This window comes from Desulfocicer vacuolatum DSM 3385, from assembly GCF_900176365.1.
Lineage (GTDB): Bacteria > Desulfobacterota > Desulfobacteria > Desulfobacterales > Desulfobacteraceae > Desulfocicer > Desulfocicer vacuolatum.
The window spans coordinates 57,672-256,796 of the sequence record NZ_FWXY01000005.1; the positions used below are offsets into that span (position 1 = coordinate 57,672).

The 199,125-nt window shown below is 46.7% G+C and carries 150 protein-coding genes, 2 pseudogenes and 2 riboswitches (1 of these 154 cut by a window edge); of the genes and pseudogenes, 70 read left to right on the plus strand and 82 right to left on the minus strand.

Annotated features, from left to right (window positions below):
- The 3 genes from B9A32_RS06025 to yaaA all read right to left on the minus strand — a co-directional run.
- Positions 1-1,240: the 5' portion of an ABC-F family ATP-binding cassette domain-containing protein gene (locus B9A32_RS06025; protein WP_084067498.1), read on the minus strand. It extends 386 nt beyond the left edge of the window; only the first 1,240 of its 1,626 coding nucleotides appear in the window; it begins with the start codon at positions 1,238-1,240; its stop codon lies off the left edge, out of view.
- A gap of 188 nt (positions 1,241-1,428) precedes the next feature.
- Positions 1,429-3,018 (minus strand): 5'-nucleotidase C-terminal domain-containing protein, encoded by a 1,590-nt coding sequence (locus tag B9A32_RS06030; protein ID WP_139795730.1) that lies wholly within the window; start codon positions 3,016-3,018, stop codon positions 1,429-1,431.
- A gap of 138 nt (positions 3,019-3,156) precedes the next feature.
- On the minus strand, positions 3,157-3,924 hold the full coding sequence (gene yaaA, locus B9A32_RS06035; protein ID WP_084067500.1) for a peroxide stress protein YaaA: 768 nt from the start codon (positions 3,922-3,924) through the stop codon (positions 3,157-3,159).
- A gap of 313 nt (positions 3,925-4,237) precedes the next feature.
- Here yaaA and hrpB point away from each other — a divergent pair, with 313 nt between their 5' ends.
- From hrpB to B9A32_RS06050, 3 genes are all read left to right on the plus strand, one after another.
- Entirely contained in the window at positions 4,238-7,066 is a 2,829-nt protein-coding gene (gene hrpB, locus B9A32_RS06040) for an ATP-dependent helicase HrpB (protein WP_084067501.1), read from the plus strand.
- A complete protein-coding gene (locus tag B9A32_RS06045) occupies positions 7,063-8,208 on the plus strand; it encodes a response regulator (protein ID WP_084067502.1) in 1,146 nt (381 codons plus the stop codon). The genes hrpB and B9A32_RS06045 overlap by 4 nt, the downstream gene beginning before the upstream one ends.
- Positions 8,209-8,310: 102 nt before the next feature.
- Positions 8,311-10,035, plus strand: coding sequence for a sigma 54-interacting transcriptional regulator (locus B9A32_RS06050; protein WP_170923723.1), 1,725 nt, complete (start codon positions 8,311-8,313; stop codon positions 10,033-10,035).
- A gap of 209 nt (positions 10,036-10,244) precedes the next feature.
- Here B9A32_RS06050 and B9A32_RS06055 read toward each other — a convergent pair whose 3' ends face one another.
- On the minus strand, positions 10,245-11,354 hold the full coding sequence (locus B9A32_RS06055; RefSeq protein WP_084067504.1) for a TOBE domain-containing protein: 1,110 nt from the start codon (positions 11,352-11,354) through the stop codon (positions 10,245-10,247).
- Positions 11,355-11,762: 408 nt separating this feature from the next.
- On the opposite strand from B9A32_RS06055, the gene B9A32_RS06060 reads away from it, so the two are divergent.
- The 6 genes from B9A32_RS06060 to B9A32_RS06090 all read left to right on the plus strand — a co-directional run bounded on the left by B9A32_RS06060 (position 11,763) and on the right by B9A32_RS06090 (position 21,257).
- Positions 11,763-12,725, plus strand: coding sequence for a sulfite exporter TauE/SafE family protein (locus B9A32_RS06060; RefSeq protein WP_084067505.1), 963 nt, complete (start codon positions 11,763-11,765; stop codon positions 12,723-12,725).
- Between the two features lie 382 nt (positions 12,726-13,107).
- Positions 13,108-16,782 (plus strand): exodeoxyribonuclease V subunit beta, encoded by a 3,675-nt coding sequence (recB, locus tag B9A32_RS06065; protein ID WP_084067506.1) that lies wholly within the window; start codon positions 13,108-13,110, stop codon positions 16,780-16,782.
- 81 nt (positions 16,783-16,863) lie between these two features.
- Positions 16,864-17,706, plus strand: a complete 843-nt coding sequence (gene nfo / locus B9A32_RS06070; RefSeq protein ID WP_084067507.1) for a deoxyribonuclease IV — start codon at positions 16,864-16,866, stop codon at positions 17,704-17,706.
- A gap of 2 nt (positions 17,707-17,708) precedes the next feature.
- Entirely contained in the window at positions 17,709-19,988 is a 2,280-nt protein-coding gene (recD, locus tag B9A32_RS06075; RefSeq protein ID WP_232367073.1) for an exodeoxyribonuclease V subunit alpha, read from the plus strand.
- Between the two features lie 100 nt (positions 19,989-20,088).
- A complete protein-coding gene (locus tag B9A32_RS06080) occupies positions 20,089-20,571 on the plus strand; it encodes a universal stress protein (RefSeq protein ID WP_084067508.1) in 483 nt (160 codons plus the stop codon).
- A gap of 428 nt (positions 20,572-20,999) precedes the next feature.
- Complete coding sequence (locus B9A32_RS06090) at positions 21,000-21,257, plus strand: hypothetical protein (RefSeq protein ID WP_212637818.1); 258 nt, start codon at positions 21,000-21,002, stop codon at positions 21,255-21,257.
- 152 nt (positions 21,258-21,409) lie between these two features.
- On the opposite strand, the gene ribB is transcribed toward B9A32_RS06090, so the two are convergent.
- Positions 21,410-22,063 (minus strand): 3,4-dihydroxy-2-butanone-4-phosphate synthase, encoded by a 654-nt coding sequence (gene ribB / locus B9A32_RS06095; protein WP_084067510.1) that lies wholly within the window; start codon positions 22,061-22,063, stop codon positions 21,410-21,412.
- Positions 22,064-22,265: 202 nt separating this feature from the next.
- Positions 22,266-22,414: riboswitch (FMN riboswitch) on the minus strand.
- 112 nt (positions 22,415-22,526) lie between these two features.
- Positions 22,527-23,345 (minus strand): rhodanese-like domain-containing protein, encoded by an 819-nt coding sequence (locus B9A32_RS06100; RefSeq protein WP_084067511.1) that lies wholly within the window; start codon positions 23,343-23,345, stop codon positions 22,527-22,529.
- Between the two features lie 544 nt (positions 23,346-23,889).
- On the opposite strand from B9A32_RS06100, the gene B9A32_RS06105 reads away from it, so the two are divergent.
- Positions 23,890-24,930, plus strand: a complete 1,041-nt coding sequence (locus B9A32_RS06105; protein ID WP_084067512.1) for a DUF3089 domain-containing protein — start codon at positions 23,890-23,892, stop codon at positions 24,928-24,930.
- Positions 24,931-25,057: 127 nt separating this feature from the next.
- Complete coding sequence (locus B9A32_RS06110) at positions 25,058-27,643, plus strand: helix-turn-helix domain-containing protein (protein ID WP_084067514.1); 2,586 nt, start codon at positions 25,058-25,060, stop codon at positions 27,641-27,643.
- A 52-nt stretch (positions 27,644-27,695) separates the two neighbouring features.
- Here B9A32_RS06110 and B9A32_RS06115 read toward each other — a convergent pair whose 3' ends face one another.
- Genes B9A32_RS06115 through B9A32_RS06125 form a run of 3 tightly spaced genes read right to left on the minus strand, consistent with a single transcriptional unit; the run spans position 27,696 to position 33,527 of the window.
- Entirely contained in the window at positions 27,696-29,054 is a 1,359-nt protein-coding gene (locus B9A32_RS06115; RefSeq protein WP_084067516.1) for a TolC family protein, read from the minus strand.
- Between the two features lie 52 nt (positions 29,055-29,106).
- Positions 29,107-32,358 (minus strand): efflux RND transporter permease subunit, encoded by a 3,252-nt coding sequence (locus tag B9A32_RS06120; protein ID WP_084067519.1) that lies wholly within the window; start codon positions 32,356-32,358, stop codon positions 29,107-29,109.
- On the minus strand, positions 32,355-33,527 hold the full coding sequence (locus tag B9A32_RS06125) for an efflux RND transporter periplasmic adaptor subunit (RefSeq protein WP_084067521.1): 1,173 nt from the start codon (positions 33,525-33,527) through the stop codon (positions 32,355-32,357). Before B9A32_RS06125 ends, B9A32_RS06120 begins: the two co-directional genes overlap by 4 nt.
- A 357-nt stretch (positions 33,528-33,884) precedes the next feature.
- Here B9A32_RS06125 and B9A32_RS06130 point away from each other — a divergent pair, with 357 nt between their 5' ends.
- The gene (locus B9A32_RS06130) at positions 33,885-34,805 is read left to right on the plus strand and encodes a DMT family transporter (RefSeq protein WP_084067524.1); all 921 of its coding nucleotides are present in this window, start codon (positions 33,885-33,887) and stop codon (positions 34,803-34,805) included.
- A gap of 63 nt (positions 34,806-34,868) precedes the next feature.
- Positions 34,869-35,663 (plus strand): TIGR03084 family metal-binding protein, encoded by a 795-nt coding sequence (locus B9A32_RS06135; protein WP_084067526.1) that lies wholly within the window; start codon positions 34,869-34,871, stop codon positions 35,661-35,663.
- A gap of 226 nt (positions 35,664-35,889) precedes the next feature.
- Here B9A32_RS06135 and B9A32_RS06140 read toward each other — a convergent pair whose 3' ends face one another.
- A complete protein-coding gene (locus B9A32_RS06140) occupies positions 35,890-36,999 on the minus strand; it encodes a pyridoxal-phosphate-dependent aminotransferase family protein (protein ID WP_084067529.1) in 1,110 nt (369 codons plus the stop codon).
- Between the two features lie 255 nt (positions 37,000-37,254).
- Here B9A32_RS06140 and B9A32_RS06145 point away from each other — a divergent pair, with 255 nt between their 5' ends.
- A complete protein-coding gene (locus B9A32_RS06145; protein ID WP_084067531.1) occupies positions 37,255-38,643 on the plus strand; it encodes a DEAD/DEAH box helicase in 1,389 nt (462 codons plus the stop codon).
- Positions 38,644-38,699: 56 nt separating this feature from the next.
- On the opposite strand, the gene B9A32_RS06150 is transcribed toward B9A32_RS06145, so the two are convergent.
- The 10 genes from B9A32_RS06150 to B9A32_RS06200 all read right to left on the minus strand — a co-directional run bounded on the left by B9A32_RS06150 (position 38,700) and on the right by B9A32_RS06200 (position 47,237).
- Positions 38,700-39,560, minus strand: a complete 861-nt coding sequence (locus B9A32_RS06150; RefSeq protein ID WP_212637820.1) for a protoheme IX farnesyltransferase — start codon at positions 39,558-39,560, stop codon at positions 38,700-38,702.
- 45 nt (positions 39,561-39,605) lie between these two features.
- Positions 39,606-40,214 carry a cytochrome c oxidase subunit II gene (gene coxB, locus B9A32_RS06155; protein WP_084067536.1) on the minus strand — a complete coding sequence of 203 codons (609 nt, stop codon included), beginning with the start codon at positions 40,212-40,214 and terminating at the stop codon, positions 39,606-39,608.
- 305 nt (positions 40,215-40,519) lie between these two features.
- Positions 40,520-40,807 carry a cytochrome C oxidase subunit IV family protein gene (locus tag B9A32_RS06160; protein WP_084067538.1) on the minus strand — a complete coding sequence of 96 codons (288 nt, stop codon included), beginning with the start codon at positions 40,805-40,807 and terminating at the stop codon, positions 40,520-40,522.
- Between the two features lie 21 nt (positions 40,808-40,828).
- Positions 40,829-41,425 (minus strand): cytochrome c oxidase subunit 3, encoded by a 597-nt coding sequence (locus tag B9A32_RS06165; protein WP_084067541.1) that lies wholly within the window; start codon positions 41,423-41,425, stop codon positions 40,829-40,831.
- Positions 41,422-43,116, minus strand: coding sequence for a cytochrome c oxidase subunit I (locus B9A32_RS06170; RefSeq protein ID WP_084067543.1), 1,695 nt, complete (start codon positions 43,114-43,116; stop codon positions 41,422-41,424). Before B9A32_RS06170 ends, B9A32_RS06165 begins: the two co-directional genes overlap by 4 nt.
- Positions 43,117-43,437: 321 nt before the next feature.
- Positions 43,438-44,472, minus strand: coding sequence for an SCO family protein (locus tag B9A32_RS06180; RefSeq protein ID WP_212637822.1), 1,035 nt, complete (start codon positions 44,470-44,472; stop codon positions 43,438-43,440).
- Positions 44,473-44,533: 61 nt separating this feature from the next.
- A complete protein-coding gene (locus B9A32_RS06185; protein ID WP_170923724.1) occupies positions 44,534-45,079 on the minus strand; it encodes a DOMON domain-containing protein in 546 nt (181 codons plus the stop codon).
- A gap of 75 nt (positions 45,080-45,154) precedes the next feature.
- Positions 45,155-45,580, minus strand: a complete 426-nt coding sequence (locus B9A32_RS06190; RefSeq protein WP_084067552.1) for a DUF2231 domain-containing protein — start codon at positions 45,578-45,580, stop codon at positions 45,155-45,157.
- A 642-nt stretch (positions 45,581-46,222) separates the two neighbouring features.
- On the minus strand, positions 46,223-46,726 hold the full coding sequence (locus B9A32_RS06195) for a MauE/DoxX family redox-associated membrane protein (protein ID WP_232367065.1): 504 nt from the start codon (positions 46,724-46,726) through the stop codon (positions 46,223-46,225).
- Positions 46,719-47,237 (minus strand): rhodanese-like domain-containing protein, encoded by a 519-nt coding sequence (locus tag B9A32_RS06200; RefSeq protein ID WP_084067554.1) that lies wholly within the window; start codon positions 47,235-47,237, stop codon positions 46,719-46,721. Before B9A32_RS06200 ends, B9A32_RS06195 begins: the two co-directional genes overlap by 8 nt.
- Positions 47,238-47,411: 174 nt before the next feature.
- On the opposite strand from B9A32_RS06200, the gene B9A32_RS06205 reads away from it, so the two are divergent.
- From B9A32_RS06205 to B9A32_RS06230, 6 genes are all read left to right on the plus strand, one after another.
- Positions 47,412-48,107, plus strand: a complete 696-nt coding sequence (locus tag B9A32_RS06205; RefSeq protein ID WP_232367066.1) for a cobalamin biosynthesis protein CbiA — start codon at positions 47,412-47,414, stop codon at positions 48,105-48,107.
- 11 nt (positions 48,108-48,118) lie between these two features.
- Complete coding sequence (locus tag B9A32_RS06210) at positions 48,119-48,364, plus strand: 4Fe-4S dicluster domain-containing protein (RefSeq protein WP_084067559.1); 246 nt, start codon at positions 48,119-48,121, stop codon at positions 48,362-48,364.
- Positions 48,364-49,437 carry a 3-methyl-2-oxobutanoate dehydrogenase subunit VorB gene (gene vorB, locus B9A32_RS06215; protein WP_084067561.1) on the plus strand — a complete coding sequence of 358 codons (1,074 nt, stop codon included), beginning with the start codon at positions 48,364-48,366 and terminating at the stop codon, positions 49,435-49,437. The genes B9A32_RS06210 and vorB overlap by 1 nt, the downstream gene beginning before the upstream one ends.
- Positions 49,438-49,454: 17 nt before the next feature.
- A complete protein-coding gene (locus B9A32_RS06220; protein WP_084067564.1) occupies positions 49,455-50,192 on the plus strand; it encodes a thiamine pyrophosphate-dependent enzyme in 738 nt (245 codons plus the stop codon).
- A gap of 141 nt (positions 50,193-50,333) precedes the next feature.
- Complete coding sequence (locus B9A32_RS06225; RefSeq protein WP_084067567.1) at positions 50,334-50,873, plus strand: 2-oxoacid:acceptor oxidoreductase family protein; 540 nt, start codon at positions 50,334-50,336, stop codon at positions 50,871-50,873.
- Between the two features lie 64 nt (positions 50,874-50,937).
- Positions 50,938-51,426, plus strand: coding sequence for an ACT domain-containing protein (locus B9A32_RS06230; RefSeq protein WP_084067570.1), 489 nt, complete (start codon positions 50,938-50,940; stop codon positions 51,424-51,426).
- Between the two features lie 351 nt (positions 51,427-51,777).
- Here the strand turns inward: B9A32_RS06230 and B9A32_RS06235 are convergent, their stop codons facing one another.
- From B9A32_RS06235 to B9A32_RS06245, 3 genes are all read right to left on the minus strand, one after another.
- Entirely contained in the window at positions 51,778-52,932 is a 1,155-nt protein-coding gene (locus B9A32_RS06235; RefSeq protein ID WP_084067572.1) for an acyl-CoA dehydrogenase, read from the minus strand.
- A gap of 94 nt (positions 52,933-53,026) precedes the next feature.
- Positions 53,027-53,575, minus strand: a complete 549-nt coding sequence (locus B9A32_RS06240; protein ID WP_084067574.1) for a helix-turn-helix domain-containing protein — start codon at positions 53,573-53,575, stop codon at positions 53,027-53,029.
- 167 nt (positions 53,576-53,742) lie between these two features.
- A complete protein-coding gene (locus B9A32_RS06245; RefSeq protein ID WP_084067577.1) occupies positions 53,743-54,804 on the minus strand; it encodes a branched-chain amino acid aminotransferase in 1,062 nt (353 codons plus the stop codon).
- Positions 54,805-55,011: 207 nt separating this feature from the next.
- Between B9A32_RS06245 and B9A32_RS06250 the strand changes: the two genes are divergently transcribed.
- The 3 genes from B9A32_RS06250 to B9A32_RS06260 are packed head-to-tail and all read left to right on the plus strand — an operon-like array spanning position 55,012 to position 57,779.
- The gene (locus B9A32_RS06250) at positions 55,012-55,902 is read left to right on the plus strand and encodes a homocysteine S-methyltransferase family protein (protein ID WP_232367067.1); all 891 of its coding nucleotides are present in this window, start codon (positions 55,012-55,014) and stop codon (positions 55,900-55,902) included.
- A gap of 33 nt (positions 55,903-55,935) precedes the next feature.
- On the plus strand, positions 55,936-56,649 hold the full coding sequence (locus B9A32_RS06255) for an MjaI family restriction endonuclease (RefSeq protein WP_212637830.1): 714 nt from the start codon (positions 55,936-55,938) through the stop codon (positions 56,647-56,649).
- Positions 56,649-57,779, plus strand: a complete 1,131-nt coding sequence (locus B9A32_RS06260; RefSeq protein WP_084067580.1) for a DNA-methyltransferase — start codon at positions 56,649-56,651, stop codon at positions 57,777-57,779. The genes B9A32_RS06255 and B9A32_RS06260 overlap by 1 nt, the downstream gene beginning before the upstream one ends.
- Before the next feature lie 246 nt (positions 57,780-58,025).
- Here the strand turns inward: B9A32_RS06260 and B9A32_RS06265 are convergent, their stop codons facing one another.
- Together B9A32_RS06265 and B9A32_RS06270 are read right to left on the minus strand one after the other, a co-directional pair.
- Positions 58,026-60,212 (minus strand): acetate--CoA ligase family protein, encoded by a 2,187-nt coding sequence (locus tag B9A32_RS06265; RefSeq protein WP_084067583.1) that lies wholly within the window; start codon positions 60,210-60,212, stop codon positions 58,026-58,028.
- Positions 60,209-60,793, minus strand: a complete 585-nt coding sequence (locus B9A32_RS06270; protein WP_084067585.1) for a TetR/AcrR family transcriptional regulator — start codon at positions 60,791-60,793, stop codon at positions 60,209-60,211. Before B9A32_RS06270 ends, B9A32_RS06265 begins: the two co-directional genes overlap by 4 nt.
- Before the next feature lie 434 nt (positions 60,794-61,227).
- Between B9A32_RS06270 and B9A32_RS21590 the strand changes: the two genes are divergently transcribed.
- From B9A32_RS21590 to B9A32_RS06295, 6 genes are all read left to right on the plus strand, one after another.
- Positions 61,228-61,380, plus strand: coding sequence for a hypothetical protein (locus B9A32_RS21590; RefSeq protein WP_212637831.1), 153 nt, complete (start codon positions 61,228-61,230; stop codon positions 61,378-61,380).
- Positions 61,381-61,804: 424 nt separating this feature from the next.
- Positions 61,805-62,365, plus strand: a complete 561-nt coding sequence (locus B9A32_RS06275; protein WP_084067588.1) for a 2-oxoacid:acceptor oxidoreductase family protein — start codon at positions 61,805-61,807, stop codon at positions 62,363-62,365.
- Between the two features lie 26 nt (positions 62,366-62,391).
- Entirely contained in the window at positions 62,392-64,167 is a 1,776-nt protein-coding gene (locus tag B9A32_RS06280) for an FAD-dependent oxidoreductase (protein ID WP_084067589.1), read from the plus strand.
- Positions 64,164-65,330: a transketolase C-terminal domain-containing protein gene (locus tag B9A32_RS06285; protein WP_084067591.1), complete on the plus strand. Its 1,167-nt coding sequence runs from the start codon at positions 64,164-64,166 to the stop codon at positions 65,328-65,330. Before B9A32_RS06280 ends, B9A32_RS06285 begins: the two co-directional genes overlap by 4 nt.
- A 131-nt stretch (positions 65,331-65,461) precedes the next feature.
- Complete coding sequence (locus B9A32_RS06290) at positions 65,462-66,343, plus strand: thiamine pyrophosphate-dependent enzyme (RefSeq protein ID WP_084067593.1); 882 nt, start codon at positions 65,462-65,464, stop codon at positions 66,341-66,343.
- A gap of 197 nt (positions 66,344-66,540) precedes the next feature.
- On the plus strand, positions 66,541-69,327 hold the full coding sequence (locus B9A32_RS06295) for a cache domain-containing protein (protein ID WP_084067595.1): 2,787 nt from the start codon (positions 66,541-66,543) through the stop codon (positions 69,325-69,327).
- Positions 69,328-69,371: 44 nt separating this feature from the next.
- Here B9A32_RS06295 and B9A32_RS06300 read toward each other — a convergent pair whose 3' ends face one another.
- From B9A32_RS06300 to B9A32_RS06315, 4 genes are all read right to left on the minus strand, one after another.
- Complete coding sequence (locus B9A32_RS06300; protein ID WP_084067597.1) at positions 69,372-69,860, minus strand: universal stress protein; 489 nt, start codon at positions 69,858-69,860, stop codon at positions 69,372-69,374.
- 117 nt (positions 69,861-69,977) lie between these two features.
- Complete coding sequence (locus B9A32_RS06305; RefSeq protein WP_084067600.1) at positions 69,978-71,318, minus strand: TRAP transporter large permease; 1,341 nt, start codon at positions 71,316-71,318, stop codon at positions 69,978-69,980.
- An 18-nt stretch (positions 71,319-71,336) separates the two neighbouring features.
- Complete coding sequence (locus tag B9A32_RS06310; protein ID WP_084067602.1) at positions 71,337-71,894, minus strand: TRAP transporter small permease; 558 nt, start codon at positions 71,892-71,894, stop codon at positions 71,337-71,339.
- A gap of 171 nt (positions 71,895-72,065) precedes the next feature.
- Positions 72,066-73,079 (minus strand): TRAP transporter substrate-binding protein, encoded by a 1,014-nt coding sequence (locus B9A32_RS06315; protein WP_084067604.1) that lies wholly within the window; start codon positions 73,077-73,079, stop codon positions 72,066-72,068.
- A 539-nt stretch (positions 73,080-73,618) separates the two neighbouring features.
- Between B9A32_RS06315 and B9A32_RS06325 the strand changes: the two genes are divergently transcribed.
- Complete coding sequence (locus B9A32_RS06325; RefSeq protein WP_084067608.1) at positions 73,619-75,010, plus strand: DEAD/DEAH box helicase; 1,392 nt, start codon at positions 73,619-73,621, stop codon at positions 75,008-75,010.
- Here B9A32_RS06325 and B9A32_RS06330 read toward each other — a convergent pair.
- Positions 74,980-75,831: an aminotransferase class IV gene (locus B9A32_RS06330; protein ID WP_232367068.1), complete on the minus strand. Its 852-nt coding sequence runs from the start codon at positions 75,829-75,831 to the stop codon at positions 74,980-74,982. The genes B9A32_RS06325 and B9A32_RS06330 overlap by 31 nt on opposite strands.
- 7 nt (positions 75,832-75,838) lie before the next feature.
- Positions 75,839-78,454, minus strand: coding sequence for an aminopeptidase N (gene pepN / locus B9A32_RS06335; RefSeq protein WP_084067613.1), 2,616 nt, complete (start codon positions 78,452-78,454; stop codon positions 75,839-75,841).
- A gap of 141 nt (positions 78,455-78,595) precedes the next feature.
- Between pepN and B9A32_RS06340 the strand changes: the two genes are divergently transcribed.
- The 6 genes from B9A32_RS06340 to cysS all read left to right on the plus strand — a co-directional run bounded on the left by B9A32_RS06340 (position 78,596) and on the right by cysS (position 84,275).
- Positions 78,596-79,147 carry a hypothetical protein gene (locus B9A32_RS06340; protein ID WP_084067793.1) on the plus strand — a complete coding sequence of 184 codons (552 nt, stop codon included), beginning with the start codon at positions 78,596-78,598 and terminating at the stop codon, positions 79,145-79,147.
- Between the two features lie 154 nt (positions 79,148-79,301).
- On the plus strand, positions 79,302-80,357 hold the full coding sequence (gene rfbB, locus B9A32_RS06345) for a dTDP-glucose 4,6-dehydratase (protein WP_084067616.1): 1,056 nt from the start codon (positions 79,302-79,304) through the stop codon (positions 80,355-80,357).
- Between the two features lie 156 nt (positions 80,358-80,513).
- Entirely contained in the window at positions 80,514-81,404 is an 891-nt protein-coding gene (gene rfbA, locus B9A32_RS06350) for a glucose-1-phosphate thymidylyltransferase RfbA (protein WP_084067618.1), read from the plus strand.
- Positions 81,404-81,958, plus strand: coding sequence for a dTDP-4-dehydrorhamnose 3,5-epimerase (rfbC, locus tag B9A32_RS06355; protein ID WP_084067620.1), 555 nt, complete (start codon positions 81,404-81,406; stop codon positions 81,956-81,958). Before rfbA ends, rfbC begins: the two co-directional genes overlap by 1 nt.
- Before the next feature lie 41 nt (positions 81,959-81,999).
- Positions 82,000-82,491, plus strand: a complete 492-nt coding sequence (ispF, locus tag B9A32_RS06360; protein ID WP_084067622.1) for a 2-C-methyl-D-erythritol 2,4-cyclodiphosphate synthase — start codon at positions 82,000-82,002, stop codon at positions 82,489-82,491.
- Between the two features lie 347 nt (positions 82,492-82,838).
- The gene (gene cysS / locus B9A32_RS06365) at positions 82,839-84,275 is read left to right on the plus strand and encodes a cysteine--tRNA ligase (RefSeq protein ID WP_084067624.1); all 1,437 of its coding nucleotides are present in this window, start codon (positions 82,839-82,841) and stop codon (positions 84,273-84,275) included.
- Between the two features lie 271 nt (positions 84,276-84,546).
- Here the strand turns inward: cysS and B9A32_RS06370 are convergent, their stop codons facing one another.
- The gene (locus tag B9A32_RS06370; protein WP_084067796.1) at positions 84,547-86,262 is read right to left on the minus strand and encodes a glutamine--tRNA ligase/YqeY domain fusion protein; all 1,716 of its coding nucleotides are present in this window, start codon (positions 86,260-86,262) and stop codon (positions 84,547-84,549) included.
- Between the two features lie 135 nt (positions 86,263-86,397).
- Between B9A32_RS06370 and uvrB the strand changes: the two genes are divergently transcribed.
- On the plus strand, positions 86,398-88,389 hold the full coding sequence (gene uvrB / locus B9A32_RS06375) for an excinuclease ABC subunit UvrB (protein ID WP_084067627.1): 1,992 nt from the start codon (positions 86,398-86,400) through the stop codon (positions 88,387-88,389).
- Between the two features lie 7 nt (positions 88,390-88,396).
- The gene (gene uvrC / locus B9A32_RS06380) at positions 88,397-90,217 is read left to right on the plus strand and encodes an excinuclease ABC subunit UvrC (protein ID WP_084067629.1); all 1,821 of its coding nucleotides are present in this window, start codon (positions 88,397-88,399) and stop codon (positions 90,215-90,217) included.
- Between the two features lie 175 nt (positions 90,218-90,392).
- On the opposite strand, the gene mltF is transcribed toward uvrC, so the two are convergent.
- The 5 genes from mltF to B9A32_RS21595 form a co-directional block, all read right to left on the minus strand.
- Positions 90,393-91,823: a membrane-bound lytic murein transglycosylase MltF gene (gene mltF, locus B9A32_RS06385; RefSeq protein ID WP_084067798.1), complete on the minus strand. Its 1,431-nt coding sequence runs from the start codon at positions 91,821-91,823 to the stop codon at positions 90,393-90,395.
- Between the two features lie 48 nt (positions 91,824-91,871).
- The gene (gene parC / locus B9A32_RS06390; protein ID WP_084067632.1) at positions 91,872-94,163 is read right to left on the minus strand and encodes a DNA topoisomerase IV subunit A; all 2,292 of its coding nucleotides are present in this window, start codon (positions 94,161-94,163) and stop codon (positions 91,872-91,874) included.
- A complete protein-coding gene (gene parE / locus B9A32_RS06395; protein WP_269749003.1) occupies positions 94,163-96,301 on the minus strand; it encodes a DNA topoisomerase IV subunit B in 2,139 nt (712 codons plus the stop codon). The genes parC and parE overlap by 1 nt, the downstream gene beginning before the upstream one ends.
- A 17-nt stretch (positions 96,302-96,318) precedes the next feature.
- Positions 96,319-97,026: a Bax inhibitor-1/YccA family protein gene (locus tag B9A32_RS06400; RefSeq protein ID WP_084067634.1), complete on the minus strand. Its 708-nt coding sequence runs from the start codon at positions 97,024-97,026 to the stop codon at positions 96,319-96,321.
- A 450-nt stretch (positions 97,027-97,476) separates the two neighbouring features.
- Complete coding sequence (locus B9A32_RS21595) at positions 97,477-97,692, minus strand: hypothetical protein (protein ID WP_084067636.1); 216 nt, start codon at positions 97,690-97,692, stop codon at positions 97,477-97,479.
- A 336-nt stretch (positions 97,693-98,028) separates the two neighbouring features.
- Between B9A32_RS21595 and xseA the strand changes: the two genes are divergently transcribed.
- Genes xseA through B9A32_RS06420 form a run of 3 tightly spaced genes read left to right on the plus strand, consistent with a single transcriptional unit; the run spans position 98,029 to position 100,505 of the window.
- Positions 98,029-99,387 (plus strand): exodeoxyribonuclease VII large subunit, encoded by a 1,359-nt coding sequence (xseA, locus tag B9A32_RS06410; RefSeq protein ID WP_084067637.1) that lies wholly within the window; start codon positions 98,029-98,031, stop codon positions 99,385-99,387.
- Entirely contained in the window at positions 99,365-99,595 is a 231-nt protein-coding gene (gene xseB / locus B9A32_RS06415; protein WP_084067638.1) for an exodeoxyribonuclease VII small subunit, read from the plus strand. Before xseA ends, xseB begins: the two co-directional genes overlap by 23 nt.
- A complete protein-coding gene (locus tag B9A32_RS06420) occupies positions 99,567-100,505 on the plus strand; it encodes a polyprenyl synthetase family protein (RefSeq protein WP_332308495.1) in 939 nt (312 codons plus the stop codon). The genes xseB and B9A32_RS06420 overlap by 29 nt, the downstream gene beginning before the upstream one ends.
- On the opposite strand, the gene B9A32_RS21600 is transcribed toward B9A32_RS06420, so the two are convergent.
- Positions 100,464-100,646 (minus strand): hypothetical protein, encoded by a 183-nt coding sequence (locus B9A32_RS21600; RefSeq protein ID WP_212637832.1) that lies wholly within the window; start codon positions 100,644-100,646, stop codon positions 100,464-100,466. The two genes, B9A32_RS06420 and B9A32_RS21600, sit on opposite strands and share 42 nt — an antisense overlap.
- A gap of 72 nt (positions 100,647-100,718) precedes the next feature.
- Between B9A32_RS21600 and dxs the strand changes: the two genes are divergently transcribed.
- The 3 genes from dxs to fusA all read left to right on the plus strand — a co-directional run bounded on the left by dxs (position 100,719) and on the right by fusA (position 105,754).
- Positions 100,719-102,614: a 1-deoxy-D-xylulose-5-phosphate synthase gene (gene dxs / locus B9A32_RS06425; protein ID WP_084067643.1), complete on the plus strand. Its 1,896-nt coding sequence runs from the start codon at positions 100,719-100,721 to the stop codon at positions 102,612-102,614.
- A complete protein-coding gene (locus B9A32_RS06430) occupies positions 102,607-103,353 on the plus strand; it encodes a TlyA family RNA methyltransferase (RefSeq protein ID WP_084067646.1) in 747 nt (248 codons plus the stop codon). Before dxs ends, B9A32_RS06430 begins: the two co-directional genes overlap by 8 nt.
- Before the next feature lie 331 nt (positions 103,354-103,684).
- Complete coding sequence (gene fusA / locus B9A32_RS06435; protein WP_084067649.1) at positions 103,685-105,754, plus strand: elongation factor G; 2,070 nt, start codon at positions 103,685-103,687, stop codon at positions 105,752-105,754.
- 439 nt (positions 105,755-106,193) lie between these two features.
- Here fusA and B9A32_RS06440 read toward each other — a convergent pair whose 3' ends face one another.
- Both B9A32_RS06440 and B9A32_RS06445 read right to left on the minus strand, forming a co-directional pair.
- Complete coding sequence (locus B9A32_RS06440; protein ID WP_084067652.1) at positions 106,194-107,075, minus strand: phosphoribosylaminoimidazolesuccinocarboxamide synthase; 882 nt, start codon at positions 107,073-107,075, stop codon at positions 106,194-106,196.
- A gap of 247 nt (positions 107,076-107,322) precedes the next feature.
- Positions 107,323-108,498 (minus strand): SPOR domain-containing protein, encoded by a 1,176-nt coding sequence (locus B9A32_RS06445; RefSeq protein WP_084067655.1) that lies wholly within the window; start codon positions 108,496-108,498, stop codon positions 107,323-107,325.
- Between the two features lie 332 nt (positions 108,499-108,830).
- Here B9A32_RS06445 and tmcD point away from each other — a divergent pair, with 332 nt between their 5' ends.
- From tmcD to B9A32_RS06480, 7 genes are all read left to right on the plus strand, one after another.
- Positions 108,831-110,108, plus strand: a complete 1,278-nt coding sequence (gene tmcD, locus B9A32_RS06450) for an electron transfer complex subunit TmcD (protein WP_084067657.1) — start codon at positions 108,831-108,833, stop codon at positions 110,106-110,108.
- 1 nt (position 110,109) lies between these two features.
- Complete coding sequence (tmcC, locus tag B9A32_RS06455) at positions 110,110-110,769, plus strand: TmcC family electron transfer complex membrane anchor subunit (protein WP_084067659.1); 660 nt, start codon at positions 110,110-110,112, stop codon at positions 110,767-110,769.
- Positions 110,770-110,948: 179 nt separating this feature from the next.
- Positions 110,949-112,283, plus strand: coding sequence for an electron transfer complex ferredoxin TmcB (gene tmcB / locus B9A32_RS06460; protein ID WP_084067660.1), 1,335 nt, complete (start codon positions 110,949-110,951; stop codon positions 112,281-112,283).
- A gap of 17 nt (positions 112,284-112,300) precedes the next feature.
- Positions 112,301-112,684 (plus strand): acidic tetraheme cytochrome c3 TmcA, encoded by a 384-nt coding sequence (tmcA, locus tag B9A32_RS06465; RefSeq protein ID WP_084067661.1) that lies wholly within the window; start codon positions 112,301-112,303, stop codon positions 112,682-112,684.
- 34 nt (positions 112,685-112,718) lie between these two features.
- On the plus strand, positions 112,719-113,075 hold the full coding sequence (gene divK / locus B9A32_RS06470; protein WP_084067662.1) for a DVU0259 family response regulator domain-containing protein: 357 nt from the start codon (positions 112,719-112,721) through the stop codon (positions 113,073-113,075).
- 212 nt (positions 113,076-113,287) lie between these two features.
- Entirely contained in the window at positions 113,288-115,579 is a 2,292-nt protein-coding gene (locus tag B9A32_RS06475) for an ATP-binding protein (RefSeq protein ID WP_084067803.1), read from the plus strand.
- Between the two features lie 203 nt (positions 115,580-115,782).
- Positions 115,783-117,405, plus strand: coding sequence for an ATP-binding response regulator (locus B9A32_RS06480; RefSeq protein WP_170923727.1), 1,623 nt, complete (start codon positions 115,783-115,785; stop codon positions 117,403-117,405).
- A 235-nt stretch (positions 117,406-117,640) separates the two neighbouring features.
- Here B9A32_RS06480 and B9A32_RS06485 read toward each other — a convergent pair whose 3' ends face one another.
- The 13 genes and pseudogenes from B9A32_RS06485 to B9A32_RS06550 form a co-directional block, all read right to left on the minus strand.
- A complete protein-coding gene (locus B9A32_RS06485; protein WP_084067664.1) occupies positions 117,641-118,879 on the minus strand; it encodes a type II toxin-antitoxin system HipA family toxin in 1,239 nt (412 codons plus the stop codon).
- The gene (locus B9A32_RS06490) at positions 118,876-119,175 is read right to left on the minus strand and encodes a helix-turn-helix domain-containing protein (RefSeq protein ID WP_084067665.1); all 300 of its coding nucleotides are present in this window, start codon (positions 119,173-119,175) and stop codon (positions 118,876-118,878) included. The genes B9A32_RS06485 and B9A32_RS06490 overlap by 4 nt, the downstream gene beginning before the upstream one ends.
- A 191-nt stretch (positions 119,176-119,366) precedes the next feature.
- Positions 119,367-120,230, minus strand: coding sequence for a CoB--CoM heterodisulfide reductase iron-sulfur subunit B family protein (locus B9A32_RS06495; protein WP_084067666.1), 864 nt, complete (start codon positions 120,228-120,230; stop codon positions 119,367-119,369).
- 68 nt (positions 120,231-120,298) lie between these two features.
- On the minus strand, positions 120,299-120,826 hold the full coding sequence (locus tag B9A32_RS06500) for a 4Fe-4S dicluster domain-containing protein (protein ID WP_084067667.1): 528 nt from the start codon (positions 120,824-120,826) through the stop codon (positions 120,299-120,301).
- A 251-nt stretch (positions 120,827-121,077) separates the two neighbouring features.
- Positions 121,078-124,476, minus strand: a complete 3,399-nt coding sequence (locus tag B9A32_RS06505) for a response regulator (protein WP_084067668.1) — start codon at positions 124,474-124,476, stop codon at positions 121,078-121,080.
- A 12-nt stretch (positions 124,477-124,488) separates the two neighbouring features.
- Complete coding sequence (locus B9A32_RS06510) at positions 124,489-125,619, minus strand: Coenzyme F420 hydrogenase/dehydrogenase, beta subunit C-terminal domain (RefSeq protein ID WP_084067671.1); 1,131 nt, start codon at positions 125,617-125,619, stop codon at positions 124,489-124,491.
- A 13-nt stretch (positions 125,620-125,632) separates the two neighbouring features.
- On the minus strand, positions 125,633-126,055 hold the full coding sequence (locus tag B9A32_RS06515; RefSeq protein WP_084067673.1) for a hydrogenase iron-sulfur subunit: 423 nt from the start codon (positions 126,053-126,055) through the stop codon (positions 125,633-125,635).
- Positions 126,056-126,068: 13 nt separating this feature from the next.
- Positions 126,069-129,548: an FAD-dependent oxidoreductase gene (locus B9A32_RS06520; RefSeq protein WP_084067676.1), complete on the minus strand. Its 3,480-nt coding sequence runs from the start codon at positions 129,546-129,548 to the stop codon at positions 126,069-126,071.
- 276 nt (positions 129,549-129,824) lie between these two features.
- Entirely contained in the window at positions 129,825-130,229 is a 405-nt protein-coding gene (locus B9A32_RS06525; RefSeq protein WP_084067679.1) for a response regulator transcription factor, read from the minus strand.
- Between the two features lie 457 nt (positions 130,230-130,686).
- A complete protein-coding gene (xsc, locus tag B9A32_RS06530) occupies positions 130,687-132,465 on the minus strand; it encodes a sulfoacetaldehyde acetyltransferase (RefSeq protein WP_084067682.1) in 1,779 nt (592 codons plus the stop codon).
- Between the two features lie 640 nt (positions 132,466-133,105).
- A complete protein-coding gene (locus tag B9A32_RS06535) occupies positions 133,106-134,683 on the minus strand; it encodes a BCCT family transporter (protein ID WP_170923728.1) in 1,578 nt (525 codons plus the stop codon).
- A gap of 148 nt (positions 134,684-134,831) precedes the next feature.
- A pseudogene (mttB, locus tag B9A32_RS22060) lies at positions 134,832-136,328 on the minus strand ([trimethylamine--corrinoid protein] Co-methyltransferase).
- A 175-nt stretch (positions 136,329-136,503) separates the two neighbouring features.
- Positions 136,504-137,934: a trimethylamine methyltransferase family protein gene (locus B9A32_RS06550; protein WP_084067689.1), complete on the minus strand. Its 1,431-nt coding sequence runs from the start codon at positions 137,932-137,934 to the stop codon at positions 136,504-136,506.
- Between B9A32_RS06550 and B9A32_RS06555 the strand changes: the two genes are divergently transcribed.
- Positions 137,933-138,169 (plus strand): hypothetical protein, encoded by a 237-nt coding sequence (locus tag B9A32_RS06555; protein ID WP_084067691.1) that lies wholly within the window; start codon positions 137,933-137,935, stop codon positions 138,167-138,169. The genes B9A32_RS06550 and B9A32_RS06555 overlap by 2 nt on opposite strands.
- A 364-nt stretch (positions 138,170-138,533) precedes the next feature.
- Here B9A32_RS06555 and B9A32_RS06560 read toward each other — a convergent pair whose 3' ends face one another.
- From B9A32_RS06560 to B9A32_RS06570, 3 genes are read right to left on the minus strand one after another with little or no spacing between them, the layout of a single operon-like run.
- Positions 138,534-140,282 carry a sigma-54 dependent transcriptional regulator gene (locus B9A32_RS06560; RefSeq protein WP_084067694.1) on the minus strand — a complete coding sequence of 583 codons (1,749 nt, stop codon included), beginning with the start codon at positions 140,280-140,282 and terminating at the stop codon, positions 138,534-138,536.
- A gap of 58 nt (positions 140,283-140,340) precedes the next feature.
- A complete protein-coding gene (locus B9A32_RS06565) occupies positions 140,341-142,539 on the minus strand; it encodes a PAS domain-containing sensor histidine kinase (RefSeq protein ID WP_170923729.1) in 2,199 nt (732 codons plus the stop codon).
- A gap of 8 nt (positions 142,540-142,547) precedes the next feature.
- A complete protein-coding gene (locus tag B9A32_RS06570; RefSeq protein WP_212637834.1) occupies positions 142,548-143,555 on the minus strand; it encodes a glycine betaine ABC transporter substrate-binding protein in 1,008 nt (335 codons plus the stop codon).
- 755 nt (positions 143,556-144,310) lie between these two features.
- Here B9A32_RS06570 and B9A32_RS06575 point away from each other — a divergent pair.
- The 5 genes from B9A32_RS06575 to B9A32_RS06595 all read left to right on the plus strand — a co-directional run bounded on the left by B9A32_RS06575 (position 144,311) and on the right by B9A32_RS06595 (position 151,540).
- Positions 144,311-145,027, plus strand: a complete 717-nt coding sequence (locus B9A32_RS06575; RefSeq protein WP_084067702.1) for a TSUP family transporter — start codon at positions 144,311-144,313, stop codon at positions 145,025-145,027.
- 118 nt (positions 145,028-145,145) lie between these two features.
- The gene (locus B9A32_RS06580) at positions 145,146-146,567 is read left to right on the plus strand and encodes a sigma-54 interaction domain-containing protein (protein WP_084067704.1); all 1,422 of its coding nucleotides are present in this window, start codon (positions 145,146-145,148) and stop codon (positions 146,565-146,567) included.
- Between the two features lie 570 nt (positions 146,568-147,137).
- Entirely contained in the window at positions 147,138-149,588 is a 2,451-nt protein-coding gene (locus B9A32_RS06585) for a GcvT family protein (RefSeq protein WP_084067706.1), read from the plus strand.
- Positions 149,589-149,706: 118 nt separating this feature from the next.
- A complete protein-coding gene (locus B9A32_RS06590; protein WP_084067709.1) occupies positions 149,707-150,510 on the plus strand; it encodes an electron transfer flavoprotein subunit beta/FixA family protein in 804 nt (267 codons plus the stop codon).
- A 64-nt stretch (positions 150,511-150,574) separates the two neighbouring features.
- Complete coding sequence (locus B9A32_RS06595; RefSeq protein WP_084067711.1) at positions 150,575-151,540, plus strand: electron transfer flavoprotein subunit alpha/FixB family protein; 966 nt, start codon at positions 150,575-150,577, stop codon at positions 151,538-151,540.
- 155 nt (positions 151,541-151,695) lie between these two features.
- Here the strand turns inward: B9A32_RS06595 and B9A32_RS06600 are convergent, their stop codons facing one another.
- Positions 151,696-152,454, minus strand: a complete 759-nt coding sequence (locus B9A32_RS06600) for an N-acyl homoserine lactonase family protein (protein ID WP_084067714.1) — start codon at positions 152,452-152,454, stop codon at positions 151,696-151,698.
- Positions 152,451-152,843 carry a CGGC domain-containing protein gene (locus B9A32_RS06605; protein ID WP_084067716.1) on the minus strand — a complete coding sequence of 131 codons (393 nt, stop codon included), beginning with the start codon at positions 152,841-152,843 and terminating at the stop codon, positions 152,451-152,453. Before B9A32_RS06605 ends, B9A32_RS06600 begins: the two co-directional genes overlap by 4 nt.
- A gap of 462 nt (positions 152,844-153,305) precedes the next feature.
- Here B9A32_RS06605 and B9A32_RS06610 point away from each other — a divergent pair, with 462 nt between their 5' ends.
- The 7 genes from B9A32_RS06610 to B9A32_RS06640 all read left to right on the plus strand — a co-directional run bounded on the left by B9A32_RS06610 (position 153,306) and on the right by B9A32_RS06640 (position 161,214).
- The gene (locus B9A32_RS06610) at positions 153,306-155,135 is read left to right on the plus strand and encodes a thiamine pyrophosphate-dependent enzyme (protein ID WP_232367069.1); all 1,830 of its coding nucleotides are present in this window, start codon (positions 153,306-153,308) and stop codon (positions 155,133-155,135) included.
- Complete coding sequence (locus B9A32_RS06615; protein WP_084067719.1) at positions 155,136-155,663, plus strand: 2-oxoacid:acceptor oxidoreductase family protein; 528 nt, start codon at positions 155,136-155,138, stop codon at positions 155,661-155,663.
- A gap of 41 nt (positions 155,664-155,704) precedes the next feature.
- On the plus strand, positions 155,705-157,000 hold the full coding sequence (locus B9A32_RS06620) for a phenylacetate--CoA ligase family protein (RefSeq protein WP_084067721.1): 1,296 nt from the start codon (positions 155,705-155,707) through the stop codon (positions 156,998-157,000).
- A 374-nt stretch (positions 157,001-157,374) separates the two neighbouring features.
- A complete protein-coding gene (locus tag B9A32_RS06625) occupies positions 157,375-158,379 on the plus strand; it encodes a TRAP transporter substrate-binding protein (protein ID WP_084067724.1) in 1,005 nt (334 codons plus the stop codon).
- Positions 158,380-158,459: 80 nt separating this feature from the next.
- A complete protein-coding gene (locus tag B9A32_RS06630) occupies positions 158,460-158,930 on the plus strand; it encodes a TRAP transporter small permease (RefSeq protein ID WP_084067726.1) in 471 nt (156 codons plus the stop codon).
- Entirely contained in the window at positions 158,927-160,231 is a 1,305-nt protein-coding gene (locus B9A32_RS06635) for a TRAP transporter large permease (RefSeq protein WP_084067728.1), read from the plus strand. The genes B9A32_RS06630 and B9A32_RS06635 overlap by 4 nt, the downstream gene beginning before the upstream one ends.
- A gap of 329 nt (positions 160,232-160,560) precedes the next feature.
- Positions 160,561-161,214, plus strand: coding sequence for a YkgJ family cysteine cluster protein (locus B9A32_RS06640; protein ID WP_170923730.1), 654 nt, complete (start codon positions 160,561-160,563; stop codon positions 161,212-161,214).
- A 124-nt stretch (positions 161,215-161,338) separates the two neighbouring features.
- Here the strand turns inward: B9A32_RS06640 and B9A32_RS06645 are convergent, their stop codons facing one another.
- The 21 genes from B9A32_RS06645 to B9A32_RS06745 all read right to left on the minus strand — a co-directional run bounded on the left by B9A32_RS06645 (position 161,339) and on the right by B9A32_RS06745 (position 190,244).
- Positions 161,339-161,818, minus strand: a complete 480-nt coding sequence (locus tag B9A32_RS06645; RefSeq protein ID WP_084067733.1) for a hypothetical protein — start codon at positions 161,816-161,818, stop codon at positions 161,339-161,341.
- A 34-nt stretch (positions 161,819-161,852) separates the two neighbouring features.
- Complete coding sequence (locus B9A32_RS06650) at positions 161,853-162,824, minus strand: diguanylate cyclase (protein WP_084067735.1); 972 nt, start codon at positions 162,822-162,824, stop codon at positions 161,853-161,855.
- A 39-nt stretch (positions 162,825-162,863) separates the two neighbouring features.
- Complete coding sequence (locus B9A32_RS06655) at positions 162,864-165,164, minus strand: hybrid sensor histidine kinase/response regulator (protein ID WP_084067737.1); 2,301 nt, start codon at positions 165,162-165,164, stop codon at positions 162,864-162,866.
- Between the two features lie 14 nt (positions 165,165-165,178).
- Positions 165,179-166,762 (minus strand): CheR family methyltransferase, encoded by a 1,584-nt coding sequence (locus tag B9A32_RS06660; protein WP_084067739.1) that lies wholly within the window; start codon positions 166,760-166,762, stop codon positions 165,179-165,181.
- Positions 166,762-167,796 (minus strand): chemotaxis-specific protein-glutamate methyltransferase CheB, encoded by a 1,035-nt coding sequence (gene cheB, locus B9A32_RS06665; RefSeq protein ID WP_084067741.1) that lies wholly within the window; start codon positions 167,794-167,796, stop codon positions 166,762-166,764. Before cheB ends, B9A32_RS06660 begins: the two co-directional genes overlap by 1 nt.
- 170 nt (positions 167,797-167,966) lie before the next feature.
- Positions 167,967-169,943: a methyl-accepting chemotaxis protein gene (locus tag B9A32_RS06670; protein ID WP_212637835.1), complete on the minus strand. Its 1,977-nt coding sequence runs from the start codon at positions 169,941-169,943 to the stop codon at positions 167,967-167,969.
- Positions 169,944-170,128: 185 nt separating this feature from the next.
- Entirely contained in the window at positions 170,129-170,512 is a 384-nt protein-coding gene (locus B9A32_RS06675; protein WP_084067746.1) for a hypothetical protein, read from the minus strand.
- Positions 170,513-170,595: 83 nt separating this feature from the next.
- Positions 170,596-171,111 (minus strand): chemotaxis protein CheW, encoded by a 516-nt coding sequence (locus B9A32_RS06680; protein ID WP_084067748.1) that lies wholly within the window; start codon positions 171,109-171,111, stop codon positions 170,596-170,598.
- 55 nt (positions 171,112-171,166) lie between these two features.
- Positions 171,167-172,285: an Lrp/AsnC ligand binding domain-containing protein gene (locus tag B9A32_RS06685; protein WP_084067750.1), complete on the minus strand. Its 1,119-nt coding sequence runs from the start codon at positions 172,283-172,285 to the stop codon at positions 171,167-171,169.
- Complete coding sequence (locus tag B9A32_RS06690; protein WP_084067752.1) at positions 172,254-172,850, minus strand: metallophosphoesterase family protein; 597 nt, start codon at positions 172,848-172,850, stop codon at positions 172,254-172,256. The genes B9A32_RS06685 and B9A32_RS06690 overlap by 32 nt, the downstream gene beginning before the upstream one ends.
- Positions 172,851-172,979: 129 nt before the next feature.
- The gene (locus tag B9A32_RS06695; RefSeq protein ID WP_084067754.1) at positions 172,980-174,911 is read right to left on the minus strand and encodes an oxidoreductase; all 1,932 of its coding nucleotides are present in this window, start codon (positions 174,909-174,911) and stop codon (positions 172,980-172,982) included.
- 642 nt (positions 174,912-175,553) lie between these two features.
- A complete protein-coding gene (locus B9A32_RS06700; RefSeq protein WP_084067757.1) occupies positions 175,554-177,647 on the minus strand; it encodes a hypothetical protein in 2,094 nt (697 codons plus the stop codon).
- Between the two features lie 160 nt (positions 177,648-177,807).
- Positions 177,808-178,704, minus strand: coding sequence for a PHP domain-containing protein (locus B9A32_RS06705; protein ID WP_084067758.1), 897 nt, complete (start codon positions 178,702-178,704; stop codon positions 177,808-177,810).
- Positions 178,705-178,865: 161 nt separating this feature from the next.
- Complete coding sequence (locus tag B9A32_RS06710; RefSeq protein WP_084067759.1) at positions 178,866-179,630, minus strand: response regulator; 765 nt, start codon at positions 179,628-179,630, stop codon at positions 178,866-178,868.
- On the minus strand, positions 179,631-180,878 hold the full coding sequence (locus B9A32_RS06715; RefSeq protein ID WP_084067760.1) for a sensor histidine kinase: 1,248 nt from the start codon (positions 180,876-180,878) through the stop codon (positions 179,631-179,633).
- Between the two features lie 248 nt (positions 180,879-181,126).
- On the minus strand, positions 181,127-182,179 hold the full coding sequence (locus B9A32_RS06720) for a uroporphyrinogen decarboxylase family protein (RefSeq protein WP_084067761.1): 1,053 nt from the start codon (positions 182,177-182,179) through the stop codon (positions 181,127-181,129).
- Positions 182,169-182,807, minus strand: coding sequence for a cobalamin B12-binding domain-containing protein (locus tag B9A32_RS06725; RefSeq protein ID WP_084067762.1), 639 nt, complete (start codon positions 182,805-182,807; stop codon positions 182,169-182,171). The genes B9A32_RS06720 and B9A32_RS06725 overlap by 11 nt, the downstream gene beginning before the upstream one ends.
- Positions 182,808-183,005: 198 nt before the next feature.
- On the minus strand, positions 183,006-185,189 hold the full coding sequence (locus B9A32_RS06730; RefSeq protein WP_170923732.1) for a RelA/SpoT family protein: 2,184 nt from the start codon (positions 185,187-185,189) through the stop codon (positions 183,006-183,008).
- A gap of 101 nt (positions 185,190-185,290) precedes the next feature.
- A complete protein-coding gene (locus B9A32_RS06735; protein WP_170923733.1) occupies positions 185,291-185,818 on the minus strand; it encodes a glycine cleavage system transcriptional repressor in 528 nt (175 codons plus the stop codon).
- Positions 185,819-185,944: 126 nt separating this feature from the next.
- Positions 185,945-188,905, minus strand: a complete 2,961-nt coding sequence (locus B9A32_RS06740; RefSeq protein ID WP_084067765.1) for a PEP/pyruvate-binding domain-containing protein — start codon at positions 188,903-188,905, stop codon at positions 185,945-185,947.
- A 424-nt stretch (positions 188,906-189,329) separates the two neighbouring features.
- Entirely contained in the window at positions 189,330-190,244 is a 915-nt protein-coding gene (locus B9A32_RS06745) for an MBL fold metallo-hydrolase (RefSeq protein ID WP_084067766.1), read from the minus strand.
- 264 nt (positions 190,245-190,508) lie between these two features.
- On the opposite strand from B9A32_RS06745, the gene B9A32_RS06755 reads away from it, so the two are divergent.
- Both B9A32_RS06755 and B9A32_RS06760 read left to right on the plus strand, forming a co-directional pair.
- Positions 190,509-190,904: a carboxymuconolactone decarboxylase family protein gene (locus B9A32_RS06755; RefSeq protein WP_084067769.1), complete on the plus strand. Its 396-nt coding sequence runs from the start codon at positions 190,509-190,511 to the stop codon at positions 190,902-190,904.
- 75 nt (positions 190,905-190,979) lie between these two features.
- Positions 190,980-192,104, plus strand: coding sequence for a hypothetical protein (locus tag B9A32_RS06760; protein WP_170923734.1), 1,125 nt, complete (start codon positions 190,980-190,982; stop codon positions 192,102-192,104).
- 10 nt (positions 192,105-192,114) lie between these two features.
- On the opposite strand, the gene B9A32_RS06765 is transcribed toward B9A32_RS06760, so the two are convergent.
- The gene (locus tag B9A32_RS06765; RefSeq protein ID WP_084067774.1) at positions 192,115-193,797 is read right to left on the minus strand and encodes a B12-binding domain-containing radical SAM protein; all 1,683 of its coding nucleotides are present in this window, start codon (positions 193,795-193,797) and stop codon (positions 192,115-192,117) included.
- Between the two features lie 819 nt (positions 193,798-194,616).
- Here B9A32_RS06765 and B9A32_RS06770 point away from each other — a divergent pair.
- From B9A32_RS06770 to B9A32_RS06780, 4 genes are all read left to right on the plus strand, one after another.
- Positions 194,617-194,826 carry a dodecin family protein gene (locus B9A32_RS06770; protein ID WP_084067776.1) on the plus strand — a complete coding sequence of 70 codons (210 nt, stop codon included), beginning with the start codon at positions 194,617-194,619 and terminating at the stop codon, positions 194,824-194,826.
- Between the two features lie 339 nt (positions 194,827-195,165).
- Complete coding sequence (locus B9A32_RS22065; protein ID WP_232367070.1) at positions 195,166-195,366, plus strand: hypothetical protein; 201 nt, start codon at positions 195,166-195,168, stop codon at positions 195,364-195,366.
- Complete coding sequence (locus tag B9A32_RS06775) at positions 195,363-196,265, plus strand: uroporphyrinogen decarboxylase/cobalamine-independent methonine synthase family protein (protein ID WP_232367071.1); 903 nt, start codon at positions 195,363-195,365, stop codon at positions 196,263-196,265. The genes B9A32_RS22065 and B9A32_RS06775 overlap by 4 nt, the downstream gene beginning before the upstream one ends.
- A gap of 42 nt (positions 196,266-196,307) precedes the next feature.
- Positions 196,308-196,492, plus strand: a riboswitch (cobalamin riboswitch).
- A gap of 333 nt (positions 196,493-196,825) precedes the next feature.
- Positions 196,826-197,695, plus strand: a complete 870-nt coding sequence (locus B9A32_RS06780; RefSeq protein ID WP_139795732.1) for a sirohydrochlorin cobaltochelatase — start codon at positions 196,826-196,828, stop codon at positions 197,693-197,695.
- Positions 197,696-198,085: 390 nt separating this feature from the next.
- Here the strand turns inward: B9A32_RS06780 and B9A32_RS06785 are convergent, their stop codons facing one another.
- Positions 198,086-198,838, minus strand: coding sequence for a fumarate reductase iron-sulfur subunit (locus tag B9A32_RS06785; protein WP_084067778.1), 753 nt, complete (start codon positions 198,836-198,838; stop codon positions 198,086-198,088).
- Positions 198,838-199,125 (minus strand): annotated as a pseudogene (locus tag B9A32_RS06790) (fumarate reductase flavoprotein subunit); the annotation flags it as partial. The gene B9A32_RS06785 and the pseudogene B9A32_RS06790, both read right to left, overlap by 1 nt.

Here is a 199,125-nt window from a genome sequence, read left to right on the forward strand (position 1 = left end):
CCTCCTGGGGCGGGGCAAATTGCAGCAGCCATTGAATGAGGTTACAGTCTCCTTTGAAATAGGCGCTGTGTTCCTTGGGAAAGTGGGAGTGGGATATGGTAACCCCCCAGCGAAAACTGCCGCTGTCCGGTTCCATTTCTCCTGCCAGAATCTGGAATAAAGTGGTTTTGGCCACACTGTTGCCACCCATGAATGCGATTTTATCCCCGCCGTTCACAGTGAAACTTACATTATTGAGCACCTTTTCGCCCTCAATGGTCTTGGACAGGCCTTCCACTTCCAGAATCACATTGCCGCAAGGGCGTTCCGGTGCAAAAGAGATAAAAGGGTATTTCCGGGAGGAGACAGGCATATCTTCAATGGTGAGTTTTTCCAGCAGTTTTTTCCGGGAGGTGGCCTGCTTGGATTTGGAGGCATTGGAACTAAAACGCTGGATAAAGGATTTCAGTTCATTGGCCCTGTGGGTCACCTTTTTATTTTCCGCCTGTTTTTGCTTCAGGTTCAGCTGGCTTGCCTGGTACCAGAAATCATAATTACCCACATATATGGAAATTTTTCCAAAATCAATGTCTGCAATGTGGGTGCACACCTGGTTCATGAAATGGCGATCATGGGACACCACAATCACCGTGTTTTGAAACCGATAAAGAAAATCCTCCAGCCAGGCAATGGATTTAATGTCCAGGTTGTTGGTGGGCTCATCCAACAACAGCACATCAGGGTTACCAAACAGGGCCTGGGCAAGAAGCACCCGCACCTTTTCGCCACCTTCAAGCTCTTTCATTTTTTTCTGGTGCAGGCCCTCGGGGATGTCCAGATTATTTAACAATACGGCTGCTTCAGGTTCGGCATCGTAGCCGTCCATTTCAGCAAATTCCACCTCAAGCTCCCCGGATCGGATGCCGTCTTCTTCGGAAAAATCCGGTTTGGCATACAAAGCATCCCTTTCAGCCATGATGGTGTACAGCTTTTTGTGGCCCATGATCACGGTGTTTAAAACGGTTTCTTCATCAAAGGCAAAGTGATCCTGGCGTAATACGGCAATGCGTTCCCTGGAGCCCACAGATACCGTTCCGGAATCAGATTCAATGTCCCCTGCAAGAATTTTTAAAAAGGTGGATTTCCCCGCCCCATTGGCTCCGATGAGCCCATAGCAGTTTCCCGGGGCAAATTTTATATTAACGTCTTTGAACAGAACCCGTTTGCCGTAGGCCAGGGAGACGTCGGTTGTGCAGATCATGTGTGTTTATCCTTATTTTTTATACCAGACATTGGTTTTTATGTTTTGTTGTGGACATACCAAAGTCAAAATAATTAGTCTGGGTTGTTATGACGGGTACCAAAATAGGAAACCACGGAATTTTTATCCCGTGGTTTTTTACGAAATCAGCCATATAGCATATTTATGGACAAAAACCGAATTGTTTTTTAAAATCGTTTAATGGCGTTTTGTATCTGAAACTCACCCATGGTGACGGTTTCTCGATGTTTAAACAATTCAATAATTGCCTGATCCATTGTATATCCAGTGTCCAGGTAGGATAAATGACCGGAGATATCTGGATAACCGTCACCACCTGTGGCAATGAAATTATTCAGGGCCACGCTGTACTGACTGTCATCTGCCACTGTTTTTCCATTCACTGAAATTTTTATCAGTTTTCCTTTCTTAAGGGTTGCGCAAAGGCCCCAGGTCTGGGCAAAACTGCCATGCCCTGCCGGAAGGGAGAGCACCTTTTCAAGATATGTTTTTAATTCACGCCCTGTGAGGGTCACCTGGCTGATGGTATTGCCAAAGGGATTTATTTTAATGAGGTCCCGGAAGGTAACAGGTCCTTTGGGCAGGCTGTCCCTGATGCCGCCGCTGTTCTGAATACCCATGCTGCAACCGGTAATGGATGCCATGGCACAGGCCACCAGATTGCCAAGGTTGGTTTCCTGGGTTCGGATTACATCCCGATTGCCTTCAAAATATCCGTCCACAGTACCGATTTGCTGTTGTAACTGTTTTTCCACCTTTGCCGCATAGGGAGCAAGAAGCGCTGTCATTTCCGGATGGGGGGAAATTTTTAAAGGGGATGATTGCCCGGCCCGGGTCTGGTCCATGGCGGTGGATTGTAATTCTTTTATTTCAAGATTTATGGGAATGAGTTGGTAATTTTTTAATAAAATGCCTGTTTCCCGGGAGTACTCCAGATCTGTGCGGGAGATGTATTTCCCCCACTCCCCGGCCTGGACAATGAGTGTGTTGTTTATTTTATAAGGAGATGTCAATAGCTCGTGGGTGTGCCCCCCTGCAATGAAATCTATGCCCTCAATTCGGCGGGCAAGGGTGACATCTCCCGGGGCATCAATGCCGTGGTTTCCATCTTTGTAATACCCCATGTGGGTGACGGCGATGATCATGTCACTTTCCTGCTTCAAGGTTGGCATGAGTGTTTGAATCACTTTTTCCGGTTCCTTAAATACCAGGCCTGTCACATTTTCACCACTGGTGCGCATGGGTGTATCTGTGGTGGTTAATCCCACAATGGCCACGCGCAGGGCACCTGCCTTTTTAATGATATAGGGCACAAATGCAGGCTGTTGTGTTTTTTCCCAAAAAATATTGGCAGATAAAAAGGGAAAATCAGCCCATTGAATTTGTTGTTTCAGCACCTCAAGCCCTTTGTCAAATTCGTGATTGCCCACGGCCATGGCCGTATATCCCATGAGATTCATGGCTTTTATGTCGGGCTCTGCCTTTAAAAAATCTGATTCCGGTGTGCCTGTGTTGACGTCTCCGCCTGAAAGCAATAAGAGATGGCCGCCACTTTCCCGGACCTCCTGTCGTATTTTTTCCACCAAGGTCATCCTTGCAGCCATACCATATTCACCCTTACGGTTGGCCATAAAATGTCCATGGTGATCATTGGTGGTTAATATGGTGAGTTTCTCAGCACCAAATACTGCTGCATGTGCTGATATCACAAGGACAAAAACAATGGTGATCATTGATATGAATTTACGAATTGACAAAATAACCTCCTTTAAACAGGCTTTTATTCATCTCCGCCGGAAATCCGGTGCCGGGATTATTCAAAATAATATTTTACTGTGCATTCCACTGTTGCACCTGCCAATGAGCAAACCTAAAAAATGGGAATGTCCCATACCTCATCCCCGTGTAAAAACCCATTCATGGGTGCTGGAAAGATCCGGATTGAAACAATATCCATTGTCGGTGAATTTTTTTAAATTTTCTGTTTGTTCAATGCGGTTTTTTATGATGAAATTCACCATTAATCCCCGGGCACGTTTGGCGTGGATGCCGATGACTTTAAAGTTGTCACCTTTTTTTTCTTTAAACAACACCGTTAAAATCGGTATCTTAAACGCTTTGGGTTGAATGGCCTTGAAATACTCCTGGGATGCCAGATTTACCAGCACCTGTTCTCCACGGGATTGATCCATTTCCCGGGTGAGCTGTTCAGTGATACGGTTTTTCCAGAATGCATATAAATTTTTTCCCCACTCTCCGGACAAACGGGTTCCCATTTCCAGGCGGTAGGGCTGAATAAGATCCAGGGGACGTAACAGCCCATAAAATCCCGATAAAATGCGCAGATGTTCCTGGGCAAAATCAAGATCGTCATCACAGTATTGTTCCAGCTCAATGCCCCGGTAAACATCACCTTTAAATGCCAACAGGGCCTGGCGGGCATTTTCCGGGTTAAAGGGCATGTGAAATGTTTGATAACGCTGATGGTTAAGGGCTGATAATTTGGGACTGATTTTCATCAGACTTTCCAGATTCTTCTGGGAAAGGGTCTTCATATGGTCTGCCAATACCTGGGTGTGGGGCAATAGAGCAGGCATGGTGTAACGCGGGTGGGGGATGCATTGGAAATCCAGGGTTTTGGATGGGGAAATAACACTTATCATGGCAACTCTCTTTTTTTGATCTGTTTTTAAAGGTTTTTGGCATCTTTCATTTTTACTTTATATTTTCGCAGGGGGAATACCCATTTCCCGGTGATCGTTTTTAAAGATTTGGTCATAAGCTGGGCCACTATACGGGGAATAAAATTTTATTCATTTCAAGATACTGTAATGATTGGGCTTGATTGTTAGCACTAAACTTTTACAATAAAATGGCCGACTTTATGACCAAACCCATTTTTAAAAAATGTAATATAGTATAAAAAGCAAAAAATAGAAACTGGCAGAGCCAATCAGAATATGGTACCAGATACATATGACAAATTCACTTCCCATTGATGAAATACTATCTCAAATCAGCACCACCCTGATCCATCACAATACATTGGTGATCCAGGCCCCCCCGGGGGCCGGCAAAACCACCCAGGTTCCCCTGGCCCTTTTGGATGCTCCCTGGCTGGGGCACCGGAATATAATCATGCTGGAACCCCGCAGGGTGGCAGTAAGGTCAGCGGCCCGTTACATGGCCTCCCGTCTGGGACAGGCTGTGGGAGAGCGCGTTGGATATCAAATTCGCATGGAGCGTAAAATATCCAAGGCAACCCGCATTGAAGTGGTCACCGAAGGAATTTTAACGGCACGGCTTCAGTCCGACCCTTCCCTGGAGACAGTGGGGGCTGTGATATTTGATGAATTCCATGAACGAAATTTAAACAGTGACCTTGGCCTTGCCCTGTGTCTGGAAATTCAGGAGGCCCTGCGGGAGGATTTAAAAATAGTGGTGATGTCCGCCACCCTGGATTCACAATCGGTGTCAACCATGATGGACAATGCCTCCATCCTTATCTCCCGGGGAAAATCCTGGCCGGTGAAAACCCATTATGTGGACCCGACCCAGTTTTTATCCAAAGCCCGGGGCAATTTCACCGGAGGGGTTAAATACCGGCAGCACCAGGAAACAACAGCCCTGGAAAAAGCGTGTGCAGCGGCCCTCAGGCAGGCCCTGACCCGGGAACAAGGGGACATTCTGGTGTTTTTACCGGGAATGCGTGAAATTCGAAACATGGAAAAACGCATTAAAACAGATCTTTCAGATATCCTCACCCCTGCCATGGAAGTGCTTCCCCTCCATGGCAGCCTTCCTCCCCAGGCCCAGGACCGTGCCATTTTAAAACATCCCATGGGACACCGAAAAATAGTCCTGGCCACGGCCATTGCCGAAACCTCCATCACCATGGAAGGGGTCACCATTGTCATTGATATGGGATTGATGCGTATATCCCGGTTTTATCCGGGCAGGGGCATGGACCGTTTGGAAACCGTGGTGGCCCCCATCTCCTCTGTGGATCAGCGACGGGGAAGGGCAGGGCGCACGGCTCCGGGGGTCTGTTTTCGGTTGTGGTCCCGGGCAAACCATGCTTTGCGTCCCCCTTTTCCCGCCCCGGAGATTACCCAGACAGACCTTGCAGACACGGTGCTGCAGCTGGGCCTGTGGGGGGTGAAAAAACCGTCACAATTAAAATGGCTGGACCTTCCCCCGGAAAGCACCTTTTCCCAGGCAAGGGATCTGTTGATTGAACTTGGGGCACTGGATGAAAACCATGGTATTACCCAACATGGTAAAAACTTGGCCCGGCTTGGCATTCATCCCCGTCTGGGGCATATGATCTGCCGGGCAAAGGCCATGGGAGACGCCCTGACGGCCTGTTACATGGCAGCATTGCTCCAGGAGCGCGATATTATCAGTTTTAAACATGGTCCCAGGGATGTGGATATCACCCTTCGCCTGGAACTTGTTTATGCCCGTGCCAAGCATGGCAATGTCCAGTGTGGTGGCAGAAACAATATGTCCAATCATTCCGGTGGGGATCGCCACCACTCCCATGGCATTGGCAAAGACAATAAAAATCCCCCTGCATGGGAAAAAAATAATGGTATTATCATCAACGGCAAAGCCGTGGATCAGGTCATTCGAACGGCCCGCCATCTGGCCCGGAAAATAAAATTTTCAGACAATCAGGACACAAAAAAACCTTTTTTAAACTTTAAACGGGCCGGTTCATTGCTTTCCTTTGCCTTTCCGGAACGCATTGCCATGGCAAGACCCGGGCAGCGCGGTTTTTTTCTAATGGCCTCCGGTGCCGGGGTAAGAGTGCACAGGGAAGCCCCCCTGGCAGGGGCACCCTTTATTGTTGCAGCCCAGCTGGACGGCCAGGGAAACAATGCCCTTGTTTTTCTGGGAGCTCCCCATGATGCCGCCTGTGTGAAAAGGGATTTTAAGGACAAAATCATTGAACAGGAGATCGTCACCTGGGATGATACAACTAAATCCGTCCGGGCCCGGAAAGAGAAAAAATACGGGGCATTGCAGCTTTCCTCATCTGTTCTTAAAAAGGTGGATGAACACAAAACAGCCATGGCCATGCTGGAAGGTATTCGATGCCAAGGGCTTTCCATCCTTCCCTGGACAAAACAGCTGAAAACCTGGCAAGCCAGGGTATGTTTTCTTGTGTCCACAGGCGGATATCCCGATTTCCCTGCACTGGATGATGCTTTTCTTCTACAAAACTTAGAATCATGGCTGTTACCCTTTCTTTCCGGCATCTCCTCGGCCGGGGCTTTAAAACGGCTTAATCTGGCCGCGGCCCTGAAATCGCCATTTACCTGGGCACAACAGCAGCAAATCCACAAGGATGCCCCCACACACATTGTTGTGCCCAGCGGCTCCCGCATTCCCCTGGTGTATGCTGATCCCTGTATCTCCCCGGCAAACATAGACATGCCGTTGCGGTTACCGGAAAAAGATCAACACTCACAATCACCACATCATAAAAAACAAGAAACATTGAGAAAAAAAGAGAAGCTCCCCGGTCCGGTTTTGCCGGTGAGACTCCAGGAGATGTTTGGAAGCCTTGATACCCCCACCGTTGCCCGGGGATCAGTGCCGGTGACCCTTCATCTGCTTTCTCCGGCCGGTCGACCGGTGCAGATTACCCGGGACTTGAAAAGTTTCTGGGAAAACACCTACATTGATGTAAAAAAAGATCTAAAGGGGCGCTATCCCCGCCATTACTGGCCGGATAATCCCCTGGAAGCACAAGCCACCGGACGGGCAAAATCCAAAAATCCCAAGGAGGCAAGATGACATCGGAAATACCCTGGAAAATAGTGGTGATGGATGATGAACCGGATATCCTGGATGTGGTTTCCATTGTGCTTGAAGATCAGGGCTATGATGTTAAAACAGCGGCCAATGGTCGTGAGGGCCTTGATCTATGCACCGGGATACATCCCCAGATCGTTCTCACCGATGTGAGAATGCCGGAAATGGATGGACTTGAAGTGCTTGCACATTTAAAGGAAAAATTTGAGGACATTGAAGTCATTGTCATGACCGCCTTTGGGGAACTTGAATATGCCGTTAAAGCCCTGCACCTGGATGCCTCGGATTTCATCACAAAACCCGTTGACGGTGTGGCACTTGAGCTTGCCCTAAATCGGGCCAGGGAACGATATATCTCCAGAAAAAAATTAAAAGAGTACACCGCCTTTCTGGAGCAGGCCAATATCACCCAGGCAAAACTGCTCCATCGGGATAAAATGATTTCCCTTGGCAGACTGTCCGCCGGGGTGGTCCATGAGATCAATAACCCCCTGGCCGGTATTTTAAACTATGCCCGGTTGATGAACCGCATTCTTGGAAAGGGAGCACTGACCAAGGAGCGCCAGGAAAAATTTTCCCGATATCTCGCCCTCATGGAATCAGAATCCCAGCGCATTTCCCAGATCGTTTCCAGTCTTTTGACCTTTTCAAGAAAAACTGAACCCACCAGGGAAGCCGTTTTTGTCACCCGCCTCATTGATAAATGCATTTTGCTCAGCCAACATCGCATGCGTCTTGCCAATATTGCGCTACACCGGGATATTTCCGGGGACATTCCCCCAATAAAGGCAGATCCCCACCAGATCCAGCAATGCCTCATTAATCTTATTTTCAATGCAATGGATGCCATGGATAACGGTGGAGCAATGGAGATCAGTGCCGGGTATGATGCCGTGAATAAAAGCGTATTCATTAAAGTTAAAGACTCAGGGCACGGCATCACACCGGAAAACAGACAGCGAATATTTGAACCTTTTTTCACCACTAAAAATGAGGGTTATGGGGTGGGATTGGGATTGGCTATTTTGTTTGGCATCATGGAGGCCCACAACGGAAGCGTGGGGGTGGAGTCAACCCCGGGAAAAGGCACCACATTTACCCTTCATTTACCGGCTATGCCCTGAAAACAAGCATAATTAGGGTTTCACTTTTCGGTATGGGCCGGTCAAATCCCAATATGATCTGCCCGTGGCAGTTTTATGAAAGATGCCCAAAGGAGACATTTAATGGATATGAAACTCTATCATCAATGGCTTTTAATTCTGGATCATCTTAATATTGGCGTATTCCTCATTGATGCCCATCGTCGGATCAGGCAATTTAACACCAGTGCTAAAGTACTGGTGGGTCTGGAGGATCATGAAATCCAGGACGGTGACTGCCAGGAAATTTTTTGCGGCATTCCCTGTTTTTCCATTTGCCCGTTCCATGAAAAAAAAAGTGCTGATGTACGGGACATGGACATTGAACTCCTTGATGAAGACAATGGAAAACACCGCATCACCCGGGTGGGTGCTCCCCTTCTTGACGGAAACGGCAATGTGCAGGGATGTGTGTCCATACTCCAGGATCATGCCCCATATTCAGAGCTGGTGAACCGCATAAATTATGAAGAGCAGAGCCTTAAAATCATTCTGGACAGCCTGAATATGGGCATTTTCACCGTAAACCGTAATGGTTTGATCACTTTTTTTAACCGCACTGCAGAAAAAATATCCGGCTATAATCGCATGAATCTTCTGGGTAAGGAAAGCTGCACCCTGTTTGGCCACCGGGATAAAAAAGGACGGGGTTTGATTCGTCAGGCCATTAAAAAGGGCGTGCCGGTGAGTGGCATTAAAGGTACCTTGTTAAATTCAGAAGATGAAAAAATTCCTGTTGCAGTGGACTATATCCCTCTGATTAACAACCAGAACAAAGTGATTGGCGGATTGACAGCCCTCCAGGATATGACATTGGTACACCAGCTGGATCAGGTTAAACACCATAAGTATGATTTCCATCACATGATCGGCAAGGCCCCTGTCATGGAAAAACTGTTTAACCTTGCCAGGGTGGTGGCAGGAACGGAATCCACCATACTCATTGAAGGCCCCACAGGGACAGGTAAAGACCTCATGGCCAAAATCATCCATTCCCGGAGTCGCAGGGCAGGCAAACCCTTTATAAAGGTCAATTGTGCCGCCATTCCGGAAAACCTTCTGGAATCGGAAATTTTCGGTTATGCCAAAGGGGCCTTTACCGGGGCGGACCGGGACAAACCCGGGCGATTCAGCCAGGCCCACACCGGGACGATTTTTCTGGATGAAATCGGGGATTTGCCCCTTTCTCTCCAGGCCAAATTGCTCAGGGTTCTGGAGGACAGGGAGTTCTATCCTTTGGGCAGCAGAAAAACCCAAAAAGTGGATATTCGTATTATTTCCGCCACCAATCGTCGTCTGGAGCACCTGGTGGCGGAAAAAAAATTCAGGGAAGATCTTTTTTACAGGCTCAATGTGCTGCGGCTGGATTTACCGCCCCTTTCCCGTCGTCAGGGGGATTTACCCCTGCTGATTCGTCATATTCTACGAAAACAATCGGCTGCCATGGAAAAACCGGTGCCCGATATTTGTGAAAGTGCCATGCAGTTTCTTTTGAATTATGGGTATCCCGGCAATGTCCGGGAGCTGGAAAATATTCTGGAGCATTCCCTTATTATCTGCCAGGATGGTATGGTCCGGCCGGAGCATCTGCCGGCCTACCTTGTGGATCACACCCATCCTTTTGTTCCGGTTCAGCAAACAAACTCCCGGAAATCAATACCCCGGGAAAATTTATCAGAACGGGATGCTTTGATAAAAACGCTTAACATCCATAACTGGCATCGGGGGAATGCAGCCCAGGCACTGAAGATTGATCGCACCACTTTGTGGCGAAAAATGAAAAAATTTCAGATTACGCCCCCCATATAATATTGAATCCCCAGAAGCTGTCTGGGCAGGCCCCCCTGCTGTTTCCATAGCTTCCTTTTTGAAAGGCTATCATGGGGTTGTCCAGACCGACAGTTATTCCGGATATGGTTTTCTTGATACCACCGATGGGATCGAATCCATGGTATCATCCCTGGGCCATTCTCCATGGTTGATGACTTCAATTTCCCCTGGTGAAATATTCATAAATGTCAATCCACATTCAAAATCACGGCAAAACAGCTGAATAGTGCCCAAACCGGGTCGCCGGGGTTAAGTCCAAGGGTCTGGGCACCTTTTGTTGAAACCACGGCGCATAATAAGGTTCCGTCTGTGATGCGCACTGTATATTCTGTGTTTATTTTTCCTTTATTAATGTCCTCAATCACACCATTAAACTTATTCTCAGCGCTGCATCTGGGTGCTTCTTTACTGTTGTGCAAGATGATCCAGGGTGCCTTAACTTCTGCGGTGACCAGTCGTCCTTCGTCCAGGGCAAGCTGCTCTAAGCTGTCGTTGGTGATAACTGTGATAAGGCAATAACCGCTGATGGTTGTCAAGGTTACCCGGGTTTGAATATCTCCCCTCTGGAGCGCTTGAATTTTCCCGAAAAATGAATTCCTGGCACTGCTTTTGTGCGATGCCTCTCTTTCAATGAAAATCCGGGTCAGTCGTTGAATCTCCTCCGCAGAAAAGGATACATAGGAACCGGTGAGGTTTGGCGTTGAGTGACCCAGTACTTTCTGGACAGCGGGTAGGGGCATGTTCCGCTGCAACAACTCAATTGCACGGGCTTTTCTTACCATCTCCGGTCCACCAAGGCCCTTGGAAAACCCGCAGGCCTGGGCACGTTCATAGAATTTGCGTCGGACAAAACCTGGGTCCACATCAAACCGATTTTCCAGGGCGCTTTTGAACAAGCGGTCCCCAAGGGCTTCCTGGATTTCCGATGAAAGCAGTGTGGATATTTGAACCTTTCTTGGAAGGTTTCTGGTGTCTGGATTTTCGTTGTTGAAATGCACGGAGTGCTCTTTGAAATCAATGTCCTTAAAAGGGTTAAGGGCCAGGACTTCATTGAGCTTTGCGCCGGTGTAGCGGATCAATAGGAAGATGACCAGAATTCGACGGCGAGCCAATCGTACATCTGCACGTGGAGATTTTTGCGTCCATTGGCGAAAGGATTGTTCCAACTGATTGAGCTGTATGGAATCCAGACATTGCCCATCTTTGGAAATTGAGACAATCCCTCCCTGTTTTATACCCTTTTCCAAAGAAATCTGTTGATTCAGCAAAGGGGCGCCCGGTATCAATTTTGAATTCATTTGTTTTGTCTATCCGCTTCTTTGTATTTGAGAATACTCCATTGGGGAGTCAGTCGGCCTGGGTTATTGTCGAGTGGTTGGAACTTTGGGGCTTGGTCACAACATGGGCCACCCGTCACAGTTGGCGGGCCAATGGGGTCAGACTTGTGTTGTTGGTGTTATTGACCACATCCTGTTCAAACGCTAAAACCAACGATAATGCCAATAGTGCAAGGTTGCCCCCTCTCCATAACAATCCAGAGCTGCCCCCTTGATTCATCGAGAAATTATAGCACATTTGGGCTGGGAATCCATGGGCTAAAATGAAGAAAAATATGCTTGACAGTGAAATACCGAATGGATAGACTGACACGAATATTTACTTAATCGTGTCAATTATTTAATTCATGATTGATGTTGGAGGTGAAAATGGTCTTTCATACTGCAGGCATTGAAGTCGCTCCATGGATTCCTCCCCTGGTGGCCTTTGGGATTTCGTTTTTTACATCCATGGCTGGGGTTTCCGGGGCGTTTCTTTTGCTGCCATTTCAAATGTCATTTCTTGGCTACACCAATCCTTCGGTGAGTGCCACCAATCAGCTGTTTAACATCGTCGCCATTCCAAGTGGTGTGTATCGCTACTGTAAAGAGGGCCGAATGGTATGGCCACTTACCTGGGTGGTTGTGGGCGGGACCCTGCCGGGGGTTTTTATCGGGGCCTTCGTCCGTGTGAATTATCTGCCGGATCCTGCTCTCTTTAAACTGTTCGCCGCCACGGTTCTGTTTTATATCGGGTTTAAAATGGTGCTGGATCTTCTGAAAAGAAAGAAGGACACTTCCAGTAAAATCAGCAGTGAACAGCAGTTTCAAGACATGGTATATCGTCACCGTGATACTGCAGTGCTTTCCGGAGTAATTGCTTCAAGCACTTTAAAGACTGTGAAAGTGACCCTCTTCAACCTCCGGCGAATCGGTTACACCTTCTATGATCAGGCATTTGATGTGCCGTTCTGGGGTATTTTTTCCCTGAGTTTTATCGTTGGTATCGTGGGTGGCATTTACGGCATCGGCGGCGGTGCCATCATCGCCCCGTTTTTTGTGACTTTTTTCGGGCTGCCGGTGTTTACCGTGGCAGGGGCTGCCTTGATGGGGACTTTCATAACTTCCGTGGCGGGTGTCGCTTTTTACCAGATTATTGCCCCTTTTTATCCGGAAATGTCGGTGGCACCCGATTGGCTGTTGGGTATCTTGTTTGGACTTGGTGGAACGGTGGGAATGTACCTTGGAGCCCGTTGTCAGAAATTTGTCCCGGCCCGGGTGATCAAGGGAATGTTGGCTGCCATTCTTGTTTTTACCGCAGCAAAATATGTTGCCGAATTTTTGGGTTATTAAGGCTGGCAGCCGCCTGCCTTGATTGCTTTAGGGGGTCAGCAGTTTTCAATTTACCATTTATTTGCTATATGATGCTCTAAACCAAAATATGGAGCAAATAGCGTGAAAAAATCTACTGTCGAAAAAAATGGAATATCGCCCGAGGTAATAAAGAACGTTGCAAGTATTGTGAAAAAAGTTCCCTGGGCCAAAAGACGTCAGTCAAATTATTGAAATCGACTTATCAAAAAGGGATCTCACTTTGTGCCAAAGAGAAGAGAGAGCTTGAAAAGCGGCTTATTCGTTCTGAAAAATTGCCTTGGTAGGATATCATAATCAAGCCTTTAACGGTAAATTAAATTCTTCTGACTCCCTTATATAAATTTTAAGGAACTCCCTGACCATGGTACACCCCTTAAATCCTCTGACATTTCCCCTCCACGGCACCCGCTTGATAGAGGCCAGTGCCGGTACCGGTAAAACCTATACCATTGCAGCCCTTTATGTCCGTCTGGTGCTGGGGCACGGTGACAAAAATGCCTTTGTCCGTCCCCTGACCCCGCCGGAAATTCTGGTGGTCACCTTTACCAATGCCGCCACCCAGGAGCTCCGGGACCGCATTCGAAGTCGATTGACCCAGGCCGCAGCTTTTTTCAGACACCAGGACCCCGGAGATGATTTTTTGGTCAGCCTGGGTGAAAATTGTGATGAGGATACATGGCCGGGTAATGCCCGGCTGCTGGACCAGGCAGCCCAATGGATGGACGAGGCCGCCATCTTCACCATCCATTCCTGGAGTCAACGCATGTTAAAGCGCTACGCCTTTGGCAGTGGCAGTCTGTTTGATCTGGAACTGGCCCCCGGGGAAGATCAACTCATGGAGCAGGCCGCCTGTGACTATTGGCGTGCCACTTTTTATCCCTTACCCGCCTCCCAGCTTGCCATGGTATTAAATACCCTGGGTGTCACCACCCCCCAGGCATTATTGGCAAAGGTCAGACCCTTTATGGGGGCGCATCACCCTGCTCCCCCCAGGGAACCCCGGGAAATTCTGGAGCAAAGGGAAGCGGTCATTGAAAGAGCCCGGCAATGCTGGGCTTCTGATTTTGAAAAAGCGGCCGATCTGGTGCGCCGGGCAAGAACTCAGAAAGACCTCAACGGCAATAAATACCGGGAAGCCTCCCTTGAAAAATGGCTCAAAGAAATGAAATCCTGGATTGCCGGAAAGTGTGAACTGCCCGGGGAAAAGGCCTTGGTCCAATTGTCCGCTTTCGGCCTTGCGGCAGGCAAAAGCAAAAAAGGGGTGCCCCCGGAACATCCGGCCTTTGATGCTCTGGATGCCCTGAACACGGCCCTGGAAGAGCTGGATCTGGAGCCCACGCTTTATGTCCACGGGGCCGGTCAAATTAAAGCCCGAGTGGATCGGGAAAAAAACCGCCAGGCTCTGGTGGGATTTGATGATCTTCTCACACAGTTGGAACAAGCCATTCACCGCCCGGGAAATGAGCAGCTGCCCCAGATGATCAGACAGCAGTTCCCCGTGGCCCTGGTGGATGAGTTCCAGGATACAGATCCTGTGCAATACAGCACCCTTGGCACCATTTATCTCAATCAGCCGGACACAGGATTTTTTATGATCGGTGATCCCAAACAGGCCATTTACGCCTTTCGCGGGGCCGATATCCACACCTATCTTCTGGCCCGCAAGGATGCCGCAGATCGTCTTTATACCCTGGACACCAATTATCGCTCGGCCGGGGATATGGTGGCAGCGGTGAATTATTTTTTTGATCTGGCCACGGTCCATGAACAAGGGCCGTTTTTATTTTACGATGAAATTCCCTTTACACCGGTGAAGGCCCGGGGAAGGGAGGATCGTTTTTTTGTTGAAGATCAATTTCCCCGGCCCCTGACCCTGTGGAAGGAGGACCAGGAAGAACCCATCACTAAAACCGGAGACAAAGGCTACATCCATCACATGGCAGACGTCTGCGCCGGTGAAATGGTGCGCCTGTTGAACCTGGCAGGTCAATCCCCTGCCCAATGCGGGTTTAAAGACCGGCTGGGCAGCATTATCCCATTGACCCCCGGAGATATGGCCATTTTGGTGAGAAATAAAACAGAGGCCGCTGCCGTGCGCCAGGCCCTGGATCACCGGGGAGTGCGCACCGTGTATTTGTCCGATAAACGATCGGTGTTTGAGTCTCCTGAAGCCCTGGATCTTTTGTATCTTTTACGGGCCTGTGCCTCCCCGGGCAATGCCGGATACATCAAGACAGCCCTGGGAACGGATTTGTTGGATCTTTCCTTTGCTTTTCTGGATAATCTCACCATGGATGAACTGGCCTGGGAGGCAGAAGGGGAGCGGTTTCGGCAGTATCATCTTATCTGGCACCATAACGGGGTGCTCCCCATGGTCCGGGCACTGCTGCGTGATTTTAAAGTGCCGGCCCGGTTATTGGCCACTTCCATGGGGGAGAGGCGTTTGACCAATGTGTTGCATTTGGCGGAATTGATCCAGGCCAAAGCCATGTCCCTGGATGGGGAACATGCTGTGATACGATGGTTCACCCGGCAGCTTGGAACACCGGATACCGTGTCTGATGAGGGCATTCTTCGCCTGGAAAGTGATGAAAATTTGGTAAAGGTGGTGACCATCCATAAATCCAAGGGTCTTGAATATCCTTTGGTGTTTCTGCCCTTTATTTGCAGCCATAGAAAGGTTGCAGCGGGTAAATCTCCGGTGTTCTGGCACGATGAACAGGGCCGTCGCCAAGTGGGGATCAACCCCGGGGACACGGAGCTTGAAAAGGCTGCCCAGGAGGCCCTGGCCGAGGATTTAAGGCTTCTTTATGTGGCCATGACCCGGGCCTGTCATGCCTGTTTTCTGGGTATGGGGGTTGTGGGAAAGATGTTGAAAAAAGGAGAAACCAATGAGTTCCACTGCTCGGGCATTGGCCATGTGATCACCGGGGGAAAAGAACATACCACCCGGGAGATTTTTCAATTGCTGGATAACATGGGGCAAAACTGCGATGACATCTGCGTTACCGTGGCTCCGGAATGTCCGGATATGCTTGAAACACCGGGGGACAGCACGGAGCTTTTTGCCCCGGCCCGGCATTTTTCCCATCCTGGATGGCAACGCTGGTTCATCACAAGCTACAGCGGCATTTCCGACGGGGCCACCATGCCCGATACCCATGTGCCCGGAAAGGCCCCTGACGCTGACATGGCAGACTCTGATTCTCCAGACTCAGCCCGGGCCGATCAGCTCATGGAAGCAGAATTTGAACCCGGCACCGATTCTGCCATCATCACACCTGCCCGTTCCATCCATACCTTTGCCCGGGGGCCTGAACCCGGCACTTTTTTGCATGATCTATTTGAATGGGCGGCAAAACAGGGGTTTGATATTGTTGCCAAAAATCCGGGGATGATCCAGGAACATCTTTCCCTGGTATGTCCCCGCCACGGCTGGGAAGAGTGGGTGGAGCCCCTTGCCAACTGGTTTCATCAATTACTTTTAACCCCTTTGCATCTTACCATGGGGTCAGATCCCTTTATGTCTTTGTCACATCTTGACCGCCATGCCTGTTATGCGGAAATGGAATTCATGTTTTCTGCCACCCATGTGGATACCCGCAGTCTGGATCAGGCGGTGAATGGAACGTTACTGGCAGGGGTGCGACGTCCTTTATTGAAAAGAAACCGGCTCAACGGCATGGTCAAGGGGTTCATGGATCTGGTGTTTGTTTTTCAAGAAAAATATTATGTGATGGATTATAAATCCAATTACCTGGGGGAGGACAACGCCCATTATACCAGGCAAGCCATGGGAGATGCCATGCTGGCCCACCGGTATGATCTGCAATTGGTGCTTTATAATTTGGCTCTTCACCGCCTTTTAAAATCCCGTTTGCCGGATTATGACTATGATATCCATGTGGGCGGGGCTGTATATCTTTTTTTGCGGGGGGTGGACGGCACGGGAAACGGGGTGTATGGAGAACGGCCCCCCCGGGCGCTCGTGGAAAAACTGGATGGGATGTTTACCGGAAAAGTGTCCACATTATAAACGGTCACGAGCTGACCATAAGTTGAGTTAAATAAGATCCACCCATGGCGGTTATTTTGATGATAAAAAAATGGAGTGTGTATGAAATATATCGGTGCCCATGTCAGTGCTGCAGGGGGCGTTGAAAATGCCCCTGTTAATGCCAACAAGATTTTTGCCCAAGGATTTGCCGTATTTACCAAAAATCAGCGGCAATGGAAAGCCAAACCGCTGACGGAAAAAAATATTGCAGCATTCAAGGAGAGGTGCAGTCGGTTTGGATTTGATCCCCAAAAGGTTCTGGCCCATGATTCATATCTCATTAATTTGGGACATCCGGATGAAGACGCATGGGAAAAATCAAAGCATGCGTTTATTGACGAGTTGACCCGTTGCAGGCAACTTGGCATTGGCATGCTGAATTTTCATCCGGGCTCCACCCTGAAAAAAATCAGTGAAGAGCGTTGTGTTGAGAGGATAGCCAATAGCCTGAATCTGGCCCATGAAGCAGTGCCCGGGGTGATCACGGTGGTGGAAAACACAGCCGGTCAGGGGAGCAATATGGGATATACCTTTGAACATATACGGGCCATTATTGATGGGGTAAACGATCCATCACGCATGGGAGTCTGCATTGACACCTGCCATGCCTTTGCTGCCGGTTATGATCTTGCATCCGCCCGGGGCTATGATAAAACATGGTCACACTTTGATGATGTCATCGGCTTTTCTTTTCTTAAAGGCATGCATCTCAATGATTCCAAAAAAGGCCTGGGCTCCAGGGTGGACCGCCATGCAAGTATTGGAAAAGGCGAAATCGGCCTTGATGCCTTTCAACGAATTATGGAAGACACACGGATGGACAATATTCCCATGATCCTTGAAACACCTGACAATGCCATCTGGGCAGAGGAAATTGCCCTTTTAAAGGGCTTTTGTTATTGAATATGTCAGCAGTGGGGGACTCTGCTGTGGGAATTCAGGTGTTGCAATGTCATATTATTACCACGGGCAGATTTTATTTTGATTCGATTTTATGGAACATGGAAGGCTATGGCTTTTGCGAAAAAAGAAAAGGGGAAATGAATTTGACACCGGAACAATTGTTTGAGCTTCTGGATGCCTGGACCCACAGGGGGTGGATGCGCTCCCTGGACAGGGCCTTTGTGCGGTTTTTAAACCAGGAATCACCCCAGAAGTCTGGGGAAGTATTACTGGCAGCTGCCCTGGTGAGTCATCAGTTGGGCCGGGGCCATGTGTGCCTGGATCTTGAAATTGCCCTGGCTGATCCCGATGCCACTTTGTCTTTACCGCCCGAGGGAGAAACCGGGGAAGATTTGCCGGACAAACCCTCCCAGGTGCTCCAGGGGGTGACCCTGAAAGCCTGGGAAACACTTCTAACGGATTCTGTTCTGGTCTCTTTGGATAACACCCGAAAAAGGCCTTTGATATTAAACAACCACCGGCTCTATCTTTATCGATCCTGGCACCACACCTGTTTTGTGGCAGAAACCATAAAGGATCTCATGGCCCGGCGCTTTTCTGTTCCCGGGGATCTAAGCTGGCGACTGGGTTGGGCCTTTTCTTCTTTAAGATCGCCCAAAGAGGCATCAGGAAAGGAAATCCACTGGCAGAGTATTGCCGCCGGTGTGGCTGCCAGAAACGCCTTTACTGTTATTTCCGGGGGGCCCGGCACTGGTAAAACCACCACAGTGGTGCAGATTCTGGCTCTTTTGCAATCCCTGGCCCTGGAAGAAAATTCACCCTTAAAGATCCGTCTGGCAGCGCCCACGGGCAAGGCTGCGGCCCGGCTCACAGAATCCATGGGAAGTGCCCTTGATCAATTATCCGATGATATTAAACCGCATATGCCCCGGGAGGTAACCACCATTCATCGGCTTCTGGGAAGCCGCCCGGACTCCCGGCATTTTTTACACCATGGTCAAAATCGCCTCCACGCAGATCTTCTGGTGGTGGATGAGGCCTCCATGGTGGATCTGGAGATGATGGCGGCCATGCTGGATGCGTTACCCGCCCATGCCCGCTTGATATTGTTGGGAGACAAAGACCAGCTGGCATCGGTGGAGGCCGGGGCCGTGCTGGGGGATCTTTGCCGGGATGCAGATCCCCCCCGGTATGACAAGGCTTTTGTGGACTGGGCCAAAGAGTACACTGGATATTCCCTTAAAAAATTCCGGGGAAAAGCAAATTCCATGCAGGAACACATTGTGGTGCTTCAGAAAAGTCATCGATTTGGGGAGAACAGCGGCATTGGGGCCCTGGCCCGGGCTGTGAATGCCGGGGATGACCGAAAAAGCATAAAACTTTTCCAGGGAGAATTTGCTGACATTCAACGCATGACCCTGGAATCCCTGGATGTCAAGGAGTTTCTGCACCTGGTCCTTGATGGCCTTGATGAATCTGCCACAGGGAAAAATGGAAAGATTGCTCCTTGTGTCAGTTGTGATAAATCATCCAATACCCATGAACCCACACCTCCACAGTTTAATGCTATGAAGGGCAGGGGAGATGATAAAGCCCATGCTGTGGATCAATCAAAGGTACAGCAAAAAAAAGGCGGATATCGGGTGTATTTGGAAGCGGTGGCAGCATCTCCCCTTAAAAAGGGTGGGGTGACGAAAGAATCAGAAATCCTGTGGTTACGCCAGGTACTGGAGCTGTTTGGGCAGTTTCAATTGCTGGCAGTGGTGAGAAAAGGGCCCTTTGGGGTGGAGGGATTGAACCGGTCCGTGGCCCGGGTTCTGGCTGCCAGGGGATTGATTCCCGCCACTGACGGCTGGTATCCCGGTCGTCCGGTGATGGTCACCCGCAATGATTATTCCCTTGGATTAATGAATGGCGATGTGGGTATTTATCTGCCGGTGTGGGATTTTGTCGCGGAAAAAGAGATATACCGGGTGGTGTTTCCCATGGTGGACGGTACACTTAAAAAGGTGCTGCCTTCCCGCCTGGATACCGTTGAAACGGTGTATGTGATGACCGTGCATAAATCCCAGGGATCAGAATTTGATCACACGGTACTGGTGCTTCCTGACACAAAAAGCCCTGTGTTGACAAGGGAATTGCTTTACACCGGTATCACCCGGGCCCGGGCCCGGTTTACCTTGGTGGAACCCCGGGGAAGTTCCTTTGGGTGGGCTGTTAAACGCAAAACCCGCCGGGCTTCGGGTTTGGGCGATCTGTTGGCACGGGAATCCCAAAAATAAAAGTGACCGCTGATTATCATTTTTGAAAATGGCATGTTATTTGCTTTTGAAAAGGGTGGTGTTTGTAAAAACAGCAACATAAATTCAGGAGAAAAGTAATATGAAAAAAATCAAAAAAATACTGGTTTGCATTGATCTGTCCGATTATTCTCTAACCACCCTGCAAAGTGCCATTACCATTGCAGAAAACAGCGGTGCTGAAATCCACATTATCAATGTCATTAACCAACGGGATATCTCTGTTGCCACCATGGTCCCCCCCTACTATTCAGGGAGTATTGATGTGGATGGATATATAAAGAAAACCACAGAAGACCGAAAAGCAGGCGTAACCCAACTCATTGACAATCATTTCTCTGATTTCAAATCTGCCGTAACCATTCATATTAAAACCGGTACTCCCTTTGAAGAAATTATTCAAACAGCCGTTTCACAGGATGTGGATTTCATAGTCATGGGCAATAAAGGGCGTAGCAATCTTTCAAAAACGCTGTTTGGTTCCCAGGCGGAAAAAGTGTTCAGGCATTCTCCTGTTCCTGTTTTCAGTGTCAGAAGCGGCCAGCATAAAAGACAGGTGGACTGATCAGGTGAGTGTAAAGAGATCCAAAAGGTCATCAGCATGCGAAGTGTGTTTGTTGCAATTTGGGGTTGGAAAGCGAACGCAGCGAGTCTTCCAACAAAGGATTACAGGTGTGTTATTTTCCAATGTGTAAAAAAAAATGACAGGCCTGCACCGATAAGAACCCTTAGCTCATTTAATCGGATGTCAGTTGTTTGAATTTTTGCCAGAGATTGTTTTAAAAAATATGTTATGTGAGTGCATAATGGGCCACACCTTGTCACCGGTGGTCCATTATGCAGAAAGTTTTTTCTTATTTTTCATCTATGCAGAAAGTTTTTTCTTATTTTTCATCTTTCATTTTAATGTACCAGTCTTCATTACCATATCAGGCAGAAGATCTGCCATTTGGCCCATGTTATGATCAAGCCCCAAATGCCAAAGGAGTCATCATGGAAAAAAACGATAAGCGTTACAAGGCCTGTCTCAATATCCTGAAAGAAGAACTGGTACCGGCCATGGGCTGCACAGAACCCATTGCCATTGCCTGTGCAGCAGCAAAGGCCAGAGAAACTCTTGGCACCATGCCTCAACGGGTGGTGGTGGAAGTGTCTGACAATATCATAAAAAATGTTAAAAGCGTTGTGGTTCCCAATACCGGAAATCTCAGGGGCATAGCAGCCTCAGCCGTTGCCGGGATTTCCACTTAATCTGTGCACGGTGCCGGTCAGCACCGTGATTATTTTTAGTAGTTTGGAATATCAAATTTAAATCAATTCATGGAGCATTGAGGTAAAAAAACAACTTGACCGGTATCAGCCTCTTTGCCGTGTCCATCAACTTGAAGGTAAAAGACGAACGATCAAGCGCTCATGCTCTGGGCCCGGGACCTGTAGTCAACAATGTCTTCAATGCTCAATACAGGAAAATCATGGGCATCGGCAAAGTCAATAATCTGTGGCAGCCTTGCCATGGTACCGTCGGGGTTGGTCAGCTCACAAAGGACGCCTGCAGGACATAGTCCTGCAAGGCGCATGAGGTCCACGGTTCCTTCGGTGTGCCCCCTTCGGTCAAACACGCCGTTGGCCGCAGCCCTAAGGGGAAATACATGACCCGGGCTGTGAATATCAGTAGGGGTGGCATCTGAGGCTGCCGCACACCGAATGGTGGTGGCACGATCTGCCGCAGATACCCCTGTTGTTACACCGCTGGCCGCTTCGATGGATATGGTGAATGCGGTTTGATAAACAGAGGTGTTGGAGTTTACCATCTGGGGTAAGCCCAGCTGTTCCACCTTTTCCGGGGTCAGGCAAAGACAGACAATACCGCTGCACTCCCGGATAAGAATAGCCATCTGGGACTCTGTGATGGCTTCGGCAGGAAAAATCAGGTCCCCTTCATTTTCCCGATCTTCATCATCCACCAGCAGAACGCCTTTACCGTTGTTAAGAGCCTCAAGGGCTCGGTTCACCCTTTCAACCGGATTGCCAAATTTTGTAATAGATACTTCATTCATGAGAAACTCCCTTTTCTTTGATGAGTCAGTTTCGGCAGATTCTGCCTGAAAACCGGACATCAAAGACTATTATAAGAAAAAAACATAATATCAGGGAAAGATGGTGGGAAATGGAACATCAATGACAATATCAAAGATACCTTATTGCAGCCGCAAAACGCCGCAACACCTCTGCGGTTTCATACAGAACTTTACAGCAGCTTTTTATTCTCTCCCATCCGGACTTTAACCGTCGGCTCTGGAATTTCACCAGATCTGCTGACCCTGCGTTAACCGCAGGCGCTCGCGGGCTTATTTGATTTCATCAAAATAACCGCCGGTGGGGAATTTCACCCCGCCCTGAGAATTCAAAGGCACTATAGCTCAATAAAAAATCATGTCAATGAAAAATGGGAAATGGTGCCGAAAATTCATAACAATGTTAGCCCGTAGCAGAGATACAAATAATAATCGAGATATCCGGTTATGACTGTTGAGTGTACTCTTCAATGGCATCAATCAAAATATGCATATGATTTTTTTCTGCTTGGGAAAGGGAAATAAATGCCGATTGCAGGGACGTCTCACTGGTTTTATGCGCCATAAACCGATAAAGATCAAAAGCATGGTATTCCATATTTATGGCATTTTCAAGAATATCCATGGTCGTGGTCTTACCCTCTGCTGCAAGGGTGTTCATCAGATCATTCAGAAGGATTCCCCCCTCCAGAATTTCTCCTGATAATTGGGCATAAAGCCTTTCATAGGGTGACACATCTTTTTTTATAACGGATTTTAAATGGGAGTAGATCAATGTGGCATGGGCTGTTTCGCCGTCCCGGATTTTTTCCATCACCGGGTTAAGCCCCAGATGAGCGTAATGATCAATGATGTGGCTGTAAAAACGAAAAGCCCCTTTTTCAAGATTCATGGCAAAGAGCAGACTCTCTTTTATCCCTTTTGCCGGATCAAAATATTTCAACCGGGGAACGCCTTTGATTCTTTTCCCTTTCCATGCCAGCATGCCTCCGTCAATATTATAGGTTTTTCGGTTTCCCTTGTCGAAAAAATCCGCTGTCAATGCTGCCGCTTTTGATCTGGCACCGTTTCTGCAATAAAAAATCAGATCTTTATCAGGAAGTTCCTCCACTTGTTCTTCAAACTCTTTCAAGGGGATTAATATCGCACCGGGAATGTGGGTATCCATGTATTCCACCGGTTGTCTTACATCAATGAGAAGATAGTCCTTCTCATTTTTTTGGCTTCTGTATTTTTGAAAGGCTTGAACAGACATGGATTTCATGTGTTTTTCCTTTTAAATATGGATGGAATGTTTTTATTAGAAAATAAAACTTTCGGGTAACCTCAGCAGAGCCCCCCCGGGGGGGCAATAGGAATCGGCCAATTGAACTGTCTACAGTTCCGGCCGGGCCCATTGGCCCCTCGGGAGGGCGGCATAATCCCATTCAGGGGCGCATTTCAAGCTTTGTTGTGGGCAGATTGAGGTCAGAATGCGGTCCACTCGTGACGGTTATAAAACTAATATGTATTTTTTTATCACAGATGGGTAGTATTGTTTAGGCTCAATTCCTTTATGAATAGGATTTAGCAATTGACTTTTTAGCGATGTTTCAAGTATATGCTTAACATTGTTTGATTCTTAATTCAATATTAAGGAAGTTCGTGTCGTTTTGTAATGTATTTTACTTGCAGGTTACAGGCGTATTTTTTCGTAAAATGTGGAATTTCTAAGCGTCAAGGTCACCCCATATCTAAATAATGAAAGCTTGTTATGACGCTTAAAAGAAAATATTTTAACATAGTTATGATAACTACATGAAAGGATTATGATGAAATTAAACAAAACAAAATTGAGTTTATGTAAATCAAAATACATTTTGCGAGTTTTTGAAATTTTATTTTTCATTGTGTTTTTTGCAACATTATGTGGTTGCTACGATGGACATAGTGATAATAATGATAATGACTTGCAAACACAAATTGCGTATGACGACCCCTACAACTGGGCTTCATTACCATCCTCAATAGTAAAAGACGTTGATGTCTTTTATGCCTACCCAACTGTTTATTTTGATGCAGACCCCCCGAACATGGATATTACAGACGAAAAGAATCGACAGGATGTTATCGATAAAATGAATGCACAAATGGGATTGTATTCTCCATACACCAATATCTTTGCTCCATACTATCGGCAAATGTATCGAGATGGGTTTGATGACCTCCCAGCAGAAGAAGCGTCAGAATTATTAAATGTTGCCTATGAAGACATTGTCTGTGCATTTAAGTATTACATGCAAAACCTGAATGACGGTCGTCCTTTTATCCTTGTGGGGCATAGCCAGGGAGCAGGAATATTGGTCGATCTGTTGAGAAATGAATTTCACAATGAATCATATATGGAAAAAATGATTGCTGCTTATACAACCGGTGTTTCAATTATGAATAGTGACACTGTGAACTATCCATGGATAAAAATAGCTCAGTCAGCAACCGATCTGGGGGTGGTAATTATTTATAATACCTTGGATTCTCAACACTATGAATCTTCTTCTTTTCAAACAGGCAGCTTGTGTGTAAATCCACTTTTATGGACCACAGACACCACTTATGCTCCGCAAACAGAAAACCTTGGAGCCGTTTGGACAGATAGTGATGGTAATATCACCCAGGAAATAGAAAACTTTACTGATGCTCAGATTCGTGATGATGGTGCCCTGGCTGTTACCACACCTGATCCAGACGATTATTATGATCCTGACAGACAACCCTATGGCGGTTATCATGATTATGATCAAATATTTTTCTACAGAAATTTGCAGCAAAACGTTGCTGACAGAATTGACGCATATTATGCCAAAGAATAAATTAAGCTGGCAAGACCATGGTGTTTTGTGGCGCGCATAACTAAATTGGCAAATAAATTGTTTTTTCCGGGGTGGACAGTTTCATAATTTTCTTGATTTTTTGTAGCTTTTTAAAGATATTCAGATCATGAATGAAACAACGCAAAGGGGGGTAGAACCCCAAAAAAATCCAGAACTGGACCTGGCCCGGGAATTTGTGCTGCACACTGGGTGTCATCTGTTTTTAACGGGCAAAGCAGGCACCGGAAAAACCACTTTCTTAAAAACGCTGGAAAAAGCCACAGCCAAACAGATGATCATCACGGCCCCCACCGGCGTGGCCGCCATTAATGCCGGTGGGGTGACCCTGCATTCTTTTTTTCAGCTGCCTTTTGGACCCTTTGTGCCGGGAAGTGAAACCCAGGAACACAACCGCCGGCGCATGTTTCGGTTCAGCCGGGAAAAATTGAAAATCATTCGTTCCCTGGATCTTCTGGTTATTGATGAGATCAGCATGGTGCGTTCAGATCTTCTGGATGCCGTGGATGCAGTGCTTCGCCGCCTGCGTCGCAATGAGCGCCCCTTTGGCGGGGTGCAATTACTCATGATCGGGGACCTGCACCAGCTGCCGCCGGTGGTGAAGCAGGACGAGTGGGACCTTTTACAGCAATATTACGAATCACCCTATTTTTTCAGCAGCCTCAGCCTGCTTCAGTCAGAATTGATATCCATTGAATTGCAGCATATTTACCGCCAGACCGATGCCCGGTTTATCCGGCTGCTTAACCAGGTCCGGGACAATTGCCTGGACAACCGGGGAATGGAAGCATTGAACCGGCGGTATGTGCAGGGCTTCACCCCGGACCCGGATCAGGGATATATCACCCTTACCACCCACAATCTCACTGCAGAATCCATCAACAACAATCGGTTAAAAGAACTTCACGGCACACCTTCAGGGTTTGAAGCCGAGGTGTCCGGGGAGTTTCCCGGCCACAGTTTTCCCACCCCGGCCAATCTGTTGCTTAAAAAAGGGGCTCAGGTGATGTTTTTACGCAATGATACATCCCCTGATAAGCGCTATTTTAATGGCAAAATCGGTAAAATCACCACCATGTCACCGGAGGAAATCTGGATTTCCTGCCCCGGGGAAAGCGATGCCATAAAAGTGGAACCTGTGCAGTGGGAAAATATCAAATACACCGTGGATGAACAGACCAAGGAGATCCAGACCGAGATTATTGGTAAATTTAAACAATTTCCGCTGAAACTTGCCTGGGCCATCACCATCCATAAAAGCCAGGGACTGACCTTTGATAAAGCGGTGATTGAGGCTGGGGCCGCCTTTGCCCATGGTCAGGTGTACGTGGCCTTGAGCCGGTGCAGAACCCTTGGGGGCATGGTACTCAATTCCCCCATTCCCTCCCGGGGCATTGATGCCGACGGCACCATTCTTTCCTTTTTGGCCACGGCCCGGGAAAATCATCCCACAGTGGAAAAACTGGAGGCTGCCAGGGTTGAATTTCAGCAAAAACTGCTCTTAGAGTGTTTTGATTTTAAACGTTTGCAAAGCCGTTTTAATTATCTCACCGGGCTGTTAACAGGCAATGCCCGGGTGGTGCAGGTTTCCGGGGTCAGTGATGTTCCCGGGCTGCGTCACATGGCCTGGAAGGACATCTTTTCAGTCAGTGAAAAATTTAAACATCAGTTGATGGGGATTTTTGCCGGGGGCCATCTGCCCCAATCCCATGATCATACTCTGGAACGCATTGCCAAGGCATCGGGCTGGTTCCAGAAAAAATTTTCCCACTGTTTTGATGATATTGTGGAAAAACTGCATGTGCAGACGGACAATAAAGAGCTTAGAAAAAAAATCGGCAATGCCCTGAATAATCTCAAACAGGAGATTAAAATTAAAAGATCTGGAATTCAATGCTGCGAAAAAGGGTTCTCCCCGGCCCAATACCAGCGGGCCGTGGCCGTGGCTGAGATTGATTTTGTGCCGGAAAAGGTGAAATCTTCCACCCGCCCAAGCTATGGGGAGTCGGATATTGAGCACCCCGAGTTGTTCCGCTCCATGATGGCCTGGCGAAACCAAAAGGCCCAGGAGCTGGAGGTTGCTCATTTTCAAATTTTACACCAGCGGGTGTTGATCCAGATTGTGGTGCATCTGCCTGACAATAAAACAGATTTGAGAAAAATCAGTGGCGTGGGACCCAAAACCATTGAAAATTATGGCGATGAGATCATAGCCATGGTTGCTGCCTACCGCAAGGCCCATGGCATTGAAACGGTTATCTTAAATCCACCCCGGGTGGTGCCCGAAGAGGTTTCCGGGGATGCCGGAGCGGATAAATCCAAATCCCGGAGACGAGCAGGGGGGGCAGGCACCCGCCAGATCACCCTTGACCTGTTTTTAACCAAGGAATTAAGCATTCCCGCCATTGCCGAAGAAAGAGGTCTTGTGCCGGGCACCATTCAAAGCCATCTTGCTTTTTTTGTGGAAAAAGGCGAGCTTGCCATTGACAAGGTGGTTACCAAAGAAAAACAACAACTCATTGAAAAGGCCGTTGCCAAACGTCAGGAAGAATCCCGGGAATCATCCGAGGTTCACGGTGGTTTTTTAAAACCCATTAAGGAATCGCTGGGGGATGCCTGCTCTTATGGTGAGATCAGGTTGGTTCTGGCCCATTTAAAACATCTGGCCGGTCCGCCCGGGCAAGGCAGTAGTTAACTATTTTGAATTTAGCGAAGGTGTTAGCTTTAGCCTGGGCTCAAGGCACAAATCATTGCACATCCATGATGCCCGAAGCCAGCTCAAGATGGGTCATGGCGGCCCGGTAGTCGTGAATGGCCTTGAGATGATTGGTCAGACTTTGTTGAACTGTAACCTCAGCATCCAGAAGATCTGTGATGGTGAAAAGACCGCTGTTATACCTGTTTTTTACAATGCGAAGAGATTCTCTGGACTGACCAATGGCAGCTTTGGCCACCTGGATGCGTTCCCAGGCACTCCGGGCATTGAAAAAAGCATGGCGGGTCTCTCCGCAGATGCGCTGTTCCATACCCTTGAGCATGGCGTTGATCTGTTTCAGATTAAATTCAGCCTCACGTATATTTGACGAAATCCGTCCCCCGGTGAAAAGAGGCAGGGAAGCCACGGCCCCCACGGTGTAGTTGTTGCCATTGTCGTTGAAGTCTTCGCTGTTCACCTCAAAATTTCCAGAGAGACTCACAGACGGAAGGCGGCCGGCCCTGGATTTTTCTTTTTCTTTTTCTGCAATGCGTTTTTGAAACATCAATTGTTTTAAATCCGGTCGATGGGCCAGGGCCTTTTCAATCCACTCATCCAGATGCCCGGTGATGGGGCTTTTTGCCGCAAGGGGGGTGGTCAAGGTGTCATCAAGGTTACCGGCTCCGCCCATGGCGATTTTAAGCATGCATTTGGCAATGTCGGTCTGGCTTTTGCTTTCTGATAGTTGCTGTTTAAGATCGGCAATGTGTACCTTTGCCCGGAGGAGATCACTTTTTGCCACAAATCCACCGTCATACCGGGATTGCACCAGTTTTAAGTGTATCTTTGCCGTTTCCAGGATCTGTTGAATCACTCCCTGATTTTCCCGGGCCAGCAATGCCCGGATATAGGCGGTGATAGTTCCGGCAATGACCTGTTGACGGGTCCGTTCCCGGGAAAAATCGCCGGCCTCCTGGTTGAGCCGGGCCTGTTGCACCCCATACCAGGTCTGACCACTGTCGTACACCGGCCAGGTCACAGACAGTCTGGATGCATAATTGGTGATGGCATCAGGATCATTGAGAAGGTCCGGGTTAAAATCCTTTGTGGCAATGGATTCCTGGTTGAGTTTGGTGCCAAAGGCCCACATGGGGTTGGTGGTGCGGTTGACCTGTTCCTGGAAATAAACCTGGGGCAGGGCACCGGATCGGGCCTGGGTGATTTTTTCCCGGGCCGAAAGGGTCTGGAAATGCGCTGCCTCAAGTCCTGGGTTATGGGCAATGGCCTTGTCCACTGCCTGGGACATACTTAAATCCGCTGCCAGGCCCTGGATGGGAAATCCCATGAAGCATGTAAGCATCAACCACAATGGCCAGACCATGTTTTTATTTTTTTTTAATAACCGTATCACCTATTCCTCCTTATAGCGTTATAGCGTTCAAACGATATAAAATTGCCTTCAATTAGACCATGGTGCTGTCAGCCGGTTTAATGTGTTCCGCCTCCCATCGCTTATCCATGAAATAGAGCACCGGCACTGTCATGCGGGAAAACAAAAGGGACGCCACTTCACCTGCCATGAGAGAGATGGCAAGGCCCTGGAAAATGGGGTCAAACAAAATCACCGACGCCCCCACCACCACAGCGGCGGCTGTGAGCATCATGGGGCGAAATCGCACAGCTCCGGCATCTATCACCGCCTGATCCAGGGGCATGCCCTGGGCAATTCTGAGCTCAATGAAATCCACCAGAATAATGGAGTTTCTCACCACAATACCGGCCCCGGCAATGAATCCGATCATGGAAGTTGCCGAGAAAAAGGCCCCCATGGCCCAGTGGGCCGGTAAAATTCCGATAAGGGAAAAGGGAATGGCCACCATGATCACAAAGGGGGTGGAAAAAGACTGGAACCATCCCACCACCAGTACAAAGATCAGAATCAGCACCACACCAAAGGCAAATCCAAGATCCCGGAACACCTCATAGGTGATGTGCCACTCCCCGTCCCATTTCATGGACAGATGACGGTCACTTTCCGGAAGGGCTGCAGTGTGTTGGACAATATTATAGCCCTCCGGGGTGGTGATGGTGTTAATTTTTTTCCACATCTCCAGGATGGCGTACACCGGGCTCTCCTTGGCACCTGCCACATCTGCTGTGACATAGACCACCGGCATGAGATTCTTATGATAAATGCTGCGGTCGGGCTGGGTTTCGTGTATGCGCACAAGGGAGGACAGGGATAACAGGGTGCCGTCGGCGGCGGGGATTTTCACCGATCCCAGACGATCCACCCCGGCCCGGGTGGCAAGGGAGGGCTGGAGGATAATGGGTACATCTTCTTTTTCCAGAGGCCGGTGAAGAAGACCTGCGTTTTGTCCCTCCAGAACCACCTGCAGGGTTTTTGCAATTTTGTTGACGCTGATGCCGTGGAGGGCGGCCTTTTCCTGGTCAATGTCCAGTTGATACCGCACCTGGTTTTCTTCCATGTACCAGTCCACATCCACCACCCCAGCAGTACTTTCAAAAATATTTCTTACCTGGAGGGCAAGTTCCCTTTGGCGGTCATAGTCCGGACCGTATATTTCTGCCACCAGTGTGGACAGCACCGGGGGCCCCGGCGGCACTTCGGCAATTTTCACCCTTGCGCCATATTTGTCAGCTATGGCTTTTAAGGGCGGTCTCACCCGTTTGGCAATGGCGTGGCTTTGCTGTTTGCGATGGGCTTTCCCGGCCAGATTCACCTGGATATCAGCCATGCCGGGGCCTTTTCTCAGATCATAATGGCGCACCAGACCGTTAAAATTAAATGGACCGGCAGTACCGCTGTATATCTGGTAATCCACCACTTCGTTAACGGTTTTAAGATATTCGCCCATTTCCATGGCAGCAGAGGTGGTCTCTTCCAGTGTGGCGGTTTCCGGCATATCCAGAATTACCTGGAATTCACTCTTATTATCAAAGGGTAGCATTTTTACCCGGACCATCCCCACCCCCACCATGGCGCAGGCCAGAATCAAAAGTGCTGCCACAGAGAGCAAAAAGCCCCATTGCCACAATGGTTTGTGGAGTAAGGGGTCCATGACTTTACGATAAAGTCGTGTGGACCAGTCTTCACTGCCATGGTCCGGGTGGCTGCCATGTTCCTGACCGTCTTTGATTTTGATCATTCGCACCGAGGCCCAGGGCGTGACAATAAAAGCCACCAGCAGGGAAAAAAACATGGCCGCCGATGCCCCCATGGGAATGGGGCGCATGTATGGCCCCATGAGACCGCCCACAAAAGCCATGGGTAAAATAGCGGCAATAACGGCAAGGGTGGCAAGTATGGTGGGATTACCCACCTCGTCCACGGCTTCAAGGGCCATCTTAAATTTGGATCGGCCTTTGTTTTCAGGGAGTCGATAATGGCGCACCACGTTTTCCACCACCACAATGGCATCATCCACCAGAATACCGATGGAAAAAATCAAGGCAAACAACGTGATGCGATTTAAGGTATAGCCATAGAGATAAAAGGTGGTCAAGGTCAGGGCCAGGGTGACAGGGATGGCAAAGGCCACCACCCCGGATTCTCTGTGGCCCAGGGTGAACCAGATGAGGATGGTCACGGAGACCACGGCAATGAGCATGTGAAGCAGCAGCTCATCAGATTTTTCCTTGGCGGTTTCTCCGTAATGGCGGGTAAGGGTCATGTGGACATTGTCCGGGATGATTCTTCCCCTGGCATCATTGACACGCTCAAGCACTTTTTCTGCCACACCAACGGCATTGGTGCCCTTTCTTTTTGCCACGGTGAGGGTGACAGCGGGCCATACCCCCCGGGTGGCATCCACCGTTGGAATCTGTTTTTCCATGGCTGCAGGTCCGGTGCCGAAAAAAACATATTGTCCGGGATCGGCAGGACCGTCTTCAATATCTGCCACATCCCTTAGATATACGGGGCGGCCATGGGAAACATTGATCACCACCCGGCCCACCTCTTTGGCGTTTTTCAAAAGCCCCCCGGTGTGGATGATAACCTGACCCCGGCGTGAGGGAAAACTGCCCGAATCCGAGGCCTGGTTGGCAGCAGAGACCAGGTTTGTCACCTGTTCCACATCAAGACCATAAGCGGCCAGCCGGATGGGGTCCAGGTGAACGCTTACCTGGCGCTGCTCTCCGCCGATGATGCCGGTGATGGAGACATTGGGTTCACGTTTAACAATGTCTTCCACTTCGGCGGTGAGTCGTCTGAGCTGGTAAGTGTCCACCTCTTCGCTCCAGAAAGTCAGGGCCAGTATAGGCACATCATCAATGTATCTGGGCCTGATCAGGGGAGGGCTCACCCCCGTGGGAATGCGATCGTAATTTGACATAAGCTTGGATTGAAGCTTTACAATGGAGGCTTCTTCATCCTGCCCCACCAGAAAACGCACCACAGCCATGGACATGCCGGGCATGGAGGTGGAGTAAATGTATTCCACCCCTGGGATTTCCCAGAGCAGTTTTTCCATGGGTTTGGTCACCCGTTGTTCCACCTCTTTAACACTGGCCCCGGGCATTTTTACAAACACATCAATCATGGGAACAATGATTTGTGGTTCTTCTTCCCGGGGAAGGGCGATGACCGCTGCAATGCCAAGAAGAATGGAGGCAATGATAACCAGTGGCGTGAGTTTGGAATCAATGAAAAAAGCGGCAATTTTACCTGCAGGGCCTTGTTTTACGGTCATGATTTATCCTCCACTTTCATACCATCCTTTAATTCACGTGGAGGGGACACAACGTATCGCGTACCGGGTTTAACCCCTGAAATGATTTCCATTTGATCTTTAAAATGTCTGCCGGTTCTCATGAGCCGGAATCTTGCAATGTTCTGCTCATCCACCATAAAATAACCGGTGAGCTGCCCCTGGGTTATCCGGGCGGATTCAGGAAGTAAAAGCATTCCATCTTCGCCCACGGGGATGTTCACCCGGCTGAACATGCCGGACCGGAGCATGGCATTTTCCGGAAGAACCATTTTTACGGTAAAGGATCTGCTTTTTTCGTCTGCTGTGGGGGCAATGGTCTCTATGGTACCGATGATGGGGGGAGTATTTACCAGGGCCGGAACAATAACCGCCATTTTTTGATTCAATTGTACGGCCTGGAGATGATGTTCCGGTAACAGAAATTCCACCTGGAACCCCCCTGTTTTTTCCAGGGTTAAAAGCGGTGCTCCCGGGGATGCAAGATCCCCGACATTGATCATTTTAGCAGTGACAGTGCCGTTATAGGGGGCAATAATTGTGGCATCTTTTTTAGAAACCCCGGCACCGGATACTGCGGCCTTTGCCTGTTGCACCCGGGACCGGGCCGCTGACACCATGGCATGGGCCTGGGCAAGGGCTGCCCGGGCCTGGAGATGACGGGCTTCTGCCTCTTCAAATTCCTGGCGGGTGGCAGACTCCTCCTGGAATAATTTTTTAAATCGTTTGTATGTGGCCCTGGCAAGATCTGCTCCTGCCTGGGCAGCATTCCGGGCCGAGATGGCCGCATTTTCTGCCCTTCTGGCCTCGGTGAGACCGGCTTCACTGCGGCGAAGACCTGCGGCCACCTGGCGTTCATCTAATATTACCAGTACATCCCCTTTGACCACTGCATCGCCTTCTTTGACATTGACAGCCTTCACCGTGCCCATGATTTTGCCGGACAGGGTACTGGCGTTCTGGGCAGTTATGGTACCAAGGGCTTCATAAATAAAGGGTTGATTGCTGATGTCTGCCACAGCCACAGCCGTGTTTATGGTTACCGGGGCATTTTTTTCTGTGGTGCCGGGCTCAATTTTTTCATTGCAGCCCATTAAAAGACAGATGATCCCCAATGGGATGCACATTGTTAATAACGATTTTTTACCCATGGTTGGCTCCTTTTATATCATGCAATAAAAATTTTAATTATGATCTATATCTTATTAAAATTTGTCAATGCCTTTTGTTTATTCTCCTTGTTTTAAACTTAAAAAACTCTGTTATCACTGCTTTTATGGTAGGTGTTCGTATTTTTAAGATCACATGATCTGTTCAAAGAAAAGTTTAAATAGAACATGCAGATGATGCCATATAAGGGCTTATTATAAGTAAATATTTACTATAATAACAAGTCTTTAATGGAAAAGACTGGTATGATGATAAGAATTCATCTATAAAGATGTAATGACCGCGTACAACTCAAAAAAAATAGTAATAAATTACACAGGAAAAAGGCAACAACAAATATGACGTCAGCTAAAAAGTCAGGATATCTATATATACTTGGGGCCGCCGCTTTATGGGGATCTCTTGGTCTAATCTGTAAAATATTATTTGAATATGGGCTCAATTCTCCAGACATCTCCTTTTATCGACTGTTCATGGGAAGTTTGTTCATATTGATGTACCTGTCGTTCAAGGATATCTCTTTGTTGAAAATTGATCGCAGGGGATTCTTGTTCACAGCCGTCATCGGGTTGATCGGTCAGACCATGCCCAATGGACTTTATTTTTACGCCATCAATCAGACAACCTTGACAACGGCCGTGATCCTGCTTTATACAGCCCCTGTTTTTACCAATATTATTTCCAGATTTCTCTATGGAGAATGTTTTACCCCATTAAAACTGTTTTCCATTGCCCTTTGTGTAACAGGGGTTGTCCTCACCGCCACCGGCGGAGACATCAGCACTCTGAAGTTTAATTCAATCGGTTTTATCACCGGCATTCTTGCAGGATTCACCTTTGGATTGATGCCCATTTTAAATAAATGCCTTGTGGGGAAATATGATTCCTGGACCATTTTATTTTACAGTTTTCTCTGGGGCAGTTTTTTCTTGCTCCCCATGGCACAGCCCTTTAAAATATTAGCCATAAAACTGGACCTTCGTTTCTGGTGCACATTTCTTTTTCTGGGACTTTTTCCAGCCATGATTGCCTATGGATTGTATTTAAAGGGGCTCTCCATGGGGGTACCGCCTTCAAAGGCCACCATTATCAGTACGGTGGAAATTGTGGTTGCAGTATTCATTGCCTGCACAATCTTCAATGAGTCACTTAATTTGTATAACATATTTGGCATTGTCATGGTTACCTTTGCCTCCATTTTAATCCAGAAAAAAGGTCCCGTAAAAGAAACAGTGCAGTTAAAAACCAATGTGATTTGAATATAAAAAAAACCAAGAATGATAGATGCCGAAAAATGCGGAAAACAACCAATGGGATCCCAAATGAAAAACATATGTTCAGATCTTGGCGCAGAGTACCAGGCATTACACGACCTGGTTTCCGGGTTAAATGAAAACAAATGGTATTTTAAAACCCCCTTTTTTCAGTGGACGATTTTTGATGAAGTTGCCCACATTGCTTTTTTTGACCACGAGGCGCTGTTGGCCGTTGAAGACCCGGTTCGATTTAAGGCCCGTAGCAGAAAAATTATGGAAATAGTCGTTTCATCAGACCCCTGGCCGGAACAATTCAATCGGATGCTGGAACCTGAAACGCCGGATACCTTATTATCCTACTGGTACCGGACACGCACCCGCCTGCTTGAGCATTTTGGTGCCATGAAACCCGGGGACAGGTTGCCATGGTATGGACCGGATATGAGTGTCCGGTCTTTTGCCACTGCCCGTTTAATGGAGACCTGGGCTCACTCCCAGGATATTTTTGATACCCTCAAAAAAAAGAGAAGAGACACCAACAGATTGCGTCATGTGGCTCACATCGGTGTGAACACCTTTCAATGGAGCTTTAAGCTCAGAAATTTGACTGTTCCGTCGATTGGGCCCCGTGTTGAGTTGTCCAGCCCGGATGGGGGACAATGGGAATGGGGACAACCCGATGCAACAAATCGGGTCTGGGGTAGTGCCCGGGACTTTTGTCTGGTGGTGACCCAGCGACGCAATGTGGCTGATACCCGCTTGAAATGGCAGGGCAAACATGCCGGTCAATGGCTTGCAATCGCCCAGGCATTTGCCGGTATCCCCCAGGATGGTCCCATACCTGCTGAACGTGTTTTTTGATTGATCTCTCCAAGTTTACTTCAGCAGAGCCCCCCCGAAGGGTAATAGGAACCGGACAATTGAGCTGTCTACAGTTCCGGTCCGGGCCAATTGCCCGTCGGGGGCGGCGATATAATACCATTTGGCTCCGCGTCTACGACCCTATATTTGTTGTGTCCGACAGGACATGCCCGCTATAAAAAACGGTAATGAAATTGTTAAGTCTTTAACCCAGGAGCTGTTGACATTAGATTAAACTTTTTAAAGCAGTCAACAGCTTGTCCACATTTTCAGATCGTGCCGTGTGACCCATGAGCCCGATGCGCCAGATTTTTCCGGCAAGGGGGCCAAGTCCTGCACCGATTTCAATTTTGTGGTCTTTGAGCAGGGCAGATCTGACACCGGCATCATCAGCTCCCTGGGGGATGTAAACGGAATTGAGCATGGGCAGGCGGTATTGTGAATCCACCAGCATTTTAATGCCGATTTTATCAAGCCCGTTCACCAGTCGCAGGTGATTGTTCATATGCCGTTTGTGAACATTTTCTTCACCTTCTTCAAGGATCAGATAAAGGGCCTGGTACAAAGCGTAGAGCATATTGATGGGGGCTGTATGGTGGTAGGCACGGGTGGCACCTTCCCAATAGTTGATGATCATGGTCAGATCCAGATACCAGTTGGGTACCTTGGTTTTTCTCTTCTTGATTGCTTCCACCGCCTTTTCGGAAAAAGAAATAGGTGCAAGACCCGGAGGACAGGAGAGACACTTTTGGGTGCCGCTGTAGAACACGTCAATATTCCAGTCATCCAGACGGATGGGGATACCCCCCAGCGAGGTAACCGCATCCACCAGATAAAGGGCATCTGTATCCTTGACAAGTGCACCGATTTCCGGCACTGGATTTTTCACGCCTGTGGAGGTTTCAGCATGGACAACTGCCACAATTTTATATTTTTTTTCAGATAGTTTGGCTTTTACCTCATCCACAACAACAGGAGTGCCCCATTCAAACTCAATGGTGTCCACATCTGCACCCAGGCGGGTGGCAACATCCTGCATCCTCATGCCGAACACACCATTGATGAGAATCAGAACCGGATCATCCTTTTCAATCAAATTTACAAAACAGGTTTCCATACCGGCGGAACCGGTGCCTGATACAGGTATGGTAAGCTTGTTGTTTGTGTGCAGCAATGTTTTCATCTGCTCTTTAATGGCATCCATGATGTTGATGAATTTGGGGTCCAGGTGTCCCAGGGTACTTTTTGCCATGGCATCCAGTACAGCCTTGTTCACACAGGAAGGGCCGGGACCCATCAGGGTTATCTCCTCAATGCCGTTTAATAAATTTTCCATCAATTTTTCCTTTCGTGTTTTAACTATTATTTGATTCAGATATTTTCAACTTGTTGCCAAGGAGTCCCTTTTTGATCCTTTGATTCAGGGGAGTAATAGAATCCGTACACCTTGCTTTTGCAATATTCCCACATGGGCAATTATCCGTCAACGAAATCAAATGTATTTTTAAAGCCTTGAAAATTGTGGGACATTTTTACCGAATTGTGGTATGAAGCCCAATTAATCAAAAAATAAAAATTATTTGGAATAAATATGTCATTTGAAGATCTTGGCCTTCGGGTCGAACTGCTTAAAGCCGTTAAAACCAACGGCTACACTGCCCCCACTCCCATCCAGAGCCGGGTCATTCCATCAATCATCAAGGGACGGGACGTCCTTGCCCGGGCCCAGACAGGAACGGGTAAAACCGATGCTTTTGCCCTGCCTCTGGTTCATATGTTAAGCCGGCAAAAGAGCAATGCACGACATCCCCGGGCATTGATATTGGCGCCCACCCGGGAACTGGCCCTTCAGGTGGGTGACTGCTTTAAAGATTACGCCAGAAGGGTGTCCCTGCGGTGCTCTGTGGTGTACGGAGGAGTTAACATCAATCCTCAAATCCATCGTTTAAGACGCGGCATTGATATTCTTGTGGCCACCCCGGGCCGACTTCTTGATCTGGCATCCCATAGGGATCTGCATCTTTCCCAGATAGAATTTCTGGTGTTTGACGAGGCAGACAGAATGCTGGACCTGGGCTTCAGCGGGGAAATATCTGCAATTCTTGAACTTATGCCCACGAATCGTCAAACCATGCTGTTTTCTGCCACCTACACGCCCCAGGTCCGGCAACTTGCCCATGAAATGCTCAATGACCCCAAAAAGATAGAGGTCAGCCCCAATATTAAAGCGGCTGCTTCCATTTCACAAAGGGTGCATCTGGTGGAGCAGGTGAACAAATGCGCCCTGCTTGTTCATTTAATGGGCAAGGGAAACTGGTCCCAGGTCCTTGTTTTTACCCGGACAAAACACGGGGCAAACAAATTAACGGAAAAACTCATGGCAAAGGGGGTAAGTGCTGCTGCCCTCCATGGCAACATGAGCCAGTCCCAGCGTACCCGGACACTCAAGGAGTTTAAAAAAGGGGAGATAAGAACCCTGGTGGCAACGGATGTGGCCGCAAGGGGTCTTGATATCAGTAATTTACCCCATGTGGTGAACTATGATATGCCCCGGGCCCCGGAGGATTATATCCATCGCATTGGCCGCACGGGCCGTGCCGGGGTAAGTGGTTTGGCTGTATCGCTGGTGAATCATGATGAAAATGCCAGTCTCAAGGCCATTGAGAAACTGCTGAAGCAGAAAATTCCCAAAAAATCCGTTGAAGGCTATACCGTGGATGGTGCAGTGCCGGAATTTGTATTATTGCGGCCTAAAAATCCCTTCAGTGAAAAAAAGGCAAGCAAGGGGATTAAAGAGGTGGTCAGTAAAAGGAATGCTTCAAAGACATCTGCCGCTAAACCCGCAGGTGCCGGCAAAGGAGGCAAACCTGATTCAAAATCATCATCCGGCAAAAAAGCGAAAAAATTTGAGAAAAAACTTTCCCGATCCCAGGCCCGTTCCCGCCCGATTGCGAGAAAAGGAAAAAATAGAAAAAAATAAGAGTTTTATACCCCTGAAAAAAGGTCACCTCCGGCTGTTTTGCCCATTGCCGCGGGTCACCCCCCTAACAGCCTGTCCATGATGATCACTGTCATAAATACCCCCATGCCCATATTCAACACAATAAATGAGATGGGGGTATATTTTTCATTTTTTAAGAAGAACTGCCCTGAAAACCACATCACCATTCCCATTGCGTTAATTCCCAGAACGATGCATGACAGAGGGCTAAGACGGGGAATAAACAATGGGGTCATTAAAATCATGCTGCTGAAGAGCATCACCCATACAAAAAGAATCTGTTCCAGCTGCTTCACAGAAAAAAAGGTGAGCATGCTGGGAACGGCATTGTTTTGATAATCGTTTTCATGGGTCAGAAGAATCAACCAGAAGTGGGGAAGCTGCCATATTCCAAAAATGACCATCACCAATAAAAGAGATGTGTCCATGGAAATATTTCCCCCGGCTGCGGCCCAGCCCATGGCCGGTGGCACCATGCCGCACAGGGCCCCGGGGATGATGGCAAGGATGGTTTTAGATTTTAACGGGGTGTATACGCCATTGTAAAGGAGCACTCCGGCCAGACCCAATCCCATTGAGACAAGGGGTTCCCGGGTGAATCCCAGGCTTGAAAATCCCAGCAAAATAAGAAAAATGGACTGTAACAGCACAGAATACAAATCAAGGGTCCCGCAGGCAAGGGCACGGTTCCGGGTTCGTTGAAATGCCGCATCTCTGTTACGATCCTGGCAGTTATTTAAAGCACCGCCACCGGTGCAGAGCAGAAAAGTGGAAATGCCGGTGAGATAAAAAAGAGTATCTGCCCGGGGGTGGTACACCAGGTAACCCAACATGGCGGAAAGGGAGATGGCAAGACTGATGCCGGGTTTAAATACCTGAAATTTTTGGATACGCACGGCTTGTGAATCTTGCTTTTGCCATGACATGAATGCAGCTCTCAGTTAGTATTCCTCCTGTTCCAGCCATTTTTGGAACTCTTCCGGCGGCACCACCCGGAGAATTGCTGTCATATCCGCATGTCCCACCCCGCAAAATTCCGTACATTGCACAAAAAAACGACCGGGTTTTTCCGGATAGAACCAGGCATAGGTATTTACACCGGGAACAGCATCCACCTTGATCCTGAAAGCGGGAATGAAAAGTCCATGAATCACGTCGTCCGAGGTGATGTTCAGGCGGATGGGACGGCCCGTGGGTACAACAATTTCATCTTCCGTCTCCTTGCCGTCGGGATAAACAAAAATCCAGGAGTACATCTGGGCAATGGTTTCTATTTCCAGGGCGTTCTTAGGGACGTTGCGAAGCCCGGCATAGGAGGACCATCCCACCCAGAACATGGAAAGGGCGATGATGGTGGGGATGACGGTCCAGACAATCTCCAGCTTCCAGTTATCCCTGATGTCAGCCGGTACAGGATGTTTACTGCGACGGTATTTAATGACAAACCAGATCATGGTGATGGTGATCAAGGTTAACAGCACAAGGGATATACCGATGATATATAAAAAAGCTGCATCAATCTGTTCAACAGGATTTATTATTTTATCCATAAAGTGCTCCATTTATACCCAGTCCCGGGGCCGGTATCGGTAATGAATTTATGGTTATTTTGCAGGTGTAAAATTCGGGGTTCAAATTTTTTCACACGGGTTTTTCCATAACTCAACTTTTGGTGTTCGCATTTCGTGGTGGGGTCAGGCTTTCGTTATTGACATTATCGAGGCTTTTTTCGTTGGCAAAGGCCTTGGTCGATAACATCAATAACAAAAGCCTGACCCCGTCGGCACACTGAGCCCATCGGTTAAAAATGCCAGTTTTGAAATGAAGCCCGAAAGTTGAGTCCATAAGATATTTTTCATCTAAAGGCGATATCCCAGAACATGAAACCAATGAGAATGGCCAAAAAACCAATGGTGGCCAGAAATGAGCTTTTAATTAAAAAACTTTCATATTTCAGGTGCATGAAATAAAGCAGAACAAAGCTGGCTTTAATGGATGCAACCAGGATGGCAACCCAGATATTGGCACTGCCCAGATCCACCCGGGAAATAAAAACAGTGAATCCTGTCAGGGCCAGTAATATCAATAGTATGGAGAAAAGTTTTCCATATGATTGCATGTGGGATTCTGATTCTTTTATCATTATTCTCTCCAGTTCTTTTCATTACAGGATAAGGTAAAACAGCGGAAAAATAAAAATCCATATCAGATCAACCAAATGCCAGTAAAGTCCGGCATTTTCCAGGAAAACAAAATGATCTGCCCTGATTTTATCCATGAAAATAAAGAGCATTGTCACGGATAACAAAATCATGCCGATGACGATGTGGATTCCATGAAGTCCTGTGATGGTGTAGTAAAGGCTGAAAAAAAGAATACGTCCATGGGGGCTGTCTTCCATGGCAGGAGAGTCGGGATAAATCCCAAGATCAAATTTGTGGCCCCATTCAAAATACTTATTGATCAAAAATAAAAATCCCAGTGCCAGGGTAATGGAAAGAAGGGTGCAGGCCAGTTTTTTACGTTCCTGTTGAACAGCTGTGATGGAAGCTGCAACACAAAAGCTGCTGATTAACAAAATAACCGTGTTTGCTGCCCCCATGACCATATCAAGCTCTTTGCCCGAAGCAATGAAATCCATAGTGTGCATGCGGTAGTAGGCGGCATATATAACAAAAAGTCCACCAAACAGCATGATTTCCGTGTAGAGAAACAGCCACATGCCTGTTCTGGACCCGGTGGTGTCCATGGATTGATTCATGAAGGGCCTCCTCCAGTTCCTTTTGGCTCATTGGCTTTTTGGATAACCGCTTTAAAGTCATAGGGGTATCCCGGGGCCGTTGGGGGTGCCACAAAATTGTGAAGTGGAGGAGGGCAGGGACTTTGCCATTCCAATGTACTCCCCCCCCAGGGATCTTGGGATATTTTTTCCCCGTTTTTGAAACTCAGGGCAAGGTTAATGAACATCAAAAAAATACCTGCCGCCATGATGTATGCGCCGATACCGGCAAAGAAATTACCGGTTTCAAACTGGGACAGATAATCATAGTAGCGCCGGGGCATCCCCTGCATTCCCAGAACAAACATGGGGATATAATGCAGCATGAACCCCATGGTGGTTAATGTGGCTGCCACATATGCGGTTTTAAAGTGATAAAGCCGTCCAAAGAATTTTGGCCACCAGAAGTGAAGGGCCGCAAAAAAAGCAAACCCTGTGCCTCCGAACATCACAAAATGAAAGTGGGCCACCACAAAATGGGTGTCATGGACCTGGATATTGGTGCCGGCAGCCCCCAGTACAAGGCCTGTTAGCCCTCCAATGGAAAACAGATAGATAAAGCAAAGGGAAAGAAATAAAGGCGGTGTCATGAGAATGGACCCCCGATACATGGTGGATACCCAGGAAAATACCTTTATGGCACTGGGAATGGCCACCACAAAGGTGAGAAAGGAAAAGACAAACACGGCCACATCGCTCATGCCGCTGGTGAACATGTGGTGGGCCCATACCAGGGAACCGGCAACGGCAATGGCCATGCTGGATAAAACAATGGCTTTGTATCCAAAAATGGATTTTCTGGAAAAAACCGGAATGATTTCTGAAATTACCCCCATGCCCGGGAGAATCATGATGTAAACCGCCGGGTGGGAATACATCCAGAACAGGTGTTGGTAAAGCACTGGATCACCGCCCTTGTTGGGATCAAACATGCCACTGCCGAAGAGGCGCTCAAAAATAATCAATAAAAGCGTAATGGAAAGCACCGGGGTTGCCAGAAGTTGAACCCAGGCTGTGGCATACAACGACCAGGAAAAAAGAGGAATCTGCATCCATCCCATGCCCTTCATGCGCATGCGGTGGAGGGTGGTGATAAAATTAAGCCCCGTTAACATGGAGGACATACCCAGAATAAAGGCAGCTGTTACGGTTAATCCCACATTGGTGTGGGTGGAAACACTGAAGGGAACATAAAAGGTCCATCCAGTGTCTGGAGGTCCGTCGGCAAAAAGAGAAAAAATGGCCAACACCCCACCCAGCATGTAAAGATACCAGGAGAGCAGGTTTAATTTTGGAAAAAAAACATCATCTGTACCAATCTGCATGGGCAGGAGAAAATTGCCAAAAATAGCAGGAATGGCAGGAATGACAAAGAAAAAAATCATGATTACCCCGTGGAGGGTAAAGAGGGCATTGTAAGTTTCCGCCTCCATGAGGGTGGTGCCCACGGACATGAGTTCTGTTCGGATGAGTATCCCCAGAATAATAGCAACCACAAACCAGAATATGATCGCTGCCATGTACATCAAACCAATGCGCTTGTGATCTGTGGTGAGAAGCCATGCCCCAATACCGGTGAATCGTGCAGGGGATGGGGTTTTGTAAAATGATATGGTATTTTCCAGTTTATTGTCCCCCGAATTGGTTGGTAAGTTCTCAATAAGTCCGGGCATTCAGAGAATTCTTTTGAATGGCACCCGGCGTTTAAAGGCTCAACAGGCTTTATAACCCCGGGTTATTGAGAGCTTACATTGCTTGTTTGTAAGATGTTTTTTTTATTAGAAAATAAAACTTCTGGGCATCCTCAGCAGAGCCCCCCCGAGGGGTAATAGGAACCGGCCAATCGAGCTGTCTACAGTTCCGGGCCGGGACCATTACCCCTCGGGGGGGCGGCATGACACCATTTTCAATATTCGTTGTGTCCGACAGGACATGCCCGTTATAGGAAACTCCTTCAGCCATTGATAACTTGGGCGTTGCCCCCCCTTAGCTATTTACGAGTTATTGCCTTTTCGCAAAACAAAGAAGAAAAATGCCCCCAGGATTAAAACCAGTAAAACCCCGGTGACTTGAAAGGTTTTAAACACATATCTTTTACCCTTGGGATCGTAATCAAAACAATAGGTTAATATTTTTTTAATGGAGATGGCCGGTGTGCCCCGGGTGGCTTCGGTGATGGCCATGCTCACATCAAACGGCAGGTATTCCACGCCATAGAGATACCGGATGAGTTTTCCATCGTCGCCCAGCACGATAAGCACATTGGGATGGATAAAATTATGCTGCTCAATGCGTTTAAACCGAAATCCTGCGGCAAGGGTTAACGCATTTATGGACTCCAGGGACCCGGTGAGAAATCTCCAGTCCTTCACCGGAAAATCCCGGGGAAGCAGGTTCATATAGTTTGTTTTGGTATCTGTGGCAATTTGGGCTGTGTCTTCATGGTCAAAACTGATGGTGACCACCCTGAAATCAGTGCCCGGTTTAAAGGTGACCGACGGCAGGGTGTTGGCAAGGTTTGCCATCATCATGTTGCAGGTTTGGGGACAGTGATAAAATACCAGCTGGAGCAGGGTGGGGCGATCCACCAGTTCTGAAAGTGTTATGGGAAAACCGTTCTCATCTGTAAATGAAATATCCAGGGGAAGGGTTTGTCCCAGTTTTTCATCCACACCCACACTTTTAAATAAATTTTTTTCTTCATTTGTGGATTTTGCCAGCATGGCAGAGTGATCATGGGTTTTGGAATGACCATTTCCCTCCGTGGCGGAAATAGCATCTCCCGGATCATTTTTGTCTGTAGAATCCATGCCCATGGTATTGTTTTCTGTTGCCATGCCATGGGCGGCATGATCACTCATGTCGTGGGACTCAAAAGGTTCACCGCTTACAACATCTGCATGCACTTCAATGACATGGGCTTCCATGTTATTTTCATCCATGTGACGGTTGTCTGGGTGTGACTCCTGTGCCGTTGTTATCCGGGCTGGACCCAACAGAGAAAAGAGTAGAGCCAGGGAGATAAACATACAAAGAATAAAGGAAATATTATACGCTGTCTGTTTGATGGTTGACCTCCCGCAGGTATTTTTATTTGATTGTTTCAAATGTGCCGGTAGTTAACTCCACCTCCAGGACTGTTCTGAACTTATGGCGGGAACGAAAGCTGTCCCTGCCGGAACCATAGGCCAGCAGCACCGTGGTTTTTCCTTGCCCTGAGATAATCCGATCAGTTTCATCCTCGGAGTTCAGGGGAATGGTAAAACTTATTGTCGTGATTCCTCCTTTTTCCTGACCCGAGATGTTGCTGATATTGCTTTTTCCTCCCAATTTTTTATCGGGCTTGTGCTGGTGGGATGTGATACCGAAATGATCGGTAATGGAAACTTTATTGTTTTTGACGTAGCCAAGGATAAAATTGGCGTCTTTCATTTTTTTGGTGGGGTTGAAGCCAATACCCACCCAGCCCTTTGTTTTTGCAGAGAGCTGAATCCTTATGTTGTCTGCGTCAATGCTCCAATTAAAAACAATGGTGTCGGTTTTTAATTGATGGTCAAAGGGACGTTCTTCGGCCATGCAGGGTGTTGAGATGAAAATTATCATCAAGATTGCAACTATGCATAATCTGTCTTTCATTTTGGCCTCCTTTTCCGGGATTGAATCTTTTGTTTTAAGTTTCCAGGGCATTAAAGAACCGGGTTTTTTGCTTGATTATCCGTACTGCAATTCTCCACCCATAAATCCCAGGCCCGTTGCAAATGCAAGACAAAGGGCATAGATAAATAAAATTTTTTTGTGATTTTCTTGACAGCTCAGAGAAAACTTTATGGCCATGAAAAAAGAGGCTGTTAAAAGGACGGCGAATATCATTTTCATAACAATGAGAAAGTTCCATTCACCGCCAAACCGGTACTGCCAGTCGGTGAAACCAAACACAACCGTGGGTAAAATGCCGGCCAGTCCAAAGGAGATGCAATAATACGCAGTGCGCAAAAATTCTTCTTTTTCCAGAAGAAAAAAAATCAGTGCAAAGACAAAACCACCCATGGCCATTCCCATGGGGATGTGTGTCATTGCCGGGTGAAGGGGATGTACAAAACCAACGCTTTCCAGTAGATGATACATAGCTTCGATCATGGGCTCACCTCATTTGTTGTTAAGTTGCGTTTGTAAAACGATTTTTGTCTAATGTTGTGCCTTTGGTTTGCCGTTTCATGGGTTTTTTCCTGATATCTGATGATATGGAATGTGGACATATATCCCATAAAATTATTACCCTGTTTTTCAGCAGGAATCCCATCGCCTGGGAAATTTCGGCGATATTAAAGCACAATTTTTTGATTTGGCACTGGGCGACGTTAGAACCAAGCCCGTGCAACGTCAAATCTTAATTTTAGGATTGTCAATTCTCAAAGATCTCGTGGTGTAATTCTCTTTGAACTTTATCATCCCAAATCTTAAGCCTTGGCCATGCAATAGGTTGATAAATTTTTTAAATCAGTGGGTCGAACTTTGTAACTCAACTTTCGGTGTTCGCATTTCGTGGTGGGGTCAGGTTTTCGTTATTGACATTATCGAGGCTTTTTTCGTTAGCAAAGGTCTTGGTCGATAACATCAATAACAAAAGCCTGACCCCGTCGGCACACTGACCCCATCGGTACATTTAAAAATGCCAGCTTTGAAATGAAGCCCAAAAGTTGAGTTTGTAAGAAAGTATCAAAATATATATACTACAATAGAACGTGTCAGTGAAGTTTTCAAGCAAAAACTGATCAAAGATTAAAATGCGGTCCGCCTGCGGCGGTTAGATCCGATAAAGCTAAACCAGCATAGATAAAAGGATAACAGCAAAAAAACAGTATCCCTTGTAATGGTGAAAATATTGGCAGGCATCGTGTCCTCAGAGGTTGAGAAGCAGCCGCAATTGATGTCAAGGCCTCTATGGATATTATAATAAATTATCATGGTAAAAATAAAAAGAAGCCCTGTGCTGACAATGGCGGTGCCCGGCATTAACCATCCGGTTAACAAACAAATACCCATGAACAGTTCCAGCCAGGGCAACACAAGGGCTGTAAAATTAACAAGTTCCCCGGGCAATAGTTGATAATTGTTTACCACTGTGGCAAAATCAAAGGGATGGATAATTTTATCGTAACTGGCGTAGATAAATATTACGCCCAATATCCACCGGGCACCATGGTAAAAAATCAATGGAATTGAAATTTTGCTTGTTGGGGATTGGGTATTGCCTGCCATGCGATTCTCTTTAAAATTATACATTTTCATTATCTCCGTTAATGGATTCCACGGGCATTTCTGCATTTAACCATGCGTCCCATCCCCCTGTCATCACCTTGACATTAAATCCCATTTCTTTAAGGAAAAAAGCAAGATCATGGCTCAGGGTGCAGGTGTTTCCATCGCAGTAGGTAATCACAAGGTCACTTGGATCAATCTGGGGGGCAACGGCCATGAATTGCTCCTGAACATCATGCCACGGCAAATTTAATGCCCCTTTAATATGACCCTGATTAAATTTTGAGATATCCCTTGCATCGATGAAAAGAGCAGACTTTTTATTAAAAACCGCAATGGCCTGATCCAACCCAAGGGCCATGGTGTGACCGTCTTCTGTGGTCAGTTGGGCGTCAACAGACCAATCCTGAACCAGGGCAAGGGGAGCGGATCGAAGAAAATTACCGCCAAGACCGGCCATGAGTGCCAGGGAAAAAAGAATTAAAATCTGTAGACATATGATTTTTGGAGATGGAATTTTATTTAAATTTTTCATTTTAAAAATATAGAACTGACCTGCTTTTGTGTCAATATCAAGGATAAAATTTAAGAAAAAGATTTACAAATCATGCCAGTTTCTGATTAAATAATGGGATGCGCAATTTTTGATGCATAACAAAATCGAGCTGGGGGTCCAGTTTGAAAATGATCTGATTGTGAGGGGAGCTAATTGAGTAGAAACATGGAAGTTAAAGGCATTGTCATCATTGCCGGTAATTACGGCAGTGGAAAAACTGAAACCTCTGTAAATCTGGCGCTTCATGGAAAAAAGGCAGGCCTTGCCGTGAGTATTGTTGATCTTGATCTGGTAAATCCTTATTTCAGAACCCGGGAGGCCAGGGATGTGCTTACCCGCCAGGGTATCAATGTTGTTTTGCCCGATGAAAAGTACATGCATGCAGACCTTCCCATTTTATCACCCAAGGTAGCCGGTATCATCAAAAACTCTTCGGATCTCACCATATTGGATGCCGGGGGCGATGATGTGGGTGTCACTGTTCTTGCGGCTTTGGCCGACAGCATGGCAGAACACACCGTTCAGATGTTACAGGTAGTAAACCCTTACAGGCCCTTCACAGAAACCGTTGAAGGGTGCCTGAAAATAAAGGAGGAGATTGAAATTTCCTCAAAATTGAAGGTCACCGGATGGGTGAGCAATGCCAACCTCATTGATGACACCACCCCCCAAGATATTTATAGAGGATATGATCTGGTGCAGGCCCTGGCCCTTAAGACCGGTATTCCGGTGGAGTTTATCACGGCATCCACGGAATTGATGGATGGTCTGGATCTGAGCCGTTTTGATTGTCCTGTATTACCCATTGAGAGGAAACTTGCTCCACCCTGGCGGCGGAGCAGGCAATAGGAGAAAGGCGTATGGCGTTTAAACATGTTGTTGATACGGAGAGATGTAAGGGCTGCGGCCTGTGCAAAGACGTCTGTCCTAAAAATGTTCTGGAAATTTCTGATACGGTAAGTGCCAAGGGATATTTTCCCATATTCCAGGCAAGACCCGAGGATTGCATCCACTGCACATTGTGCTGTGTGATGTGTCCTGATGTGGCCATCACCATTATTGAATCCAGTGACGAAACCCCTGAAAAAGCAATGGAGGAAAACTGATGGCCAAGGTGTTGATGAAAGGAAATGAAGCAATTGGAGAGGCTGCCATCCGGGCAGGCTGCCTGAACTATTTTGCCTATCCCATTACGCCCCAGTCCGAGGTGGCGGAATATTTGGCAAAGAGATTGCCGGAAGCCGGTGGTACCTTTGTTCAAGGTGAAAGCGAAGTGGCCGTGGGATATATGATTTTTGGTGCGGCAGCCTGCGGTGAGCGGGTGATGACAACTTCCTCCAGCCCCGGGGTGAGCCTCATGAGTGAGGCCATCAGCTACATTGCCGGGGCCAGATGTCCTGCCGTATTTGTTAATATCATGCGCGGTGGTCCGGGACTTGGCGGTATTTTGCCTTCCCAGGGAGATTATTTCCAGGCCACCAAGGGTGGCGGGCATGGAGATTATCACATGCTGGTCATGGCTCCGGACGGTGTCCAGGAGGCTGTGGAAATGACCATGCAGGCTTTTCCCCTGGCAGAAAAATATCGGGGGCCTGTGATGATCATGGGAGACGGAATGATCGGGCAGATGATGGAACCTGTGGAATTCCCCGAAGATCTCTACGTGCCACCCACCAATAAAGATGAGTGGGCCACCAATGGCATGGACACCCGTAAGAGTGACACAAAAAATATTGTTAAATCCCTCTATCTTGATCCCACTGTGCTCAATGATCATAATCTGCTGCTCAAATCCCAGTATGATCGCATGAAAGAAGAAGAGGTCAGATTTGAAAATTATAACACCGACGGCGATTATCAGGCCTTGATTGTCAGCTATGGCACCATGAGCCGAGTGTGCAAGACCGCCATTGATGAAATGAAGGCCCAGGGACTTGAAATCGGTATGGTAAGACCCAAGACTTTGTTTCCCTTTCCCGAAAAAGCCATCCATGATGCGGCATCAAAACCGGGTTGCAAAGTGGTGGTGAGCATAGAGATGAGCATGGGTCAGATGGTGGAAGATGTGGAGCGGGTGGTAAAGGGAAAAACACCGGTGCAGTGGTATGGCCAGTGCGGTGGTGAAGTGCCCACCCCACAAAAAGTCATGGAACATATTCAATCATTGCTCAACAGTTAAACCGGGGGATATCAGATATGGGAAAAACATTTTCAAAACCGGAAGCGCTTTCCGATGCACATACCCACTACTGCCCCGGGTGTACCCATGGGATTGCCCACAGACTTGTGGCAGAAGTGATTGATGAACTGGGTATCAGAGGCAGAACCGTGGGCATTGCCCCGGTGGGATGTGCTGTCATGGCCTACAACTATTTCAGCTGTGATTTCCAGGAAGCAGCCCACGGAAGGGCCCCTGCCATGGCCACGGGCATGAAGCGGGTGAGGCCTGATCTCATGGTTTTTACCTACCAGGGGGATGGTGACCTTGCCAGCATCGGCATGGGAGAAATTATTCATGCCGCCAACCGTGGGGAAAAATTCACCACCATCTTTATCAATAATGCCATATATGGTATGACCGGTGGACAGATGGCACCCACCACCATGCCGGGTCAACGGGCCACCACGGCCCCCATGGGCCGGGATGTGGAGAAAACCGGCATGCCCATCCGCATGTGTGAACTGCTTTCAAGCCTTGCCACACCCGGATATGTTGAGCGACAGACTTTGCTTAAACCCAAATATATCAATAAAGCCAAAAAAGCCATTAAAAAAGCTTTTGAATACCAGGAAGCAAATAAATGCTTCAGTTTTGTTGAGTTGGTCAGCACCTGTCCCACCAACTGGGGGATGACCCCCCAGGACGCCCTTAAATGGGCTGAAGAAACCCTGCTCCCTTATTATCCCCTGGGAGAGTTTAAATCTCCCGAATAAACAGGGGGAGTCAAGAATTTTCATTAATACGGCCATTTATTGAAAAAGTATCTGAATGCGTTGATGCTCTTTAAACAAAAAAAGGTCTGTCCATGGAAAATTCCTGAATGATTGAAATTGAATCTTTCTTAGGAGGCATATATGCAAAAAGAAGTGATGTTTGCAGGGTTTGGCGGGCAGGGTATCCTGCTCAGTGCAAAACTGCTGGCCCATGCAGCCATGAACCAGGGAGCGGAGGTGATGTGGATTCCCTCCTATGGTCCGGAAATGAGGGGAGGCACGGCATACTGTACAGTGATCGTCAGTGATCGTCTCATCGGGTCCCCCATTGTTAAGAATCCCACCCATCTGGTGGCAATGAATCGCCCCTCTTTGGAAAAATTTGCCCCTGTGGTAAAATCCGATGGGGTGGTAATGATCAACAGCTCGTTGATTCCTGTTAGAAGCGGCAGGGACGATGTGGATGAGCTCATTGTACCTGCCAATGACGCTGCCATTGAAGTGGGAAGTGTTCGGTGTGCCAATATCATTGCCGTGGCAGCCTTTGCAGCCCGAAGCAAAATGGTGGATCTGGAAATTTTAAGGGAATGTGTTAAATCTCAATTTGCTTCCAAAGCAAAATTGATCCCTTTAAATATGGCAGCCTTTGATAAAGGCTTGGAACTCGCCGAAGGTAAGTAATTATGAGATGGGTCATGGCAAGATGCATGACCCGGGACATCAATTAATCTTAAAAGGGGGTTGTATGATTCGACGTGAAATTTCGCTTTTCTTGAGCAATGTACCTGGTGAACTTGGTAAAATGACAGTCCTGTTGAGCGATGCAGGTATCAATGTGGATGCCATCACCATCCAGGATGCATCAAGCTATATCCAGAATATTTTCCAGGCCCGGGGAAAATCCATCAAGAGATTGGCTTCTGCAGACAGTTACAAGTATGTAAAGCGGGATTCTGCCAAGGTTTCTCTTATCCGTATGTTAGTGGATAAGCCGGATGAAGCCGTGGCATTACTCAATGAAAAAGAGTATATTTTTGACACCAAGGATCTTATTGCCATTGAGCTGGAAAATACCCCCGGCACCCTTTCCAAGATTACCCGGGAATTTGGGGAAAAAGAGATAAATATAAACTATGTATACGGTTCGGTTTCCGATTCCGATGGAAGATGTCTTTTTGTGTTTTGTCCTGAAGATCTCCAGGCGGCTTTAAAAATATTTGAATCCTTCGGCTGAATCATTTGTTGGAAGGACGTGCTGCCATCGCCTTCCAACCAAAAGCTGCAACAGACATGCATTGCATGCTGATGAACTTTTGGAACTGAAAAGTAACTGAAAAGTACCTATACACCAAAGAGCCCCCGGACAAAATATTTGTTCCGAGGGCTCTTTTTTTAACAATGATTTCAGAACCGGCCTGAATCACACCGGGTATGTTCGCATTTTTTAAGTATTCGATTTAGTTATGCAAATCTTTGGGTAACGTCCCATATCCGCCTGTTTGAAGCTGCGCAACATAAAAATGTTAGGGGGATGAGCAGACCAAAACCGGTAAAGATGGGTGCACACCGAATATTTACTGCGCTTTTATGGTTTTCTCTTGTCTTTGAGGATATTATTAGAAATCACAACACGCTGGATTTCAGAGGTTCCTTCATAGATGGTGAAAACCCTGGCATCCCTGTAAAATCGCTCCACATCGTAATCCTTTGTAAAGCCGTATCCGCCGTGGAGCTGAATGGCTCTGGCTGTGACCTGGTTGACCATTTCCGATGCAAACAGTTTGGCCATGGCTGCCTGGGTGGTGTATTTTTCCTTACGATCTTTCATGGCAGCAGCAGAAAGAACCAGCTGACGGGCCGCTTCAATCTGGGTGGCCATATCGGCAATCTGCCAACGGATGCCCTGGTGTTTTGTGATGGCGCTGCCAAATTGTTTTCTGCCTTTTCCGTATTTAACGGCTGCATCCATGGCTGCCTGGGCCACCCCTAAGGATTGGGCTGCAATGCCGATGCGTCCGCCGTCAAGCCCTGACATGGCAATTTTAAATCCGTCGCCTTCTTTTCCCAGAAGGGCTGAGGCAGGAACCCGGCAATTTTCAAAAATTAAATCTGTGGTATCTGATGCCCGAAGGCCCATCTTGTCTTCCACATGCCCCACCACAAGGCCCGGCGTTTTTTTGGAAACCAGAAAGGCACTGATACCTTTGTGTTTTGCACTTTCATCGGTTTTTGCCGTAACAATGACAGCCCCGCAGTTTTTTCCTGATGTTATGAATCTTTTGGTACCGTCAATGATATAATCGTCTCCGTCACGCACGGCAGTGGTGGACTGGCTCACTGGATCAGAACCGGCATCGGGCTCGGTCAATGCAAAAGCGCCGATCATTTTTCCCGAGGCCAGGGGAATGAGAAATTCCTCTTTTTGTGCTTCAGTGCCGAATTTTAAAATGCTTTCACACACAATGGAGTTTTGAACAGACATGACAACGGAAGTGGATGCGCATGAATAGGCAATTTCGGACAGGGCCAGGACATAGGAGATGGTATCCGCCCCTTCACCCCCATATTCCGGGGGAATCATCATGCCCATTAATCCCAGCTCTCCCATCTGTTTAAAGTTTTTTTTCGGAAATTCCTTGGTTTTATCCCGTTCGGCTGCCGTGGGGGCAATCACCTTTCTGGAAAATTCCCTGACCATGCTTTGAATCATTAATTGTTCTTCAGTGAGGTTGAATAACATCTGTCTCTCCTTTTCATGCGGATGGGTGCAGTGGGACGATTTTAGGTGTTTTTTCGTCCATGGGCTTGGCTTCTAAGCTCATAAAATTAGTGATTTAGGGGCTGTAGACCACCACAATGAGTTCCGCATCTGTGTCACCCACGTTTTTCAGATCATGTTTAATGGCAGAGTTGAAATGGAGGGATTCTCCCGGGCCAAGCCTGTTGACATTGTCTCCCACTGAAATTTCCACCTCTCCTTTAAGGACATAGGAAAATTCTTCACCTTCGTGTTGAAACCCCACACCTTCATGGGCTGCCCCTGCATCAATGGTAATACGAAATGCCTTGAGATGTTTGTTTTCTGCACCCGGGGTCAGGGGAGAGTAGGCATAATTATCCGTTCGTTTGGTGTAAGCTTCTTTTCTCTCAGCTTCGGTGCCTTCCTGTTCTTTGAGTAAAAATCCGGAGTCCACCCCCAATGCCCGGGAAATTTGCAGTAGAGTGCCCACAGGAGGACGTTTGCTCCCTGACTCCACTGTTTTGATGAATTCCTTGGACAGACCGGTTTCGTTGGCCAGGAAATCCAGGGTCAATTTTTTTTCCAGACGAATTTGCCTGATTCTTTTTCCAATGGGAATCAGCTCATTTTTTTCCTTTGCCATGTATGAACTCCTTTTATCAAAAGTAATATGAACGAGCGCTCGGTCATTTAATAATATTAAAAAAAAAGGATGTCAACCCCCAAGGGGCAGGTAAACATACCTGCCCCTGAAAAGGGCTGTTCCTTCAACGGAAAAGCGTCACATATCTTTTGTTTGTGACGTGATTACTACAGTTTTTCAATCCAGTTCTCAGTATCTTCGGCCATGCCATATTGGATATTGGTGATGGCTTCATTGAATTTCACGGCCAGTTTTCCGGGGGTGCCGTCCCCGATGTGCATGATGTTATCACCGTATTTAATTTCCCCCACCGGAGAAATAACCGCAGCAGTACCGGAACCAAAGGCCTCGGTGAGGCTGCCGTCTTTGTGGGCCTGGGCCAGTTCATCAATGCTGATTTTTCGTTCTGACACTTTCATTCCCCATTTACGGCCCAGCTGAAGAACAGAATTACGGGTGATGCCGGGTAGAATACTGCCGTTGAGCATGGGGGTGACCAGTTCATCGTTGATCACGAAAAAAATGTTCATGGCACCCACTTCTTCAATGTATTTTTGCTCCACACCATCCAGCCACAATACCTGGGCATAGCCTTCTTCTTTGGCCTTTTCCGATGCCAGGAGGCTTGCCGCATAGTTACCGGCGGTTTTATATTCTCCAACCCCGCCCCTGACAGCACGGACATGGTCTTTGGAGATCAAAATTTTAACCGGGTTAAAGCCTTCGGCATAATAGGCTCCCACCGGGGAAAGAAGGACAAAGTATCGATAGGTGTGTGAGGCCCGAACGCCCAGGAACGGGTCTGTTGCAAACACCGTGGGACGGATATAAAGGGAGGTACCCGGGGTTTCGGGAATCCACTCTTTTTCAACCTTTAAAAGTTCTTTTAACGCTTCAAGGGCAAAGGCTTCATCTATCTCTGGGATACAAAGACCCCGGGCAGAGCTGTTAAGGCGTTTAAAATTTTCCTGGGGCCTGAACAGCTGAATCTCTCCCTTGGCTGTTTTGTATGCTTTTAATCCTTCAAAAATGGTCTGGCCATAGTGAAGTGTCATGGTGGCAGGGGAAATTGAAAAATTATGCAGGGGTTCAATGCGGGCATTGTGCCACCCTTTTTCCGGATTGTAATCCATATTAAACATGTGATCGGTGAATATGGTACCAAAGCCCAGAGCTGAATCCTCCGGTCTTTTTCCCTGTTTTTCTACTCGGGTAATGGATATGTCCATTTGCAAACCTCCCTTAAAATATGTATGTATATATGCTTTTTATCAATCATATATGGTAAGTTGAATATATGATCTTGAAGCAAGGTCTTTGTCAAGGAAATTTGTTCAAATGGTCTATTTTTCAAATTGCCCCCGGTTTGACAAAAGCCGATTTGTCTAATAAATATGGTGGGCCATTCTGCCCGCAATGAAGATCATAATAAAAAAATGAAAGGAACAGATAAGATGAATATTCTGGATAAGGTAAAAGAAAGCGGATTGATATTTGACGGAGCCATGGGGTCCATGCTCATTGCAGCAGGCCTCAAGGGCGGTAAAATATCAGAGCTGTGGAATCTTGAAAACCCCCAAATAATAGAAGATGTCCATAAAGCTTATTTTGATGCCGGTTCCCATGTGGCAGTGACCAACAGCTTTGGAGCATCCCCCTTTAAATTAAAAAAAATGGGAATTGATGCAGATCCTGAAAAGATCAATATGGCGGCTGTGGAGATCGCCAAAAGAGCTGCCGGGCCGGATCAGTATGTGGCAGGGGATATGGGGCCGTTGGGAGAGATGCTCCAGCCTGCGGGCCTGCTCACAGAGGAAGAAGCTGAAAAACATTATGTAGAGCAGGCCGGTTTTCTGGCCGAGGGCATTGATTTTTTTATCCTTGAAACTTTTTTTGATCTTAACGAGATTTTGGCTGCCATAAGGGCCATTCGCAGCATATCGGATCTGCCCATCTTTGCCACCATGACTTTTCAACAAAAACCCACCGGTTTTTTTACCCTCATGGGAAACAAACCCGGTGACAGCATGAATAAGCTGGTGGAAGCCGGTGCCTCGGTGGTGGGGGCCAATTGTTCCCTTGCCAGTGACACCATGGTGGAACTTGCAAAGATAATCCGTGACAGCGTTGATGTGCCTGTGATGATTCAACCCAATGCCGGTGCCCCCAAAAAAATGGGAGACACGGTGATTTACCCTGAAACAGTGGATTATTTTTGTAATAATATGATGGCGCTGAAGGAGATGGGAGTTGATGTGGTGGGGGGATGCTGCGGCACCACTCCTGATTTCATCCGGGCCATTGCGGATAAAATTGCAGCCGGATAATGTCTTTTAAACTGAACTTAGGATGGTAATTCTTTGGCAAACAAAAAAACGTGGATAAAAGAATCAGAAGGTCAAAACCTTAAATTCCGGCGTGAAACACTTTTGAATTATGCAATGAACAGATGGGGACTTAATAAGGCATACAGTGTCGGAGCCACATCTGAGCTTATCAGAAGCTGTGCGCCCGGGACCTTTGACGAGTGGGAAGCTTTTTATTTTGAGTTTGCCAGGCAAAAGAAAAAAGACGGCATTGGAATTACCAGGGAATACATTTCAGATTTGGGGAGAAAACTTTATGTCAAGCTTTCTGAAGTGGTTCAAAATGAACTTGAATCCATTTCAGAGCAAGAGTGCATTGATTATGTTTATAATCTGGTTTTAAACAGAACCTATGAAGGTTATAGGACTGAGATTGAAACAATTTACGGGCAACTTGAAGGATGTCTTGATTACAAAATTCAACCTGCCCCCGATGAATGGGACAGACATTTTGGTGTTGATTTTTTTATTCAGGTTAAAGATGCTTATCTTGGGCTCCAGATAAAACCAATTTCTGCTGAAAATTCCATTAATAACTATCAATGGGTTGAAATCCATAGAAAGAAGCATTTAAAATTCCAAAAGAAATTTTTGGGAAAAGTTTTTTTTGTATATTCCATTAAAGCCCGGGGAAAGAAAAAAACAATTTACAATGTAGAAGTGATTGATGAAATAAAATCTGAAATTAGACGTCTGGAGGCCCTGTGATGAAAAGCGAACACAGGGTAATATTTTCCGATGCCCGGAATTTAAATTCCTTGTCCAATGATTCCATTGATCTTGTTGTCACATCTCCTCCCTATCCCATGATCAGTATGTGGGACAATCTGTTCATCAATATGAATCCAGATATTCAAAGGGTATTGGATCAAGGTTGTGGTAATATCGCCTTTGAACTTATGCATTTGGAATTGGACAAGGTGTGGCAGGAGCTTGACAGGGTTGTCAAGCCCTCGGGATTTGTGTGTATAAATATTGGAGATGCCACCCGCACCGTCGGTAAGCAGTTTCAGTTATATTCAAACCATTCACGCATAACATCTGCACTGACCCGGCTTTCATTTCAATCATTACCGGTGATTCTCTGGAAAAAAGCAACCAACTCTCCCAATAAATTCATGGGTTCAGGCATGCTCCCGGCAGGGGCCTATGTTACCCTGGAACATGAATATATTATGATTTTTAGAAAAGGGGGAAAACGTGAATTTAAGACACCGGAGCAGAAACAAACCAGAAATGAAAGTGCTATTTTCTGGGAAGAAAGAAATCGCTGGTTTTCAGACACATGGGACATTAAAGGGGTCAGGCAGAAGATGGGGCCGGGAAAATCAAGGGACCGGAATGCTGCATATCCCTTTGAATTGCCCCATCGATTAATTAACATGTATTCAGTAAAAGATGATACCGTTCTTGATCCATTTCTGGGCACCGGCACCACTACTTTTGCGGCCATGGCATCGGAACGAAATTCCTTGGGAGTTGAGTGTGATAACCATTTTTCAGATGTCATTCGCGAAGGGTTAAAGAATACAAAACAGTTATCCAACAAAACCCTTGTTCAGCGAATTGAAAAGCATCTGGATTTTGTTAAAGAGTATCAGCAGAATAAAAAAATATTGAAGCATGAAAATCACACTTATGGGTTTCCAGTGATGACAAAGCAGGAAAGCAGATTAAAATTTAACCTTGTGAAAGATATTTGTTCATCCAATTTGAATAAAATGGTTGTTGAGTACGAAGATTTTTCAATTTCCCATAAAACCAAACGGGACAATGTAAAATTTTATCGTGAATCCAATTTGTTTTCCGGAAAGCAGATGAATCTCTTTGATTTGTAACTCAACTTTCGGGCTTCATTTCAAAGCCAGCATTTTTAAATGTACCGATGGGCTCAGTGTGCCAAGAACCGGACAATTGAGCTGTCTACAGTTCCGGTCCGGGCCCATTGCCCATCGGGGGGTGGCGGCGGTATAATACCATTTTTCAAGTTTTGTTGTGGGCGGGCCGAGGCCGGAATACGGTCTGCCCGTGGCAGTTATTTAGAACTGAGCACTCTAAATCCCATAGCTTTGGCCATACATTTCTTAACGGCGCCGGGTTGAATATTCACACATGCAGGCCAGGGCCCTGACGGCCCGTTCCGGTGAGGGGAACAGAACTGTTTTATAGCGATCTTCTACAGTGCCCTGGAGCATTTTTGACGTGGCATCGGACATGAGGCTCACACCGAGTATGGGTTTTTGATATTGATTGACCAGTTCCTTGACGCGATGGTTAAAATCCCGGTCAAACTCCTGTAGAGCCTTTTTCATGGAGTCCATTTCTTTTTTGTCAAAATCAGGGTCAGATTGAGCCACCGACGCCAACATTTTATCTGCAAAAATACGTTTTCCATCAATACCCAGATGGATAACAGCATCACACCCCTCCCATTCAAGAAGCGCCTCCATGGCCACCAGAGGAATATTTGTATCAAATTCTCCCACCACATCAATGGGGTTGCTTTTGCTCCAATAGTCGGGCAAAAGTGCATTGAGCTTTTCCAGGATATTATCAGGCAAATCAGCAAGTTCAAGTCCATTTTCGTTGCAAAGATCTGAAGTGACCACCCCCCAGCCTCCCCCCAATGTAACAATGCCCACCCGGTTACCCGCAGGCAGGGGCAGGGAAGAAAATACAACGGCGGCATCCACCATTTCCATGGGTTTCTTCACCTGAATAATGCCGGCCTGGCGGCAGGCGGCATCAAACACCACTCCGTCGGATGCCATGGCGCCGGAATGACTGGCAGCAGCCCTGGAACCTGCTTCGGTGCGCCCTCCTTTTAACATTATCACCGGCTTCTTTCTGGAAACCCGGGCCGCAGCACTGAAAAAACGGTGACCGTCTTTGATGCTTTCAAGGTAAAGCACCACGGTTTGTGTTTTTTCATCTATTTCAAAAAGCTCCATATAATCTTCCACCGTTACCATGCCTTCATTGCCGGAGCCGCTGTAGGCACGCATTCCAAGTCCATGTTGGTCTGCAAAATTAAGCAATTGCACCCCAAGATTACCAGATTGGGATACCAGGGCTGTGCCCCCCGGCATTGGATGGGTATGGGAGCTTGTGCAAAAGAATTTTTTATGGGGGGAACAGATTCCCATGGTATTGGGACCAAGAATAATAATACCTGCCCGGGCTGCTGCTTGAACAATTTTCTCTTCCAGAAGTCTACCTTCTTTTCCAGTTTCACTGAAACCCGAGGTGATAAGTAGCATTCCCTTGATTCCCTTTTCCTTAAGCTGTGGAATCAGATCCACCACCCGGGCTGCCGGAATCGTTACCACTGCCAGATCCACTGACTCCTTGATATCGGATAGTTGGCGATATACCGATTTTCCCAGAATACGCCCACCGCCGGGATTAACCATATAAATGTGACCTTCATATCCGCCGCTGATGGTGTTGCTGGGTAAAAGGTTCCCCCATTTGCCAATGGTGCCGGAAGCGCCGATATACGCAACGGAATTTGGGAAAAAAAGTTTACTTAACTGTTTTTTATCAATGGGGGGGCGGGAGTTGATTTTTTGCACTGGTGTTCCGATTTTCACCAGGGCATCCACCCCCACAAGATCCCCCGTGGGTGTGGCAATGAGAGGATTGATGTCAACTTCCTGAATTTCCGGACAGTGGGTGGCAAGGCGGGAAAGCCCCATAAGGGTGGATTCAATTTTTTTGAAATCCACGGCAACTTCCCCCCTGAATGGGCCCAGCATCTTTTTCCCTGAAATTTCAGACACCATGGTAATAATGTCATTGTGGGACAGGGGGGCCAGACGAAACACCACATCGTGCAGGGCTTCGGTGAAAATTCCCCCAAGGCCGAACACGATCACAGCCCCGAAATGGGGATCTTTGAACATGCCTGCCACAAACTCCCGTTTTCCCTGAATCATGGGTTGAATCAATACGCCTTCCAGTTGTACAGGTGCTTTTTCAAATATATCCAAAGCCGCCTGTTGAACAGCTTTGGATGAAAAAAGTCCCGGTTTTACCAGTCCCAGTTCAGATTTATGGGCAATTTCCTTGCCGCATCCCTTGAGTACCAAAGGAAATTCCATGGTTTCGGCAATGGCAATTGCTTCTTGGGCGTTGCCAGCCATATTATTTGAAACCATGGGAATATCATATGCATTTAAAATGTCGCCGGCGTCCTTTTCTGAAAGAATGGTGACCTTCTGCGCCATGGCAGTGTTTATTTTTTGTTCTACCCAGTTCGGTTGATTCATGGCTCAATTCCTTTAAAGATAATATCATTGATCAGATCTGTAACAGCTGAGGTGTTTATATCTTGATTAAAGATAATGGCATCAAGACAGGCATGTTCAATGGCACCCACCATAACTTTGAGCAATACATGGGAATCAATGTTTTTTTTGAGTTCTCCCCGGGCCATGCCGTTTATGATGATTTCATGTATAAAAGATTCAATGGACATCATTTTGGCATGGGCATTGGATTGAAAATATTCAGGGCTGTTTCTTACTTCAAGAAGCAAAATTCTGCTAAACACCCTGTTTTTCAAATATGCTCTGATGGTGGTCAGAATGAAAATTTTTAATTTTTCAACGGTTGTCTCTTTTTTCATTATTTTTGCTGTGAGCAACCGGTGAAATATGGTGAGGTTTTCTCCAAGCAGTTCAAACAGGAGATCTTTTTTATCCCTGAAGTATTTATAGATCAAACCCTCTGTGACCCCGGCTTCCCGGGCAATATTGGCAGTGGTCACGGCATTAAAATTTTTTTGTTCCAAAAGCCTGGAGAGGGCATCTAATATTTTAATTTTTCCAGGTGGTTGATATTGAGACATTGTTTTATCTACCCTAAATTGATTTGATCAATGGGCATCCTTCACTTCCTTTTTACACTTTTCAGAGCAATTGTCCCTTTTGGGGAATAAGTTTTCAAAAAAATGTGAGCTACTTTTGGGGTCAGATGATGGATGCCGATCAATGCATTAGAACTATATGACTCGGTGCAATGTTTTTTATTAGAAAATAAAACTTCCGGGCAAGCTCAGGCAGAGCCGCCCCTCCGATGGGCAATAGGAACCGGGCAATTGAGCTGTCTACGGCCATTGCCTGTCGGGGGGGGGCGGCGGTATAATACCATTTGGCTCCGCGTCTACGACCCTATATTTGTTGTGTCCGATAGGTCATGTGGGTTTACATGAATTAAATGCAACATTTAATCGGGTAAGTGAAACTTACTCACGTTTTTTGTTAAAGTCAATATTTTTTTTATATGAAATACTCCGCCAATCAGAGGCGTATTTCAAGCTTCGTTATGGGCGGAACCGAATCAAAATACGGTCCGCCCATGGCGGTTTATATGAAATACTCCGCAAATCAGGGGTGTATTTCAAACTTTGTTGTGGGCGGAGCGAGGACAGAATAAGGTCCGCCCGTGGCGGTTATATGAAAAGGTCGTGCTCAAGTACCCTCAGCAGAGCCCCCCCGACGGGTAATAGGAACCGGACAATTGAGCTGTCTACAGTTCCGTCCGGGCCGGGGCGGCATAATATCATTTGGCTCCGCGTCTACGACCCTATATTCGTTGTATCCGCCAGGACATGCCCGTTATATACAAAGTAATGTTCAATTGTTCTCAGCAAACCCCTTGAGAGGGCAATGGGAAGCGGTCAATCCAAAATTGTCATTCATGATTACAATGATGAGATTGAATTTCTTCTTGACATCACCTTTTTTTATCAATAGTTAATTTGGTGAGAATAAACATGTTTGCTTTAATCAAAAAACAAACTCAATTCTTGTAAAATCAGCTTAAAAAGCTTGATCATCAAGTAAAAGGAGACATCCATATGATTGAAATAAGGTTCCACGGGCGGGGGGGGCAGGGAACGGTGCTGGCCTCCATTTCCCTGGCCAAAGCTTTTTTTGATTCCGGATACCAGGTGCAGACGTTTCCATTGTTCGGGGTTGAACGACGGGGAGCGCCGGTGGAGGCTTTTTTAAGAATTTCCAAATCCGATATCCTTGTGCGGAGCAATGTTTACACCCCGGATCATCTGGTGGTCATGGACAGTAAACTGCTCACGGCCATTGATGTTACCCGGGGACTTAAAAAAAATGCCATGATCCTGATCAATGGTTCAGAGCCCCCGGATGACATGACACCGTTTAAAGATTTTAAAGTGGCCATGGTGGATGCCGCAGCCGTTGCCTTGGAAAACGGCCTTGGCAGCCGGACCCGGCCCATCATTAATACGGCCATGCTGGGGGCCTTTTCCCGGGTCATGGCAATGCCGGACATGAAATACATTGAAAAGGCCATTTTAAAAGAGGTGCCGGTGAAGCAAGATCAGAATGTGGCAGCAGCAAAGCAGGCATATGGTGCTGTGAAAATTATGGATAATAAATAAATGGCTAAAAAGCGCAGGGAGGTTCAATGGAATCCCAGGCAATGATAAAAGACAAACCCACGTTCCAAGGGTTAACGAACAACGTATCACTGTACATCTCAAAATCCCATGCAAGCTCAAGGATAAATAAAACCGGATCATGGCGATTTGCCCGCCCGGTGTATGAAAATAAGACCGCTCCCTGTAGTGCATCCTGTCCGGCAGGCAATTATATTCCCAAAGTGGTGATGCACCTTTCCAAGGAAAATATCCATGGGGCCTTCAGGGCCTTGATCCAGGAAAATCCCTTTCCGGCCACCTGCGGCAGGGTTTGTTTCCATACCTGTGAATCTGCCTGTAACCGTGGGAGCCAGGATCAGGCTGTGGCCTTTCGATGCCTGGAAAGGTACATTGGAGACATGGCCATCACCGAAAATTTTCCCCTGGATGCCAAATCCCTTGCTGCCGGGAATGCCGGGAATATAAAGGTGGCAATATTGGGGGCCGGTCCGGCAGGTTTGTCTGCGGCCTTTTTTCTCACCCGTCTGGGGTTTTCCTGTGAAATTTTTGAATCCACGGACAAGGCCGGTGGGGTCATGCAATGGGGAATTCCTTCCCATCGTCTGCCAAAATCAGTGCTGGACCATGAAATCCAGAGAATTGTCAACATGGGGATAAAAATTCATTACAACCATTCCCTTGATGCTGAATTCATGACCACGGCCCATCATTCTTTTGGTGCAATGTTTATCAGCCCCGGACTTTCGGTTCCCCTGACCATGGGAATTGAGGGAGAATCCCATATTCACCAGGGATTACAGCTGTTAATGGATATCCAGACAAAGGATATGCCTTTAAAACAGGGCAGGGTGGCAGTGATCGGTGGCGGTAATACTGCCATTGATGTGGCAAGGTCTCTGAAACGCCTGGGAGCTGACCCGGTAATTGTGTATCGCCGACGCAAACAAGATATGCCCGCCTTTGCCCAGGAAATTGTGGATACAGAAAAAGAAGGCATTGAAATCATTGAATTAAAATCTCCGGTGGCAGTTCAAAAAATTGACAAAGGATTTATTTTGAATCTTGTCAGCATGGCACCGGTTACAGAAAAAGGCAATGATGGACGAACCCGGGTGATGCCCGTGGATAACACCCCAGAGACCATGATTTTCAGTGAAATTTATTCAGGAATCGGGGCAACACTCCATGATAGCTGGAAAGCCGATGCCGATGCCCCGGAGTCCGCCATTAAGCTTGATCATGTGGATTTTCATCTTAAAGACATTCCTTTTCTCTACGGTGGAGATTGCGTAAATGATGTTCAAAGCGTGACCCACGCCATTGCATCGGGCAAGGAAGCTGCCATTGCTTTATCGGCATATGTTGATTCCGGCATCGATTCTGTCAAAAAAACCGTGGACATCTGCCGGCTGGGTGCAGGAAAAGCCTTGTCCATGGAGATATATTTACAGGGTGAAAGACGTCTCAACTCAGATCATGTGGTGACAGATACGGAAATCAACCTGGATTATTTTACATCAACCCCCAGAATTGAGCCTGGGCATATTCCACTTAAAACTTCGGTGACCTCCTTTAAAGAGGTGGAAAAAACTTTCACCCGGGAAGCGGCCATGGCAGAGGCCCTGCGCTGTTATCAATGCGGATTTTGTAATGAGTGTGAAAACTGTCGAATTTTTTGTCCGGAAATTTCCATCACACGGCAAAATGGCAAAAAGATGATTGATCTGGATTATTGCAAGGGGTGCGGGGTCTGTTCGGTGGAGTGTCCCCGGAACGCCATCACCATGGAGGAGGAAAAATGAAGCATGTGATTGAAGGCAGTCATGCCATTTCTGAAGCGGTGAAACTTGCCCGGGTGGATGTGGTTTCCGGGTATCCCATCACCCCCCAGACCCATATCATTGAGGCCATTTCCGAGTATTGTGCCAATGGCGAAATGAAAGCAAAATTTATTCCCGTGGAAAGTGAACATTCGGCCATGGCAGCCGTTGTGGGGGCCGCAAGCACCGGAGTACGCACCTTCACCGCCACCTCATCCCACGGCCTTGCCCTGATGCACGAAATGCTTCACTGGGCCGCCGGTGCCAGGCTTCCCATTGTGCTTGGGGAAGTCAACCGGGCCCTGGGGCCGGGGTGGAACATCTGGATGGACCAGAGTGATTCCCTTGCCCAGAGAGATACCGGGTGGATACAGCTCTATTGTGAGAACGGGCAGGAGGCCATGGATACCACCCTTTTTGCCTTTCGCCTGGCAGAGCTTGTAAACCTGCCGGTGATGGTGGTCATTGATGCTTTTTTTGTTTCTCACACCTTTGAACCGGTGGCCATACCCGAGCAGGAGCATGTGGATGATTTTTTACCCCCCTATGAACCCCGCATTGCCCTTGATCCTGACAATCCCTTTGCTTTGTTTCAAATGGCTCCCCCCAATGTATATATGGAGATGCGCCAGAGTATTCACAGGGCCATGGAACACACCCTTGATATTTATCATGAGGTGGAGAACGAGTTTGACGCTGTATTTCATCGTCGATACGGCATGATTGAAGAAATTAACTGTGAAAATGCCGATATTATACTGGTGACCACAGGATCTGCCACCAGCACTGCCAGGCAGGTGCAGATGGACATGGAAAAACAGGGGGAACGCTTTGGTATTTTAAAAATCAAAACATTTCGTCCCTTTCCCGGAAAGGCTATTTGTAATGCGCTGCAAAAAGCAAAAAAAGTGGCTGTGCTTGATAGAAACTTCTCCTTTGGGTCCGGTGGCATTTTTGCCCAGGAGGTCAAAGGGGCGTTACAGGTTCTTTCCCAGGGACCTGTTGTATTTAATTATATTGCCGGGCTTGGGGGGCGGGATATCACCCCGGATATCATTTCGGAAGTTTATTTAAAAACCAGGGACAGGGATCTGCCCCCTTGTGGCAGTGAGTGGCTGGGAACCTCCCCCCGTGATGAGAATTAAAAAATTTCATTGTTTTTGGCATTTGAATTTTTCTGATTTGATTCCCATGGGACAATGGATCATCCATTGCTGATTCCAGGCATCAATCATGATGTTAAATTTTGAATTTCTTTTTACAGGAATCTATATATATGCAAACATTAAATATTTCTGATGTTGATTTTGCAGAACCCGGAAACATGAGCTGTCCCGGATGTGGTGCAAGCATTGCCATGAATCTGGCGTTAAAGGCTCTGGGGCAGGACACCATTTTGGTGATTCCCGCCTGTTGCTGGGCCATCATTGCAGGCCCCTATCCCATGTCATCTTTAAAAGTACCCATCCTTCACACAGCCTTTCCTTCGGCGGCGGTGACTGCAAGCGGGGTCCGGGCGGGCCTTGACATGAAAGGGGACACCAAGACCACTGTGGTGGCCTGGGCCGGAGACGGGGGCTCCTTTGACATTGGCATTCAGTCTCTATCCGGGGCTGCCGAGCGGAACGATGATATTATTTTTGTATGCTATGACAATGAAGCATATATGAACACCGGGGTCCAAAGAAGCTCTTCCACCCCCTACGGCAGTCGCACCACCACCACACCGGGACAGGGATGGAAAAAAACCCGGAAAAAAAATATGATTGAAATCATGGCAGCCCATGGCGTTTCCTATGCAGCCACTGCCAACATTGCCTACCCCGAGGATCTTATTCGAAAATTTAAAAAAGCCCGGGAACTTAAGGGTGGTACACGCTTTATCCATGTTTATGCCACCTGTACAACAGGATGGGGAGCCCCATCGGAGTATGCGGTTAAAATCGCCCGTCTTGCCACCCGGTGTAATCTGTTTCCCCTGTACGAGGTGGAAGACGGCATCACTTACACCCTCAACGAAAAAGGTGATACGCCGGTGGATGCATACCTGAACCTGCAGGGACGCTTTAAGCATCTTTCACTGGAAGATAAAGCAGGCATCCAAAACCAGGTTGACAAGGATTTTGCAGTGCTGAAAAATAAACTTTCGGTTTGTTAAACGATCCTGTCCCGATGCTGCCTATATTCTCTGTTTCAATCTTCAGCCGGTGGATACTTTGTTTGCTGCGTTTTCAAAAAAGTGTCCACTGCTTTGTATCATGAACAGGCAGAAAGGGGGATTGCCAATATTTATTGCCTTTTTCATCGTGAATAGATATCCTTTTATAAAATCTTCAGGAAGTATAAGGGGGTATCATGCTTACCATTGAAAAACTTTTTCTGCGAAATATGATCATCGCCATTTTCACGGCCATGGGATTTTTATATTTATTTTGGATTTACACGGAGTACACCGCTTTTGTGACGGAATCCCGTCAGATGAAAATTGAATATATCAAATCCCAGAAGAAAACCTTGAAACATCAGGTGACAATGGTACTCGATTATATTCAATACATGGAAGCGCAGACTGAAACTCAATTGAAAAAGACCATTCAAAACCGGGTAAAAGAAGCCCATGCCCTTGCCTCCAATCTTTATGAAGAAAATAAAGAAGTAAAACCAAAGGCAGAAATAGTCAAAATGATTAAAGATGCCCTTCGACCCATTCGCTTTAACAACGGCAATGGGTATTTTTTTGCATTTTCCATGGATGGAACTGAAATTTTATTTGCCGACCACCCGGAAATGGAAGGCAGAAACATGCTGTCCGTCCAGGGACCCGGTGGAGACTTTGTTGTAAAAGATATGATTGAAATCCTAAAAGAAAAGAGCCGTGGATTTTATCAATATACCTGGACAAAACCCGGTGACACCGGCCGTTCGTTCCAGAAAATTGCCTATGTAAAATATTTTAAACCCTATGGCTGGGGTATTGGGACAGGGATATATATACAGGACATGAAAGAGCAGATCCAAACGGATGTTCTGGAACGGGTCAGTAACATGCGGTTTGGACAGAACGGATATTTTTTTGGCAGTGAGTATGGGGGATTTCCATTGTTCACCAACGGAAAAATTACCCGGGGCGGAGATAATCTCTGGAATCTTACTGACAGCGATGGGGTCAAAATTATCCAGGAAATGGACCGGGTTTCAAAAAAGCCTGAAGGCGGGTTTATCCAATATTCCTGGCATAAACTTGATTCCCAAATTCCCATCCCCAAGCTTGTGTATGTGCAAAATATTCCCGACTGGAAATGGATTATCGGTGCAGGTATTTACATTGATGCCATTGACAGCACCATCCTGTCGTGGAAAAATACGCTTTACAAAAATTTTAGAAATAAAGCCGTTACAAGTTTTATTCTCTTTTTCGCAATGTCTCTGGTCATCTATTTCTGGGCCAGACATCTGGCGGGTAAGGTTCAGCAAAGCATTAAAACCTTTGGGAATTTTTTTGAAGAGGCCTCTTTAACATCCACCTACATTGATCCGGAATCCCTGCCTTTTTTTGAGTTCAGAAACATAGCCCTTGCCGCCAATCAAATGGTTGAAATACGAGAACAAACCCTTGAAGCCCTTGAACTCAGCGAAAAAAGGTATGAAAAATCCCAGCTCATGGGCAAGGTGGGAAACTGGGAATATCATATTTCCACCCAGAATTTCTGGGGATCAAAGGGGACAAAACGAATTTACGGATTTGATCTGGACAAAGAGTTCCTGACAGTGGCGGATGTGGAGCGCTGCATACCCCAGAAAACAGACATACACCAAATTATGATGTCACAAGTTAATAAATCATCCACAATACCGTTGGAATTTAATATCACCACCCAAAACACCGGTGAACAGAAAACCGTCATCACCATGATGGAACTGGAAGAAGATGATAAAGGTACCCCCCATAAGATCAACGGCGTGCTCCAGGATGTCACCCAGTTGAAAAATCTGGAAAAAGAACTTCGACAGGCCCATAAGATGGAGGCGGTGGGGACACTTTCCGGCGGTATTGCCCATGAGTTCAATAACATATTGGGCGTGATACTGGGCAATGCAGAACTTGCCATTGAAGATTTTCCCCAGGATGATCCCCGGGGTTATTTTCTGGAAGAGATTAAAAGCGCCAGTTTGCGGGGAAAAGAGATTGTTTCACAGCTGCTCAGTTTCAGTCGAAGGGATGAACAACACCCAAAGCAGCTGATCAAGGTAAATGAAATAATTAATAATGCCATTTCTTTTCTCAGGGCTTCCCTTCCCAGTACCATACAGTTTAGTAAAAGCATTCAAACCGATTGTCATCCCATTGTCGGAAATCCCACCCAGATACATCAGGTTATGATAAACCTTTGCAATAATGCGGCCCAGGCCATGGAAACATCCGGGGGAAGACTTTCCATTACATTGGAAAATGTTTTTTTGACCAAACCGCTTCGATCCCAGGATTTACACATAGATCCGGGAAAATATGTTCGATTGAGCGTGTCAGATACCGGACAGGGGATTTCCAGAGAGATTATGGATAACATATTTAATCCTTTTTTTACCACCAAACCCGTTGACAAGGGCTCAGGCATGGGCCTTAGCGTGGTTCACGGGATCATGAAGGCCCATGGCGGACTCATTAAAATATACAGTAGGCCCGACGAAGGAACCACCTGTGAATGTTATTTTCCCCCGGGAAACGGAAGGCCCGGAACAGAGATTCACCCTGTGGGGAAAATAATAAAAGGAAAAGAAAACATTTTATTTGTGGATGACAATGTACATGTGGTTAAAGTGGGGGAGCAGATTCTGGAAAAACTGGGATACCGAGCCGTCACAGAAGAAAATCCTGAAAAAGCGCTGGCATTGTTTAAAAAAAATCCAGATGCGTTTGATCTGGTTATCACTGACATGACCATGCCCGGGATGACAGGTGATCAGCTCATTGAAAAACTTATTGAATTAAAACCCCATGTCAGGGTCATTATCTGTTCCGGGTACAGTTCCCGTATGAACAAAAAAGAAGCGGCCCGGGTGGGGGCCGCCGCATATCTAATGAAACCTTTTGAAATATCTGTACTGGCAGAGACCGTTCGAAGGGTGCTGGATACAAAATAGGGCTCTGCACAATAAGTTTATGGATTTTAAAACCGCTTATCGAACTATTTTTTTGCAAGGGGAACCACGGTCACCGGTATTCTGGAGCGTCGTAGCACCCGCTTGGCAACGGTTCCCAGAAAAGTTTGTGAAAATCCTTTTTCATGGGCGCCCATGACAATGAGATCTGCGTCCATCTCCTTTGATATTTTCAATATCTGTTCTTCCGGATACCCCTTGGTCACCTTGATGGTGAGACGCTGGGGGTCAATGGGTTCTCCCCCCTCCAGGGGTGCTTCACACAGGCGCCTGACCCTGGCTTTCATTTCATCCATGGCACCTTGTTCCCTTTTTAAAAGAAGTTCTTTACGCACATCTTTACCAAAGTAAGAGGAAAAGGCCAGTTTTGCTTCCGGTGAAAGCTCTTCCATTACATGTAAACTGGTGAGGTGTGCGTTGAATTGATTGGCAAGGAAAAGCGCATATTGAAAAAAATGCGGTGCTGCCTGTGAAAGGTCTGTTGCGTATAAGATTTTTTTAATCTGATTTGTCATTGTTTGTCCTTGGATTTGAATTAAGGCTGTTTGAGTCAAAAAAATAAAAATTGAACCCCCACGATCCTGGGATCGTGGGGGTTGATATGGGCAAAAGTTAGTTAATCGCTGTTTTTCTTAATATCCTAATAATTTGGGGAACCACAGCGAAATCTGCGGAATGTATGCAATGAGAAAAACAGCTGCAGTGGCTACAATGGAGAAGGGAATGGCTTTAAGTGAAATCTCTTCGATTGTGACATCCGCAATACCTGATGCGATGAATAGGTTTTCGCCCAGGGGCGGGGTTTGAAATCCAATTTCGCAGCAACATACAAGCACAATACCAAAATGAATGGGATCAATGCCAAGATTATACATGACAGGTAAAAGAACCGGGGTCAGAATCATAATGGTGGCAAGGGTTTCCATGAACATGCCCACAAACAGCAAAAAGAAAATAATCATGGCCCAGATCAGATAGGGGTTGCTGGTGAGGGATAACATGGCTTCAGCCACAATGGCAGGAATCTGATTTTCCACCAGAAGGCGCCCAAACACCGTGGCGGTGAACAAAATGAGCAATACCCGGCCGGTGAGCCAGGTGGTGGTTTCCAGGGCTGCCATGATATCTTTAAGTTTCAGTTCTCTGTGGATGGCAAATCCCACAAACAAGGTATAGAAAATTGCCACAATGGCTGATTCTGTGGGGGTAAACATACCGCTGTAAATTCCCCCGAGAATAACAACCGGGGCCAATATGGCCCAGAAACCGTTTTTAAAGGCCTTGCCGATGGTGGCAAGTGACCATTTGTCTGTTAAGCCTTTATAACCATGTTTTTTGCAGAGAAAATAATTCATCAACATAAGGCTTCCGGATATCACAAGACCGGGCAGAAATCCTGCCACAAAAAGCTTGGGGATGGATACCGTTTGAAAGGCACCAAACTTGGCCACAGCCTCGGCCGGTGCCTGGATGCCCATGCCGGAAATGCCGAAAATAACCATGGGAATGGAAGGGGGAATAACAACACCAAGACCGCCGGAGGAGGCAGTGATGGCCGAGGCATACCCCTTGTCATAACCTCGATTCATCATGGCCGGAATCATGAGCATGCCCACAGCGGCGGTGGTGGCCGGACCGGAACCGGATATGGCACCAAAGAACATGCAGGCCAGAACCGTGGCACAGGAAATACCTCCGGTGACGGGACCGGCAAAGGATTCTGCCAGAATAACCAGGCGTTTTGACACCCCGGCGGCTTCCATTAAGGAACCTGCAAGTATAAAGGCAGGCAACGCCATAAGGGGAAATGAGCCGACAGATGTAAATGCAATCTGTACAAGTTTAATGGGGTTGTCGTCCAGGAAGATAAATGCTGCCATGGCCGAAACACCCAGGGATATTGAAATCGGAGCACCCAATAAGAGCAGGCCGATGAATGCGCCGAACAGGATATAAACTACTGTGGTTTCCAAATCAATTCTTCTCCTGAATTAGATGTCTTTGATCTCGTTTGCGCCTGATTCCAATGTTTTTTCCACCTCAATGGCATCGGGATCACGGATATCAATACCTTTAACCAATTTCAGGTAGTTGATCTGAAGCACCCGAACGGTCATGAAAACAAAGGAGATGGGGAGAACCATATAGACATACTTCATGGGAATTCCCATGGTTTGGGATTTCCAGAACAGATTCATTTTCACAAAGACAAATTGATAACTAAGATAGATAAAATAACAGTTGAAACCCACCCATATTAAATCTGAGAAAGCTTCAATCCACATGGCCACTTTTTTGGGGAATATTTTAAATTGGAAGGTCACCCGGTTATGGGCCCCCAGCCTGCAGGCGTAACAGGCTCCAAAAAAAACAAACCACACAAACATATAGGTGGCCAGCTCCTCACCCCATGACAGGGAGTATTCAAAAAATTCACGGAGAAGAATCTGGATAAAAAGGAGAACTACAAAAAATGCCAGCAGGAACTGACAAATATAATTTTCTAAGTTATCAAGGAATTTAAATATGATGCGGTGCTTCTTTTCCATGGTGGTTCCTTTTTTAGAAACAGGTTGTGCCGCCTGCCATGTGTGTATCGCATGGCAGGTGGCACAATTTTTTACTGGATAATCCGGTGTTGGAAGGAATCGCTGCGCTCACCTTCCAACCAAAAGTTGCAACAGACACACTTCGCACGCTGATGAACTTTTGGTTATAGCTTAGATGCTTCGGCCCAGTGTGTTGAGAATTTTTTCCAGCTTATCTTTTCCACCAATGCTGTCATAATATTTGGGCCATACGGCCTTTGTGGCTTTTTCAATCCACTCTTTTTCACCATCGGCAGCTTCATCAATAACCATGCCTTTGTCAACAAGGTCTTTTTTGATGGCATCTTCTGAAGCTCTCAGGTGGGCTGCACTGTGGAGTGTGGCCTCTTTTCCGGCTTCAATCAGGATGGCCTGCATTTCCTTGGATTGATCCTGGAAAAGACCCTCTGAAACAATGAGGGGCTCAAGGGAGAAGATATAGCGGATGGTGGTGATATATTTCTGAATTTCATAAAATTTCATGGAATGAACGGTGAGAAAGGGATTGTCCTGGCCATCCACAACCTTTTGCTGGAGAGCGGTAAAGGTTTCAGACCACGCCATGGGGGTGGGGTTGATGCCCCAGGCTTTATAAGAATCAATCATGATGGCATTTTTGGGAACCCGGATCACCAGCCCTTTAAGATCTTCCAATGTTTTAACCGGACGTTTGGAGTTGGTCAATACCCGGAATCCTGTGTAGGTCCAGCCAAGGATACGAACACCGGCATCCCGAATGGTGTTGGCGGCAAGCTCTTTACCCACTTCACCCTGGGTCAGCTGCTCTGCTTCTTCAAGGCTCTGGATGACATAGGGAAGAGAAAGGCTTCCCACAGTGGGGGAAAAGGGGGTGATATTATTGATGGCAAGGAGGGAAAAGTCAAGGGTTCCCATGGAACAGTCATTTACGGTGTCCTGCTCACTTCCCAGTTGACCGTTGAGAAAAAGATTTACTTTATATTTACCGTCGGTTTTTGACTCCAGTGCTTCAGCAAACTTTTTTCCCATTTCGTGCTGGGCGCTGTTTGCAGCATCGCCCACAGCCACTTTCCAGGTTTTTGCAGAAACAGGCATTGCAAGGGTGACAATCAAAGTTAAAATCGCCAATCCGGTCAAAGGGGTTTTCCAGTTAGATAATTTCTTCATTGGTTCTCCTTGGATTAAGGTGTTTTAAATTTGTGCGACATCATTTCCAAAATCAGTGCATTTAAAAAAAACAAAATGAATGAATTTCAGCGTCGTCCATGGTTATTTTTAAAAAGAGCCTTACAAATCGCCTGATCTAAAAATAGCATCATATCACAATGTCACACCTTTATTTATGATGTCTAAAATATCAGATTTTACACATCTGTCAAGATATATTTGTTTTTGATAAAACAATCGGTTCCGCCACTTTATTGTAAGGCTTTTACAGGCTTGACGTAAACAATACACGTTATGACGGTATGCGGTCAATAATTTTATAAAATATTTTCGAATAATTTTCATAAAATATAGATTTTCAATATTCCTTCTTGACAGCAACGGCGATGGATATAAAATCAATCCCGGTTCCATCAATCTCCATTTAACCATGGAAATATAAAATAAAAGGACCGGTTATCACTTGATGTTTTGAACCGTTTCGGATTATCTCTTCCCGGGTGGCGCTGTTTTTATCAACTTCATAATGAGGATTTTCATTGAAATTTATTTTAAATAACCAGGTAAACCTGCTGGGATTGAAGTCCCAAACCGCCGATATTATCAAACAACATTTGACTTTATTGAATCCAAAATATGAAGAAGCTCGAAAAATGGGGAGATATTCAGGCAATATACCAGAAAAATTAACATTCTTCAACAATATTGAAAATGGCCTTCAATGCCCCCGGGGATTTTCTGATCAAGCCTATCGGATTTGCAGGCAAAATGAAGACAGGATAAAAGTGGAAGATAACCGAAGGGTGCTGCCCCCTGTTGATTTTAACTTCACCGGGACCCTCCGGGATTATCAAGACACCGCCGTGTCTGCAATGATTCCCCACACCCATGGTACTCTTTTTGCGCCCACCGGAAGTGGAAAAACAGTCATGGCTTTGGCCATCATTGCCCGTCACAGTCAACCCACCCTTATTGTTGTCCACACCCGGGAGCTTTTAAATCAGTGGCTGGGGGCCATTGAACACTTTTTGGGTATTACGGATGTGGGTATCCTGGGCGCAGGAAAATTCAAGCCGGGAAACATCATTTCTGTGGGATTGGTACAGACCCTGAAAAATAAGTATGCTGCAATCACAAAAAAGGTGGGGCATGTGATTGTGGATGAATGTCATAAATGCCCGGCCAGGACATTCACGGATGTTATAACACAATTTGACGCAAAATTTTTTACAGGCTTATCTGCAACCCCCTGGCGCCGGGATAAACTGACCCTTTCCATCTATTTTCATCTGGGAGAACAGCGTCATCAAGTCCCCCGGGAGCAGTTATTCCAACAGGGGAACTTGATCAAACCCCGGGTGATTCCCCGGGAAACTGTCTTTGAAACCCCCACCGATCCGGGGCGCTATTACAGCATTATGATGAAGGAACTTTGCCGTGACCCGGAGCGAAATCGTCTTATTTGCAGGGATATTTCGCTGGACGATAATAAAGGAATAAAACTCATATTGTCCGATCGCCGGGAACATTGCCATGAACTGGCAAGAATTTTAGATGCGGATTATGGGCTGGCATCCATGGTGCTCACCGGCAGTACTCCCGCCGGAAAACGAGAAGAAATCGTTTCTTCCCTGAAAGAGTGCTCCTCTGCCATATTGATTTCCACCATTGCACTTTTATCCGAAGGTTTTGATCTTCCCCGCTTGTCAACCCTTTTTTTAACGACCCCCATCCGATTCAGCGGACGGCTGATGCAATGCCTTGGCAGGATACTTCGGCCTGCGCCGGGGAAGAATAAAGCAACGGTTTATGATTATGTGGATACCCGGGTGGGAGTATTGTGCAATGCCGCCGCCGCCCGGGAACAGATTTATATGGATCTTTTTGGCACAGGATTTACTTATCCTCCACAGCTAAGCTCCGGGGAATGATTTTCCATGGCGTTAATGATTTTTCGGGTGTTTTTACCCGGTTTACCGTTTCCCACAACCGTATCATTGATCTGAACCACCGGCACAACACCTTTGTTGGTTCCGGAGATAAACACCTCCCGGGCGTTGAGCAGTTCATCTATATGAAGTGTTCTGAATTCAATGGGAAAAAGAGGCTCTGCCAGGGAAAGAATCACCTTTCGGGTAATGCCTTCCAGCACCCCGGTATCGGCAGTGACAAGGATATTGTCAATAAATGCAAAAAGATTGCTGGTGGTTCCTTCGGGAATATTTCCATCCCGATCCATGAGAAGGGCCTCCATGGCATTTTGTTCCCGTGCTTTTTTTAAAGCAAGGCTTGCTGAAATGTAGGAAATACTTTTGGCACCGGGAATGGAACGCTGGGAAAGGGTGGTGATCACCTTAACCCCATGGGTATACCAATGGGCAGGAATGGAGGGCATCGGTGTCACCAGTATAATAAGCCTGGGTTCACCCCGGGGGGTCATAAAATCACTGCTGGAGCCACCGGTGATGATGATCCGGATATTGGCATTATCCATATCTGAATTTCGTTCCAGGGTTTCCAGGACTATTTTTTCAATGGTCTCCCCGGACCATGGAAGGGTAAGTCCGATTTTTTCAGCAGAGGTTTCCAGGCGGGCAATGTGTTCTTCAAGAAAACAGGGCATTCCGTTAAATGTTCTCATGAGGTCACACACTCCAAGTCCCCTTAAAACGGCAAGATCATCCACAGGAATAACGGCCTTATCCGCTTCAACAAATTTTCCATTCACATAATATATATTTTTTTTATCCACTGTTTTTTTATTCTCCCAATGCCCGGGAAACAATTTCATAGACATCCCGGGAAAGTCCCCGGACGTCATGGATTCGTTTTAATTGATTTTTCATTAATTCCCGCCTGCGGGCGTCATATCGCTTGTATCGATTAAAGACAGACACCATACGGGCTGTAATTTGAGGATTTATTTTATCCAGGTCAATGACTTTATCTGCAAAAAACTGATAGCCTGCACCATCGGCTTGGTGGAACACAAAGGGATTGGTCATACCAAACACACCGATCAGGGATCTGATGCGGTTGGGGTTTTTCCAGGTAAAATCAGGATGACGGCATAATGACTTAATTTTATCAAGGGTGCCCGGCACGGTGGCCCCTGCCTGTACACTGAACCATTTGTCCATGACAAGGGGATCTGTGTGCCATTTTTCATAAAACTGCTCCAGGGCGGGCCCTGTAAATGGCGATGTCATGTCGCATAAAAGGGTCAGACTGAAAATTTCCCGGGTCATATTGCCGGAGGATATAAAATGTTGATAAATGATCTCCTGGCTTTGTGGGCTTTCCAGGGCTGCCACATAGGATAAGGCTGCATTTACAAGACTCCTGTGGGCCATGGCATTGTGGGATAGATCCTTGGGATCCACGGCTGAACCACTGTCAATGATTTCCATGAACAACCCTTCAAGCTCTTTTGCAATGCTTTGTCTTAAGAACTGTCTGGCAGAATGGATGGCATCCACATCTATAATTTCATATTTTTCACCAATCTCATTTTCGTCGGGCAGGGTGATGGTTTTTGCCATTAAAGCCCGGTCCATGTGGGGATCTTTTAATGCTTTTTCAAGGGCATTGATCACATGGGAAGACACCGTGGGGGTGGCATGGGACTGCAAACCGGAAATAAGGGTGTCAATTTCCCGGAAATAAAGCTGTTGGGCTGCATCCCAGCGATTAAAGGCATCATTGTCATGGGCCATGAGAAATGAAAGTTCTTCACAGGTAAGGTCGGTGTCCATGATCACAGGGGCGGAAAATCCCCGGAACAGGGAAGGGACTGTTTCTGATGGGATGTCATCAAAGACCCATTCTTTTTCCAAAGATTTCAGTTCCAGAAGGTGGTGTTCCGGTGGGGTAATGTCTTTGCCGTTTTTGTCCAAAAGGCCGAATTTAATGGGAATATGAAGGGCCTTTTTCTGTTGTTGATTATGATCCGGAGGGGTTGTCTGAGCGATTTTTATTGTGAGCTGCCGACGTTTTTCATTGTAAGTGCGGCGCACAGTTACCCGGGGGGTACCCGATTGGGAATACCACAATCGAAACCGGGAAAGATCCACCCCTGCCGCATCTTCCATGGTTTGGATAAAATCCTCGGTGGTGACTGCCCGGCCATCAAAACGGTGGAAATAGAGATCCATTCCCTTGCGAAAGATTTCCCTGCCAAGGATTTCATGAATCATACGAATCACCTCGGCGCCTTTTTCGTAAACAGTCATTGTGTAGAAATTATTCATTTCTATGTAGGATTCCGGACGTACCGGATGGGACATGGGACCGGCATCTTCAGGGAATTGCAGTGTTCTTAAATTTTTTACATCAGAAATGCGTTTTACGGCCCGGGAGTTTAAATCTGCGGTGAACTCCTGGTCCCTGAATACGGTCAAGCCCTCCTTCAGGCTCAATTGAAACCAGTTTTGCAAGGTCACACGGTTACCGGTCCAGTTGTGGAAATACTCATGGCCGATGACCCCCTGGATGTTCATGAAATCCTGATCAGTTGCCGTTTCCGGGCGGGCAAGGACATATTTTGAGTTAAAGACGTTCAAGCCTTTGTTTTCCATGGCTCCCATGTTGAAATCATTTACCGCAACAATCTGGTAGAGATCCAGGTCATACTCCCGGCCAAACCGTTGTTCATCCCATGCCATGGATTGCTTCAGGGATGCCATGGCATGGCCGCATTTATCCTTGTTTTCTGCTTCCACATAAATGTGAAGATCGATTTCTCGTCCGGAACAGGTGGTAAAAGTGTCCTTTATGCACACAAGATCCCCGGCCACCAGGGCAAACAGGTAGCTTGGTTTTTTAAAGGGATCTTCCCATTTTACATAGTGGCGATTGTTTTCAAGCTTTCCCTTTTTCACAAGGTTGCCATTGGAGAGCAAAACAGGATATTTGTTTTCATCTGCAGTGATAATGCAGGAAAATCGGCTCATGACATCGGGACGATCGGAGAAACAGGTGATTTTTCTAAAGCCTTCGGCCTCACACTGGGTGCAGAATGTGCCGCTGGATTTATAGAGTCCCTCCAGGGAGGTGTTGTTCTGGGGGGTTAATCTGTTTTTTATTTCCAGGGTGAATTGTTCGGGTACCCTGTTCAGTTTAAAATAATCCTCTCCCCGTTCATATTCACCGGGCAGCAGCACCATGTCCCCTGCAACCACATGGAGGATATCTGCATCTTGGCAATTCAGCACCAGGGGCGTATGTTCCCCTGCCTGTTCATTGTTTCGTTGAATTTTCATGAATGAGGTGACAATGACCTCTTTTTCATAAAGATCAAACTGGAGATCAATGGTATCAATCCAGTATGCCGGGGGCCTGTAGTCTTTTAGATATTTCGGTTCATGTTTTTTCATAATAGGGACAAATTATTATTGAATACAGGTTTTGTCAAAGAGAAAGAAATCAAATCCATTGAGTTTTTTTCCAATTTATGTCAGATAGAAGACTTTAAGAAATGGAAAATTAATTTGTCAATTAATCAGGAGAATCATGATATGAGCAATTATTCAGATGTTACACTGTTCAGTGGGGGACACCGGGGAGCCGAGGCAGAATTTGGAAAACTCGCAGAGAAATTTGGACTCAATGAAGTCAACTTTTCCTTTGAAGGCCATAACATTGAACGCACCCGGGGCATGAAAGTCCTTTCCCCTGAAGAGTTGAAAAAAGGTGATATCAGCATGGATATTGTATCTGCCCGCATGGGAAGAAAATTTTCCCGGGTGGATAAAATCAGAAAAGTGTTTCAATCTATCTTTCACATGGTAAACAACGGTTATCAGGTATTTGTGGTGGGCTGGATACTCCCGGACAACACCGTAAAGGGAGGTACCGGATGGGGCGTGGAGCTGGCTCGCTTGTTTAACCGACCGGTGTTTGTCTATGAGCAGGATCGACGGGCATGGTTTTCCTGGATTGACAGCAGCTGGCAGGAAGTGAACCCCACCATCAGCCATAAAACCTTTGCAGGTACCGGCACCCGGAATCTCACAGAGGATGCCCGGAAAGCCTTGAAAAAATTATTCAAAAAATCGTTTGATGCTTAAATCCATAGACCCCGACACATGCCATGGGAACCTTTGATTTACAGATGCCCCCTGCCGGGATGTTGTTTGGGGTTTTGCGTGCTGTGTAAAAAAGCAAACCCTATACAATGAAATTTGCCGGGGACTTGGCGAGTCAAAAGAACAGGTGTAAATAATGAAAAATATGTTAGTAACCGGTGGAAGTGGGTTTATAGGATCTAATTTCATACGATACCTGTTGGCGGAGTCAGAATTCACCGGCAGGGTCATCAATGTGGATAAGTTGACCTATGCCGGAAACCCTGAAAGTCTTGAGGATGTCCAGACAGCGTTTCCGGACCGTTACCTGTTTGAAAAAGCAGATATCTGTGATGCCGGGGAAATGGAGCGCATTTTCACCGCCCATGACATTGATACGGTGTGTCATTTTGCTGCTGAATCCCATGTGGATCGATCCATTTCATCCCCTGAAGTGTTCATAGATACCAATGTAAAAGGTACCTTTACCTTGTTGGAATGTGCCAGAAGGAAAGGTTCAGATCTTAAATTATTTCACCATGTGAGCACAGATGAGGTCTATGGAACCCTTGGGGAAACAGGGTATTTCACAGAGGAAACGGCCTATAAACCCAATAGCCCCTATTCGGCATCCAAGGCCGCATCGGATCACCTGGTGCGTGCCTATCATGAAACCTATGGATTGCCGGTGACCATTTCCAACTGCTCCAACAATTATGGTCCGTTTCAGTTTCCTGAAAAACTCATTCCGTTGATGATTTTAAATGCCCTGGAGGGAAAAACCCTCCCCATTTACGGGGACGGCTCCAATGTCCGGGACTGGCTCTATGTGGAAGACCACTGCCGTGCCATCTGGTGTATCATGGAAAAGGGTGTCCGGGGGGAGACCTATAATATCGGTGGTGAATGTGAAATGAAAAACCATGAAATTGTGGAACGCATCTGCGGACTCATTGATGACACCGGTCGTACATCACCGGGGGTGAAGCGCAGCCTGGATTTGATCACCTATGTAAAGGACCGTCCCGGCCATGATTTCAGATATGCCATTGACTGCACTAAAATAAAAACCCAACTGGGATGGTGTCCCAGGGAATCCTTTGATACAGGTATAACAAAGAGTGTGAACTGGTATCTTGATAATCTCACATGGGTGGATCGAATTAAATCTGGTGCATACCTTGACTGGATTAAAAGCCATTATGCAGATTAGGCTAATGCCGGATAAAAATATACCGCAATGGGCAAGCGATAATCAGATCGGTATATTTTTTGACACAAATCGCCTGAATGCCAATGGGATAAACAGACCACCGGCAAGTATATCCATTATGTCCATAAGGAGCGTTAACATAAAACGGAGATATATATGAAGGGAATCATTCTGGCAGGAGGCTCGGGAACACGACTGTACCCCATTACAAAGGCAGTGAGTAAACAACTGGTGCCGGTGTATGATAAACCCATGATCTATTACCCGCTTTCTGTACTCATGCTGGCGGGTATCAGAGAAATCATGATCATTTCAACCCCCATGGATCTGCCCCGCTTTAAAGATCTTTTGGGGGACGGTTCTTCCCTGGGTCTTGAAATTTCATATAAAGAGCAACCTCGACCCGAAGGCATTGCCCAGGCCTTTGTCCTTGCCGGGGAATTCATTGCAGATCAGAGTGTCACCTTGATTCTCGGAGACAATATTTTTTATGGTTCCAGGCTCCAGGATGTCTTAAAAGAAGCGGTGACCATGAAAAAAGGCGGGCTTATCTTTGGATATCCGGTGAAAGATCCAGAGCGATACGGTGTGGTGGAGTTTGATGCATCGGGCAAGGTCATGGGGATTGAAGAAAAACCGGACAACCCTAAATCCACCTATGCCGTGCCCGGCCTTTATATCTATGACAACCAAGTGGTTGACATTGCCCGGAATTTAAAACCGTCCCCCCGGGGGGAGTTGGAGATCACCGATGTAAACAATGTGTATCTGGCACAAAAAGAGCTCCGGGTGGAGCTTCTGGGACGGGGTTTTGCCTGGCTGGACACCGGCACCCACGAAGCCCTTCAGCAGGCGGCAGCCTATGTTCAGGCGGTGCAGAATCGTCAGGGCATGAAAATAGCCTGCATTGAAGAGATTGCTTATCGCTTAGGGTACATCAGCGACAGCACCCTTAAAGCCGTGGCTGCTGATATGTTGAAAAATGATTATGGACAATATCTAATGGGGCTTTTAAAGGATAAAATGCCCCTGGGAGAAGGGCTCTGATGGCCGTACGTTTTACTGAAACCCCGCTTAAAGGGGTTGTTATTATTGAACCGGATGTTTTTGGAGATGCCCGGGGATTTTTCATGGAAACCTGGCAAAAGATTCGATATAAGGACGGCGGTATCCATGCCGATTTTGTCCAGGATAACCATTCCCGATCGGAAAAAGGGGTGATCCGCGGCCTTCACTATCAACTGAAGCACGCCCAGGATAAGCTTGTATATGCAGTGCGGGGGACCATATTTGATGTGGCTGTGGATCTTCGAAAAGGATCTGCCACCTTTGGTCAATGGACCGGATGTCTTTTATCCGATGAAAATCGAAAACAACTGTTTGTCCCCAAAGGATTTGCCCATGGATTTTCCGTATTAAGTGATGTGGCCGATGTCACTTATAAATGTTCGGATTATTATGCCCCGGGAGATGAGTATGGCATATTGTACAATGACCCGGAGCTTGGCATTGACTGGCAGGTGAAAGCCCCCCTGGTATCGGATAAGGATCTTGTTCATCCCTGTTTAAAGGACGTTTCTCCGGGACAGCTTTTTATTTAGCGCCATCCATGGCAGTTATTCAAACAGGAATTAAATGTCAAATGAATTTCAGGATTGGCTCAGGATATGATGTTCATCAGCTGGTTTCCGACCGCAAACTGATTCTGGGGGGTGTCACCATTTCCCATGAAAAGGGGTTAAAAGGCCACTCTGATGCAGATGTTATTGTTCATGCAGTGTGTGATGCCATGCTGGGCGGTGCAGGTCTTGGGGATATCGGGGAACATTTTCCTGATTCAGACCCCAGCTTTAAAGGCATTTCCAGCCTTGTTCTCATGGCGCACTGCCGACATCTGCTCCAGGAAAAAGGGTATGAGGTGGGCAACATTGACGGTACCGTTTTTGCGCAGGCCCCCAGAATATCACCTTATAAAAAAGCCATGGAAGAAAATCTGGCACGGGCAGCCGGAGTTTCCGTGGACAGGGTAAACATCAAAGCCACCACCACAGAAGGGTTGGGCTTTGAAGGAAGAGGGGAGGGCATTGGTGCCCATGCCGTGGTTTTACTGCAAAAGCTTGTTCAGGAATCATAACTGCAGAAATAACACTTGCACACCTTGACCGATCCTTTTTCAATGGTAAATATTCGGTTAACACCCCATCACCTGTTTTGGCCAATAGTATGCTACTGCATAGTCAAGGCTAAGATTCAGGATGATACATTTTCCAGACCGGTGTAGCTCCGGCCTGTTCAGAAGCAGTTATCCTGAAATTAAGATTTGACGTTGCATTACGCAGTCCCAAACAGGTAAATATGGGACACTCTGCCCAAACATTTACATTACCAATCTGAATATTTACTATTAATGAATAGTTTTTTTATTATTTTCAAAGTATCCCCCGTGGAGTTGATCAAAATACCAAATCAAGGACATATACCATGAGCTTAAGAATTTATAATACACTAAAGGGAAAAAAAGAAGAATTCGTTCCTCTGGAACCGGGGAAGGTGGGAATGTATGTGTGCGGCCCCACAGTTTATGACACCAGCCACATCGGCCATGCCCGGTCTGTTGTGATTTTTGATGTGATCTTTCGGTGGCTCACGGCATCGGGATATGATGTAAATTATGTCCGGAATTTCACAGATGTGGATGATAAAATCATTAACCGGGCCAATGAAAGGGGCATGAGCCCCACTGATATCTCTGAAAAGTACATTAAAGAATTTCACAATGAGATGGACGGGCTTAATGTGCTTCGCCCCACCATTGAGCCCAAGGCCACAGAGCACATTGATGATATCATTAAATTCATTGAACAGCTCATTGAACAGGGCAAAGCCTATTATGTGGAGGGAAGTGATGTGTTTTTCTCCATTGAATCCTTTGGAGAATATGGAAAACTCTCCGGCCGGAATCCTGATGACATGATTGCCGGTGCCCGCATTGCCGTGGATTCCAACAAGCGAAGTCCCATGGATTTTACCCTTTGGAAACCGGCAAAACCCGGTGAACCGTCTTGGGACAGCCCCTGGGGACCGGGACGACCCGGCTGGCACATTGAATGTTCTGCCATGAGTAACCGCTACCTTGGCCAGAGCTTTGACATCCATGGCGGTGGTAAGGATCTTATTTTTCCCCACCATGAAAATGAAATTGCCCAGTCCGAAGCCCTTTTTGGCAAGCAGTTTGTGAAATACTGGGTTCACAACGGATTTGTGGATATCAACAATGAAAAAATGTCCAAATCCCTTGGTAATTTCACCATGATCAAGGATGTTTTGGAAACCTATCACCCCGAGGTTATTCGGCTGTTTCTACTTTCCAAGCACTACAGAAGCCCCATTGATTTCAATGAAAATTCCATGGACGAGGTCATCACCAGCCTGGATAAAATCTATACATTTCTGGACCGGGCGGAAAAAGCCGGAGTGGATCTGTCCATTTCTCCGGATGCCGGAGAAGAGTGGCAGCTGTTTGCCCAGGCCATGGACGACGATTTTAATTCAGCCCGGGGCATGGCCACCATTTTTGACACAGTGAAAAAAGGAAACCGTTTGCTGGACAAGGCAGGGGAGACGGTGTCAGCAGAAACCCTTTCCAAGCTTTCAGAAATTTGTTCTGATTTAAAGAAGATGGGAGAGATACTGGGAATTATTTCCCAGACCCCCACAGCCTATTTTAAAGGAAAAAAAGAGGCAGGCCTTGCCGGTGGGGATATTGATTCTGCCATGATTGATCAACTGGTCATGGAAAGAACCCAGGCCCGCAAGGATAAAAATTTTGCCAGGGCCGATGAAATCAGAGCCCGGCTGGATGAGTTGAACATCATTCTGGAAGACGGGGCCGGTGGCACCACCTGGAAATTTTCGTAAACCGCCAATGCTCTTTTTTTATAGGCAATACTCAGCAAATCAGGTGTCTATGTAAGCTTTGTTGTGGGCAGATCCAGATCAGAATAGGTCTGCCCGTGACAGTTTTTATATACAATGCAGCCTCTAAAGCAAGCTAAGGCAAAGCCGCCCCCCGATGGGCAATAAGAACCGGACAATTGAGCTGTCTACAGTTCCGGTCCGGAACCATTGCCCATCGGGGGGGGCGGTATAATACCATTTTCTATATTCGTTGTGTTCCCCTGAAAATAGTTTATTTTTTTGCGTTTTTTGTTTTTTTAGGCCGGGGTTTTCCTTTGGGTTTCATTTTGGCCCAGGTATCCCGCAGGGTGACAGCACGATTAAAAACCAGTTTGTCCGGTGATGACTCCTTGGAATCCGTACAAAAATATCCGGTTCTTTCAAACTGGTACGCCTTTTCTGGAACCGCATTTACCAAACTTTTTTCCACCCGGCTGTTTTTTAGCACCACCAAAGATTCCGGATTGAGATTTTTTGTGAAGTCATCGGTGTCTGCCTCGGGATCTTCATTGAGAAACAACCGGTCGTAAAGATTAATTTCGGCAGGCACAGATCCCTCCCGGGAAACCCAGTGCAGGGTACCCTTAACCTTTCTGCCGTCGGGTGAATCTCCACCCCGGGTGGCAGGATCATAGGTGCAGATCAGTTCCGTAATCTGTCCGGTGTCATCCTTGATCACCTCTTTACAGGTGATAAAATAGGCATAACGCAGCCGCACTTCCCGGCCCGGGGCCAGACGGAAGAATTTTTTGGGTGCATCCTCCATAAAATCATCCTGCTCAATGAAGATTTCCCTTGAGAAAATCACTTCCCGTTTTCCCATGTCCGGGTTCTGGGGATGGTTTGCTGCATCCAGAGCCTCGGTTTTCCCCTCCGGCCAATTTTCAATGGTGACCTTCAACGGTTTTAGCACCCCCATGACCCGGGGGGCATGCTCATTGAGATCAGATCTCAGGCAGTCTTCCAAAAGCCCCACATCAATGCGGCTCTCCTTTTTACTCACCCCGATGATATTGCAAAAATTTCTAATGGATGCCGGAGTGTATCCCCGCCGTCGGATACCGGCAAGGGTGGGCAGACGGGGATCATCCCAACCCTCCACATGATGATTTTCCACAAGTTTCTGGAGTTTTCGTTTACTTAAAACCGTGAAATTGAGGTTCATGCGGGCAAACTCAATCTGCTGGGGGTGGCAGGGCGCTGACACCTCGTCCAATATCCAGTCATAAAGGGGACGATGGTCCTGGAATTCCAGGGTGCAAAGGGAGTGGGTTATCCCTTCAATGGCATCGGACAGTCCATGGGTGAAGTCATACATGGGGTAGATACACCATTCACTGCCGGTTCTTGGATGATCCATTTTTTTTATGCGATAGATGATGGGATCTCTGAGATTGATGTTGGGGGAGGCCATGTCTATTTTTGCCCGGAGCACATACGCGCCTTCTTCAAACTCTCCCTTTCTCATGCTTTCAAACAACTTTAAATTTTCTTCCACAGAACGATTGCGATCTGGACTATCCTTGCCGGGCTCGGTGAGGGTTCCCCGGTATTTTCGCATTTCTTCGGCAGAAAGTGCGCACACATAGGCTTTATTCTTTTTGATCAGCTCAATGGCAAAATCATAGAGCTGATGAAAATAGTCAGAAGCATAATGAATGGTTTCTCCCCAGTCAAACCCCAGCCAATGAACATCTTCAATGATGGCGTCTATGTATTTCTGCTCTTCTTTTTCCGGATTGGTGTCATCAAATCTAAGGTTGCATTTTCCGTTGAACTCCTTTCCAATGCCAAAGTTAAGACAAATGGATTTGGAATGCCCCATGTGCAGAAATCCGTTGGGTTCCGGTGGAAAACGGGTGACTACCTGTCCGTTGTTTTTTCCCTTTTCAAGATCTTCATTGATGATGGTTTTAATAAAATTATGCTTGATATTTTCGTCTTCCATGGTAGTCCTTTTTTTTAAATTAAATTTGAATTTTAGAAAATAATCCTTACCATAATATGATGGAATTGACCACTCCATAATAGATGACATTTCCTTGATTTATAAATAAATTTTCATGCTAACTTCAGGAGCTTAATGGGTCTGTTTAAGATAAAATCACAATTTCTACCCACCGGTGATCAACCCCGGGCCATTAAATACCTTTCCCAGGGCATTCAACAGGGGGCTGCCCATCAGGTGCTTTTAGGGGTCACCGGGTCCGGCAAAACATTTACCATGGCTAATATCATTGCATCGAATGAAAAGCCAAGTCTCATCATTGCCCCCAATAAAACCCTGGCTGCCCAGCTTTACAATGAGTTCAAATTATTGTTCCCGGAAAATGCTGTGGAGTATTTTGTCAGTTATTATGATTATTATCAGCCGGAAGCCTATATCCCCTCCAGTGACACCTATATTCAAAAGGACTCTTCCATCAATGAACTCATTGATAAGATGCGTCATTCCGCCACCCGGTCCGTACTTGCCAGAAAAGACGTCATTGTGGTGGCCAGTGTTTCTTGCATATATGGACTGGGTGCCCCGGAGGATTACCTGGCTTTGCGAGTGGAAATTGAACAGGATATGGAAAAATCCCGGGAATCCCTGTTAAAAGAGTTGGTGGACATTCAATACAGCCGCAATGATGTGGATTTCCACAGGGGAACTTTCCGGGTCCGGGGGGATCGGGTGGAGGTGTTTCCCGCCTATGAAGAGGAAATCGCGTTGCGCATTGATTTTTTCGGGGATGACATTGAAAGCATTGCCGAAATTGATCCTTTAAAAGGAACCGTGCTCCACACCATTAAAAAAACCGCCATTTTTCCGGCGTCTCACTACGTCACCCAGAGCCAGACCCGGAAACGGGCAGTAAAGGCCATCACCGAAGAATTAAAACAGCGTCTGGAATATTTTTACAAGGAAAATAAATTAATAGAGGCCCAGCGCCTGGAAGAGCGGACCCAGTACGACCTTGAAATGATGAATGAAATCGGTTATTGCAACGGCATTGAAAATTATTCCCGGCACCTCACCGGCAGATCCCCGGGGGAGCCCCCCCCCACCTTGCTGGATTATTTTCCCGATGATTTTCTTCTTTTTTTTGATGAAAGTCATATCTCCGTGTCCCAGGTGGGTGCCATGTACAAGGCAGACCGATCCCGCAAAGAAAATTTGGTGAGTCACGGCTTTCGACTGCCCTCGGCCCTGGATAATCGCCCGTTAAAATTTGAAGAGTTCAAGAAAAAAACTGCCTGTGTGGTGTATGTATCAGCCACACCGGCAGATTATGAAATGGACAAATCCCGGGGCAGGGTGGCTGAACAGATTGTGCGCCCCACAGGCCTTCTGGACCCGGTCCTTGAGGTGCGAACCGCCAAAACCCAGGTGGATGATCTTTATGAAGAAATCATGAAGCGGGTGGAGGCCGATGAACGGGTACTGGTGACCACTCTAACCAAACGCATGTCCGAAGATTTGACCGATTATTTTGCGGATTTTGGCATGAAGGTGAAATACCTCCATTCCGATATCGGCACTGTGGAGCGCATTGATATTATACAGGATTTAAGAAAGGGCATTTTTGATGTTCTCATTGGCATCAATCTTCTCCGGGAGGGGCTTGACATTCCCGAGGTGTCCCTGGTGGCCATTCTGGATGCCGATAAAGAAGGCTTTTTGCGATCCTATCGTTCGTTGATCCAGACCTTTGGCAGGGCTGCCAGAAATGCTGCCGGAAAGGTGATCATGTATGCTGATCACATCACACCATCCATGAAAAAAGCCATGGAAGAAACCCATCGACGTCGCAAAATCCAAAAGAGTCACAATGAAAAGCATCACATCACTCCCTCCACCATAAAAAAAGAGTTAAGAACCTTTGATTATACCATGGAGAAAAACATCTCCGGTTCGGATGAAGGTATTGGGGAAGAAATACAGGGTTACGATGCCACGTCTGATAATCTGGAAGAGATCATCAAAGGCCTTACCATGGAAATGAAAAAAGCCGCGGATGAGATGCGATTTGAAAAAGCAGCGGATTTAAGGGACAAAATTAAAGAGCTCAACCGCATCAAGGAGTTATAACCCTTCCATGGACATCGCTTTACAGGAAAAATACAAAAACACCCCGGGTGCCCCCGGGGTATATCTCATGAAGGATGGCAAAGGCCGGATCATTTATGTGGGCAAGGCCGGAAATTTAAAAAAACGGCTGGCCGCTTATTTTATCAAAGAGACGGGACATGATCCAAAAACCGGCATTCTCATTAAAAATATTGTTGATTTTGATCTCATTGTCACGGCCGGTGACCATGAAGCCCTGATCCTTGAATCCACATTGATCAAGAAACATAAACCAAAATACAATGTTATTCTCAAGGATGGCAAAAATTACCCCTGCCTGCGCCTGGATACCACGGACAAATATCCCGCCCTCCAGGTGGTGAGAAAAATTAAAAATGACGGGGCCACCTATTTTGGTCCATACTCATCGGCCCACAGCGTCAGATACACCTTAAAGCAGGTCAATAGGATTTTTAAACTCAGAAAATGTAAAAATACCCAGTTTAACAACCGCTCCCGCCCTTGTCTGCAATATCAGATGAAAACCTGCCTGGGACCCTGCTGCCTGGATGTACCCCCTGAAGTGTACATGGAGATTGTCAATGATGTGACGCTTTTTTTAAAGGGCAGGGCACCGGAGTTGATCCAGCGCCTGAAAAAGGAGATGATGCACCAGGCAGATCTCCAGAACTTTGAAAAGGCAGCCCATCTGAGGGATACGCTGTTTGCCATTGAAAAAACACTGGAGCGGCAAATTGCCGTGAGCGCGGATATGATGGACAGGGATGTCATTGCCTGCCACGGAGATCAGGGCAGGGCAGTGGTGACCTTATTATATGTCCGTTCCGGTTATGTAAACGGTACCCGGCATTTTCATTTTGACATGATCTGGAACGCTATCCCGGAAATCATGGGGGCCTTTCTCATGCAGTATTATGAAAACAACACATTTATTCCCCCCCAGATTTTGTTATCCCATGGAGTGGAGGACCAAGAGATCCTTGAAAGGCGGTTCACAGAAAAAAAGGGCCGCAGGGTTTATTTACTCACTCCGGAACGGGGGGATAAAAAGAAAATCATGGACATGGCCCGTCTTAATGCAGAGAATGAGCTCTCCACCTCTTTGTCCCAACGGGCAGAGACCCGTGGGGTGCTTGTCATGCTCCAGAACCTTCTGGAGCTACCCTGCCTTCCCCGGCGCATTGAATGTTATGATAACTCCAACATGGCAGGCACAGATCCGGTTTCCTCCATGGTGGTGTTTACCGATGGAAAACCGGACAAGGCAGCTTATAGAAAGTTCATTATTAACGGGGTAAAAGGTCCTGATGATTATGCCTGCATGACCGAAGTGCTCACCCGGCGGTTTGTTCCGGGCAAGAAAGAGCCTTTGCCGTTTCCCGATCTTCTGGTGGTGGATGGCGGGAAAGGACAATTGTCCATGGCCATGGCTGTGTTAAAGGACCTTGGAATGACAGGGCAGATTCCTGTGGTGGGACTTGCTAAAAAAGATGTGGAAAAAGGCGAAGAGCACGATAAAATTTATATTCCCCATCGCTCCAATCCCCTGAACACGGCCCGGGCAGTAAAGGCGCTGTATCTTTTACAGCAATTGCGGGACGAAGCCCACAGAGTGGCCATTGGATTTCAGAGAAAAAGGCGCAATAACAGAGCTGGGGGATCAATTCTGGATGATATCCCCGGTATTGGAAAAAAACGAAAAACGGTGTTGTTAGAGGCTTATAAAGGGATTTCTGCCATGAAACTTGCACCCTTGGAAGAGCTTGCTGCATTGCCCGGAATGACATTGCCGTCGGCCCGGGCCGTGTTTGAGGTGCTGCACCCATAAAATCCTTTAAAGATTCCACAGCTACCCTCTCACTCATTTTTATGCTACGCAGTTGCAAAGTGAATGTGGGCATTGGTTAAGTATTTACATTAGCAACCCGGGTATTTACAAATTCGTTGGGATTCCTGACACCAATTTTTTTTAAATCGAGAATGTTGTGGTTATGCCTGAAATTTTAAGCGTCTGCTCCGGGGGATTGATGGGGGATAATACGTTTTTCCTCCGGCGGTGCCAGTTTCTTTTTTAAAATATCATAATACATTAAAATCTGTTGAACATGTCTGACAGGTTCCCATCCCCTGGCATAACCATGCCTTGTTTTACGATAGTATTTCCGTTTACTTAAAAGAGGAAGGGTCTTTTCAAGGGATGCCCATTTTAACGGGTCCAGACTCTCTTTTATTGCCAGCCTTTGTGCGTCCCTTACATGACCATATCCCACATTATAACTGCCAATGGCAAAAAGCAGTTTTTCATCGGGGTCTTCAATGTCATCAAATTTTTGGTACATGACATGGAGATATTTAATACCGGCCCGGAGACTTTGAACTGGATTCAGGCGATTGGATATACCCATTTCCCTGGCTGTGCTTGCTGTGACCTGCATCAATCCACGCACTCCTGTGAAACTTCTGGCCAGGGGATCAAAATGAGATTCCTGGTACACCAGGGCTGCCACGATCCGCCAGTCAAATCCATACTTAAAGGATTCTTGAATAATATATTTGCGATATTTAGGAAAACGTGTTTCCAGTCTTTTATGAAATTTTTTTACATCAAAGTAGTCAAAATTATCAAGATTTCCATAATAGGTCTGGACAAGTTTTTGATAGTATCCGGTTTTATTGATGCTGTAAAAAAAAAGATTGATGCGGTCCATGAGCTTTATCTCCCGAGGGTTAACAGCCCATCCAAGAAATTCCACCCCTTTAATCGCCATGCCGATGACAATGTCTGGATAATACCGGCGGTTGAGCTGGGCAATGTTGGAGTCTGCCACGGTATAGTCAATTTTTTTTGCAGCCACCATGCCAATGATCTCCTCCGAGGGGGTGTTGTCCAGCAAGGCGATATTAAGATCAATACCGCTTTCTTTTAATTTTTCAAGACAATCGTGGTAGGAAGTATTTCTGCGGACATGGACGGTTTTACCCTTGAGATCTTCAAGGGTTTTAATGCCAGGGGTTGTTTTATGATAAATCAGTTGTTGTTGAACCTGCATGTAAGGCTGGGAGAAAAGCAGGTTCACCTGCCGTCGCTGGGTAATGGTGAGGGCAGCCCCAATGAAATCCCCTTTGCCGGTTTCAAGCATGGAAATCATGCTGTTCCATCCCGGTGTCAACACTTCCAGCTCCACATCAAGGAAATCGGCAAAGGCCCGGGCAAGTTCATATTCAAATCCCATGGATTCACCGCGATAGGTGTAATAGGCATTGCCGTTGTTATCTGTGATGAATCGAATTTTTTTCTTTTTTAAGATCCTTGACAGTGCATTGGTGTCTGCATTTTTTTGGGGGGTTTCAATATAAATGCAAACCACCACAAGCCCGCTGATGAGCAGCAGAAAAAGGGCTAATAAAAAATAATTCTCAATGAATTTTTTCACACCCGCAAATGACTTTGGGCATTCAAAATTAAATTCAGGGATCAAATTTTATTCCTCTGGCGGTTTTTGTTCATTGGTCACCTCGGGGGGGATCACTTCCAGGTCTTTTACATTCTGAAATCCCCGGGGAAGCTTTCTGCCGCGAAGTCCGCGTTTCCCTGTGTAATTTTCCTGGTTCCCGGGTTTTAATCGCAAAAAATGTTTTCCCGCATGGATGACCAAGGTGGCTCCCCGGGGAATTATTTTCAGTATGTTGATGCGTTCCCCCCGACTATTTTCAATTTCCCCCTTGGTAATGCCGATGATTTTATTCCCCTTTCCCTTTTCCAATTTCGGCATCTCCTGAACCGGAAAAATCAAGAAACGACCGGCCGTGGTGATCACTGCAATTAAATCCGTGGACGGTTGTTTTATTATTTCCGGCGTCATCAGTTGGGCCTGGGGGGAGAGATTAATGAGGACCTTTCCGTTTTTATTCCGGGTGATCAGGTTTTCAAAATCCGTGATAAAACCAAATCCCGTATCTGAATAAATAAAATAAAGGGCATCATCTTCACCGGTTACCATATGACATATAAAGGCCTCCGGCTTCAGAGCCAGTCGTCCGGTCAACGGCTCTCCCATGCCCCTGGCCGACGGAAGAGAGTGGGCAGAGAGGGCATAGCTGCGTCCTGTGTTGTCCAGAAAGATCACTGGGCGGTTACTCATGATTCTGGCATGGGTTCGCAGGGAATCCCCTGTTTTAAATTTAAGCTTTGACGGATCAATGTCATGGCCTTTGGCAGATCTGATCCAACCGTTGGTGGAAAGAATGACGGTCACAGGCTCTGTGGCAATGACCTCCTCCTCTGAAAAGGCTTCTGCCTCCTTTCGTTCACAGATGGGGGATCGTCTTTCATCTCCGTGGACCTTGATGTCCTGGCGGATCTCTTTTTTTATCAGATTGGTCAGCTGTTTTTTTGAGCCCAGTATTTTTTCAAGGGATTTGCGTTCCTTGTCAAGCTCCTCCTGCTCCCCCTTTATTTTCATCTCCTCCAGTCTGGCAAGATGGCGAAGTTTAATTTCAAGGATGGATTTTGCCTGGCGGTTTGAAAGATTGAAACGTTGCATCAAGGCATTTTCAGCATCGTCCCGGGTTCGGATAATCTCAATGACCTCATCAATGTTTAAAAAGGCGATGAGCAGCCCCTCCAGAATGTGCAGCCGATCCAGAACCTGATCCAGGCGGTGGGTAATCCTTTTGGTTACAGTGTCCCGGCGGAATTTAAGCCATTCATGCAAAAAGGTCAGCATGGGTTTTACTTCGGGCTTGCCGTTTAAACCGATCATGTTCATGTTCACCCGATAGGAGCGTTCCAGATCCGTGGTGGCAAACAGATGGTCCATGAGGGCATTGAGATTGGTTCTGGCAGATTTTGGCACAATCACCAGACGGGTGGGGGATTCGTGATCAGATTCATCCCGGATATCTGACACCATGGGTAATTTTTTGGTCTCCATCTGACCGGCAATCTGCTCAAGGATTTTTTCACCGGAGGAGTGAAAGGGCAGTGCAGTGATGACAATGTCCCCACGGTCTTCAACATAGGTGGCCCGCATTTTAATTCTACCGTTTCCGGTGATGTACATTTCCCGGATTTCATGGGACGGAGTGATGATTTCGGCATCTGTGGGGTAATCCGGTCCCTGGAGAAATGCCATGACAGCATCTATGTCAGCCCCGGGATGATCCAGAAGGTAAATACAGGCTTTGCCCACCTCTGTTAAATTATGGGGGGGGATATCCGTGGCCATGCCCACGGCAATACCGGTGGTGCCGTTGAGAATCAGGTTGGGAAGACGGGCAGGGAGCAGAGTGGGCTCTTTAAGGGTACCGTCAAAATTGGGACGCCATTGGGTGGCTCCGGCATTGAGCTCTGCGAGCAATAACTCGCTGTACCGGGAAAGTCTGGATTCTGTATAACGCATGGCGGCAAAGGATTTGGGATCATCCGGAGCACCCCAGTTGCCCTGGCCGTCCAGCAGGGGGTAACGACAGGAAAACGGCTGGGCCAGAAGCACCATGGCTTCGTAGCAGGCAGAATCCCCATGGGGATGAAATTTACCCAGCACATCCCCCACGGTGCGTGCAGATTTTTTATATTTTGCTGTGGCTGAAAGCCCCAGCTGACTCATGGCATAGACAATTCTTCGCTGCACGGGCTTAAGTCCGTCGGCAATGTTGGGCAGGGCCCGGTCCAGAATGACATACATGGCATAGTTGAGATACGCTTTTTCCGCAAAATCCCCAAAGGGCATTTTCTCAAAATCATCCAACTCCACAGGTGAAACAGTTGTCATTATTCCACCTCCATTAAATTGCCGTTTTCTTCGATCCAGCAGCGTCGATCCGAGGCCCGTTTTTTACCCAGTAAAAGATCCATTATTTCAAAAACCCCCCGGGGCTTATTGTTGGCATTTTGCTTCCCGTTTTCTGCAACGGTGAGTTGAACCAGACGGCGGGTGTCCGGCGAAATGGTGGTTTCCCTGAGCTGAAGCGGGTTCATCTCTCCCAATCCCTTAAATCGCTGGACATTGATTTTACCATGTTTTTTCCTGCGTTCAATCTTTTTGATGATACTTTCCTTTTCATCTTCATCCAGTGCATAAAACACCTCTTTGCCCACATCAATGCGAAACAGGGGGGGCATGGCCACAAAAATATGTCCCCGGCGCACCACCTCACTGAAATGACGATAAAACAATGCACATAATAGGGTGGCAATGTGAAGTCCGTCGGAATCTGCATCGGCCAGAATACAGATTTTATGGTAGCGAAGGCCTGAAATATCCTCTGTATCCGGGTCCACCCCCATGGCCACGGAGATATCATGGATTTCCCGGGATGCCAGGATCTGGGAGGGATCGGTTTCCCAGGTGTTTAGAATTTTTCCCCTCAGGGGCATGATGGCCTGGAACTGTCTGTCCCGGGCCTGTTTGGCCGAACCGCCGGCAGAGTCTCCTTCCACCAGGAACAATTCGCTTTTTGCAGGATCATTGGAGGTGCAGTCGGACAATTTACCGGGCAGGGCAGGGCCGGCAGTGACCCGTTTGCGGGTGACGGTTTTGGCTTTTCTCAATCGACTTCTGGCATTTTCCAGGGCTGCTGCCGCCAGTTTTTCACCCACTGCTGTGTTTTGATTTAGCCACAGGCTGAATGCATCTCTCACGGCGGTATTGACAAAACCACTGCAATGACGGGAGGATAGGCGTTCCTTGGTTTGGCCGGAAAACTGAGCATCGGAAAGCTTTACCGATAAAATAAATCCAATGTTTTGCCAGATATCCTCCGGTGCAATGTGAACCCCTTTGGGCAACAGATCGTGGAACCCGCAAAATTCCCGTATGGATTCCAAAAGCCCGGACCGGAATCCATTGACATGGGTACCCCCCTGGCGGGTGGGAATTAAGTTGACATAACTTTCACACAGATTGTCCCGTTTTTCTTCACTCCAGTCCACGGCCCAGTCCACAGCGGCATCCTCGGTCTTTTTTGTTCCGGTAAAGGGATCTCCCAGCAAGGTATCACAGCCGTCAAAGGATTCTGTGAGATAATCAAGCAAACCGTTTTCAAATTGCCATTCATCCCGGGTCCCGTTTTTTTTATCCAATAGAGTAATTAAAAGACCGGGACAGAGAACCGCTTTGGCTTTCAAAACATGTTTCAACGTTTTTTTGGAAAATTTTGGCACATCAAAATAGGAGGTGTCCGGATAAAATCGAATGGTGGTGCCGGATTTTTTTGTTTTGGTTTCTTTTATGATTTCAAGATCCCGGTCCTTAAAACCATCTTTAAAGGTAATCCTGTAAAGGGTACCCCCCCGGAGAATTAAAACCTCCATGAACGTGGAAAGGGCATTTACAACAGAAACACCGACCCCGTGAAGGCCGCCGGAAAAATCATAATCTTTGCTGGAAAATTTGGCACCGGCATGGAGGCGGGTCATGATGAGCTCCACCCCGGATATTTTTTCCACGGGATGAATATCCACGGGCATGCCGCGTCCATTGTCACGGACCTCAAGGGCGTTGTCGGTGTGCATGATTACGTCAATGCGATTGGCATGCCCGGCAATGGCTTCATCCACGCTGTTATCAATCACCTCCTGGGCCAGATGGTCCGGGCTTGCAGTATCGGTATACATGCCGGGACGACGCTTGACAGGATCAAGGCCCTTGAGAACTTCTATGGATTCAGCATTATAACCGGCGGACCCGACGTCCTTATTTTTGCCGTTGTCCGTGTCAATTTCAGATTTAAACAGCTCCATGATCAGGGCGAGAACTCCTTGTTTTTTATATGAAACTCCGGCTGCCGGGTCACAGCAGGCAGCTGTAATTGATTTTGGGGTGGTTTTGAAAATAAAAAAACAGCAGAAAAGCCACCAGACAAGGCCCATGGCCCTGTCTGGGATCTGCTGTTTAATTTGTGATTGCAAGTATTGTTTTGAAAATATTAATCCCTTGATACACCAAAAATATGAAGCAGCATGATGAACAGATTGATAAAATCCAGATACAGGGAAAGGGCACCCATAATGGCACCTTTTCTGACCATGGCCCCACTGGCATCTGCCGGCTGGGTCAGGGCCATTTGTTTGAGTTTTTGAGTATCATAGGCGGTGAGTCCCACAAAAACCAGCACACCCACATAGGAAATAACCATGCTGACGCCGGGACTTCTAAAAAACATATTAACCAAAGAGGCAATGATAATACCCATGAGGCCCATCATGAGGAAACCACCCATGGAGGTGAGATCACGTTTGGTCACCATGCCGTAAATGCTGCATGCCCCAAAGGTTAAGGCGCATGCAATAAAAGTGCTGGCAATGGATGAAGCAGTATAAATAATAAAAATGGATGCCAGGGTGGCACCGTTGAGTATGGAATAAAAGACAAACAGTGCCGTGGCTGTGGATGCACTCATTTTTTGTACCCGGGCAGACAGGTAAAAGACCATGCCAAGTTCACCAATGATCATGCCAAAAAGAACCAGTTGGTTTCCAAAGATAAACTGAAGCAGTGCAGGGGTGGTGGCCACATAAAAAGCAGTGAGGGCGGTTAAGCCAAGGCCAATGGCCATCCAGTTGTACACGCTCCTGATAAATGCGTTAACGCGAACCAGTGAGCCGGCCTGGGAAAAGGAAGATGAAAGATTCATTTTAAAATATCTCCTGTATTATTTTAGAAAAATTAAAACAATTGTCGTTCAGTTCAGTTGGCATATGAAATACTCCGCAAATCAGGGAGGGTATTTCAAGCTTTGTTGTGGCCAGGGCCGGATCAGAATACGGTCCGCCCGTGGCGATTATATAAAAATATAACACAGCCCATGGACATTTCAACTTAAATTTATAAATACGATTTTTAGAAAATCATCCATTGATTTTTTGGTCACTAAAAAATTCAAATTAGAATTACAATTTTAATAAAGGAATCCCGATGAGTCAAAAATTTTTTAAAACTTTGCTGTAAGGCCCACAAATGCAGTCCTAAGCATATCAAACTTGAAATAAGTTTGGATGAAATTTAAAAAGTTCAGGATATTTTTCATGCACAGACAATTTATGTGAATAGGGGAGAGAGATTTATAATTTGTGTATTTAACTTTTTACTTAAGAAAAAAGTTAACATAATATATATTATCAGCATCAATAAATCGAAAATAATATTTATCTCCATTTGTCCCGGTTTTCCCATAAATAAGTTTACATAACGTATGCCGTATGATTTTTGGATTATCCCTGTGCGCCTGCGCCACCAACATCAAACCAATCATGCCCGTGTTGGCATAGTACCCATTTTCAATATTCGTTGCTTCTGACAAAATATGCCAGATTATTTGTCAATGTTTTTTTTGCAGTGCCCGTATTTTTACACAAGTCATTAAGTATTTTTATTATGCCAGCCTGTGCTCAAATGGCATAAAATTACAGAGAGGAATTTAAAACAGCAGATTTCACAGCCATTCCGGTTTGTGGAGAATGATTTGGTATTGTCATTCCGCTCCGTCTGTTCTATTATCCCCTTTGATTAATTTTCCGGTTCTTATGTGCGCCCCATGTGATTTGCTGGAATGAAAATATTCCAACGGCAAATTAAAAAACCGGGAATGTATTGAGGTCCCGGGGTGTGGGCAAATTTAAATAATTATGGATATATAATGAACAGCAAGAATTCTCCACAGATTTACACAGTTTCAGGCTTGACACGTCAGCTCAAGCAATTGATTGAGTCCACATATCCCTTTGTATGGCTCACCGGAGAAATTTCTAATCTGTCACGCCCGGCCTCAGGCCATTGTTATTTTTCCTTAAAGGATGACGGTGCACTCATCAATGGTGTAATGTTTCGCAACCAATTAAAGCGTATGCCCTTTAATCCGGAAAACGGCATGCGCATCACCGGCATGGGCAGATTATCCCTGTATGAACCCCGGGGAAATTATCAAATTATTTTTGAGCACATGGCTCCGGACGGTGCCGGGCTTTTACATGCAAAATTTGAATTGCTAAAAAAACAGCTGGCCGCAGAAGGGCTTTTTGACAAATCCCATAAAAGCACCCTGCCCTTTTTACCTTTAAAAATCAGCATCATAACCTCTCCCACCGGAGCCGTGGTTCGGGATATCATACAAGTTTCCCAACGACGGTTTTCCGGAATTCACCTGGAGGTTGTACCGGTAAAAGTCCAGGGAGACGGTGCAGAAACAGACATTGAGCAAGCCATTGAAACAGTAAATAAATGTGCAACTTCCCAGGTGATTATCGTGGCCCGGGGGGGCGGTTCCCTGGAAGATCTGGCTGCCTTTAACTCCGAAAGGGTTGCAAGGGCTGTTTTTGCATCCTCGATTCCTGTTGTATCTGCTGTGGGACATGAGACAGATTTCACCATTTGTGATTTTGTTTCAGATCTTCGGGCACCCACGCCGTCGGCGGCCGCAGAACTTGTTTTGCCTGAAAGAAAAAAATTACACCGGGATATTATTACCTATGAAAACGCCCTGGAGACGGCATTGAAACGTGGTCTGAAGCACTTGAAAACCCAGGTAAAAACTCTTAATTCCCGTCTGAAAAATCCCCGCTCCCGGGTGGATGATCTTCGAATGCGACTGGAAGATCTTGAGAAGCGTCTCACCGGTCGGATGCAGGGGCAGTTAAAAGCCCATGGAGAAAGGCTGTCATGGTATACCAATGCCCTGTATGCAGCATCTCCCCTGCGACGGGTGTCTGAGCAAAAGGAAACCTGCCGGTTTCTGCACCGGCAACTTGTGCAGAGCATGGTATCTACTCTGACGTCAGCCCGGTCAAAAATCCATGAAAATCATTCAAAACTGGGAGCATTAAGCCCCCTTGCCGTGCTTCACAGAGGTTACAGCATTACCCGAACCCGGGATTCAAAACAAAAAATTATCACAGACAGTACAACAACTAAAAACGGAGATTCAGTCGAAGTTCTTCTTTCCAAAGGTCGGCTGATCTGTCAGGTGGAAAAACAATATGCCCAGAAAGAAAACATTTGAATCAACACTGATGCAATTGGAAGAGATTGTCAGGGAACTGGAGTCCGGCACCCTGACCCTGGAAGAATCCATTAAAAAATTTGAAACAGGCATGGCATGTTCCAAATATTGTCTTCAAACACTGGATAAAACCGAAAAAAAAATAACCTTATTAATGAAGGACAGCCAGGGAGATCTGGTTGAAGAGCCGTTTAACCATGAATCCTGATGCATTTGATCTGTCAGAATACCTGGCAAAAAAACGAAATTTACTTGACAGCACGCTTCTTAAAATCCTTTCCATGCAGAGTGCTGAACTTGAATTAACCCGGGCCGTGAGCCACTCCCTCATGGCCGGAGGTAAACGCCTTCGACCTGTTTTGTGCATGGCCGCAGCCCAGGCTCTGGGGGGGGATTATCATCTTGCTCTGCCTCCGGCCTGTGCCATTGAGATGATACACACCTACTCCTTGATCCATGATGATCTGCCAGCCATGGATGACGATGATCTTCGCCGGGGGGTTCCCACCTGTCATAAAGCATTTTCCGAGGCCACGGCTGTCCTTGCCGGAGACGCCCTTTTGACCCATGCGTTTACCGTTTTGGCCCACCCTGCCCCGTATTTTAATATTGTCCCGAATAATGCCACCTTGCTTGAACTTGTGTTCATGATTTCCCGGGCCGCCGGTGTCAATGGCATGGTGGAGGGGCAAATGATGGACATGCTGGCACCGGACATGGATATGCCCAGGGAAAATGCTTTGAATTACTTAAAAAAACTGCATTGGCTTAAAACCGGTCAAATGATAAAGGTTAGCGTTCAGGCCGGTGCTGTTGCCGTGGGGGGCTCAAGGGAAATGGTGGATCAGCTGGGGCGGTATTCAGAAAAAATAGGGCTGGCATTCCAAGTGGTGGATGATATCTTAAATGTGGAAGGAGACCCGGCCGTCATGGGCAAAGCCACCGGTTCCGACGCCGAACATGAAAAATTAACCTTCCCTGCCCTTCTGGGGCTTGAACCGTCCAGAAAATTTGCAAAAGAGCTTGTGGCGGATGCAAAAGACTCACTGATCTCTTTTGGGGAAAAAGCCCGGCCGTTAATGGCCATAGCAGATTATATAATAACAAGAAAAAGATAACTGCCCTGCCCACAACGAACCATGAAAGAATGTTAGATTGAACTGTTCTTTCATATAAACCGCCACGGGCGGACCGTATTCTGACCTCGTTCCGCCCACAACAAAGGTAGAAATATTCCCCGGATTTGCGGGGTATTTCATATAAAAATAACTGCCTTTAATATTTGTTGTGTCCGTGGGGACATACTCGTTATTTTTAAGGAGAATAAAGAAGTGAGCCTGCTTCAACAGATTCAAAACGGTGATGATCTCAAAGCGTTTTCCCGGGATGAACTGCCCATTCTGGCCAATGAAATCAGAGAAAGAATTATTTCTGTGGTGTCAAAAACCGGCGGTCATCTGGCTTCCAGCCTGGGGGCGGTGGAGCTGACCCTGGCCATCCATTACGTATTTAATCTGCCCGTGGACAGTCTTATCTGGGACGTGGGGCACCAGGCATATGCCCATAAATTGCTCACCGGAAGGGATAAAGAGTTTGACACACTGAGATCGTACAAAGGCATTTCCGGATTCACTAAAATCAGTGAAAATCCCTGTGATGCCTTCACTGTGGGCCATGCCAGCACCTCCATTTCCGCAGGACTTGGCATTGCCAGTGCCAAGCACCTGAAGCAGGACAGATCCAAAGTGATTTCTGTCATTGGAGACGGTTCCCTCACGGCAGGACTTGCCTATGAAGGATTGAACCAGGCTGGGGATTCTGACCGGGATCTTATTGTGATACTCAACGACAATGACATGTCCATTTCTCCCAATGTGGGGGCCATTTCTTCTTTTTTAAGCAGGAAATTATCAGCCCACTCCCTCCAGAGCATGAGAAAAGAGTTTGGTGTCTTTTTAAAATCTTTACCGGGTATTGGGGATGATGTTTATAAACTTGCCAAACGCTCCGAAGACTCCTTTAAAACCTTTGTCACCCCGGGCATGCTGTTTGAAGCGTTTAATTTTGACTATTTTGGTCCCATTGACGGCCATCGGTTAAATCATCTCATTGATATTTTGGAAAATATTAAAAAGCATGATGAACCGGTGTTGCTCCATGTCATTACCACCAAGGGAAAAGGATATCCTCCGGCGGAGAAAAATCCCGTGTACTACCATGGTGTGGGGGCCTTTGATGTTGAAACCGGTGGCAGTCCGCCTCAAAAAGAGACACCGGCCCCAAATAATAAAATACCTTCCTACACCCAGGTGTTTGGCAGTACCATGATGGACATTGCGGCCATGGATGAGCGGGTGGTGGCCATCACCGCTGCCATGCCCGAAGGTACCGGGTTAAAAGGCTTTTCAGAAAAATTCCCCCATAGATTTTTTGATGTGGGCATTGCCGAACAGCATGCCGTCACCTTTGCCGGAGGCATGGCATCCCGGGGCATGCGACCGGTGGTGGCGATTTACTCCACCTTTATGCAACGGGCCTATGATCAGATTCTCCATGATGTGTGCATTGACAGTCATCCTGTTATTTTTGCCCTGGATCGCGGCGGAATTGTGGGGGAAGACGGGCCCACCCATCACGGGCTTTTTGATTATGCATTTCTAAGAAATATTCCCAATATGACCATCATGGCTCCCAGGGATGAGAACGAATTGGGCATTATGCTAAGAACCGCCGTTAATCATGACGGTCCCATTGCCCTGAGATATCCCCGGGGCCCAGGGGAAGGTGTCGATATTATTAAAGATGCGCCCATTCTGGACATTGGCAAGGGTGAATGCATCCGGGACGGCAGGGATATTTTAATCCTGGCTGTGGGACGGGTGGTTCAAGAGGCCATAAAAGCTGCTGATGTGCTGGAGCAGGAAGGTCATTCTGTGGCCGTTATCAATGCCAGGTTCATCAAGCCTCTGGACCGGGAACTCATATTGGAGACGGCTGCAAAAACCCAAAACATTGTCACCGTTGAAGAACATGTCCTGGACGGTGGGTTTGGCAGTGCCGTTCTGGAACTTCTGGCAGACAATGATATCTTTCATTGCAGGGTCAGACGGGTGGGCATACAGGATACCTTTGTGGAACACGGTCCCCAGAAAATTTTACGCAAAGAATATAAGGTGGACGCCGCAGCGGTGATATCAGCGGCAAAGGAACTGCTGAACCATGGTTAAAGGACTTAAGACAAGGCTGGACAGCCTCATGGTGGAACGGGAACTGGCACCTTCCCGGGAACGGGCCCGGGCCATGATCATGGCCGGTAATGTGCGGGTCAATGATGTGGTGGTGGACAAGGCCGGCACAAAATTTTTACCTCATGTAACGGTGTCATTAAAAGAAAAAGACATCCCCTATGTCAGCCGGGGGGGACTGAAGCTGGAAAAGGCCTTGAATGTACTTTCCCTGGATCTGTCCGGACTTACCTGTCTGGACATCGGGGCATCCACCGGAGGCTTCACCGACTGCATGCTCCAGAACGGTGCGGCAAAAGTGTATGCCGTGGATGTGGGATATGGCCAGATGGCCTGGTCCCTGCGACAGGATAAACGGGTAAAGGTCATTGAACGTACCAATATCAGATATATTGATTTTGACACCATTGGTGAGTCAGTGGATCTCATTAGCATTGACACCTCATTTATATCTTTGAAACTGGTGGTACCGGCGGCGGAACAGTTCATGGAACCCGGCACCTTGATTCTGGCTTTAATTAAACCGCAGTTTGAAGCAGGCAAGGAACGCATCGGTAAAGGTGGGGTGGTCAGGGACCCTCTGTTACGCCGGGAAATTGTGGAAGAAATTGTATCCTTTTTTGTTCAGCGTGGGTATGAAACCCAGCCTGTTATTGAATCCCCCGTGCCCGGTCCCAAAGGAAATATTGAATTTATACTTCCCATGAAAAAAACAATTTAATTTTAAAATGCGTTTAAGCATCAAAAAGATAATTTCACAAAAGGAGTCAAGGTGTTCTGATTTACCACATCAATTTTTCAATGAATCTTGCATTCGGGTAAAACTATCCTTGCATCATTGATATAAATTGATATATGTAAATTCTTGATTCAATTTATTAATCACTCAAATTTTGAAGTTGGCAGATTCTATGGTATCAGACATGATTTATTGCAGTTGAAACAAGGGTCAAAGCACGTCTGCCCAATGAAAATTTAAATGAAAATGTCTGAGTTCATTTTTAAAAAGCATATTTCTAAAACTTGAGTCAATCACTGGAAAAGGAGCTGTAATGACGGAACAAATCGCAAAATTGAGAAACATCGCTCTGGCAGGTCATGGGGGTGCGGGTAAAACTTCTCTGGCTGAATCAATGCTTTTCAGCGCTGGGGTTATCAAGCGTCTGGGTAAGGTTGAAGAGGGCAACACCGCCATGGATTTCCAGCCGGAAGAAGTGAGAAAACAGCAAAGTGTAAGCAGTGCTTTCCACAAATATACCTGGAAAAAGCACCATATTACCCTGATGGATACCCCGGGAGACCAGAACTTCTTTTCCTCTGCAAAAACCTGTATCCCCGCTGCCGACGGTGTTATCATAGTTGTGGACGGCGTGGATGGTCCCAGTGCCATGACCGAAGAGGTGGCCGTATGTGTGGAAGAGCATTCCCTGCCATCGGTACTTTTCATCAATAAGATGGATAAAGAGCGGGCCAATGTGGATGAAATGGCCGTTACCTGTGAAAACACCCTTAAAAGAAAAACCATTATTGTTCAGCTCCCCATTGGTCAAATGGATGATTTCAAGGGCATTGTGGACATCATTTCGGGCAAAGCCTATATCTATGATGATAAAGGCAAATCCACCCAGACCGATATCCCGGCAGAAATGGCAGATGCCTATGAAACCGCCCGGGAATCCTTTGTGGAGAACATTGCAGAACTTGATGATGATCTGCTGGAAAAATATCTCGAAGGTGAAGAGCTCACAGAGGATGAATTAAAAGCCACCTTTAGAAAAGGCATTCTGGCCTGTGATTTCTCTCCGGTTCTGTGCGGTTCTGCCACTAATTTTGTGGGCATTGATCTTCTCTTTGATTTCATTAACACCAGCATGCCCTCCCCCCTGGATCGCGGTGCATGGATTGCCAAAGATGACGCAGGAGAACCTGTGGAAATCGCTCCTGATCCCGACGGTGCGTTTTATGGTTATGTTTTTAACACCATTGTTGATCCCTATGCCGGCAGACTGTCCCTGTTCCGGGTTATTTCCGGTACCCTGGGCAAAGAGGGAAATTTTCTTAATGTAAATAAAAACACTAAGGAACGATTTACACAGCTTCTGGAAATCCAGGGCAAGGAACAGACCCCCATCACCGAAGCCCTGCCCGGTGCCATCGTGGCCGTTGCAAAGCTCAAAGAAACTTTCACCGGTGACACCATGAGTGATGATAAAGAGATTACCTTTGAGGCCCCTGCTCCCATGCCTCCGGTGATTTCCTTTGCGGTTTATTCCAAAAACAAGGGCGATGAAGATAAAATCCATGGAGCCCTGAGAAAAATTCTTGAGGAAGACACAGGCCTTCAGCTCAAACGGGAAGCAGAGACCAACGAAACCATCCTTTCCGGCCGCGGTCTTGTGCACATTGAAACCACCATTGAAAAAATCAAGCGAAAATTCAATGTGGAAATGGGCATTAAAACCCCCAAGGTGCCCTATCGGGAAACCTTTAAAAGAAAAATTCGGGTCCAGGGAAAACATAAAAAACAGTCCGGCGGCCATGGACAGTTTGGCGACTGCTGGATCACTTTGGAGCCCATTGCCAAAGGGAAAGGATTTGAATTTGTGGATGCCATTGTGGGCGGCTCCATTCCCAGAACCTATATCCCTGCCGTGGAAAAAGGTGTGGTGGAAGCATCTGAAAAGGGACTTCTGGCAGGATTCCCCTGTGTGGATTTCAAGGTGACCGTGGATGACGGTAGCTACCACTCTGTTGATTCATCGGAAATGGCTTTTAAAATGGCGGGCTCCATTGCCTTTAAAAAAGCAGCGGAACAGGCCAAAGCAGTTCTTTTGGAACCCATCATGAATGTGTCCATTGTGGTTCCCGATGAGTTCACCGGTGATATTATGGGAGATCTCAATTCCCGACGGGGTCGTGTGCTTGGTATGGATACCCTGGGAGAAAAACAGGTGATTAACGCCAATGTTCCCATGGCGGAATTCCTGAGATATGCGCCGGATCTGAGATCCATGACCGGCGGCCGGGGAACATTTACCATGGAATTTGGTCATTATGACGAGGTTCCGGGCGAACTTTCCCAGAAGGTCATTGATAAAATCAAGGCAGAAGAGGAAGAATAGGTTTTATAAGAAACTGCTTAAAAACCGGTAAATCAAAGTAAAGTCCCATGGGAACGAGAACCGATTTTTTAAAATCCGGGTTCGTTCCCATGAGACTGTAGTGGTTTTGTCTTTTTTTAAACAAACTCTAAAGGTGCCAGGCATTTGCCTGTCACCTTTTTTAATGCAATATCTTGGCATCTTTCACATGGGAGCATTACCTGTTTTTCCCAACCGTCATATTTTATGCTCGTAGGACAGGGCATCCAGCTCAAATTCAATTGTTTTTGAGTAAAGATTAAAGATTAATGCTTTATGCGCTCAAAAGATACACTGGGGAGAAACGGGTAATATTCCCCTTTTTCATCAAGTTTTCCCGGGAAATGGGTACATCTGCCTGAAAAGTGTAAACTGAAAAATGAAACATGCCGATATATTAAGCAAATCCCCGGATATTTTTTTATCCCGTGATAAGCCCAAGAACTTCCATGTATTTTTCCGAGGTGTGTTTAATGACCTCTGCGGGAAGTTCGGGACCGGGCGCTTTTTTATCCCAGCCGGAGGATTCCAGCCAATCCCGGGTGAATTGTTTGTCAAAACTTTTCTGGGCACCGCCGGGGCAGTAAGTTGCCTGGGGCCAGAATCGGGAAGAATCCGGGGTCAGCACTTCATCAATGAGAATAATTTCACCGTCCACCACACCAAACTCAAATTTGGTGTCGGCAATGATAATATTTTTTGCAAGGGCTTTTTCCACGCCTCTGTTATAGATGGCCAGGCTAAGGTCCCTTAGTTTTTCCGCACGCTTTTTTCCAAGAAGTTTCACAGTGTGATCAAAATCCACATTAATGTCGTGATCTCCCACCTCCGCCTTGGTGGATGGGGTATAAAGGGGCTGGGGCAGCTTATCAGATTCTTTTAATCCATCGGGCAGGGCAATGCCGCAGACATGTCCTTCTTTTTGATATGATTTCCAGCCTGAACCGGAGATGTATCCCCGGACAATGCATTCCACAGGAAGGGGCTCTGCCTTTTTCACCAGCATGCTTCTGCCCTCAAGTATTTCTGCATAGGGCTTGCATATTTCCGGGAACTGATCCACTTCATGGGTGATGAGATGATTGCCAATGAGATCTTCCATCTCCTTGAACCAGAATGCGGAAATTTGTGTCAAAACCTTTCCTTTATCGGGAATGCCGTTGGGAAGCACCACATCAAAGGCGGAAAGTCTGTCTGTGGTGACCATGAGAAGGGTGTCCCCCAGGTCATATATGTCCCGGACTTTGCCTTTTCTCACCATGTTAAGATTTTCAAAATTTGTTTCAAGTATCGGTTGGGTCATTTGAGACTCCTGTATTTTAATTTTGAATGTCAGCATCTTCATGCATTAGCTGTTTTCAGAAAAATTTGTTCGAAAAATATACACTTACCTTCCCGTCAGTGTAATTTTCAGACTATATGAAGGATGAATGGCTGTTAAGTTTTTAAATTGATTATTTTTACCACATTATAGTTGGATAAGCAGAAATGAATCATACCACAATGCCTTTTTTTTTTCCACTCCAAAGGCTTATCCACCATTCAGGGAATTAAAATTCCCCCACAGGACGAACTACTGCATTAATTTTAAAATCATTTTGAAGCTTTTCAACTGTTTTTTTTGCCAAAAGCGCACTTTGAAACCCACCTGTTCTCACAAGGGTCCATAGGCGATTTTTTTTATCCTTTAGTTTAAGTACCCGGGGTTCATACCCTTTTCGTTTAAGATTCTCAACCAAATTCTCTGAATTTTTACTGTCTAAAAATGCTCCCAGCTGTACAGTGAATTTGGGTGTTTTTATCTTTTTATCAGGAAGAGGTACTGGTGTTTTGGTGGATACAGTGGAGATTTCAATATCATTTTTTTGCGGAATAGTAGCATTCATCTTTTTCATGGAACTCTTTTTTTTAAAATTGGCTGTGGACATAGCAGATTTTGACGCATTGTTTGATGCGCTTGTAAAGGAATGTGAATTGTTAATTTTTCCAGATTTTGTAACAAGCTCATTAAGAGATAAAAGTTTTTCCCGTGCGTATTGATTCTCAGGGTTTAACTCCATGGCTGCAAGATAAGACTTTCGGGCCAATTCAGAATTATTTGTATCAGCATAAATATCTCCTTGATAGGCAATAGCCCAATATTCATCAGGTTTGATCATTAATACCGATTGCAAGTCCCTTAATGCATTTTCATATTCCTTAAGTTCCACCCAGGCAATTGCCCGGTTAAAAAAAGCGCTATGATTTTCAGGGTGTTTTTCGATTTCTTTTCCATATTCAGCAATTGCTTTTTCATAATCACCCTTATAATACCAAGCTACACCCATATTGCTATGTATTCCTTCAAGTTCTGGATCCAAGTTCAGTGCACTGTTGAAATCCTCCAAGGCTTTGATATATTCTTCATTATACAGCGAATTTGAATGATTAGATTTGTCATCAATGCCACCTCTGCCGATATCATAACTTTGAAGACTTAATCTCGCCACCCCTCGGTTCTTATATGCCTTGGCATTAAAGGGTTCCTGTTCAATGAGTTTGGTGAACCAAAAAACTGCATCCTGATATCGACCTTTTTGGAATTCTGCAATACCATTGTCAAACAAGGTACTTCCTGATTCTGAATACCCATTGCAGGTTGAGATCAAAAGGAAAAAGAGAACTATAATAATGTGGTAACCCATGATAAAGACCGCCTTTTCAAAATATTGAGTCTGTTTTGCCATATTATCGAATTTGCAGGATACTATGAAGATAAAAACTTTTCAACACTCAGATTTTAAGAAATACCATTCCAGTATGGACATTAAACATCCCTGAATGCATGGGGTCCCCGGGGAAATACCCTTTACAAAAAAAATCTATATGCTATGAAGCAAAAGAACATTTACTATTTAATGCCGCATCATCCTTTTAACAACTGCCACCGGCAGATTTTATTTTGATCCGGCTCTGCCCACAGCGAAGTTTGAAATACGCCCCTGATTTGCGGAGTATTTCGTATAAAAACCTTTCGATGAAATTTAACCTTGCTTTTTTCACTTAGGAGCACCTTAACATGAGCAACAACAACAGCTGGGATTGGGACACAGGCAAACGCCTGGTGGCCGATCTTGAACCATGGCACAATGAATTTTCCTACATGGAGGAGGCACGAATCAGTCCCCACGGGGAAAATATCGCTGCCATTGTAAAAAATGAAGACATGGAATTCACCATATGTTCCCAGGGAGCGGATGGAAGTTTTATCACATGGGAAAACAGTTATGATAAAATATGGAATCTCAAGTATGGGCCGGACAATCGATTGTCTGCCCTGATTTCAGACATGGCTGAATGGACGGTTTCCACCGATGATACCCCCTGGGAAAACACCTATGATTTTGCATGGGATATGACCTTTAACCCCGCAGGGACTCACGTTTCTGTTTCCACCCAGAAGGAACTGCAATATTCTGTTATCACCAATGATGTGCCCTGGGAAAACAGTTATTCGCGTTTGACAGATATGGCCTTGAGTCCGGATGGAAACCACACTGCCGCAGTGGTGGAAACCATTCCTGTGCTTGAAAGTGAAATTTTTAAATTCAGAAAAGGGTGTTACTCCGTGGCGGTGGACGGTACCCCCTGGGGCACCAATTTCATGAATGTCTGGGACCCTGTCTTTTCTTGGGATAATGCACGGGTGGCCGCATCTGTACGAACCAATTATCAGGACTATTTCATTGCCGTGGATGGTAAAACCTGGAACAAATCCTTTACCTCTGTATGGATGCCCCGCTTTTCTCCTGTGGATAAATCAGTGACCGCTCCTGTGAAAACCAATGGGAAATGGTTTTTGGCAAAGGACGGTGATATTGTATGGGATCGGGGATATCATCAGTTGTGGCATCATTTTTATTCCCGGGATGGATTAAAAATAGCCGCCATTGTGGCCAGTGAATTTGGTAAATGGACCCTGGCTGTGGATGATACTCCCTGGGAGATCACTTTTTCCCAATATCTTACAGATGCGGTGTTAAGTGATGACGGCAAACGGGCTGCCTGCGTGTTTAAAGATGATAACAAGTGGGGTATTGCCGTGGACGGCGGGGCCTGGGAAGATAAATTTGACATGGCCTGGAAACCGGTTTTCAGTCCAGATGGCCGCAAAGTGGCTGCCAAAGTTGAAATCAACGGTGCCTACCATGTGGTGGTGGATGGCACTGTTTTTAAAACCGCATATGATCACCTGGAATCTCCTGTTTTCAGTTCCGACGGATCAAAATTATTGATAAAAGGAATTGAAAAAAATAGATACCACAGAGAGATTATTTCAGTAAAAGGAGGGTTGTAATATGCATTCCATTTATTCCTTTGTCACCGGCCCTCTGGCCTGGCTGGCCTTCATTGTTTTCATTGGCGGGAGTGCTTTCCGGTTTTATTCCCTTTATTCACTGGCCCGGAAAAAAGATGCCCTGGTATTTGAGTACATGAATCTTAAATTTGCCCTTAGATCCATTGGGCACTGGCTCACCCCGTTCGGTACCCGGAACATGAACTTGAACCCGGCCATGACCGTTGTCACATTTGCCTTTCATATCTGTCTGTTTCTGGTGCCTCTTTTTGTTTTTGCCCATGTCATCATGTGGAAGGAAAGTTTTAATATCAGCTGGTTCACCCTCCCCGGTGTTTTGGCCGATCTCATGACGCTTGTTGTTATTTTTTCCTGCGGTTTTTTTCTTTACAGACGGATCATGCTGCCCGAAGTAAGATATTTAACCACTGCTGTGGATTATCTTATTCTTTTTATAGTTGCGGCCCCATTTATAACCGGATTCTGGGTGTATCATCAATGGGCCGGTTTTCCCACCATGACAATACTGCACATCCTTTCCGGTGAAATTATGCTGGTTGCCATTCCCTTTACAAAACTTTTTCACATGTTTTTGTTTCCCTTTACCCGGGGATATATGGGGTCTGAATTTGGAAGTGTCCGGATGGCAAAAGACTGGTAGAATAGAGCCTGGTATTTCCCGTATTTTTTTTAGGGATAAATGTCGGGAGAATCCGGGTTACTCCCATAAAACATCAAATAAGCAGCTATATGCCCATATGGGATATGATTGGACTGACTTTATCCATTTCAGGTTTTTAAACAAAATTTAAATTTTATTATATATTAAAGAAGGTTGCCATGACTGAATCAAAGGCAGTCAAAGACACTGCCATAGACGACCAGGGGATTATAAAAGGTATAGAACAACTCTCCCCTGAAAAAATAGAACGCGTTATTAACCAAGTCCTGAAAAGTGAAACAGGCGCCAGGCTTAAAACTTATGTGGATACCTGTGTTCATTGTGGGCTTTGCAGCGACGGATGCCATTATTTTCTGGCCCATGACAGAGATCCCAAATACTCCCCTGCAGCCAAGGTAAAGCAGACCCTGTGGGAAATCATCCGTAAAAAAGGAAAGGTGACCCCGGAATTTATTGAAAATGCCGCTGTGGTTGCTTACACCCAATGCAATCTTTGTAAAAGATGCGCCATGTATTGTCCCTTTGGCCTTGACATTGCTTATGTCATGTCCGTTATGCGTCGCATCTGCCATAAACTGGGTGTGGTTCCCCTGTATATCCAGGACACGGCCCACAGTCACTCTGTTACCAAAAATCAGATGTGGATCAAGGATGACGAGTGGGTGGATACCCTCATGTGGCAGGAAGAAGAGGCACAGGATGAGGTGGAAAATTTAAGAATTCCCCTGGACAAGGAAGGGGCCGATGTTTTTTATTCCGTCATCGGTCCGGAACCCAAGTTCCGGGCCCAGCTCATCTACCAGGCTGCTGTGATCATGAATGCCGCAGGAGAAAACTGGACCATGCCCTCCATGCCGGGATGGGACAACAGCGACATGTGCATGTACACCGGTGACTATGAAATGATGGAACGATTGAAAAAAGCCCATTTTGAGGCCGCCGCAAATTTGAAAGTAAAAAAAATTGTCATGGGAGAATGCGGCCATGCATTTCGATCGGTCTATGACATGGGAAACCGTGCATTGGGATGGAAAATGCCCCCCTTGGAAGTAATCCACGCCATAGAGTATTATAATGATCTTTTTGTGAAGGAAAAAATCAAAATCAAAAAGAAGTTTGACCGTCCCGTGACCCTCCATGACCCCTGCAACATTGTCCGGGGCCGGGGACTGCATGAGATGTCCAGAAATATTGTTAACGCCACCTGTAAAAACTTTATTGAGATGACCCCCAACCGGGAGCACAATTATTGCTGCGTGGCCGGTGGCGGTGTTATCAACTGCGGCCCTCCCTTTAAAAATGCCCGGGTGGACAGCGGAAAAATCAAGGCAGAACAGTTATTTGCAGCCAAGGCAAAGGGGGCAGAGGTGGTCATTGCACCGTGTCACAACTGCCACGGCGGTCTGGAGGACATCATCCACCACTATGGCATTGACATGGAGTTGAAGTTCTTTGGAGATATTATTTATGAAATCCTGGAACTTCCAGAATAGGCCAAAGGAGATTTAAATTGAAAATAAGACCCAGAACCTTTAAAATAGTAGCCATGATATTTGCCATAAGTCTGATCTCCTTTGCTGCCTGGTGCAATGACTGCATGGATATTGATGCCGACGTTTTTGAAAATAACAAAAGACCTTTTGTCTGCTTTTCCCATGATGATCACAACGACAATGCAGGCATTGAAGATTGTGCCGTATGTCACCATGTATATGAAGACGGTAAGCTTGTGGCGGATGAGACCTCAGAAGATTCCACCTGTTCAGAATGCCATGCGGTTGAAGGTGATTCAAAGCAGATGGCGTTGATTGCCCGTTACCATGATCGGTGTCGCGGTTGTCATCTGGAACGTAAGAGCGGTCCTGTGACCTGTGGTGAATGTCATAAGAAATAGAATTCAATGAAAACAGAATTCAAGGGAGGCTGAAATGACTAAAAAAATACTTGTGGTGGATGATGATCCCACCATCGTAAAGTACCTGACCAATATTTTTAATGACAACGGCTATGAAACCTGTTCCGCCAATGAAGGTGGAGAGGCATTTGAAGTGATGAAACAGGAAAATCCGGACCTTATCACCCTGGATCTTGAAATGCCCAATGGAGAATGGGGGCCTAAATTTTTTCGCAGGCTGTCCAAACAGGAAAAATTCAAAGACATTCCCGTGATTGTTATCAGCGGGCTTGCCAGTCGTCACCTTTCCATTGACAAAGCCATTACCTGGCTTTCCAAACCCTTTGATCCTGAAAAACTGGTGGGTATTGTTAAAAACACCATTGGATAAAATGATATCATGTGCCCCGACGGTGAATGGCTCCGGTCCCAAAACCGTCGGAGGTACATAAACCTGTTTTTAAGGAACAAAGTTTGATGATTTCGTAAAAAGTCTTAATGTCCATTCTTAATGTTGTGGATAATAGATTCCAAGCCTGTGCATAACGTCGCCGGGATTTCATGGGCCGAGCTTTTACAGGTTCATCAAATTTTGATGCTCCAATGAAAAAAATAATCAGCCAAATACAGCACAGCCTTGTTTTTAAGCTTATTTTAATAATGGGGTGTATCTGTCTTGTGGCCATTGCCACCTGGGCCTTTTTCACCATCCGGTACCAGCGCAATAAATCCCTGGATGACAATACTGATATTGCCGATCGTATCAGCAAAACAATCCGCCTGGGTACCCACTACTCAATGATGCTCAACTCCAGGGATGACATCAATCAGATCATTAAAAACACCGCCACCCAAAAGGGCATTGAAAATGTCCGCATCACCAATAAAAGCGGCGAAATTAAATTTTCCAATATTCCCTCGGAGGTGGATCGCACCGAAGAGATGACCTCCTGGACCTGCCAGGTGTGCCATCAAACATCCCCTCCCCTGGTGAAACTTTCCCTTGCCCAGCGCCGCCGCCTGTTTCAAACATCTGACGGTGAACGTCAGCTGGGTATTATCACACCCATTTACAACGAGCCGGGCTGTTCGGAAAAGTGTCATTTTCACAACAGTGAAGATAAGGTATTGGGAGCCCTGGATGTGGTCATCTCCCTGAAAGACACCGATGCAGAAATCATCAAATATGAACAAAGTATTTTTCTGCTGGCTGTGGCCATCATCATTGTTCCCTCCCTGTGTATTTTTTTATTTGTATATAAATTTGTCATCCATCCCCTTGGTCTGCTCACCGAGGAGACCCGTCACATCACAGACAGAAACGGACGTCATCTGATAAAAACCGATCCTCACAGTGAAATCGGGCAACTGGCCACGGCATTTCACACCATGCGCCGGCGTATCTTTGACAACCAAATGGAACTGACCAAACAGAAAAACGAATATCAGACTTTGTTTGAAAATGTCCCCTGCCTCATCACGGTGCAGAATCGGGATTTTAAATTGATTAATTTTAACCGGGAATTTTACACCAAATATAACCCCAGTCCCGGAGATTATTGTTACCAGGCATATAAAGGCAGAAAAACCAAATGCGATAATTGCCCGGTGGAAAAAACCTTTGCCGATGGAAAGTCCCACTATTCCGAAGAACTGGGCCGGGGCCGGGACGGCACCATGGAGCACTGGATTGTCAGAACTTCCCCGGTGCGTGACACCCGGGGCAACATCGTGGCAGCCATGGAGATCAACCTGGATATCACCCAGCGCAAATTGTTGGAACAGCGGGCCGAAGCCTCTGAAAAAAAGTACCATGCCATATTTAACAATATTCCCAACCCGGTGTTTGTGCTGGATTATGATACCCTGAAAATTCTCAACTGCAATGAGAGTGTCAAACAGGTTTACGGGTACCCAGAAAAGGTGTTACTTGGCAAATCTTTTATTACACTTTTTGCCCAACATGAGGATACCCCCCTGGAAGATCCCCAGACATTAATGGAGACCATTAAGAAAACCCGGATCATGAACAAAGCCTGGCATAAAAAAAATGATGATGTTATTATCCCCGTGGATATCTGGATTTCCCTGTCGGAATATCCCGGGCAAAAGGTGCTTCTGGTGACCACTTCGGATATCACCCATCGCTTGGAAACCGAAGCGCAATTTAACCAAGCTGCCAAGCTTGCCACCTTGGGAGAGATGGCCACCGGGGTGGCCCATGAGTTAAACCAACCCCTTTCGGTGATTAAAACATCCTCCAGTTTTTGTCGATCCAAAATTGAAAAAGAAGAGTCCATTAAGCCGGATATTCTCCATCGTCTGCTTGTTAAAATCGATTCCAATGTGGACCGGGCCTCCAGAATTATTACCCATATGCGGGATTTTTCCCGAAAATCCGACACCAACCTCCAGCCCGTGGAGGTCAATGGCATATTACGCAATGCCTATGAAATATTCAGCCAGCAACTCAAGGTCCGGGGCATTGAGGTATCCTGGGATCTGGGAAAAGATCTGCCCAGTGTCATGGCCGATCCCGGTCGATTGGAACAGGTGTTTATTAATTTACTCATCAATGCCCGGGATGCCATTGAAGAAAAAACAAAAATGGAATACCACGGACTCAACCGGCAAAAAGAGATATCCGTTAAAAGTTATAATTTTGTTAATCATCAGCTTATCATTGAGATTAAAGATACCGGCACCGGCATTCCCGACCAGGTGGCTGAAAAAATATTCCAGCCTTTTTTCACCACCAAGGAGGTGGGTAAGGGAACCGGTCTGGGGCTTTCCATCAGCTATGGTATCATCAAGGAGAGTAAGGGAACCATTAAAATCAAAGAGACATCGCCGGAAGGGACATTGTTTCAGATTGTTCTGCCGGGTGTGGCATGAGTATAACAGGAGGTTAAAATGTTTGTTTTTTTTAGTTATAACCTCCAGCCACAACAAATACTGAAGATAGAAAATGGCATTATGCCGCCCCCCCGAGGGGGCAATGATGTAGACAGCTCAATTGGCCGGTTCCCATTGCCCTTCGGGGGGCTCTGTAGGAAATAAGCTTGGAGAATTGTTTAAAAAAGAGGATAATGAATCCAATGAATCTAAATTCTGATAATAATATCACCGACCTGCCCCAACGGATTCTGCTTGTGGATGATGAAGAAGATATCCGGGATGTCCTCACCATTGCCCTGGAAGATATGGGATACGATGTCACCACTGCTGAAAACGGCAAGGACGCATTGGAACAATTTGTCGCAGCTGATTTCCCCATGGTGCTCACTGATATTAAAATGCCGGGCATGGACGGTATTGAGCTGTTGAAAAAAATCAAACAGATTTCTCCGGAAACTGAAATCATCATGATCACCGGCCATGGAGACATGGACCTTGCCATTGAAAGTTTTAGAAATGAGGCCGTGGAGTTCATCACCAAGCCGGTGGATGTCACCACCCTTGAGATTGCCATTTCCCGGGCAAAGAAAAAACAAAAAATCCGTCAGGGGCTGAAAGCCTACACAGAAAGCCTTGAATCCATGGTATTGGAAAAATCCAATGCCCTTGCAAGCCACCCTGCCCGGGGGGATGATAAAAAAGAGATTCTTGAATCCATGGAAAATCTTCCCCTGATTGTTTTTGTGGTGGACCGGACATTTAAAATTAAAACCGGTAATGCCCTGTTTAAAAAGACCTTTGCAATTGGGAACAAAACCTTGAAAAGCACCGGTGCTGATCCTGAAAGCTGTGACGGGACTTCACAAATCAATGGAGAATTATTTGAAAATAATTCTGAACAATTTTGCCATCGGGTGTGTCGAAATAACGCCCTGCCCTGCCCCGAATGCCCTGCCCTTGCCACCTTTCAAGATGGTGAATCCCATCAGATAGAGGTCAGTTACACCCTGGCCAATGAAGAACAATTGCCCTGCCTTGCCTGGGCCGCCCCCATTGCTGTGGATGGGGATGGAACCGTTTCTGAGGCAATTATCATGGCAACGGACATTCAAAAGGTGATGGACATTAAAGATCATCTCACCTCACTGGGATTGATGATCGGCTCGGTATCCCATGGGATTAAAGGGCTTCTCACCGGTCTTGACGGAGGGGTTTATCTTTTAAATTCAGCCCTGAAAAAAGAAGACCAGGACCAGGCCCGGGAGGGACTGCAGATGGTGCAGCAGATGACCGCCAAAATCAAAAAAATGATTCTGGATATTCTGTTTTATGCAAAGGATAGGAAACTTCAGAAAGAAAAGGTATCAGCAAAGAATTTTGCCGGGGATCTTTTAAATACCATGGATTCCCGGGCGAAAAACCTTTCCATTGAACTCAAGTCAAAATTGCCGGACCCGGATTTTAACTTCATGGCCGATGCCGGGGCCCTGGATTCTGCCCTTATTAATATATTGGACAATGCCCTTGATGCCTGTGTGACTGACGGCAAAAAAAATGAAAGCCCCAAAGAAAAATATTTTGTTGAATTATCGGTTTCCTGCACACCTTCAAAGCTAATATTTACCATCACAGACAATGGTATTGGAATGGAAAACCAGGATATGGAAAAGGCCTTTTGCCTTTTTCATTCAGGCAAGGGAAAAGGCGGTACAGGATTGGGGCTTTATATTTCCAAGCATGTCATTGATCAGCATGGAGGCACTATTAAAATAGATTCTGAAAAAAACAAAGGTACCACATTTACCGTGACTCTTCCCAAATGAATATATTTGTCTATCTTTGTAGTGAAAAAAAGTAGGATTATCATTCAGGTTGGAATACGAGCGCAGTAACACCTTTTAAAAAAACCTTGAACATCGACTTACAACACTTCAAGAAAGGTATCCGCCACAGCAAGAGTCTTATGAAGCATAACCGTTTCTTCAGAAAGCCCCATGGCAAGTCCAAGAAGCTGGGGCAGATACAATTTCCCGGTTTCTTTGAGACTTTTTTTGAATATTAATTGATCTTTGCCCCTTTGATGTTTCGGTTGATGATCTGCTCTATTTTATTTTTACTTGTTTCCATCACATGGGCGATTTGGGCGTGATTCCGCCACTTTTTTACTGCAAGTAAAACCCGTTCCAGGCAGTGATTGATTTCGTTGGTTGATAACCCGAATTCCTTACCCAATCGAATGAAATCCCCTGATCCTGGTTGTTGCCCCTCCCCGGCCACTGTCATGGAATGCTCTCCCCCCGGCCCCGGGGAATAGGTTAAATCATAGGCCGGAGTCAGGGTCCATTCCCGGGATTCATTGATCATAAATGCAAAATTCTTAACGTGGTCATCTCTATTGTTGGAAAGCACATTAAAAATCATTTGGCGGAATCCCCGAAGCAGATCTTGATGATTTTTCGTCAGCACTTTAATGACCTTAAAGAACGCCTGGTAATCCATGGAGGGGATCCTATAATTAACATGGAGCATATTCCCCAGAGTATGAACATGGTACCTGCGGTTTACCTGCCTGTCAAATCGCTTTATCCCAAAAAATAATTCGCCTGTCTTTGTCCGAAAAAGACGGGTTTCCGGCATGATAATCCCAGCGTCCTTGGCCATCAACGAATATGCATATTCCACGGCACCGGCGTCGGGCAGATCATTTCCAGAGTTGAACTTGACAATCCAGTGCTGATATCCCACGGGCAGATCTTCCTCACCGGATATGATCTTTTCTCCACCTACACCCACAAGAACTTTGGGCCGGGCACCACCAGGGCTACCGCCTGCCCGCATGAGCTGGGGAAGCACTGTCTCACTTTGACCTTTTAAAATTTGTCGGGACTGTTCTGCGAGCAACTGAAGATCAAATGCGCTGGAAGAATTTTTTTCATGGGTCAGAGCAGGCTCGTAGGTGAGCGCTCCCATGGTGGCAGTGCCCAAAAAGGCCAGGCGATGGAGTATGGACACACCGGCCGCATCAATGCCCTGTTTTGTAAAAAAACGATCCATGAGCATTAATCCCCACCCATCGGGCAGCGAATCATCAAACAAACCAAATAACGGTCCAAAATTTCGATCTGTATGTTCAAAAAGCCCTGGTTTTGGCGGCAATTTAAATGGGGATAACCACAGAGGATCCGCAAGAAAGGAAGAGTCATACTCAAAATAAACCTTATGTCCGGACACTGCCAATTGCCCAACAGGAAAAGTATCGTTTTTTCCCCTGCGATAAATTACATTGACTTTTTTCAAATGGTTCCCCGCCTGGGCTTTTTCTGCTCAATTTGTTCGAGTTCTTTTATGGAGTTTGGCACCGCAGGTTGGAGGATTGCCTGCATTTCGTCAAGCCTGTCCAAGGCAAAAACAAGCTTTAAAAAATTTTCCAGGGAAACTTTTCCCGTCTGCTCAAATCGCTTCAATGATGCCTCGGTCACATTGGAACGTATTGCCAATGTACTGCGTTTCCACCGTTTTTGCAGGCGCAGGGCTTTAAGCTTTTGGGCAAGCTCTTGGGATATTTCTTCTGGTGTATACAAAGAATAGAGCATAATTCTCACAAAAAATAATGGCTAATTTTTTATCAAATAAATGCTTTTATTTTAGACTATAGACAATATTTTGTCAATTAAAACAACTACCATGAAGCCGCAGCCCATTAATTAGAGATACCGGACTCTGGTGAACTAAGTGAGTCAGATTCGGTTGATTTCAAATTCTGACGTCATTATTCCCATAAAATTTACAACACTTCAAGAAAGGTATCCGCCACAGCAAGATTCTTATGAAGCATAACCGCTTCTTCAGAAAGCCCCATGGCAAGTCCAAGAAGCTGGGGCAGATACAAAACAGTGATGGAAAGATCTTCACTGGTTCCCCTGGCAACACTTTTCTGGAATCCCTCCAGATTCATCTGACACATGGGACACACAGTTACAATGGCATCGGCTCCCCTGGCATCCATCAAAATTTTCTGCACCAGCTTACCTGACACCTCCCGTTTGGTGTTCATGCCCGAAGCTCCGCAGCAGACGGCCGACGAATCCCAGGGAAAAACATCTGCACCGCAGGCCTCAATAAGGCCTGTCATGGTGACAGGTTCCTCCGGATCATCAAATCCGCCATAGGGACGAAGGCATTGACACCCGTAATAGGGGGCAATTTTAAGACCCTTCAAAGGATTCATCACTCCTTGTGCAATCCTTGCGGCACCGATATCATGGGCCAGAACATCCAGCAAGTGCCGAACCCGGCGGGTTCCCTTTATCTTTAAATCGTCCACGGCCAGGGCCTCATCAATGTTATGGCTCAAATTTTCATCCTTGTCCCTTTCCACCATAACCTTTTTAAGATTAAGGTAACAGGCACTACAGGGCACCAGGATATCCCCGGCGTTTTTTATTTTTTCGGCCAGGGCAATGTTGCGGGCAGGCAGCACAAAGGAAAGCAGCTCACTCATGGGTTCAGCCGCAGTGGCACCACAGCAGTTCCAATCTTCAATATCAATGAGTTCTTCGCCCAGTTCCGCCATAAGTGCCCGGGTGGCACCATCATATTCAATGGCAGATTCTTCAAGGGAACAACCCGGATAATAAATATATTTCATGGTTTCCTCTTACAATTTAAAGTCAAAATACGGTCTGCCCCTGGCAGTTATTAAGAATTTACAAAGTATTAAGCTCTATCCTCAATTTCCCTTACTTTCTGGAACAAACGATCCAGGTTGGACCCATCCGCACGGGAGGGCAGCTGGATGGCCACCTTGTTTTTTTTCATGAGCTTTAAGCCGATACCGGTAAATTCCAGGGGCAGCAAAGGGTTTTTCATGGCCATGAAGTAAAGGGTCATGAACTCAGTTTCCCGGACCCTGCCATGGCGGCGGACACTTTCCATGAAACTGCCATAAAATGCGGTCCCTTTTTTATATCCAGGGGTTTTTGCCTTAAATGCCTGTTCCTTTAAAAGGGACATGGCCCGGGTCAGTGGCAACCCCCTGGGACACCTTAAAGTGCAGAAATAACAGGTGGAACAAAGGGCAAATGTATTGCTGTTAAAAATATCTTCGGTGCGGTCCATGAGCACCAGGCGCCACAGCTTCCGGGGGGGCATGTCCATGGCAAAGGCATTGGGGCAGGATGCCGTGCAAGTACCGCATTGCATGCAGGTACTGAGTAACTCCTTTATGTGGGTTGTGGTGATCATATTTTTTGTTCCTTTTTTTTTATGAGAAAATACAGCCTCCGCCCTACCTCAGCAGAGCCTCCCCCGACGGGCAATAGGAACCGGACAATTGAGCTGTCTACAGTTCCGGTCCGGGACCATTGCCCGTCGGGGGAGGCGGCATGATAGCATTTGGCTCCGCGTCTACTACCCTATATTCCTTGTATCCGGCAGGACATGGCCGTTATATGAAATACTCCGCAAATTTGAGGCGTATTTCTACGATATCCCATCTAAAAACCAATGGCTGCATCAATAATGTCAAGCATCTGTCGATCCTTAAATCCATTTAAAAAAGATGCACTGCTGGGGCAGATGGAAGCACAGGCCCCGCATCCCTGGCACATGACAGGGTCCACCTCAACTACCATGCGCTCAGAATTAAGGGACCTTGCCCCATAGGGACAGGCCCCGATGCAAAGCTCACAAAGACTGCAAAGGCTGGTTTTTACACCGGCTGTAACCGTTGCCGCCATTAAATGCTCTTTATTTAATATGCGAAGGGCACGCACGGCAGAAGCCTCTGCCGAGGCCATACTTTCTTCCACATTACGGGGACCAAGGGCCATGCCACAACCAAAAATTCCCTCTTTAATGCTGTCCACCGGCCTGAACTTGTCATCTGCCTGATCAAAAAATCCATATTCATCAAGCTCCATATTCATCAGTTCAGCAGGAGCCTTGACCCGGGAGGGAACAACACCGGTGGCCAGCACCAAACGCTGGGGTTCAATGGCAATGATTTGGTTTATAATGGGCTCAAAAACCTCCACCCTTACCCCATTGTCATTGGTGGAAACATCCGGTTTTTTATCCAATGTGTATTGAATAAAAATAATGCCTGCCTTTCTTGCCTCATTGAAAAAAGGCTCGGCAAAACCATGGGCCATCATATCCCGGTACAATACAAAGATATGCATGTCAGGATTTTGTTTTTTCACGGCAAGGGCATGTTTTAAAGCAGATGTGCAGCAGACACGGCTGCAATAGGCCTTGTGCTCGTCCCGGCAGTCCACACATTGAATCATCACCATGCAATCAACTTCTGCCAGGGGTTCACCGTCATTATCCAGGGATTTTTCAAATTCTTTCAAGGTCATAATGGCAGGATGCTGCCCATATCCCATGGACCGGGTAGCGGCCTCCTTTCCTCCGGTGGCAATAATACTGACCCCATGTTCCACCATGACGGCATCACCCTCTTCCGGCTCAATGGTGGACACAAAATGCCCCACATGGCCAAAGGTATCTGCAACAACAGCATTTGTGATGACCTCAATACCGGGATGTGCCCCAAAGGCCTGGGTGGTTTCTTCCAAAAGCTTTGGAAAATCAGTTCCCGTGATATTTTTTTTCAACCATTTAAGATTACCCCCAATATCTGATGTTTTTTCCACCACCACCACATGGGTATTATTTTGCGCCAGGGCAAGGGCCGCTGTCATTCCGGCAATGCCTGCTCCCACCACCAGGGCGGTTTTTTTAACTTCCCTTGGAACAGTGATGTCCGGAGTGCGATGACGAATATCAGAAAGTGCCATGTCCAGACTGGAGGTTGCCTCTTTAACTTCTTTTTTAAAAATATCCACCACATCAAAATAATGGGGATGCAGGGACATTTTTTGGGACAGATCTTTAATTTTTTTTGCAAAAAGATGAGGCAGACAGGCCCCCACCACCACCCTGTTTACCTTAAGATCACCTGTCTTTGATACAAAATCATCCCACCCTTCCCGGGTGCACAGATTTTTCGCTGCAATGCAATGGGACACATGGGGCAATGTTTCAAAATGGGCTTTCATCTCTTTAACTGCAGCTTCATTGTCTTCTGCCCCGCATTGGCATAACACCAGGGCCGTTGAGGGCAATTCCATGGAAACATCCCTGAAGGAAACAGGATTATCCAAAGTATCATCCAAAGCTACCTCCGCCACAGGAGAAATTGTTTTCTCCAACAGACTCAAGGCCCTTAAACTGGCTGAAGAGGCATGGATAAGGGTATCATGGATGTCCATGGGACCTGCTGCACTGCCCCCCACAAAAACCCCCTGTCCGGGTACCGGGGGAAACTCCATGGCAGGAAACCCATGGTCATTTAGTTTGATATTTCCCATTTCACAAAGCCGGGACATGTCCTGCCGAGGTCTGACCCCCACGGAAAGAACCACCATGTCAAAGAGTTCATCGGTTTTCTCTGTGAACATGTCTGCCACAAAAATACGCAGCTTGCCAAGGGCATCATCCCATCGGACAGAATGGGGCCTGGCCCTTTTCAAGATCACCTGGTGATCTTGAAGTGCCCTGGTTTTATAGGCTTCATAGGTCTTGCCAAAACAGCGCATATCCATGTAATAAATTACAGTTTCAATGGAGTGATTGGATTTTTCCCGGGTGAGCACGGCTTCTTTTAAGGCATGCATGCAGCAGATGGAAGAGCAATAGGGGACATCACTCTCCAGGGTGCGTGATCCCACACATTGAATCCAGGCAATTCTTTCCGCCACCTTGCCGTTGGAGGGTCGCAAAAGCCGGCCGTCCGTGGGACCTGTGCCGCTTATCAGGCGTTCAAATTCCCGGGCCGTGACCACATCGGGGTAAACTCCGTAACCATAGGTGTTTTTCCCTGTGGATGGATCATAAAAATCCGTGCCGCAGGTCAGAATCACCGTGGCAAATTCCATAAAATTTTGAGACATCCCAAGGGGTTTGTTTTTTTTGTAGAGCTTGTCCACCATCCCCACAACATTATCCGGCTCAAAGGGTTTTACAATGTATTCAAGGGCTCCCCTGGTAAGGGTTTCCACTGCGGTTTCCACCGTGGCATAGGCCGTCATCATGATCACCTTAAGATCCGGATGACTTTCTTTTACCTGTTTTAATACCTCAGTGCCGTCCATCTGCCCCATTTTAATGTCCAGGAACATCAGATCATAGGAATTTTCTTCCACCTTTTCCAGAGCTGCTGCACCGGAATCAGCCATGTCAACGCTATACCCTTCAAACTCAAACCATTCTTTCATGGAATCCCTGACAATGAGTTCATCATCCACCACCAGAATACGAAAATTCTTCCGGGGATCTTCAGGAAGGGAAATGGCACCCACCGGGCAGACAGGTTCACAGGCCCCGCAAAGGGTGCAGGCATCCATATCAATGGTATAAATATTGGGAAGGGCATGGGGAAGCGGCAGATGGGCAGCCTTAAGGATTCCCATGTTCATATTGAATTTATTGGGAATATCCACAGGACAAACAGAAGCACAGGCCCCGCATCCATTGCATTTTTCAGGATCAACGGCCGTTATCTGCCTGTCCAGACGGGCCGTGTAATTGCCTGCCTCTCCTTCAAGATCTGCAAGGGTGGTGGACAGCATGATATCAATGTTTTCATGGAACAATCCCCGCCTTAAACAGAACTGGGCAGATTGATCCCGATCCACCAGGGGCAGCATCCGGCACATGCCGCAACCGTCGGTGGGAAATTGATAATCCAGCCGGGATAAAATCCCTCCCATGTGGGTTGCGGCATCTATCAATGTGACATGGTGGCCAGCTTCAGCCAGATCAAGTGCCGAGCGGATACCGGCAATACCGGCCCCTACCACCAGAGCGTTTCCCTGTTTCTGGGTCATACCTTACCTCCTTTACGAAATCCCGGTGATATCTTGGAATTCATTTTCCATGAAAACAGACAAAGGCGGGGCCTCATCCACATCTTTACCGGGAATATAGGAAAATCCCTTCTGGGCCTTTTCTCCCACCAGTTTAAAAAGCTGGGCCAGGGGAATATCATTGGGGCAGGCATTGGAACACTGGCCGCATCCCACGCAGGAAAGCCCCATGTGAATCATGCGGGTGATGTGAAAAAACATGGTATCCGTGGGCATTTTAAGCCCTCCTTTGGCCCTGGCCCATCCCTGGTATTGAAAGGGCTCATAATCCACCACATCGGTGTTAAATACACATTCTTTGCAAAAGCAAACCGGGCAGGCCACCCGGCAATTATAGCAATTAATGCAGTTTGACAGGTATTGACCAAGATCCGGCAGGGTTCCTGTCTGGGCTTCCAGCTTCTGGAACACTTGTTTTTCATGGGATTTTCGAGCCGAAATAACCTGGCTTTTATCCTTATTATCTTCCCCGGCCTCAATGGTTTCCAATGTCATTGCTTCCAGGATTTTTGCACCTTTTTCGCTTGTTCCCGTAAGGGTAATTCCCTTGTTTCCGGGATGAAAAAGCCCAAGGGTTATATCAGCAGTTTCAGGAAAGGGCCGGGTACAGATGGTGCAGGCCGTTGCAATGCTGTCATCCATGGTATCAGAAAGATTGGAACCAAGACGTTTATCCAGAAAATCCCGGGTGAATTTTTCTTTTCCATCCATGGCCTTTTCCCTGAAATCACGGTTGGAAAAGGCCCCTGCACAATCTGAAGAAATAATAATCAGATTATCCCAGTTGGCCTGTTTGATTTTCACAAGTTCCACAAAGGCCCTGACTTCACAGGGTCGTAAAAAAGCAGCCATGGGTTCCCCTGAGCTTTTTCGGGTAAGCTTGGAAACCAGTTTGGCGCTGTTCATGGGAAAGGCCGGAGAAAAGGGGTCTGCCTGATCCAGCAGATCCGGATCTGTCACCAGGGAAGGCATGACAGTATTGGTATTTTCCGATCTCAGTGGAACAAGCAAAGCCCTGTCTTCTTGGGTTTTTAAAAAGGCCTTTAGAAAGGTTCGTACCGACCCAAGATGTGTGGATTTTTCTATTTTATAAATGGGGTCCATGATCCCTTCTCCCTTATATTACCTGTTTTAAATCTGTGTGAAGCGGCCCTTCGGCCTTTATTTCCCTGACCATGGCATCAATGGTTTCGGCAAATTCAATGCCGTCACTTGCGCCGATCCAGGTAAGACGAAGCCGTTTTTTATTAATGCCGAAATTTCCCAGAACACTGTGGAGCAGTTTTATACGTCGCCTTGCCTTGTAATTACCGTTGATATAGTGGCAGTCTCCGGGATGGCAACCGGATACCAGGACAGCATCGGCCCCCTGAAGAAAGGCCTTTAAAACATACTTGGGGTCCACCATACCGGTGCACATAACCTTGATTAATCGTACATTTTCCGGATATTTTTTCCGGGAGGTGCCGGCAAGATCCGCTGCCGTGTAAGTGCACCAGTTGCAGACAAACGCGATGATTGTGGGTTCGAAATTTTCCATGAAACACTCCTTCCTATATTCCAATGGCATGGATGGCATCCATGACCCCGTTGAGTTCACTGAACAATTGTTTTTCATTAAAATGACGCACCTGGGCAGCTCCGCTGGGACAAAACCCCGAGCAGGAACCGCACCCCTTGCAAAGGGCCTCATTTACCACGGAAATTCTGCGATTTTCGTCAAAACTTATGGCAGTGTAAGGACAAAGACCAATGCAGGTCTTGCACCCGGCACAAAGTTCCTCATCAATGTGGGACACGGTGGAGGGAATTTCCACCTCCCCCCGGGCCGCAAGCTGTAAGGATTTTGCTGCGGCCCCCGAGGCCTGGGCCACGGCATCGGGGATATCCTTGGGACCCTGGCAGGCTCCTGCAATAAATACCCCGTCCGTTGCAGTATTCAAGGGGCCGAGTTTTGGATGTTCTTCCAGGAAAAAACCGTCGGCTCCCTGATTGATACCCAATGTGCGGCCAATGTCCCTGGCATCCTTGCGGGCCTCCATGGCAGTGCATAAAATAACCATGTCCACCCGGGTTTTAATGACCTCTCCCAGCAGGGTGTCTTCACTGATTACCAGGAGTTTTTCACCATGGTCCTGGGTATTTTCTCCATTTTCACCACCGGGTTGATCCTCATCCAAAGGAGCCCGGGTGATGGATGCCACCTTACCCCGGATAAACCGGGTGCCCTCTTCCTGGCATTGAATGTAAAATTCTTCATACCCCTTTCCAAAGCATCGCATGTCAATGTAATAATTATAAACAATGGCATCGTGGCCTGCTTTTTCATGGATAAGATGTCCGTATTTCAGGGCATACATGCAGCATACCCGGGAACAATAGGTGTGATAATTAATATCCCGGCTGCCGATACAGTGTAAAATGGCAACACTTTTGGGGGTCCTGGTCAGTTCTCCCTTACTATCCCGGATGAGAATCTGTCCCCCGGTGGGGCCGGTGGCATTGCTGAGCCGTTCAAATTCAAGATTGGTGAACACATTGGGAAATTTACCATACCCATAGGGCTTCATGGGGGTGGGGTCCAGGGCGTCAAACCCTGTGGCAGTAATAATGCTGCCCACCTGTATCTCCACCGGTTCATCCTGATCCCGGTGGTTTATGGCTTCCGGTTTGCAGGCACTGACGCACTGCATGCATTCACAGCAACCACCGCAGTTGATGCAGCGCTGGGCTTCAATACGGGCACTGACCTCATCCAAACCCAGATCCACCTCTTCAAAATTGGCCACCCGGGAACCGGATGCCGTTAAAACCGGTTTGCGGCGGGGCATGATGGTGGGATTTTTGGGAAGATCAGACCACACAGGGTCAGGTTCCGGGTCAAATATGCCGGGAAAATTCTCTGCCATGGTCATGTGAATTTTCTTTTTTATAATGTCCGGGGATTCATCTGCCGAGTTTTTAAAACGGGTATCAATGGCACACACCACCCGGTGACCGGCGGCCACTGCTTCCACCACGGTGGCAGGCCCTGTGACCGCGTCTCCTGCGGCATACACCCCGGGAACAGAGGTTTCCAGGGTTTCCGGATCCACAGTCATGGTTCCCCGTACTGTTAATTCAATGGGGCACTCACTGTCCTGCCACAGGCTGTCCACCCGCTGGCCAATGGCCGGAATCACCATGTCGCAATGAATGGTAAATTCTGAATCTGCAATGGGCACAGGTCGTCTGCGACCGCTCCCGTCGGCAGGCCCCAGTTTATTTTTTATGCACTTAATGCCTGTCACCCTGCCCTCTTCTTCGCAAATGGCCATGGGTGTTGTGAGATGTACAAACCAGATCCCTTCATCTTCTGCGCCAATAATTTCTTCTTCTTCGGCGGGCATCTGGGCCTTGCTCCGTCGATACACCACGGTGACGGCATTGGCACCGGAACGAATGGCCACCCGGGCCGCATCCATGGCCACATTACCCCCGCCAATGACCACCACATGACCGGAAACAGGCATTTCTCCCTTTAAATTGATTTTTTTAAGAAAAGATACAGCATCCACCACCCCATGGACCGTTTCATTTTCAATGTTCATGCCCATGGGCAACTGGGCACCGATGCCCAAAAATATCGCTTTAAATCCCTGTTCTTTCAGGGATGAAAGGGTGAAATCGCGCCCCAGACGCTGTTTGGTTTTAAGGGTGATTCCTGTGGATAAAATATGATCAATCTCCCGGTCCAGGATCTCCGGGGGCAGACGATAATCGGGAATACCCGTGCGCAGCATGCCGCCGGGTTTATCCATGGCCTCAAAAATGGTCACCGGATATCCCTTTTGCCTTAAATAATAGGCCACGGTGAGCCCGGCAGGGCCAGAACCCACAACGGCAACGGTTTCTTTTTTTTCAGGAACCTTTGGCAGCACAATTTTACCCAAATCACCATGGTCGGCAGCCACGCGCTTTAAGTTACGAATGGAGATGGGAGCATCAATCAATGCCCTTCTACAGGCAGTTTCACAGGGATGGGGGCAAACTCTTCCAAGAACACCGGGCAGGGGCAGACGTTCCATGATAATGGACAGGGCTTCCTGGTATTTGCCCTGTTTCACCATTTGAACATACCCCTGGATATTGGTACCGGCAGGACAAGAGGTGCGACAGGGGGGCGTGGATTTCTTATCAATGGCAAAAGTAATGGGAACGGCCTGGGGAAAGGCCCGGTATATGGCTGTTCGATTCTGGAGTCCCACATCCCATTCACTGGGAAGTTCCACCGGACAGACTGTGGTGCACTCACCGCACCCGGTGCATTTTGAATTAACATACCGGGCCTTTTTGCGCACGGTCACCGTGTAATTGCCAATATATCCGGACACATTTTCCACCACTGCATTGGACAATAAATTAATGTGATCGTTCTGGGCCGTTTCCACCATTTTAGGGGTACCGATGCAGGCCGCGCAATCCAGGGTGGGAAAGGTTTTATCAAACTGGAGCATGTGACCGCCAATGGTGGTATCTTTTTCCACAAGCCAGGCAGTGAGGCCGGAATTGCCAATATCAATGGCCGCCTGCATGCCTGCAATGCCCCCGCCCACCACCATGATATCCGGATGAATGGCCACCTTTCTCTGGGCCAGGGACTGATGAAAGTTCACCCGGGCCAGGGCCGCTGCTGCCAGGGTTTTTGCCTTTTTGGTGGCACTGTCCCTGTCATCGGTGACCCAGGAGACCTGCTCCCTCACCGAGGCCATTTGAAATTGATAGGGATTAAGGCCGGATCGGGATAAAACACTTTGAAATGTTTTTTCATGGAGACGGGGGGAACAGGATGCCACCACCACCCGGTTGAGCTTGTAATCCCGGATATCCTTTTCTATGAGCTCCTGACCGGGATCGGAACACATGAATTTGTAGTCCCTGGATATCACCACGTTTTTAATGGTTTTGGCATAGGCTGCCACCTCTTCCACGCGGACCATACCGGCAATGTTGATGCCGCAGTGACAGACATAAAATCCTATTCTGATATTCATTTACATCTCCCTTTTTATCGTACATTTTTGTATCATTTTAGAAATCAATCTTAAAGAATAATAACTTCGCAAATTCTACGTTGGCCGGGATTTCAACAAATATATTGTGATTCAGATACAAGTCTTGACACAATATAGAATTATAACTGCCAAAATTTACATCGGGTTTAAATGCTGAATAAATTGATCCTTTTTATATATCAGGGAATCTGGACGTCTCGTGTGCATGTCCGCAGGTGTTATCATGGCGCGGACGATACATCCAAGCTCCCACCTTTAAGTTATTTCGGAGTCAATCCTTAACATGAGCTGATTTATCTGCTCTATGAGTTCGTCTTCCTGCAAGGGTTTTTCAAGAAATGGAATTTCCGCAGGAGAGATGTAAAGTCCTGTTCCAAGTTGCAATTTATGACGGAAAAAAAGAACTTTTAACGGAATGGCAGAGATGAACAGTATGGGTGTTTTTTTTGCGTGGGTTAACAGCGTCTGCATGCCCTGGTGGGGCAACATGGCATCCAGAATAAGCATATCCGGTTCCAGGGCCTGAAATTTATCAATACCTTCCTGCTCATCGACTGCCAGGGTCACCTCAAACTGCCTGTTGGTCAACACTGTTTGAAGAAATCCGCGAATGTCTGCTTCTTGATCCACAACAAGTATCTTAGTTAATTTTTGATCCATGATCTCCGCCAATTAAATATTAACAGTTAGATGCAACATTCATATTGATGGTATGTTTTTTTAATGAATGCAATTTAGGAGCCACTTTTTTTCTACATGGGAATAATTGCAAAAAGAGTCGTTCAAATATTTTTAATTCACTGTAATTACATGGTTTGTTTTTTTAATAAAAATATGGTTGCAAAAGAATAATGCATCTAAAACAAAAAAACCACGTTGCACTTAATGCAACATGGTATATACGCCGAAAAAATCAATCTATCCTTATATAATAAAACTTTAGCTTACTACGGAAGGTATTGCAAAGTGATGCAACTATGCAACATTCCACAAATGGGATAATCAATCTCAATAAAAAAAGGGTCAAACCTGCATAAAAGCAAGTCTGACCCTTTTTTTTATCTTACAAGCACCCGGTTCTGTTCTGGACTAAGCAGCAGAACCTGACATGAACTTTTTATGCATCCTGCTGGGGACACATGTCAGCCTTGTCAATACCGGCAACGGCAACGGGTTTTTTCATGGCGTCACGACGGAACGGGTCGCCCAGTTCCATGTTGGTCATAATTTCAATGAAGGTTGTTTTACCTTCTTCCATCTGGGCTTTCACAGCAATTTTAAGCTGTTCTGTGACTTCTTCCATGGTAAAAGCCTGTACACCGTTCACACCACAAGCTTTGGCAACATCTGCGTAGGAAACATCGCGGTTGAGCTCTGTTCCAACAAAGTTGTCATCATACCACAGTGTGCTGTTTCTCTTTTCTGCACCCCAGTGATAATTACGGAAAATAATCATGGTAACGGCAGGCCACTCTTCACGACCGCAGGCAGCCATTTCATTCATGGAGATACCAAAGGCACCGTCACCGGCGAAACCCACAACAGGGACATCAGGTTTAGCAATTTTTGCACCAAGGATGGCGGGGAAACCGTATCCACAGGGTCCAAACATACCGGGAGCCAGGTATTTACGGCCTTTTTCAAAGGTGGGATAAGCAGCACCAAGGGCACAGCTGTTTCCAATGTCGGAAGAGATGATGGCATCTTCGGGCAGACCTTCAACAATGGCACGCCATGCCATGCGTGAAGTGATTTTATCGGGATCTGCTTTTTGAGCACGTTCGTTCCAGGTTGTGCCGGGATCATCATTCTCGTGATCCATACCGGCCAGTTCAGCAGCCCAGTCAGCTTTGATTTTTGCAACAGTGGCTTTACGTTCTTCACGGTCGGCATCACCGGCTGTGGCAGAAAGTTTTGCCAGAATGCCGTTGGCAACTTTTTTGGCATCACCCACAATACCCACAGACACTTTCTTGGTCAGACCGATACGATTGGGGTTGATGTCCACCTGGATGACCTCAGCTTCTGTGGGCCAGTATTCAATGCCGTATCCGGGCAGGGTGGAAAAGGGGTTCAGACGGGTACCAAGGGCAAGAACCACATCTGCCTTGGCAATAAGCTGCATGGCAGCCTTTGATCCGTTATAACCCAGTGTTCCGGTGAACATGGGATGGCTTCCGGGAAAGGAGTCATTGTGCTGGTAACCACAGCATACAGGCGCATCCAGACGTTCAGCCAATGCAATGGAATCTTCAATGGCACCGCCGATAACAACACCGCCACCGTTAAGAATTACGGGGAACTTGGCGTTGGAAAGGAGGTCTGCAGCACGGTTAAGGGCATCTTCACCACCGGCAGGAGCTTCGAAATCCACAACAACGGGAAGATCAATGTCAATTACCTGGGTCCAGAAATCACGGGGAACGTTGATCTGGGCAGGGGCAGAAGCTCGTTTTGCCTGGATAATAACCCGGTTAAGGACTTCAGCAACACGGGAAGGATGAAGCACTTCTTCCTGGTAGGCAACCATGTCCTCAAATACAGCCATCTGGGGAACTTCCTGGAAACCACCTTGACCCATGCTCATGTTGGCAGCCTGGGGGGTTACCAGAAGCAGGGGAGTGTGATTCCAGTAAGCTGTTTTTACAGGAGTAACAAAGTTGGTGATGCCAGGGCCGTTCTGGGCAATCATCATGGACATCTTACCGGAAGCCCGGGTAAAACCGTCTGCCATGGTACCGGCATTACCTTCATGTCCACAATCCCAAAAAGAGATCCCTGCTTTGGGGAAAAGGTCAGAAACAGGCATCATTGCTGATCCGATAATACCAAACGCATGTTCGATGCCGTGCATCTGGAGTACTTTTACAAACGCTTCTTCTGTGGTCATTTTCATTTTGAAATTCTCCAATAAATATATAATGTCTAACCCTGATTTTGCAGGGTAAAAAAAGATACCCGCCATTGTAAGCCGGTATATCGTGATTAGTTGTTAGATATCTGATACATCACACATCAGGTCCCTGTCAAGCAAAATTTTCACAATATTTTTTATTTTAATGGGCTTGAGTATTAGAGCGCCTGTTTTACGATAATTTAATTTTAAGGTTTCAGGTTTTAAGAAAATTTTTACTGGCGTTTATATTGAACAACTCATGGGTCCCAAGTTATCATTTCGTATACCACACACGGGATGTTCGCTTCGTGGGGTCAGGCTTTCGTTATTGACATTATCGAGGTTTTTTTCGTTGGCAAAGGCCTTGGTCGATAACATCAATAACAAAAGCCTGACCCCGTCGGCACACTGAGCCCATCGGTACATTTAAAAATGCCAGCTTTGAAATAAAGCCCGAAAGTTGAGTTTCAAACAAACACATTATGTGATGACAGTTTAGAGAACTTAATGGCTGAAAAATTGAACAATCTGCACCCTGAATTTTTTTTTGCCTTTTCAGAGATCATAAATAAAAAACCCCCACTGCTTTAAAATACAATGGGGGTTTTGGAAGAATTAATATTTACTGAACCGAAAAGTTTTAAATTTTACCGGCCTTGGTATCCCGAAGCATGAAATACACCGAAAAGATAAAAGCAATCCCCACAAAAAAGAAAGGGGCACCCACCACAATGGCCAGACTCTTAATGGCCGTGAATCCACCGGTGAGCTGGAAGATAATACCGGTAAGACCAATGACAATGCCCCAAAGAAGACGCATGGAGATTTTGGGATCACGATCCCCTTTGGACATTTGCATGGCCACAAAGAAAGATGCGGAATCAGAGGTTGTAACAGCAAAAATAATGATGTTAAACAAAACGATGAGGCTCAACCACCAGCCGCCCTTCATGTTTTCAAGGAGCATATACACGCCCGTTTCAGGATTGCTTTGAACACTTTCCCACAGGGGTACAGAACCTGTGATATCCACATAGGCGGCAGATCCCCCCCAGATGGAGAACCAGAGAATGGCAAGAAGAAAGGGAACCAGAATAACCCCCAGCATAAATTCACGCAGGGTACGTCCTTTGGAAATACGGGCGATGAACCCACCGCAAAAAGGAATATAGGAGATCCACCACAGCCAGTAAAAAACAATCCACCAGCCAAGCCAGTCTCTTTGCTCAAAGCTACCCGCATCTGTCCAGAAGGTAAATTTCAGCAACCCACCAAAATAGTCACCACCCATCTGAACCATCATGTTAAACAGATATTGTGTGGGGGCCTGTCCAAAAAACAGAAGAATCACAAGCACACAACCTGCCAGGATCATGTTGGTCTGACTCAGGATCTTGATTCCTTTTTCAACACCCGTTGCAGCACTGATCACATAGGCCACAATAAGCACCATCATGACAATGACTTTTCCGGGATTGTCAAGGTGAATGCCAAATACTTTTTCTATACCAAAACTGATGGATGCAACGCCAATACCGATCATGGCGGCATTACCGCCAATGGTACCAAGGGCTCCCAGTCCATCGGCCACACGGCCCCATATGCTTGTGTTGCAACGATCCCCAAGGATACCGTAAAGTCCGGTGGCAACAGTCATGGGTTTGCCCAGACGATAGGAAGGAAAGGCAATGGCCCAGGCAGCCAAAGCAAAAAGCGCCCATCCATGAACACCCCAGTCAAGCAGGGTCATATGAATGGCCGTGGGAACACCGGCGGCTTTACCGGCAGCCCCCATGTCAATGACGTGGGAGGATTGATAGAGGTGATACAGTGGTTCTGTCACACTGTAAAAAACAAATCCAATGCCAAGGCCACAGGAAAAAAGCATGGAAATCCAGGCAGAATAAGAAAAATCCGGCACATCGTCATCTTTTCCCAGTTTTAAATCAGCATAGGGGCTGAACATCAGGTATATACAGAACAAAAGGGTGACGCCCACCCCGAGAAGAAAGGCCCAGCTGAAATTGAAAATTAGAAAATTACGAATGGTGACAAGGGTTTTTGCGGTGCCGTCGGGGAAGAAAAGAGCGCAGATGAGAATGGCAATAAAAGATAAAAGTACCGGCCAGAAAAGAGTGGGGTCGTAATGGCCGAAAAGCTGACCGATGATTCCTTTGGGGGTGTCCTGGGTTTCTTCAGTTGCCAGGGTGGATTCCATGATTTCTCCTAAAATTAAGATTAATACTGGATGCCCCTGCCACCCAACCAACCGGTTAACAGGGGCCATATAAACGTCATTGCTGCGGGAGACTTAACCTGGCAATTACGGAGCCTTCCGATGTTCCGGGTAAATCTCCCATTTGCAATTATTTTTTTGCTTCTCGTTCTTTTTCTTCCTGGATATCAGCTTCCACGTTTTCAACAATGGAGCGCATCTGGGAGCGAACTTCATCGGAAAGCGGTGTGGGCTTATGATTTTTCAGGATATCCCGGGCTTTGTCCAGGGCACGTTCATGCATGGTCTGGCCGCCTGCGGCTTTCCATTTATCCCGGACCCTGCGGTCGATGAGTTTGGGCTGGGACATGGTTCTCATGTTCTGAAAGGTGTGCTTTTCAGTGATGAACTGATTAAAGGGTCCTACCTTTGAAATCAGATCCACTGCAAGTGTGTCCTCGCTGACGGGGATACCGTTCACAACATGCTTGATCATCTCAGCAAATTCATTGTCCATGACCAGCTGGCCATAGTCAAAAGTGACCCCTGATTCCAACATACCCAGGCCATAAATCAGATTGGCACCTGCCAACGCTGTGAGGAGACCTGTTAATGTTTTCTCATGGGCTGCCTGTCCATCGGGTACTTTGGAGTCAGCCTAACCACCGGCGACCCATGAGGGAAGCAGATAATAGGTGGACAGCGCTGCCACACCGGCATTGATCATGGCGCATTCAGGGGAACCCACCGTTGCCGTGGCCATTCTCAAGTCCAGGGGACAGGTGGAACTGCCGAACATCATGGGAGTGCCTTTTCGTACGGACTGTCCAAGAACAATACCGGAAAGCACTTCAGCATTGTGAATAACCAGGGTACCTGCCAGGGTCACCGGGGCAGAACCGCCAGCCAGGGCCTGGGTCAGTACATTGACCAACACACCGGCCCTTGCGCCTGCAATGATAATCTCGGTGCAGTCACGGACCAATTTAAGGGGGCTGATGGGACAGGTGTTAAATGAAATTATGGGACGTTCCCGAAGTTTATCATGTCCGCCTGAAATGGCGGCGGCCAGATCAATGGCCCCCTGCATGAGTTTTCCGTTACCGGCACCGTGGAAGCAATGTTTGGTGGTGTTGCTCAAAAAGGCTTCGGCATTGTGCAGGGGCTGGGCATCCTGGTTTACATCATGGGCACCCACGGCACGCTCGTATACGTCAATGCCGTCCAGGTAATCCACCAGGACTGCACTTTCTTCAACGTCTTTTTTAACGGTTTCCCTGAGTTCTCCTGAATTAATATCAACAATGGAAATACCTTCTCCAAAGTTGGTGAAACCCACCCGATTGTTACCCAGCAGATAATCTTTTTCCGGATCTCTTCCGCAAAGATTCACTGTGCCCGGGGCGGAACGGATGGCATCTTCCACCATATATGGGGGAAATTTTACAATGTCGGTCTTGGGGTCCACAATGGCACCGGCACCGGCAAGGATTTCCCTTGCCTCTTCGTCTTCAAAGTAGACGCCGGTGTGCTGGAGCACATCCAGGGTGGCCAAATGAATCTCATAGAGTTCATCCTGGCTGAACATGTTCAGGCTCAAACCTCCGGTCTGGAGATAGCCTGCATGCTGATTTCGTTTCAAAATCAAACCTCCTTGATTTTAAAGGTGTTTTAACGTTTAACCGAGAAGTGTCTTCTTTGAATTCATGATTCAAAAAAGACATGGCTATTTACTGATTTTAAAAAAATTTAAAACAGCGTGGCAGATTGCCATTTTTTTTCATTGAAAATTGCATACGGAATGGATAGATCTGCAATTTTTTCTAACTTTTTTGTGCTTCGATATAACGTTCAAGATCTTGATCAATATCATCGGAAATCATTTTATCCGGACATTGGCTCAAAATTTCCTTATAGGTTTCATTGGCCCGTGTTACCACGTCCTTTTCACCTTTTTTCTCCCATTGTTCATAGCTGTCACATGTGGAAACAGAGGGGGTCCAGAAATTTCTACACTGTTTCATGGTGTCTGGCTGCATGAGGTATGATCCCCCGTGACCCACATCCTGAATGGCTTTTCTGGAATAATCGGCATCAAAATTTTGAATCCCGCCAACGGCCAGGGCGGCCCTTGCCATTATTTCGTCATCAATGATGAATTTCTCATAGGAAACCGTCATGATGGCATCTAAAATACCATAACACTCATTAACCATGTTCACCCCGGCCATGGCCAGCATGAGATAGTTCTGCATGGTTTCGTAACCGGCCTGGCAATCCACGTCCTTGGCATCGGTGAGCCCTGCCATGCACCGCGAAGGAATATCATAAAGCTCCCGGGCCAGCTGGATACCCACCATATTTATAAGAGTGGATTCAGGAGAGCCTGTGATGTAAGAAGCGCTGCGCATATTGGGAATGGCCGAAGCCGGAGAATAGATAAAAGGTGTTCCCGGATTGATGAGCTGGGACAATACAAGTCCTGCCAGAATTTCAGCATTTTGAAGGGTCACAGTCCCCATGGGATTCACAGGAGAGGTAACACCGGCCATGGCGCACACCAATATCATGATGGGCTGGCCGTGTTTGGCATAGGCAAGAAGGGTCTCGCAGGGAATTTCATCATACTTCAGGGGACTCAGGGGATTAAGGGAAACACCGATGCGTTTTTTCTCCAGCACATCATCCCCGCCCCCCATGGATATTTTGATCATATCAAACATCTGCCCCACCTCTTTCTGGGTGCCCACATAACCAAAAAGCGGTTTGTCCGTGTGGGTGAGCAGCTGACGAAAAATATCCAGATATCTCAGCGGATGGGTCACATCACTTGGTTCCACGGGAATCTGACCGTTGATGTTACACACCTTGCTGTGCTGGGCAAGTTTGTAAAGATTAATCAGGTCAGCTTTGGTGCCAAGTCGCCTGCCTTTTTCCTGGTCCTGGATGTAAATGGGGCCGTTGTTCAGACTGACATGGATGCCCTTCTGGCCTTTTCCCACAATGATATTTTTTTCGGGATTACGCCCTTCCCACTGAAAACTGTTGGGTGCAGAGGCAATGGCCTTTTCCACCATCTCCGGGGGAATAAATACAATATCGCCCTGGACCCTGGCACCATGTCTCTTGAAAATTTCAAGACATTCCGACGATTGAAACACAATGCCGGTGTGGGAGAGAATATCCAGAGTGGCTTCATGGATATTTTCCAAGGTATTTTTATCAACAACTCTGAAGCTGGATGCAATGCTCATGATTTTGATTCCTGTTATTCCTCTGGGTAAAATCTATTTCCCAAGGGCCGTTTTAATTTTAACGGGCCATGAAGTTGCCCGCGTTGTCACAGGAATATCCTTTTTCAAGTTGCATGCCAGTGGAAAACATTGGTGGGAGAAGAAAGATCAGACAGGTCGTTTCATTGCAGTTTTTACATATAACAAAAAACCGGAACAATCATTGCTTACAGCTAAGGTGGTGCTAAATATCTAAATATATTAGATATATATCTTTACCATCCTGTTATATTTTTTTTATTCTAAGGGGTGCAAAGAAATATAAGGGGTAATATTATTTTTAACAAAAAGGCAAAAGGAGTGAAATCGTAAAACAAGTGTCTGGAGAAAAGATGCAACGGGTTACACTGGTGTAATGAAAAACGGTGTAACCCTTTACACACGAACATCGTGATTTTAATAATGCAGTCCGCCCGTTTTTGATTCGGTCCTGCCTGTAAAAAATTATTGAAAAGGGTATAATGCCGCCCCCCGAGGGGCAATGGGCCCGGCCGGAACTGTAGACAGCTCAATTGGCCGGTTCCCATTGCCCCTCGGGGGGCTCTGCTGGGGGTAGTTGGTTAGACCGTATCTTGAGGAGGATCTTCCAATTGATATTTTTCAAGCTTTCTATAGAGTGTGGGACGACTGACCCCAAGAAGCCTGGCTGTCTTTGCCTTGTTCCACCCTGTTTTTTTAAGAACAGACAGCAATTCCTCTTTTTCCATGGAAGGAGAAACCGTACGGCGGTGCAGATCAGGCATGAGAGCATCTTTTATTTCACAGGGGATATGCTCCATTTCAATGGTTTCGGTGCGGCAAAGAACAAAGGCATGTTCAACAGCATGTTCCAGCTCCCTTACATTACCGGGCCACTGATAGGCCGTGAAGTTCTGCATCACTTCATTGGAAAGTGCTGTGATGGGTTTATTGTACCGTTGCTGAAATTTTGTAATAAAATGATTGACCAGAAGGGGAATATCCCCATGGCGCTCCCGCAGGGGGGGCATTTTAATCTCCACCACATTGAGACGGTAGTAAAGATCTTCCCTGAAATCTTTCTTTTTCACCTCGTCTTTTAAATTTTTATTGGTGGCGGCAATGATCCGGGTGTCCACCCGAATGGGTGTGGTATCCCCTACCCTTTCAAATTCCCTGTCCTGGAGAACACTTAAAAGTTTAAGCTGCATTACCGGAGAAATTTCACCGATTTCGTCCAAAAAGATGCTGCCCTTATCACACAGTTGAAACCGGCCGATTTTATCTTTCATGGCACCGGTAAAAGCCCCCTTGACATGGCCGAACAGTTCACTTTCCAGAAGATTCTCAGACAGGGAAGAACACCTTACAGTGACCATGGTATGCTGACATCGTCGGCTTAACTCATGAATTTCCCTGGCCACCAGGTTTTTTCCTGTACCTGTTTCACCGGTGATCAACACAGTGGCATCGGTGTCTGCCAGGGCACGGATCAAATCATATACTTTATGCATTTTCAGGCTGTGGCCAATGAGACGGGTAAAGGGAGAGGACTCTTTAACAAGTGTTTCAAGAAAATCAAGCCGTGTCATATCCTTTACCACCAATGCGGCCCCCAGGGATTTGCCATGACTGCTGAGCAAGGGAGAACAGGTAATGCTTATCACCATGGGTGTTCCATTTGATGCGATGAACTCCTTTTTATCCACATGCATGGCCTCCCTTTTTTCCAGGGTGGCGTCAATGGTCCCAAGGCAGCTCATAAGACAAGGATTGTTTAAAGCATCAATTTTACACCCCCTAAGGGCATTTTCTTCCACCTGACAAATGGTATTTGCAGCATGGTTGGAGGCAATAATCCGTCGACTGTTATCAACGGTGATGATGGCGTCATTAACACTTGCAAACACAGCATCCAGATGATTTCTGTACCGATCTTTTTCTGCGGTTAATTTTTCTCTTTCATCAATGAGTTGCTTATTTTTCAGGGCCGATCTGGCCACCCTTAACAGGGTGTCCTTTATAATGGGTTTAACCATGTAGTCATAGGCCCCCAGACGCACCGCTTCTGAAGCCGTGTCAATGCTGGGCTGCCCCGTGATCATTATCACCGGGGTGTAAAGCTGAAGTTCCCGGACTTTTTCCAGTACTTTGAGCCCATTGTCATCCCCCAGAAGAATATCGGTAAAAATGATATCGGGAAACCGGCGATGGATCAACTCAAGTCCCACAGAAAGGGTTTCTGCACAGTCCACCTGGTATCCGTCATTGACCAGAAAGGTTTTAAATGAGTACCGGATACTCTCCTCATCATCAATCACAACCACTCTGGGGGCATTTTTTACGCTCATTTTAGTTTTCTCCAATTCTGGGGTATGGCATCATTTGCCACTTGAATATTCAATTTTTTCATCGGGCTATGGGAAGATCAATGCTTACTTTTGTCCACTCTCCTTCCACGCTTTCAATATTAAGCTCTCCCCGGTGTTCTTCAATGATGCCGTAACTGATGCTCAGACCAAGTCCTGTGCCGTGGCCCGGCGGTTTGGTGGAAAAAAAGGGATTACACAGTTTGTCCATGATTTTTTCAGGAATCCCAATGCCCCGATCCATGAAAACGGTACGCACCATCTGTTGATCATTGTTTGTCACGCTTTCACAGGAAATAATCAACTCTTTACGGGCATGGGAACCGGAGAATTTCTGATTTAAGGCATATCTTGCATTGCCAATGATATTTAAAAAAATCTGCTGCACCTGGTGGGTGACGGCATGGCACAAAGGTACCCCGCCCCCAGCCTCCCAGATAACCTTAATGTTGTCTTTTTTTACCATGGCCTGGGTCAGATCCAGAACATCATCAATGATTTCAGAAATGTTAACCGCTTCTTTTTCTTCATTTCCTTCCCGGGCAAAGGAGAGTAATTTGCTGACAATATTGGCAATGCGCATGCTTTCGGCAATAATTCTCTGGGGCAGTTCAACATCTTCCTGGCCGCTTCCCCGGGTGTCTTCTATGATCTGGGCATAATTAATAATGCCGTTGATGGGGTTGTTGATCTCATGGGCCACGCCGGCGGCAAGTTCTCCCAGGGCTGCCAATTGGGCATTACGAAGAACTTCCTCACGCATTCTTTTCTTTTCTGCAAGGTTTCGACATACCAGAACCACCCGCCGGGGTGTGCCTTCCCTGGCCCATAAAACCACATTACTGGTGCACCAAAAATCCATTATTTTACCGTTCACCGGTATTTTAAGCTCACTATCACTTTCAATACCCGTGGCAAAACAATTTTTTACAATGCATGACCCCGGGGGAGGATTGTTGGGATAAAGCAGATCAACATATTTTTTTTCACCTGCCCCGGATCCAAACAGCTCTTTTCCCTTATCATTGATCCACAGAATATCGCCATTTTCATGGATCATCATCATGGCATCGGCCACGGAATTGATGATACCGTTTATTTTTTCTTCACTGTTTTCCAATGCTGTCCGGGCGTTGTCCAAGGCCTCCACTCTGTTTTTTATATTGGCAAAAGAAGCTTTCAAGGCCCGGGCCATGGAGTTAAACTGCCGGGACAAAACCTCTATCTCATCTCCGGTTTTTCGCACAGGTATTTCCGTAAAATCTCCCTGGGCAATGCGGTCTGCCCCCTGGGTGAGAACCCGTATGGGATTGAGATGCTTTTTGATAAAGAAAAAAACCAGGCCTGCGGAAACAATGCCGCCACACCATAGCACCGCTGTGAACAGGCGGATGTAAAAAAGAATGAGTTTTTCCACCTCTGTCCAGTTTCCCTGGGTGATCACCCCCCACCTTGTGCCGGGAACCGGTGCAAATCCGGAAATAAGCTTAATTCCAGATTCATCAAGGGAAAATGTGGCTCCGGTTTTACCTTGAATCACCTTTTGTACTGCTTCCTGATCCATTAAACTTTGACCGAGAAGGGAGCTGTGACGATGGTAAAGCACATGGCCGTCACCGTCCACCAGATAGCCGAAACTGCTTTTTCCTGATTTAAACTCCAGAACCTTGGTATAGGTGGTGCCAAGGGTGGAAAATTCCACAGAACAAATGCCTGCCACCACCCCCTGGAACCGGGACCGGTCATCAATAACAGGCACACCGATGAGGATGGCGTCCCTTCCAAGGGGGGCATGAAAAAAAATATCGGAAAACACAGGTCTGAGGTTATTTTTAAGGGATTTAAAGTGGGAAGGAGAAGGGAAAAAATGCCCTTTTTTCTGAAAACCCAGGGGATAAGACCATACCACCCGGCCTTTTTTATTAAAAATCACAATACCGCCGTCAAAAAAATGAATTCGACTTCTGGCCTGCACCAATAACGGTTCCATGTGGGTAAAAGACATCTCTTTACAGGCCTTGGTGTCTGCAATGGTCTGAAGAAAATAGCTGTATTTTTGAAGATTTTCCGACAGACGGACAGCGGCAATTTCAGCAAAGGCGGCATCACGACGTTTCACCACATCAAGGGCGCTGTTCTTAATGGTAAGATGGGACATGACAGGAACAATACTCACCACAAACAAAAATGGAATCAAGGCCCAAAAAATAATTTTAATGGAAATACGTTTAAAGTTCATTTGTTTCATCAATCCATTAGGGGATCATCCAGGGCAAGGGAGATTTTTTTCCGGGCCTCCGGGGTGACCCACCCATGCCAGCTTGAACCGTGTTTCAATAAAAAAGTGCGGGCAGCCGCTTTAAAATTAGGTTGATTTTTGTTGCTGAGAAATAAAATCTCCTCAAGATGTTCAATATTTACACTCATTTTTCGAAACATTTTTGCAATGTCCGGTGCTTTTTCTATCAATTGTTTGTGGGCAATTTTCAAAACAGAATTGTTTCCATAGGCACAGGCGGTATCAATGGATAAAGGGCCGTTCACACCGGATGCCTGATTGATATTATACCAGATTGCCGAGTCATAGGGCGGTTCTTTAAGTATATACCACTTATGGGTGGCCATGAGAGCGTTGGGTCTCCAGTAATATCCAAACACCGGAATGTGCATTTCCATGGCATTTTCATAAATGGCCCGCAGGGCTTCAGGAGAGGAGGGCGAAACAGTATTGAAAAAACGATCCAGCCCATAGGCCTTGAGCTTTACTCTATTGATATCCCTACAGGTCCACCCAAAGATACAGTTAAAAAACAAACCCTTGGAGGGATCTTCCGGGTCAAGGAGTTTTCGCCATTGATGTTTCATGTCAAACACTGTTTCAATGCTGTTTTCCCTGGCAAACCATTCAGGAATAATCCAGAACTGGTGCCCGGTTGCGTAAAGGGTGCCAAGATCCACCACCCTGCCCGATGCAATGGCTTTTTCATACCACACAATGTTATTTTCCCGCCACATTTCAAGGGTAATATCAATGTCTCCGTCCATGATCTTTGAATGCACCTCTTTTATGGTACTTTCCACCTTTTCCACCGGGTATCCATACCCCTTTTCAATGATGAAAACGGCAATTTCATTGTTAAATTTTTGAATATCAATTTGATCGTCATGGATGTGAATAACCGTGGACGGGATATCTGGACCGCTTAATTGTTCATAGGAAACAATGACAGCCACACACAGTGTCAACAGAATCATGATGGTGACAAAACGGCCACGGCGGAAAATCGGGAAAAATATATTTTTTAGATATGTTTTCATGATGTTATCTCGGGAGAATATGGGAGGGATTGTTGGTTAAGAGCTAAAATCAGGTGCCAGAAACAATATTACCAGATCTGCTTTATTGTCAGAGTGCGGTCTGCCCGTAACAATTTATATGAAAGAGTCTATAAATCTAACACTCTTTCATGCTTTATTGTGGGCGGAACCGGATCAAAATACGGTCCGGCCGTGACGGTTATATAAAAGGGTAAGCAAAAGCAATGCCATGCATCTATTTTGATATTTCATCAAACATTTATGGATTTTATATCTTCGGAAGGTGGCCAATCCACATGTAATGATTTACAATAGTGTAACTGATAAGAGATGTCAATATTTACACATCTGGCTTGAACTTTTTGGCAATAAAGTATTGCCCGGCTTATGATTACAGGTGCCGGCAGTGGGCTAAAGCCCCATGGCATAAAAGTTGCTCATTTATATATTGTATTTGCGGTATCTGCTGAGTGGCAACTGCTTGACAATGCGTGATGCATCAGATATTTAATTCTTTTTTAATCTTTTAACGATACCTTCGTCAAGGGTCAAGACCAAGATTCCACTTGAAATCAGTTGATTTCAGCAGCATATGTTGTTTTATTATGGATGTTATTTCCAATATATATGCGTACAAATGTGGTCAGAGCAAAATTGTCGAAGATATTATTTAGCATCCAAGGAAATACTCCGTGATAATAAGTCTTTGTCTTGCAATATCTGCTTTTGCCTTCAGCTTTGCCGGGTTTGGCTATGGGCTGCTGGCGGTTCCCCTTCTGGCCCTGGTTGTCCCCGTGAAAACAGCTGTGGCCATTCAGTTTCCCTTTTCTGTTCTTCTGGTGCTTTTAAACACGCTGAGGTATGGGCGGACATTAAAATGGATGGATTTAAAACCCTTATTCATCGGAGCGGCCATTGCCATTCCCCTTGGGGTTTTTTCCCTGCACTGGTTTTCAGAAATTGTAATGAAACGTGCTCTTGCCGTTTTTATAGTATTCACCGTGGTAAGCGCCAGAAATAAATCAGGGGAAAAAATGATCCATGGATTTGCAAGGACCGCCATGGGAGGCGGCATTCTTGGAATTATCAGCGGCTGGTTCATCGGTGCTTATACAACAGGGGGGCCTCCGGCGGTGATTTACGCCACAGCCAGGTTTTCCAACGCAGAAAAAGCCAAGGGCATCATGGGGATTTATTTTCTTGTCACGGATATTGCTCTGGTAATTTTATTTTGTTTCACCGGTATTCTTACCACGGACACATTTATACAATCAATCACATATACCCCGGCCGTCGTTGTCGGTTTTCTTCTGGGAGCCCTGTCTTTAAAATGGGTCAGTCACCGGGGGTATATGGTGGGTGTACATATTCTATTGCTCGTTGCGGCAGCCATGTTGTGGGGCTTTTGATAACTGACCTCTGCCCACCTGTAACGAAATCAGTTTTTCAAACTTTATTGTGGGCAGAACGAGGTCAGAATTAAGATCCGCCCGTGGCGGTTATAAAAAAATATTATAGAGTGAAGCCATGAAAAATACAGATAATGAATTACGACACAACTTGCAATCCCAGGATTTCGGTCTGATATTTGACGCCATCATGGCCCACTCCCGGGACGGTCTGTTTGTGGTGGACAGATCCGGTACCGTGGTCATGGTGAACCGGGCCACGGAAATGATGTTTGATTTTAAAGCGGCGGACATCCTGGGCAGAAATGTGAGAAATCTGGTGACAGAAGGCTTTTACAATCCCTCGGTTTCCCTTATTGTTATTCGGAAAAAAACAGCTGTTTCCCTCATCCAGACCACCCGGCACGGCAAAAAGATTTTATCCACAGGCATTCCCATATTTGATGATAAAAAAAACATTAAATATGTTCTGGTCAATGACAGAGACATCTCTTTAATCAATTCCCTGGCAGAAAGCCTTTATCCTGAAGATCTCCAGGAGGATGGCTTTCACATGGATCTTTCCGATTTCGGCGTTGCCGCCACAGAGCTGCAGGGTCTTGTGATTAAAAGCCCGGCCATGGAAAAAGTGATTCGCACAGCAGTGCGGGCCGCCCGGTTTGACATTCCCCTGATCATCACCGGTGAATCAGGGGTGGGAAAAACCATGATCGTTAAATTGATTCATCAGCTTTCAGAACGAAGAAATCATCCCTTTGCTGATCTTAACTGCGGTGCCATCACTGAATCTCTCATTGAATCAGAATTGTTTGGCCACGAAAAAGGGGCATTCACAGGTGCATCCGCCGCCGGTAAAAAAGGGCTGTTTGAAATGGCTGACAAAGGTACCCTGTTTCTGGATGAAATTGGAGAAATTCCCCTGGCTGTCCAGGTAAAGCTTTTGAAGTTTCTTGAAAAAAAAGAGTTCATGCGGGTGGGCGGGACCCGGACCGTTTCCATAGATACCCGGATTATTGCCGCCACCAACAGAGATCTTGAAGCCATGGTGTCCCAGGGCCGGTTCAGAAGCGATCTTTATTTCAGACTCAATGTGGTTCCCATTGAGATTCCCTCCCTGCGTGAACGAAAGGAGGAAATCCTTTCCCTGGCGCACTTTTTTCTGGAAAAGTTTAATAAAGAATTTAAAACTTATAAAGGCCTGTCCGCAGCTGCTGAAAATGTGCTCCAGGAGTACGCCTTCCCCGGCAATGTCCGGGAATTGGAAAATATCATGCAAAGATTGGTTGCCATGACCGAAGGAAATACCATTCAGGTGAGGCACCTGCCTGATATGATGTCAGGAAAAGAAAAATCCGAATCAAAGACTGTTTCCAGCCCCAGGGATTACCAGGAAAAAATCAGTGATTTTGAAATTAAAATGATTATGGATGCCGTAAAAAAGTACGGCAGCCAGCGGAAAGCCGCCAAAGCCCTGGGAATCAGTCAGTCTACCCTCTCGCGCAAGCTTAAAAACACCACATCCCCCCATATTATTCATTGAGGGGTACCCTCCCCATCATTTCTCGCCTGTCACCAGAAACCTTTAATCATGCATGCTATAAAAAGTGACAGGGTCAATCATAAGCCGGATCACTATATGTGGGATAAAATTTATTAACTCGCAAGAGCTTGTAATTACAGGTATTATTTTTACCTCTAAAATTTTATCATAAAATGACCGACGTTATGACTAAGCCCAAAGTGATGCATACAGACATCACTTTCATGAAAAATGATGCATGCGGACATCATACCCATGCCCATGAAATTATTTTAGCTTATTTTTACGCTATTAAAAACAAAGCAATCAATAATTAAAAAATAACGATCTCATCAACACATCCGATGCCACATACCCACAAAGCACTGTAATTAAATCAAAAAAACAGATCAATTTGTTTTTGAGGCAAACTGAACGGCAAATAAAACTCAGTATATCTAATTGTTTTTCATCAAAAGACACCACAATGGCATGTTGATTGCAAATACAGATACTCAAAACAAGAAAATGTATTTGTTAAAATCATCTATAGTTTTCATTTTTACATACATAATTATCAGGAGATTTACCATGTCAACAACATTACCTACCCATGCTCAAATCGTTATTATCGGTGGTGGAATTGTGGGCTGTAGCACGGCTTACCATCTTACGAAAAAAGGTTTTAAAGATATCGTTCTGCTGGAACGAAAAGAGCTGGGAGCCGGTACCACATTTGCCGCAGCTGGGCTTCTTGCTCAGTTGAGACAAAACCAGGAAATGACCAACCTTGCCAAATATGCCGTGGAACTCTACTCCACCCTGGAACAGGAAACCGGAGTGAATACCGGGTTTGTGAAAACCGGTGCCATCGGTGTATGCCAGACCGAAGATCGTCGTCTGGAATGGCTCCGGGGATCTGCCATGGCCAAGGCCTTTGGCATTGACATGCATGAAATCAGCCTGAAAGAAGCAGAAGACATGGTTCCCTGTATGAGCACCGAAGGTCTGGTATCAGCATTCTATCTTCCCAATGACGGTCAGGTGGACCCCATCAGTGCCACCCAGTCCCTGGCCAAGGGTGCCCGTAACGGCGGTGCCACCATCATTGAAAACTGCAAAGTCACTGATATTAAAACCAAAGACAAAACCATCACCGGGGTGAGCACCGAACTTGGTGACATCTCCTGTGAATATGTGGTGAACTGTGCAGGCATGTGGGGACGGGACATTGGAAAAATTGTTAACGTAAGTATTCCCCTGCATCCGGCAGAGCATCTCCATGCCATCACCACCCCCATTCCGGGATTGAAAAAACATTTCCCCACAGTTCGTGACTTTGACGGTGTGACCTACTTTAAAGAAGAGTCCGGCGGAATCCTGCTGGGTGGATTTGAAGTGGAAGCCAAACCCTGGGGTATGAAGGGCATTCCTGAAAACTGGAAATTTACTGAACTTCCCGAAGACTGGGATCAGCTTGAAGTATTCATGGAGTGTGGCTACGATCGTTTCCCGGCCCTGGAAGATGCCCAGATCAGACATCTCCAGATTTCAGCAGAAAGTTTTACTCCGGACAACGCCTTTATGATCGGTGAAGCCCCCGGTGTTAAAAACTTTTTTGTGGGATGCGGCATGAACTCCGTTGGTATTGCCGGATCTGCCGGTGTGGGTCGGGCCCTTTCCGAATGGATTGCCCAAGGATACCCCGAAGAGCAGCTGTGGCCCGTGGATGTGAGACGTTACTTCCCATGGCAGCAGAATAAAACCTATCTGCATGACCGTGTAAAAGAGTCTGTGGGTATCCTCTACGAACAACATTATCCCAACCGCCAGAGAGCCACTGCAAGACCGGTTATCTGTTCCCCTGTCCATGACAGACTCAAAGACAACGGGGCCTGCTTTTCCATGATCGCCGGTTGGGAAAGGGCGGACTGGTTTGCCCCCGAGGGTGTGGACGCGGTTCATAAATATGACTGGAGATCCCCCAACTGGCTTCCCTACCAGAAAGAAGAGCATTTGGCTGTGCGCCATGGCGTAGGTATGTATGAGCTCTCCTCCATGGGTAATATTCTGGTCCAGGGCCGGGATGCCATGTCTGTGCTTCAAAATATCTGCACCAATGACATTAATGTTCCCAAGGGCGGCGTGGTCTATACCCCGGTTGTCAATGAAAGGGGTGGATTTGAAACAGACATCACCGTTACCAGAACCGATGATGAAACTTTCTTTATTGTCACCGCAGCCGGTACAACTGTCCGGGATCTGGATTATATCCAGAGAAGAATCCCCAAGGATGCCATCTGCACCGCCACTGACGTCACCCATGGCTATGCCATGCTGGCAATCATGGGACCCAAATCCCGGGATCTCATGCAGGCCCTGACATCGGCAGATATGTCCAATGAAGCCTTTCCATTCAGCACAGCCCAGGAAATTGACATTGCCTACGCCAGATGTACCGCCGTTCGCATGTCCTATGTGGGCGAGCTTGGCTGGGAGCTTTACATTCCCTCTCATTTTACCCTGCCTGTGTTTGATGCCATCATGAAGGCCGGAAAGAAATTTGATCTGAAGCTTGTGGGTATGCAGGCGGTGAACTCCCTTCGACTGGAAACAGGATACCGTCACTGGGAATCAGACATTACTCCTGATGACAATCCCTATGAGGCTGGCCTTGGCTTTGGTGTAAAACTTGACAAAGGCGACTTCATCGGTCGGGATGCCCTGGTAAAAATAAAGGAAGAGGGTATTGAACGAAAAATCGTCATGTTCACCCTGGATGAATCTGATATCATGATTTACGGCAATGAGCCCATATACCGCGACGGTGTGTACATCAGCACCACCACATCAAGTGCCTATGGATTTGAGGTGGGAACAGCTGTGGCCATGGGTTATCTCAAGAATCCCGAAGGCGGCAAAATCACCAACGAATGGATTAAAGAGGGTAAATACGAAATCATGGTGGAAGGAAAAGCCCTTCCCGCCACTGTGGTTCTTGGCTCTCCCTATGATCCCAAAAATCTTAGAACCAAGATGTAAATAAATGCTGTGGGCAAAAACCCTATTCTAAACCGGATTTGCCCACAATAAAGCTTGAAATACGCCTCTGAATTGCGGAGTATTTTATATAAAAAAAACAAAAAAGAGGAATCACGCTGTGAATATAGTTGTCCTGATGAAACAGGTACCAGACACGGAAGCCCCGGTGGAAATCGCCGAGTCCAATGTCGCTATCGACACTGAAGATACAAAGTGGGCCATTAACCCCTACGATGAATTTTCCCTGGAAGAAGCCCTGCTCATTAAAGAAGCAAAGGGAGACAGCAAAGTAACCCTGGTCACCGTGGGACCTGACCATGTGGCTGAGGCCATCCGGGTTGCCTATGCCATGGGTGTTGATGAGGCCATTCACATCAATGATGAAATTGATGACGAAGTATACGGAGCCGTTGATCCCCACACCACAGCCGCCATCATTGCCGCAGCTTTAAAGGATGTTCCTTTTGATCTGATCATTGCCGGTCAGCGGGCCGTGGATGATGACAGTTATCTGGTACCAGCCCTGGTGGCAAACAAACTCAATCTGCCCATTATTTCTCTGGTTACCAAACAGGAAACCACTGACACTGAAATTAATTGTGTGCAATCCATTGACGGCGGTACTGCCGTTGTAAAAGCCGCTCTTCCGGCATTGATCACCACCCAGAAAGGTATTAATGAACCCCGCTATCCCAACTTCCGGGCCATCATGAAAGCCAAAAAGAAAAAGGTGGATGAAAGAGAGCTTGAAGACATTGGCCTTGATCCTGAAAACTTTGGTATCAATGGAGCAAAGGTTAAAATAAGATCCATGGAATTTCCTCCGGAACGGGGCCAGGGTAAAATTATTGAGGGAAGCTCACCGGCAGAAAAAGCAAAAATATTGGTGAATTTGCTCAAGGAAGAAGCCTCTGTAATCTAACATTTTCAAATCCTGTAGGTCTGGAAGACTTTTCGGATTTGCAAGTATAGGAGTATATATTATCATGGCACAAGGTGTAATGGTTGTAGCTGAGCTGTTTAACGGCAGTTTTAAAAAAGTTTCTCTGGAGGCCCTCAGTAAGGGAAAAGCCCTTGCCGATTCATTGGGAGAATCCCTGGTGGCAGTTGTCATGGGAGCTGCTGTTTCAGAGCCTGCCAAAGAGCTGGCAAAATATGGTGCGGATCTCATTGTGGTGGCCCAGGACGCTGATCTTGAAGGTTATCGTCCCTGTCAACAACACAATGTACTTGTGGATATCATTAATGACAAGGCACCGCGCATGGTTCTCTTTGGTGCCACCCGCCAGGGTAAAGAGTTGTCAGCCAATGTGTCTGCCACCCTGGATGTGGGCCTGGCCCAGGAGTGTCTGGATCTTTTTATTGAAGATCAAAAACTGGTGGCAAAACGTACCCTTTTCGGGGGTAAGATCATTGCCACAGTAGACATTGAAGGCGACACCCAGCTTGCCACCATTCGTCCCAATGTATTTGAAATCACAGAAGCTACAGGGGCAGGAGTCGTTGAAGAATGTGCTGTAAATCTCGGAACCGTTAATGTAACCCTTATTGAAGAAAAGGTTGAGGTTTCAAGTAAAATTGAACTCACCGAAGCTGATTACATTGTTTCCGGGGGGCGGGCCATGGACGGCCCGGATTTTTCCATCCTGGAAAATCTTGCTGCCACCCTTGGCGGGGCCGTGGGGGCCTCCCGAAATGCAGTGGATGCGGGCTGGCGTCCCCAGACAGATCAGGTGGGTCAGACCGGAAAGGTGGTTTCTCCCAAGCTGTACATTGCCTGCGGTATTTCCGGCGCCATGCAGCACATTGCCGGCATGAGCACATCGGATGTTATTGTGGCCATTAACAATGATCCGGATGCGTTGATTTTCAAGACCTCTGACTACAGTATTGTTGATGATCTTTTTGACGTGGTGCCTGCCATCACAGAAGAGATTAAAAAACTGGCCTAACTTAATCGCAACATGGGGCAAAAAAAATTTTTGTCCCATGTTTTTTTATCAGTATATTTGTTGTGTTCCACAGGGCATACCCGTTTAAGGAGTATATTTCAAGCTTTGTTGTGGGTGGAACCGGATCAAAATACGATTTGTCCGTGACAGTTATATTATGGTGAACTTGGCGGAATGCACTCCCCCCCGGCAAATTCAGGTTCATGCAATGGAATTAGAATATCTGCCATGTCCCGGATTTTCAGCATGATATCATAAGCATCAAAGGCATTTACCAAGGTTCCGGGAGGAATAACTTCCATCTCCATGGCCCGGATCTCTTTGGGGGGATGAAAATTCTCCTTGATTACACAAAATCCTGTGATAACGGCCTTTCCTTTATCCGTATCAATGGCAATGCTCATGCCGCCGTCGGTGTGAACCGGAGTATGAATACAGGCGATACCCGGCACCACCTCGGTGTCGCCGGTCATTACCTTGATTTGACCATTTTCTTCCACATCCTCGATGTAATCCTCCAGATACCGAAAATCCAATGGATGGGGATCATGGATTCGCTTTAACTCTTTTTCATGGACATAAATGGCCGCATTAATGCATTTATAATCGTTTTCACAATGATCATTGTGAAGATGGGTGTGAATGATAATATCAATGGATTCAGGGGTGAGTCCAAATTGGGCAAGGCCTTCCTCAAATCTATAAATCTTTCCCCCTATTGCCTTTTCCCGCTCTTTGGATTGAATGGGGCTCATCTCCCCGGTATCCACCAGAATATTTTTATCCCCCCCTTTGATGTACCAGCCATAAATGGGAATGGTGTAAGACTCCCCTGCCCCGTGCTGATAGGTCATCATACTTTTATCAAACACCTTGGTGCCCAGTACAATGGGATAAATGGTATAGGTTGTCATGCCTGTTTCTCCCACACCCTGGGGGTGTAATTTTCCGGCAGATGGGCACTTCCTTTCACACAGCTCATACCGGTTTCCCGGTGAACTTTTTCAATGATGGCATCAATGTCCTCACAAAAACCGCCCTGGGCATCGTCCCATTTACCCTCTTTTTTGGCGGCAAAGGTGCAGGTTACAAAATGTATGGCATCAACCCCTTTGGATTTTAAAATTTTTGCAAACCCCACCACATTATCCCCGGGACATCTACAGGTGAAAACCCCACCGGGCACAGAGGCATCCTCATACCGGGCAAATCCTTGTTTGTTACCAACCAGACACGTAAAACACCCGGTCAACGGGCAGCGATCTTCATTTTTTTCACAGCGGATAATGGCAATTTTTGTCATGAAATTTCCCTAATGATTATTTAATTAATATTATGATATCCATGGATTATCGCAGTTAATTCAAATTTATTTCCCCCTTCTTGGCTTGCCCATATTACAATGAATATTGAGCATATGTCAATAAGTTGAACCTAATATTTCCATGGGCGTATGGAGATCAGTAGCCCAGTAATTTATAGAGTCGCTCTCTGCGCCAAAGAAACTAACACCATAATTGACATGCCTAAAACGATTACATATAGTTTAAATTTATTGCTGTGTCGGATTTAAACAACGCAAAAAAAGCTTGAAAAAAAATTCATTTGCTGTAGGTATCTCCACAGAGAAACACTTTTCAGAAGAGAGATACCATGGCAGAAGCATTAATTCCATTTTTATGCAAACCATGGCGGTCACCTCTCTTTTGTTGAACATATTGAGCTTGAGAATAAAATTCAGGCATTTTGAAACAAGGAGACTTACGTGACGCAAACAGACAGCAAACAATTAATGCTGGGAAACCAGGCCCTGGCCAGGGGGCTTGTGGAAAACGGCTGCCGCATGGCAACAGCCTACCCCGGCACCCCCTCATCGGAAATACTCACCTCTGTGGCTGCATGGAAAAAACAAGAAGCCCTGGATGACATGCATGTGCAATGGGGTATCAATGAAAAAGTGTCCTTTGAAATTGCCTATGCCGGCAGCATTGCAGGGCTTAGATGTGCTGTGGCCATGAAACAGGTGGGACTCAATGTGGCCTCAGACCCCTTTATGAGCGCTGCATACCTCGGAGTAAAAGGCGGTTTCCTTATTATAAGTGCAGATGATCCCGGCCCCCATTCTTCCCAGACCGAACAGGACAGCCGTCTTTATGCCATGTCCGCCAAGGTACCGGTGCTGGACCCGGACTCCCCGGAGCAGGCCCGGAAAATGGCAAAACTGGGATTTGAACTATCCGAAGCCTTTGAGATCCCTGTGATGATCCGCCCCACCACCCGGGTGTGCCATGCAAGGCAGGATGTCTCCCTTTTGCCCATCACTGCCCGGGAAAAATCAGCTGAATTTGAAAAAAATCCAGGAAGATGGGCCGCCACCCCCAAGTTCCGGTATATTCTTCACAATCAATTGGAAGAAAAACTCAAAAAAATAGCCGCCTGGGAAGACACGGCCCCTGTGTGCCTGAACCCGTCTGTTCAATCGGACAAGGCTGTTGTGGTGGCAGGCGTATCTGCGGCCCATGCCAGGGATATTATAAAGGAGCTGGATCTGTGGGACACCGTGCGCCTTTATCAGGTATTCCAGCCCTTTCCTCTGCACACCGCATTTGTGGAACAAATATTGTCCGATCATTCAGATATCCTGGTGCTGGAAGAGACCACCGGGGTCATTGAAATGCAACTTGCCCGGAGAGATCGGGTCCAGGGTAAAAAATCAGGCGCTGTTCCGGAAACAGGAGAGTTGTTGCCGGAAATCATGGAAGGGATCATTGCCGGATTCTTATCTGTTGAACCCAAGTCTGCCATCATGGAATCCAAACCCGGCAGACGTCCCACTTTGTGCGCAGGCTGTCCCCACAGGGCAAGTTTTTTTGCCATTAAGCGGGCCGCCCCCAAGGGCATTTATACCAGTGATATCGGATGTTATACATTGGGCATGAATCTGGGTGCCGTGGATACGGTTTTGTGCATGGGCGCTGCCATCAGCCAGGCTGCGGGATTTGCCCATGCCTACACCGATGACAAACGTCCTCCCATTGTGGCCACCATGGGGGATTCCACCTTTTTCCATTCCGGGGTTCCGGCCCTTATTGATGCTGTGGTTCAAAAGGCCCCATTTCTTCTGGTAATTCTGGACAACCGCACCACTGCCATGACCGGAAATCAACCCACCCCGGCCACGGGCAGGGGCATCATGGGTGAAGAGACCGTATCCGTGGACATTGAAAAACTGGTGACCGGATGCGGCATTGACTATTGCATCACCGCTGATCCCATGGATTATCCCAATTTTCTGGATCACATGAAGGCGGCTGTGGCCCATGCCCGGGAAAACGGTCCTGCGGTTCTGATTTCACGCTCTCCCTGTGTGCTGTCCCTTTCAAAGGAGACCCGTAAAGCCCAGTTTCAAAAAGTTGTGGTCAACGACAACTGTGACGGATGCGGATATTGTGTATCCCATTTTGAATGTCCGGCCCTGGTCATGGATGAAAACGCAGAACTTGTGCACATTGATACCACCCTTTGCACGGGTTGCGGTGTCTGCGTCAATGTCTGTCCCAAAAAATCCATTGAGATCAAAATAAGTGAGGTGTAAATGAACCAGCAAATCGTTATCAGTGGTGTGGGGGGACAAGGGGTTTTGTTTATCACAGGGCTTCTGGCAAAGGCATGCATGGCAAAGGGTTCCCATGTCCTTACATCGGAAACCCATGGCATGGCCCAACGGGGGGGAACCGTGATTTCCCATCTTAAAATAGGAGACTATGCCAGTCCCTTGATCCGGCCAGGCAATGCGGACCTGTTGATTGTTCTGAAATCAGAAAATCTGGCTCAACACCGGGATTTTCTGAATCCCCGGGGCAAGGCTGTTGTCAATGCACAAACAACATTTGAAAAATCAGCCTCCACAGCCATCACATTGGATGCCGACAAAATGGCAGAAGATGAAAACAATCCCGGCTCTGTGAATCTTTACATGCTGGGGGGGGCACTTGCCGTGACCCAGGTGTGCAGCCTTTATGATGTAAAAGAACAGATCAAAAACCGACTTCAAGGAAAACCCGAAGCCCTGCTCACAGGGGCACTGAACGCCCTTGATAAAGGTTACAATCAAATAATTTAAACGTCTTACAGACCCTGTTTGATAAGGAAAAAGGTTGGAAAATGGGATTTATACCCGATAATTTAACAGATGAAAATATTAATGAAATTCAGCTCAAAGGCCTGAAATGGACCTTGAACCATGCCCTCCGGAATTCACCTTTTTATCAAAAAAAATACCGGGGCACAGGCATCACCGCCAATGATATCACCCAATTGTCTGATCTTGAAAAACTTCCGTTCATTGACAAACATGATCTCCAGAACGACTACCCCCTGCCTCTTAAATCCGTGTCCGATGAAAAAGTGGTGAGAATCCACGGATCTTCCGGCACCACGGGTAAAAGAAAGGTGATGTGCTATACCCGAAGGGACATTGACACCTGGGCTGACATGTTTGCAAGATGTTATGAGATATCGGGTATGACCCGGAAAGACCGGGTGCACATAGCCGTGGGGTATGGATTGTGGACCGCAGGCGCAGGATTTCAGACAGGGTGCGAACGATTTGGTGCCATGGCCGTTCCCCTGGGGCCGGTGAACACGGACATGCATGTGGAAATGCTGGTGGACATGCAGTCCACGGTGTTTTGTTCCACAGCCTCCATGGCCCTTCTCATGGCCGAAGAGGTTAAAAAAAGAGATCTTAAATCCAAAATTGCTCTGAAAAAAATCATCCTGGGTGCCGAGCGCCACAGCGATGCCATGCGGGCCCATATCAGCGAGCTTCTGGGGGTTGAGCAGATCTATGATATTTACGGGCTCACTGAAATGTATGGACCGGGCACCGGACTCGATTGTGCGTACCACCAGGGAATCCATTACTGGAACGATCTTTTTATCTATGAAATCATTGATCCCACCACCTTGAAACCGGTTGCCCCCGGGGAAGAAGGGGAGCTGGTGATCACCTCCCTTCAAAAGGAGGCAAGTCCCCTGATCCGCTACAGAACCCATGACATCACCCGACTGATTCCGGGAAAATGCCCCTGCGGGTGCAATTTCCCAAGACACGGCAGAATCCGGGGCAGAAGTGATGACATGTTTATTTACCGGGCTGTGAACATTTATCCCAGCCAGATTGATATCCTGCTGAGCACCGTTGAAAGTGTGGGCAGTGAATACCAGATTCATCTGCATCATCAAAAAGACGGTCGGGATCTCATGACGGTGAAGGTGGAAAGGGGCCAGGGAGTTTCTCCAGATCTTGATCCAGACATTGAGAAACAGATATCCGATAAAATCAGGCGACGTCTTCTGGTGCGACCCGCCGTGGAAGTGGTGGATTATCACACCCTGCCCAGAACCCAGAGAAAAAATCAGCGGGTCTTTGACAAGCGTAACGGCAACTCAAAATAACGGGCATGTCCTGTGGGACACAACAAATATAGGGTCGTAGACGCGGAGCCAAATGGTATTATACCGCCGCCCCCCGACGGGCAATGGTCCCGGACCGGAACTGTAGACAGCTCAATTGTCCGGTTCCTATTACCCGTCGGGGGGCGGCTCTGCTGAGGTTACCTTTTTATATAAACATACATGGCTGTAAGTACCAGCCACAACGAAAATTGAAACTCTTATGATGCCAGTATTTTGGATGGAGTTTCATATAAAACTGCCATGGGCAGATCATATTGGAATTTGATCTGCCCACAACGAAAAACAAAAACTCTAATTATTACAAGTCTTTGGCTGGAGTTTCATATAAAAAAACAACTAATAAGGAGAAAAACATGAGCCAATTTTTTGGCAGCATCTTAACGGTATTTTTTATCATGTTAACCATTGTCATGCCGGGCAGTGCAGAGGCCGGAACCACCAAGTTAAATTACGCCAATTTTCCACCGGCCCCCACCTTTCCCTGTGTACAGATGGAACGTTGGAAGGTTGAAGTGGAAAAACGCACCCAGGGTGCCGTAAAAATAAACACCTTTCCCGGAGGTACTCTTTTGGGAGCCAAAGGCATGATGGACGGTGTCATTGCAGGGCAGGCTGACATCGGGTGTATCTGCATGGCCTACCAGCCCGGACGATTTGTCATCACCAATGGCGTGAGTCTGCCCCTGGGAATTCCCAATTCTAAAACCGGCAGCCTTGTGCTCTTTGATCTTTTTCAAAAATATAAACCTGCCGCCTTTGACAAAGTAAAGGTGCTGACCCTGTTCACCACCGCCCCCACCAACATCATGAGTAAAAAACCGGTGCGAACCCTGGAAGATATCAAGGGAATGGACTTAAGAGCCTCGGGGGGAGCTGCAGAAATACTGAAAAACTGGGGAGCAAACCAGATCGGCATGCCCATGTCTGCCACACCGGAAGCCCTTCAAAAGGGAGTTGTTCAGGGGCTGTTTTCTTCCCTTGAAGTTATGAAAGACCTTAAATTTGCTGACGATTGCAAATATGTGACCATGACCAACACAGTGGTCTATCCCTTTGCTGTTATCATGAATAAATCCAAATGGAAGGCCCTGCCCCAGGATGTTAAAAAAATTATGGATGACCTTGGCCGGGAACAGGCTGAATGGACAGGCACCTACATGGACGGCCATGTGGACAATGCCGTTGCCTGGTCCAAAGAGACCCATAAGGTGGAATTTATCACCTTTGATGAAAAAACAGCTCAATCATGGAATGCCCCCCTGTCCCCCATCACAGAAAAATGGATTACCAAGGCAGATGACAAGGGGTTTCCGGGAAAAGCCATTGTTGACGATATTTCAGAGCTCATTGCCCGATAATTTTTTTATATGAAATACTTCCCTGATTGGCGGAGTGTTTCATATAAAAAAGAAATAACAACTATTTAAAAAAGATAACAATGACTGATTTCCTGAAAAAAATAACCCGCATACAGCTCACCCTGGGGGGCTGTTTTCTGATATTGATGATATGTGTCACCTGTGCCAATATTTTGTTTCGGCAGTTTGGCATGCCCCTGAGGGGAACCTTTGAGGTCATGGGGTTCATGGGTGCCCTTATATTTGCTCTGGCCTTTGGCTATTCCCTGGAAAAAAAAGAACATATCTATGTGAGCATTCTGTTTGATCTATTTCCGCCAAAAGTACAACGGGCCGCCCGCCGTATCAATGCGCTTCTGGGCATGGTGTTTTTTTCTCTGCTCTCTTTTCAACTGGTGAAAAATGCCCTGAACCTGAAGGCCGTTGAAGAAGTATCAGAGACCCTTAGAATACCCTATTATCCCGTTATTCTGGTGCTTGCCTTTGGAACAGCTTACATTGTTCTGTTGATTGTCTGTGAACTTTTCAACCCATCTGGAGATAAATCTTGAGCCTTGCATTCATCGGCATTACAGGTATTCTGGCGCTTCTTTTTATTCTTTTTGTTCTGGGCATGCCCGTGGGTTTTTCCATGGCCATTGTGGGCTTTGCCGGGTTCTGCCATGTGATCAGCCTTCCTGCCGGTATGAACATGGCAGGTTCTGTGTTTTGGGCTGTGTGTTCCAAATACGGCCTCACCGTCATTCCTCTGTTTGTATTCATGGGGCAGATTGCCTTTTATTCCGGTGTCAATGAAAGGCTCTACAAGGCAGCACACACCTGGGTGGGACATATCCGGGGGGGACTTGCCATGGCAACGGTGATGGCTTGCAGCGCCTTTGCCGCCATCTGCGGTTCCAACACTGCCACCGCCGCCACCATGAGTACGGTGGCCCTGCCGGAAATGAAAAAATATGGATATGCACCGGGCCTGAGCACCGGTGCCATTGCCTGCGGCTCCACCCTGGGAGTGGTGATTCCCCCCAGTGTGGTGCTGATCATCATCGGCCTTGCCACAGAGCAGTCCATTGCCAGACTTTTTTATGGGGGAATTGGGGCCGGGGTGCTTTTGACATTGCTTTTAACCCTGTCCATTTCACTGTTGTGTAAAATACGCCCGGACTGGGGACCTGTGGTGGCCAAACGCTCATTAAAGGATCGCATTAATTCTCTCAGCGGTGGAGCAGAGATGTTGATTTTATTTTTGCTGATCATGACAGGTCTTTATGCCGGAATTTTCACCCCTGCCGAGGCCGGGGCTGCTGGCTCTTTTTTTGCCCTGGTGATCAGCCTTGTGAGACGCACCCTTTCCCTGGAAAACTTTAAAAAAGCCGTCAAGGATACCCTTCGGATATCCTGCATGGTGATCATGCTGGTGGCAGGGGCCATGATTTTTGGCAGGTTCCTGGCCATCACACGAATTCCCTTTGATTTGGCGGATTTTGTGGCAGGGCTGAATCTGTCCGACGGGCTTGTCATGCTTTTGATCAGCCTTATCTACATTGCCGGAGGGGCCATCATGGATGCCCTGGCCCTTCTTTTAATCACCATTCCCATATTTTTTCCCCTGGCCGTTCAAATGGGGTATGACCCGGTGTGGTTTGCTGTCACCATCACCGTTATCACCACTCTGGGTGCAGTTACCCCGCCGGTGGGTGCCACCACCTTTGTGGTGGCTGGCATGGCATCCGGGGTGCCCATGAAAGAAGTGTTTAAAGGCGTGGCATTGTTTTTACCCGCCTATATTGTAACCATCATGCTCTTAATTTTATTTCCCGGCATTATCACCTGGCTGCCGGGCCTTCTCCATTAATTTTTTTTATATGAAATACTCTACAGATCAGGGGCGTACTTCATGCTTCGTTGTGGGCAGGAGCGGATCAAAATAAGGTCCGCCCGTGGCGGTTTTATATATAATACAGCCTCCAAGGCAAGCTAAGGCAGAGCCGCCCCCCGACGGGCAATAGGAATAGGAACCGGACAATTGAGCTGTCTACAGTTCCGGTCCGGGCCCATTGCCTGTCGGGGGGCGGCGGTATAATACCATTTGGCTCCGCGTCTACGACCCTATATTTGTTGTGTCCGTCAGGACATATCAGGCATGCTTAACATTGTCATTACATGAAGAAAGGTGCAAATTTAATGAGCGTTGAAAACAAATGCAAACGATGCGGTACCTGCTGTGAAAACGGAGGCCCCGCACTGCACAGCCAGGATATCTCTTTAATAGAAAAAGGCCTTTTAGCCTTTGAGGAGATCATCACCATCAGAAAAGGAGAACTTGTTGATGATCCCGTCACAAAGTCCATTGCGCCTGCAAAAAATGAATTTTTAAAAGTAAAAGGAAGCAAGGGGTCATGGAGCTGTACTTTTTATGATAAAAGCCGGAACCAATGCAGCAGATACGAGCATCGCCCCTTTGCCTGCGGGGTGCTTAAATGCTGGGATACAAAAGAGATTCTTGATCTGGCCGGGAAAGATCTGTTGTCAAGACTTGATATCATAAAAGAGAATAATCCATTAACACAACGGCTGATTGAACATGAATCTCTGTTCCCAGTGCCCGATCTGAAAGGTATCTCCAGAACAATTTCCCGTTCATCCAAAAAAACCATAAAAAAACTTGAGCGGATGTGCAATAAAGACATTGCCCATCGCATTGAATCTGTAGATACCTTTCACCTGTGTGTAAATCTGGAGCTGTTCTATTTTGGTCGACCTATTTTTGAAATGCTCACACCCCTGGGATTTGACATAAGGGAAACAGCTTCCGGGATTAAACTCAAGTTCAGATAAGAATGCCATGCCTCCGAACGTTCCGTTTTTCATACCACATGGGATGATTGCATTTTTTCCGGCTCCATGCTTGATCAGTCTAAGGTGAAATTTTCATTTTTCCGATATGAACCGTGGACATCCACTACTTAAGAATGGAAGAGCCGCCGTCCTCCTCCTGAACCTTTACCTTTCCACCTTCAAGCATTTGAATTGTAAAGGGAAACCACAACCGTGTAACATGGGGCTGCACCGCAAAAAAATTGGTGGAAAAGGCCCCCATGATTTTACTGTAAAAAAGGCTTGCAGTGCCCTGTTTGGCCTCTTCATTAAAATCAATGAGATACCTCACCCGGGCAAGCTCCCCGTGGGTATTATCCACACAGGCGGCCATAAAAGGGGCAGAAGGCTTGTCTCCGGCAATGGTGATCCTGGAAAAATCGCACCCGGCATAATCATTGAGGTACGCCATCACTTTTTCCCGGCCCAGTTCCCGGAACCGCTTATTTAGCAGTTCCCCCCGGGCCACAATAAAATTGAGATTTTTCTCTTCAATATAATGGGCCACCCGATTCAGCAATGCCCCCCCAAAGCTTATCTCATTAATATCTTTTAAATCCAGCACGATTGTTCACCTCTCCAAAACAATGTATATAGAGTTAATCATCACTATCCGTATTGTCATCTGAACTGCAAATCTTGTTTCTGCCCTTTTTTTTGGCATTGTACAGACAATTGTCCGCCTTTCCAATTAATTGGGTGGACTCACTTCCCTTTTGGGGAACGGTGCAGGCAAGACCGATGCTCACTGTTACCAGTTCTGACACCTCGGACAATTCATGGGGAATGGTCAGCCTTTTGATGTTATGCTGCATTCTTGATGCCACCTCCAATGCCCCGTCCAGTCCGATGTTGGTCATCACAGCAACAAACTCTTCCCCCCCGTACCTGGCTATGAAATCCCCGGGACGGAAAAGGGCATCTTTCAAAGCATGTGCCACCTTTTTTAAACAATCATCTCCGTTTTGATGGCCGTAGGTATCATTGTATAATTTAAAATAATCAATATCAATCATAGCAATGGAGATGGGGGAATGATCCCGCATGCTCCGGCGCCACTCCTTGGTAATGATGGCATCAAAATACCTGCGGTTTGAGATACCGGTGAGACCGTCAAGGTAAGAGAGTTGCTCAAGTTTCCGGTTTTTTTCTTCAAGCTCTGCCATCAGTCGATCTTTTTCCCGGGCCAGCTGATAATGGTCCCATGCATGGTCAATGGCATGGCCAAAGGTATCTTCAATGTTTTCATCTTTTATAAGATAGGCATTGGCCCCTCCATAGATGGCTTTCACCGCAGTTTTAATTTCAAGGTTGCTGGTCAGCACAATGATGGGAACATCCTGTTTTGCATCGCGCAGCTCCTGGATAAGTTCCAATCCATCCATTTTCGGCATGTTCATATCGGTAATGATGAGATCCACATCATTGCCTTCATAAAATATTCTTAGCCCCTCCAATCCATTTTGTGCCATTTTAACCCGATAGCCTTTATCAGTAAGAATCTGCTCCAGCATGGCCCGGGCAAAAGGATCATCCTCCACCAGCAAAATGGTTAAATCTCGGGTAGACATATCATATTCCTCTTTGGTAAAATATTTTTTAATAACATTTCAGAGTCCCAGTAAATTTTCAATGGTTTCCAGCAGATTATTTTTATCAAAATCTCCTTTCACAATGTAGGCATTGGCACCGGATGAAATCCCTTTTTTCATATCGCTTTGGCTGTCCCGGGCCGTGACAATGACAATGGGCGTATGGGCATGCATGTCAATGGCCCGAATTTTTTCTGTCATGGCAAAACCGTCAAGACGGGGCATATCCACATCGGAAACAATGAGATCATAGGCAAATTCCCCGGCCTTTTTAAACCCATCCACCCCATCTATTGCAACAGTCACTTTATATCCATGGGATTCCAGAATTGATTTTTCAATTTCCCGGGTGGTGACGGCGTCATCCACCACCAGAATATGGGGGGGAAAACGTTCCGGGTCATGCTCTTTTTCCGAAGAGGCAGTGACCGGACTGTGAATTTTTTTTGCCTGTTCAACCATGTGCAGCATGTGCAACACCAGAATAATTCCATGGCTATCAGATAAAATGGCACCGGTGACCAGGTGCAGCCCCCGCATGTGGAGCGGCAGGGGTTTTACCACCTGCTCTTCTTCGCTGAGCAGGGAATCGATAATCATTCCCAGACGATCTTCTTTCTGGCCTGAAATGAGAATTAACACAGAGGTTTCTTTCCGGATATCAACGCCATGGGAAAAAGGGGCATGCCCCAGTACTTCCCCCATGGAAACCACAGGGACAAGTTCCCCCCGAAGGCGCAATACATCTTTTTCCTGGGCTTTAAAGATTTCATTTGCCGGAATGCTGACAATTTCTGTGACATGGCTTGCGGGAATGGCATAGCACACCGAATTCAAGGTCACAATAAACACATGGATAATGGCAATGGTTTCCGGCAACCGAATGTGAAAAACAGTTCCCCGGCCCGGAGTGGTCTCCACAGTGATGGTGCCGTTGAGTATATTTTCAATATTCTGCCGCACCACATCCATACCCACCCCCCGACCGGAAATATCGGTGATGATCTCCGCTGTACTCAGTCCGGGGTTAAAAATAAGTTGGGCCACCTGCAACGGTTTCATCTCTTTAAGGCTTGATTCAGTTACAATGCCCCGGGACAGGGCTTTTTCGGCAACCTTGTCCACAAGGATGCCGCCTCCGTCATCGGCAACGCTGATACAGACGCGTCCTCCTTCAATGCCTGCACCAATAGAAATGGTACCGTGGGGGGGTTTTCCCGCCTTGAGACGCACCGCCTCGGGTTCCACCCCATGGTCAATGCAGTTTCGAACCATGTGAAGAAGGGGATCTTTGAGATGTTCTGTCATTTTTTTATCCATCTCTGTGTCACCGCCGGAAACTTCAAGGGAAACCGTTTTTTCCGAATGACGGCAAAGATCCCGGACCACCATGTGAAGCGTGTCAAAAACAGTGGATAAAGGCACCATGCGAAGCTCCAGGGAACGCTCCTGCATTTGCCCCATCAAAGGGTGGAACTGTCCCAGGTATCCTTGCATTTTTCTGTCTAACTGCTTTAGTCTATCATGTAAGGAATGAAAAAATTTCTCAAAAGCATGGGAATTTTCCTCATCATGGATCTGTTCTTTTTTTTCAAAAAAAGGCTTAAAATCATCCACCGTTAAAAAGAGATCATGGAGCTGTCGGGCATGGGTTTCGGCTTTTTTGTGGGTGGAAACCACTTCCCCCATGAGATTAATCAAGGCATCCAGCTTGTTCACATCCACGCGGATGGTTTCTTCAACCGCTCCCATTGCCGTACCGGATATTTCATTTTTTTTCAAGGAATCCCGGGAGACGTTGCCATCATCTTTTTGGACATCGGTATCAGTTCTAACCACGGCACCGGTATCCGGGGAGAGGCTGTCTTCTATTTCAGAATCAATTTTCGGGTCCGGGCAATTCTCCTGATCTTCCTGATCCACCTGATCTTCCAGTTCACCCTGGGCTGCCTGCTTGAGCAGAGCCATGATTTTTTTTGGGGGTTCTGTTTCTTCGCCCTGGGAAAGGGAGGTCATCATTTTGGAAAGGGTATCCATGCCGTCAAACAATACCGTGGAAACGGTATGGGAATAGGCAATATTTTTTTTTCTTAATCCATCCAGCACATCCTCCAGCACATGGGCCATTTCACTGATATGAATTAATTTCATCATTCTGGATGACCCCTTAATGGTGTGCGCGGCCCGGAACACTGCATCCACCAAAGAGGAATCCGATGGATTTTCAACCAGAGAAACCAATCCCCGGTTCATTGCACGCAGGTGGTCATTGGCATCTTCTATGAATCGGGGAATGAACTTGGATCTGTCAAACGCCATGGTGAAGTCCAGTGTTAAGTGGTTAAAAGAGCGTGCTGTCGGCACAATTCAAGTATCTGTTTCCTGGAAAAAGAAAGGGGAAAATAGTCAAGCCCGTGGTGGACAAGGTTCTGTTTTTCCAGGAGTCTGACCACAATCGTGGCCTGGCGGGAGGCTTCTTTTTCTCTTCCCAGGTTCCGGAACGCTTGAAACATTAAAAAATGAGCCAGCCAGTTATCCGGCTGAATGTAGGTGGTTTCACGCAATCGGCTCAAACTTTTCAAGGGATTGTTTTCCATTCCTTCAATCATCCCCAAAAGCAGATAGGCAGGAGAATAAATGATATTTTGACCAATCAGATGGCGGCAAAGTTTTTTGGCCCCGTCACCATCACCCTGTTGCATGAGAATTCCTGCCCTTAAGATGAAAATTTTTTCCATGAAATCATCCCGGGTATCCTCTTTTGTTTCCACAATTGTGGAAAGTAGAGATAAGGCAGCATCAAATTGTTTCTGCCGGGCCAGGGCCAATGCCTTTTTATAAGTCATTTCAGAGTTTTTTAGAAATTTTTCATCAATTCCTTTGGGCGGCAAATCGTCGGTTTTGCCATTTGTCTTCCCCAATGATTCATGAACGCCAAGCCTTAATTTCCCTTTCTTTCCCGTTGCAATATCAGATAAATTACCCTTATTAGAAAAATGTCCGTGGATACCGGTGGTACACCAAGGGACTCTTGGCTTTTCTCTCTTCCGGAAGCCGGGCCGGAGATGTCTTGCACTTTCAACGGGCCCCATCCCTTCATGGGAACAGGATTTATCTGATTTTTTTTGATAAACAAAACAACCGTTTATTTCCACCAGGCAAAGGGTTCCTGTATCATGGGAAAGGGTTTCTGCAGATCCCAACACAAGAAATCCTCCGGGATTTAATGCCCTTTCCAGGTGCATCAAAACCTTTGCCCGGGTGCTCTCATCAAAATAGATGGATACATTTCGATAAAAAATAACATCCACGGTGCCGATGATTTCCGGCAGTGGCCCTTTCACCAGATTTGTACGATGGTATTCTATTTTTTCAAGGATATCAGGTCTTATGGCATACTTTTTTTTTGAAATATGCTTAAAATAAAGGGATTTTAATTCACAGGAAAGTTGTCGAAGTTTCCATTTTCCGTATATGCCGCTGCGGGCCGTCAAAAGAGCGGTATTATCAATGTCCAGCCCCATGATTCGAACCGTGGACAGAAAGGAAGATCCATGGGTCTGCTCCAGGGCCATGGCAATGGAACAGGGCTCTTCCCCTGTGGCGCACCCGGCACTGAGAATGGAAAATCTCTTTATTTTCTTTTCATGGGCAAACATTGGAACCATGGCATGGCACAAAAGATCAAGGTGGGCCGGTTCCCGGAAAAAATAACTTTCATTAATGGTCAACTCATCCACAAGGGCATTAAAAACAGCCTGATCCGTGCAAAGATATTTGTAATAATCTCCCACGCTGTCCAGGTCCAATACTGCCATGTGCCGGGCAACCTTATCCTTTAAAACAGTTGTCCGATGGGCGTCAAAGGTAAGCCCTGTACGTTGATAAATTATTTTTTCAATGGCAGAAAGGGACATTATTTTTTCTTGACCAACCCATTGAGGCAGGAACCGATATCATTTAAAGACATCACTTCATCAATGCATCCGCTTTCCAGGGCCGCCTTTGGCATTCCATACACCACACAGGACGCTTCATCCTGGGCAATGGTTCTGCCCCCTGCCCGTTTAACTGCCCGGGCACCCTTTGTTCCATCATTGCCCATGCCGGTGAGCACCACGGCCACACTCTTAGGGCCATAAGTTCCGGCAACGGATTTAAATAATTTATCACAGGAAGGAGTATAGATATCCCCTGGAGCAAAGGGAGAAATCTCAATAATACCCTTTGATGTAATTTCCATATTGCCATTGGCTGGGGAAAGATAAATAGTACCCGGTAAAATTTTTTCCCCGGATATCCCGATTTTTACCCGGGCATGCGAGGTCTCCCGGTTCAACCATTCCATCAACCCATCATCAAATCCCCTGGCAATGTGCTGGGACACCACCACCGGCACATCCAGGGTATGGGTAAGCCCGGCAAAAAGCCCTATCAAGGCACTGGGGCCCCCTGTGGAACTTGCAATGGCAACGATTTCCGGAAAAATCTGCCCCGACGATCCACTGTCGGGTTGTTTTATTTTATTTTCCTTTGTTGCGGCATTGCGTCTGATATGGCGAACCACTTTTACCTTGGAAAGCAGTTTAATTCTCCTGGCAAAATGATCGCTGTTAAAACTGTCCATACTCGGTTTGGGTAACAGCTCCAAAGCCCCCCGGGAGATGGCATCATAGGCGGTTCCTGCATCGTCAAGGGAGGTGAAAACCAGGATGGGCAGGGCATTGTCTCCCCCCATGATCCGCTCAATGGCCTCAAGACCGTTCATTTCAGGCATTTCAATGTCCATGGTGACAAGATCGGGCTTAAGCTCAGAAATTTTTTCCAGGGCATCCAGCCCGTTAACCGCCTCCCCCACCACATCAATATCCGGATCTGATTTCAATAGATCCTTAAGGACCGCCCGGACAAATGTACTGTCATCCACAATCACTACCCGTACAGGTGCCATGGTAATTCTCCAAAAATTAAAATTTCAAAAACCGCTTTAAGGTCTTGTAAAAGGTCCAAAATTTATTTTTCACTCCAATCCCCTGCGAATAAGCAAGGTCTAAGTCCATATATGTTGGATAAGAATTCATGGGCCCACTTTTTACAGGTCCATGAATTTTAAACAGATTTTTAAAGTTTAAAGTCTTTGACAAGGACTTGTAGCTGGGATGCCAGCTGATTTAAAACTTCACCGTTTTCACCAATCTGTGTGATGGCCCGGGTGGTTTGCCTGCCACTGTCATCAATCTCTTTAAGGGCCTGGACCACCTGCTCACTGGCAGTTTTCTGCTGCTGGGTGGAAAGGGTGATCTGTTGGGCCGCATCCCGGGTATCCTGGGATTTTTCAACAATATTAACAAGGGTGTCCCGGGTGTGGGAAGTAAAACTTAATCCTTCATTGATGCAGCCGGTGTTTTTCTCCGAGGCCAGCATCATGTGATCCACGGCATCTTGAATTTCAGTGATCCGTTTTTCCGTCTCCCTGGTGGAGGCTTCCACGTTTTCAGCCAGCCGTCTGATCTCCACCGCCACAACCCCGAACCGCTTACCTGCTTCACCGGCACTGGATGCCTCCAACGCCGCATTAAAGGCAATGAGTTTGGTTTGATCTGCAATATTGTTGATAATACCCATGATTTTTGAAATTTCACGGGTTTTATTACCCAGTTCATGGACACCTTTCACTGTCTGGGTATTATCGGTGTAAATTTCCTCCATTTTATCGCCCACAAGGGAAACAGACCTTTCCCCTTCATTGGCGTGCGCAAGGGCCTCTTCTGCAATGGTGAGCACCCGGTTTGCATGTTCTGCTATCTGCTGGGAGGATGCGGAAAATTCAGCCATGGTGGAGGTGATTTCCGTCACCGATGCCGATTGTTCCGATGCACTTGCCACCTGGTTCTGGAGGGCAGTATTGATCTCCTGGCTGTTGGCCGTAAGACGGGTCACCACTTCAATGATTTTACCCACCATTTCCCTCACTGCCTGGATCATGAAATTCATGGTTTTGGAAAGATGTCCCATTTCATCTGTGGAGACCACACCAATCTCATCCCTGAGATCCCCGTGGGAGAGTTTTTTTGACACCCTCATGATTCCCGCCACAGGCTGGAGCACTGTTCTGGATAAAAAGAGAGAACAGACGCCCCCCATTACAAATAGAATCACAAACAGCATCACCACCTGAAAAACAATAATATTACGAATTAAAGCCGATTCATAGGAGGTATCGGTCTCCAGGGTCATCACACCGACCTGCTTTGATTTATAATCTTTTATGGGAAAGGCTGCCATGGCTTTTTTTCCATCCAGCCGTGCAATAAAACCGTTTTGTCCCTGATCAAGCAAGGAAAGAAAAGTTCCTTTGGAAGAAATTTGGTTCTGATTTCCCATAACCTGGACATACCGATCATCCACAAGGGGATATTTTTCATTGTCCTGGAGCCGATGGGTAATGGAGAGAAAAGATTTATTCATATAAAGCCGCACCAGATAATGATCATGGGCAAACAAGGTTTTTACCAGGGGGGCAAAATCAAACAACACCTCCACCGAGCCAAGGGGTTTACCGTTGGTGTTTACCACCGGGGAAAGGCCCCGGATCACAAAACCGCCCCGGCCAAGCTCAATGCCTTTCACCGGTTTTCCCGTGGCATTGACATCCAGCACAGTTTGTCTGAAATCAGAGATATCATCGGACCTGTCCTCCCATTTTCCATTGAGCTTAATCTGCTGTTTTCGCCACATGCGAACCAGGCTGCGCCCGTTGGGTAGATGAAAATGAAGTTTCATTTTTCCACTGCCGGTGAGGGTCTCATATCCATCCAGGGCCTCCTTTAAATCCCGGCGTAACATCTGCCGGGCCTGCTGGGATTGGGGAGATAGGGGATCATCAATATCACCGGAGTGGGCCAGTTCAAAGGCCTCTATCACCTGGGGTAAGCGGGAAAAAAGGGAGGATTTTTCCAATACCTGCTGGGCCGTGAATTCCACGCTTTTTAAAAGAACTGCCATGGAATTTTCCATGGGTTTGGAAATCATCTCTGTTTTTAGCTTGTTCAACTGATTCACGGTCACCAGGCATCCCAGGGAGAACATGACAAGCATTATAATAAACGGGAGGAGGGTATTCTTCTGTTTCAAGTTCATCATTTCACCTTATTCAAATTATGAAGGAAAAGATGCCTTCAGGGGCGACACCGTATATAACTGCCACGGCAGGCTTTATTTTGATAGTGTAGTGTATGGATTGATCTACTTCAAGAAAAATTTACAGTGTAAGGCAATAAGCGTCATGGAAACATGGCAAGTGGTTCCACCACCAGCATCATGCGTTTTTCCATAAGATACACTGCCCGGAAGGGGCTATCCTTGGTGAACTGATTCACCAGAACAGGAAAAGGATTGATCTGCTCAGCGGGAACCTCGACGGGCATATCCCGGGGCGCATCAATGATCAAATGAAACGGCCCGGTGCCTGATACAATATGTAAGGCTTTGGGGGAATCATATACCACAGGGGTCTGGGGGAAATTAACTTTTTCATGGAACCACACAATGCCTGATTTTTTATTTGTCAGTGATTCCACCGGTACCATGGCTGTGATGTGTTCCACGTCCATGGCAAAGTCAATGCCCATGATGGTAAATAAAAGCAGGGTCATCTCATTTTTCACAATTAAATTCCTTCCATGCTTTGGTCAAAATAAAAATGTTACCCATCCTATATGCCATTATTATCTTTCTGGGGGGAAGCGCTTTATTTGATCAGTTCAGCAAATATTTTTTTCACACTGAGCAAAACCACATAATGGTCTTTGTAGAGTTCTCCGCCGCCCAGGGCATATTTTCTGGTGGCAGCAGGCAGGGTGGATATCACCGGTTTTATCCGGCAAGGGTCAATGGAAAGCACATCTTCAACACTTTCCACCTGGATACCGGATAAGATATCCTCGCACTGCGCCAGGATAAACCGGGTAGAAGCACCAATGGGGGCATCGTCCATTTCAAGCAGGTCATGAAGGTTCACCACCGATTCAATGACGCCGCGCACATTAATAATCCCACGGATTGTCCGGGGGCATCCCGGTACCTGGGTGACCGGGGTGTGTGGTAAAATTTCCCTCACTTCGGCCCCTTTAAATGCAAAATAACGCCGGGCCATGGAAAATATGACAATTTCTATTTTTTCATTGGAACTGTCCGAGGGATGATTTTCCACGTCTTTGTCCTGGACAGCATCCTGACGGGTTTGATCTTTTTGGATGTCACTCATTTTTATCCGCCTCACACAACTTTTATCGGGTCTGGAATCAACTATGGATTAAATTTTAAAACAAAACTTCCTGGGGTTTAATTTTGGACACCCCGGGTATCAAGGTTTTAGTACTGATCACCCCATTAAACTGCCTGATTTTATCATGGACAAAATTGGAAATAACCTCAGCATCGGAGCTGAGCAAATCCCTTGTCAACACCGTTTTAACCAATAAATCCACATCTCCATGCACCGCATGGACCTCCATCACTTCATCCAGTTCATACAGGCGTTCTAGAATCCGATTCTCCTGCTTTCCCTTGACATTCATGAGAACAAAGGCAGTGATTCCCTGCTTCATCTCCGGGTATTCCAGCTCTTTGAGCTTTGCCATATTGGATCGGAAATCCTCCATATTATTGGGAATCATGCGCCCCAGGCCAATGCCGTAGGCCACGTTCTTTTTCTTTCCCCAATACCCGGAAGAAATATAAGTATAAAGATCTGCCAGGGTACGATTGGAAAATCGTTCCAACAGCCCTCCCCTTTTGATAATGGCACAAAAAGGGGTGTAAATGGTTTTATACCAGTCCCTGGCAGCCTTGAAAAGAGTGACATCACCCTTGGTCTCACCTTTAAGATATTGATGATGCTGCTGAATCTGCCCTGAAAGTTGACGGTATTTACCGGGTTCAGTGAGCTTGATCACCCGGGGAAGGCCTGTCTCTTCACAAAACTGCACCATTTCCTTATAAAGAAGGTTATCAAGGGTTTCAATGCTGGGGATAAATTCCAGAATGGTGGCCAGAATTTCATCGTGCTTCAACTGCTTTGCCGCAGCCACCCTGTGATTGCCGTCCATGACATAGTATTCATCCTTGATCTGGTACAGCTTGATGGGGGGGAGTACTTTGCCGGTGCGCATGGCCTCCAGCACGCTTAGAAACCGTTCCGAGGTTTTATTGCCCCGGAATCGGAATTGATCATCAAAATCTTGATAACGTCCCACGCTTCCTGTGATCTGGGCCACTTTAACGGTTTGAACCCCTCGATCCTTTGTATCAAAAGCGCCTTCTATCTCTTGCCTGGTCTTGAAATAATTTGCATCCTTGAGCCTGGTATCAGAATCCTTTTGACCGGTTAATTTCCGAAACCAGCGTTTAAGGGTGGATGTGGATGATGTTGTAACCATAGGTATTAATCACCTTTGTTTTATTAACCCGGGTTATGCGTTCCTCCGGAGAATCAAAATCCCGATGGATATGGCCATGGATAAAATAGGCAGGCCCATATTTATCAATAAAAGTACCAAAACACCTGAAACCTCTGTGGCAAGGGTCTTCTGCATCATGGATGTATCTTGGTGATGCATGGGTGATGACAATATCCACCCCCCGGTTCCGCCACAGGGAAAATTTCAATCTACGGATATACCTTTTCATCTCTTGTTCCGTATATTGATTGACACCGCCATTGTACCATCTTGAGCCCCCAAGCCCCAGGATTTTCAGGCCCTGGTATTTTGCAATGCGTCCATGGATATCAGTGCATCCCTGGGGCGGTTTTTCATTGTATCGGATATCATGGTTACCCCGGACATAAAAAAGAGGCCCCCCAAATACGTGACATAAAAAGGAGAGATACTCTGGAGGCAGATCCCCACAGGCCATGACAAGGTCAATGTCCGGGAATGCCTTTTTATCCAGTTCTTTGTAAAGTTCAGGAACCACCACATCTGATACAGTCAATATTTTCATCGGGTGATCATAATCCTTTTATTTTTTCATACAACGGTCATGGCCTGCCGGACACAGCGAATATTGGAATATGCTATCATACCGCCCCCCACGGGAAAACTTTTCTCCAAGTTCAAGGAATAAAAACAATCATATGGATCGAGCAATTTCCTCGGCTTCGCTGATGCAGAACATCAGATGGCGGGGCAGTTTAGCATCTCCGATGACATGGAATGTGGCATCGGTTTTATCTTCCAATGTTTTGATTTCACGCACGGAGACCTGCTTTTCAGAAATCACAACCATGTCACATCCTTCCAGGGAAAGGCTCTCTCCCCGGGTTTTAAAGCTGACCCCATCCCGGGTAAATCCCTTGATGCTGACTTTTTTATAAAGGGTAATATTTTTTTCCTTAATACTTTCCCGGAGATAATAGCGATCATTGGCAGACATCTCTTCGGCAAAACGGTTTTTGCGGTTTAACACATGCACTTCACAGCCCTGCTGTCCCAGAAAATCAGCAGTGACCAACCCGGTCATCCCGCCCCCCAGTACAATGACTTTTTTCCCGGGGGGTTCTTCGCCGGAAAGGATATCCACATTGGTTACAAGGGCCATATGGGTCTGAAATAAGCCTTTAATTACGGGCATATCCGGCATGGAGCCCGTGGCCAGGATCACTTTGTCCGGTTTAAATTCATCTAAAACAGCCTCATCCAGCATGGTATCATGCTCAATCTCAATGCCAAGACGGACAAGTTCATTTCTAAAAAAATTAAGGATATCATTGATCTCCCCCCGCCCGGGTGCCTTGGATGCAAGGGCCATGAGACCACCGGTGTCCGGTCCTTTTTCCACCACCTTCACCCCATGGCCCCTCAGGGCAAAAAGGCGTGCGGCAGCCATGCCCGACGGGCCTGCCCCCACCACCAAAATTTTTTGTGGGTTTAATGTTTTGCCTTCATCCCTTACCTGGGCTTCACGCCCCACGTCAGGGTTCACCACGCAGGAACCGGGTTCCCCGGCAAGTACGGCATGGATGCATCCCAGACAACACCCCACACAGGGCCTTATGGCGGAAAAATTGCCAGCCAGGGCTTTGGCTGGCATGTGGGGATCGGCAAGGAGCGCCCGGCCCATGGCCACCATGTCTGCATCCCCCCTGGCCAAAATTTCATCGGCAAACTGCGGATCTTTGATTCTACCCACAGCGATCACCGGCACCGTTGCCACAGCCTTCACAGCCTTTGCCAGGTGAACAAAACACCCATGGGGGGAGTACATGGAAGGAATGGTCAGTTCTGTGGAGCCATACACCCCCGCTGACACATGGATGTATGCGGCCCCTGCCTTTTCAATAAAAGGTACCAGACGTACGGTATCTTCCAGGGTCCAGCCATTTTCCATGAAATCATTGCCGTTAATCCGAATACCCACGGGAAAATCAGGCCCGGTTTTTTCCCGGATATCAGCCATGACTTCAAAAAAGAAACGGGTTCTGTTCTCAAAGCTGCCGCCGTATTCATCGGTGCGAACATTGGCATTGGGGGACATGAATTGATTGATCAAATAACCGTGGGCCGCATGGATCTCCACAAAATCAAACCCGGCATCCTTGCATCTCCGGGTGGCGTCGCCAAAACAACCTGCAATTTCTTTTATTTCCGGAACTTCAAGGGCCCGCACCTCTCCCTTCACCACTGCAGGGGCCGGAATGGCGGAAGGGGCTACTTTTTGGGGAAGATAGCATTGACGCCCTCCATGCATGAGCTGGACCCCGAACCGGGTACCATACCCCTTGACTTTGTCAACCATTTGTTTTAAGGCTGGGATACATTTATCGTCATAAAGCAATGGCAGATCCGGCTGTTCCTGTCCTCCGGGATGAACGCCGCCCCCGCCCACCATCATCATTCCTACGCCCCCCCTGGCCCGCTCCAGAAAATACTCTGTCAGCTGATCGGTGACATAGCAATTATCGTCCACACCAAAATTAATACTCATGGATGGCATTAAAAGGCGATTTTTAACTGTCATGGAACCGATTTCAATGGGTGAAAACAGATGGCTCAGTTGGGGCATGTGGATATCCTCCTGCATAAAAATAAATGATTAAACTCTGTTCGTATGATAACGAATAGAGTCAAAATAAAGAAATATTGCAGTCTGGTGGATCTTTCAGGGTCTGTTTTAAAATAGATGAATGGGCAGCTTTCCACTGATTTTAAAACAAGCTTTTAAAATTCTGTGAATTATATATAGATCTATTCAAAAAATTTGTAAAAGTATTTCTGGAAAGAATAATCGCTTCTTTTACCCCTTTGTATCTCTAAAAAAACAAACCCCAAAAATTCAAACCAGAACACCCCTTCTGAGTCTACGATTCAGAAGGGGTGTTTTTTAATTTCTAAATGCTCATATTTTTTTTATATGAAAGGCAGCCTCCAAGGCAAGCTAAGGCAGAGCCGCCCCCCGATGGGCAATAGGAACCGGACAATTGAGCTGTCTACAGTTCCGGTCCGGGCCCATTGCCCGTCGGGGGGCGGCGGTATAATACCATTTGGCTCCGCGTCGACGACCTTATATTTGTTGTGTCCGCCAGGACATGTGAGTTATATAAAACTCCATCCAAAAAGCTGTAATAATTAGAGTTTCATTTTTCTTTGTGGGCAGAGCCGGATCAAAATAAGGTCTTCCCAAGGCAGTTATTAAAAAATGAATGTATCAATATAGCGTGCCTTCCAGGGTGAACCCGGAAATGCCAAGCTTTTTACCACAATACTGCGCATCAAAGGGGTAGACCCGGAACTCAATGGCATTGTCAATGGCAGTATATCCCTCCCGGGGCAGATTAAAAGAGAGCACCACATCTTTAACCGACCAGAAGTCATAATAATCTGAAACAAAAATCTCGTCACCGTTTTTAAATCCGTCAACACTGGAAAAAACAGCATATTGATGTCCCCCATGGTTATCCATCCGACGAATGGTCAAGGTCACAGCGGCCCCGCCAAGATCCATGGTCCACCCCACTGCCGGTTCCAGTGAGACAGCAGCATATTGATTTTCTTTAACGGCGGTGCTCAGGGATGTCAGCTTCTTTTTATTGCAAAGGGAAAACACCATGGCATCATCATCCCCAAGGGGCGTTACCCCACTTCCCAGGGTCCATCCATGATAAATAATATTGGGATACAGTTCATCGGTAAGATCCCATGGAGTGTTCAAGGCTGGAGACACCCCCGTAAGCCTGGAGGTGACCAAGGTGGGAGGTCCCACCACAGGTTCCGGTTCTTCCGGTGGTGGTGGATTTTCATCAATCCAGGTATTGAGAATTTGAAATTTAGGGGATGTGTCACTTGCCTGAAACAAATGTTCAAAAACACCCCAGCTACCCCATTTATTGTAGGCACCAATATAGGAAAAATTATTAAAATGGCTTACCCCCTTTGTTTGAAGCAAGGTAAGATACTGGGTATACAATGCCCCCATTTCCAAAGATCGGTTGGCTGCAAGCAGTTTGCCCGTTAATATGTCGTTGTTTTCATTGCCCAGGGTTCCCACCAGATGCTGGCCGCCCTCATAACATATCAACTCCAGATTATGAGCCATGGCCAAGGCTTTTTGGGCCGTTATTTCATCAGGCAGGGTAAGCTCAATGTCTTCCTGTGCCCGGGATAAAATGTCCGTGACAGAAATAGAATCCACCTCCTGTCTGTCCACAATATCATCTGCCACATCCCCTCCAAAATAAGGTGCCATGGCCAGAGCGTCAGGCTGTATACCATCCGGGTTAAGCTGAGGATCAGAAAAAATGTCAAGCCGCATTTCAGAAATGCCGCTGTTCGCCGACTGGGTGGCCAAAACCTTCACAATCCTTGTGTGCATATCTGCACCAAAAACCTCTTGAAAAAGACGCCATATTTCAGCAGAGCGCACCCCTGCGTATTTTTGTCCAGCTTTCCAGCGGTCCCCATCCAACCCCAAAGCAACGCCTTTATCTTGAACCCAGAGGGTCTGGGAGAACGAAGAACTGCAATTCCAGGTTTCATTGGAATATTCCACATAAATTTTAATATCAGGACCCACCGTGTTTTTTAACAATTGGGCACATTGGGAAATATAATTATCATCTGCCTGATGGGGGATACATATCCACAGATCTTTTTCCAGATCATTGGCCAGCATGACCATGTATTCCAAAGCCACCCCATTGTTTCCGGCCTGGGTATAATCACCGGGTTGGGTGCGATCATTCCATGTTACCACCGGTGATGCATTGGTGCGTCCCCAGTCCATGAACCTGAGCACTGAAAAATTTGTCAGCCGTGTTTTATATTCTGGATGAAAGGGATTTGATTCATCAGATATATAGCCCGGGGTCATGATTTTAAAATTTCTTAGATAATCGCTGCTGTCTGTGGATAAAATTTCCAGCCATATGGTGCCGGTCTGCTCCTCGTCCATGGTCACATCAAATGAAAATGTTTTGATTCCCTGGGTGTCCGATTCAATGATGTTCAATGCTCCGCCCGACCCTTTGATTGTAAAGTTCCCCATGCCTTCATAGGTCAGGGTGTAGGTGCCACCTTTCACCACGGTGACCAGGGTATGAACCGTCTGGGGAAAATCTGAAGTTGCGGGTACAAAGGGTACCTGGGTGGGCCATCCATTTGCATCCCTGGGGATATCATCGTAAAATTTTGTATTCCAGGAGCCTGAATCATCGGCATTTTGTGTGCACCAGGGTCTTGCTTTTTTAAAAACATCCAGGAAGACATGGTCAAAGGACCAGTCTGAAACGGAATTAAGATTCATTCCAATATCCATGGAAAACGCAGATAAAGGTAAAAATAATACCAAAGTCATCGCCAAGACGAATCTTTGTATCTTTTTTATCATGACCACCTCACTGATATGATTGAAATTTGTTCTGAATCATAGCAGGAGATCTCTCAAAAGACCACAACTATTTCAATCAAAACAAACTTTTAAATATATCAAACTGCTCCTTTGAGATGCCTGCCACTCCGGCAGGTCGCTGCACTTCATCGTGACAGTCAGAACCTCCGGTGACCACAAGGTTGTATTTTTCAGCCCATCCCCTTAACAAGGTTCGGTGCTCCAAGGTATGGCCCGGATAGCTGACTTCAATGCCATGGAGCCCCACATCCAGAAACCGGGGAAAGAGCCTTTCCACGGTCTCCACCGGGGGAAGCACCTCTCTGTAGTGCCCTTTGCCGGGGAAAGACCCTGCAGCAGGATGGGCCAATACTGTTACCACAGGAAATGCTGATGTAAATGATTTCACCAGGGCAATATCAATGCCCGATGGCAGGTAGGCCGGACTATTGTTGCCAATGACATGGTTAATCTGATCCCGGTCTGTGATGCCATGTTTTTCTGCCAGGGCCAGGGCAAAATGGCGCCGGGACACCGAAGGCGCATACGCTGCAATTTCATCATGGGTCATGGGCCTTGACAACACGGCCTCGTCTCCCTCCGGGCCGAATATACGATTTATTTCCGCCACCCTGGCCCGGATCAGGGCTTCCCCCCTGCCCTTTCCAAGGGTTGTTTTCAAGGTATCTATAAATTCATGATTTTTAAGTAAATCCGGTGAAAAATAACATAACAGGTGCAAGGTTCCGGTGAAAAAAGACTCCTTAAACCGCACAGACACCTCCACCCCGGGCACCACCTCAATGCCCAGACGGGTCCCCTGTTCCAGGGCCGTTTCCAGCCCCCCCACGGTATCATGATCCGTTACCCCCACAGCAGAAACACCCAGGCGTGCCATGATGGAAATGAGCGTTTCCGGGGTATAATCGCCATCGGATGCTGTGGTGTGATTATGCAAATCTGCGTAAAACATTAAAACACTCCAAAATTATAAATTTTATTCATGGTGATAACCCAGAAACCCTTAGGCAGTCAGCAGTTTTCAATTTACCGTTTATATAAGATGCTACCCATAAAATATGGCGGTCTGAATTTTGTAAATGGTAAATCAATAAGATCTGACTCCCTTATTTATCAATCATCATCCAGATGGAAATCAGGATAAAGCTTTCTGGCACAATCAGGACAGATACTGTGGCTGAACTGGGCCTCGGAATATTTCTGGATATAGGCCTCAAATCGACGCCAGCATCCATCATCATCCCGGATTTTTTTACAATTTGAGCATATGGGAATAATCCCCCGGAGCATTTTTATTTCATCCAGGGCCTGTTGCAGGGACGCTGTCCTCTGGGCCACTTCCTGCTCCAGTTTTTTTTGATAATGCTCCCTGGTATTCATTGCCTCGTAGGTTCGCAACCCCACCATCATGGCTGTGAATAATTTCTCTGAGGTTAATTCAGTTTTACTTTTATAGTCATCAATTTCATACTCCCGAATCACCTCTTGTTCCGGTGCAACCCCCGGCTGACCGGTTCTCAACACAATACGGATGGATTCGTTTTTAAGCTCATTTCGAACATAATCCACAAGGTTCAGCCCTGCCGTGTCACTCTCCATAACCACATCAACCAGCATCAGGGCAATATCGGGATGATCCTTTAAAATCTCTCTGGCCGATTTGTCTGAATGGGCCTCCAGAATAATGAGATTTTTCCCCTGGAATGAAAATCCCTGTAAGGCCAACCGGGTCACCGCATGGACATCCTCGTCATCATCAACCACAAGAATTTTCCATTGTTTCTCACTGTTTTGAAAAATATTCCGGCCATCTTCATCATTGAATTCCTGTACAAAAAGATCGTCAAATTCATCGCTATCGTTCATTTGAGTACCCATTTAAATTGCTCCTTCACGGGGAAGGACGATTTTAAAATTCACACCATGTCCCGGGCTGCTCTCACAGGAAATGGTTCCCTTGAGTTTCTGGGTGACAATATTATAAACGATGTGCATTCCCAACCCTGTGCCATCTTCTTTATTGGTTGTGAAAAAAGGATCAAATATCCGTTGTTTGTTTTCCGTTGTCATGCCGTTTCCATCATCACTGTATTGAATCACCAGCTCTTCTTTTTGTTTTGCAGCAAAAAGCATTATCTTTCCACCCTCTTTTTCTTTATACCCATGGGTAAAAGAATTAACCAGTAAATTTGTCAAAATCTGGGAATAAAGTCCCGGGTAGCTTGTCACTTCAATGGCGCTTTGAAAGGCAAGACAGATCTGAACATTTCTTCTTCCAAATTTAGGTTTCAGACTTCTGATAACATCCCTGAAATAAGGTTCCAGGCTGAACTTTCGCAATTGGTCTGTCATTTGATCCACGGACACCTGTTTAAAACCGCTAACCAACTCCCCTGCCCGTTTCAAATTTTTTAAAACAAGCGCCCCTGTATCATCTGTGAATTGAATAAAGCTCTCAAGGTCAGAGCGTTTCATTTTCTTTTCACTGAATAATTTTCCAAGATTGTTGTTTTTATCCACCATGGAGGAGACTGCGGTGACACACACCCACACAGGCGTGTTGATTTCGTGGGCCACACCTGCCACAAGGGTTCCCAGAGCTGCCATTTTTTCGGATTCCACCAGTTGAGCCTGGGTTTTCTTAAGTTTTTTCAGAGTCAGGGCAAGACGTTTCTTCTGTTCTATAATCTTTTCATATCTTCTGGCATTTTCAATGACAAGACCACATACATCGGCAATGGAAAGGGCCAGATTAAAATAACTTTCCCGGTATTGTACAAAGGCAAGGTCATCCACCTCCACTATGCCCATGGGCTCACCATTGTATTGCATTGTAAATACAAACCCGGTTTCTGAATCTGTCCGGTAATGAAGAGCTTTGGAGCCCAGTAACCGCGCCTCCACCCCGCGACGGGATTCTGTGTGAAGGGGAAGATAAACAGTATTTTTGTGAATTCCCCGGCCAAGGCAAAGAAAAGCGATTTTCCCCGGTGAAAACAGCATGACAAACAGATCAATAATGCCGTCAACGGCCTCTTTTTCACTGGTACAACCGGTCATTTTACCCAGCAGATCCAGGGCCATGGCATATTCTGATATCTGTTTGTCAAGATCTTTTTTTTCCATATTTCACCAAATTATCGGCATTTATCTTAAACTCAACTTTCGGTGTTCGCATTGGTGGGGTCAGGCTTTCGTTATTGACATTATCGAGGCTTTTTTCGTTGGCAAAGGCCTTGGTCGATAACATCAATAACAAAAGCCTGACCCCATCGGTACATTTAAAAATGCTGGCTTTGAAATGAAGCCCGAAAGTTGAGTCTTAAACATGTGTTGGGACATGATATGGTTAAAGCACAGCCCATGGCCACACCTCATGAAGAGATCCAGTCCAGGGGATATTGTCCCCATTGGCGCACTGCCCGGGATATGGCCAGAAGCACTTCATCCGGAACCTGAAAGGGAATCTCTCCATGGTTATCTGACAGCAGAAAACCACCCCCCGGACCTGCGGCGGCAATGGCTTTTTTTACTTCTTCTTCTGCCTGTTCCGGTGTCCAGCCACACATGCCAATGCCATTGAGATCCCCCAGCACCGTTAATTTTCCCCTGCACGCCGCCTTTACCCGGCCAAGATCCTCCAGAGAACTGCTCCCCATGATGTCTGTGCCGGTTTTGACAAGATCATCCACAATGGATAGTCCCCGTCCCGATGCCAAGTGGGTGGCTGTGGGGCCGTTGATTTGCGCAATGGTATTTTTTGCCACCTTGAATCCTGTCTTTAAATAAAGTTCCCGGGGAATGATGGTGGGGGACGACACCGGATCAAAATAACAGATGGCTGTGCTGCCGGCGTCCAGCTGGGCATTGGCCCAGTTCACACAAAAGCGGGTATTGACCTCCATCAATCGCCGGAACAAGAGGGGAGATTCATAGATCAGTTCAATGTATTTGTTAAAACCAAGCTGCATCACCGGCAAAGAAAAAGGAGACATCACCACCCCTATAATAGGTACTTGATCCTGGACATGCTCTTTTAAAAGCCGGGCAGAGGTCAACACTTTTTCAAGGCAGGTACATGCATCAATGAGAGGTGGCTCAAGGGAATCAATTTCTTTAATATCTTTTATAAAAGGTGTGCCGGAATTTGGAGGGCCGTCTTCACAATAAACAACCTCGCCCCCCCAGGCTTCCACTTCCAGGGGGGCATGATAAAAATTATAAATGCAGTCATGCCCATATTTTTCAAGGAGCTTGAGCTGACCCTGCACCACATGTTCTCCCCGGGAAAAATAGTCCTTTATGGACAATCCCAGCTCTTTGGCACCGTGCATGGTTAAAAATAAAAACAGGGGAACACGGTCCGGTTCATTATGTCCCAATGTTGTCAAAACCCGTTCAAGTGAAGTCATATGATCAGTTTCCATGGGACACCTCCATGATTTTTTCAATAACCGGTACCACACTGGATGCTGTGGTGCACATGGCATCTGCCCCCACGACCTGGAACAATTGGTCATCAAATTTAAAAGGAGCCCCTCCCACCACAATTTTCACATCAAGCCCCATGTCGTCAAAAGCTGTGGTGACTTTTCTTATTTTTAAAGCCGAGGGAAGCATGAGCACAGAAATTAAAAGCACTTTTATGCCATCGCTCTTTACCCGTTTCACCACCTCATCCACAGAAATATTGCCATAATCAAGAAGCTCAAACCCGGCGGCACGGAGAAGAGAATAGACAATTTGTTTTCCCAGCAGATGGTGATCCTGCAACACGCAAAGTGCCATGCGGGGCTGATCCTTACGATCAGGCGCCCCCGGCGGCAAAAGGATATTCACCATTTTTTCACAGATTCGTCCCCCCATGTAAACCTGGGACAAGGCCACGGAACCGTCTTCCCAGCCCCTGCCGATGTGCTCCAAAGCCGGCACAATGAGCGTTTCAATGATGCTGATGGGGGAAACGTCTTGTGTTAATTCATTAACAATGCCTTCAGCCGCCAGACGATCAGCCACCAAAAGGGACTCCACCAGTAATGAAATGTCATGCTTCATGCACACACCTTTCATACAAAATTAAAGATTTAGGCTATTGGCGGATAAAATACAAACAGATCAGTATATTCTTTACCACAAATAGCCTTAAGGAGTCAGATCTTATTGATTTACCATTTACAAAATTTAGACCACCATATTTTATGGGTGGAACATTGAATAAACGGTAAATTAAAAACTGCTAACTCCCTTAAATCATCAAAAATTAATGCTGTCCCTTCCATAGGCCTCGATCACAGGATAAAAATCTCTTTGTTCAAAGCTTTCAAAAAAAGTTTTTGAAGCGTTGAATCCGATGAGAGTCACCAGCATTGTGACCCCCTTGCCTTCATTGCCCGTCTGTTCAATCTGATGCAATGTAACGCCATGGGGAATGTCTGCCATAACTTTAAGACACTCTCCCACGGTTTTTCCCTTGAGAAAAAGTTTAAATTTTAAGGCATTGCGCCACACCGACGCCAGATCCCAGTATACATCCAGAATTTTATCCGCAGAATAACTGCTGCTTGCCATGTATTCCCGGCAATGATCCCGGTGGAAGGAAACCCCCCTTTTACTCAAAGTGGCAACGGTATTCTCAAGCCCGGGAAGGGGCTTACAACATCTGGAAAATTTATGGACACCCGGCTCCACCCGGGAAATATTGATAAAATTACGAACCCCTTTCTTTTCCATGACTCTTTTTCCGGTCTGGGAAAGAATAGATGCCATTTCCCATAATATTTCACGGGGTTGAACAATGTCTTGTCCCACACTTTCAAAAAGATCGTCCAGGCTGTCAAAATTTTTATAAATTAAAAAATTGGACATGGACGGAGAATACAAAAGATTTATGGAAATGCCGTGGCGATTCATCTCCTGCAATAGAAAATCCCATCCAATTTTAATGGCATGGACCCGCCGCCTTTTCTGGAGATATTTGTTAACGGCATTTCTGGCCTTGGGGGTTTTGCAGATCTGTTCAAATCCCGGCCCCACCCCCAGGACTTTTTGGTCTGTGACAATTTTCACCATATCGCCGTCGCTGAGCTGATACCCGGGGGACACCCGCAAATTGTTCACCCAGGCATATTTACATCTATCGCCCAGGGAGGTATGAACTTTATAGGCAAAATCCAGCACAACACTTCCCTGGGGCAGGTACTCAATGTCTCCCCGGGGGGTATAAACAAAAATTTCCTGCTCCTGGGACAATTGGCCAAAAAGATTTTTACGGCCCGCAGGTGATCCTTCAAACTCACCGATATTTTTCAGGGCATCACTGATCATCTGGCGATACTCCCGGAACATCTCTTTATCATCCCAATGGAGCAATACCCCCCGCTGGGCCACCTGATTCATTTCCCGGTTACGAATTTTCACAAGATATTTCCGATCCTTGCAGGAAATTCTCACATGAAGACTCTGATAACCGTTAACCTTGGGATTGGCAATATAATCCCGGATGCTCTTGGGAACAGGTGGATAAAGTTGATTCACCATGCCCAGCACGCGGTAACATTCCGGTATGACATCTGTATGCAGTATAATGGTAAAATCCACCATGTTTTCTGCATTTTCCCGTTCAAGGGTCTTTTTGGCCGGAGAATATAGTGACCACAAGGTTTTTAAGCGGGCTTTCACCGTCACCGGAAATGGAAGTTCTGCACACACCGCTTCAAAACCCGACTTCATCTCTTTTACTTCCCGGGACTCCATGAGTTTATTGAGCATGCCCATCAATCGTTTGCTTTTTTTGGGAAAACGCTGCTGAAGGGAGAGATGATAGAGTCTGCGCTTAAAGGTAAACAAATTTAACTTGGCTGCCAAAGGGGCATACACTTCCATGGTTTCCTGGGCAATGCGCTGGCGTCGACTCTCCTGCAGTGCACCAAGGGTTTCCATATTATGCATGCGATCGGCCATTTTAATCAAAAGAATTTCCGGATGCTTACTGGCCATGAGCACCATTTTCTGGTAGGTGAGATCCTTGCTCTGGGATGCCTTCATGCGGCTGAGTTTAAATTTGGTGCACCCGTCCACAAAAGCTGCCACATTTTTGCCAAAAAGCCTTTGAATATCATGGAGGTTCAAGCCGGGGACATCCTCCACAATATCATGTAAAATGGCAGCGGCAATGAGTTCAGGATCGCTCAACCCCAGGTCTCCGGCCAGAATTTCCGCTGCTGCAATGGGATGGGTGATATATTGCTCACCGGATCGTCGGGTCTGGCCGGCATGGTGTTTATGGGCAAATGCCAGGGCCTTCAGCACCAGGTTTTTTCCTTTTCCCGGGTTTTCCCGGGAACATAAAGCAATCACATTTTTAAAATTATCCAGCGGTAACTCTTTGGCCAGTTCCTCCACCACATATGGCCTTTTAACCGCTTGATGGTCATTCATATACACTGTTCCTTGCGTTCCGTTTTGCTCACCCATCCCAATTCATTCGAACAGGTTTAAAATACCGTTTAATCCACGGTACTGCTATTGTTTATCCTGCCTTACGAAAGTTCAATGTCCACATTCAACTCATTACCGATGCGCTCCAGTCCTTCTTCAATGACCTCCACGGAAACCCCACGGGGAAAAGAGGCAATTATTTTCATGGTATAAAGGGGGGTTCCGCTCTCCGGAGTCAGGCGGGTCCGGGTGGAAAGGGTCTCGATGTTGACACTGTTCTGGGAAAGAAATTTACTGATGGTATGGACAATACCGCCCTGGTCAAAGCCCTCCACCCGAATGGTATGCATCAAGGTATTTTCTTTTAATTCCGATACATGGTAATCCAGTGCACGGATAAAAACAGAAATACCCTTTTCTTTTTCAAGCCTTCTGATATCCCTGTACAGATCATTTTCAAGATTTTCACCCTGCCCTGTTAAAAGAAGCATCAAGGTGAACTCATCCCCCAGAATCCCCATACTGGAATCCTCAAGGTTACATCCATTTTCGTAAATAATTTCGGAAACATCTGCCACAATACCGGGCCTGTCTTTGCCAAAAGCGGTCATGATAAACTTCTGATTCATGTGTACTCCATATCCCATGTTTAAAAATTAAGCATTATTCTCTATTTCCATGAAGCTTACAATAGCACAGATATTTCTTGCAAGGAAATTCCAAGATAATAGCGGATGTTGATTAGCCTATGCTTTTCAGGACGGTTTTCGGATAACAGCTGTGGAATCTTTTCCGTTAATTTTGATCAAAGCCGGTTTTTTCAATGAAATATATTTTAAATATCGGGTTTCTTTTTCCACCCTTTGACTATCCAGCCAATGCCAGTCAATTACATTATTGTCTTTTTGGGAAACCCCGAGATAGTTAATACCCAGAGAAGTGATATTATGAAAAAAGTGGCTCCCCTGGGAGGGATCTGCACTGAGCTTTTCCGAGGTGGTTTCAATAATGGTACCCACCCCGGTGATGTGTGACCATTTTACGGGAATTCCCAGCCATGGGTCTGCGGTTCCCCATCGCCCCGGACCAATGAGAAGATATTTTCGATCATTGTGCTTGAGCAACTCATTCATCTGTCCAATTTCTTCGGCAATCTCCACGGTTCCGGTGGTATCAAAATCATGGAGTTTTACATATATGATATCATGGATCGAGGTTTCCTGGCTCCTGCCCATGGCCTGTTCTGAATAGCAAAAGGAACGATTTAAATCATTTTGATTGATTTCCACGTTAAGTTTGTCCCGGGCCACCATCATGGGCCTGATCTGGAGCAGATAAAACTCAGCTGTTTTGCGGTCATTGAAATTAACAGCAAACTCCATCTCCACAGGACATCCCATGCCCTTCCGGCCCACTTCCAGTAATTGAGACAAAATTTTTCCCAGGGGAAATTCCTTAAATTTTAAAATGGAGGCAAAGGTGAGCACAGGATATCCCTTTTGAGTGAATACATCCCGGATACGTCCATCTTCGGGGACATAGGTGCTGGAAAAGCGTTGTACCGGTGCATGATCCATGGCGTCATCCACATTAATTTTTTCAAGTTCCATGTCAGGATGGGTTATATAGTCTTCATTCTCTGTTTTCATCCTTAAGGCATAAAAATAACGCTGGGCATTCTTAAGAATATTTTCCACCGTGGAAAATTGAGGCAAAAATTGGGGATACCTGGGGGAAAATCGTATGGCCACCCCGCCGTCCATCACAATTTTACCCAATCCCAGTGCCATGTGTGCCACCCCCTCTTCCGGCTTCATGTAATCCACCGGATAAAAATTATAGGATTGCGCCACACCGGAGATACCTGGATAGAAAAAGTCACCGTGTTGACATCCCACAAGCTTCTGGATGATCACTGCCATCTTGTCGTCCTCGGGCCGATAAATGGATCGACGGGCCAGCACCCGGGGGGCTTCTTTGTATAATGAAGCGTACACAAGTTTGATGGCCTGGATTAACTGATCCAGACGCACCTGAATTTTAGGATGGTTGTTGGGCAGCATATAGGTGGCATAGGCACCGGCACTGGGCCTGTAGTGGGCATCCTCCAATATGGCTGAGGATCTCACAGCAAGGGGACCCTGGGTGTGGCGCAGAAAAATTCTTAAATCATTGGCCAGCCATTGGGGAAAGCCGGCTTTTTTAAAATAATCTTCAATTTCCCCATCCGTGTGAACCTTGTTTCGAAATTTCCAGAGATCATTTTCCAACTCAAAGGCGTCAAATCCATCGGTGGTTATCACCACAATTCTTGGCAAAACAATATTGGCTTCTGAAAATAAATTTTTAAATTCAGAATTTTCCCGGAACATGCTCGAAATAAATGCAAGCCCCCTGGCTTTGCCCCCCAGGGACCCTTTCCCGATTTTCACAAAATCAATATCAGGATCATACTCTTTGCTTACAAAATCAGAGATCAACCCCTTTTGTTTGATCTTAAGTCGATCCCGGATAACATCGGTGAGCATCTCTTTCAAGTGGCGGGTGCTGGGAAAATCACTCACCTTGATGGGACGGATGCCAGCGGCCAATTGCATTTCAAAACGTGCCATGAGCCAGCGTGAAAAATGATTATGGCTTGCATGGTAGGCTATGGATTCATCCGGCACAGAGTGCAGAATGCTGGCAAGGCTTCTCAGGTTGGATGCCCGGGCCACCACCCTGCCGTCGGGCATGCGAAATAAAAAATCTCCAAACCCAAGATAGTGGACAAAAAAATACCGGATATCGGCATGTAAAGACGCAGAATTTTTATCCAGAAAAAAGGCAGGAATGGCATCGGCCCGTTCTCTGTTCTCAGGCTCTGAAGAGAGCATCAAAAGGGGAAGGTCCGGAACTTCCCGGTTGATGGTCAATAACAGTTTAATGCCGGCCTCTGCATCCTCTTTTCCCTGTTTTTCATAGCGCACATCAGACACCACGCACATGAGATATTCTTTGTATTTTTCATACAGGGCCCATGCCTGCTCATAATTTTCCGCCACCAGGATTTTGGGACGGGTTCGCATCCTTAATATGCGCTCCTTTTCATTGAGGGAATCATCCATAACCGCCTGGGTCTGCATGACAATTTCCTTGTAAAGATAGGGAAGAAGGGTGGAAAGATAAAAGGGAGAGTCCTCCACAAAAATCACCACCCGCACGTCGGCAAGCCTTGTGTCGGTATCCACGTTCATACTGTCTTCCCGGTTTTTCACCAGGGCCAACAAAAGATCGGTGTTTCCCCTCCATATAAAAGTCCGGTCAATGATTTTCCGATTATAGCACTGCTTTTCCTTTAGGACTTTACCGGCATCATAGGCAAAATAATACACCGGCAGATCCGGGTACAGGGATTTAATTTTGCCACAAAGGGCATAGGAGTCCATATCACTGATATGGGGCATGACAATGACAATATCATATGAAACGGCAGCCAGATCTTTCAGGGCTTCGGCGGCATTGGAAACCCAGGAAAGCCGGGGAGGACGACTTAGATTTAATCCCTGGTACTCATGGATGATCCGCTCGGAGAGATGACCGTCCTCCTGCATGACAAAGGCATCATAGGGGCTTGAAATTAAAAGAATTTCATTTACGCGCAGGGCAATGAGTTCATGAAAGGATTTAAAACAGGATTTTTGGGGACTTTTCTGGTGGATTGGGCATTTTTTCATTTATTACCCCCCGGTCGGTTTAATTATTGTCAATCTGCCGCAGGGCATTTGCGATTTTTGCCCTGACGATTTTTAAGCTTTTGAGGGCATCCACCTTTTTCTGGCAGCTGTCTTTCAAAATTTTTTTTACCGTCCTGACGGGACCCCAAATCATCAATTTCCCCAAAGGTGGCTAAAACTTTCCCACGCCTTACTGATAAATACCCAGGATGACGGAGAGCACATCTGCCCTGAATCACTGAATAGGTGTAAGCGAAAGGATTTCCGTTGTTTATCTCCAATGAAAGCGCTTTTGAAACTGGCCTTTGGATATGTATAAAAGCTTAACATATCTTTAATAATCTTGCAATTGGGGAAAAAGAGGGATAGGCCGTGTTTAATTTTAAAATATTGGCCTATCCATTTTTGCTTGCTCACCGAGATTTCACAAAAAAATTTTAAATGCACCTGTGCCAGCCCGGTCTTCGCCATAATCCCGGTGCCATCCCGGAGGAACCGGCATTTTGTCATAAAGGCTTTCCCTTTCTGCCTCAAGAAGACGCCGGGGTGATTCCATGAAATCAGCCGCACAAATAACCCGTCCACCGGATTCAGCTGAAATTCCCTCCAGCCATTGCACCCCTTCATGGCTTCTCATGAGGTGATGGTCCAGGACCAGGGTATCCACGGAACCTGCCAGGCGCACGGCATTGTTCCAGGCCCGGTGTCGTAATTCTGTATTCATTTTATCAAAATAAATCGGCGGACCGTCAGCCAGCACAATATCCGGTTGCCATTCAAGGACCCGGTCAACCGTGTCATCATCCAGGAGTTGAATGTCCGAGGTGTGGACAAATACCGTGTCATTCTCAATGCGGGTCATCATCACCCTGTCATTGCGCTCTATATTTTCTCCATGGGGAACGGGCAGGGAAAAGGAAAACGCTCCTGTGCCGGGTTTTCCCTCCTCCCATGGGACATCCAGAACTTCTTTAAGGGCAGTGGCTCTTTTTTGTTCTTTTGAAGATAAAAATTGAGCTGATTTACTCCAGATCCGAACCCCGGGATTCAAATTCACCACCCGCTTGATATCCAGTTGATAGGGATTTGCATCCGTCAATGGAACATGGTCGCCATGGAAATGACTGAAAACAATGTCCGTGGCAAGCTTCCAGGCGTGTATGATCTTTTCTCGTATGACCTCTGCCACGGCCACCTGGGCCGGATGGGGCAACAGACCTTTGCGAATAAACCCCAACGCAATGCCGGGATCAATGAGAATTTTTTGCTCTTTAACAGTGATAAAACAGCACAATCCCCGGACACCAAGTGATTCAGCGCCGATTATTTCTATTTTCATAATTTATTCTCTCCTGATCTCCTGGTTTATATAATGGAAATGCCCTGCCACACACAACCAAATATTAAAAATGGTATTAATTGACAAGGCTGTCAGGCTTATATTCTGGAAATTCTCCATGACAATCTGGGATCGCACAGGTAAAATCCTTGACAATCCTTTGTCGGTGTGACTTTTTGAAGGACAATTAACAAAATAATTTTTTTTCCACCACTGGCCCCTGACCATGGATGCCAGGACATTGACTTAATTAAGGATGGACACATGGACGACAAAGAAGCGGCAAAAAGGACCAGAGACACGGCAAATCTATATTTTAAAGGGGTAAAAAACGAAGACAAACCCTATGGATTGTGGCAGCATTTTGATAAAGAGCTGGCCAAGGACATGTCCCTTTATATCACCGGTAGAATGTATTCCCGGGAGAAAATTCCCCATCCCACCCGCCAGCTGGTGACCGTGGCGGCCCTGGCTGTGCTTTCCCGCCCGGAAGAGTTGAAACTTCATATCCATGCGGCATTAAATGTGGGATGCACTGCAGAGGAAGTGGCTGAGGTCATTTTTCAAACCAGTATTTATGGTGGTGTACCTTCGGCAAATACCGCCTTAAAGGTACTGAAAACCGTGATGGAAGAGCGCGACGAAATAAAAGAATCCTGATCGGCAGATATTAAAAACATGCAGATAAGGGAGTCAGAAAATTTCAATCCAGTTCTGACTCCCCGGGGGAACAAAATGCCAGAGCAGAAAATTATTATTATGGACCAGACCCTCCGGGAGGGCATGCAGCACCGGGGCATTGTTTTTTCCAGCAAAGAAAAGGAAGAGATCTTAAGATTTCAACACCGCCTGGGGGTGGATATCTGCCAGGCAGGATATCCCCCGGCCCACACCAGCGAAAAACAAAGCGTGGCCCATCTGCACGGTCTTGCCACAAAGGAAAAATTTCATATCCAGGTGGCAGGCATGGGTAGAGCCAATCCAAGGGATGTGCCGGTGCTCATTGACACGGGAATGAACCATTTTCATCTCCATGCCCACATCCAGCCCCAGGATGAAAAAAAAAAGCAGGAGCTGGCGCTAAACCGGATCACAGATACGGTGACGGCCCTTCGCGCCCAACGATCTGATGCCGTTATCTCCATGGCCATGCTGGACATCGGCAACACCCCCCGGGCCTTTTTGGAACAATATGGCGATTTTCTCATCAACACCCTTGCCATTGATATTCTTTCCGTGCCGGACACCTCCGGTCAGATGGCGCCCAACACCTTTCATGATGCCGTGAAATTCATGGTGTCAAAGGCTGCCGGTACATGTACACGCATCAGCGTCCATTGTCACAACGACCTTGGCATGGCAACGGCCAATACGGTCATGGGCGTAGTGGCAGGAGCCACTGTGGTGGAAGTATCAGCCCTTGGCATTGGGGAGCGCAACGGCATTGGGGATCTTTTCACTGTGGGAAAAATTCTCAAAGATCAACACCGTGACATAAACCTGAAAATTGAAGAAATAGATATTTTCAGACAATATTACACCCTTGTCAATGGAATATGTACCCGCCAGACCGGCCAAGACCTTTTGTCTTATAACACACCGTTTTTCGGGGATGCCGTAAATACCCACGTGGCCGGAACCCATGCAGACACCGCCTTTGGCATGGGCAATACGGAAAAATATTATCTCAATGTGCTTTGCGGCCAGGGCCTTGTGAAGAAATATCTCACCATGAAACAGATAACCTTTACCGCTGAAGCATTGCCCCGGATCACCCGGGCCATTAAGGATGAAAGTGCCCGGCGGAGTCGTCGTCTTTTTGATGGGGAAATCCGGGACATCGCAACTGGCAAAAATTAATTGATCAAACTCAAACAGTTCCCCGTATTTCCATGCTGGATAATCCGGCAATGAACGCCCGGGAAAGACTCATGTCCATGGGATGTTCAAATATACGTCCATCGGGCATTATACCCTTGATGACACCGTCGTTTAAAAAGCTTTGGAGCAGCTTCAGGGAAGATTCCAGGCGCTGGAAAGGATCAAGGATTTCCTCTTTTTTAAGGGGGTGGGCCAGGGGTATTTCCATCTGTTGATCCCTTAAAAACTTCATGAAATTTAACACCCTGGCAAGGCGGAGCAAGGTCACAGAGGCAAGGCGGCCGGTGGTATCTTCAATGGGAAGCGCTGTGGAGCGCATCAGGGAGAAATGTCCGGGTAAAAGTCCTTTGTCTTGGCAAATGCCATAATCCACACTGCCCGGTGCAGGATAATAAATGGATAAACCGACAAGGGTTCTGCGAACTGCCAGAAACAACAAATCTTCCACCGATTGCAGGGCATCCTGTCCCGGGGCCCCGGCAATGAGATAGGACACTGCCTCCAGCCCATGTTTTTCTGCAAGTTCAAGGGCATGGTCATGGGCCGCCCTCACATCGGGACGTCTAAAGGCTTTCAGCTGATCCGCCGAAGTGGAGCCCAATGATAAATTCAATGTTTTAAACCCTGCCTGCTTCATGGCTTTTACCAGGCCGTCATCCAGGGAAGGGGGAAAAAGTCCGTTCATGGCACGAAGTTCCACATTTCCCTCTCCTGCCATTTCACAAATTCCCTCCAGAAGGGCCATGCACCAGCTGCGATTCAAAGTAAGATTTTCATCCTCAAAATCCAAGAATCCCATGTCATACTGATCCAGGTTGTGCCTGATTTCTGCCAGTACCTGCTCCACTGGCCTTAATCGAAACCGGGCATGGGTGGAAGAAGCCCCCAGGGAACAATAGGTGCACTTCATAGGGCATCCGCGACCGGCCACCACCACGGCAGATCCCCGGCCCTTTCTTTCATAAAATTTTTGATGAATCAAATCAAGCTGCGGCATGGGCTGGGCAGACAGATCTGTCATCCAGGCAGGTGAAGAAATATGAAATGTGCCGTCCCCGGTTCGAAACCCAATGCCCGGAACCTTTGCCAGTTGGGCTTCATGATCTTCAAATATTTTCTTGTAAACTTTTCCGGAAACATCGCAACCGGCTATTTTTTTCCATGTTTCCGCCAGCAGGGGCATGGATATCTCCCCTTCTCCTGCAAGGACAAAATCCACACTGTCACTATCCAGCACCTCCCGGGGAAACAAGGTGGGATGATGCCCACCCAGGACAACAGGACAATGGGGATAGAATTTTTTCACCATTTGAGCTGTTTTCAATGCAGTTTTGGCGTAGGGGGTGAACAAAGAGGATATTCCCACCATAAAAGGAGCTTTGTCCCGAATGAGCTTACCCAAATGTTCAAAGCTATAGCCATAATGGCGATAATGATGAAAAAGCGAAAACTGTGAAACATCTGGTTTACCATAAAAAGGCTCAAGAAAATCCATCTCCGGCGGAGCCGGAATGATAACAGATTTTTTAACAGCCAGGGCATCCAAAATTTCCACCCCAAAGCCCTTTTGAGTTAGAGCAGCAGCAATGCTGGCCAACCCATAGGGAACGCTTCGCTTAAAGGTGAAATAAAAATCTTCCACCGGAGGCTGTATCAAAACAATATGGAGCATAAACATAATCCCGGCCCGGTGGTCTGGCCTCTTCGGAAAAAAGCGTGTCAAATGTCCTGCCACCGGAATTTAAATTAGAATAACAGGCTGGTATCCCGTATGACAAATCTGCCTGATATACGCCAATGTGATAGACGGTAGCATTACTCTCCAGGAGTTTCAACAAGAAAAAACAAGGCGGCTTTTGCCATTCCCAGTATTTATTATTTTCATTCACACAAAATTTTTCCGCTACTTTTCGTTCCAGTTTCACATTTTTCAATACACAGGTAGCGTATGGAAATATTTTTTTGGGGCATATGCTGGATGACTTTTTATATTACTCTTTTTTCTCATTGGGCTTTACAGGTATAGATTCAAACTGGTATGGTATTTTTAATAATCTTTTTTCTCCTGATCTGTTTTCTCGTAGAGCTTGTTCCAGAATGATCACAGCGACATTTGACAACGCTTTTCTATTTTCTATTTGAACAGAACTTCAAACTTCGCCCCCCTGCAATGTCATTTTTTGGTTGTAGAATATTTATTTCTGACCAATGCCACGAAAATTTACTCAAAAATGATGCAAGTCCTTTGATCTCAGTGGATTGACAATGCAATATTTTTTTATACATAAAAAATGTTCAAATATTTAAAGGGGGCCATTGCTAATTTTATCACAAAGCCTGTTTTTGCTTTGAAAGGAGGGCCATGGTTCAATTGTAAAAACTATTCATTGTTTTTATCTCAAGGTATTATTTCAACCTGACACATTTGCTATCAGGTAATTCAAATCCACCAACGCTGAAGTTTAAAGCAATATTCAAAAAGGAGATTCATATGGAAAACAGTGTATATAAAATTATAGAAGTTGTTGGAATGTCTGAAAAATCCTGGGAAGATGCTGCAAAAACCGCCATTACTACAGTGGATAACAGTGTACGCGATATCCGCGTTGCAGAGGTAGTCAAGATGGATATGCGACTGGAAGATAACCGCATCGTGGCCTATCGTGTAAAGCTCAAGGTGTCATTTAAACTTGAAAAATAGAAACAAACTGTCATTAATAACACTGAAACAATTAAAGTAGAAATTTAACATGAAAAACTCAGATTTACCGGGGAACATCAAAAAACAATTTGATGTTCCCCTCTACCCTCCTCCAGGAAAAATATTGAATACATTTCTAAAAAAGAGTAAACAACTCTGACGTTCTTTCATGCTTTTTTGCGGGCAGATCGAGATCAAAATACGGTCTGCCCGTGGCAGTTATATAAATTTGCCAGTGATAAACCTTGTTTTGATTTGATTTTACGCACAACAAAACTTGAAAAGGTTAAAAAACATCGAGCCCAGCACCCAGTAGCAAAAACCAAGGAAGTGTTTTTTATGACATTACAAATTATTGAAGCCCGTCTAATAAAACCCAGATGCCTTCCGCTTCTGGTGGGTAGTCTTCCCATGGAAGATCATCAAAAGGCCACCGGCCTCATGCTGGAACATACTCCGGAAATCCCTTTGTGGGTGCAGTTGCCCCGCCATCTGAAGAGGGCATGGTATTTCAATTTGCCCCGGGAATGCCCGGATTGACCCGAAAAGAAAACAAGGATGTTTACATCAACACACAGGTAGCTGACTTCCAGGAAGAAATGCTGGCTTTTTATGAGGCTTATTTGTCCATATGTGATGATCCCGGCCTCATTGAAAACTCCCGCTTTGCCCTGACATCGGAAACGGCCCGGGGATTTTCAGTGTTCATGGAAACCGTTTCAAATCTTCCCCATGCCCCCTGGGCCGTGAAAGGCCAGGTTACAGGGCCCATCACCATGGGAATCGGCATGAAGGATCAGGCAGGCAAACTGCTTTTTTACGATGAACAGATGCGGGATATAGTCACCAAACAGGTGGCCATGAAGGCCCTGTGGCAGGTGTCTCAACTTTCCCGGCTGGACTGTGACCACCCCCCGATAATTTTTTTGGATGAACCCGGGGTGGTGGGATTTGGTTCTTCCACCTATATCAGTATCACAAGGGAACAGATCGTCGAATCCCTGGGGACTTGCATTGATGCCATCCACAAAGGCGGCGGGGTTGCCGGTATTCATATCTGTGCCAATGGCGACTGGTCCCTGGCATTGGCATCGGGTACGGATATCATTAATTTTGACGCTTTTTCCTATTTTGACCGCCTGATTCTCTACAAAGATGAGTTAAAGACCTTTATCAAAAACGGCGGTATCCTGGCCTGGGGCATTGTTCCCACATCCAGTCCGGAATATATTGATAGCGCTTCCACAGACTCTCTTTATACCATGTGGTCAGAGCAATTGGCACAATTGGAATCCCTGGGAATTGCCCGGGATAAGATTTTATCACAAACGCTCATCACCCCCAGTTGCGGTACCGGTTCCCTGGATTTGGAACATGCCGTTAAAGTGTTGAAATTGACCAGGGATCTGTCTTTAAAAATACGTGAGACCTTGAATTGAGCGGCTGTTAAAAACCCATTGACATCCATGAACATATGAAATAAACATTACCCGACATCAGGTGCTTTGCTTAAAATGGGAATCCCGTGAAAATCGGGAACGGTCCCGCCGCTGTAATTGGTTAGCCACCGCAGATGCCACTGTTTTCAACAAATTGAAAACGGGAAGGTGCGGTAAAGGTGCAAAAGCCAAAAGTCAGAAGACCTGCCTGGATGTTTTGTCGTATCTCTCTGCGGAAGACAGGGAACGATGACCGCATTCCGGCCATTCCCCCCTCTTTATTTATGAAAACCACAGAGAACATATTGTTTTTGAGCTTGGCTCCTTTACCAATAGCTTATAAGCCGTTGCTGGAGCCGGACCCATTTTATTTTGTATGAGTTCCAATGTGTTTTTGCAGGAAAATACCGGCCGGCTTTACGGATTTTTAAGTATTGCTGTGGGCAGACCGACATCACAACAAAATGATGTCTGCCCGTGGCCGTTATCCGGAACTCATGCGCTGTCGTGATAACGTATTTTATCATGCAATGTTTACCATCTGTTCCATGGAGAAAAAAATGAAACAAAAACTGATTGTTCTGATGGCAGTAGTTCTCACTCTGACCTTTGGCACCATGGCCTTTGCCGGGCATTGTGAAAAAAAAGAAACAAAAAAGGGTATTCTTCTGGTGGCCTTTGGGTCCAGTGAAGCCAGTGCCCAGGTTTCCTTTGAAAACATTGACAAAAAAGTTAAAGCCACTTTTCCCGCCATTCCCGTGCGCTGGGCCTTTACCTCCCACATTATCCGGAACAAACTGGCCAAACAGGGTAAAATTTTAGATGCGCCTGAAGTGGCCCTGGCCAAAATGCATGCTGAAGGATTCACCCATGTGGCGGTGCAGAGTCTACATACCATTGGGGGTGCTGAATACCATGATTTGAGAAAAATTGTGGGTTCTTTTAAAATGATGGGATTTGAAAAAATTATTCTGGGTTATCCTTTAATGTCAACCCAACATGACATGGAGCGCATTGTGGATGCCATCTTGGCCAATATCCCCAAGGAACGTAAAAAGAATGAGGCCGTGGTGCTCATGGGTCATGGCACACACCATCCTGCCAATGCGTTTTATGGATCTTTGATGTTTCAGTTGCAGTTAAGGGATGCCAACGTCTATGTGGGAACGGTTGAGGGATATCCCGATCTGGATACCATCCAGAGCATGCTGCTAAAAAAAGGTATCAAAAAAGCCTATCTCATGCCGTTCATGTCCGTTGCCGGAGATCATGCCAAGAACGACATGGCAGGGCCTGAAGAAGATTCCTGGAACTCCATTCTCACCAAAGCAGGTATCAAATGCACACCTGTTCTCAAGGGAACTGCGGAATATGATAATTTCGTACAAATCTGGGTGGATCATCTGAAGGGACCTGTGGGACACTTTTAAACCACACTATTATAAAACCCCTCACGGACGGAGCTCATGCCAACCTTGGTCCGTCCATGATAAAAAATAAAAAAATTGATTTCATGCTCTATTTTGCCATGAGATCAACTTTTTTTTAGAAAATAAAATTTCCGGGCAACCTCAGCAGAGAGCCGCCGCCCCGATGGGTAATAGGAACCGGACAATTGAGCTGTCTACAGTTCCGGTCCGGGACCATTGCCCATCGGGGGGCGGCGGTATAATACCATTTGGCTCCGCGTCTACGACCCTATATTTGTTGTGTCCGCCGGGGAGATGCCTATTATATAAAGTATTTCCCAAATCAGGGGTGTATTTCAAACTTTGTTGTTGTGGGCAGACCGAGGTCAAAATGCGGTCTACCCATGGTAGTTATTTAACCAGGGCCATCTTTTTTCTCAAAAAGGCGATCTGGGTCTGGTGGGGCAGATCCTTGGGACAATAGTCCTGGCATCCCAGAAGGGTCATGCAGCCAAACACACCGTCGTCATCTCCAATGAGTTCATAATAATCGGGATCAGTGCGTTTATCCCGGGGATCGGCATAGTACCTGGCAAGGCGCATAAAACCAACGGCCCCCAGAAACCCGTCCCGCATGCGCTTGGTGGCACAGGCAGAAATGCAGCAGCCGCATTCCACACACCGTTCCAGCTCATAAATCTCATCGGCCACCTCCGGTTCCATGCGCTCTTCCAGTCGATCCAGATCCACATGTTCGGCCATGTCGTCATGGACCCAGCTCTCCACCCGCTCGCTCATGCCCCGCATGAATTTACCGGTGTTCACAGAAAGATCCCCAATGAGTTCAAATCCCGGCAGGGGCAACAGGGTGATTTCACCGTCGGGAAACTTGGAGGTCAGGGTCCTGCAGGCAAGATCGGGTCTGCCGTTGATCACCATGCCGCAGGAACCGCAGATACCGGCCCTGCAGATAAAATCAAACTGAAGTGACGGCTCCTGGTTCTCCCGGATGTCGTTCAAGGCAATAAAGATGGTCATACCCGGCGCTTCGGTGACCTCATAGGTCTTCATCACCGGAGTATCACCCTTTACCTGGGGATTGAATCGCAAAATGTTAAATTTCAGTACCCTTTCCTGATCATTTTTAATTTCCTGATCACTCATTATTTAAATCCCCTCCCGATGCGCTCGTTCTTTCCTCTGAATTTTTCCGGTATGTCAATGGGATTGAGCAGTCGCTGGAGCTCAAACCTGTCAGCACCGGGGTTTTCCTTTTTAATCTCTTCTATGGCAGCCACACGTTTTTCCGTGTCCGGGTGATGGATGGTCTGATCCACGCCATACCCACGGGAACCCGGCGGCATCTCCATCTTCATCACATCAAGATCTTCATATTCCACTTCGGGAAGATCGGCATTGTCGTCCTTCCAATAGGTCAGGGTGCGTTTGAG

Bases quoted from the DNA above. Each gene is read 5' to 3' on its own strand.
- tmcC (WP_084067659.1), top strand. From the start codon at position 110,110: ATGCATTCCATTTATTCCTTTGTCACCGGCCCTCTGGCCTGGCTGGCC.
- B9A32_RS21600 (WP_212637832.1), bottom strand. From the start codon at position 100,646: ATGAAATACCCCGCAAATCCGGGGAATATTTCTACCTTTGTTGTGGGC.
- B9A32_RS06745 (WP_084067766.1), bottom strand. From the start codon at position 190,244: ATGAAAATAGAAATAATCGGCGCTGAATCACTTGGTGTCCGGGGATTG.
- divK (WP_084067662.1), top strand. From the start codon at position 112,719: ATGACTAAAAAAATACTTGTGGTGGATGATGATCCCACCATCGTAAAG.
- B9A32_RS21590 (WP_212637831.1), top strand. From the start codon at position 61,228: ATGAAATACTCCGCCAATCAGAGGCGTATTTCAAGCTTCGTTATGGGC.
- B9A32_RS06780 (WP_139795732.1), top strand. From the start codon at position 196,826: ATGAAACAAAAACTGATTGTTCTGATGGCAGTAGTTCTCACTCTGACC.
- B9A32_RS06570 (WP_212637834.1), bottom strand. From the start codon at position 143,555: ATGATTCTGTTGACACTGTGTGTGGCTGTCATTGTTTCCTATGAACAA.
- B9A32_RS06060 (WP_084067505.1), top strand. From the start codon at position 11,763: ATGGTCTTTCATACTGCAGGCATTGAAGTCGCTCCATGGATTCCTCCC.
- B9A32_RS06655 (WP_084067737.1), bottom strand. From the start codon at position 165,164: ATGGCGTTTGACAGATCCAAGTTCATTCCCCGATTCATAGAAGATGCC.
- B9A32_RS06195 (WP_232367065.1), bottom strand. From the start codon at position 46,726: ATGTATAATTTTAAAGAGAATCGCATGGCAGGCAATACCCAATCCCCA.
- B9A32_RS06140 (WP_084067529.1), bottom strand. From the start codon at position 36,999: ATGGAAAATTTATTAAACGGCATTGAGGAGATAACCCTGATGGGTCCC.
- B9A32_RS06090 (WP_212637818.1), top strand. From the start codon at position 21,000: ATGGAAAAAAACGATAAGCGTTACAAGGCCTGTCTCAATATCCTGAAA.
- B9A32_RS06250 (WP_232367067.1), top strand. From the start codon at position 55,012: ATGAAAGGAACAGATAAGATGAATATTCTGGATAAGGTAAAAGAAAGC.
- recB (WP_084067506.1), top strand. From the start codon at position 13,108: ATGGTACACCCCTTAAATCCTCTGACATTTCCCCTCCACGGCACCCGC.
- B9A32_RS06720 (WP_084067761.1), bottom strand. From the start codon at position 182,179: ATGGAAACTGATCATATGACTTCACTTGAACGGGTTTTGACAACATTG.
- rfbC (WP_084067620.1), top strand. From the start codon at position 81,404: ATGGCCGTACGTTTTACTGAAACCCCGCTTAAAGGGGTTGTTATTATT.
- B9A32_RS06625 (WP_084067724.1), top strand. From the start codon at position 157,375: ATGAGCCAATTTTTTGGCAGCATCTTAACGGTATTTTTTATCATGTTA.
- tmcB (WP_084067660.1), top strand. From the start codon at position 110,949: ATGACTGAATCAAAGGCAGTCAAAGACACTGCCATAGACGACCAGGGG.
- B9A32_RS06620 (WP_084067721.1), top strand. From the start codon at position 155,705: ATGGGATTTATACCCGATAATTTAACAGATGAAAATATTAATGAAATT.
- B9A32_RS06235 (WP_084067572.1), bottom strand. From the start codon at position 52,932: ATGTTATTCAACCTCACTGAAGAACAATTAATGATTCAAAGCATGGTC.
- B9A32_RS06660 (WP_084067739.1), bottom strand. From the start codon at position 166,762: ATGTCCCTTTCTGCCATTGAAAAAATAATTTATCAACGTACAGGGCTT.
- B9A32_RS06520 (WP_084067676.1), bottom strand. From the start codon at position 129,548: ATGAATATCAGAATAGGATTTTATGTCTGTCACTGCGGCATCAACATT.
- B9A32_RS06740 (WP_084067765.1), bottom strand. From the start codon at position 188,905: ATGAAAAAATGCCCAATCCACCAGAAAAGTCCCCAAAAATCCTGTTTT.
- B9A32_RS06110 (WP_084067514.1), top strand. From the start codon at position 25,058: ATGAATGAAACAACGCAAAGGGGGGTAGAACCCCAAAAAAATCCAGAA.
- B9A32_RS06550 (WP_084067689.1), bottom strand. From the start codon at position 137,934: ATGAGCATTGCATCCAGCTTCAGAGTTGTTGATAAAAATACCTTGGAA.
- B9A32_RS06300 (WP_084067597.1), bottom strand. From the start codon at position 69,860: ATGACAAATCAGATTAAAAAAATCTTATACGCAACAGACCTTTCACAG.
- B9A32_RS06340 (WP_084067793.1), top strand. From the start codon at position 78,596: ATGAGCAATTATTCAGATGTTACACTGTTCAGTGGGGGACACCGGGGA.
- B9A32_RS06650 (WP_084067735.1), bottom strand. From the start codon at position 162,824: ATGTCTACCCGAGATTTAACCATTTTGCTGGTGGAGGATGATCCTTTT.
- B9A32_RS06275 (WP_084067588.1), top strand. From the start codon at position 61,805: ATGATTGAAATAAGGTTCCACGGGCGGGGGGGGCAGGGAACGGTGCTG.
- B9A32_RS06700 (WP_084067757.1), bottom strand. From the start codon at position 177,647: ATGAATCTTAATTCCGTTTCAGACTGGTCCTTTGACCATGTCTTCCTG.
- B9A32_RS06560 (WP_084067694.1), bottom strand. From the start codon at position 140,282: ATGAGCGTAAAAAATGCCCCCAGAGTGGTTGTGATTGATGATGAGGAG.
- B9A32_RS06715 (WP_084067760.1), bottom strand. From the start codon at position 180,878: ATGGAAAAAAAAGATCTTGACAAACAGATATCAGAATATGCCATGGCC.
- B9A32_RS06770 (WP_084067776.1), top strand. From the start codon at position 194,617: ATGGAAAACAGTGTATATAAAATTATAGAAGTTGTTGGAATGTCTGAA.
- B9A32_RS06525 (WP_084067679.1), bottom strand. From the start codon at position 130,229: ATGGATCAAAAATTAACTAAGATACTTGTTGTGGATCAAGAAGCAGAC.
- B9A32_RS06180 (WP_212637822.1), bottom strand. From the start codon at position 44,472: ATGTTTATCTCCCTGGCTCTACTCTTTTCTCTGTTGGGTCCAGCCCGG.
- B9A32_RS06185 (WP_170923724.1), bottom strand. From the start codon at position 45,079: ATGAAAGACAGATTATGCATAGTTGCAATCTTGATGATAATTTTCATC.
- B9A32_RS06580 (WP_084067704.1), top strand. From the start codon at position 145,146: ATGAAAAATACAGATAATGAATTACGACACAACTTGCAATCCCAGGAT.
- B9A32_RS06270 (WP_084067585.1), bottom strand. From the start codon at position 60,793: ATGTCTCAATATCAACCACCTGGAAAAATTAAAATATTAGATGCCCTC.
- B9A32_RS06600 (WP_084067714.1), bottom strand. From the start codon at position 152,454: ATGACAACCTATACCATTTATCCCATTGTACTGGGCACCAAGGTGTTT.
- B9A32_RS06165 (WP_084067541.1), bottom strand. From the start codon at position 41,425: ATGAATCAATCCATGGACACCACCGGGTCCAGAACAGGCATGTGGCTG.
- B9A32_RS06400 (WP_084067634.1), bottom strand. From the start codon at position 97,026: ATGAATCTTTCATCTTCCTTTTCCCAGGCCGGCTCACTGGTTCGCGTT.
- cheB (WP_084067741.1), bottom strand. From the start codon at position 167,796: ATGGCACCTGTACGGGTAGTGATTGTGGATGACAGTACATTTGTCCGG.
- xseB (WP_084067638.1), top strand. From the start codon at position 99,365: ATGCCCAGAAAGAAAACATTTGAATCAACACTGATGCAATTGGAAGAG.
- B9A32_RS06430 (WP_084067646.1), top strand. From the start codon at position 102,607: ATGGTTAAAGGACTTAAGACAAGGCTGGACAGCCTCATGGTGGAACGG.
- B9A32_RS06630 (WP_084067726.1), top strand. From the start codon at position 158,460: ATGACTGATTTCCTGAAAAAAATAACCCGCATACAGCTCACCCTGGGG.
- B9A32_RS06690 (WP_084067752.1), bottom strand. From the start codon at position 172,850: ATGAAAATATTGACTGTATCAGATGTGGTGGTTCCTGAACTTTACAAA.
- recD (WP_232367073.1), top strand. From the start codon at position 17,709: ATGTCAGCAGTGGGGGACTCTGCTGTGGGAATTCAGGTGTTGCAATGT.
- B9A32_RS06515 (WP_084067673.1), bottom strand. From the start codon at position 126,055: ATGGAAAATTTCGAACCCACAATCATCGCGTTTGTCTGCAACTGGTGC.
- B9A32_RS06685 (WP_084067750.1), bottom strand. From the start codon at position 172,285: ATGGTTACAACATCATCCACATCCACCCTTAAACGCTGGTTTCGGAAA.
- B9A32_RS06760 (WP_170923734.1), top strand. From the start codon at position 190,980: ATGCCAGAGCAGAAAATTATTATTATGGACCAGACCCTCCGGGAGGGC.
- B9A32_RS06055 (WP_084067504.1), bottom strand. From the start codon at position 11,354: ATGAATTCAAAATTGATACCGGGCGCCCCTTTGCTGAATCAACAGATT.
- B9A32_RS06260 (WP_084067580.1), top strand. From the start codon at position 56,649: ATGAAAAGCGAACACAGGGTAATATTTTCCGATGCCCGGAATTTAAAT.
- B9A32_RS06785 (WP_084067778.1), bottom strand. From the start codon at position 198,838: ATGAGTGATCAGGAAATTAAAAATGATCAGGAAAGGGTACTGAAATTT.
- B9A32_RS06755 (WP_084067769.1), top strand. From the start codon at position 190,509: ATGGACGACAAAGAAGCGGCAAAAAGGACCAGAGACACGGCAAATCTA.
- B9A32_RS06280 (WP_084067589.1), top strand. From the start codon at position 62,392: ATGGAATCCCAGGCAATGATAAAAGACAAACCCACGTTCCAAGGGTTA.
- B9A32_RS22065 (WP_232367070.1), top strand. From the start codon at position 195,166: ATGACATTACAAATTATTGAAGCCCGTCTAATAAAACCCAGATGCCTT.
- B9A32_RS06705 (WP_084067758.1), bottom strand. From the start codon at position 178,704: ATGTTTTACGCAGATTTGCATAATCACACCACAGCATCCGATGGCGAT.
- B9A32_RS06135 (WP_084067526.1), top strand. From the start codon at position 34,869: ATGAAAAACATATGTTCAGATCTTGGCGCAGAGTACCAGGCATTACAC.
- B9A32_RS06555 (WP_084067691.1), top strand. From the start codon at position 137,933: ATGATTTTGATTCCTGTTATTCCTCTGGGTAAAATCTATTTCCCAAGG.
- B9A32_RS06045 (WP_084067502.1), top strand. From the start codon at position 7,063: ATGACATCGGAAATACCCTGGAAAATAGTGGTGATGGATGATGAACCG.
- B9A32_RS06210 (WP_084067559.1), top strand. From the start codon at position 48,119: ATGGCGTTTAAACATGTTGTTGATACGGAGAGATGTAAGGGCTGCGGC.
- B9A32_RS06670 (WP_212637835.1), bottom strand. From the start codon at position 169,943: ATGCTTGTCATGTTCTCCCTGGGATGCCTGGTGACCGTGAATCAGTTG.
- B9A32_RS06295 (WP_084067595.1), top strand. From the start codon at position 66,541: ATGCTTACCATTGAAAAACTTTTTCTGCGAAATATGATCATCGCCATT.
- B9A32_RS06230 (WP_084067570.1), top strand. From the start codon at position 50,938: ATGATTCGACGTGAAATTTCGCTTTTCTTGAGCAATGTACCTGGTGAA.
- B9A32_RS06265 (WP_084067583.1), bottom strand. From the start codon at position 60,212: ATGAATCAACCGAACTGGGTAGAACAAAAAATAAACACTGCCATGGCG.
- B9A32_RS06315 (WP_084067604.1), bottom strand. From the start codon at position 73,079: ATGAAGAAATTATCTAACTGGAAAACCCCTTTGACCGGATTGGCGATT.
- uvrC (WP_084067629.1), top strand. From the start codon at position 88,397: ATGGACATCGCTTTACAGGAAAAATACAAAAACACCCCGGGTGCCCCC.
- B9A32_RS06535 (WP_170923728.1), bottom strand. From the start codon at position 134,683: ATGGAATCCACCCTGGCAACTGAAGAAACCCAGGACACCCCCAAAGGA.
- B9A32_RS06695 (WP_084067754.1), bottom strand. From the start codon at position 174,911: ATGCCCCAACTGAGCCATCTGTTTTCACCCATTGAAATCGGTTCCATG.
- B9A32_RS06160 (WP_084067538.1), bottom strand. From the start codon at position 40,807: ATGATAAAAGAATCAGAATCCCACATGCAATCATATGGAAAACTTTTC.
- B9A32_RS06130 (WP_084067524.1), top strand. From the start codon at position 33,885: ATGACGTCAGCTAAAAAGTCAGGATATCTATATATACTTGGGGCCGCC.
- nfo (WP_084067507.1), top strand. From the start codon at position 16,864: ATGAAATATATCGGTGCCCATGTCAGTGCTGCAGGGGGCGTTGAAAAT.
- B9A32_RS06595 (WP_084067711.1), top strand. From the start codon at position 150,575: ATGGCACAAGGTGTAATGGTTGTAGCTGAGCTGTTTAACGGCAGTTTT.
- B9A32_RS06240 (WP_084067574.1), bottom strand. From the start codon at position 53,575: ATGGCAAAGGAAAAAAATGAGCTGATTCCCATTGGAAAAAGAATCAGG.
- B9A32_RS06565 (WP_170923729.1), bottom strand. From the start codon at position 142,539: ATGAACTTTAAACGTATTTCCATTAAAATTATTTTTTGGGCCTTGATT.
- B9A32_RS06480 (WP_170923727.1), top strand. From the start codon at position 115,783: ATGAATCTAAATTCTGATAATAATATCACCGACCTGCCCCAACGGATT.
- cysS (WP_084067624.1), top strand. From the start codon at position 82,839: ATGAGCTTAAGAATTTATAATACACTAAAGGGAAAAAAAGAAGAATTC.
- coxB (WP_084067536.1), bottom strand. From the start codon at position 40,214: ATGGATAAAATAATAAATCCTGTTGAACAGATTGATGCAGCTTTTTTA.
- B9A32_RS06505 (WP_084067668.1), bottom strand. From the start codon at position 124,476: ATGACCCAGAAACAGGGAAACGCTCTGGTGGTAGGGGCCGGTATTGCC.
- B9A32_RS06730 (WP_170923732.1), bottom strand. From the start codon at position 185,189: ATGAATGACCATCAAGCGGTTAAAAGGCCATATGTGGTGGAGGAACTG.
- B9A32_RS06190 (WP_084067552.1), bottom strand. From the start codon at position 45,580: ATGATCGAAGCTATGTATCATCTACTGGAAAGCGTTGGTTTTGTACAT.
- parC (WP_084067632.1), bottom strand. From the start codon at position 94,163: ATGACAACTGTTTCACCTGTGGAGTTGGATGATTTTGAGAAAATGCCC.
- tmcD (WP_084067657.1), top strand. From the start codon at position 108,831: ATGAGCAACAACAACAGCTGGGATTGGGACACAGGCAAACGCCTGGTG.
- rfbB (WP_084067616.1), top strand. From the start codon at position 79,302: ATGAAAAATATGTTAGTAACCGGTGGAAGTGGGTTTATAGGATCTAAT.
- B9A32_RS06080 (WP_084067508.1), top strand. From the start codon at position 20,089: ATGAAAAAAATCAAAAAAATACTGGTTTGCATTGATCTGTCCGATTAT.
- B9A32_RS06105 (WP_084067512.1), top strand. From the start codon at position 23,890: ATGATGAAATTAAACAAAACAAAATTGAGTTTATGTAAATCAAAATAC.
- hrpB (WP_084067501.1), top strand. From the start codon at position 4,238: ATGACAAATTCACTTCCCATTGATGAAATACTATCTCAAATCAGCACC.
- pepN (WP_084067613.1), bottom strand. From the start codon at position 78,454: ATGAAAAAACATGAACCGAAATATCTAAAAGACTACAGGCCCCCGGCA.
- rfbA (WP_084067618.1), top strand. From the start codon at position 80,514: ATGAAGGGAATCATTCTGGCAGGAGGCTCGGGAACACGACTGTACCCC.
- B9A32_RS06285 (WP_084067591.1), top strand. From the start codon at position 64,164: ATGAAGCATGTGATTGAAGGCAGTCATGCCATTTCTGAAGCGGTGAAA.
- B9A32_RS06500 (WP_084067667.1), bottom strand. From the start codon at position 120,826: ATGATCACCACAACCCACATAAAGGAGTTACTCAGTACCTGCATGCAA.
- B9A32_RS06605 (WP_084067716.1), bottom strand. From the start codon at position 152,843: ATGACAAAAATTGCCATTATCCGCTGTGAAAAAAATGAAGATCGCTGC.
- ispF (WP_084067622.1), top strand. From the start codon at position 82,000: ATGAATTTCAGGATTGGCTCAGGATATGATGTTCATCAGCTGGTTTCC.
- B9A32_RS06735 (WP_170923733.1), bottom strand. From the start codon at position 185,818: ATGAATCAGAAGTTTATCATGACCGCTTTTGGCAAAGACAGGCCCGGT.
- B9A32_RS06475 (WP_084067803.1), top strand. From the start codon at position 113,288: ATGAAAAAAATAATCAGCCAAATACAGCACAGCCTTGTTTTTAAGCTT.
- xsc (WP_084067682.1), bottom strand. From the start codon at position 132,465: ATGAAAATGACCACAGAAGAAGCGTTTGTAAAAGTACTCCAGATGCAC.
- yaaA (WP_084067500.1), bottom strand. From the start codon at position 3,924: ATGATAAGTGTTATTTCCCCATCCAAAACCCTGGATTTCCAATGCATC.
- vorB (WP_084067561.1), top strand. From the start codon at position 48,364: ATGGCCAAGGTGTTGATGAAAGGAAATGAAGCAATTGGAGAGGCTGCC.
- B9A32_RS06120 (WP_084067519.1), bottom strand. From the start codon at position 32,358: ATGACCGTAAAACAAGGCCCTGCAGGTAAAATTGCCGCTTTTTTCATT.
- B9A32_RS06290 (WP_084067593.1), top strand. From the start codon at position 65,462: ATGCAAACATTAAATATTTCTGATGTTGATTTTGCAGAACCCGGAAAC.
- B9A32_RS06490 (WP_084067665.1), bottom strand. From the start codon at position 119,175: ATGCTCTATTCTTTGTATACACCAGAAGAAATATCCCAAGAGCTTGCC.
- B9A32_RS06145 (WP_084067531.1), top strand. From the start codon at position 37,255: ATGTCATTTGAAGATCTTGGCCTTCGGGTCGAACTGCTTAAAGCCGTT.
- B9A32_RS06050 (WP_170923723.1), top strand. From the start codon at position 8,311: ATGGATATGAAACTCTATCATCAATGGCTTTTAATTCTGGATCATCTT.
- uvrB (WP_084067627.1), top strand. From the start codon at position 86,398: ATGGGTCTGTTTAAGATAAAATCACAATTTCTACCCACCGGTGATCAA.
- B9A32_RS06220 (WP_084067564.1), top strand. From the start codon at position 49,455: ATGGGAAAAACATTTTCAAAACCGGAAGCGCTTTCCGATGCACATACC.
- B9A32_RS06725 (WP_084067762.1), bottom strand. From the start codon at position 182,807: ATGAAGCATGACATTTCATTACTGGTGGAGTCCCTTTTGGTGGCTGAT.
- B9A32_RS06710 (WP_084067759.1), bottom strand. From the start codon at position 179,630: ATGGGTACTCAAATGAACGATAGCGATGAATTTGACGATCTTTTTGTA.
- B9A32_RS06445 (WP_084067655.1), bottom strand. From the start codon at position 108,498: ATGGCAAAACAGACTCAATATTTTGAAAAGGCGGTCTTTATCATGGGT.
- B9A32_RS06245 (WP_084067577.1), bottom strand. From the start codon at position 54,804: ATGGACATATCCATTACCCGAGTAGAAAAACAGGGAAAAAGACCGGAG.
- B9A32_RS06510 (WP_084067671.1), bottom strand. From the start codon at position 125,619: ATGGACCCCATTTATAAAATAGAAAAATCCACACATCTTGGGTCGGTA.
- fusA (WP_084067649.1), top strand. From the start codon at position 103,685: ATGACGGAACAAATCGCAAAATTGAGAAACATCGCTCTGGCAGGTCAT.
- ribB (WP_084067510.1), bottom strand. From the start codon at position 22,063: ATGAATGAAGTATCTATTACAAAATTTGGCAATCCGGTTGAAAGGGTG.
- B9A32_RS06440 (WP_084067652.1), bottom strand. From the start codon at position 107,075: ATGACCCAACCGATACTTGAAACAAATTTTGAAAATCTTAACATGGTG.
- B9A32_RS06225 (WP_084067567.1), top strand. From the start codon at position 50,334: ATGCAAAAAGAAGTGATGTTTGCAGGGTTTGGCGGGCAGGGTATCCTG.
- B9A32_RS06310 (WP_084067602.1), bottom strand. From the start codon at position 71,894: ATGGAAAAGAAGCACCGCATCATATTTAAATTCCTTGATAACTTAGAA.
- B9A32_RS06370 (WP_084067796.1), bottom strand. From the start codon at position 86,262: ATGGAAGACGAAAATATCAAGCATAATTTTATTAAAACCATCATCAAT.
- xseA (WP_084067637.1), top strand. From the start codon at position 98,029: ATGAACAGCAAGAATTCTCCACAGATTTACACAGTTTCAGGCTTGACA.
- B9A32_RS06585 (WP_084067706.1), top strand. From the start codon at position 147,138: ATGTCAACAACATTACCTACCCATGCTCAAATCGTTATTATCGGTGGT.
- B9A32_RS06680 (WP_084067748.1), bottom strand. From the start codon at position 171,111: ATGAGTGACATCCAAAAAGATCAAACCCGTCAGGATGCTGTCCAGGAC.
- B9A32_RS06765 (WP_084067774.1), bottom strand. From the start codon at position 193,797: ATGCTCCATATTGTTTTGATACAGCCTCCGGTGGAAGATTTTTATTTC.
- B9A32_RS06125 (WP_084067521.1), bottom strand. From the start codon at position 33,527: ATGGGTAAAAAATCGTTATTAACAATGTGCATCCCATTGGGGATCATC.
- B9A32_RS06615 (WP_084067719.1), top strand. From the start codon at position 155,136: ATGAACCAGCAAATCGTTATCAGTGGTGTGGGGGGACAAGGGGTTTTG.
- B9A32_RS06170 (WP_084067543.1), bottom strand. From the start codon at position 43,116: ATGCCCGGACTTATTGAGAACTTACCAACCAATTCGGGGGACAATAAA.
- B9A32_RS06100 (WP_084067511.1), bottom strand. From the start codon at position 23,345: ATGAAATCCATGTCTGTTCAAGCCTTTCAAAAATACAGAAGCCAAAAA.
- B9A32_RS06495 (WP_084067666.1), bottom strand. From the start codon at position 120,230: ATGAAATATATTTATTATCCGGGTTGTTCCCTTGAAGAATCTGCCATT.
- B9A32_RS06200 (WP_084067554.1), bottom strand. From the start codon at position 47,237: ATGAAAAATTTAAATAAAATTCCATCTCCAAAAATCATATGTCTACAG.
- B9A32_RS06640 (WP_170923730.1), top strand. From the start codon at position 160,561: ATGAGCGTTGAAAACAAATGCAAACGATGCGGTACCTGCTGTGAAAAC.